Annotated in this window: 192 protein-coding genes and 7 tRNA genes (2 of these 199 running past the window's edge); 86 read left to right on the top strand and 113 right to left on the bottom strand. The window is 43.3% G+C overall.

The window, feature by feature from the left end:
- Window positions 1-268: the end of a ribosome biogenesis GTP-binding protein YihA/YsxC gene (gene yihA / locus Q6344_01720; GenBank protein WLG14101.1), read on the top strand. The gene continues 524 nt to the left of window position 1, outside the view; only the last 268 of its 792 coding nucleotides appear in the window; its start codon lies beyond the left edge, outside the window; its stop codon occupies window positions 266-268.
- Window positions 269-505: 237 nt separating this feature from the next.
- Here yihA and Q6344_01715 read toward each other — a convergent pair whose 3' ends face one another.
- Together Q6344_01715 and Q6344_01710 are read right to left on the bottom strand one after the other, a co-directional pair.
- On the bottom strand, window positions 506-1219 hold the full coding sequence (locus Q6344_01715) for an HAD-IA family hydrolase (GenBank protein ID WLG14100.1): 714 nt from the start codon (window positions 1217-1219) through the stop codon (window positions 506-508).
- A 120-nt stretch (window positions 1220-1339) separates the two neighbouring features.
- On the bottom strand, window positions 1340-2350 hold the full coding sequence (locus tag Q6344_01710; protein ID WLG14099.1) for an RluA family pseudouridine synthase: 1011 nt from the start codon (window positions 2348-2350) through the stop codon (window positions 1340-1342).
- Between the two features lie 1229 nt (window positions 2351-3579).
- On the opposite strand from Q6344_01710, the gene Q6344_01705 reads away from it, so the two are divergent.
- Window positions 3580-7896: an Rne/Rng family ribonuclease gene (locus Q6344_01705; GenBank protein ID WLG14098.1), complete on the top strand. Its 4317-nt coding sequence runs from the start codon at window positions 3580-3582 to the stop codon at window positions 7894-7896.
- Window positions 7897-8000: 104 nt separating this feature from the next.
- Here the strand turns inward: Q6344_01705 and Q6344_01700 are convergent, their stop codons facing one another.
- The gene (locus Q6344_01700) at window positions 8001-8930 is read right to left on the bottom strand and encodes a DUF808 domain-containing protein (GenBank protein WLG14097.1); all 930 of its coding nucleotides are present in this window, start codon (window positions 8928-8930) and stop codon (window positions 8001-8003) included.
- Window positions 8931-9342: 412 nt separating this feature from the next.
- On the opposite strand from Q6344_01700, the gene Q6344_01695 reads away from it, so the two are divergent.
- The 5 genes from Q6344_01695 (at window position 9343) to Q6344_01675 (ending at window position 15288) form a co-directional block, all read left to right on the top strand.
- Window positions 9343-10197, top strand: a complete 855-nt coding sequence (locus Q6344_01695; GenBank protein ID WLG14096.1) for a DsbC family protein — start codon at window positions 9343-9345, stop codon at window positions 10195-10197.
- Window positions 10198-10467: 270 nt separating this feature from the next.
- The gene (locus tag Q6344_01690) at window positions 10468-11826 is read left to right on the top strand and encodes a homoserine dehydrogenase (GenBank protein ID WLG14095.1); all 1359 of its coding nucleotides are present in this window, start codon (window positions 10468-10470) and stop codon (window positions 11824-11826) included.
- Window positions 11827-11922: 96 nt separating this feature from the next.
- On the top strand, window positions 11923-13104 hold the full coding sequence (locus Q6344_01685) for a thiolase family protein (GenBank protein WLG14094.1): 1182 nt from the start codon (window positions 11923-11925) through the stop codon (window positions 13102-13104).
- Window positions 13105-13536: 432 nt separating this feature from the next.
- The gene (locus Q6344_01680) at window positions 13537-14385 is read left to right on the top strand and encodes a PRC and DUF2382 domain-containing protein (protein ID WLG14093.1); all 849 of its coding nucleotides are present in this window, start codon (window positions 13537-13539) and stop codon (window positions 14383-14385) included.
- 261 nt (window positions 14386-14646) lie between these two features.
- Window positions 14647-15288, top strand: coding sequence for a YsnF/AvaK domain-containing protein (locus Q6344_01675; GenBank protein ID WLG14092.1), 642 nt, complete (start codon window positions 14647-14649; stop codon window positions 15286-15288).
- Window positions 15289-15360: 72 nt separating this feature from the next.
- On the opposite strand, the gene Q6344_01670 is transcribed toward Q6344_01675, so the two are convergent.
- Window positions 15361-15894 carry a hypothetical protein gene (locus Q6344_01670; GenBank protein ID WLG14091.1) on the bottom strand — a complete coding sequence of 178 codons (534 nt, stop codon included), beginning with the start codon at window positions 15892-15894 and terminating at the stop codon, window positions 15361-15363.
- A 287-nt stretch (window positions 15895-16181) separates the two neighbouring features.
- The gene (gene secA / locus Q6344_01665) at window positions 16182-18959 is read right to left on the bottom strand and encodes a preprotein translocase subunit SecA (GenBank protein ID WLG14090.1); all 2778 of its coding nucleotides are present in this window, start codon (window positions 18957-18959) and stop codon (window positions 16182-16184) included.
- 506 nt (window positions 18960-19465) lie between these two features.
- Between secA and mutS the strand changes: the two genes are divergently transcribed.
- Together mutS and Q6344_01655 are read left to right on the top strand one after the other, a co-directional pair.
- The gene (mutS, locus tag Q6344_01660) at window positions 19466-22579 is read left to right on the top strand and encodes a DNA mismatch repair protein MutS (protein WLG14089.1); all 3114 of its coding nucleotides are present in this window, start codon (window positions 19466-19468) and stop codon (window positions 22577-22579) included.
- A 206-nt stretch (window positions 22580-22785) separates the two neighbouring features.
- A complete protein-coding gene (locus Q6344_01655) occupies window positions 22786-23109 on the top strand; it encodes a ferredoxin family protein (GenBank protein ID WLG14088.1) in 324 nt (107 codons plus the stop codon).
- A gap of 115 nt (window positions 23110-23224) precedes the next feature.
- Here the strand turns inward: Q6344_01655 and Q6344_01650 are convergent, their stop codons facing one another.
- The 24 genes from Q6344_01650 to Q6344_01535 all read right to left on the bottom strand — a co-directional run bounded on the left by Q6344_01650 (window position 23225) and on the right by Q6344_01535 (window position 49991).
- A complete protein-coding gene (locus tag Q6344_01650; protein WLG14087.1) occupies window positions 23225-23734 on the bottom strand; it encodes a pilin in 510 nt (169 codons plus the stop codon).
- A 55-nt stretch (window positions 23735-23789) separates the two neighbouring features.
- Window positions 23790-24935 carry a serine hydrolase domain-containing protein gene (locus Q6344_01645; protein WLG14086.1) on the bottom strand — a complete coding sequence of 382 codons (1146 nt, stop codon included), beginning with the start codon at window positions 24933-24935 and terminating at the stop codon, window positions 23790-23792.
- On the bottom strand, window positions 24908-26125 hold the full coding sequence (locus tag Q6344_01640; GenBank protein ID WLG14085.1) for an isoprenylcysteine carboxylmethyltransferase family protein: 1218 nt from the start codon (window positions 26123-26125) through the stop codon (window positions 24908-24910). The genes Q6344_01645 and Q6344_01640 overlap by 28 nt, the downstream gene beginning before the upstream one ends.
- A gap of 83 nt (window positions 26126-26208) precedes the next feature.
- Window positions 26209-26697, bottom strand: a complete 489-nt coding sequence (locus tag Q6344_01635; GenBank protein WLG14084.1) for a pilin — start codon at window positions 26695-26697, stop codon at window positions 26209-26211.
- A gap of 319 nt (window positions 26698-27016) precedes the next feature.
- On the bottom strand, window positions 27017-27466 hold the full coding sequence (locus tag Q6344_01630; GenBank protein ID WLG14083.1) for a type IV pilin protein: 450 nt from the start codon (window positions 27464-27466) through the stop codon (window positions 27017-27019).
- Complete coding sequence (locus Q6344_01625; protein ID WLG14082.1) at window positions 27466-28026, bottom strand: prepilin-type N-terminal cleavage/methylation domain-containing protein; 561 nt, start codon at window positions 28024-28026, stop codon at window positions 27466-27468. Before Q6344_01625 ends, Q6344_01630 begins: the two co-directional genes overlap by 1 nt.
- Window positions 28027-28137: 111 nt before the next feature.
- Window positions 28138-31866, bottom strand: coding sequence for a PilC/PilY family type IV pilus protein (locus Q6344_01620; protein ID WLG14081.1), 3729 nt, complete (start codon window positions 31864-31866; stop codon window positions 28138-28140).
- A gap of 148 nt (window positions 31867-32014) precedes the next feature.
- Window positions 32015-32845, bottom strand: coding sequence for a pilus assembly protein PilX (locus tag Q6344_01615; GenBank protein WLG14080.1), 831 nt, complete (start codon window positions 32843-32845; stop codon window positions 32015-32017).
- Window positions 32846-32867: 22 nt separating this feature from the next.
- The gene (locus tag Q6344_01610) at window positions 32868-33845 is read right to left on the bottom strand and encodes a PilW family protein (protein WLG14079.1); all 978 of its coding nucleotides are present in this window, start codon (window positions 33843-33845) and stop codon (window positions 32868-32870) included.
- On the bottom strand, window positions 33845-34495 hold the full coding sequence (gene pilV, locus Q6344_01605; protein ID WLG14078.1) for a type IV pilus modification protein PilV: 651 nt from the start codon (window positions 34493-34495) through the stop codon (window positions 33845-33847). The genes Q6344_01610 and pilV overlap by 1 nt, the downstream gene beginning before the upstream one ends.
- A complete protein-coding gene (locus Q6344_01600) occupies window positions 34492-34977 on the bottom strand; it encodes a prepilin-type N-terminal cleavage/methylation domain-containing protein (GenBank protein ID WLG14077.1) in 486 nt (161 codons plus the stop codon). Before Q6344_01600 ends, pilV begins: the two co-directional genes overlap by 4 nt.
- A 367-nt stretch (window positions 34978-35344) precedes the next feature.
- The gene (locus Q6344_01595) at window positions 35345-36196 is read right to left on the bottom strand and encodes a ComF family protein (protein WLG14076.1); all 852 of its coding nucleotides are present in this window, start codon (window positions 36194-36196) and stop codon (window positions 35345-35347) included.
- Window positions 36197-36223: 27 nt separating this feature from the next.
- Window positions 36224-37651, bottom strand: coding sequence for a phospholipase A (locus tag Q6344_01590; GenBank protein WLG14075.1), 1428 nt, complete (start codon window positions 37649-37651; stop codon window positions 36224-36226).
- 359 nt (window positions 37652-38010) lie between these two features.
- Window positions 38011-40146, bottom strand: a complete 2136-nt coding sequence (locus Q6344_01585) for a protein-disulfide reductase DsbD family protein (GenBank protein WLG14074.1) — start codon at window positions 40144-40146, stop codon at window positions 38011-38013.
- Between the two features lie 67 nt (window positions 40147-40213).
- Window positions 40214-40777 carry a protein-disulfide reductase DsbD family protein gene (locus Q6344_01580; protein WLG14073.1) on the bottom strand — a complete coding sequence of 188 codons (564 nt, stop codon included), beginning with the start codon at window positions 40775-40777 and terminating at the stop codon, window positions 40214-40216.
- 263 nt (window positions 40778-41040) lie between these two features.
- Entirely contained in the window at window positions 41041-41499 is a 459-nt protein-coding gene (gspG, locus tag Q6344_01575; protein ID WLG14072.1) for a type II secretion system major pseudopilin GspG, read from the bottom strand.
- A 704-nt stretch (window positions 41500-42203) separates the two neighbouring features.
- Window positions 42204-43406 (bottom strand): type II secretion system inner membrane protein GspF, encoded by a 1203-nt coding sequence (gene gspF, locus Q6344_01570; GenBank protein WLG14071.1) that lies wholly within the window; start codon window positions 43404-43406, stop codon window positions 42204-42206.
- 81 nt (window positions 43407-43487) lie between these two features.
- Window positions 43488-44555 carry a hypothetical protein gene (locus Q6344_01565; protein ID WLG14070.1) on the bottom strand — a complete coding sequence of 356 codons (1068 nt, stop codon included), beginning with the start codon at window positions 44553-44555 and terminating at the stop codon, window positions 43488-43490.
- 291 nt (window positions 44556-44846) lie between these two features.
- Complete coding sequence (locus Q6344_01560) at window positions 44847-45782, bottom strand: AraC family transcriptional regulator (GenBank protein ID WLG14069.1); 936 nt, start codon at window positions 45780-45782, stop codon at window positions 44847-44849.
- 532 nt (window positions 45783-46314) lie between these two features.
- Window positions 46315-46390, bottom strand: a tRNA-His gene (locus tag Q6344_01555).
- A 39-nt stretch (window positions 46391-46429) separates the two neighbouring features.
- Window positions 46430-46506: transfer RNA gene (locus tag Q6344_01550), tRNA-Arg, on the bottom strand.
- Window positions 46507-46602: 96 nt separating this feature from the next.
- Window positions 46603-46679, bottom strand: a tRNA-Pro gene (locus Q6344_01545).
- 243 nt (window positions 46680-46922) lie between these two features.
- Entirely contained in the window at window positions 46923-48518 is a 1596-nt protein-coding gene (locus Q6344_01540; GenBank protein ID WLG14068.1) for a hypothetical protein, read from the bottom strand.
- A 12-nt stretch (window positions 48519-48530) separates the two neighbouring features.
- Window positions 48531-49991, bottom strand: a complete 1461-nt coding sequence (locus Q6344_01535; GenBank protein ID WLG14067.1) for an AAA family ATPase — start codon at window positions 49989-49991, stop codon at window positions 48531-48533.
- A gap of 346 nt (window positions 49992-50337) precedes the next feature.
- On the opposite strand from Q6344_01535, the gene Q6344_01530 reads away from it, so the two are divergent.
- Both Q6344_01530 and Q6344_01525 read left to right on the top strand, forming a co-directional pair.
- Window positions 50338-51039, top strand: coding sequence for a DUF4442 domain-containing protein (locus Q6344_01530; protein WLG14066.1), 702 nt, complete (start codon window positions 50338-50340; stop codon window positions 51037-51039).
- Window positions 51040-51157: 118 nt separating this feature from the next.
- Window positions 51158-51646, top strand: a complete 489-nt coding sequence (locus tag Q6344_01525) for a RidA family protein (protein WLG14065.1) — start codon at window positions 51158-51160, stop codon at window positions 51644-51646.
- A 177-nt stretch (window positions 51647-51823) separates the two neighbouring features.
- On the opposite strand, the gene gspE is transcribed toward Q6344_01525, so the two are convergent.
- Window positions 51824-53377 carry a type II secretion system ATPase GspE gene (gene gspE, locus Q6344_01520; GenBank protein WLG14064.1) on the bottom strand — a complete coding sequence of 518 codons (1554 nt, stop codon included), beginning with the start codon at window positions 53375-53377 and terminating at the stop codon, window positions 51824-51826.
- Window positions 53378-53538: 161 nt separating this feature from the next.
- On the opposite strand from gspE, the gene Q6344_01515 reads away from it, so the two are divergent.
- Window positions 53539-54363: a thiazole synthase gene (locus tag Q6344_01515; GenBank protein ID WLG14063.1), complete on the top strand. Its 825-nt coding sequence runs from the start codon at window positions 53539-53541 to the stop codon at window positions 54361-54363.
- Window positions 54364-54476: 113 nt separating this feature from the next.
- Window positions 54477-55916 (top strand): wax ester/triacylglycerol synthase family O-acyltransferase, encoded by a 1440-nt coding sequence (locus Q6344_01510; protein WLG14062.1) that lies wholly within the window; start codon window positions 54477-54479, stop codon window positions 55914-55916.
- Between the two features lie 53 nt (window positions 55917-55969).
- On the opposite strand, the gene Q6344_01505 is transcribed toward Q6344_01510, so the two are convergent.
- Together Q6344_01505 and dxs are read right to left on the bottom strand one after the other, a co-directional pair.
- Window positions 55970-56797: an inositol monophosphatase family protein gene (locus tag Q6344_01505; protein WLG14061.1), complete on the bottom strand. Its 828-nt coding sequence runs from the start codon at window positions 56795-56797 to the stop codon at window positions 55970-55972.
- Between the two features lie 346 nt (window positions 56798-57143).
- Window positions 57144-59201 carry a 1-deoxy-D-xylulose-5-phosphate synthase gene (gene dxs / locus Q6344_01500; GenBank protein WLG14060.1) on the bottom strand — a complete coding sequence of 686 codons (2058 nt, stop codon included), beginning with the start codon at window positions 59199-59201 and terminating at the stop codon, window positions 57144-57146.
- Between the two features lie 554 nt (window positions 59202-59755).
- Between dxs and ribA the strand changes: the two genes are divergently transcribed.
- From ribA to Q6344_01485, 3 genes are all read left to right on the top strand, one after another.
- Window positions 59756-60427 carry a GTP cyclohydrolase II gene (gene ribA / locus Q6344_01495; protein ID WLG14059.1) on the top strand — a complete coding sequence of 224 codons (672 nt, stop codon included), beginning with the start codon at window positions 59756-59758 and terminating at the stop codon, window positions 60425-60427.
- Window positions 60428-60457: 30 nt separating this feature from the next.
- Window positions 60458-61453, top strand: coding sequence for an oxygen-dependent coproporphyrinogen oxidase (gene hemF, locus Q6344_01490; protein ID WLG14058.1), 996 nt, complete (start codon window positions 60458-60460; stop codon window positions 61451-61453).
- Between the two features lie 398 nt (window positions 61454-61851).
- The gene (locus Q6344_01485) at window positions 61852-62322 is read left to right on the top strand and encodes a cytochrome c (protein ID WLG14057.1); all 471 of its coding nucleotides are present in this window, start codon (window positions 61852-61854) and stop codon (window positions 62320-62322) included.
- Between the two features lie 112 nt (window positions 62323-62434).
- On the opposite strand, the gene Q6344_01480 is transcribed toward Q6344_01485, so the two are convergent.
- The 3 genes from Q6344_01480 to Q6344_01470 all read right to left on the bottom strand — a co-directional run bounded on the left by Q6344_01480 (window position 62435) and on the right by Q6344_01470 (window position 64909).
- On the bottom strand, window positions 62435-63421 hold the full coding sequence (locus tag Q6344_01480) for a mechanosensitive ion channel (GenBank protein WLG14056.1): 987 nt from the start codon (window positions 63419-63421) through the stop codon (window positions 62435-62437).
- 115 nt (window positions 63422-63536) lie between these two features.
- A complete protein-coding gene (gene gloA, locus Q6344_01475) occupies window positions 63537-64118 on the bottom strand; it encodes a lactoylglutathione lyase (GenBank protein WLG14055.1) in 582 nt (193 codons plus the stop codon).
- A 152-nt stretch (window positions 64119-64270) separates the two neighbouring features.
- The gene (locus Q6344_01470; protein ID WLG14054.1) at window positions 64271-64909 is read right to left on the bottom strand and encodes a carbonic anhydrase; all 639 of its coding nucleotides are present in this window, start codon (window positions 64907-64909) and stop codon (window positions 64271-64273) included.
- A gap of 664 nt (window positions 64910-65573) precedes the next feature.
- Here Q6344_01470 and potA point away from each other — a divergent pair.
- The 4 genes from potA (at window position 65574) to Q6344_01450 (ending at window position 69543) form a co-directional block, all read left to right on the top strand.
- Window positions 65574-66836 (top strand): spermidine/putrescine ABC transporter ATP-binding protein PotA, encoded by a 1263-nt coding sequence (gene potA / locus Q6344_01465; GenBank protein WLG14053.1) that lies wholly within the window; start codon window positions 65574-65576, stop codon window positions 66834-66836.
- Window positions 66836-67714: a spermidine/putrescine ABC transporter permease PotB gene (gene potB, locus Q6344_01460; GenBank protein ID WLG14052.1), complete on the top strand. Its 879-nt coding sequence runs from the start codon at window positions 66836-66838 to the stop codon at window positions 67712-67714. Before potA ends, potB begins: the two co-directional genes overlap by 1 nt.
- Entirely contained in the window at window positions 67714-68544 is an 831-nt protein-coding gene (gene potC, locus Q6344_01455; GenBank protein ID WLG14051.1) for a spermidine/putrescine ABC transporter permease PotC, read from the top strand. The genes potB and potC overlap by 1 nt, the downstream gene beginning before the upstream one ends.
- A 108-nt stretch (window positions 68545-68652) precedes the next feature.
- A complete protein-coding gene (locus tag Q6344_01450; protein WLG14050.1) occupies window positions 68653-69543 on the top strand; it encodes a LysR family transcriptional regulator in 891 nt (296 codons plus the stop codon).
- A gap of 201 nt (window positions 69544-69744) precedes the next feature.
- Here Q6344_01450 and Q6344_01445 read toward each other — a convergent pair whose 3' ends face one another.
- Window positions 69745-71124 carry a PLP-dependent aminotransferase family protein gene (locus tag Q6344_01445; GenBank protein ID WLG14049.1) on the bottom strand — a complete coding sequence of 460 codons (1380 nt, stop codon included), beginning with the start codon at window positions 71122-71124 and terminating at the stop codon, window positions 69745-69747.
- 235 nt (window positions 71125-71359) lie between these two features.
- On the opposite strand from Q6344_01445, the gene Q6344_01440 reads away from it, so the two are divergent.
- Entirely contained in the window at window positions 71360-72520 is a 1161-nt protein-coding gene (locus Q6344_01440; GenBank protein WLG14048.1) for an MFS transporter, read from the top strand.
- Window positions 72521-72749: 229 nt separating this feature from the next.
- Here Q6344_01440 and crcB read toward each other — a convergent pair whose 3' ends face one another.
- From crcB to Q6344_01420, 4 genes are all read right to left on the bottom strand, one after another.
- Window positions 72750-73121: a fluoride efflux transporter CrcB gene (gene crcB / locus Q6344_01435; protein ID WLG14047.1), complete on the bottom strand. Its 372-nt coding sequence runs from the start codon at window positions 73119-73121 to the stop codon at window positions 72750-72752.
- Between the two features lie 54 nt (window positions 73122-73175).
- The gene (gene tsaD, locus Q6344_01430; GenBank protein WLG14046.1) at window positions 73176-74234 is read right to left on the bottom strand and encodes a tRNA (adenosine(37)-N6)-threonylcarbamoyltransferase complex transferase subunit TsaD; all 1059 of its coding nucleotides are present in this window, start codon (window positions 74232-74234) and stop codon (window positions 73176-73178) included.
- A gap of 341 nt (window positions 74235-74575) precedes the next feature.
- Window positions 74576-75085, bottom strand: a complete 510-nt coding sequence (locus Q6344_01425) for a c-type cytochrome (protein ID WLG14045.1) — start codon at window positions 75083-75085, stop codon at window positions 74576-74578.
- Between the two features lie 84 nt (window positions 75086-75169).
- Window positions 75170-75547 carry a hypothetical protein gene (locus Q6344_01420; GenBank protein ID WLG14044.1) on the bottom strand — a complete coding sequence of 126 codons (378 nt, stop codon included), beginning with the start codon at window positions 75545-75547 and terminating at the stop codon, window positions 75170-75172.
- A 409-nt stretch (window positions 75548-75956) separates the two neighbouring features.
- On the opposite strand from Q6344_01420, the gene rpsU reads away from it, so the two are divergent.
- Together rpsU and Q6344_01410 are read left to right on the top strand one after the other, a co-directional pair.
- Window positions 75957-76172 carry a 30S ribosomal protein S21 gene (gene rpsU, locus Q6344_01415; GenBank protein WLG14043.1) on the top strand — a complete coding sequence of 72 codons (216 nt, stop codon included), beginning with the start codon at window positions 75957-75959 and terminating at the stop codon, window positions 76170-76172.
- Window positions 76173-76316: 144 nt separating this feature from the next.
- Window positions 76317-76766, top strand: coding sequence for a GatB/YqeY domain-containing protein (locus Q6344_01410; protein ID WLG14042.1), 450 nt, complete (start codon window positions 76317-76319; stop codon window positions 76764-76766).
- A gap of 47 nt (window positions 76767-76813) precedes the next feature.
- On the opposite strand, the gene Q6344_01405 is transcribed toward Q6344_01410, so the two are convergent.
- Entirely contained in the window at window positions 76814-78442 is a 1629-nt protein-coding gene (locus tag Q6344_01405) for a M48 family metalloprotease (GenBank protein WLG14041.1), read from the bottom strand.
- A 541-nt stretch (window positions 78443-78983) separates the two neighbouring features.
- On the opposite strand from Q6344_01405, the gene Q6344_01400 reads away from it, so the two are divergent.
- The 4 genes from Q6344_01400 to thiS all read left to right on the top strand — a co-directional run bounded on the left by Q6344_01400 (window position 78984) and on the right by thiS (window position 81310).
- Entirely contained in the window at window positions 78984-79439 is a 456-nt protein-coding gene (locus Q6344_01400) for a sulfurtransferase TusA family protein (GenBank protein WLG14040.1), read from the top strand.
- 241 nt (window positions 79440-79680) lie between these two features.
- A complete protein-coding gene (gene rpoH / locus Q6344_01395) occupies window positions 79681-80544 on the top strand; it encodes an RNA polymerase sigma factor RpoH (protein ID WLG15109.1) in 864 nt (287 codons plus the stop codon).
- Window positions 80545-80607: 63 nt separating this feature from the next.
- Window positions 80608-80985, top strand: a complete 378-nt coding sequence (locus Q6344_01390) for a DUF423 domain-containing protein (GenBank protein WLG14039.1) — start codon at window positions 80608-80610, stop codon at window positions 80983-80985.
- A gap of 124 nt (window positions 80986-81109) precedes the next feature.
- Window positions 81110-81310, top strand: a complete 201-nt coding sequence (gene thiS / locus Q6344_01385) for a sulfur carrier protein ThiS (GenBank protein ID WLG14038.1) — start codon at window positions 81110-81112, stop codon at window positions 81308-81310.
- Between the two features lie 237 nt (window positions 81311-81547).
- Here the strand turns inward: thiS and raiA are convergent, their stop codons facing one another.
- Window positions 81548-81916, bottom strand: a complete 369-nt coding sequence (raiA, locus tag Q6344_01380) for a ribosome-associated translation inhibitor RaiA (GenBank protein WLG14037.1) — start codon at window positions 81914-81916, stop codon at window positions 81548-81550.
- 428 nt (window positions 81917-82344) lie between these two features.
- The gene (locus Q6344_01375) at window positions 82345-84000 is read right to left on the bottom strand and encodes an RNA polymerase factor sigma-54 (protein ID WLG14036.1); all 1656 of its coding nucleotides are present in this window, start codon (window positions 83998-84000) and stop codon (window positions 82345-82347) included.
- A gap of 313 nt (window positions 84001-84313) precedes the next feature.
- Here Q6344_01375 and Q6344_01370 point away from each other — a divergent pair, with 313 nt between their 5' ends.
- Window positions 84314-85213 (top strand): nitrilase-related carbon-nitrogen hydrolase, encoded by a 900-nt coding sequence (locus Q6344_01370; protein WLG14035.1) that lies wholly within the window; start codon window positions 84314-84316, stop codon window positions 85211-85213.
- 41 nt (window positions 85214-85254) lie between these two features.
- On the opposite strand, the gene Q6344_01365 is transcribed toward Q6344_01370, so the two are convergent.
- From Q6344_01365 to Q6344_01350, 4 genes are all read right to left on the bottom strand, one after another.
- Window positions 85255-86289 carry a tyrosine recombinase XerC gene (locus tag Q6344_01365; protein ID WLG14034.1) on the bottom strand — a complete coding sequence of 345 codons (1035 nt, stop codon included), beginning with the start codon at window positions 86287-86289 and terminating at the stop codon, window positions 85255-85257.
- A gap of 14 nt (window positions 86290-86303) precedes the next feature.
- On the bottom strand, window positions 86304-87191 hold the full coding sequence (gene dapF, locus Q6344_01360) for a diaminopimelate epimerase (GenBank protein WLG14033.1): 888 nt from the start codon (window positions 87189-87191) through the stop codon (window positions 86304-86306).
- Window positions 87192-87453: 262 nt separating this feature from the next.
- Window positions 87454-88683 (bottom strand): diaminopimelate decarboxylase, encoded by a 1230-nt coding sequence (lysA, locus tag Q6344_01355; protein WLG15108.1) that lies wholly within the window; start codon window positions 88681-88683, stop codon window positions 87454-87456.
- Window positions 88684-88902: 219 nt separating this feature from the next.
- Complete coding sequence (locus Q6344_01350; GenBank protein WLG14032.1) at window positions 88903-89184, bottom strand: hypothetical protein; 282 nt, start codon at window positions 89182-89184, stop codon at window positions 88903-88905.
- Window positions 89185-89868: 684 nt separating this feature from the next.
- On the opposite strand from Q6344_01350, the gene Q6344_01345 reads away from it, so the two are divergent.
- The 10 genes from Q6344_01345 to Q6344_01300 all read left to right on the top strand — a co-directional run bounded on the left by Q6344_01345 (window position 89869) and on the right by Q6344_01300 (window position 100952).
- On the top strand, window positions 89869-91101 hold the full coding sequence (locus Q6344_01345) for an acetate kinase (protein WLG14031.1): 1233 nt from the start codon (window positions 89869-89871) through the stop codon (window positions 91099-91101).
- A 215-nt stretch (window positions 91102-91316) separates the two neighbouring features.
- Window positions 91317-93473: a phosphate acetyltransferase gene (gene pta, locus Q6344_01340; GenBank protein WLG14030.1), complete on the top strand. Its 2157-nt coding sequence runs from the start codon at window positions 91317-91319 to the stop codon at window positions 93471-93473.
- Window positions 93474-93754: 281 nt separating this feature from the next.
- A complete protein-coding gene (locus Q6344_01335) occupies window positions 93755-94663 on the top strand; it encodes a nicotinate-nicotinamide nucleotide adenylyltransferase (protein ID WLG14029.1) in 909 nt (302 codons plus the stop codon).
- Window positions 94664-94804: 141 nt separating this feature from the next.
- The gene (gene rsfS / locus Q6344_01330) at window positions 94805-95218 is read left to right on the top strand and encodes a ribosome silencing factor (protein ID WLG14028.1); all 414 of its coding nucleotides are present in this window, start codon (window positions 94805-94807) and stop codon (window positions 95216-95218) included.
- A gap of 225 nt (window positions 95219-95443) precedes the next feature.
- The gene (locus tag Q6344_01325; protein WLG14027.1) at window positions 95444-96238 is read left to right on the top strand and encodes an MOSC domain-containing protein; all 795 of its coding nucleotides are present in this window, start codon (window positions 95444-95446) and stop codon (window positions 96236-96238) included.
- Window positions 96239-96440: 202 nt separating this feature from the next.
- On the top strand, window positions 96441-97316 hold the full coding sequence (locus tag Q6344_01320) for an N-acetylmuramoyl-L-alanine amidase (protein WLG14026.1): 876 nt from the start codon (window positions 96441-96443) through the stop codon (window positions 97314-97316).
- A gap of 50 nt (window positions 97317-97366) precedes the next feature.
- Window positions 97367-98113, top strand: a complete 747-nt coding sequence (locus Q6344_01315; GenBank protein WLG14025.1) for a pyridoxine 5'-phosphate synthase — start codon at window positions 97367-97369, stop codon at window positions 98111-98113.
- A 234-nt stretch (window positions 98114-98347) separates the two neighbouring features.
- Window positions 98348-99538 (top strand): glycine C-acetyltransferase, encoded by a 1191-nt coding sequence (gene kbl / locus Q6344_01310; GenBank protein WLG14024.1) that lies wholly within the window; start codon window positions 98348-98350, stop codon window positions 99536-99538.
- A gap of 77 nt (window positions 99539-99615) precedes the next feature.
- The gene (gene tdh / locus Q6344_01305) at window positions 99616-100641 is read left to right on the top strand and encodes an L-threonine 3-dehydrogenase (protein WLG14023.1); all 1026 of its coding nucleotides are present in this window, start codon (window positions 99616-99618) and stop codon (window positions 100639-100641) included.
- Between the two features lie 119 nt (window positions 100642-100760).
- A complete protein-coding gene (locus Q6344_01300; GenBank protein ID WLG14022.1) occupies window positions 100761-100952 on the top strand; it encodes a hypothetical protein in 192 nt (63 codons plus the stop codon).
- A 10-nt stretch (window positions 100953-100962) separates the two neighbouring features.
- On the opposite strand, the gene Q6344_01295 is transcribed toward Q6344_01300, so the two are convergent.
- From Q6344_01295 to purL, 4 genes are all read right to left on the bottom strand, one after another.
- Complete coding sequence (locus Q6344_01295) at window positions 100963-101928, bottom strand: restriction endonuclease (protein WLG14021.1); 966 nt, start codon at window positions 101926-101928, stop codon at window positions 100963-100965.
- Window positions 101929-101932: 4 nt separating this feature from the next.
- Window positions 101933-102916, bottom strand: coding sequence for a hypothetical protein (locus Q6344_01290; GenBank protein WLG14020.1), 984 nt, complete (start codon window positions 102914-102916; stop codon window positions 101933-101935).
- 110 nt (window positions 102917-103026) lie between these two features.
- Window positions 103027-103203, bottom strand: a complete 177-nt coding sequence (locus Q6344_01285; GenBank protein WLG14019.1) for a hypothetical protein — start codon at window positions 103201-103203, stop codon at window positions 103027-103029.
- 235 nt (window positions 103204-103438) lie between these two features.
- Window positions 103439-107437, bottom strand: coding sequence for a phosphoribosylformylglycinamidine synthase (gene purL / locus Q6344_01280; GenBank protein WLG14018.1), 3999 nt, complete (start codon window positions 107435-107437; stop codon window positions 103439-103441).
- Window positions 107438-107902: 465 nt separating this feature from the next.
- Between purL and Q6344_01275 the strand changes: the two genes are divergently transcribed.
- Entirely contained in the window at window positions 107903-108397 is a 495-nt protein-coding gene (locus tag Q6344_01275; GenBank protein ID WLG14017.1) for a pyridoxamine 5'-phosphate oxidase family protein, read from the top strand.
- A gap of 97 nt (window positions 108398-108494) precedes the next feature.
- Here Q6344_01275 and Q6344_01270 read toward each other — a convergent pair whose 3' ends face one another.
- From Q6344_01270 to acs, 7 genes are all read right to left on the bottom strand, one after another.
- Window positions 108495-109268: a hypothetical protein gene (locus Q6344_01270; GenBank protein ID WLG14016.1), complete on the bottom strand. Its 774-nt coding sequence runs from the start codon at window positions 109266-109268 to the stop codon at window positions 108495-108497.
- Between the two features lie 485 nt (window positions 109269-109753).
- On the bottom strand, window positions 109754-110425 hold the full coding sequence (gene pgsA / locus Q6344_01265; GenBank protein ID WLG14015.1) for a CDP-diacylglycerol--glycerol-3-phosphate 3-phosphatidyltransferase: 672 nt from the start codon (window positions 110423-110425) through the stop codon (window positions 109754-109756).
- A 791-nt stretch (window positions 110426-111216) separates the two neighbouring features.
- The gene (locus tag Q6344_01260; GenBank protein WLG14014.1) at window positions 111217-111453 is read right to left on the bottom strand and encodes a hypothetical protein; all 237 of its coding nucleotides are present in this window, start codon (window positions 111451-111453) and stop codon (window positions 111217-111219) included.
- Window positions 111454-111585: 132 nt separating this feature from the next.
- Entirely contained in the window at window positions 111586-111837 is a 252-nt protein-coding gene (locus Q6344_01255) for a hypothetical protein (GenBank protein WLG14013.1), read from the bottom strand.
- Between the two features lie 133 nt (window positions 111838-111970).
- On the bottom strand, window positions 111971-112399 hold the full coding sequence (locus Q6344_01250) for an MgtC/SapB family protein (protein WLG14012.1): 429 nt from the start codon (window positions 112397-112399) through the stop codon (window positions 111971-111973).
- A gap of 79 nt (window positions 112400-112478) precedes the next feature.
- On the bottom strand, window positions 112479-113657 hold the full coding sequence (locus Q6344_01245) for an NAD(P)-binding protein (protein WLG14011.1): 1179 nt from the start codon (window positions 113655-113657) through the stop codon (window positions 112479-112481).
- Between the two features lie 230 nt (window positions 113658-113887).
- Window positions 113888-115849 (bottom strand): acetate--CoA ligase, encoded by a 1962-nt coding sequence (gene acs / locus Q6344_01240; protein ID WLG14010.1) that lies wholly within the window; start codon window positions 115847-115849, stop codon window positions 113888-113890.
- Between the two features lie 526 nt (window positions 115850-116375).
- On the opposite strand from acs, the gene Q6344_01235 reads away from it, so the two are divergent.
- Window positions 116376-117692, top strand: a complete 1317-nt coding sequence (locus Q6344_01235) for an NAD(P)/FAD-dependent oxidoreductase (protein WLG14009.1) — start codon at window positions 116376-116378, stop codon at window positions 117690-117692.
- 282 nt (window positions 117693-117974) lie between these two features.
- A complete protein-coding gene (locus Q6344_01230) occupies window positions 117975-118943 on the top strand; it encodes a pirin family protein (GenBank protein ID WLG14008.1) in 969 nt (322 codons plus the stop codon).
- A gap of 138 nt (window positions 118944-119081) precedes the next feature.
- Here Q6344_01230 and Q6344_01225 read toward each other — a convergent pair whose 3' ends face one another.
- The 3 genes from Q6344_01225 to trpB form a co-directional block, all read right to left on the bottom strand.
- Entirely contained in the window at window positions 119082-120185 is a 1104-nt protein-coding gene (locus tag Q6344_01225; GenBank protein WLG14007.1) for an alkene reductase, read from the bottom strand.
- Window positions 120186-120526: 341 nt separating this feature from the next.
- Window positions 120527-121429, bottom strand: coding sequence for a DMT family transporter (locus Q6344_01220; GenBank protein WLG14006.1), 903 nt, complete (start codon window positions 121427-121429; stop codon window positions 120527-120529).
- Window positions 121430-121647: 218 nt separating this feature from the next.
- On the bottom strand, window positions 121648-122874 hold the full coding sequence (gene trpB / locus Q6344_01215) for a tryptophan synthase subunit beta (protein ID WLG14005.1): 1227 nt from the start codon (window positions 122872-122874) through the stop codon (window positions 121648-121650).
- A gap of 391 nt (window positions 122875-123265) precedes the next feature.
- Here trpB and Q6344_01210 point away from each other — a divergent pair, with 391 nt between their 5' ends.
- Window positions 123266-124864, top strand: coding sequence for a GMC oxidoreductase (locus tag Q6344_01210; GenBank protein WLG14004.1), 1599 nt, complete (start codon window positions 123266-123268; stop codon window positions 124862-124864).
- A 246-nt stretch (window positions 124865-125110) separates the two neighbouring features.
- Here Q6344_01210 and Q6344_01205 read toward each other — a convergent pair whose 3' ends face one another.
- The 3 genes from Q6344_01205 to Q6344_01195 all read right to left on the bottom strand — a co-directional run bounded on the left by Q6344_01205 (window position 125111) and on the right by Q6344_01195 (window position 126717).
- The gene (locus tag Q6344_01205; GenBank protein ID WLG14003.1) at window positions 125111-125665 is read right to left on the bottom strand and encodes a YfbU family protein; all 555 of its coding nucleotides are present in this window, start codon (window positions 125663-125665) and stop codon (window positions 125111-125113) included.
- Between the two features lie 14 nt (window positions 125666-125679).
- Complete coding sequence (locus tag Q6344_01200; GenBank protein ID WLG14002.1) at window positions 125680-126180, bottom strand: hypothetical protein; 501 nt, start codon at window positions 126178-126180, stop codon at window positions 125680-125682.
- Between the two features lie 96 nt (window positions 126181-126276).
- Window positions 126277-126717: a hypothetical protein gene (locus Q6344_01195; GenBank protein WLG14001.1), complete on the bottom strand. Its 441-nt coding sequence runs from the start codon at window positions 126715-126717 to the stop codon at window positions 126277-126279.
- 230 nt (window positions 126718-126947) lie between these two features.
- Here Q6344_01195 and Q6344_01190 point away from each other — a divergent pair, with 230 nt between their 5' ends.
- From Q6344_01190 to Q6344_01165, 6 genes are all read left to right on the top strand, one after another.
- Window positions 126948-127967, top strand: coding sequence for a lipoate--protein ligase (locus Q6344_01190; GenBank protein ID WLG14000.1), 1020 nt, complete (start codon window positions 126948-126950; stop codon window positions 127965-127967).
- A 220-nt stretch (window positions 127968-128187) separates the two neighbouring features.
- Window positions 128188-129135, top strand: coding sequence for a PAAR domain-containing protein (locus tag Q6344_01185; protein WLG13999.1), 948 nt, complete (start codon window positions 128188-128190; stop codon window positions 129133-129135).
- Between the two features lie 74 nt (window positions 129136-129209).
- Window positions 129210-129902: a hypothetical protein gene (locus Q6344_01180; GenBank protein WLG13998.1), complete on the top strand. Its 693-nt coding sequence runs from the start codon at window positions 129210-129212 to the stop codon at window positions 129900-129902.
- 189 nt (window positions 129903-130091) lie between these two features.
- Complete coding sequence (locus tag Q6344_01175) at window positions 130092-130988, top strand: PAAR domain-containing protein (protein ID WLG15107.1); 897 nt, start codon at window positions 130092-130094, stop codon at window positions 130986-130988.
- Window positions 130989-131278: 290 nt separating this feature from the next.
- On the top strand, window positions 131279-131848 hold the full coding sequence (locus Q6344_01170; protein ID WLG13997.1) for a hypothetical protein: 570 nt from the start codon (window positions 131279-131281) through the stop codon (window positions 131846-131848).
- A gap of 61 nt (window positions 131849-131909) precedes the next feature.
- A complete protein-coding gene (locus Q6344_01165; GenBank protein ID WLG13996.1) occupies window positions 131910-132665 on the top strand; it encodes a hypothetical protein in 756 nt (251 codons plus the stop codon).
- Window positions 132666-132802: 137 nt separating this feature from the next.
- On the opposite strand, the gene Q6344_01160 is transcribed toward Q6344_01165, so the two are convergent.
- Window positions 132803-134938, bottom strand: a complete 2136-nt coding sequence (locus Q6344_01160) for an FAD-dependent oxidoreductase (protein ID WLG13995.1) — start codon at window positions 134936-134938, stop codon at window positions 132803-132805.
- 433 nt (window positions 134939-135371) lie between these two features.
- Between Q6344_01160 and Q6344_01155 the strand changes: the two genes are divergently transcribed.
- Entirely contained in the window at window positions 135372-137036 is a 1665-nt protein-coding gene (locus Q6344_01155) for an AMP-binding protein (GenBank protein WLG13994.1), read from the top strand.
- Between the two features lie 127 nt (window positions 137037-137163).
- On the opposite strand, the gene Q6344_01150 is transcribed toward Q6344_01155, so the two are convergent.
- From Q6344_01150 to hemA, 4 genes are all read right to left on the bottom strand, one after another.
- Window positions 137164-137583 (bottom strand): YeeE/YedE family protein, encoded by a 420-nt coding sequence (locus Q6344_01150; GenBank protein WLG13993.1) that lies wholly within the window; start codon window positions 137581-137583, stop codon window positions 137164-137166.
- Between the two features lie 98 nt (window positions 137584-137681).
- Entirely contained in the window at window positions 137682-138119 is a 438-nt protein-coding gene (locus Q6344_01145; protein WLG13992.1) for a YeeE/YedE family protein, read from the bottom strand.
- Window positions 138120-138279: 160 nt separating this feature from the next.
- Window positions 138280-139413: an aminotransferase class V-fold PLP-dependent enzyme gene (locus Q6344_01140; GenBank protein WLG13991.1), complete on the bottom strand. Its 1134-nt coding sequence runs from the start codon at window positions 139411-139413 to the stop codon at window positions 138280-138282.
- Between the two features lie 666 nt (window positions 139414-140079).
- Window positions 140080-141435 carry a glutamyl-tRNA reductase gene (gene hemA / locus Q6344_01135; protein ID WLG13990.1) on the bottom strand — a complete coding sequence of 452 codons (1356 nt, stop codon included), beginning with the start codon at window positions 141433-141435 and terminating at the stop codon, window positions 140080-140082.
- 551 nt (window positions 141436-141986) lie between these two features.
- Between hemA and Q6344_01130 the strand changes: the two genes are divergently transcribed.
- From Q6344_01130 to Q6344_01085, 10 genes are all read left to right on the top strand, one after another.
- Window positions 141987-143936, top strand: a complete 1950-nt coding sequence (locus Q6344_01130; protein WLG13989.1) for a tetratricopeptide repeat protein — start codon at window positions 141987-141989, stop codon at window positions 143934-143936.
- Window positions 143937-144092: 156 nt separating this feature from the next.
- Window positions 144093-144725 carry a lipoprotein insertase outer membrane protein LolB gene (gene lolB, locus Q6344_01125; GenBank protein WLG13988.1) on the top strand — a complete coding sequence of 211 codons (633 nt, stop codon included), beginning with the start codon at window positions 144093-144095 and terminating at the stop codon, window positions 144723-144725.
- A gap of 232 nt (window positions 144726-144957) precedes the next feature.
- The gene (ispE, locus tag Q6344_01120; protein WLG13987.1) at window positions 144958-145920 is read left to right on the top strand and encodes a 4-(cytidine 5'-diphospho)-2-C-methyl-D-erythritol kinase; all 963 of its coding nucleotides are present in this window, start codon (window positions 144958-144960) and stop codon (window positions 145918-145920) included.
- A 165-nt stretch (window positions 145921-146085) separates the two neighbouring features.
- Window positions 146086-146161, top strand: a tRNA-Gln gene (locus tag Q6344_01115).
- Between the two features lie 243 nt (window positions 146162-146404).
- Window positions 146405-146480 (top strand) — tRNA-Gln (locus Q6344_01110).
- A 110-nt stretch (window positions 146481-146590) separates the two neighbouring features.
- Window positions 146591-147538 carry a ribose-phosphate pyrophosphokinase gene (locus Q6344_01105; protein WLG13986.1) on the top strand — a complete coding sequence of 316 codons (948 nt, stop codon included), beginning with the start codon at window positions 146591-146593 and terminating at the stop codon, window positions 147536-147538.
- 422 nt (window positions 147539-147960) lie between these two features.
- Window positions 147961-148635, top strand: a complete 675-nt coding sequence (locus tag Q6344_01100; protein ID WLG13985.1) for a 50S ribosomal protein L25/general stress protein Ctc — start codon at window positions 147961-147963, stop codon at window positions 148633-148635.
- Between the two features lie 196 nt (window positions 148636-148831).
- Window positions 148832-149413, top strand: a complete 582-nt coding sequence (gene pth, locus Q6344_01095; protein WLG13984.1) for an aminoacyl-tRNA hydrolase — start codon at window positions 148832-148834, stop codon at window positions 149411-149413.
- A 100-nt stretch (window positions 149414-149513) separates the two neighbouring features.
- On the top strand, window positions 149514-149894 hold the full coding sequence (gene panD / locus Q6344_01090; GenBank protein ID WLG13983.1) for an aspartate 1-decarboxylase: 381 nt from the start codon (window positions 149514-149516) through the stop codon (window positions 149892-149894).
- A gap of 311 nt (window positions 149895-150205) precedes the next feature.
- Window positions 150206-151186 (top strand): calcium/sodium antiporter, encoded by a 981-nt coding sequence (locus Q6344_01085; GenBank protein WLG13982.1) that lies wholly within the window; start codon window positions 150206-150208, stop codon window positions 151184-151186.
- Between the two features lie 42 nt (window positions 151187-151228).
- Here the strand turns inward: Q6344_01085 and Q6344_01080 are convergent, their stop codons facing one another.
- From Q6344_01080 to Q6344_01070, 3 genes are all read right to left on the bottom strand, one after another.
- Window positions 151229-151882 carry an RDD family protein gene (locus Q6344_01080; GenBank protein ID WLG13981.1) on the bottom strand — a complete coding sequence of 218 codons (654 nt, stop codon included), beginning with the start codon at window positions 151880-151882 and terminating at the stop codon, window positions 151229-151231.
- Between the two features lie 241 nt (window positions 151883-152123).
- Window positions 152124-152200 (bottom strand) — tRNA-Arg (locus Q6344_01075).
- A 187-nt stretch (window positions 152201-152387) separates the two neighbouring features.
- Window positions 152388-152477: transfer RNA gene (locus tag Q6344_01070), tRNA-Ser, on the bottom strand.
- 356 nt (window positions 152478-152833) lie between these two features.
- On the opposite strand from Q6344_01070, the gene Q6344_01065 reads away from it, so the two are divergent.
- Window positions 152834-153640, top strand: a complete 807-nt coding sequence (locus Q6344_01065; GenBank protein WLG13980.1) for a hydroxymethylpyrimidine/phosphomethylpyrimidine kinase — start codon at window positions 152834-152836, stop codon at window positions 153638-153640.
- Window positions 153641-153746: 106 nt separating this feature from the next.
- Here the strand turns inward: Q6344_01065 and Q6344_01060 are convergent, their stop codons facing one another.
- Together Q6344_01060 and proC are read right to left on the bottom strand one after the other, a co-directional pair.
- The gene (locus tag Q6344_01060; protein ID WLG13979.1) at window positions 153747-154316 is read right to left on the bottom strand and encodes a YggT family protein; all 570 of its coding nucleotides are present in this window, start codon (window positions 154314-154316) and stop codon (window positions 153747-153749) included.
- Window positions 154317-154461: 145 nt separating this feature from the next.
- Window positions 154462-155295 carry a pyrroline-5-carboxylate reductase gene (gene proC / locus Q6344_01055; GenBank protein WLG13978.1) on the bottom strand — a complete coding sequence of 278 codons (834 nt, stop codon included), beginning with the start codon at window positions 155293-155295 and terminating at the stop codon, window positions 154462-154464.
- A 218-nt stretch (window positions 155296-155513) separates the two neighbouring features.
- Between proC and Q6344_01050 the strand changes: the two genes are divergently transcribed.
- Complete coding sequence (locus Q6344_01050; protein ID WLG13977.1) at window positions 155514-156026, top strand: N-acetyltransferase; 513 nt, start codon at window positions 155514-155516, stop codon at window positions 156024-156026.
- 50 nt (window positions 156027-156076) lie between these two features.
- Here Q6344_01050 and tilS read toward each other — a convergent pair whose 3' ends face one another.
- From tilS to ppx, 3 genes are all read right to left on the bottom strand, one after another.
- Window positions 156077-157678 (bottom strand): tRNA lysidine(34) synthetase TilS, encoded by a 1602-nt coding sequence (tilS, locus tag Q6344_01045; GenBank protein ID WLG13976.1) that lies wholly within the window; start codon window positions 157676-157678, stop codon window positions 156077-156079.
- A gap of 229 nt (window positions 157679-157907) precedes the next feature.
- Entirely contained in the window at window positions 157908-158711 is an 804-nt protein-coding gene (locus tag Q6344_01040; protein ID WLG13975.1) for an acetyl-CoA carboxylase carboxyltransferase subunit alpha, read from the bottom strand.
- Between the two features lie 226 nt (window positions 158712-158937).
- Window positions 158938-160464 carry an exopolyphosphatase gene (ppx, locus tag Q6344_01035; GenBank protein WLG13974.1) on the bottom strand — a complete coding sequence of 509 codons (1527 nt, stop codon included), beginning with the start codon at window positions 160462-160464 and terminating at the stop codon, window positions 158938-158940.
- Window positions 160465-160936: 472 nt separating this feature from the next.
- On the opposite strand from ppx, the gene Q6344_01030 reads away from it, so the two are divergent.
- Window positions 160937-161275, top strand: a complete 339-nt coding sequence (locus Q6344_01030) for a DUF962 domain-containing protein (GenBank protein ID WLG15106.1) — start codon at window positions 160937-160939, stop codon at window positions 161273-161275.
- A 19-nt stretch (window positions 161276-161294) separates the two neighbouring features.
- On the opposite strand, the gene Q6344_01025 is transcribed toward Q6344_01030, so the two are convergent.
- The 3 genes from Q6344_01025 to Q6344_01015 all read right to left on the bottom strand — a co-directional run bounded on the left by Q6344_01025 (window position 161295) and on the right by Q6344_01015 (window position 165067).
- The gene (locus Q6344_01025) at window positions 161295-163034 is read right to left on the bottom strand and encodes an AMP-binding protein (GenBank protein WLG13973.1); all 1740 of its coding nucleotides are present in this window, start codon (window positions 163032-163034) and stop codon (window positions 161295-161297) included.
- 266 nt (window positions 163035-163300) lie between these two features.
- A complete protein-coding gene (gene hemL / locus Q6344_01020; GenBank protein WLG13972.1) occupies window positions 163301-164602 on the bottom strand; it encodes a glutamate-1-semialdehyde 2,1-aminomutase in 1302 nt (433 codons plus the stop codon).
- 111 nt (window positions 164603-164713) lie between these two features.
- Complete coding sequence (locus tag Q6344_01015; GenBank protein WLG13971.1) at window positions 164714-165067, bottom strand: zinc ribbon domain-containing protein YjdM; 354 nt, start codon at window positions 165065-165067, stop codon at window positions 164714-164716.
- Window positions 165068-165393: 326 nt separating this feature from the next.
- On the opposite strand from Q6344_01015, the gene Q6344_01010 reads away from it, so the two are divergent.
- Complete coding sequence (locus Q6344_01010; protein WLG13970.1) at window positions 165394-166167, top strand: folate-binding Fe/S cluster repair protein; 774 nt, start codon at window positions 165394-165396, stop codon at window positions 166165-166167.
- A 74-nt stretch (window positions 166168-166241) separates the two neighbouring features.
- Window positions 166242-167567, top strand: a complete 1326-nt coding sequence (locus Q6344_01005; GenBank protein WLG13969.1) for a D-amino acid dehydrogenase — start codon at window positions 166242-166244, stop codon at window positions 167565-167567.
- 98 nt (window positions 167568-167665) lie between these two features.
- On the opposite strand, the gene Q6344_01000 is transcribed toward Q6344_01005, so the two are convergent.
- Complete coding sequence (locus Q6344_01000; protein WLG13968.1) at window positions 167666-169879, bottom strand: molybdopterin oxidoreductase family protein; 2214 nt, start codon at window positions 169877-169879, stop codon at window positions 167666-167668.
- Window positions 169880-170129: 250 nt separating this feature from the next.
- Window positions 170130-170693, bottom strand: a complete 564-nt coding sequence (locus tag Q6344_00995; protein WLG13967.1) for a TetR/AcrR family transcriptional regulator — start codon at window positions 170691-170693, stop codon at window positions 170130-170132.
- 630 nt (window positions 170694-171323) lie between these two features.
- On the opposite strand from Q6344_00995, the gene Q6344_00990 reads away from it, so the two are divergent.
- The 3 genes from Q6344_00990 (at window position 171324) to Q6344_00980 (ending at window position 173616) form a co-directional block, all read left to right on the top strand.
- On the top strand, window positions 171324-171527 hold the full coding sequence (locus Q6344_00990; GenBank protein WLG13966.1) for a CsbD family protein: 204 nt from the start codon (window positions 171324-171326) through the stop codon (window positions 171525-171527).
- 758 nt (window positions 171528-172285) lie between these two features.
- Window positions 172286-172948: a hypothetical protein gene (locus tag Q6344_00985; protein WLG13965.1), complete on the top strand. Its 663-nt coding sequence runs from the start codon at window positions 172286-172288 to the stop codon at window positions 172946-172948.
- Between the two features lie 296 nt (window positions 172949-173244).
- Entirely contained in the window at window positions 173245-173616 is a 372-nt protein-coding gene (locus tag Q6344_00980; protein WLG13964.1) for a hypothetical protein, read from the top strand.
- Between the two features lie 9 nt (window positions 173617-173625).
- On the opposite strand, the gene Q6344_00975 is transcribed toward Q6344_00980, so the two are convergent.
- Window positions 173626-173937, bottom strand: a complete 312-nt coding sequence (locus tag Q6344_00975) for a P-II family nitrogen regulator (protein WLG13963.1) — start codon at window positions 173935-173937, stop codon at window positions 173626-173628.
- Between the two features lie 53 nt (window positions 173938-173990).
- Window positions 173991-174638, bottom strand: a complete 648-nt coding sequence (locus Q6344_00970; protein WLG13962.1) for a DNA-3-methyladenine glycosylase — start codon at window positions 174636-174638, stop codon at window positions 173991-173993.
- A gap of 229 nt (window positions 174639-174867) precedes the next feature.
- Between Q6344_00970 and Q6344_00965 the strand changes: the two genes are divergently transcribed.
- Window positions 174868-176187 (top strand): short-chain fatty acid transporter, encoded by a 1320-nt coding sequence (locus Q6344_00965; protein WLG13961.1) that lies wholly within the window; start codon window positions 174868-174870, stop codon window positions 176185-176187.
- Between the two features lie 260 nt (window positions 176188-176447).
- Here the strand turns inward: Q6344_00965 and Q6344_00960 are convergent, their stop codons facing one another.
- From Q6344_00960 to Q6344_00940, 5 genes are all read right to left on the bottom strand, one after another.
- A complete protein-coding gene (locus Q6344_00960; GenBank protein WLG13960.1) occupies window positions 176448-177161 on the bottom strand; it encodes a phosphoribosylaminoimidazolesuccinocarboxamide synthase in 714 nt (237 codons plus the stop codon).
- 130 nt (window positions 177162-177291) lie between these two features.
- Window positions 177292-177606 (bottom strand): hypothetical protein, encoded by a 315-nt coding sequence (locus Q6344_00955; protein ID WLG13959.1) that lies wholly within the window; start codon window positions 177604-177606, stop codon window positions 177292-177294.
- 35 nt (window positions 177607-177641) lie between these two features.
- The gene (gene dapA / locus Q6344_00950; protein ID WLG13958.1) at window positions 177642-178547 is read right to left on the bottom strand and encodes a 4-hydroxy-tetrahydrodipicolinate synthase; all 906 of its coding nucleotides are present in this window, start codon (window positions 178545-178547) and stop codon (window positions 177642-177644) included.
- A gap of 438 nt (window positions 178548-178985) precedes the next feature.
- Window positions 178986-180194 carry a hypothetical protein gene (locus Q6344_00945; GenBank protein ID WLG13957.1) on the bottom strand — a complete coding sequence of 403 codons (1209 nt, stop codon included), beginning with the start codon at window positions 180192-180194 and terminating at the stop codon, window positions 178986-178988.
- Window positions 180195-180455: 261 nt separating this feature from the next.
- Complete coding sequence (locus tag Q6344_00940; GenBank protein ID WLG13956.1) at window positions 180456-181910, bottom strand: Do family serine endopeptidase; 1455 nt, start codon at window positions 181908-181910, stop codon at window positions 180456-180458.
- An 882-nt stretch (window positions 181911-182792) separates the two neighbouring features.
- Between Q6344_00940 and Q6344_00935 the strand changes: the two genes are divergently transcribed.
- The gene (locus Q6344_00935; GenBank protein ID WLG13955.1) at window positions 182793-185195 is read left to right on the top strand and encodes a cation:proton antiporter; all 2403 of its coding nucleotides are present in this window, start codon (window positions 182793-182795) and stop codon (window positions 185193-185195) included.
- A gap of 153 nt (window positions 185196-185348) precedes the next feature.
- On the opposite strand, the gene tmk is transcribed toward Q6344_00935, so the two are convergent.
- The gene (tmk, locus tag Q6344_00930; GenBank protein WLG13954.1) at window positions 185349-186071 is read right to left on the bottom strand and encodes a dTMP kinase; all 723 of its coding nucleotides are present in this window, start codon (window positions 186069-186071) and stop codon (window positions 185349-185351) included.
- A 106-nt stretch (window positions 186072-186177) separates the two neighbouring features.
- Window positions 186178-187470 (bottom strand): endolytic transglycosylase MltG, encoded by a 1293-nt coding sequence (gene mltG, locus Q6344_00925; GenBank protein WLG13953.1) that lies wholly within the window; start codon window positions 187468-187470, stop codon window positions 186178-186180.
- A gap of 167 nt (window positions 187471-187637) precedes the next feature.
- Between mltG and Q6344_00920 the strand changes: the two genes are divergently transcribed.
- A complete protein-coding gene (locus Q6344_00920) occupies window positions 187638-188402 on the top strand; it encodes a DpnI domain-containing protein (protein WLG13952.1) in 765 nt (254 codons plus the stop codon).
- On the opposite strand, the gene Q6344_00915 is transcribed toward Q6344_00920, so the two are convergent.
- Window positions 188394-188960 (bottom strand): hypothetical protein, encoded by a 567-nt coding sequence (locus Q6344_00915; protein ID WLG13951.1) that lies wholly within the window; start codon window positions 188958-188960, stop codon window positions 188394-188396. The genes Q6344_00920 and Q6344_00915 overlap by 9 nt on opposite strands.
- Before the next feature lie 158 nt (window positions 188961-189118).
- Between Q6344_00915 and Q6344_00910 the strand changes: the two genes are divergently transcribed.
- The gene (locus Q6344_00910) at window positions 189119-189313 is read left to right on the top strand and encodes a DpnD/PcfM family protein (GenBank protein ID WLG13950.1); all 195 of its coding nucleotides are present in this window, start codon (window positions 189119-189121) and stop codon (window positions 189311-189313) included.
- 6 nt (window positions 189314-189319) lie between these two features.
- Here the strand turns inward: Q6344_00910 and Q6344_00905 are convergent, their stop codons facing one another.
- Window positions 189320-190306 (bottom strand): aminotransferase class IV, encoded by a 987-nt coding sequence (locus tag Q6344_00905; GenBank protein ID WLG13949.1) that lies wholly within the window; start codon window positions 190304-190306, stop codon window positions 189320-189322.
- A gap of 3 nt (window positions 190307-190309) precedes the next feature.
- On the bottom strand, window positions 190310-190975 hold the full coding sequence (locus Q6344_00900) for a hypothetical protein (protein WLG13948.1): 666 nt from the start codon (window positions 190973-190975) through the stop codon (window positions 190310-190312).
- A gap of 444 nt (window positions 190976-191419) precedes the next feature.
- Here Q6344_00900 and aroE point away from each other — a divergent pair, with 444 nt between their 5' ends.
- Window positions 191420-192280 (top strand): shikimate dehydrogenase, encoded by an 861-nt coding sequence (gene aroE, locus Q6344_00895; GenBank protein WLG13947.1) that lies wholly within the window; start codon window positions 191420-191422, stop codon window positions 192278-192280.
- Window positions 192281-192374: 94 nt separating this feature from the next.
- Here aroE and Q6344_00890 read toward each other — a convergent pair whose 3' ends face one another.
- Complete coding sequence (locus Q6344_00890) at window positions 192375-193502, bottom strand: FUSC family protein (protein ID WLG13946.1); 1128 nt, start codon at window positions 193500-193502, stop codon at window positions 192375-192377.
- Window positions 193503-193900: 398 nt separating this feature from the next.
- Between Q6344_00890 and Q6344_00885 the strand changes: the two genes are divergently transcribed.
- Window positions 193901-195721 (top strand): acyl-CoA dehydrogenase C-terminal domain-containing protein, encoded by a 1821-nt coding sequence (locus tag Q6344_00885; GenBank protein WLG13945.1) that lies wholly within the window; start codon window positions 193901-193903, stop codon window positions 195719-195721.
- 191 nt (window positions 195722-195912) lie between these two features.
- Window positions 195913-196395, top strand: coding sequence for a hypothetical protein (locus tag Q6344_00880; GenBank protein ID WLG13944.1), 483 nt, complete (start codon window positions 195913-195915; stop codon window positions 196393-196395).
- 37 nt (window positions 196396-196432) lie between these two features.
- Here Q6344_00880 and Q6344_00875 read toward each other — a convergent pair whose 3' ends face one another.
- Window positions 196433-196807 carry a 5-carboxymethyl-2-hydroxymuconate Delta-isomerase gene (locus Q6344_00875; protein ID WLG13943.1) on the bottom strand — a complete coding sequence of 125 codons (375 nt, stop codon included), beginning with the start codon at window positions 196805-196807 and terminating at the stop codon, window positions 196433-196435.
- 107 nt (window positions 196808-196914) lie between these two features.
- Complete coding sequence (ybaK, locus tag Q6344_00870) at window positions 196915-197403, bottom strand: Cys-tRNA(Pro) deacylase (GenBank protein ID WLG13942.1); 489 nt, start codon at window positions 197401-197403, stop codon at window positions 196915-196917.
- Window positions 197404-197661: 258 nt separating this feature from the next.
- On the opposite strand from ybaK, the gene plsB reads away from it, so the two are divergent.
- The gene (gene plsB, locus Q6344_00865; GenBank protein WLG13941.1) at window positions 197662-200490 is read left to right on the top strand and encodes a glycerol-3-phosphate 1-O-acyltransferase PlsB; all 2829 of its coding nucleotides are present in this window, start codon (window positions 197662-197664) and stop codon (window positions 200488-200490) included.
- A gap of 161 nt (window positions 200491-200651) precedes the next feature.
- Here the strand turns inward: plsB and ettA are convergent, their stop codons facing one another.
- Entirely contained in the window at window positions 200652-202313 is a 1662-nt protein-coding gene (ettA, locus tag Q6344_00860) for an energy-dependent translational throttle protein EttA (GenBank protein WLG13940.1), read from the bottom strand.
- 437 nt (window positions 202314-202750) lie between these two features.
- Here ettA and Q6344_00855 point away from each other — a divergent pair, with 437 nt between their 5' ends.
- From Q6344_00855 to Q6344_00840, 4 genes are all read left to right on the top strand, one after another.
- Window positions 202751-203974, top strand: coding sequence for an iron-sulfur cluster-binding domain-containing protein (locus Q6344_00855; protein ID WLG13939.1), 1224 nt, complete (start codon window positions 202751-202753; stop codon window positions 203972-203974).
- 149 nt (window positions 203975-204123) lie between these two features.
- Entirely contained in the window at window positions 204124-205473 is a 1350-nt protein-coding gene (locus Q6344_00850; GenBank protein ID WLG13938.1) for an acyl-CoA desaturase, read from the top strand.
- A gap of 222 nt (window positions 205474-205695) precedes the next feature.
- A complete protein-coding gene (locus tag Q6344_00845) occupies window positions 205696-205989 on the top strand; it encodes a GNAT family N-acetyltransferase (GenBank protein ID WLG13937.1) in 294 nt (97 codons plus the stop codon).
- Window positions 205990-206364: 375 nt separating this feature from the next.
- The gene (locus Q6344_00840; GenBank protein WLG13936.1) at window positions 206365-206658 is read left to right on the top strand and encodes a 4a-hydroxytetrahydrobiopterin dehydratase; all 294 of its coding nucleotides are present in this window, start codon (window positions 206365-206367) and stop codon (window positions 206656-206658) included.
- 116 nt (window positions 206659-206774) lie between these two features.
- Here Q6344_00840 and Q6344_00835 read toward each other — a convergent pair whose 3' ends face one another.
- On the bottom strand, window positions 206775-206930 hold the full coding sequence (locus Q6344_00835) for a DUF1328 domain-containing protein (protein WLG13935.1): 156 nt from the start codon (window positions 206928-206930) through the stop codon (window positions 206775-206777).
- Window positions 206931-207446: 516 nt separating this feature from the next.
- Here Q6344_00835 and Q6344_00830 point away from each other — a divergent pair.
- The 3 genes from Q6344_00830 (at window position 207447) to Q6344_00820 (ending at window position 210927) form a co-directional block, all read left to right on the top strand.
- Window positions 207447-208733: a saccharopine dehydrogenase NADP-binding domain-containing protein gene (locus tag Q6344_00830; protein WLG13934.1), complete on the top strand. Its 1287-nt coding sequence runs from the start codon at window positions 207447-207449 to the stop codon at window positions 208731-208733.
- A gap of 474 nt (window positions 208734-209207) precedes the next feature.
- Window positions 209208-210047: a hypothetical protein gene (locus Q6344_00825; protein WLG13933.1), complete on the top strand. Its 840-nt coding sequence runs from the start codon at window positions 209208-209210 to the stop codon at window positions 210045-210047.
- 484 nt (window positions 210048-210531) lie between these two features.
- Window positions 210532-210927 (top strand): hypothetical protein, encoded by a 396-nt coding sequence (locus Q6344_00820; protein ID WLG13932.1) that lies wholly within the window; start codon window positions 210532-210534, stop codon window positions 210925-210927.
- 162 nt (window positions 210928-211089) lie between these two features.
- On the opposite strand, the gene Q6344_00815 is transcribed toward Q6344_00820, so the two are convergent.
- Window positions 211090-213639, bottom strand: coding sequence for a Tex family protein (locus tag Q6344_00815; protein WLG13931.1), 2550 nt, complete (start codon window positions 213637-213639; stop codon window positions 211090-211092).
- A 506-nt stretch (window positions 213640-214145) separates the two neighbouring features.
- Here Q6344_00815 and ompR point away from each other — a divergent pair.
- Together ompR and Q6344_00805 are read left to right on the top strand one after the other, a co-directional pair.
- Window positions 214146-214904 carry a two-component system response regulator OmpR gene (gene ompR / locus Q6344_00810; protein WLG13930.1) on the top strand — a complete coding sequence of 253 codons (759 nt, stop codon included), beginning with the start codon at window positions 214146-214148 and terminating at the stop codon, window positions 214902-214904.
- A 134-nt stretch (window positions 214905-215038) separates the two neighbouring features.
- Window positions 215039-216280: a GTP-binding protein gene (locus Q6344_00805; protein ID WLG13929.1), complete on the top strand. Its 1242-nt coding sequence runs from the start codon at window positions 215039-215041 to the stop codon at window positions 216278-216280.
- Between the two features lie 62 nt (window positions 216281-216342).
- Here Q6344_00805 and Q6344_00800 read toward each other — a convergent pair whose 3' ends face one another.
- The 4 genes from Q6344_00800 to ubiG form a co-directional block, all read right to left on the bottom strand.
- Window positions 216343-216609: a DksA/TraR family C4-type zinc finger protein gene (locus Q6344_00800; protein ID WLG13928.1), complete on the bottom strand. Its 267-nt coding sequence runs from the start codon at window positions 216607-216609 to the stop codon at window positions 216343-216345.
- 161 nt (window positions 216610-216770) lie between these two features.
- On the bottom strand, window positions 216771-217607 hold the full coding sequence (locus Q6344_00795; protein WLG13927.1) for a YciK family oxidoreductase: 837 nt from the start codon (window positions 217605-217607) through the stop codon (window positions 216771-216773).
- Window positions 217608-217706: 99 nt separating this feature from the next.
- The gene (locus Q6344_00790; GenBank protein ID WLG13926.1) at window positions 217707-218417 is read right to left on the bottom strand and encodes an HAD-IA family hydrolase; all 711 of its coding nucleotides are present in this window, start codon (window positions 218415-218417) and stop codon (window positions 217707-217709) included.
- Between the two features lie 75 nt (window positions 218418-218492).
- The gene (gene ubiG, locus Q6344_00785) at window positions 218493-219332 is read right to left on the bottom strand and encodes a bifunctional 2-polyprenyl-6-hydroxyphenol methylase/3-demethylubiquinol 3-O-methyltransferase UbiG (protein ID WLG13925.1); all 840 of its coding nucleotides are present in this window, start codon (window positions 219330-219332) and stop codon (window positions 218493-218495) included.
- Window positions 219333-219781: 449 nt separating this feature from the next.
- Between ubiG and Q6344_00780 the strand changes: the two genes are divergently transcribed.
- A complete protein-coding gene (locus Q6344_00780) occupies window positions 219782-220402 on the top strand; it encodes a thiol:disulfide interchange protein DsbA/DsbL (protein WLG13924.1) in 621 nt (206 codons plus the stop codon).
- Window positions 220403-220603: 201 nt separating this feature from the next.
- On the opposite strand, the gene yjgA is transcribed toward Q6344_00780, so the two are convergent.
- The 8 genes from yjgA to mazG form a co-directional block, all read right to left on the bottom strand.
- Window positions 220604-221122, bottom strand: coding sequence for a ribosome biogenesis factor YjgA (yjgA, locus tag Q6344_00775; protein WLG13923.1), 519 nt, complete (start codon window positions 221120-221122; stop codon window positions 220604-220606).
- A gap of 100 nt (window positions 221123-221222) precedes the next feature.
- Window positions 221223-222188 (bottom strand): RNase adapter RapZ, encoded by a 966-nt coding sequence (gene rapZ, locus Q6344_00770; GenBank protein ID WLG13922.1) that lies wholly within the window; start codon window positions 222186-222188, stop codon window positions 221223-221225.
- Window positions 222189-222229: 41 nt separating this feature from the next.
- Entirely contained in the window at window positions 222230-223138 is a 909-nt protein-coding gene (panC, locus tag Q6344_00765; protein WLG13921.1) for a pantoate--beta-alanine ligase, read from the bottom strand.
- A 41-nt stretch (window positions 223139-223179) separates the two neighbouring features.
- The gene (panB, locus tag Q6344_00760) at window positions 223180-223980 is read right to left on the bottom strand and encodes a 3-methyl-2-oxobutanoate hydroxymethyltransferase (protein WLG13920.1); all 801 of its coding nucleotides are present in this window, start codon (window positions 223978-223980) and stop codon (window positions 223180-223182) included.
- Window positions 223981-224129: 149 nt separating this feature from the next.
- Window positions 224130-224651: a 2-amino-4-hydroxy-6-hydroxymethyldihydropteridine diphosphokinase gene (gene folK / locus Q6344_00755; GenBank protein ID WLG13919.1), complete on the bottom strand. Its 522-nt coding sequence runs from the start codon at window positions 224649-224651 to the stop codon at window positions 224130-224132.
- Window positions 224644-226920: a polynucleotide adenylyltransferase PcnB gene (pcnB, locus tag Q6344_00750; protein ID WLG13918.1), complete on the bottom strand. Its 2277-nt coding sequence runs from the start codon at window positions 226918-226920 to the stop codon at window positions 224644-224646. Before pcnB ends, folK begins: the two co-directional genes overlap by 8 nt.
- 166 nt (window positions 226921-227086) lie before the next feature.
- Window positions 227087-227386 (bottom strand): ComEA family DNA-binding protein, encoded by a 300-nt coding sequence (locus Q6344_00745; GenBank protein ID WLG13917.1) that lies wholly within the window; start codon window positions 227384-227386, stop codon window positions 227087-227089.
- A gap of 71 nt (window positions 227387-227457) precedes the next feature.
- Window positions 227458-228339: a nucleoside triphosphate pyrophosphohydrolase gene (gene mazG, locus Q6344_00740; protein ID WLG13916.1), complete on the bottom strand. Its 882-nt coding sequence runs from the start codon at window positions 228337-228339 to the stop codon at window positions 227458-227460.
- A gap of 131 nt (window positions 228340-228470) precedes the next feature.
- On the opposite strand from mazG, the gene Q6344_00735 reads away from it, so the two are divergent.
- Window positions 228471-229958: a phosphomannomutase CpsG gene (locus Q6344_00735; GenBank protein ID WLG13915.1), complete on the top strand. Its 1488-nt coding sequence runs from the start codon at window positions 228471-228473 to the stop codon at window positions 229956-229958.
- Window positions 229959-230057: 99 nt separating this feature from the next.
- Here Q6344_00735 and Q6344_00730 read toward each other — a convergent pair whose 3' ends face one another.
- Window positions 230058-230686, bottom strand: the final stretch of a protein-coding gene (locus Q6344_00730; protein ID WLG13914.1) for a UDP-glucose/GDP-mannose dehydrogenase family protein. It continues 793 nt past the right edge of the window; only the last 629 of its 1422 coding nucleotides appear in the window; its start codon lies off the right edge, out of view; its stop codon occupies window positions 230058-230060.

Raw genomic sequence — 230686 nt, 5'->3', positions numbered from 1 at the left:
TGCGTTACTTAATACTCGTAAAAGACTAAAAGAACTGGGATTGAACTGTAGCATTCAGCTATTTTCAGCACTAAGAAAAGAAGGTCTTGATGAGCTGGCTGGTGTCATGGGCAACTGGTATGAGTATCAGCTTGAGGCAGACAAAATCATTGAATCCTCTTTTGCGTTACTAGAAGGCGCTGAGTTGGAAGAAGCGATTGAAAAAGACAACATCGAAAAAGGCGCTATTGAAAAGGAAAGTACTCAGAAAGATAGTGCTCAAAAATAAAGAAAATACATATTATCGTCTCCAAGTAAAAAGGGTTTATCGTTATTATCGATAAACCCTTTTTTTATTATCATTTTTAGCATTAAAAAAGATTTTTATTTAAGCGCTTTTATTTATTTATAGTCAAGGAATTTTAGAATCGCTACAAGGCGACCGACCGCAGATAGTACACTGAGTACATCTAGGGTGGGTAACACCGTAGCGGTTTAAAAGTGCTCTGACTATAAGTGCTTTTATTTAATTGCATAGTAGCTCAGCCAACGCTTGTGGCGTGTCAACCTGATACGTGGGTTGCTGTGCGGCAAGTTCGCTACTGCTAGCTGTACCATAATTCACCGCAATACTGGTCATTCCTAGTTCCGTTGCCATTTGGATATCGTAGATACTGTCACCGATGAAAACAGCATCGGCGATTTGCTGCTGCGTATAATCCAAAATATCGGTCAACATCTGCGGGTCAGGTTTTGAGCCTGCCTCATCGGCACAGCGGGTCATCACAAAATAATGGTGGCTCTCTGAAGCATCTAATACGCGGTCTAAGCCCTTTCGCTTTTTACCGGTTGCAACCGCGAGACTTTTACCTTGGGCTTGTAGGGTCTGCAACATCCCTTCTATCGGCGCAAAAAGCGGTGTACTGTGGCTGTTGGCAATATAGTGGTCTGCATAGCTTTGCTGAATCGCAAGCTTTTGCGTGTCATTGGCTTGCGGATACAAAATCTCAATGCCATTCATTAAGCTCAGCCCAATGATGTCTTGTACTGCTTTATCGGTCGTCTGGAACCCATGCGCCTCTCCTGCCACATGCATTGACTCAACGATTAATCCAATGGAATCCATTAGCGTCCCATCCCAATCAAAAATAATCAGCGTCTTATCCGCTAAACGATGACTGGCTGATAACTGAGTTCCTTTGAAAGCGCTAGAGATACTAGCGACAGATTGATTGCTCATAAATAGACCTTAACGAATATCAATAATAAATGGTAGATACAAAAACGTCACGGCGACTTATTAAGAAAAATAAGCGTTCGTGACGTTTAAAGTTAATGCTTAAAAATTTTATTTGGCGACTTATTCAGGCAATTTGGTTTGCTCTGGCAACCAGTCTGCCATGTCATCTGGTAGCGGTGCAGTAATAGTTTCATAGCCTGGAATGTCTAAACGCCACGCATGCAGACACAGGCGATGGACGCCTGATTTATCGTGCACATTATATTTATCATCACCCAAGATAGCGTGACCAATATGCGCCAAATGCACACGGATTTGATGAGTGCGACCGGTTAACGGTTTGGCTTCAATTAAACTAACTGGCTGATCAGCAATCATAAAACGACCATGAACGACGATATCCGTCTGGCTTTCTTTAGATTGCGGATCTTGCGCATCTACTTTGACGCGGCGTTCACCACTAGCAACTGTATAGCGTAGCAATGACGCATCAATGCGTTGCTCATTTAATGCTGGCTGACCTTTGGCGATACATAAGTAATGCTTCTGGATAGTTTTATCAACGAGATGCTGTTGCAACGCTTTTAGCGCTGAGCGTTTTTTAGAAATCATCAATAGACCTGAGGTGTCTTTATCAATGCGATGTATCAGCTCTAGGTATTTTTTACCTGTCACTTCACGCATGGCTTCGATAACACCAAAGTCCAAACCACTGCCACCGTGAACGGCGATGCCAGAAGGCTTATTCAGCACTAGCACTCCTTCGTCTTCATACACTATGCGCGCTAACAAGCTTTTAGCAAACTCGGCACTGATAATTGGTTTTTCGCGGGTAGCAAGTACCACTGGCGCGATACGTACCACGTCTTCACGCTGTACTCTATCGTGCGCTTTGCAGCGTTTATTATTGACCCGAATCTCATCTGAGCGAATCATTTTATAGATATGCGGTTTTGGCAAACCTTTTAAACGGTTCAACAAAAAGTTATCCAAGCGCTGATCGTGTTGATGGCGGGTTACTTCAAGATAATTTACCTTACCAAAGTTGCTGATTTCATCATCAGCGCTTTGCGGGCGTGTTTTACTATTAAAAATAGCAGGGGCTTCATGGGTAGGTGCGTCGTCAGTCATTTTTGGCTTCGTCATTTTTAGTTAGGTATTTACAGAAAGATTTGCTATAGTTTAGCATGTTGAGCGACAATTAAGCAGAGACTGCAGCAATAATCGTTGTTGTTGTTCTAAATAGTGCATTACCATTTTTACGAACTTTTAGTGAAAAGGTATTAGCGGTATACCCTGCCAACATTGTATGTTTAATCGGATTTTAGGGCGCAGTATCTGTTTAGAAATATCACTTGTAGATATTTATAGATATGTCCCCATAAATTGTAAAATGAAAGTATCGTACTGACTTTACTCAGTACCATAGAATAAATAGTGACACTAAATACCTTTGTGTTCATAAATTCAGCGTTGATAAGTTTGGCTAAGTGCCTGTTTATTGACCGATAATGACACTACATTGACTCACAACCTGCATGACAACGACTTTATTTGATAATTATTCATGATTTAATGACTGGTTATTGGCGGTCTTTTAGGCAAGTGTAGTTGAGCAAGTATGGGTTGTTTAGCATTAGGATCGAGAAGTATATCGATAGCTGCCTACGTATTGGTGGTCAAACAGATAACGATAAAAAAGATATGAATACAGCACCACACCAATAGTTTGGTCATTTATTCTGTTTGCCAAGTACGCCCCGCTGATCACCGGAGCCGCGACACCTAACCGTAAAACACCCAAGATATTATTGACGTTATACCAGAAAGAACGATAAATAAAGAGTGACCAATTGCTTTACCTAAACAAATAATTGCTGAATATCACCATTTCATATTGAATATCACCATTTCATATAATGGTATTTATAACAGCTATATTATTGCTAGACTTTGATGGATGGATTGCAGCAGCACAACGCCTTTTGAATATCAGTATATTGAATCTCGTCACTGCCCGTCGCCTGCTCTTACAAAGTAAGCTGGCATGACTACCAATAAAGCTTGCTGATAGTACAACTGAATCGCATGCTGACGCATTAATATTTGTACCAAACCTATCAATAATAGGATATAAATAGATAGCCTTACACCCTATAAATTTTATATTTACGTTAGTTCTGCTAACACGCTTTAGGTAAAAAACAAGTCATTGACAAAGCCCAAGTGCTTTATTAACCCATGCTTTACGTTCTATCGTTGATTAACATCTGCCCATGCTAATTTAAATATTAGCCATACTTGCCATTGCGCTCTAAAGCCCGTCTCGTCGTTGTTATGCGTACTCATAGGATACAAATATGAAACGCATTTTGATCAACGCTACTCAAAACGAAGAAATTCGTGTCGCCTTATGTAAAGGCAACCATCTTTACGATTTCGATCTTGAAAACCGTACTCGTGAACAAAAAAAATCCAATATATATAAAGGTCATGTGACCCGTGTCGAGCCATCGCTTGAAGCGGTGTTTGTCGAATATGGCTCACAGCGCCAAGGTTTTTTACCCATTCGTGAAATCTCTGCTGAATACTTAAGCGGTAATCCACGTGACGAAAACATCAAAAAGCTGATCAAAGAAGGCGATGAATTAATCGTCCAAGTCGAAAAAGAAGAGCGCGGTAACAAAGGCGCTGCCCTATCGACGTATGTCTCATTAGCTGGTCGCTATTTGGTATTGATGCCAAATAACCCTCGTGGCGGCGGTATCTCACGTCAAATCTCAGGCAAACTGCGCGAAGACATGAAGCGTATGCTAAGCAATCTTGATTTACCAAAAGGCATGAGTGTCATCATTCGTACCGCGGGTATTGGTAAAACTCAAGAAGATTTACAGCACGATTTAAATCACTTGCTGAATATCTGGCAAGCCATTCAAGAACAAAACCAAAAATATCCTTCACCGCGCTTGGTTCACCAAGAAGCGGGCGTTGTCACACGTGCTGTTCGTGATTATCTACGTGATGATATCGCTGAGATTTGGATTGATAATGAAAACGCTTATATTGAAGCGGCAGGATTTATCGATGCAGTGATGCCAAAACAAGCAGAAAAGCTACGCAAATATACCGATTATGAGCCCATGTTTTCGCGCTTTAATATCGAAAAACAGATCGAAACCGCGTATCAACGTGAAGTGCGTTTGCCATCAGGCGGCTCAATCGTTATTGATCAAACTGAAGCACTAGTCTCTATCGATATCAACTCAGCCAAGTCGACCAAAGGTTCAGACGTTGCCGAAACTGCGTATCATACCAACCTAGAAGCAGCCGATGAAATTGCCCGTCAGCTACGTTTGCGTGATATGGGTGGTTTGATTGTCATTGATTTTATTGATATGAATGACAATAAGCATCAAAAAGAAGTCGAAAAACGTCTGATTGATGCCACCAAATATGACCGTGCACGCGTGCAATTTGGTGATATTTCTAAGTTTGGTTTGATGGAAATGAGCCGTCAGCGTCTACGTCCATCGCTAGAAGAATCAACCGGCTATATCTGCCCACGCTGCCATGGTAACGGCATGATTCGTGACTTGCGCTCATTGTCACTATCAATTATGCGTCAGATTGAACAAATCGCGCTAAAAGAACGTCAAGGCGAAGTACAAGCAGAAGTTCCAACAGATATCGCCGCCTTCTTATTAAACGAAAAACGTGATGCCTTAGTTTATCTTGAGCAAGACAGTGGCACGCGTATCACGATTTTGCCACACGCGCATTTAGAGTCGCCTAACTTTAAACTACACTTTAACCGTGATGGCTTTGCGCCTTCAAGCTATGAGCGTATTACGGATACAGCCCAAGAACATAGCGATTTGGGTTATGAAGTTGACTGGCAAACGGCTGAAAAAGAGCGTCCAGAGCAACAGCCAACGCGCCAGCCACGTCAAATAGCGAGCAATGATACTGCTAGCCAATCAAACAAACCGACCAGTACAGCTGAGCATAGTAAACACAGTAACGACCATCGTAACAATAAAAATACGACCAACGTTTCATCGGCGCGCGCGCCACAAGCAAACAACAACCAGAGTGTGGCAGCCCCTGCCCCTGTTGCTCCAGTAGCAGCAACTACAGCTCCTGCACATGTTGAGACAGCAGCTCAGCCACAAGCAGTGGCGTGGTTATCAAACCTATTTGCGCAAGCACCACAAGCCTCAACGACGCATAGCGTCAGTAGTCGTGATGCAGCACAAGCCATTGAAGCACTAGTAAATAATGGCGCACAAAGCTTAGGCTCATTTGGACAAGTTGATAGCAGTGCCCTGAGTAATACATCAACGAGTGCATCGAACAACGTACCAGAAAATCAGCAGAACAGTCAGAAAAATAACGAACAACCATCCGACAACAATGCCAATCGTCAACAAGCGCGTCGTAGCTCAGACAGCGACACCGATGATGATAGCAGTAATGAAGATAGAAGAAGACGTAAGCCACGTAAATCTAGATCTTCTAAACCTCGTCAAAGAAAAGATCAGGCAGAAGAGTCAAGCAATGAAACAAGCGGCGATACCGAGAACAACGCCGTAAATAGTGCTGCAAGTAATGCTGATGACAAGCAGGCTGACAATCAAAACAAACGTCAGCAGGATACCAGACGCACGAATGAGCGCAATCGCAACAATCGTCAAGACAATAATCAGCAAAACAGCAATCGTCAAGACAGTAGCAACCATACAAACGAGCGCAATGATGATGCTGATAAAGACAGTAATACGGCAGATGAGCAAACTCGTGCGAAGCGTAAATCGCATAGCCAACGCGGTTCACGTGGCAAGTTAGAGCGCGGCGAGACACTAACAGCTGAAAATATTAAGCAACCCAATCAGCAAGCGACGACAGGTGCAAACAGCCGAAAAAATCACTCTAACACGCGTCGAAATCAAGATCCTAATGAAGTCGTGCTACAGGTCAATGAAGCACCTGTTGAGCTGAAATCACCAGAAGTCGTGCACTTGTCTCTAGATGACAGTAAGTCTACACAGACAAAGTATCAATCTACTGAAAAGCAAAAATCAGTAAATGATGTTAATAAAGAAAGCATTACAAAAGAAGCTAATACACAGCAGAATGAAAATCAGCAGAGCAATGACAAAAAAGTTGCTCCTGAAACAGCTGCTGTTAAGGGTAACGACGAAGGCACTGTAGCAACTCATGATGTTAATGTTAATGATGTTAACGTTAGCACCACTGAAGACAATGGACAAAATAATGCCCCGAAAACAGACAGTAACGCTACTGGCAAAAAACCTGCTATAGATGAGCAACCAACATCTAACAGCGCTACCAAAGACCAAGCTGACCATTCAAAATCTGTGGATACTGACGTGGACAGCGTAGTAATAACGCCAAAGCAGCCAGAATCAGAATCGACAGAAAAAGCGCATAGTGACACTGTTGACGTCATCGACAGTGATGCCGATGTTAGCAATGCCAATGACAGTCATAGCGCAAGTGGTCATAGCGCAAGTGGTCATAGCGCAAATGATAAGAACAACTCAGCACTGGCACTAACGCACGAAGCATTATTTGCCAAACGCTACGTGACTGCTGAGAAGTTTGGTCAGGCTAGTAATGATCCACGTGTGGTTCGTAGTCAGCAAGTGCAAGCAACTGAACAACCACCAGTAGCTGAGCCTGCAGTAGCAAGCCCATCGACTATTCGTGGCACCGTTGGTGATTTTGTTCGTAAAGCATTAACAGATGCAGAAAGTCGTTTGAAAAATGACGGTGTCATTAGTTGCTTTATTGCTGCTATCGATGCACATACGCAGCAAGCAAAATCAGCTAACAAATCAGCCAACATTGAGACGAACGTCACACTGACTGCTGATACTAACGTTGAGGACAGCAATTTCGACTTTAGCAACTATGGCTATCAGCCATTGGCGGCAGATTACCTGACGCGCTTTGAAACGATGACACAAGCGGTCAGTCAATTTGCGGCAACGCAAGGTAAAACAGACGTCGAACCACGCGCCATTGGTAAGCGTGCTGGCAACGATCCACGTGGTCAACATCCTAGTTATCAGGAGCCCGCAGTGTTGAGTCTACCGACCGAACAAGCGGCTGATACTGAGCAAGCGGTTATTGAACATGATGATAACAATGTGGATGCTCATGATGTTGAGGCAAATGCTCTAGCCAATCAAGCTCAGGCTGATAATATCAGTGTTCACAGCGAACAATTACTAGAAGCAGATCAAGCGCTAGTAGAAGCAACTAACGAGCCGTCGAATGAAGACACTATGATTGCTGAGCGCGTAGCAGCTGAAAAGATTGACGGGGCACATGACGATAGCGAAGCTGCTGACATTGAAGAGGCTAATACTCAAGAAGCTGACGTTGAAAAAATTAAGCCAGCAGATGAGCCTAAGATAGAGCAACCTATCAATACCAAAGACGACAGTCAGGCGGCTAAATCCAAGACTACCATAGCCAGTTATAAAAACATGATTGAAAATGTGGCTGAACAACTGCTGCCACAGACTGGTATGTTTAATTTGACCACGCCAAAAGTACCAAAGGCACGTAGCCGTAAGCCTAAAACGGAGCATAAAAAGCCCACGCAAGCTGAAAAACTAGAGGCTGATGACTCAGATAGCGAAAGCTAATCGTATAACGCACAATGCAAAAGCCCCAAAGTTGTCAGCAACTTTGGGGCTTTTTTACGAAAAAAAATTACAAAAAATATAAAGCTAAAGCACAGGTAACTGACTTAGTGTGCAGATGACGCTGTGTCGTCCTTTCCACGAATTTTACTAATAACTGTTAAGATAGCCACAACCGCAGCACCAATAATAAAACCAATGACGCCATTTAATATCGTTGTCGTTAAGCTTTCAAAGATACCCGTTAAATCAGCGATATCCTCTACTCCATGATGTAAGAAGCCGATACCATGCACTAAGATACCACCGCCTACTAAAAACATCGCCAACGTGCCAGCGATAGATAGAAACTTCATCAGTTTTGGTGCCGCTGCAAACATTAACTTGCCCAATTTTTGCTTGAACGCCCCTTCTTGTTCCATTAAATGCAGACCTGCATCGTCTATTTTCACGATACCAGCGACCAAGCCATAAATACCAATCGTAATACCGATGGCTAAAATAGACAGCACCAAGCTTCGTTCTAATAAAGTGGCGCTTGCCGTTGATCCCAAGGCAATCACGATAATCTCAGCTGACAGAATAAAATCCGTACGTACTGCACCTTTGATCTTTTCCTTTTCAAAAGCGACCAAATCTATAGTCTCATCAGCATTGGCTTGCCGACGAGCATTTTGCTCCTCATCATGCGGCAAAGCATGCGGCCAAAATCGATGAATGACTTTTTCAGCACCTTCATAAACCAAAAACAAACCACCACACATTAGTAAAAAAGTGACCAGCGGTGGATAAACAGCACTAATCAAGAGTGCCGCTGGTACTAGAATAAGTTTATTAATAAATGAGCCTTTGGCGACCGCCCAGACCACTGGAAGCTCACGATTGGCTTTGACACCCGTGACCTGTTCTGCGTTGAGCGCCAAATCATCGCCCAATACACCAGCGGTTTTTTTAGCAGCGACTTTGGTCATGACGGAAACATCATCCAATATCACACTGATATCATCAAGTAGGGTTAATAAACTGGCACCTGCCATGTGTGCTCCTTAGCAAAAATTTATTGAAATAAAGGGTTAAAAATAACTGATACCAATAGTTTTATATGAATTTTTATAAAAACACTGTTATTAGCCGTAGACTACAAGGGCAAGCGTCAATATTAAATAGTACAAATGTATCTTATTTTTTTGAATTGACGTTTATGCCTACTACTATTATTGCTACCCTCACCTCCCTATATCACCTCATAGCCTGTGGCTGTTATTTGCCATAAATATGTTAATATAGGCGACATGATTACTCACCTTTTATAATTATTAAATTGTAAAAAAACCTTTTAATTTTAAACCTTTAAGACAATATCGATACGTATTGCTTTATATAGAAATTTAGTATCATTTTCTTAAAACGACTTCACGATTAGGCACGATGCCTACAGGACACCTATATATGTCATCCCCGATTGCAAAAAACACCTTTGCTCAAAACCGCTTTTCTCGAAATAATTTATCTCGCTTTATGATGAGTGCACTGCTTGTTGTGGTTGCTGCGGGCTGCTCAAACAATGCAGCAGATGCGACCAGCAACACCAGTATCGTCAATAATACCGATGCTAAAACCAGTACAAGTAACGTATCCGCTGATAGCGATGCTGCCGTGGTAAAGGCGTTGCAGGCGAATTTAAATACGTCCGGTATTGAAGAAAATATCATTTCAGCCGTACCAACAGATATGGATGGTATTTATTGGGTCACAGCGGAAGGACTGCCTTCTTTCTTTACTGATAAGTCTGGCAAACACATTATCCAAGGTCAGATTATTGCTGTTGGCGAGGCTCTGCCTGTCGATATCAGTGCGGCATTGGTTGCTAGTACCGCACAAGAAGCACTAAAAGCCGTCGATAAAAAAGACATGGTGATTTATCCAGCCATAGGCGAAACGAAGTCAGTGGTCTATGCCTTTACCGATGCAGACTGTGGTTATTGTCGTAAACTGCATGAAGAGATGGATGATATCAATGCACGTGGTATCGAAGTACGTTATTTGGCATGGCCGCGCAGTCAGGAATCGGTGCCAAAAATGGAAGCCATTTGGTGTAGTCAAGATCGTAAGGCGGCCATGAATCAAGGAAAAATGGGCGCTGATGTACAAGCGCCTAGCTGTGCCAGCCCTGTACAAGAACACATGGCACTGGGTGCAAAACTTGGCGTGCGTGGTACTCCCGCTATCTTTACAGAATCTGGTCAGCAAGTAGGCGGCTATCTACCTGCGGCGGAGTTGGCTCAAGCTGTCGGTGCTAGCTAAAATCTGTTATTGTTTCAGGTATTTGTGATATCTATGACGATGGCGACATTGTGTAGACGTCACAACTGCTTGTCGGTATGATACGATAAAGCGCTATGAAAAATCAGCAGCATACTTTTTATTTGAGTATTTTTTATTCAACTGTAATGAGAAATCGATAAAGCTGCGACTGTCAAAATGCACGCAAATACTATAGCTAGTAGCGCATATGCATTTGACTCTGTGACAGCGTTATTATTGGTTCATTATATTTAACCTCTTGAGGATACTGTGAGTAATTCCATCAAACTAGCGATACTTGGTCTGGGCACCGTCGGAACGGGCGTGATCAATCTAATCAATGACAACTTAAATGAGCTAAAACGCCGTAGCGGACGCGACATTATCATTACCGAAGTTGGTACGCGCCGTCATCGTGATGATATTGATCCCAATATTATGCAAAACAGTGACTTGATGGCAACTGCTGCAAGCGACAATGTCGATATCGTCGTTGAGGTGATTGGCGGTACGACCCTTGCCAAAGACGTAATTATGCACGCCATTAGAAACGGCAAGCATGTGGTGACTGCAAATAAGGCGCTATTAGCGGAGCATGGCAACGAAATCTTTGCCTTTGCTGAAGAGCATAACGTCCATGTCGCTTATGAAGCAGCAGTCGCAGGCGGTATCCCCATTATTAAAGTCATGCGCGAAGCGCTCGCTGCTAATAAAATCGATTGGCTAGCAGGTATCATCAACGGTACTGGCAACTTTATCATGACCGAAATGCGTGACAAAGGTCGCCCGTTTGCAGACGTGTTGAGCGAAGCACAAGAATTGGGTTATGCAGAAGCAGATCCGACTTTTGATGTCGAAGGTATTGATGCGGCTCATAAACTGGCATTACTCGCCTCTATCGCCTTTGGTATTCCGCTGCAATTTGATAAGGTCTACTGTGAAGGCATCACTGGTATCACCTTACAAGACGTCAACTATGCGGAAGAGCTTGGCTACCGTATCAAGCATTTGGGCTTTGCCGTACGCCGTGATGGTCAAGGTAATGATGAGGCTTCTGGTATCGAGCTGCGCGTACACCCAACGCTAATTCCGCAGGATGCGTTACTGGCCAACGTCAATGGTGTAAAAAATGCGGTATTGGTCAACTCTCATCCGCTTGGACAGACGTTATATTGCGGTGATGGTGCTGGCGCTGGTGCGACGGCTTCTGCGGTGATGGCCGATGTAATGGATTTGGTGCGTGTTCTAGGTAGCAAAGACAGTAACGATGAAAGCAACAGTAATCAAAACAATCACGGTCACCATGTACCACATTTAGCATTTATCCCTGAGCAGCTATCAGACACGCCCATATTGCGCGCTGAGCAGATGATTACCGGTTATTATTTGCGTGTGCATGCTTATGACAGCCCTGGTGTGTTGGCAGATATTACTCGCATTCTAAGCGATGCTGGTATCAATATCGATGCGATTTTACAAAAACCTGCGCACAAAGTTGGTCAAGTTCCAGTTATTATCTTGACGCTGCCCGTGGTCGAAAGTCAGATGAATCTAGCCATCGAAAAAATTGAAAAATTAGATACCATTACTGATAAAGTAGTACGCATTCGCTTAGATGAGCTAGCATGAAGCCTGCAGTTATTGAGCCTAAAAGATGCTATCTAGTCCGCGTTTGGTTTTAATTAAAACAAACTCATTTAAAATACGTAAAAAGGAATAATAACGATGTCAAATGATGCAATTGTAATTTTAAACGGCGCACGTACCCCAATGGGCGGCTTCCAAGGCGCACTAAAAGATATGAGCGCAACGGAACTTGGTGGTGCTGCTATTAAAGCCGCTGTCGAACGCTCAGGTGTGGCAGTCGATAGTATTGATGAAGTCATTATGGGCTGTATCTTGACCGCAGGCTTGGGTCAAGGTCCTGCGCGTCAAGCGATGCGTAATGCAGGTTTATCTGATGCAACTGGCGCTGTCACTATTAACAAGCTTTGTGGTTCAGGGCTAAAAGCAGTCATGCAAGCACATGACGGCATCAAAGCAGGTAGTTTCAATGTGGCAGTCGCTGGTGGCATGGAATCAATGACTAATGCGCCATACATTATGCCAGGGTCACGTGGCGGCTACCGTATGGGACATAAAGAAGTCAAAGATCATATGTTCCTAGACGGTTTGGAAGATGCTGAAACTGGCAAACTGATGGGTATGTTCGCACAGGAAATGGCCGATGAAAAAGGCTATACCCGTGAGCAAATGGATGCGTTTGCTATAGAATCGCTAAATCGTGCGCTCACTGCTATCAAAGACGACCACTTCAAAGATGAAATCACGCCAGTGACTTTTAAAACCCGTAAAGGCGAGCAAACCGTCGATACCGATGAGCAACCAGCGCTTGCTAATGCCGAGCGTATCCCTACTCTACGTCCAGCCTTCGCCAAAGATGGCACCATCACGGCAGCAAATGCCAGCTCAATCTCAGACGGTGCGGCAGCGGTTGTGGTCATGAAAGAATCGCAAGCGAAAGCTGAAGGCCTTGATTATCAAGCGCGTATCGTTGCAACCGCATCAAACTCTCGTCACCCAAGCGAATTTACCATTGCTCCGATTGGTGCAATTGAAAAAGTATTGGCTAGTGCTGGTTGGTCAGTCGCTGATGTTGACCTATGGGAAATCAACGAAGCGTTTGCAATGGTAACCATGGCGGCGATGGACGAGCTAAAAATCGACCATGCCAAAGTAAACGTTGAAGGTGGCGCTTGTGCACTCGGTCATCCAGTAGGCTGTTCAGGTGCTCGTATCTTGATCACGCTTATCAACTCTCTCAAGCGTACTGGCGGCAAAAAAGGGGTTGCGACACTTTGTATTGGTGGCGGTGAAGCCGTGGCTGTTGCTATTGAACTTGCTTAACACTCGAGCAGATTAATTAATTAATCGATTGATATGTTAAATTAGCTTCTATCATTATCGTTTATTATAAAACCTTCAAAATATCAGGAACCGCATCGCTATTTGCTTTGCGGTTTTTCTGTGTCTATGACTCTTAAATAAGCTAGAAATATTGCTCTGTGTAAAGACACGTTAATCTTTGACCCCAGCTATGTTATGCCACTTACAGCCTATTACACGCAATTACTTCAAGCGCACACTTTGCTACCTTGCTCATATATCTCATCGAAAATCATGATGTTAAGATTCTTACAAGTCGATGTAGAGGCTACTCACATGGCTTGCTACACCTTTTATTATAAAAATATTTTTACTAGAAATTTAACTTTTCCAAAACAACGATTGTTTTTAAAATAATTAATAATGATTAACTCATAAAAAAGGAAGACAACAATGAGCCAACTAATTCGTTTAAAAGATATCCAAGCTACTCATAAAGATTTAATCGGTGATGATTATTATGACCCGACAGGTAAAACTGCTTACGGCGTCAATGAAGAAAAAATCGGTAAAATTGAAGGTGCATTAGTAGAAGACACCACTGGTCGCATTCGCTATTTGATCGTTGATGCTGGTGGCTGGTTCAGCTCAAAAGAAGTATTAGTACCAGCTGGCTTGGCACGTATCGTTGGTGATGACGTATTCTTTGACAGCTTGACCAAGTCTCAAGTCGATGCCATGGAAGTATATGACCATGATTATCAGTATAGCTATAAAGACCAGTATCAAAAGGATCGTCAAGCGTTTGTCGCTGATACTGTTCCAGTTGCAGAGCGTATGGAGATTGCAGACCATGCCTATGACGCACCAAACACACTAGAGCTACTAGAAGAGCGCTTGACCGTCAATAAAGATCGTATCGTGGCAGGTTTGGTTAAAGTTGGTAAGCATATAGTGACCGAAGAGCGCAATGTCGATGTTGAGCTAGAAGAAGAGCATGCTAATATCCAGCGTACTAACGTAGATCGTCCAACAGATCGCCGTATCGGTGACATTGATGGCAATCAAACCATTGAAGTTGAACTAGAGGCTGAACGTGCCCGCGTTGGTAAAGACACTTACGTATCTGAAGAAGTGAATGTCGGTAAAACCACTGAACGTCATACTGAAACTATCGTTGAGACTATCCAACGTGAAGAATTGGATATCGATCGCGATGGTAACGTAGTAGACCGCGAAGGTAACATAATCGACCGTGATGGTATTACTGCAGAAGACGTACGCCGCGCTCGTGGTATGTAATACGCTAAACCGTCATACTGTTTGGCTGTTATTAAAAAATAAGATCGCCGAGCAATACATGACCGTAATAAGCAGCTAAGTATTTTTACTTAGTGAATTAAGACCAGAGCATGCCTCTGGTCTTTTTTTGCTTACTATACTCAAAAATACTTAGGAATTAAAAATACTTAATGATATCTGATAAGGCTAACCTTGCAAAATCTGCAAAAATGGCTCTAAAATATTGTATAACGATTATTTCATAAAGATAAGGACATTATGATGACTACCAATTACGAAGACAGCATCCAGAACGATAGCTTTCTACAAAAGGGTTTACATAACAAGCAAGTGACACCAAACGCTATAACTGCCCCAATTGATACTCATAATGGCACAGTAGCTAATGACATAAGCAGTAATAACATAGATAAGAGCAATCATAATGTTGGACACTTGGAGCTATTAGAAGAGCGTCCTGTCATCAATAAAGAGCGTTTAGATGTCGGTAAAGTAACGGTGACCAAGCACGCTCGCACTAAGACCATTGACGTGCCTATTGAGTTAGTAGAAGAATATATTACTATTCGCACTGAATACCACGATGCGAAAAGTCAGGACTTATTGTCAGGCAATTATGATGAAAAGGATATATTGCGCCATGTCGAGCCATCGTTAGATAGCAAGGCGGTTGTTACCGTAAATGGCAAACAGATCGAAATTGGTGATGAGCCGATTGAAATTGTCCTATCACGTCAAGTGGCTACCATTACTAAAGACACTTATGCTATCCAAGAAATCGATATCAATAAAACCACTCATACCCATACAGATAGTATCCAAGTAGTGCTTAAGCATGAAGAATTAGATGTGAAGGAAGAGGGATTTTTGGCACATGAGTCTAGTGCCAATCCTCATAAATAATTTTGCTGACTCTTTCAAACTAGACATAAAAAAAGCAACGTTATCGTTGCTTTTTTCTTGATTGCTTACTTATTATGAGGTTTTTTTACATTCATAAGTGCTGACATTCGCCGCATCTGTACCTGCTGTGCGCATCACACCCGTCTCACGCGCTTCATGTGCTACACGCCACTGAGTAAAGCCCTGACTACCATCAATAGCAGTTGCTACTTCAAACACTTCTGGATTACTGGCATCATTGGTTTTATTTAATGTCACCGTACCCGTATCAGTCGCGATGACTACTTGTTTGGCATCTTCTTTATAAGTTGCATTAACTTTCAGCTCAGGTGAGCACAGATAAGCTATTTGACTGACGCCACTATTTACCGAAGCTACGGTATCATCCTGTACTTCACTGAGCGATGCATCCGCTGTATCGACAACCACCTCATTAGGCTCAGCAGGTTCAGCGGACATCGGCACCGTTTCTTCGCTATGGGCGCCATCATCTATACCCGCTTCTGTGTCTGACTGTTGCTGACAAGCACCAAGCGTCAGAACGCCAGCAAGTAAGCCAGTCAGCGCCACAGAAGTACGCAATTTTTTTAATAATTCTATAGTCATAACACTTTCCCCAATGAATATGTTAAACACTATAACGTGTCCATAAATTCACGCCTATGTTGAATTTGTAAGTAATCAATACGAAATATAGCCAACACGTTTGTGAAGAGTCAACTTTACTATCTACAAATAATATAGTCGATTCAAGATGATTTAGAGACAAAGAATACGAGCAAATACAGAAAAGCCCTTATCTACTTTAGATAAGGGCTTTTGAGACTAAGGAATATTAGAGATATATCAGCAGCAATGCTTAAGTGTTTATTATCAATATTCGCTTATGAATGCTATATTTTACCATGACATTGCTTGTACTTAAGGCCTGAACCACAAGGACATGGGGCGTTACGACTGATATTCATACCAGCGTATGGGTCTGCCTCATTGGCATTACTGCCGCTACCTACCATAGCACCTGCGACCGCACTACCAGCAAGATTGCGATTTTGCGCGGCGGCTTTTTCAGCACCGCTATCCATGTTATCAATATCACTATGCTCGAACTGCATTTGCATATGAGCAGCATTCTCACGCTGCTGTATTTCCAGCGCTTCTAGCTCTTCTTTGGTCGGAATATGGACACGTGATAAATCTTGAACGGTCTCAGATTTAATTGCGCCAAGCATCATTTGGAACAGCTCAAATGATTCACGCTTATATTCTTGCTCAGGGTTTTTCTGTGCATAACCACGCAGATGAATGCCTTTACGCAGCTGATCCATTTGGGTCAAATGCTCTTTCCAATGCTTGTCTAAGCTCTGTAGCATAAAGTGACGCTCAAGCTGGGCAGCATCTTTTTCGCCCATCTGCTCACGGCGGCTATGATAGCGATCGATAGCTGTTTGGATGATTTTGGCTCGTAAGCCTTCTTCATCTAAGCGACGATCTTCATCGAGCCAATCATTGATCGGCATCGCAATCTTAAATTCATTTTCAAGCTCGTCTTCTAAGCCATCAATATTCCATTGGTCATCGATAGAACCTGGCGGAATAAACTGGTTAATCATGGCGTTATAGACTTCTTCGTGCATAATCTCAATGGCTTCAAGCAAATCCATCTCTGCTAGCAAGTCATCACGCTGACCATAGATCACTTTACGCTGTTCGTTGGCGACATCATCATATTTCAACAGATTTTTACGCGCATCAAAATCACGGCTTTCTACTTTACCTTGGGCATTTTCAATCGATTTTGAGACCATTTTATGCTCAATGGCTTCATCTTCTTTCAGACCCATGGCACGCATCATATTTACGACGCGGTCACCAGCAAAGATACGCATCAAGTCATCTTCGAGCGATAAAAAGAAACGCGACATCCCAGGATCGCCTTGGCGACCGGCACGACCCCGTAGCTGGTTATCGATACGGCGTGATTCATGGCGCTCAGAACCAATGATATGCAAACCGCCAGCCGCAACCACTTGGTCATGCTTGACTTGCCATTCTGCTTTTAGGCGCGCCATTTCTTCAGGACTGACCGAATCAATATCTTCGATAAACGACTGCCAGTTACCACCAAGGATAATATCGGTACCACGACCTGCCATGTTGGTCGCGATCGTCACAGCCTTTGGACTACCCGCCTGCGCGATGATTTCGGCTTCACGCTCGTGTTGTTTGGCATTTAGGACATTATGCTTGACGCCTTCTTGATCGAGCAAGTAAGACAACTCTTCACTGGCTTCAATCGTCGCCGTACCAACCAAGACTGGGGCACCTTTGGCTTGAATCTCTTTGATTTCGCGAATGATACCTTTGTATTTACCTAACTTGGTTAAGAAAATCTGGTCATCCATATCGATACGAGCAATCGGCTCGTGCGTTGGAATCACGATGACATCTAAGTCATAAGTTGATTTAAATTCTGCTGCTTCGGTATCAGCGGTACCTGTCATGCCTGATAATTTTTCATACAAACGGAAGTAGTTCTGGAACGTCGTGGTCGCAAGCGTTTGGTTTTCTGCTTGAATTTCGACGTTTTCTTTGGCTTCTACCGCTTGATGTAGACCTTCTGACCAACGGCGACCCGGCATGGTACGACCCGTGTTTTCATCAACGATAACAACTTCACCATCATCGACGATATAGTGGACGTTTTTAACAAATACATGATGGGCGCGAATGGCAGCTTGTACGTGAGCCAATAATGGCAAACGGCTTGGGCTGTATAAACTTTCATTTTCACCCAACTCACCGACTTCGATTAAGAAGCGCTCAATTTTTTCATAGCCTTTTTCACTGATTTCGATTTGACGATTTTTTTCATCAATCCAGAAATCTTCTTCTTCATTATTCTTATTGGCCTCTTCGTCTTTTGAGCGAATCAGCACAGGGATAATGGTATTAATCAGCGCGTACATACGTGAAGAATCTTCGGCTTGACCTGAGATAATTAGCGGCGTACGAGCCTCATCGATTAAAATAGAGTCAATTTCATCGATAATACAGAAGTTTAACGGGCGCTGCTTTTTCTCTTTTAAACTAAAGACCATGTTATCGCGCAGATAATCAAAGCCGTATTCGTTATTGGTACCGTAAGTGATATCCGCTTGATAAGCGTCGATTTTTTCTTGCGGCGGTTGTTGTGAATAAATGACACCGACGGTCATGCCCAAAAAGCCAAATAATGGACGGTTCAATTCAGCATCACGTGCCGCCAAATAATCGTTGACCGTGACCAGATGGACACCTTTACCACTGATAGCATTTAGGTACATAGCCAAGGTACCCATCAAGGTTTTACCTTCGCCCGTTTTCATCTCAGCGATTTTGCCTTCGTGCAAGGTGATACCACCGATCAGCTGCACATCATAATGACGCATACCATTGACGCGTAATGACGCTTCACGGCAGACGGCAAACGCTTCTGGTAGTAGTGCATCTAAGCTTTCACCTTGTTGGTGTCGTGCTTTAAACTCTTCGGTTTTTTGTTGTAATTGCTCATCAGACAGGGCTTGTACCGCAGCCTCTTGTGCGTTGATTTTGCTGACCACTTTGCGCATGCGCTTTAATTCGCGGTCATTTTTAGTGCCAACCACACTGCCTATAATCTTTGATAACATAATTTTTTGACCTATGGAAATATTCGATAATTAGTGCGCATTAGCCAAAGCTTCGCCCGCTGCCGCCTTGTCATTACAGTCATCACCTGACTAAGTACCTTTTGTTAACAAAGCACCTCTTAACAAAGCACTGATTAATAAGGTACTGCCTAATGAAGTGTCGCCTAATGAAGTATCGCCCAATTAAGTGTGACGTCATTATATATGGTTATGACGCCGATGGATACAAGGGCAGCGAGTAGATATTTGCCGACGTAAAAGCGAGGCAGGACGTGTTAAAATAGTACTTACACTTTCACACTTCTTAGTTTTTTGACTGCTAAATTTGCGCGCTATGATGACCCTTTAATAAAGCTATTTGGGTAAAAATCAACCAGAATCTTGCAAATTAACGACTCATAAGCGAGTGTTTTTCTCATCTATTTTTTTACGCTGAACTGTATATACCGTCGTCCGTTTAACGCCAGCTGACTAAAAACCCATTTAAGCATTATAAGAGACTCTGCATGACCGCTAAGCCATCCGCTCAAAACCTTAACGCCGAAAAACCTACTCCGTCAAAGTACGCAATATCAAAACAACAGACCGCGACACCTTTGACCTCTGATCAGTTGATGGTAGGCGATACCGTTTATCACTTGGCAGATCATACGCCAATGATGGTGCAATATCTAACCATGAAAGCCAACTATCCACAAGCGTTACTGCTGTACCGCATGGGTGATTTTTATGAGTTATTCTTTGATGATGCCAAGCGCGCGGCACAAATATTAGAAATCACCTTGACTCGCCGTGGTACGGATAAAGCGGGCAATACCATTGCCATGGCAGGTGTGCCTTTTCATGCGGCCGATAGCTACATGGCAAGGTTGATAGCTGCTGGGCAAACCGTCGTTGTGTGTGAGCAAATTGACGAATCAGCCACTGGCACTGACAACACGAATAACCCGTCCAATGCTCCGACGATGGGCGATAAGCAGAAAAAAGATAAAAGCAAATCTGCTGCTGGCAGTATTATGCGCCGTGAAGTGATTAAAACGCTGACCGCAGGGACAATTACTGATGATGCTTTAATTGCGCCCAATCATACGCCAACTGTGGTCGCCATTGATATCGAAATACCTAAATCGAACAGCAAACAACCTGTGCAAGCTGCCATTAGCCAAATGGATTTAGCTGCTGGAACACTAACGACGCAAACGCTGAGTGCCAGCTATAATAATAGCCCTGATGATGTCAAAAATTTGCAAACGCAAATGCTGACGGTGCTGGCACGCTTTGCGCCTAGTGAATGTATCGTTAGCGAAGCACTTAACGACCGTATCGGCGAAGATTGGACGCTGTGGCTACGTCAACATCTCGACTGTCCGATTATCGAAGTGGCGGCCAATGACTTCCACCGTGTTCATGCCAGCGCAACCCTTTGCCAGCAGTTTGACGTGCAACGCCTCGACGGACTAGGAATCAATGACGCACTTCTTGCCCAATCTAGCTGTGCAGCGCTCATACATTATGCGCGGCAAACTCAGCAGCGTCATGTGCCACAACTTAATCAGCTGATCGTTGAGTACAGTGACGATTATTTAATTATCGATGCCAATAGTCAGCAAAATCTTGAGCTATTTACACCCGTTAGCAGTAATGGAACCTCATTAATATCGGTGCTCAATCATTGTCAAACGCCGATGGGTCGACGCTTACTCGTGCAGCAAATGAAACGCCCACTGCGTCAGCATGCGCGTATCAATTTGCGCTTAGATGCGATAACCAGTTTGTTAAATACTGATAAACAGTCTGAGCAAAGCTCGGGAAATATCTCATTAGTTACCAGATTGCGCGAAACCTTAAACGCTATTGGCGATATGGAACGTATTAGTAGCCGTATTGGGCTAATGAGTGCTAAACCGCGTGACCTGCGTAAACTTGCTGAGGGTATTGCTAGTAGCGCCCAGCTTACGACGCTACTGACGAATGCAGGTATTCGCCATGAACAAGCAGGACTGTTGCCGATGCTAATGCAACAATTGCCTGCGCAGTTACCTGCCATACATTCCGTCGCTGAGCTGATTGAGCGAGCTATTATCGCAGAACCACCTGCCCATATTCGTGATGGCGGCATGCTCGCCGCAGGCTATGATGCTGAGTTTGATCGCCTGACTCATCTGCATGACAATATCCAAGTGACATTGGATGAGATGGTAGAGCGCGCGCGTTTAGAGAGCCAATTACCCAGCCTAAAAGTAGGCTTTAATAAGGTCAGCGGCTTTTATTTTGAATTACCTAAAATGCAAGCAAAGAATGCACCAGCACATTTTATCCGTCGGCAAACGCTGAAGAGCAGTGAGCGATTTATCACTGACGAGTTAAAGACTGTCGAAACCGAATATCTAAGCGCGCAAAGCTTAGCATTAACTCGTGAAAAGCAGCTGTATCACGAACTCTTAACTGAACTCAGCAACCATTTAGCCGACCTGCAACAACTAAGCACTGCGGTTGCGCAAATAGATGTGCTCAGTAATTGGGCGCAGCTGGCAACTATTTATAATTGGCAGCGTCCAGTCATGAATAATAATTCAGAGAATACAGATAGATCCAATACTGGCAGTCAAACCAGTATCGATATCAAAGCAGGTCGTCATGTCGTCGTCGAAGCCGCACTAAATCCTGTTCGTAACCACAGCAACACTCCTGCCAAGCATAGCAGCCATTTTGTCGCTAATGATTGTGCACTAGGCAGTGATGAAAACCCTGAAAGACTGTTGATGATTACTGGGCCTAATATGGGTGGTAAATCAACCTATATGCGCCAAACCGCGCTGATTGTTCTACTCGCTCATTGCGGTAGCTTTGTGCCAGCAGCGCGTGCACATATTGGTGATATCGACCGTATCTTTACCCGTATTGGCTCAGCTGATGATTTGGCGGGCGGTAAATCAACCTTTATGGTAGAGATGATTGAAACGGCTAATATTCTCAATCAAGCAACCAATAAATCGCTGGTACTGATGGATGAAGTCGGACGCGGCACAGCGACCACTGACGGTTTAGCCATTGCCCACGCTTGCGTTAATCGATTGGTCGAGATTGGCTGCCTGACGTTATTTGCCACCCACTACTTTGAGCTGACAAAATTGGCGGAAAACTATAAAGAAAGCAGTAGCAGCAATGACAAACTTATCCGCAACGTCCATGTCGCTGCCAGTGAAATCGACGGTCAACTGTTACTACTGCATCAAATCAAAGATGGTGCAGCAAGCTCTAGTTTTGGTCTGCATGTGGCAAAAATGGCAGGGATTCCTACCCAAGTACTGGATGATGCCAAGCGCTACTTAGCAGATAACTTAAAATTAGACCCTAGCAGGGTAGAAAACGTGAGAACTCTTGATGACAAAAATGAATTAGCTAAGTCAGTAAATGATAAATGCGATCATATGAATGGTCATGAAATAGAGAAAACGGATATAAAAACCACCAATCAATCTCAAATAATGACTTATATTCCACAACAAAATCAGCTGTTTAGCTTACAGGATGAGCTAAGTGCGATTGATCCTGATACCTTAACGCCAAAGCAAGCTCATGATTTACTCTATCATTTGAAGAAAATCATTAGTCATTAAAGGGAATTGTCAATTAGCCGTAAAGGCGTTAAAATGTGCCTTATTTTCCAACTATTCTATGTAGCCCTTATCGTTGATTCACTTTAAAGGAAGATCAAGGCAACCAAGTGCAGATGTATCAATAATACTTCAAGCACGGTGAGCACAGTAACTCTTTTAAAAGGGATGAACTATATCAGCCAATCCAATAACAGGTAGACCTCACTATGACCTTTGTCGTTACAGATAACTGCATTCTTTGCAAATACACCGACTGTGTGGAAGTCTGTCCTGTGGACTGCTTTTATGAAGGCCCGAATTTCCTCGTCATCGATCCTGACGAGTGCATCGACTGCGCGCTATGCGAGCCTGAATGTCCCGCCAATGCCATCTTCTCAGAAGATGAGGTACCAAAAGGGCAAGAGATTTTCACTCAGCTAAACGAAGAGCTGGCGCAAAAATGGCCAAACATCACTGAGATGAAGGGACAATTGCCAGAAGCTGAGAAATGGGATGGCGTAGAAGGTAAGATTCAGTATTTAGAGAAGTAGTTAATTCCTTAAGAGAACATAGTAAATCATAGTAAATTAAGATAGTAAAAAACCACCTAATGGCCATTAAATGAAAAAGGGCTGTTAGGTGGTTTTTTATTGAACAGAAGTAAGTCTATAAGCTCGCATCATAACTGCATGAGTTAGGCAAATAAAGAGCCTCTATATTACTGCTACAACTCCAAGAGCCTGCACTGGTACGTAACCATTTTATTTTTTTACCTGCCAGTCTGGGGTTCACTTGCGTCGATACTGTGGCAGTGATGCTGGTCGCCAATACTAGAGGATTACTTATCTGTGCCACACCCATATTATTAGGCAAAACAACCCCTACTTGTGATCCACCTATTATCAGATTAGAAGCAGAAGCACGCGGATCACAGTCATTAGTATTTAACCCAATATTAACTCTGCCAGTTTGCAAACATTCTTCTACAGTTAGTCGTAGCTGTCCCAATTCATTAATAACCCTCGTCGCTTGAGTTTTGCCAATATAGATTTGATATTGCGGAATGGCAATCGCCGCTAAAATACCAATAATGGCAACAACGATCATTAGCTCAATGAGGGTAAAGCCAGTTTGGTTCAACAAGTGACGATTTTGAGTCGTTTTAATAGTAGTCATGGCATTTATATCAAGTTATCAAGATTAACCTAATAATGCACAGGCTATGCCATTATCACTGTGGAGTTAATAAATGTGAGGTATATATCTTTGCAACCAATTTATTATGCTGCTCTAACCAAGTAGTTTCATTTGTAGTATTTGTTAAAAAAGACAATACACCGCCATTACTATCCATGGCGACTAATGCACTTGCTTTTGGTAGTCTGCCATCTCGCCAATATAATATTAATTCAGCACTAGGGGCATACTCATAACTTGAAAATCCATGGCAACCCCGAACCTTGTTTTTATCGCAGTTAATATGTTCAGGTCGACTTATTACATTAGGATAGCTAGTTCTATTCATATTATAAATATGACGTGCAAGTTCATTACTACTACCTGTCAACCCTCCTACAGAAGCCAAAGCATAAAAATCTAAATGACTTAGATAAGCATCGTTACTAATGTTAGGAATATTCGGTTGGTCAGCCATGTTGGACTGTATAAAATGAATATCGCTATTATCAAAGTTAAAGTAATCTTGGCTGATATCGGTGTAGCTTTTTAAATAGATATTTTCGATAACTTTTGAAAGTAGGCAGTAACCCACATTTGAATAGACATTTTTACTATTAGGTTCAAAATCTAGAGTCATCCTTTGTAACATTTTAATGTCATAAGGGCACCATGGTGATGTACTCATCATAGAATCGTTAGTTATATTTCTATCAAAGCCTGCTCTATGCGACAGTAAATCAGATATTGTTATATCAGCAACTCTAGCATCGACAAGTCTTTCAGTTTTTACCTCAGGTAAAAAACTAATCAATTTATCATTCAAACTTATTTTCTGCTTTCTGACTAAATCTAAGATCAACTCCGAGGTAAAAACCTTAGTAACACTTGCATAATTTAAAATGCTGTTTTTAGTGACTCGGCGTGTAATGTAAGGCAATCCTTCCCAACCAGCCGTACACGCCGATGTATTACCTTCATTATCAATATAAGACAGTTGCAGGTTTAAATAATCTAACTCTCTAATACTATAATTAGCCACTTGCTGTAGCCATGTTTGCCCCCTACCCTCACATTGTAGACTATCTAAAACTAAGGCTTTTCTAACTTTTTCTTGTATCTTATCTACTACTGCCAAGTTCATCAAATAAATCAGTACGATAATCAAAATAATTAATAAATAGGACGGATTTTTAGCCAACGAAATATCCCCTTTTTATTTATTTCATTACAATACTGGCGATACTCAGAGAACTTCATCAAATGGCGCTCCTCACTTTTGGCACGACCATAGTATATGAGACTGACAAAGATTAATCCCAAAATATTTTTCCACCATTCGACGCTCACAAACGCCACACCAATAAACGGCAGGGTATATAACCACCAATAGATATTTTTTGCGATATATGCCGGATGCTTGCTGTAGCGATAGACACCTTTATCAATCAGGCGACGATAGCTTAAGTTCGAGAACGTCATACCAAATTCAAAGGTCGCAAGCCAATAAATCACCCAAGTCATATTAATAATAATGAACATCAGCCAAAATATGACGCTGCCATGCGGCAGAATATCGCTCCATATCAGGCTGTCTTGTTGGTCATTTACTTGACGCATTATCCATACTAGTGGCGGGTAGCATAATAGTGCAAACAGCCAGCCTGAAAAATTACTATCGGTATCGATGATTTGATTATTAATGATAGCGGAGCTAAACAAATAACCAAAAATCCCAATCAACATATCAATACTGATACCAAAATTAAATAGCAGTAAACTGATAGCATCCGCATTGAATTGCCATGCGCTATTAAGCAATATACTTAAATTACCTAAAAACCCACTATACATAAAAGGTACGAACACAATCTTTACCGCAGTTTTTAACCCAAAGTGCTTTAAAACAGCAGTGTCAATCGAGACACGTTTATTGAGCATTGCCCCTATCCGAGCATACTCATCTTCTGGCTCCTCTAAGCGTCTATCTACAAAATAAACATAGCCAATAACTAGGATAAAAATGATAGGAAAAGCGATAAACAAATCATTAACGAAGGTGGCATATTCAGCCAATCCCATTTGTGTTACGGAAAAAGCATATATATATATGCCTATGAATTGTAATAGCAGTACAATAATTTTACTTTTGATACGTACGCTATTGATAGGGTTTAGGTTACCCTTGTCTTTTTTATAAGGGTTTTGGAGATAAGCCAATATTAATAACGGCATAGCACAAATAAGCAGCCATACTCTTAGCAAATATTCAGTAGAGAAATACTCGATTAACAGCAGCTTTAGCAGTAAATAGCCAGAAAAAAAGCTTAATGCGAGCACCACTGATGCCTGTCTAGGATACTCATGTACAGAAACAATCATAGCTATCATGTCTCGACCATTATAAAATTAAAAAAAAGAGACATAGTAGATATGTCTCTTTTTTATCAATATTACTATCTACTAAATTTATATTAACCGCCAGTACTAGTAGCAGCAGCGGCAGGACAAGCAGATGAGTTATATTTAGCAGGAGCGGTAGATACACAAGACCAACTGCCTTGGTCAGAACGTGTCCAAGTAATTTTTGTAGCTGTATCTTTTAGAGCTGAAGACGCATCACCACCAAAAGTGCCTTCAATAACTTCTTTAGAGGTAAGAACAGCGCTGTTAGTAACCGCTGCAGTAGGCTTCGCTTTAGCAGCAACTGAAGCAGGTTTGTCTAGACTAATCACACCAGAACCATTGAAACCAAGGTCGCAAGCCCCTACAGCCGTTTGACCATCATTTAGGCAGGTTTCAATAGCAGTTTTAAGGGCGCCTAATTCAGCTACGCCACGAGTCACTTGTGATTTAGCGATATAGTTCTGATACTGAGGAATAGCGATCGCAGCTAGGATACCGATAATAGCAACAACGATCATTAGTTCGATTAAGGTAAAACCTTTTTGAGCAGTGTTCATATGAACTCCTTTAGGGTATATAAAGATAAGTAGCTGCTATTGATACAGCTGCATTTTATCTTTAGTAATATAATATGTTTGTTTCTCTTATAATATATGTTGCATATAACGTGCCAAAACTAATAGCTATAATGTACATGCGTGCTAAGTACTCAATTATTATTACTATTTTTGCATAACAAATGATGAGTCTAATAGTAACTGACAGTTAATGTTACGCTTAAGCTGCTGAAAATTGTCAGTTTACCTATTATAGGTAGTAAAAGGTAAGTCTTACTGACAATTTTTGTCAGCTTTATTTAGATATAGAGATATTTTTCTAATCATTCCAGTTATTGCCAGTACCGCAAACGCTGCCTCGACACTTATTGTTCTGATAATTAAGACTAAGCGTTCCATCATTTGCCATTTGGCTGCCAGCTTTTGGCGTGGCAACGATGCTCCACTCGGAAGTGAGCGGATTCGGCGTAAAGGTAATGGTGTATAGCGCATTGCCTTGTTTAGGAAAGTCCCCACCCCGCCCAGTAGTTAAAGCATTGCTATAACTACCTTGGATCAGTTTACGGCTTTGAATCTGTGATGCAATATTGTGCATTTCACTCATCATGTCAGTACGTTTGGTTTTGATAACGTATTGCTGATAGTTTGGATAGGCAATTGCTGCCAATACACCGATGATAGCAACCACAATCATGACTTCTACCAGAGTAAAGCCTTGCTGCGAGGCTGATCTTTTGACTGGCCAACCCTGTATTATATTGACTATCATCACCAGATTTCCTCGTTGGCACCGCAGTTGACATCAGCAATAGCTATCGTATTGGTTTTATGCGCACAGCGTATGCCGTTGCTGCTTAGCATGATAGTACTGCCACCCTTTGCAGGTCCTGAAGTATTTGGTATTGCTAGCATCTTCCACGTGCGACCAGTAGTGATAGAGAACCCTGTCGATACTAACGACTTACTCGTATCACCGCCATCGACGAGGGTAATCTTATATCGGTAGTTGGACGCATCGCTGCCATCCGGTACATAGATGGTTTTGTTATCTGTCTCTGCATAGGCATAAGTGACTTTATTGCTCGTATCAATTTTCTGCGGCTGAAAGCCTTTATAGCTTAGTGCTTTAGAGCGCCAACTCTCAAGCTGTATCTGTAATTGCTGCATTTTGGCCTGTGTCTCACGCTCAGCGTTCAGCACTGCGTAACGGCGATAGCTTGGTATAGCAATGGCGGCCAGTATCGATATAATGAAGATGACAATCATCAGCTCTATCAGCGTAAAACCGCGAGCACCATTCGCTGTGATCGTATCTCTTATCTTGGTCATGTGTGACGTCCCATAATCTAATCATAAATATGTCGCACTACTCATTCTTTGTAGTGCGACTATATCCATACAGTGTCATTAGTGCTGTGCCAGTCTTAGTGAGTGGCGCTACTATTTACGTTCATACCATATACGTGGCTGCATCGTATAGCGCTCATTAAAGATATACTCGCCAGCAGTACCGTCGCCACCGACTTGTGTCGGACGACTTCCCTCACCTGGATATAAATCTTTGATATTACTATCATTTTTAAAGGTGTCTGTGCCATAACCAGCTCGATTGATTTCTAACGCGCGTTCAGTGATAGTCCTATTACCAATGAGTACTTTGAGGTCAGTATTGTCCTCATTATAAGCACCCAATGTCAGCTCTTGGATACCTTGACCTGCAGGTAAATAGCCACCTGTACCTGTTCCTGAGCTGGCTTCCATACAGACGCCATAAGGTAGGCAGTATAACTGACGCTCTGAGCCACCTGATATTTTTGCTGCGCAGCTTGAAACCGTACCATAGAGCTTATCGGGATTATAAACCGTGGTATACAGTAGATTGTTAATGACCACACTGTCGCCTACGCCTTTATTGTAGCGGACATTATTGTAGCCATCAAAGCGAGTCAACGGATAGTACCAACCTTGCTTAGTACCCTCTACCATTGCTGACTTAGCCGCGATTTTTGCGGCTTCATTCGGAGCGCTACCTAGCGCCGTGGCTAGATTGGTTAGCTTACTCTCGGTTATGTCTTTTACAGAAGTTGTAAAATCACTCTTATAGAGGTCTGCGTTAGTCACATCGTTATCAATAATGCCATATACGCGGTTGGCATAAGTGTTATCGCTACGCAACGTCGATAGTGGTGCACTGCGATTGCCTGATATAACATTCACTAGTGCAAATAACTGGCCATTATTACTGCCAGTGCTTTTGTTACGATAGAAGCTGACTACTGGGCGCTCATAAAAACGATAGGCAGGTTTGCCACTCGGCTTACTATTTAATACGCGCGTAACACGCTTATTTGAGAATTTAGTTACGGCTTCAAAACCAAACTTCTCAGGGCGGGCATTTTCAAAATCTGCACGGAATACTTGCCCACCAAGATCTGCCATGTATATATGATCCATCAGACCATCATTGTCTCTATCGAGTACAGCAATCTCACCCGTAACACTATGAATCATGTCCGCTGTTTTGGTGTTTACACTACCGCCACTTTCGCCACTGGTCGACCATAATAACTTACCATCACTGGCATCAATCATATAAACGGCATTGCCTTTGGCTGGTGCCTTTGTGGTAGCCATATATTCATCATTTTCATAGGCCATATCATAACCGCCACCAAATATAAGGACATTGGTGGGCTTATCGTCCTTTTTAATGCGAATCTTAGCAGCCGTTGGCTTACTCCAGATTTGACCTAGGCGCGCAAAATCATTATTACCTGTGGCGTTGTTACGCCCTTCTGGAGTCAAAGTAAACATTACTTTTGGGGTTGCTTTATCGGTGATATCCATACCGTAGAATGCTTCACCGCCCATACGTAGGCCACCATAGGCAAACATACCTTTGCCAGACGATTCATCAACCTTCACCCGTTTGGCAGCCAAGTCATATTTATAATCAGTGACCACCAACCAAGGGGCATCTACGCCAAAATAAGGTTCACCAACTTTGTTTTTAGTCGAGTCCTCAACTAGAGCCGTCGGCTGGTTCTCTAACATTTTCTTAGGAATGATAGCGTAGGTCTCTTCCCCTTTATCGGCATCGACTAAATGTAGCGCACCGTCCATAGAGCCAAATAATACGTAATCGTCACGAGTATTAGTAATACGACCGTTATCATCTAAGGTGGCACTATAAGAAATGGCGGCAGGTTTTGAGTGGACGACACCACCTAATACTTTTATTTCCTTAATAGGCTTATCAAGCTTAAGGTTTTCAACATCTTTAAGAGATGTTGGTTCATCATCTTTATTCAATACCTCATCAAAGCCTAGAAAACTGAGCAATCGACGCTGGTTAATCTGCGTATAAGTGCTGGCATCTATTAGTTGATCAAAGCCTTGTGGCTTACCGTTACTATCAACACTGACTTTACGTAAAGTTGGGGTTTTATTATCGTTTGATGTATAGTCCTCCACATAAAGCGTGCGCAAACTGCCAAGTCCGGAGCTTGGTGACTTTAATTGAGCATAGACACCGCCAGCATCAACATCATTATTTGACGTTTTGCCACCTTTAATGAAGTCACCGTTTTGCCACAAATCTTGAGTCGTGGCACTAAGATCACCAGCAGCATCTTTGTATAGCAAACTTTTACTTTTACCAAACAATGTTCCTTCATTTAGGTCATATTTCTTTAAGTTACCTTTCCAAATACTTGCTGCTGTAGCGATATCAGGATCTAGCATTGGCAAATAGGCAAACGCTAGCTGATTAGAAGCGCGATATGGGTCATCAGGAATAGTAATGGTACCAGAGGGTGCAGTATTAATGACCTGTACTAAGTTCGCTGCAAAATCCACAATACTATTGGCGATATCGTTTGACTCTTCGGTATAATAGAAGCCACCATCACCAAAGGTTTTAACCTCATTATCACCTTTACGTTCACCAAGCCTACATAGATTCCGTACATCTGAATTTTTGCTTGCGTTACCACTTTCACAGTCTACTACTGGTACTGACTTACCATTGGTTATAATATTTTTTGTACCTGTCAATCCAGCGAAAGACTTACCAAACCCTACTGTTGCTGTTTTGATCGGTAACTTACCAGGGTTTGCAGGATTGCGTAATAGCTTAGAGTAACTAGCCATACAGCCCCATGATTGATTACTACTTCCCGACAGCCCTGTTGAGCTATTATTGTCACATGAGTTCATAGATAAAGTAGAGCCACTTAACGAAGCATCCATTATTCCTCTGGCATAGCGATCCTGAATATTATTAGAAGGCTCCCCATCGGTTAGCAGATAAATACCGTTACCACTACACTCACTATCATTAAGAGGCGATGAATAACTACGCTTATCATCTTTTTTGGCATTTTTAGTAGAAAAATCGAAACCGCTATATAGGTCAGTATTTCGATCACCAGTTTTAGTAGTAGTACCCATCATATAGGCACCAGACTCTGCTAATGCAGGCCCTGTTGGTGTACCGCCGTTGGCTGTTAAGTCTTTAATTTCTTCAATGAGCTCCACTCGTTGTTTAGATGTTAAGGCACTAGTAGGTACCAGAACATATCCCGTTCTTCCATCACTCTTATAACTAAAAGCACCTACGCCTATTTCGTAGTCATCAGGTAATGAGCCTTTACCTGCTATTTTTTTGCTGGCTTTGATTTCGTCTCCACTATATACCTCATCAGCTAGCAGTTCTATCAGAGCTTTTTGTAAACGTGTCAGTCTATCAAATCGCATATCTGTATAGCTAGGATTCCACCAATAACCACCACTACTAACATTACAACCCTTTGGGGTAAAGCTAATGCTTCTTTCAAGAGTATCATTAATTTTACCATCAGCATCACGCTTGCGAATGACTGCGGTAATTTTTTCTGAATTTTGACTAGTATAGCTATCCTTACAACTACTATAATCTACTTGTATACTTCTACTGTCCATACTGCCTGAGATATCTAGCATCATAAAAATAGTCGCTGTACCAGGCTTAGCTGGTGCGTAAATCTCTAAATCACCGATGGGCTTGCGATTAGGATTGGGGTTAGCCGCCTGTACCATAGTACCTGTCATACCGATAACCACTGCTGCCGATAGCAACTTGATAGGCCATGTGCGTCGACTAAAGCTGTTATTCTGTAAGTTTTTCATGGGCTGACTCCTTAAATGGATTGAGCTATCGAGCGGATAATCATTAGCAGTCATTCAATTGCCATTTAACAATCATATGCTTACTATTAGGCGTGCTCTAACAACTTTAAACGATTCGATACTGCTATCTATACTTAACTACAGCAAACTAGGTTGTAGGAAGGGTACAAACAACGCCTTTCCCTTTACCGAAATCGACACAGTTCTCACGTAATGATAAGTTTTCTACGTTTGCTACTTCATACAACACAGTATTGGGTACACCCTCTTCTATCATACAGCCGCCAATAGCATCTTCAGCATCCGTCACTGTTCCTACTCGACTGGTCTTTTTAAAACAGTCTTTGGCAGCATCTGTTTTGCCAGAATAGGCTGGTAGTATCGCAGTACTAGTGATATCGAACATAAACGCTTGGCTTGATATCTCACTGCTGTCCTGTCCAATCGTGTAACTACTAAACGCTTCATTGCTAGCATTTGGCGCCGTCAATGAAACGTTTACTTGAGTCATGCTCGCATTACGATCACTGACATAGTCGGCAGGCGTTGATGGATTGCAGTAACCAATATCATTGCCTAAAATATTACCGCCGTTTTCTGTGTTGATGGTGGTTTTGTTAATATCAAAGAAGCGTCCACGTGGACGAAAACAAAATATGTATTCATGCTCAGCACTATTGGTATCTAGAATAAAGTGTCCAAACGGCCCGCCACGCGATAGCATATCGGTATAGACCTCAGCATCACTACTACCGTTGACCCCTTGCTCGATATTTTGATTGGCATTGTCTGCCGATTGCAATAGCAAGGTGTTTATTTGATCGCTGGTTGCTAGGCGCAAATCAGTGGTACTTTGTTTAACCGCGATAGCACCGACCAAGATGATCAACACTAAAAACAATAGCACTACAATTAGTACAGCGCCTTGCTGTGTTGATACAGAGCTTTTAAGGGACTGGTGATGAGGTATATTTGACATGTTGTCCTCTTTTTTTGTGGTGCTACTTGCTACTAGATGTCATACCAGTTACCGACATAACACGAGCGTTGCGCAATAAATTTGTTGACTCATAACTGCGGCGATAATATTTAGTATTCTCGGTTTTTAATGTCTGTGCTGTGCCAAATACGCTAAAGTCAGTTTTGTCTACACTACTGACTAGTGGCGTGCTACTACGAACGATGACACCAATTTTGACTGTCGTGATTGCAGGCTTATCCGTGAGTAAAGGTTTATCTAAATTGAGATAAATGCTTGATGGCAGATACGTTAAATTATTTACATCTGTTAGCGTCCCTAATAGCACCTTAAATTGGTCAATAGCGGGTATCATTACCTCACCGTTATCACCCAAATCACTAACAACACCTGCACTACTCAGACGTCCCGCATCACAAGCCAACACTAAGTTTTGTGAACCTGTTACTGCTGTTTTTCCTGCTACTGGGCGCACAAAGTAGCGCTCAATAACCCAATCGCTACTACCGGCAACAATCTCTGCACCCTCACAGTCAAACAAAGCATTTTGCGTAATATTTTTATATTGAATAGTCAGCTGATCGCTAGCAACATTCGTATTTGATATGCCTGTCCAACCGTTGGTACCCTTCGTTCCTGTCTGACCAGCACTGACCGTAAGATAACCAGTATTAGCGTAGCTACTGTCTCCTAAATTATTACCTGTTAAAACAATCCCACCATTTCTTGTGGTGTCGTTAACATTGGTAATAGGGTTTCCTAAATTGGCAATACGAATCTGATCTTCTAGGGTTTGTAATGCAAATATTGTACTGTCTTGAACTTCTGAGGCGCCCTGCTGTACGGTCACGGTACGGGTACTAATGATATAAACCTGTATTACTGCGGCAGATATCAGTAAACCTAAGACTAACGAAATCATCAGCTCAATAAGCGTAAATCCTGAGGCAGAAGAAGGCGAAGTGTGATAAGGATGGCTTCTATTACTGTAAATATACATTAATACGCCTCCGATATTAGGCACTGACTGCCTGTTTTATAAACACCATTAGCACCAGCACAGGCTTTAACGTCTGTATCATCTAATAGTGCTTTGGTACCGTTCCATGCAGTGACAATACACATTTGCTGCTGAATAGCTTGTTTGGTCGTCCCTGGACAAGTAACCACGGCAAGCTCCACACCTTCATCTTTTGCTAACTGTTTGACCATCAATGCGTCACGAGTTGCCAATTGGCTGATGTTACATAGTTTATTTGGAATTTTTTTACTATCAGCATTAGTCGTTGTGCCATTTGATAAGCAGTTGTTAGCACCATTACGGCTTATGGTTTTTGTATCAACCTTAATATTGTCAGTTGCAGTGCTGCTGATAATCGCTTGGATAGTAGGTATAGCAAGCGCGGTGTCAGGTGTAACACTGACGAAAGCAGCGCCGCCGCCTGTGACATAAGCCTCAGGATAAGCACGCATAATCTCAGCCAAATTTCGAACGAGCGTCAGTGATTTAGTACGGACAAGACTCTCATCAGTGGCGCTGACCGCTCGCACTTGTAATGCACTAAAACCTAAGACAGCAACAGACAAGAGTAATACAGCGACTAAAACTTCAACCAGACCTACACCATGCTGTTGACCAAATTTTTTCATGAGCATGTTCCCCCTGACTGAATGGTGATAACCCCGATGGCACTAACTAAAATTTGACGCGGACTAATGCTTTTATTATCATCACAAATCGTAAACGTCATTGCATCTGCCGTTTTATTTGGCTTAAATTCGATATTATTATTATCAGAATTAATAGTACTTTTGGCGTCATAACCGTAATTAGCAAACGTTGAATCGTCATCTTCAAGTTCTATTTTACCTGTATTACTACCGTTATTATCATAAGATAACTCAACTTCCTGTCGCCGAATCACACTCTCTACCTTAGCTTCTTTTAGTGCATTAACGAGCGTCGCAGTCGTTGACTTCACTCTTTGATTAGCCAACTGATTACTGATACTAGGCGCAGCAATACCGACAATAATAGCCAATACTGCAATCGTTACCATCAGTTCAATCAGGGTAAATCCTGAGTTGGTTGTTCGTAGCGTAAGTGGTAGATTATTTGTAGATGCGTTCACATCAAATCCCTATTTATAACGGCAATTTTATAATAACTATTGTTTGTCTAATACCAATACTGGATCAAAAACATTAACAATGAATTCATATTTTCATATCATTTTTGCCCGTCTTTTTATTGTTATTTAATCAGAATACTGCAATTTTTGTTCCATAATATTTGACAAAAGTTTTGCATAGAAATAACAATAGCCATAGCAGTTATGCAAGCTATTTAGAAAATATCATTTTACAAGCAATGCTATTGAGTGATAAGCATCATATCTTGGATATTAATAACAAATAAACATATATTATTTTAATAATATAGCGTTAAGGCAACAAATTAGCAACATATTAGTGATTACCAATAGAGAGCAACAGATTTTAAGACTGATTTCCATGCGCCACAGCATAGGCAGAAAGATGGTATTTATGATTGGCTTGAATATCTGAAATGGTGACTGTCTCAGCCGAGGTAAGCAGTGTACGTCCCAATGCTTGTAAACTAGCACCCGTGGTCGCAACATCATCAAACAATAATAAACGTTTCACAGTAGGTTTTTCGATTAAAACAAAAGCATTGTCTAGATTACTCAGGCGCTCAGCACGTGTAAGCCCTTGCTGACTGACAGTGTCGTCAATACGCTTTACACCATGCCATAAAGGTATCTGCCAATGCTTAGACAATTGCGCCGATAAAATACTGACAGGATCGAAGCCACGCTTGACCAGTCGTTGCTCGGTTGTTGGCATAGCGACAATCACGCTATTATCATGATGACAACCATGAGGACGTGGTAGCTGACGTATAGCATGCAACAATAACGGTAATTTGGTCATGTCTTCATGGTGCTTAAAAGCTCTGATCGCTTGACGTAGCGGATACTCATAATAAGTCGCCGTTTGGATAGATAAAACCGTATCAGAAGCAATATCAACATTGAAGGGTTTCGGCAACCACGCGATACTGTCATGACAATGTGAGCAAAGTAGTCCGCTGTTAAAACGGTGGTTAAATTGCTGGCGCAAATTAGCAAAAAACGAAGGATTGTTTGGCAAGGGGTTTAGAGAGTGCGGTATAGAATCAGCCGTTGGCAAGCTACTAATATTTGATAAGAGGTAATTTTGAGATAGCTGAGATTGTGGCGTGCTGCGATAAACACGGCACAACTGGCAGCGTATATCGAGATACTCTGCCAGCCATAGTCCGGTTTGATAAGGCGCTAAAAGTCGCATGGACGATTATCAAAATGTGCGCTGATATTAGAAACCTTTCCAATCATTCAGTACGATACCAAAACCAATAGAGGTATTTTCGTGATTATAATCGATGATGGATTCGCCATAGCCTTGGAAAACCTGCACAAAGCCATTAACATTTTCTGATAATGGATAAATATAATCGACTTGCGCCGCCCCTTTATTGGTGCTGGGATTGTAGCGCAATGTACCGCTCAGGCTCTGTTGATCAGGCAAATCATATAAGAATTTGATATCACCGTAACCCATGTAGTCTTCGATATCTGGATTGTCTTCACTGCTGCTGCTTTCACTATTCACTCGAGCCCACAGGCGCGGTACGATTGATAGCTTACCCCACTCTGCCCCTGCCATGAGATAAGCACGGTTCCATGAGCGTGATAACGGATCGTCTTGTCCATTAGAATGATGAATGGCACCAGCACCAAGCATACGAAGACGACCACCAAAAGGTAAATCTGCGGTCACTGGCTGAGTCAAAAATATTTCAGGCTGATAGTCGGTGGCACGGAATGGTCGCGAGTTGTCTTCGTTATAAACTTGCCAATGTGACTCTTGGGTATAACCAAACCACAAATCAGCACTGGTATCGAATAAGTCTTCGGCAACTTTGGTCTTCAAAGACAACTGAAATTTTAGTTCAGTATTGCGTATGTCATTAGAAGTAAAGGACTCAGTTTCCTGTGACGGCGTGCTAGGATCTAGGTTAGGGTCAAAGGTATAAAATACTGGCAATACATAGGTTGGTCGGTATGGTCTGACGGTCCAAGTCCCACGCTCACTATTTTTATCGAGATCATAGGATAAACTAAGCGGTGTATATTTTTCGATATCTTTTTGAGTGACCCCAACATTTTCTAAAACTTGTGCTTCTCTTTGTGTTAGCCCAACGGTGTCTAAACCTTCATTAGTAGCAGGCGCGCGCGCAACTGAGTCAGTAGCGGCATTATTAGCACCAGCAATGGTAGATTTTTCTTCTACAAAGACAACTTGCGGATTACCTGAAAGCGTACTTTGAAAGGTTTTTGCCAAATCTACTGGCTGCTTAGTTGTGGTGTAGCTCGGTGTTTTACCTTCTTCAGCCACTTTGTCAAAGCAAGCCAAACGTGCGGCACTGGTCTGCACTTGGGTACATTCAAAAAACAATTTTGCTTGCTGAGCAATAAATTCTTTACTGACTACTTGGCGATCTTGCGCAGCTGTATTGGCATCCTGTGACACCTGATAATCTTCAAACTCAAACGCTGCCTCCGGTACTGGTAACTCATTATCGATCTGAGTTTTATCGGCAGCTTGGACTTGCACGGTAAAGCAGGTTAGCGCTAGACCAACAGCAATATTCAAATAATGCTTTCTTGTCTGAAATAAAGTGTTTTTGCGCGCTGTAATAAGAGGCTTAGGGCGGCGCTGTGCGGTGATATGGGAAAACATAAGTGTCCTTTATCTAACTGACATTATCGCCAGCAGAGTATATAAGATAATGAGTATGACCATTAGCGTCATCGCTAAAATAAACCCAATGACATTCAGACATAGAAGTCAGCAATTACAACGAGTAATGCGCCTTCAGCATTGTTGCTTTATTGTAATGAAAATGTGTGTACTATACTAGCGTTATCGCTGCCCTATACCAATGTAAATATCAATAATCAACACTAAACCAAATGCTTAGCGTCAAGATGATAAGTAACCATTGGTAAAAGTAAAAGAGCCAACGTACTGTATGAATAGTACATTGGCTCTTTTGTATTGTTAAGCCTTTAGAAAAGACTTATTCGTTTTATTAAGTATCAGTTATTAAGCATCGTCAACGTTTGCTCAAATTCTGGACGATCAATCTCACCTACTTGTTGATTGGTCAACTGACCATCTTGATAATACAGCAATGCTGGCGGGCCAAACAATTTATAGCGCGCTAAGATTGCTTTAGAATCGTCAGTAGTTTCTGTTATATCCAGTCTCACCAACTGCCAATCCTGCATCTGCGCTGGACGATTATGAAATAAGTTTTTATCCATAATACGGCACTCGATACACCATTCAGCAGTGACATCGACAAGCACTTTAGGGTTAGCGGCGATAATGGCATCTAACTCAGGCAGCGTCGTGACGGTTTTATCTGTTGTATTACTCATGGCTGGCTGACCAGTCGTCTGCATCATCGGAGCAGCACTTAAAGATGCCAACGGATGCAAACTATCATCGTTACCCAACGCCGCGCCGATGACTAAACAAGTTGCCCAAATACCAGCGATTAATCCCAATGCTTGGGTCAGCATACGACCTTTACCCAACCAACTCCACGCCCACATCGCCACAACCATAAACCATAACGCCCATACCATTAGCATCACGGGTGAGATAAAGACGCGCTCAATTAATAATAAAGCAACGGCAAAGAGCAATAAGGCAAAACCTTGCTTGACCCAGTTCATCCACGCGCCCGCTTTCGGCATAATTTTACCTTGGGTGGCACCAATTAAGATAAGCGGTGCGGATAAACCAAAACCCAGCATAAATAAAGCCGCAAAACCCAGTAATGGACTACCAATCGTCGATACGGCAAGCAGTGCCCCAAACAATGGCGCAGAAACACAAGGCGATACTACGAGCGCAGATAAGAAACCCGCGATTAAACTACCGCCCGTACTGCCCAGCTTGCTATCCCCTGCTTGACTCAAGCCTTGCATTTTATTACTAATAAATCTCGGTAAGCGGATACTAAACACACCCAGCATATATAGTGCAAGTAGGACAAATATAATCGCAAAACCAATCAGGATAATGGGGTTTTGTAGCCAGCCGATAATGCCTAATGATTCACCAAACACGGCGATGACTGCGCCCAAAATACCATAAGCCGTTGCCACGCCAATAGCGTAACTGGTGGTCAGAATAACACCGCGTTTCACCGTTGGATTTTCCTCACGGGCAACGATATTGGCAACGATTGGCAACATTGGTAGTACGCATGGTGTCAATGCCAAACCCAGCCCTGCTAAAAACAATAATACCAATGCCAACCAAGGATGAGAAGCCAAACCAAAAGGATCGCTATCAGTGGCATTATTTCCAGCAACAGTATTGTTGGTTGTCGCAGGCACTTCACTTGTCGCAGTGCCATCGACGCCTTGTTCATCTGCGCCAGAAATCGTATTGGTAGCGCCAAGCTCTCCATCTAAAGCCTCATCATCCAACAAGGCATAATCAATCACCCCATCATCAGTCAGCGCTTGCTCTGCTGCAAGACTATCGGCAACCGTTGCACTTGACTCGGCGGTATTGTCATTACCTGTCAGACTGTTGTTGTTAGCAGCTTCTTGAGTAGAAGTACTGGCGCTATTTCCTGGAATTTGTGGCGTTGCAGCAGCGATATCAATTGTCGTTTTAATTTTTTCGGGTGGATAGCATAACCCTGCTTTGGCACAACCTTGCCAACCAATCACCACGGCGGCATCGTTGACGCTTTTACCACTACTACTGCTCAAGGTCGTCGTAGCCACCATATTCGCTTGGTCAAACACCAGTACTTTTCCGAATGTCGGATCATCGATTGAAACTGGCTTTTGACTAAAGGTAAAAGGCGCGGCGGTCACGCCAGCTGGCAACGTCAGTTTGATTTGGTCTTTATAAACATAATGCTCAGGCGTAATGTCAAAATTAATGGCTAAGCGCGTGCCATTATTGGTAGCTTTACTGCTATCGCTGACTTGGAAGGCTTTGTCGACTGGTAAAAACTTCGTCTGTGCCGCACTTTTATCACTGCTAAATAAATCACCCAGCCCTGCCGCATGAGTCATCATGGGCATCGCAGCCAGTCCTGTAAACAACGAGCTACTAGAGACCGCAAATGCTAGTAGATAAGATTTTTTGGACGAGCGATGTACCGTTAGCGATGGTTTTTTTTCTATTGTCTTGATGGACATGAAGAGCTACCTATTTATTACCTAATATGCTATTTATTACCAATATTTGAGTCGATCGGCTTGTGGTCTATTTGCGTGTCACGGCGATATCAACCGTGGTTTTGATTTTCTCTGGCGGATAGCATAGCCCAGCTTTTGCACAGCCTTGCCAGCCAATGACAATCGGTGCATTTTTTGCGCCTTTACCATTGTTAGTAGTCAGAGTCGTGGTTGCTACCATATTTTTTTGGGTAAAAACGGGAACCTTACCAAAGGTTGGGTCGTCAATGGAGACTGGCGACTGACTAAAAGTAAAGGGGGTTGCACTCACGCCCTTAGGGAAACTGAGAGTAAGCTGATCTTTATAGACATAATGACCTGGCGTAATATCAAAATTAATAGATAAGCGCGTACCCTTAGGCGTGGCCTTAGTGCTGCTAATAACTTGAAACGCTTTATCGACAGGCAAAAACTTCGATTTTGCGGCACCATTATTAGCAAATAACTCGCCCAAACCTGCAGCTTGAGCGCTCATAGATGCCATTGACAACCCTATCATCAATGAAGTACTCATGATTGCAAGTGCGTGAGGCAACTTAGAGACTCGTTTATTTGTAATGACGGCTTGTGAGTTGAGTTTGTTGGTAAACATGAGCAATGACCTCTACTGGCTGATTTTAATGACAAATGAGCGGGGCGATATGACTGGTATCAAACGTATAGATTGTTGAAAAAATGGATAGTTTGACATTATCTATGGAATGCCACGCCATTTATTTACTGATATAAAAATATCAACCAATAAGGTCTTATTGGTTGATATTTAAGAGCATTAGAGCGACCGTCACCAATAAACATACTATGGAGTAAGGGATTGTTAGCTACCCATATTTTAACTGCTCGTCAAGCTAATACTTATAATTGAGCATAAAGATCAGCATCTTGACCTTCGCCGCCTTGCTGTCCATCTGCACCCAGCGAGAATAAATCATAAGGACGACCTTCACTGCCTGGGGCGACATATTGCATCTCATTTTCCCAGCCATCTGTTGGATAGCCGCCTTTGATATAACCACCATCTGGGTAGTTTTTGGCCTCTGCTGGCGGTGTGGTTAATGCTTCTAAACCTTGTGCGGTAGTCGGATAGCGCGAATTATCAACCTTATACATATCAAGGGCGTTGGATACTGTAGCAAGCGCTGTTTCAGTAGTCTTGACGCGAGCTTTATCACTTTGTCCCACCACTTTCGGGACAACTAAGCCTGCAAGAATTGCCAAGATTACAATCACGACCATGATCTCGATCAGAGTAAATCCAGACTGGTTATTACGCATAGGCAGTGGCTTGTTGGCTCTTGTAGCACTTATTGGCATAGTAGTTACTTGAATTTTGTCAATTATAGTCATCGCTTTTGTCATCGCTTTTGGCATCAAGGTGATGTAAATAGGAAAAGTGGCGTTCAAGTAACATTAATGATCGGCGTATTAATGAGCACTGAAACGATTATCACTATAAACCATGATTTTATTTTTATCTAGAGCGTGTCCTCAATTCAATCGTTTACTTTCTAAATGGCCTAAAAATAGCTAAATTTTGCCAAACATCGTCAAATAGCTTGTTAATATCTCGATATTATTTGCGCTACTTTCCTTGTTTGACGGCAATTTATCTCATTTTTATCACCATTTTTAAAATAAGGACACGCCCTAGCAACGCAAGTATATTGTTATGAACCTTGACTTTTATAAGCATCAATACTGAACCACAGCATGACGAGTAATAGAGTCATTCCTATATAAATTAGATACTGTGTCAGGCTCGCTCAGTCTACTATGTGTAGTACTTTCACTCACCTTCCTTGTATCTAAATTATCTTGAACCGACTCTATTTATAAGGATAACTTTTGACTGACGCTTACTATAGCTTGATGGCTGGCTTTACCCTAATAAAAACGTGACTCAGTCAACAATCTACAACAGTAAGCAAATCTTAAGAAAGCTAGCGTAATATTTAGTAAGATGGCTACAATAGAAATGTGAGCGGGAGGCACACAAGCTCAGAAGATTTGAGTGCTCATTATCCTGCCAGATCATTCATATTGACAATCGGCAGCATCACTGCCATCACGATAATCATGACTACCACGCCCATCAGCACTAGCATCAACGGCTCAAGTAGCGATAATAAGGTACTGATAAAGTTGGTGGCTTCTGCTTCCTGCATATTGGCGGCGCGGCTGAGCATATTCTCAAGCTCACCTGAGTTTTCGCCACTTTTAATCATTTGCACCATCATCGGCGGAAAGTAACTGGACTTTTCTAATTGACTCGATAAGCTTGAGCCTTCCGTCACCCTATCAGCCGCAGTGATGATGGTTTTTTGAATGTGTAAATTGGTCGTCACCGCCGCACCAATATGCAATGCCTCAATCAACGGCACCCCTGAGCGTACCAATATCGCCAATGTACTGGCAAAACGTGCTGCATTCAGCCCTTTTGATAACCGCGCCAATATTGGTAGTCTTAGCACGATGCTGTCTATCGCTAATTTACCCGCTTGCGTCTGCGCAAAACGATAAAACAAAAATGCCGTTCCTGACAATACTATCAGCATCAGCCACCACCACTGCGTAATGAGGTTAGATAGGCTAAGAACAATTTGGGTAATCAGCGGCAATGCCTGTTCAGACTGCTCAAACACTTTGACAATTTTGGGCACCACAAAACTCATCAAACCCATAATAACGCCAATTGCCATCACCATCAGCACAATCGGATAAACCATTGCGCCTTGGATTTTCTTTTGCAATGCAAAGCGGTTTTCGGTGTAATCTGCCAACTGGTTCAAGATTAAATCCAAGTGACCTGACTTTTCCCCTGCCGCAATGGTCGCGATATATAGTGGTGGAAAACTGGCGGCTTGCTGCAATGCTCGCGCCAAGCTCAAACCTTCTAATACATGAGAGCGCACGGCAAGCATGAGAGATTTAATGTGATTTTTTGGTGACTGTTTGGCGACGGCGGCAAGCGTTTCCTCTAACGGAATACCCGCTGCCAATAATACCGATAATTGACGGGTCAGCAATGCTAACTCGTAAGCAGACGGTTTTTTATAGCGGTTTTTATTCTGGTTTTGTCTATCATTGACGGCACTGACTTCAACGGGCGTCCATTGTTTATCACGCAGCTGCTGGCGAACTTGCCGCGCAGAATCGCCTTCGAGCAAGCCTTTTTGCACACTGCCATGGTCATCTAACGCTTTATAATGATAAGCGGGCATAGCAGCGAATATCCTAAAGTGATCAATAATAAAAGGTAATAAACAAGGACTTATAAAGGCGGTCTATCGAGATTTAATGGCTTAAAAAAGCGGCGTAGAATCGCTACTGTCTGGCATCAAACCTTGCAATAACAAAACATCTAAGTGCTGCTGCTGCAGTTTTTTATCGAAGTCGTTGACCTCAGCAATGAGCATTCTCTCGATACGCTTGTCACTGGCAAAAACACTCAATCGTGCACAGATAACTGCCAACTGATAAATACGTTTTTTACAGTAGCCATCCAGCCCTTGTAGTAGTCTAACCATATATGGCGTCTCAAGACTGGCATAATCGTAATCAGCTATAACCTGCGGACCAAGTGCCGTAACACCATAGCTAATAGATAGATGGGCACAAAAATAACAGCTGAATAAGTAGCCAACGACATGTCCAATATAATAGCCGCGATCATAGGTAAAACTACTCACGCCGAAGTGCCCAAGCACATAGCTATTTAGACTGCCTTGATCACGAATAGGCTTACTGTTCTTTAATTTGCCAACGGTGGCAAAGCATAGCGGATTTCGGCCATCCTGAGTAGTCAGTTGCCAACCTGCTGGCTGCTGAGCTGGCATATGACGGACAATATCAGCGATGATGTCATCGACCACATGCAGCTGCTGCCAAAGACGCTCTAATCCATCGGTATCCATCAAGCCGCGTTTATCAAGCTGCTGTGCCAACAAGTATTGCTGATGTTCTGCAAATTGTGATTTGAGCGTTTGTACCAAATAAGTAGGTCGCGTGGCAGCGGATGCCATATATAATAATCGCGTACGCTCATGCTGGGTACGATACAGTGCCACACGCTGCTCGGCAATATTCATCTCGCTAGCAGCAGGCTGTTGCACCCTGCTAGGGGTATTAGACAACTCATCAGCGGCGGCTTTAACGACCTCTTTAACGACTGTCTCTTTAACAACTGCCTCTTCAATATCTGGCAGCGTAAACAGTGCCAATAACATGGCTTTGTCAAGTGTCGCACCCGCCTTGTCTTTTCGACCACGCTTGACGTTGCTTGGATTCATATCGCTTTGTTTTTTAGCGGACACAGCTGAGCCTTGTTGGCTATTGGCTCCTGCGCGTGGCTTTGCGGTCGGTTCAGTCATAACATACCATCAGCAGCAAAAATAAATATCATTTAGAACAAACGATCTGACCACCATACAGTGACATATCTTACGCTAAAAACAAGCGTTTGCGCCTAGATGACTCATTATTCCATAGTACCTGAACACAAGCACATTGTCAGCTGTCCATCGTCAAAATACTCCGTGTCGACACCTGTCAACCATAGACGAAATATCTCCATAAAAGTCTCATACTTCACCATGAGAAAACAAAAAAGCGTTAAGGGCCTAATGGCAACCTTAACGCTTTTATAGTGTATTAACGATACGTTATGCGATGTTTTCTTGTTGATATTGTTGGCGATAGGCTTTTGGTGATACCCCATAAACGCGCTTGAATGCTTGACTAAAGGTCGAGTCTGACGCATAGCCAACCAACTCACTGATACGGCCAATACTGTTTTGCTGCAAGCGTAGATAACGGGCCGCCAAGCGCAAGCGATAATCAATGAGATAGGTCAGCGGCGGCATACCAACTGTATCTTTAAAGCGCTGCGCAAAGCTTGAGCGTGACATTCCTGCGACTTCAGCCAGTTTATGAATGGTCCAGTTTTGATTGGGAGCTTGATGCATCGCTGCTAACGCCTTGGTCAAAAACGGGTCTTTCATGGCTTTTAGCCAGTTTTCTGTGGCCTCAGGCAAACTTTCAATATAAACCCGCAAACATTCAATCATCATAATACTTGCCCAATGATTGATGATCGCGGTCTTGCCCATGCGCTCACACTCGGCTTCTAAGGTCAGCAGCTTAATCTCGACATCAATGACCTCAAACCTACCGTCAGACTCATCGTTGATTTCAGGCAAAATCGCAGGCAGCACAGACAGCAAAGGACGTATCATTTCTTTGTCATACTTGCATTCAATCAATATCAAAGACGAGTTAGGATCACCGTTGCCATCGATATCAAGGGTGTTTTCCTTACAATGAGTCAGCAACTCATCTAGCGGTAGCGCATCGTCACCATTATGATCTAAGGCATAGCTCACATGCTTATGGGCACTGGGAATCATAATCATATCGCCTGCGTGCGCCTGTCGCAAACCATTGCCGACATCGATGCAAAAGCTCCCAGACATCACTAAATAAAACAAAATCGTATCTTGTCTAGTGATGGAATAAGACCAATTACCAGTCCCATTCAAACGATAATACTTGGTTTCAAACAAATGCACGTTTTGTAGCAATACGCTCAATGCGTCCATCAATCACTTCCTCAATAATATAAGATCCATAGCAGCGCATCTCAGACAAGCACTCACATCCCTACTACGGTCTTAGGCTTACTTAATCTATTCAATATATTTTTTAACTGACCTTTGGTTTTCTGAACACCTGCATCATCTTCAATGGATCACTTCTTAATGGATGACCTAATATATCAACGGGCTTTAAGACCTTATCATGATGCATCACTAAAAGCGTTGCCTTTGTTATTCTATATTTTGTTATCCTATATAAAGACTGTTAAAGAATAACAAAGCAGGTTTAAGGCACGTACAGGGATAGCGAGCGTCTCGAAAGAGAACCCATAATAAAAATAAATGAGACAAAAGGCCAGTAAATCAATAGACAATCAAAGGGTTGATGAGTCTACAAATTTTAATCGCAGGGGGTAAGATAGGTTAAAACCAATCATACAGGCACAAAAAAAAGCCAAAAATGGCAAGTATTATTATTTAGAACAAGGTTTTTATAATGAGATAGAACAAGAAGAGGATAATGCAGAATAAAATATGGGGCGACTGATGGGACTCGAACCCACGACAACCGAGATCACAACCCGGGGCTCTACCAACTGAGCTACAACCGCCATAACTATTGCCTGATGAGGCAAGATTTGCAGGCTAAATGGTGCGCCTGGCAGGATTCGAACCTGCGGCCACCTCCTTAGAAGGGAGATGCTCTATCCAGCTGAGCTACAGGCGCTCTTAGAGGACTTTTATATACTAAAGCAAGTTTTAAATATATCAAAAACTAAACCATTATACATAAAAAAAAGCCTGTAAGGCTCTTAAAAATAGATGGTCGGAGTGATAGGATTCGAACCTACGACCCTCTGGTCCCAAACCAGATGCGCTACCAAACTGCGCCACACTCCGAAATGTCTATTATCACGATAGTTTGTTGATTAACTCGTTGTTGGCAATGCCACTAACTTGTTAACGTTCCTTGCTATCGAGGTGCACATATTAAGGGGAAAAGCCGATGGTGTCAACACCTATTTTTAATTAATTTAAAAAAACTGCTAAATTACTTAAAAAACGCTCATTTATCATAAAAACCACTATGATAAATCCTTTTCTCCACGATGCTAAGTGCTACTTACTCATCGACAGCGCTCATTATACTCTATTCCAATCAGGAAGCAAGCTGCCGTTTATCGTACCAGTAAGAACATTGAATGGTACGAGCCACAATGGCGCAGGACTCACTTTTTCATCAGTAGCATTATGGCTATTATCATGGTTGTTAGCGCCATCAGTCTTTTTATAATCATGCACTTGTTGGCTGAGCGCAACTGGTAACCGCTCATTATCTTGTACTGGGTAAATCAGCCACACCTGCCCTGCTTGATAGGCCTGAGCGTAACTCATCAGTTGATAAGCATCACTGGCACTAATGCTGGCTGTCTGCGATAAATGCTTCCATTTAATATCGATGACATGGCTATAGTGACCTTTTTCTCTAGCTTCAATAACCGCAGTGCCATTCTGATTGTGACAATTATCATTAGCATCAGTTTTATATATGAGCAAATCAGGCCGTATGGACAGGCATGCGCGCCCTTCTGCATCCGTTAGCCAGATACTTTGCGTTTGATATAACAGCTGATATTGTTGACTCACTTGCTGAAACGTCGAGGCAATGCGCATACTTACCCATTGCTCAAAGGCTTGATTCATATCAATCAGCAAGCATAAACGCGGAGACGACAGATTTTGCCTAGATGATTTATTTGGCGCAATACCATTACCTGTTGCCACATTGGACTGCCTTAGTAACCAATAAGCCATATCTAACAATTGCTGAGCCGCCTGTAGTTGCGGTGCGCGAAGCGGTTGCACGGCTAACTGACGCTTTGCTTGCTTGTATATCGACTCTAACTGTGTCAGCTCTTGATAACTCAACGCCGCTACTCGCTGCCAAGCCTGCAAAAATTTAGGCGCATCTGCTTTCGAGTACGTTGATTGAAAAAATAAAGGCGTCAGCAAAATCAACGTGCTCTTAATCAGCCGATTACCTAGCATGTCTTGGCTCAGTATACTGCTCTCACAGACAAACTTATGCGGCTGCATGCTATTGTGGCGCAATTGTTCTTTGATGAGCAGTCGACCTTGTAGCGATGCTTGATTATCGACCTGCGTCTGATAGTGTTTGCTTGGTCGATAATGAGCCAGCCGCTGCAAAAACTGCGTGATAAGCCAATCTGACAATGGCATTACAGCTATCGATAGCGGCGACAATTGACTGCTAAATTGACCTAGATTTTTTGTATTGGGTAGCTTGTTTTTGACATGACTGCTATTGGTCAAATCCGATAGCATGCCCTGCACCCATTGGCGAGTTAGACTGATATCGGGGCGATGACTGGCATGGCGATGACTGGTATTCTGTGAAAGGTATGATTGCTGCGCGACTTGATCGCTAGAAGTTTTTGCCGCAAGTTTAGGTAAAATCTCAAGCGTCATGCCGCTAGGCAGTAAAATAACCCCTATATAATGTCCGACTTTTAACTGCCATTGTCCCTGTCTTCGCTTAATGCTAAATACCGCAAACTCTTGCGCCATCAACCAATGGAAATCAGATACCCGTAAGAAGTCATGCGCTATTAGACGCTGATGCTCAAACACAGTGATGATATTGGTATCACGCGCATTAACGTCGGTACTGTCAATATTATTGGCTATGACTTTATGACTAAAGCTTTTATTTATCAACGCTGAGCACCTTTATGGATATAAACGTTGATAGACAGTAGGTGTGGCAAAATCGCCTACCCCCGCAATGAGGTCGGCATTTATCTTATAGCCAGCAGTGCGCATAGACTGACCGAAAAATGCGTTTTGACCAGTAAACAGCGGATTTTGACTATTAGCATTCACTTGATCATTCACACTGTCATTGATGGATACATGACTATCATGAATAAACTGCGCTCGCAGTGGCTGCTGCTCGTCTCTAAAGATATATTGCAAAGTACCCTCTTGCCCACCCGTCGCTTGCATTAACTGCGGAATGATTTGTTCAACCAACGCCGCTTGCAATTGTCCAAGATCCGTCACTGACCATAAAAAAGCATGACCCAATTGCGCTTCCATTCCCACTGTTTGCGTAATGCGATTATTCAAACCGGCTAATAGCTTTGCCAAATCTACCGTCGCTGCTGGACTGTCAGTTTCTGATTTTTGGGGCACATGAATGATGGGTAATAATTCTGGTTGCGGTGGACATTCGATAAAACGAAAGCGCCGACGTAATGCCATATCAAGTGGTGCTAACGAGTGATCTTGGGTGTTCATCGTGGCATAAATATCGATGTTAGCAGGGATGCTAAAAACCCGTCCAGAATAGGCCAAATGAACGGCCATCGCGTTTGCCATGCCAGCCCGTTTGTCTGGCTCAATTAGACTGAGTAGCTCGCCAAATACTCGTGACACGTTGGCGCGATTGATCTCATCAATTAAGATGGCATAACGCTGCTCTGGATCATTTGCTGCCCTTTGACACAGTTTTAAAAATGCACCATCTTGAATGGCGTAATTCATTTGAGATAAGCTACTTGTTGTATGATTAGACGCTGCCATGACAGGACGAATGCCTTCGACAAACTCTTCATAGCCATATGCTTGATGGAAGCTAACCATGGTAAAGCGCTGCTGGCTAAAACCTTGATTTGGATTAGCTTGGCTTTGGTTGACACTGTTATCACGCTGCGCTTGCTGAAATTCGGCAAGTTGCTGCGATAGCTCTGTTAATAACTCAAAGCTTTCTGGCAGCAAATACCACGCACCGCCCTCATCTTTATCAAAATAGGCTTGGCTGGCACGGTTTTTATAAGTCACAGTTTTTGAATTGGTAGGGCTATGCATTTGAAGGACAGACCAAGCCGTATTGCTTAAGTTTTTTTCGCGGGCATTCTGTGCGGCTTTCGCGACAAAGAACGCATGATTGACGATTTCAGGCACTTTTACCAAGTCTTGGTGTTTAGATTGAAAATCCAAAAGTACCAAGCATACGATTTCACGCCAGCTAAGCGCTTGCAATAGCTGCCCTAACAAATCTGCCTCATCGGCTCTCGGCAGATAGTCGGTATATCGCTTAGCAATTTGTAACAGTCGATAGGTTTTTCCCGTACCAGCAACGCCTGTATAAATGATATTGGTCGGCACATGAATTGACGTGTCAGGCATAGCTTCATCCAGCATAGAAAAAGGAAATAAGAAAAATAATCAATAAGATACGCTAAAATATCATCATTATAGCGTGGCTGTCTTTATGGCATCCAGCAGCACTGTTTATGAAAGCATCTAAGTGATACGATGTTGCGTTGAGCGATAGCATTCCTAGCATCTAGAGTATCATGACGTTAGCCCTATTTTATAAGCGCAACAGTTCATGCTAATAATAGTAGGCAGACGGCGGTTAATGTACCATAGTGAGCATGGCAGCTTGCACAATAGGCATCCTATCAGCTGCTATGATGAAATATGTAACACTCAAAGCGTCATTTAATCTATCTACATTAAGGAATTTTGTATGTCAGGATTATTAAAAAAACTCCCTAGCAAGCTAACCAATAAATTGCCAGCCAAAACCTCTGACAGCACAAGATCGCCCGTCGAAAAACCCAACAGCACGCTCAAGCCCATCAGCAATCAATTTACCAAACTGTTATCTGTTACCAAATACTTACCTGCCAGCGCACGCTCGAGCATCTTATCCAAAGCCTTTGGTAAAGTGGTTCCATATGTAGGCACAACGGGCGTCTATTATGAAACGGTCGAACCCAACCAAGTCGTCGTGAGCTTAAACAACACCAAAGCAGTGCAAAATCATATTGGCTCTATTCATGCGGTCGCCATTACCTTACTTGCCGAAACAGCGACTGGTTTTATTTTGGGTTTAAACCTACCCTCTGACCGCGTACTATTGATTAAATCATACTCGGTTAATTTTTATCGCCCGATTAAAAAAGGTCAAATTGCAGCAGTGGCGTCTTTATCGGATGAGCAGCGCTTAGATATCCTAAATACACCAAAAGGCGAAATGGTAATTCCGTGCGTCATTCATGACCGTGAGTCTGACAGTGATCGTGACCCTATCGTGGTTGAGATGACATGGGCTTGGATTCCTAAGTCTGAATTAGAAGCCCGCCGTCAAGGCAAAAGTAGCGAAAAGCCGCTAGAAGCTGACACTGAATCTAAAACAGAAGTCGAAGCTGAGCAAAACGACCAATAACTGGTTAAGCATAAGTAAGACATAATGTGTCATCTAGTGTGATGAGACATTATGTTTGTTAAACTTGTATAGTGAATTTAAAAAAATTGTGAAAAAAACTTATAATAAGGAGACAGCGATGTCCAAGATTACCCATAAATTGACTACCCATTTAACTAAGGCGTTGCTCGTGGGCGCGTGCTCACTAGGCCTTGCTATGACAGCGAATGCGGCGCCAATGGCAAATACCGCAAGTGTGACTAAATCTAGCCCTGTATTTCTTGGTGATGGCGGTAATTATCCTTTTTCAGAAGCAGTACGTGTGGGCGATACGCTATACATGTCTGGACAAATTGGTTTTAAAGATGGCAAATTAGTCAAAGGTGGTGTCAAAGCCGAAGCCAAGCAAGCATTGGATAATATTAATGAAACCCTGTTAGAGTACGGCTATCAAAAGTCAGACATCGTCAAATGTATGGCGATGCTGACAGACATGGATGACTTTGACGATTTTAATAAAGTCTATAAAGCAGAATTGGCCAAACCTTATCCGGTACGTTCAGCCTTTGGCGTCGCTGAATTGGCGGCTGGTGCCAGCGTTGAAGTTGAATGTATCGCTGCAAAATAATAATGACGTCACACGTTAAATTATTAAAAGCACTGAACTATTCAAAACACTAAAGTATTAAAAACAGTAAAGAATGACCATCAAATAACTGGCTACCATAGCCAGTTATTTTTTTACCTGCTATGCAGACCCTTTGGCTGAGGTAGATTAAACCATCACCAATGCACTCTAGACATTTTATACAAGTATTGTGTCATCAGCTAAGGCACTCTCTTTCGTCACTCGTAGCACTTCCTCTAACGTCGTACGACCTGCAATGACTTTATGCAACCCATCCGCACGAATCGACGGTGTCTGCTGACGTGCGTACTCCTCTAGCTCATACTCGGCGGTATTACTATGAATCATACGGCGCAAGGTATCATCAACGGGCACCACTTCATATATCGCCGTCCGTCCTTTAAACCCTGATTGATTGCATTTGTCGCAGCCAACTGGTCTGGGTAGATTGATAGGTGTAGTTGTTAAAGTTTCAGCACCATTCTCTGAGACTGGCACAATACCAATTTCAGTAAATAATTTGGCTTGCTCACTATCAGCCACTTGCCAACCATGACAATGCGGGCATAACGTACGCACCAAGCGCTGGGCGACGACACCAATCAGCGATGACGATAATAAAAATGGCTCAACGCCCATATCTTGCAGACGCGTGACGGCACCAATGGCGGTGTTGGTATGTAAAGTTGATAAAACCAAATGTCCAGTAAGCGACGCTTGTACGGCAATTTCTGCCGTTTCTAAATCCCGAATCTCACCAACCATCACCACGTCTGGATCTTGACGTAACATCGCACGTAAACTTTTGGCAAAGGTCATATCGACTTTATTATTAACCTGCGTTTGCCCAATGCCATCGAGCTGAAACTCAATCGGATCTTCAGCGGTCAAGATATTACGGGTTTGGTCATTGAGATCGGTCAATGCTGAATATAGCGTCGTGGTTTTCCCTGAACCTGTCGGCCCTGTCACCAAAATAATGCCGTGTGGGCGATGAATCAAGCGTTTTAGCTCACTGTAATCGTTATCAGATAGCCCTAAATATGTCATATTCAGGCGACCTGCTTGCTTATCTAATAGACGCATGACCACGCGTTCACCAAAGCTCGATGGCAATGTCGATACCCGCACATCAACCTCACGCCCTGCCAGCCGTAAGCTGATACGTCCATCTTGTGGCACGCGTTTTTCGGCGATATCGAGCTTGGCCATGACCTTGATACGCGACACCAATAATGGCGCTAATTGGCGTTTTGGCGTAATGATTTCTTTTAATTCACCGTCAACACGAAAGCGCACGACCAAGCGTTTTTCAAAGGTTTCAATATGGATATCTGAGGCATTTAAACGTATCGCTTCGGACAACAATGCATTGATGAGACGAATAATAGGCGCATCATCTTGTTGATCCATCAGATCTTCAGTTTCAGGGACACTATCTGCCAAACTATCAAGATCAGGATGGTCTTCGAGTCCAGCGGCAATATGTTGCGACTCACCAGTATTGCCTGCATAAGCGGCGTTCATGCGCTTTTCAAAGTCATCGGCGCTGATGCTTTCATAAGTGGGCACACCGCGTACCCCTTGCTGCTGTAAAAATCGCACTGCCTCATTAATCGCTGATAATGGCGTGGCTTTGGTCAGCACCAAAGTCGCTGGCAGCTCAGGATCAATGGCAAGTATGGCCAAAATTTGATGGCGTTTCGCAAAACTGTACGGCAGTTGCATCATAAAAGCGACCTGATAGATAAAGATAAACTCAGAAAGAAACTCGTGTCAAAGCGTGGCAAACGTATTATGCTTAACTGGCTAAACCAAAAAAGACTGCAAGTAAGATTGCATGATTTTGTTATAATAGCATTTTGTTTTACTCGCCATTAGGATTTTCAGTTATGTCAGAGAACACAAGCACTGCTACTCATCCGACGCCCCTTTTACAAGACACTTTTACGGTCGGGAGTCGTACTTTTTCTTCTCGCCTGTTGGTCGGTACGGGCAAATATAAAGATATGACTGAAACGGGCGCCGCCATTGGCGCGTCGGCAGCAGAGATTGTCACCGTTGCTATTCGTCGTACCAATATTGGACAAAACAGCAATGAGCCCAATCTACTTGATGTGATTTCCCCCGATAAATATACCATCTTACCCAACACTGCTGGTTGTTTTGACGCCGAGACTGCAATTCGTACCTGTAAGCTTGCTCGCGAGCTGTTAGGCGGGCATAATCTGGTTAAGCTTGAAGTATTGGGCGATGAAAAAACCCTCTATCCGAATGTGATGGAAACGCTAAAAGCTGCCAAAGTATTGATTGATGATGGCTTTGAAGTGATGGTTTATACCTCAGACGACCCTATCGTCGCTCAAGAATTAGAGAGTATGGGCTGTGTGGCAATTATGCCACTTGGTAGCTTGATTGGTTCAGGTCTGGGTTTGCTGAATCGTCACACCCTCAGTCTTATTATCGAAAATGCCAAAGTACCGGTATTGGTCGATGCAGGCGTTGGCACGGCCTCTGATGCAGCACTGGCTATGGAGCTGGGCTGTGATGGCGTACTGATGAATTCGGCGATTGCCAATGCGCAAAACCCAGTCATGATGGCCCATGCCATGAAGCATGCCATCTGGGCAGGGCGCGCGGCGTTTTTGGCGGGTCGTATGCCAATGCGCAAAATGGCAACTGCCAGCTCACCGCAAACAGGATACTTTTTTCAATAGCTTTTAAATTTAATGACCATTATTAAATTCATAGTATTTAATAAAAAGTCAGCTATAAAATAATAATAAAAGAAGTAACTTTTACTCAACTTATCGTCATAAAAGGATTTATTATGCGGCTTCTCACAGCAGTCGACCAGTTGTTTTTACTTCTTGAGTCGCGTAAACAGCCCATGCATGTTGGAGGTTTATTCCTATTCGAATTGCCAGAGAATGCGGGTAGCGGTTTTGTTTGCCAATTGGTCAAACAGATGCAAGATTCTGATGTGTCGCCTACCTTTCCTTTTAACCAAGTGCTTGAGCATTTAGCTTTTTGGAAAAAGGACAAACATTTTGATGTTGAGCATCATTTGCATCATGTTGCCTTACCAAAGCCTGCACGGGTTCGCGAATTGTTGATGTATGTTTCAAGAGAACATGGTCGGCTGTTGGATCGTGCCATGCCATTGTGGGAATGTCACGTGATTGAAGGTATTCAACCAGAAAACGAAGGCGACCCTGAGCGTTTTGCCCTATATTTCAAAATTCACCATTCGTTGGTTGATGGCATTGCTGCCATGCGCCTTGTCAAAAAATCATTATCACAATCGCCCACTGAGCCAGTAACGCTACCGATTTGGTCATTAATGGCACGCCATCGCAATCAAGTCGATGCGATTTTACCCAAAGAGCGCTCCGCATTACGCATCATTAAAGAGCAAATATCTACCATTAAGCCTGTATTTACCGAACTGCTGGATAATTTGAAAAATTACGGTGATGACAGCTATGTCGGTACTTTTGATGCGCCGATGAGTGTGCTTAATAAACGCATTTCAGCATCACGGCGTATAGCCGCGCAGTCTTATGATATTCAGCGTTTTAATGATATTGCTGAGCGACTAAATATCAGTAAAAACGATGTGGTTCTGGCGGTATGTGCGGGTGCCATTCGTCGTTACCTCATATCCATGGATGCGCTGCCTAGCAAGCCGCTCATTGCTTTTGTACCGATGTCGCTACGTACGGATGACAGTGTGGCAGGCAATCAATTATCCTTTGTACTGGCCAATTTGGGCACGCATTTAGATGATCCTTTGAGCCGAATCAAACTGATTCATCGCAGTATGAATAACGGCAAACGCCGCTTTCGACGTATGAATCAAGCCCAAGTGATTAACTACAGCGTGATTGCCTATGCTTGGGAAGGTATCAACTTAGCGACCAGTCTATTTCCCAAAAAACAGGCGTTTAACCTGATTATCTCTAATGTACCTGGTTCTGAAAAACCGCTATATTGGAATGGTGCACGTTTACAATCGTTGTACCCTGCTTCTATTGTCTTCAATGGTCAAGCAATGAATATCACCCTTGCTAGTTATCTAGATAAGATTGAATTTGGGATTACGGCTTGTAGTAAGGCACTACCACATGTACAAGAAATGCTGACGCTTATTGAAGAAGAGTTGCAACTGTTGGAAACTACTAGTAAAGCGCTTAAGTTCCAAGGCATTACGGTTGAAGATAAAAGTGGCTATAAGAATAATGGTAAAACAAAAAAGCTGGCGCCATAATGGAACCAGCTTTTTAGTGTTAAGTTGTCTTAATAATTATACTTAAGTGGTGCTTAAAATGCATCACCCCACGTTGGGACAACCACTTGCATCAATGGCTTCAATAACTTAATGTTACAGGCGAAAATAGAGCCTGAAGTCATTGAGTTGTGTGCGCCTGTATGGTCAACCACCACGCCACGTGCTTCGGTCACGATAAGCTCACCTGCCGCGATATCCCAAGGCTTAATTGACATCTCAAAATAACCATCAAAACGACCAGCAGCGACATAACATAAATCAAGCGCAGCTGAGCCTAAACGACGAACTTGACCGCCTGCTTCAGAGATTTTCTGTAAGCTTTCAAAATGCTGCTTGGCATAAGAAATGATTTCGCCATTGCGCTTACGCTCAAGCGGATGACCAGTGGTAAATAGACCGCCATCAATCGTTTTGCGCTCGCTCACTTGCATACGGCGATTGTTCAAGCGCGCGCCTTTACCACGGCTAGCAGAGAACATCTCATCACGGACAGGATCATAGATCACGCCATGTTGGGTTACGCCTTTATGCTGTACGGCGATAGACACACAAAACTGCGGCACACCATGGACGAAGTTTTTGGTGCCATCTAGCGGATCAATAATCCAGCACCAGTCTGCATCTTCACCGCGACCTTCTTGCATACCAAACTCTTCACCCAAGTACGAGTGATTTGGATAGCTGGCTTTTAGGGTTTCAATCGTCAGCTCTTCGCTAAAGCGATCAATACGGGTAACCAATCCATCAAGCCCTTTTGACTCAATATCCAACTCGATTTTATGGCGGTTTTGATGCGCATATAAAATCTCTTTACCAACTTTTTCAGCAGTACGTGCTGCGATGACGACCATGGGTTCCATAAATAACCTATTTGCTTGATGAATGAATGTCAAAAATAAGACGAACTCTGTGCCCACAACATGCCAATCAGCCGCTGCATCACACTGTATTTATACGATTAAAAAAATGCGCCATTTAAAAGCGATGATCGCATTATACTAAAATTGTTCGATAAAAAACGAAAAAAACCATGACGTTCGCCAAACCAACCCAAATTTTGGTGGTCATCACAAACTGCGTAAGTTGTAAAAAAGTCAGCACCTACGACTAAGTAGGCGTTCGCTCTATCGATCGAGCTTTTATCTATTTAACCAATACTCTGTCCAAATGACAGTTTAAAAACTTAAAAACGTTCAAAGGTATAACTTACAGCAGCAACTGTTCAAGCTGCTTTACCACACCATTAACATCTAAACCACAATCAGCCATTTGCTCTGCTTGTGAGCCATGGGCGACAAAGCGATCTGGAATGCCGACATTAATAACGGCGGGGCGGTTGTCTTTAAAGGCTGGTGATTCGTTAAGCAAATACTCATTTACCGCACTGCCCGCGCCGCCCATAATCATGTGCTCTTCCAAAGTCGCAATGTGTGTAATACCTTGCTCTAACAACTTTTCTAATAATGCCGTGTCTAAAGGTTTTACCCAGCGCATATTAATGACATGTACCTGACAGTCTGATGCTATATCATTGTCAATTAAGCTTTCTGCCGCTTGCTGAGCCGTCGCAACCATGGTACCAAATGCGAGTAGCGCCAGCTTTTTAGGCGCACCCTCACTACCTAATACCGACTCTATCACTGCCTCGCCAACGTTATAAGTCTGTGCTGGCGATGCGATAACTGTGCCAGTACCGGCACCGCGCGGATAGCGTACTGCTGTGCAGCCTTGATATTCATAGCACGTATTGAGCAAATGGTAACATTCGTTTTCGTCTTTTGGCGCGGCAATCAGCATATTAGGTACGCAGCGTAAAAAGGCAAAATCGAATACGCCTGCATGCGTTGCACCGTCTTCACCGACTAGGCCAGCACGATCAATAGCAAACATCACATCAAGGTTTTGCAAAGCCACATCATGAATCAGCTGATCATAACCACGTTGCAAAAACGTCGAATAAATCGCCACAATCGGTTTGACGCCTTGGGTTGCCATACCAGCAGCCAGCGTGACTGCATGTTGCTCAGCGATGGCTACATCAAAAAAACGCTCTGGAAATTGATGGGCAAAATCAATCATCCCAGAGCCTTCTTCCATAGCAGGTGTGACGGCAAGCAGCTTATCGTCATCAGCAGCCTTATCACATAAGAATTGCCCAAACACTTGCGAGTATTTTAACGCACATTTGATGTTGGGCAGTGATTTTTCTGTGGCGACAGTCTGAGTATCATTCTTGATTTCGACAGGGAGCTTGCTGATAGCATGATAGCCGACAGGATCTAACTCAGCTGGGGCAAAACCTTTGCCTTTGGTGGTATAAATATGGACTAAAACAGGACCTTTTATCTGCTTGGCAAGTGACAATACCCGCAGTAGCTCAGGGATATTATGACCATCAAACGGACCAAAGTAGGTAAAACCAATCGCTTTAAATAAATTGTCTTCTAACTGCGGCACATCGCGCATTTCTTTGTGACGCTTACGGCGATCAAAGCCTTGCATATCAGGGCGCTGGCATAGTACTGGCTCGCCTGTATCAGAGATATCAACCTGATATCCTGACTCCCACAGCATCGCTAAATGCCGTGAAAAACCACCGATAGAGCAAGAGATCGACATGTCATTGTCATTTAAGATGACCAATAAATCCGCATCTTGTTGCACCGCATCATTCATCGCTTCAAACGCCATACCACCGGTCATTGCACCATCACCAATGATACAAGCAACGGTTTGCGCGCGACCTTGATAGCGCAGTGCTAAGCTCATGCCTAGACCAGCTGAGATTGACGTCGATGAATGACCAACGCCAAAGGTATCGTAAACGGATTCTGCACGCTCAGGAAAAGCAGTCAAACCATCTTTTGAGCGAATCGTCGCCAACTGATCACGGCGACCTGTCAAGACTTTATGAGCATAGGCTTGATGACCCACGTCCCAAACGATTTGATCTTGCGGCGTATCTAGTAAGTAATGCAGCGCAATGGTCAACTCAACCACGCCCAAATTGGCACCAAAATGCCCACCGCTTTGACCTGCTGAATACAATAGAAATAGCCGCAGCTCATCAGCCAAGGTGATAAGTTGAGCGGTTGTCAGAGTATTAAGATCAGCTGGCGCTGCAATGCTATCCAGCAAAGGCGTATCAGGACGGACGCGTGGAATCACAGTATAAGTCTGCTGTAAATTCGACAGCTGGGCAGCAGAATCGACAGCTGGCATAGATACGGACTGAGACTGTGGGGAATGAGGTGACTGCTGCATAAACCGTACGATACCTACCAATCTGCTGACAAGACAGCCTCTTAGTGCATAATGCTACCTAAGTGACGTCAATAATATCTACACCATTATTGGTGTAATCGACCATATAACTGTTCATAAATTTATTCAGGCAGCCTATATGTCTTTATATAAACATATAGAAGCTGCGCCGAATAGCACGTACGCTGCCGTAATGGACAGCGATGGAGCTTTGCTTTCGCGCTTTCATAACAAGGGATAATATTATGCCTTATTATTCTGCATCAATATTGGATGTTAGTGACGACATAGTAATGTAAGGGCAAAGACTTGTCACTGTATCCGTCAAAATAGTATGGCATAATAGCATTTATTTTTAATTGTCGCTTTAATCATCGTGCGTCGTTTGTGAACTTTGTGTGTTTTTATAATAAAGACAATCAGCATGCACTCTTTACGAATGAATTATACTGGCATAATCCTACTTTCATCATGCAGCTAGGATGTCATCGCTGTTTTAATATGGTTAAAAAAGACCCTCTACCGCCACGCTTATCGGCTTATGCAGGACATTAATGTCATATCAATTTATTACCAGTGCCAAACTACCTACTCGTCATGGCGAGTTTGATATTCATATCTTTGAAAACGACGAAGGTCAAGAGCATGTGATGCTGACTGTCGGTCTGCCTGTCGTCGATCAACATACGGCGGACAACTCCCCGAGTCAAACGGACGCCACGCGAGCAGAAAAAACCATTCCATTGATTCGTATTCATTCAGAATGCTTGACGGGCGATGCTTTTAGCTCATTAAAATGTGACTGTGGACCGCAGCTCAACACGGCGATGCAGGCAATACAAGAGACTGGCTGCGGGGCGATATTATACTTGCGCCAAGAAGGTCGCGGTATTGGTCTGACCAATAAGATTCGCGCTTACGCCCTGCAAGACCAAGGTCATGATACTTTAGATGCCAACCTCATGTTGGGCTTACCCGCTGATGCGCGCATTTATGATATGTGCGGCCCGATGCTCGCTCATATCGGTGTTGACGCCGTCAGACTCATCACCAACAATCCAGACAAAGTGGCTTATCTAACCGAGCACGGTATTAATGTCGTGGAACGCGTGCCTTTATTGGTTGGGGTGAATGATATGAATGCTGAATATTTAGCGACCAAGCGCGACCGCATGGGTCATTTATTAGATAAAGATTTCAATACCGCGTTACATCTTAATAAGTAGACATCAATACACTAAATAAATAGATATTTTATGAGTATTTCAAATACAGATAATAAGACAGAGCTATCAGCGACAGACTTAACAGTGCCAGCCAATAACGACATCATGCGTGTGCGTGAATTTCTGGTCGATTTGCAGGCTCGTATCTGTCAAGCCTTAGAGGCGCAAGAGCGCGATGGTGGCGGCAATGCAACCTTTGTGCCTGATGACTGGGAACGTCCTGAAGGCGGCGGCGGTCGCTCGTGTGTCCTAGCAGATGGTGAGGTGATTGAAAAAGCGGGTGTAATGTTCAGTCATATTCACGTGCATAACTTGCCTGCTTCAGCCACTGCACGCCATCCCCATATCGCTGGTCGTAAAGCCCAAGCCATGGGGGTCTCATTGGTTGTCCATCCCAAAAACCCGAACGTCCCAACCAGCCATGCCAATGTGCGTTTGTTCGTTGCTGAAGCTGAGGGCGAAGACCCTATTTGGTGGTTTGGTGGTGGTTTTGATTTGACGCCGTTTTATCCCGTACTCGCTGATTGCGTGCATTGGCATCAAGTCTGTCATGATCTGTGCGCGCCTTTTGGTGACAGCGTCTACCCTGACTTTAAGCAATGGTGTGATGAGTATTTTCACCTACGTCATCGTGATGAGCAACGCGGTATCGGCGGCTTGTTTTATGATGATATCAATACAGAAAGTCGCGGCTGGGACTTTGAAACCTGTTTTAATTTTATGAAGGCGGTCGGCAACGGTTATCTTGACGGTATCATGCCCATCTTTGAGCAGCGTAAAGATACCCCTTATACCGAGGCACAGCGCGAATTTCAGCTCTATCGCCGTGGTCGCTATGTTGAGTACAACCTTGTTTATGACCGCGGCACGCTATTTGGACTACAAAGCAATGGTCGTATCGAGTCTATCTTAGTCAGTATGCCGCCGCTTGCCAGCTGGCATTATCGCTTTGAGCCGACTGAAGGCTCGCCTGAGTTTGCATTGACCGATTTTTATCTAAAACCACGCGATTGGTTGACTCGATAGTTTGTGTGAATATAATAAAGGCTAAGGTATTTATTAGCTTGTCTTTAGAGAGTATCAAGAAGGTCAGCTATCCACGCTGACCTTTTTATATGAGCGCAAATTTATATGAGCGAAAGTCACTGACTCAAAAATTACGATGATATAACAACTAAATTTACGTCCACTGCACGGATAACCGTTACAATGAAAACTATTGTTGGAAAAATCCTTTAGAAGCGAATGCGTTTCCAAAAGATGATGAGGTAATTTTTATAACAATACGCTTTATTTAAAAGCAGTATTTAAAAGAAACCTTTCGATTTAGAAGAAGCCTTTAAGGGCAGATACTTAAAAATAGTATGTAAAGCCAGCGTTTATAAGCGCGCCTACTACTAACCAATTTTACAGGAGTAATTCACATGGCACAGTTTCATACCAACCAATCATTAAAATCTATCTTTGGCATCACATTGATGGCAGCCGCCCTAGGTCTAACAGCGTGTAGCACTGCCACTGACCCTGATGTAAAAGCCCGCCAAGATAGCATGAAAAGCTATGGTGATGCGATGGGTGTCATGGGTGATATGATGAAAGCACCTGACACCTTTGATGCCGCCGTATTCAAAGAGCAAGCCGCATTTTTAGCAGAAGACGCTGCTACGCCTTGGAGTCATTTTGAAAATAAAGAAGCCGTTGGCAATGCGACTGATGCCGTTTGGTCAAATGCCGATGGTTTTCGCGCAGAAGCAGAAAACTTTCAAAAAGTCACTGCTGAGCTGAACGCTGCTGCACAAACAGCCACTAGCATCGATGATGTCAAACCAGCCTTTGGTGAAGTCGGCGCCAGCTGTAAATCATGTCATACCGATTTTAAAGTCAAAACTGACTAAATTGTCATAAATTGATATCGTAAAAAAATCCGCCATGTCATTTGATATGGCGGATTTTTATTTCGAAAATATTGTGTAAAAGACCGTTCTTTAAAATAACGTGCTAAACAAATTACCCTGCCGCTGCTTTATTAACATCGTTATTAACATCGATCGCCTTTTGCTCATGCAATTTATTCACAATTGATGTCACTGATGGATCACTCAAATCTATCGTGCGTATCGGGAATGGAATGTTGACGCCTGCTACATCGAGTGCGCTCTTAATCTCTACGATCACTTGATGAATCGAGGTCACTTTGTTGGCTTGAGTGCCATCTTCGATAAACCAACGTACCATCAAATCAATCGCTGAATCACCAAAACCCGTAGCAATCACACTTGGCTGCGCTTTCTTCGATACGCTTTCGACTTTATCTAACGCCTGTAGAATCTCAGCTTTTGCTGCTTCGATATCATCTTCATAGCCAATACCAACAGCCACTTGCAAACGGCGCTGCTTATAGGCGGTATTGACAGTCAATGCTGAGGTATACAAATCAGAGTTGGGAATAACCACTTGCCGACCGTCATACGTCTTGATAGTCGTGGCGCGTATTTTAATATCCTCAACCGTCCCTTCATAGTCGCCTGAGACAATCTGATCACCGATGCGAAACGGCTCTGAGATCAGCAGCAAAATACCAGAGAGCAAGTTTTGAAAAATATCTTTAAAGGCAAAACCAATAGCGACGGAACCAATACCGAGTGCACCAATCAGCTTAGCAGGGGTAAATCCTGGCACGGCAATCACCATAGCAATCATAAAACCGATAAAAATGATGAGTGCGCCGCCTACTCGCTGAAACACTTTAACCAAATTCTGATGCCGACTGCGACTGCCTAAAAGTTTGTATACCACTTTTTTGAAGACAATCGATAGAAACCAAAAAACCAGAATAACAATAATTGATGCGACAAAATAAGGAATGCGTTCAACAAAGCCAACCACTATCTCATTTGCTGAATCAATGATGCTTTGATATGTCAGCACATCTGTTGTCACTGGTTCAGCCGCTATATTGGTATTTACTGTCGTTTCTGCCTCAGAGGTAGGCATCTAGATGTCACTCCTTTGGTTGGTTGGCTTTATGCTTCCATTCACTCGATTAATTGATTGTTTGACTGGGGCATGTCCTAGATTAACTGGCGTATTGACGTACCAGCCTGTCAAGCTAGCCCATTAAATCTGCTTGTACAATTTCAATCCAGTAACCATCAACATCTTTGATAAAGGCAATGTTTTTCATGCTGCCATCTTCTGGACGTTTTTTAAATTCGACATTATTTTTATCAAACCAAGCAACCGCTTCATCGAGACTAGGTACGCTAAAGCAGATATGTCCAAAACCTTGTGGCTCACCATTACCATCATGATAACTAAAGTCAGCTTTCGTTTCGGTACCATAATTATGGGTCAATTCTAAGATGCCGCGTTGACGGAAGGCAAAGATTTCCAAATCATCACCCGCGGGCAAATTGTCGCGCTCGCTTTCGGTTAACTTGGCTAAAAAGTACAAATCAAAACCCATATCAGGGAATTTTTTGACCGCCAGTAAAGTCATACCAAGGACACCAGTATAAAACGCCAACGACTTGGCAGGATCTTTGACACGTAGCATGGTGTGGTTAAAAGTAAAACCTGTCGTCTGTGCTGAGATAGGCTGCACACCATCGGTATTGACGCTGCTCGTTGGTTGAGCGATAAGTGATTCGTTATTATTATCAGTGGCTGAGCCAGTATTTGCTATAGACATAGTCATCCTAATATTGACAAAATAGAGAGTTTAAAAGCAAGCGTGTGAATATTTTTTACGCGCTTGACCCTTTTATCATAATAAAAAATCGCGAAAGCATTGAGTGGGTTTTGTAAGAGCGCACACTTGGTGCTACCCATTTAACCGATTAATTAGCTGTCTAAGAAACGTACTTTTCCTGTCTCTAAATCATACTCTGCACCAACGACCAGCAATTGACCGCTATTGGTTAAATCCTCTAATGCCCGCGAGCCATGTTTGAGCTGGCTAACTGACATACGGACGTTGGCGCGGATAGAGCGATCGACCAACTCGTCTGCGTCGACATCTTGGCCATTAGCAGTGGCCAGCTCATGCAAATTATAAACGCTTGGGCGAATGCGATCGACAATCGACTGCAAGTTGGGCGAATAGTTTTTCTCAGGATTGATCAGTGTTTCAACACAAGCCGTGACAGCGCCGCAATGTGAGTGCCCAAGCACGACCACCAATTTTGTACCGAACTTTTCGGCCGCAAACTCAATCGAGCCAATCTGTGAAGGCGCGACGACATTACCAGCGACTCGAATAACGAACAAATCACCCAAGCCTTGATCAAATACAATCTCAACTGGTACTCGTGCATCCGAGCAACCCAAAATAATGGCCAATGGATCTTGATCTTTAACCAGTTCAGGTCGTCTTTGCATTGTTGGATCAGTAGTGGTCAAACTATCTATGTAGCGCATATTGCCTTCTTTTAAAAGCGCAAGAGCTTCTTGACCGGTTTTCGGGCGTGTATCGTTAGGCATAAGACATCCTTTATCATTAATAATATTAGCGTTATAAACAGCTTTCCACACATGTATTCAAACATAGATTTGCGAATGGCTACCAACCTATCAGGCGCATTGTGTTTGTCTGCCATACCGTGATTGTATAGGAATAAAAACCAAAAAATGATAAAAATTTTTGTTTAAATATCGTTATAGAATGGCAGTTATTACTAGGGCGTGTCCTCATTTTAAAAATGGTGATAAAAATGAGATAAATTGCCGTCAAACAAGGAAAATAGAGCACATAATATCGAGATATTAAGAAGCTATTTGACGATGTTTGGCAAAATTTAGCTATTTTTAGCCCATTTAGAAAGTAATCGATTGAATTGAGGACACGCCCTAATCATACAGAATTATAAAGTTGTAAGTGAAACTGAAAAACAGAAATGCGTTAGCCAAAACCGAGCATCAAACAGACAACACCGAACTATCAAGCATCAACAGCCATTGACAGCATAACCGTGTTGCTCGCAGAACTTATAACGAACTTGCACTGATTTATATCAAGGGTTTGTTATAATACGCGGCGACCAAATCGGGTTTACACCCATCGCTTATATCCATATCAAATCACCTTGACCACAGTGTCCTAAATAAATAGCTGTACTGCGATGTCGGACACGTAGGAATAAATATTATGACCAATTCACCGCCAAATATGCACAGAGCCTCTGCATCACCTCAAGATGACAAAGTACTACTGCAACTGACTGGTCTAAAAAAAACCTATGATCAAACTGAAGTATTAAAAGACATCAATCTTGATATCAAGCACGGTGAATTTTTGACGCTGCTTGGTCCATCAGGCTGCGGTAAAACAACCTTACTGCGCCTAATCGCTGGTTTTGAGCAGCCAAACGCTGGGGCAATTTATCTAGACGGCGTACAGATGGCAGGCTTGCCAGCGGATAAACGTCCCGTGAACACAGTGTTTCAGCAGTATGCCTTGTTTCCACATATGAGTGTCGCGCAAAACGTTGCTTACGGGCTTAAGCTCAAAAAAGTACCCAAAGATGAGATTCAAACCCGCGTGCGCGAGATGCTCGCCATGGTACAGCTGGAGCATTTAGCCAATCGCAGACCACAAGACTTGTCTGGTGGTCAGCAGCAGCGTGTCGCCATTGCACGAGCCGTCATCAATCGTCCTAAACTGTTGCTACTTGATGAGCCACTATCTGCACTCGATCATAAACTGCGTTTACAAATGCAATCTGAGCTTAAACGGCTGCAACGAGAGCTTGGCATCACTTTTGTATTTGTCACCCACGATCAAGAAGAAGCGCTATCAATGTCAGATCGTATCGCCGTGATGAAAGATGGCACTTTTCAGCAAATCGGCACGCCTATTGAGATTTATGAAACGCCGGCGAATTTATTTACCGCCAAGTTTATCGGTGAGACCAATTTGTTTAAAGCGGAAGTCAAAGGCGTTTACCCTGAGCAACCAGATCGCGACGGTCGCGTGACCAATGGTCGTATCGAAGTCGAAGTTTGTGAAGCACAAGCGCAAGACGGTCCGACCACCTTACGCAATCTACGCCGCCCTGATTTTGCTAACGATGTACAAGTGGGCGATATCGTTAATTTATTGCTACGTCCTGAAGATTTGCGAATTTATGACCCCAATGATAAAGAACATGGTGGCTTGCTCGGGCGAGTGATTGAAAGCAACTATAAAGGTAGCACCTTAGATTCGATTATTGAATTAGCAAACGGTCACATTATTAAGGCTTCTGAATTCTTTGATGAGGATGATCCAAGCTTTGATTACAAGTTATATGAAGGTGTCAAAGTATCATGGGTCGATGGCTGGGAGTGGGTACTACCAGAAGACGGTACGCTTGATGATGAAGCCAATCATCAAGCTACCCGTTTAGCTGCTCAAAAGGATATTAGCTGATGGCAGGTCATAGCTTAGGCAGCAAAAGTCCTTTTCGTACCGTAACGCTTTGGCTGATTTGGGGTTGGTTACTGATATTTGCGCTATTGCCAAATATCTTAGTCATCGCTGTCAGTTTTTTGAGCCGTGATAGCAGTGCTTTTATTAGCTTGCCTGTCAGCATCGACAGCTATATACGCATGATTGATCCGCTATATTTTGGCGTATTTATTCATTCGTTATGGATGGCAGGTATCACAACCATCATCTGCTTGTTACTTGGCTACCCTTTTGCATGGCTGATAGCCAAGGCCAAAACCCGTTGGCAGCCGCTACTCATGATGCTGTTAATCCTACCCTTTTGGACCAACTCTCTTGTGCGGACGTATGCACTCAAGTTATTATTTGCCAATAATGGTTTGATTAATAAATCGCTGCTGGCAATCGGTATCATCGATGCCCCGATTGATATTTTATACACGCAAGTGGCGGTGATTGCTGGTTTGACGTACTTATTGTTCCCATTTATGGTGTTGCCGTTATACGCAGTATTTACCGATTTGCGCAATGACATGCTACTCGCTTCACAGGATTTGGGCGCATCAAAGACCCAGACTTTTTGGCATATCATATTGCCATTGACGACGCCTGGCATTATCTCAGGAGTATTATTGGTGCTGCTGCCTGCAATGGGTATGTTTTATGTGGCAGATATTTTGGGTGGTTCACGCAATTTATTGGTCGGCAATATCATCAAAAACCAGTTCTTGGATGCGCGTGACTGGCCATTTGGCGCAGCTGCCAGCGTGTTATTAACACTAGCAATGGCAGTATTATTACTCGCCTACCGTGCCAGTAGTCGCCGCATTGGCAAGACCGACTTTAATGAGGTTGCCTAATGTCTGATAGTTCACTGAATCATCAACTGAATAGCTCGGCAACTAAAAAAAGATCGTCTATTAAGATTGGCAGTATCGCGGCTAAAGGCTATCTTAGCCTCATTTATACCATGCTGTATTTGCCAATTATCATCTTAGTCGTCATGTCCTTTAATAAATCGAAAGTCGGCTATAACTGGGGCGGCTTTAGCTTAAAGTGGTATGAGTCGCTGTTGAATAACCAAGCGATGCTCGATGCTTTTTGGCATTCTATTGTATTGGGGTTGGTCGCAGCCACCGTCTCAACGTTGATAGGAACATTGACCGCCCTCGCGCTACATCGCTATAACTTTCGCGGTAAAGGTTTACTAAATGGGCTGTTATTTGTATTAATGATGTCGCCTGAAATTGTACTCGCTATTTCATTATTGGCATTATTCTTATTAATAGGGTTGCAATTAGGGTTCGTCTCGCTATTACTCGCGCACATTACTTTTTGCTTACCGTTTGTAGTCATCACGGTGTTTGCACGATTGAGCAGTCTGGATGAACGCTTGATGGAAGCCGCACGCGACTTGGGCGCCAATGAATCAACGATGGTGCGTACGGTATTGATTCCTGTCATCTTTCCAGCCGTGATGGCTGGTTGGTTACTTGCTTTTACCTTATCACTCGATGATGTGGTGGTTTCTACCTTTGTCACGGGCCCTAGTTATGAGATTTTACCGCTACGAATTTATTCGATGGTACGGGTAGGACTCAAACCAGAGGTCAATGCCATTGGGACGATTTTACTGGTTGCCTCGCTGATATTGGTGGTTATTTCACAGCTATTATTACGTCGACGCTAGTTTGCCATTGCTCATTTAGCATTGCTGATTAAAAATCAGACTTTGAATGAAAATCAGCGCTATATCGATTATAATGAATTTTTCTCACTTTAGCGGTTAGGTTGTCTTATGTTAGAGCTTCGTCATCTCAATACCTTAACCGCGCTGCGAGCACATGGCTCATTGGCGGCGGCTGCCGATGAATTGCACGTCACGGCTTCCGCGGTCTCGCATCAGCTAAAAGAGCTGGAAAATTATTACGATATCAGTTTGGTCAATCGCCGAACACGCCCGCTGACTTTTACGCCAGCAGGTAAAACGGTACTGGCATTGGCAGATAGCATCATGCCACAAGTGACTCGCACCAAATCCAATCTTAAGCGCTTAGCTCACGGTCAAGCAGGTAGATTACGGCTAGCCTCTGAATGTCACAGTTGCTTCGATTGGCTAATGCCGATACTCAATCATTACCGCCGCGAATGGTCAGATGTAGAGCTAGATTTTGCGACAGGTTTTGAGCCAGAGCCGCACCACTTATTGATGGAAGGTGATATCGATTTACTCATTACCACCAGCGATTTACCGATAGACGGCATCAGCTATCAGCCGTTATTTGAGTATGAAAGTCGCTTGGTGCTATCGCCAACACATGATTTGGCGGCGCAGAAATTTATTGAGCCAGATGACTTAACCAATGAAACCCTGATTGCGTATCCAGTGGAAGCCAAGCGCCTCGATATTATTGCCAATTTTATGACCCCTGCGCAAGTAAGCTTTGATAGCATTCGTACCACAGAATTGACGGCGATGCTGATTCAGTTGGTGGCCAGTGAACGCGGTGTGGCGGCGTTACCTGATTGGGTGGTTGCTGAATATGAGAAAAAAGGCTGGGTCGTTTCGCGTCCATTGGGTACGGGCGTGCACTGTCAGCTCTATGCTGCGACGCGCACATCAAGCCAAGATACCGCTTATATGCAAGGTTTTGCGAGTTTATTAGAAGGTATTGTGAAGCCGGTGTAGTATTTCACTATCTACTAAATTATTCCAGTTGAGAAATATCATCCGCTCTCTTACGCTATGACGAGCGTTATGGTAAATAACGGTACCCTAGTGAGGACTTGAATCCTAGTCTGTAGGCTAATGATGCTAACGTTTTAACTCACTAAGATAGTCATAGTGTACGTCGCTGTGTACATGCAGGAAGTTTTTGAATTATTATTTTCAATTTAGCGATTGTTCTAATACCTCAAATATCCTTGAGTCGCCTGCTTGTGATACATTAAAACGCATAAAGTTTTCAGCATTCTTGGATTGGCTAAAAGCATTTCCAGGCGCTAATATGACACCTTTTGATAAACAGCGATTGGCTAATTGGGTGGCACTATTATTATCAGGTAAGCGGCACCAAAGAAACATACCTGCTCGTGGTAATAGCCACGGCACAATACCTAGCTTAGCTAATCGTGGCAACGTTTGAGCACGCGCATTTGCAAGCCGCGTATGAATAGTGTTCATATGTTTACAATAACCGCTATCAGTTAATGCTGATAAAATAACTACCGCAGCTAGTTGTCCTCCTCCAAAACTAGTGGCTATTTTTAAATCGAGCAAACTCTCAATCCATTCCATCGGTGCTGCTATATAACCGCAGCGCAAGGAAGCCGATAACGTTTTTGAAAAACTGCCAATATAAAATACACGCGACAAACCATCTAAGGCTGCTAATCTAGGTGAAGTCTTAACTTCAAAATCTGCAAAGATATCGTCTTCGATAATGTATAAACCAGCTGCTTGAGCCAATTGTAATACGTGATATGCCGTAGCTGGCGATAAAGTTGCGCCAGTAGGATTATGTATAGCAGCATTAGTGATATACAGGCGCGGTTTGTGCTCATCTAATATCTCTGCGAACACATTCACATCTGGACCATTTGGCGTATATGGCACACTTACTACCTTAACTCTATGGGCACGTAATAGGGCACGAAAGTTAAAATAGCATGGATCATCTACTAATACCGTGTCACCTGGTTTCAATAAAAAACGAAAAATTAAGTCTATTGCTTGAGTACCTGACTCAGTCAATATCACTTGCGATGGTTCTGCGCTGATACCTAGCCCTGCCATGCGTCGTGTCAATAACTGACGCAACTCTAACAACCCTAGTGACGTTGCATATTCGCTAATAACAGTACTATCAGCTCTTGCAATGCTTCGCAAACCACGACGCATACCTGCCTCAAATAGCCAATCTGGTGGCAACCAACCGCAACCTGGTTTTAAAGTGTCAGTGGATGGTTCAAGCGACTGACGAGATACCCATAATGGATCAACAGTTCGATCGAGGTTCGGTGCCATGTCTGTCAATGATAGTGGAGCAGTATTATCTGCAATGTAAAAGCCTGATCCAGGACGAGAGTGTATAACACCTTGCGTTTGCAGACGCTCATATGCTTCAACCACCGTTGAGGGTGAGAACCCATAGTTTTTAGCAGCTGCACGTATGGACGGTAGACGCATACCTGGCATATAGATGACCGTCGCTATCTTTTCTTTAACATCAGCCATAACGACTTCAATCCGTGTTAATGCACTTTTCATATTTTTTGAATTCTCTCGTTAGAAGCTAATATGAGATTGACTTGATATCAGAACTGTATGGGTTTTATAAGCCAAACAGTTATGTCCAATTGTACTGGATTGTATATAGATAAATGGCTGCGCTTTTGTTTTAATCATTGAACTTAGAACGATGTGACTTTGGAGATAAAGCCATGACCTTTGGCGACAGTTAACATCAAAAAAATTAATGATACTTTCTTAAAAGCGGCTATGTATGAACACTAAAAAATATAACAAATATTTAGCATTTGCATTATGTGTGATAACGACCAGCGTCAATATTCAAGGCCCTTTATATGCTCTCTACGCACGTAATGATGGCTATGGCGTCTTAGCGACCACAATAGCATTCTCCTTTTATGTTTTAGGAGTGGTACCTGTATTATTGGCCTTTGGCGGACTATCCGATAGGATTGGACGAAAAAAGACTATTTTGATCTCTTTAGGCCTATCAATAGCTGCAACTACTCTAATGTTATTCTACCCATACACTCGAGTGCTCGGGGTAGCGCGATTCATGCTTGGTGTAGGAACGGCTCTAATGGCAGCAACAGCTACCGCATATATGATTGAGCTGATTGGTTCCTCTGATACAGCGCAAGCAACAACATGGGTGACTGCCAGCACAACGATCGGCTTTGGCCTTGGCCCTGCATTAACGACGGTTTCTTTGTTGTTTTATGAGACAGAGCAACCTGCTAGTTTTTTCCTACTATTAGCTAGTGCGATTTTGTCAATTTTCTTAGTCTGGAGATTACCAGAGACTTCGCCTGAACGCTCTAATACAACTGGTTCAATGCTAAAACTACCTTATTTTAATCGCGAGGTTGTATGGTATGGAGGCGGCATTTTTATTTGTTGGGCAACGACAGGATTAGTATTATCAATTATCCCATCAGTATTAGCCACGCACGGACTCGCTAAATACGCAGGTATATCTTCTATGCTTGCCATCAGCTGCGGCTTGCTATTTCAACCTATAGCTCGAAAACTTAACCCTCAATTATCAAGCAAGATTGGTATTTTAATTTTGCTTCCCGCTTATGCTTTACTTGCTTGGGGCGCTTTGAATGCCAATTTACTAGCAATTCTTTTGGCAGCTTTTTTGGCCAGTAGTAGTTGTTATGGCTTTGTCTATCTGGGAGGGTTATCAGGTGTGACTAAATCAGCTGGCAATCAGCAAGCTCGAGCCAGTGCAGGCTATTTTTTGATGGCTTATATGGGATTTAGTGTGCCTGTAATTTTTACTGGTTTGATTGTCGATCAGTATGGTAATGCTATCGCGTTTTACGCTTTTGGACTGTTTTTACTGCTTGGAGCGCTTATATTATTTGCAAGTCAGTCTATGTTAAAGGTAGAACGAGCATTAGACTAACCGAACCAAAAATATTAACTTACAGTAGATTTGCAACCCTCACAAACCTAAGATACTGACCTCTGCTGTTAAATCCTTAAACATTAACTTGAGAAACTATTTTTTTAAGAAATCTGACTTACTGTTTTTTTTATTAAGGTATACCCCAGCGGAACCAGCTATTTCACCCTTCAAACCTATTAACAGACCACTTATATTAGACCATTATGCGAATGGCATCTATCAAAGCTCATAAAACCAGCTTAAAAAAGTAAAATCCGATAGCCGTTGCTAGCAACGTCAGTCCCAGATGTAGTCCGACCAATCCCAAACCTGCTAATAATTTACCAGCGTTGATAAAGGTAAAAACTTCTGCACTAAAAGTACTAAAGGTGGTCAATCCGCCCAAAAAACCGGTAATCACAAATAGTCGGACATTGGGCGATAAACTGCTGCCCACGCGCTCAAACCACACCAGTGCCAACCCTATTAATAATCCACCCAATACATTGGCACCAAGCGTCCCAAGGGGTATCCAGTGATGCAGCGGATTAAAACGAGACAACCATGCCCGCAGGCAAGCCCCAATGGCAGCCCCTAGTCCAATAGCAAGCCACTGCATAGTTTATCCTTAGGTTAATAAAGGTTAACGGAGATAGTATTGAGCAAAGCCGTCTTACACTGCTGGTAGCTCAGTCATCGGCCAACGCGGCACACAGCTCACCGCTAAATCATCAGACTGCCCTGCCTGCAGGCGCTCATAACCAGCATAAGCAATCATCGCCCCATTATCAGTACATAATGCAGGCGGTGCATAATGCACAGTGGCATTTATCTTAGCAAGCTCGCTCTCCAAAGTTTCACGCAAATGAATGTTGGCACTGACACCGCCCGCAATCACCAATCGACTCATCTCTACTTGCTTCAGTGCTTTCACGCACTTTCTCACCAGCGTATCGACGACTGCATGCTGAAAGCTGGCGGCGATATCGGCGCGAACTTGCGGATCGCTGTCCGCATTATTCCCTGAGCCACCTGAACCATCGGTGTCTTTAATCAGGTTATGCACGGCCGTTTTCATACCGCTAAAAGAAAAATCTAATCCACGATGTAGCATCGGTCTTGGCAAATTGTAAGCAGTTGGGTCGCCTGTTTCAGCCAATTTGGCAATATTGGGACCACCCGGATAGGGCAAACCTAACATTTTGGCGGCTTTATCAAAGCATTCACCTGCGGCATCATCGATCGACTCACCCAATATCTCATATTGCCCGACACCACGTGCGGCGATAAGTAATGTATGCCCACCCGAAACTAGTAATGAAACAAACGGAAAGGCGGGTGGATTGGCACCCATCAGTGGTGCGAGCAGATGTCCTTCCATATGATGGATACCAATGGCAGGGATATCCAAACCATACGCCAAACTGCGCCCAAATAATGCGCCCGTCATCAAAGCGCCAATGAGTCCGGGTCCCTTGGTATAAGCAATGGCATCAATCTCGCTTTTCTTCACATTGCACTGCTCTAACAACTCATTAAGCAAAGGCACCAACTTACGAATATGATCGCGGCTGGCAAGCTCAGGCACAACGCCGCCATATAGTGCGTGCAGCTCTATTTGTGAATACAGGACTTGTCCAACTAGCCCTTGATTGTCACTATTCATCTGCTCACTGTCAAAAATCGCCAGACCTGTCTCATCACAAGAAGTCTCTAAACCCAATACTTTCATATTTTTGCCTTTATCATACTTTGGTCTGCGTATTATTTTTTACAACGTTGCTATCTTTTAGGTCGTGTCGTCTTTTTAAAAATGGTGATAAAAATGAGATAAATTGCCGTCAAACAAGGAAAGCAGCGTAAATACTATCGAGATATTAATAAGCTATTTGACAATGTTTAGCGATGTTTGACAAAGTTTAGCCATTTTTAACCCATTTAGAGGTTAATCGATTGAATTGAGGACACGCCCTCGTATCTGCCAAAAAACGTGCATAAAAAAACCGCCATTGTCAGTCACAATGACGGTCAGTTTAACAAATTTCAATGGTCAATATCTCTTAATATACCGGATCAGCTAACTGCTTCAATCATGTAATCTACAGCTGCGTAAACTTGGGCTTCACTGACCTTATCGGTGGCTTGGGCTGGCATCTTATTAAAGCCTTTTGCCGAATGCATGTGCAGCGTCTCTGTGCCTTTAGCCAGTCGCGGCTCCCACGCGGCTTTATCACCATATTTCGGCGCGTTCAGCAGCCCTCCTTCATGACAAACCTTACAGTTGGTCTCATAAAGCTTGGCACCTGCATCCGCAGCCAACACTTCTGGCTCCGCAGAGATTTCCTGCACTGGCTCATCTTCAATGACCGTCGTCTCGGTATCTGCCACAGGTTCAGGTGTAACGACTTCAGGTTCGACTATAGGCGCGTCTTCTACCACTACCGTTGTATCGGCAGATTCATTGACAACAGCAGGCTCTTCAACCGCTGCATTGTCACCACTACAAGCAGTGATTGCCAATAGTGCACTTAAACTAATGGCAGATAAGACCAGTTTATTCATACGCTGCTGTTTACTTATCATGATCACACCTCTATTCGATATTTCATGTTAGCGACTGTTTATGATAGCGCATAAATTCAAAACCTATCAACACACAAACCGTGACTAGTTCGTAGCTGGTTCAGCGTCAGCAGTAGGCGTTTCCGCCGTATCAGCAGCTGGCATATCTGCACTGTCAGCGACAGCAACATCGCTATCCGTTGCATCTGTCATATCAGTAGCAGTCGTCCCTGCTTCAGTAGTTGCAGCACCATCTACTGTGCCATCAGCTTCAGTTACTGGCGCTGGCGCCGTTTCTGGGAACTCCATTTTTTCAGCTTCAGGCGCGTTTTTGCGAGCCAGCTCAGCGGCTTCATCAACGCGATCTTTTGCCAATACTTCGTGTGATTCGCCTTCTTTTTCACCACTACAAGCGCTAATGCCAAAGCCAAGAGCAATAATAAATGCGGTGCTTAGGGCTGTATTTAGTCCTGTTTTTTTCATTCCAACATCCTCAATAAAATACACATAAAATGGTTAATATGCTGACTATTATATGCAAATTATCATAGCATAAACTCCAACCAAACCGTTATAGACAGTAGGGTTTTTTATTCATAGTAATTTTATACTTTGCATTTCCAGTTTCATTAAAGCTGGAGCAAAAACCTGCGTTCTAACTACTTTTAGAACTGTCTCTGCGCATTGCCCCTTGCAACTTAATGATAAATATGGATTAATGTGCTAAAATCATTGACTTAACTGACATTTTTTATTAAAATGCTTGCCCTTGTGCTCATGCGCAAGATTATCCTAGTTTGAGCTGATGCCTGTAATCTTGAGATATTACGGCTAAATACTAATACACAGCCAAACTAATGCCCTTATATCTCATCCTAATCGAGGAGTCTTCATGCCTGCAGTTAAGGTTAAAGAAAACGAACCAGTTGACATCGCTATCCGTCGTTTCAAGCGTGCTTGCGAAAAAGCTGGCGTATTATCAGACGTACGTAAGCGTGAGTTTTATGAAAAACCAACACAAGTACGTAAGCGTAAAAAAGCTGCTGCCGTAAAGCGTTATAAGAAAAAATTACAACGCGAAACTATTCGTACCACTCGTATGTACTAATCGATAATTCGATTAATTAAGTACAAGTGCTACATTAACGCCACTGTTATCCATTGATATCAGTGGCGTTTTTTATGCTACAATTTTTATTATTATTGCTTAAAAATTTGAATAAATACCTCTTAACAAATAAGGATAATAACAATGAGCCAACTTAAACAGACTTTATCAGACAATGTCAAAGTGTCTATGAAAGCGCGTGAGCTTGAGCGTGTCAAAGTACTGCGTAACGTGCAAGCGGTTATCAAGCAAATTGAGATTGACCGTCAAATAGAGCTTGATGATGCGCAAGTCTTAGATATATTGCAAAAGCAGCTAAAACAACGCCATGAGTCGTTGAATATTTTTACCGAAAACAACCGTGATGATCTGGCAACCAAAGAGCAGTTTGAGATTGATATCATCAATGAGTTTATGCCAAAACAAATGGATGATGCTGAACTTGCGGCCTTGGTCAATGCGGAAATCGCTGCACAAGGTGCGACATCTATGCGTGATATGGGCAGTGTGATGGGTGTATTAAAGAACAAAACCGCAGGACGCGCAGACCCTGCGATTATCTCTAAGCTGGTGAAAGATGCGCTGCAAGGCTAGTAATTAGTGTCATCAAAAGCTAATGACGACATCGTAAAAATAACCGCCTAAGGCTCAAAGTCTTTGGCGGTTTTTACTGCTTTGATTTCTGCATTGATATTGGCAAGCAATGGACGGGCGCTACTGGCTTGAGCCGTGGTTTGTAGTTTTTCCGCCAGTTGTTTGGCTTGGGTCAGTGACGTCAACGCACTCTCGTAACGACTACTCCATAGTTGGTCATGACTGCGATAGCGTAACGCGTTAATGGTGGCAATATTTTTCAGGGACGCAGAGTCGGTCGTTTTTGCCAGTTTTTCATTGGCCAGTTGTAGACTTTGCCAAGCATAACGGTCGCTTGGCTGCTGCTCGGTCAGTGGTTTAAGCAACGCTTGGGCTTTGATTGGCTGATTGCTATTGGTGAGCGCTTCTGCCAAATAAAGACGCAGATCACGACGCTCAGGGTAAACACGCTGCTGGCTGGCTAATACGTCCGCCGCTTGTGACCATTTATTCTGCTCCGTTAGAATTTGGCTATGAGTAATCGATAGTAAAGGCTCTAAATTTTGGCGCTGCGTAGGCGGCAGTCGATTGATTTCAGCCAGTAAATCGCTTGCCTCTGTAAAGCGTTGCTGTTCGCCATACCAGTTCATCAAAGCCAATTTGGCACCTACGCTATTTTTAGCAGCCGTCATTAGCACTGTCTCTGAGGCGTGTTTACCCGTACTTTGGACACGCCAGTAGAGCAGATCAAATAAAGCCTGATGGCGCTGCTGCTGATTTAGTGACAGTGAAGGATAATGCTGGGCACGACTTTGCGCTTCACTTAAGCGCTCGTTACTCAGTGGATGCGAGCGTACAAAGCTTGGTAAAAATCGATTTTCAACTTGGTTGAGCTGGCTGCGTTGATTCATCGTGGCAAAGAATCGCGGCATCGCTCTTGGGTCATAGCCTGCTTGGGTCATGATTTGCATGCCCACCCGATCGGCCTCGCGCTCATTATTTCGACTAAATGCCATCGTGCTATTCATCATTGCCGTTTGGCTACCCATCATCACTGCCGCCGCTGCATCACCATCGACCGCCGATGCTGCAATCGCAGCCAGCATACCGCCTATCTGCATCAACAAGGCCTTTTTGCGCTCATCAGCACCACTTTCATAATGGCGCTGACTGATGTGAGCAACTTCATGCGCCACCACACTGGCAAGCTCATCCATACTGCTAGCGGCCAGAATCGTCCCTGTATTGAGTCCAATGACCCCACCTGGTGCTGCAAAGGCATTGATACTTGGGTTATCAATGATAACCAAACCCATCGGCGCTTGCTGCCTTGCTTGCGCATTGAGACGCCAAGTCATGTCTTTGACCGTTTCTTGAATCCAAGGATCATGCTCCATTTTGATACGACCATTGACGTTCCGTAACGACCATTCGCCGAGCAATTTGTTTTGATATTGCTCAGCGAAGCTCAAGCCTTGTCCACGCAAATTGGGCAGATTTAGCTCTTCTGAGCCTGTGGTTTGCCATGAATTATAATTGGATGCCATCACTTTGCTGCTCGTATTAGCATTATTAAGACTATCCTCGCTCATGGCAGCAGTGGTCATCGTCATTAGTACCGCCGACAACGCCAATTTAATAGCGCTCGATAATGCCATCGAACGCTCGGCACTTTTACATTTTTTTTCCTGGGTCATGGGCGCATTACCAAGTATCGATTGTCTATTAAAATGGTTCAAGTACGTATCCTATGCAAGTGAGTAATGATACTTTTTTTGAAGTAAGGTGTTTTTGAAGTAAGGTTTTTTCGACTGATTTTTTGACTAAACGTTTTTCGACTATACGAGCTTGCTGATATAAGGTCAATTCTAGTCTGCATTCGACTACCAATAACTCAGCTGTCCGTCACTATTGTGCAACATGGCTTTAGTCAATCCCCTATAAAATGGATATGGTGTCAGGCGCGCTTAGTCTACTATTTTTAGTACTTTTGCTCGCCTTCCTTGTATCTAAATTATCTTGAACAAACTATATGTGATTCTAATGAACTGAATGTGACGTTGATTATATTCAACTTCAACTACATATCGGCTATTTGGTATAATGGCATTTCATGATTATAGGGTCTGGCCACTGCCGAGTGTCTTTTATGAATTACAGGCACTGTCATTGTCATTGTGTGTTTGCGAATGTTCAATACAATTTAGTACAAATCAAAATATTTATAAGGTTTATTTTATGTCTGCTGATCGTCAGTCAACCACCGTATATTCGCCTTATTCTATAAACTTATCAGCAGATTTGTCTGATACTGAGCAGCAATACATCAACAACCTGTTAGACTTGTTACCAGCGCATACTGTCACTACAGATCATGAGGCGAATGAAACGCAGCCTATTCATGTTCAACGTTTCGTTGATGGTCGCGGACTTGCTTGTCCAATGCCGCTGTTAAAAACCAAAGTAGCACTACGTGACGTCACAGCTGGCGGTTCATTATATGTGGTCGCAACTGATGCCAACTCACAGGCTGATATCACCGCTTTTTGTCAACAAAGCCAGCAAGCAAATGCCGCAAGTCAACTGCGATTAATCGTTAATAGCATGACGGATCAGCCATCAGCGGATAGCTTATCAGCACAGCGTTTCGATACAATATATCACTTCATCATTACTAAAACTGATAGCAACTAAGTGTCGCTATCCTTTACAATTACAACTATAAAGATTTTTATCTGACTATTTGCGTCACTATTTAATCAAGGTCAAGAATATGGCTAATAATTCTACTGATACGGCAAAAACGAATAAAAAAGATGAGGCAGCTCCTATAAAAAACGAAGCACGTGATGCCGCATTAAAAGCTGCCGCCCAACGTCCACCTTATGATGCTAGCGCCTTAGGCGACACTAGCACCCGTGACTTAGTGCCAGCGATGCCGACTCATTTGTCAGCACCTGGGGTTAATTTGGGCGCTTATATCAACACGGTGCACCAAATCCCAATTTTGACACCAATCCAAGAGCAAGAGCTGGCACATCGTTATTATGACGAAGGCGATGTAGAAGCAGCGCGTCTGCTCGTGATGTCGCACCTGCGTTTTGTGATTCATATTGCCCGCAGCTACTCGGGTTATGGTTTGCCGCAAGCAGACTTAATCCAAGAGGGCAATCTGGGACTAATGAAAGCTGTAAAACGCTTTGACCCGAATAAGGGCGTGCGTTTGGTGTCATTTGCTGTGCATTGGATTAAAGCAGAAATCCATGAATTTGTGATTCGTAACTGGCGCATTGTCAAAGTCGCGACCACCAAAGCGCACCGTAAATTGTTCTTTAACTTGCGTAGTCTCAAAAAAACCAACAACCAGCTCACGCTAGAAGAGGCTGATGCCATTGCCAAGGACTTAAATGTCACACGCAAGCAGGTGTTAGAAATGGAATCGCGGCTTACCTCTTATGACGCCTCGTTTGAAGCGCAATCTAGCGATGACGACGATGGACGTTATGCACCGCAGCTATTTTTAGAAGATGGTATCGATCCTGCCGAGCAGTTAGAAGAAGCAGATTGGGAAGAAAGCAACTCATCTGCATTGATCGCGGCAATGGATACCCTCGATGAACGCTCACGCGATATCGTGGAGCAACGCTGGCTCTCTGAGCAAAAATCAACCTTACACGAATTGGCAGCCGTCTACTCTATCTCAGCAGAACGCGTACGCCAAATCGAAAAAAATGCCATGGACAAAATCCGCGAGGCAATGACCATTGATAGCGTTATTTTGCCAGACGATATTCAGTAGCAATTACCTATCAGTAGTGCCTGTCTTTCACCAGCGGTGGTTTTTAGATAATACGAGTTTGTCATGTTAAATTGGATAGGCATTGCAGCGATCAATATGGCCATCGCCGTCGCTTTAGGGGCGTTTGGGGCGCATGGCTTAAAAAATATCGCCAGTTTGCAACAACTCGAATGGTGGCATACTGCAACACTGTATTTGTTTATACATGCGCTGGGTTTATTACTGGTTGGTCTGTTAATTCGCCTAAAATATGTCAAGCAAACCACCGCATGGCTATTACAAATTGGCGTTATCATATTTGCTGGTAGCTTATATGCAATGACACTTGGCGCACCACTTTGGTTTGGCGCGATTACGCCTATCGGTGGTGTACTAATGATTGCAGGTTGGCTATGGCTAGCAGTGTCATCATTTAAGATGAACAAGTTGGTCGCAAAATAACCAGTTAAATAAATAATAAGTAAATTGCATTTTAGAGCATGTCCTTATTTTGAAAATGGAGATAAAAATGAGGACACGCCTTAGTACGCACAAAAGGATAAAAAATCATTAAGGAGTATATTTTATGAGTACCATTATCGTTAATGGTAAGAAACTACAGACTACCCATCAGACCGTGCAATTGGTCATCAATGAGCTTGGTCTTAGCCAAGGTCGTTACGCAGTAGAAGTCGATGGTGAACTGATTCCAAAGAGTGAGCTTGCTCAATTAAGTATCGCTGAAGGTATGAATATTGAAGTGGTACAAGCAGTCGGTGGTGGCTAATTAGCTAAAATGATGATCTATTGATTTGAAAATAAATGTGCTTAAAGAAATGTATTTAAAGGTGGGTTTTAAAAAAATAATTGCTCATAAAAAAGACCTCAACGTAGCAAACGTTCGAGGTCTTTTTCCGTTTTAGGGAATGTCATTTAGAGATATCTAAAAATGCGGCTATTTATACTATTTATTATTTCATCAGCCAGTAATCATTAACCTTTAAATATCCTAAACTCTATAACATTAAACTGCTGGAGCAGCATCGTCTGTCATCAGCTCTTCATAGCGTCCGTCACGCCCAGCACCCTGAGTCTTTTTGCTCTCCAACTTGGTTTTATACTTGCGTACTTGTCTATCAAGTTTGTCTGCCATCTCGTTAATGGCTTTATACATATCATCGTCAAGCGCTTGGACAAACATCTCTTTACCCGAGACTCGCATAATCGCTTCAGCCTTATGGCTCTTTATAGCACCGCTGTTATCTAATGATAAAATGACTTGAATACTTTGAATTTGATCAAAATGACGACCAATTTTATCAAGTTTTTCTTGAACAGCTGCGTTCATAGCGTCGGTAACACTGATATGGTGACCACTGATAGAAACATTCATATTATTGTCCTTTTATTATGACTTACATTGTTGCCTACGTTGTTGCTTGCGTTGTTACTTACAATCAACAGATGAGCCAGCATTCCTGCTTTTTCACCCTGCCTTACCAACAATGAATGGGGTGTCTTTATTTATCAGCGCCTTTAGTAATCGATGCTTTTCACAAAAATCGAACGTATCCTTTCGTTGTCATTTTGATTAATGAGATAAGTAAATACGCTAAATCGACACTTAGATTTCGTTGTTGGTATGACTCTAATTTGTCATGAATATAGAATAGTAGCAAGACAGTAAAGTGTAATTAAATGTAATAAAAACGGTTGTTTCCTGAATGTTTCTATATAATCAGAAAATTTTATTTTTTATATTTATCAAGAAATATATTAGCGATAGCACTATTTTTCTCTTAACTCATTGAATTGTGACATTTAATATTTCTGTTTACGCTGAGTAGACGAGCCAATATTCATTGCTTCACGATATTTAGCCACGGTTCTTCTGGCGATATCGATACCTTCCGATAATAAACAATCTTTTATGCGACTGTCAGATAATGGCTTTTTGGCATCTTCGTCGGCTATCAATTGCTTAATCATGGCGCTAATGGCAGTCGATGAAATATCGCCGTCGGTACTGCTGACATGAGATGAAAAGAAATGCTTGAGTGAAAATAATCCCTGCGGCGTCAAAATTGTTTTACTGGTGGTTAGACGCGAGACGGTCGATTCGTGCAAATCCACTTCTTCCGCAATGGCTTTTAGGATGAGCGGTTGCATCGCAGTCGCGCCATGCTGCAAGAACTCTTGCTGATAACGCACGATACTGGTTGCCACTTTTAATAGGTTTTGATTACGCTCTTCAATACTACGAATAAACAAGCGGGCATCGGTGAGGTTTTCACGCAGATATTGATTGTCGGGGCTGTCATCACCGCGCTTCACCAAATTGGCATATTCTTGATTGACTCTTAGCTTTGGCATGGTGTCAGGATTGAGGCGCACATTCCAGCCGTCCTCCTGCGTCGATGTATCTGAACTCGTCTGACTCTGATGGTGACGTATAGGCGTGACCAAAACATCAGGAATATCATAGCTGGCTGGCGACTGAGTATAGTCTGGTTGGCTGCTTTGAAACAGCAAGCCAGGTGACGGATTCAAGGTACGCAGTAAGTTAAGCGCGGGGGTAATCTGTGCAGGCGCGAGTCCAGTCCGCTCAGTCAATGCTTTGATGTTATTGCTCACCAAATGCTCACTGGCTGACAATAATGCTTGCGCTTCTTTTAGATGGTCAGTATTTGCATCGAGCTTGGACAATTGAATCGCTAGGCACTCACTGAGATTTCGCGCCCCGACACCCAGCGGATCGCAAGACTGAATAACACGTAAAACAGCCATGACTTCATCGTGCTCAACAGATTCATCCCATTGATAAAAACTTGCCATAGTATCGAAGCTTTGCAACAGCTCATCGATATCAAGCCGCACAAAACCCATGTCATCCATAGAGTCTATCAGATAGGTTGCAATCAACATGTCCGCTTCTGAGAGATGCTTAAAGTTCAGCTGCCAGCGCACGTGATCTTGTATGGTGGCAGAAGTGCCGCCTTGATAACTGTCAAAATCCTCGTCACTTTTGCTCCCCGAACTGCTTGCCGTAGATGCATAATTACTGCTATCAACACTACTTTCAAAGCTACTATAGTCGTCACTATCCATCGTATTATTGTCTATGGCACCATCATCGATACTGGCTTGCTGTAATTTGTCCAAGCTATCACTAAAGTCTTCATCTGGTTCAGAGTTGTGGGTATTACTCTCAGAGGTTGCACTAAATGAGTCAATATCAGTGCTCTGGTTCCAGCTATCAAGTGTCAATGACTCATCTACTCTATCGCCGCTGCCATAATCGTATTCATCTTCATCATCCTCAATACGTTCAAGCAATGGATTACTATCCAGCTTGGCCTGAACTTCTTGCGCAAGCTCAAGACTAGAGAGTTGCAGCAATTTAATGGCTTGCTGCATTTGCGGGGTCAGTTTTTGTGAGGTGCTCAGCGTGGTCGCCAATCCGAAAGACATACTCATGGGTGGCTTATTACACTCCGATACTGGTGATAGTCTATATATGTTGCCACTTAAAGTAGCGATTTAACGTTATCAGGACATGACGATAGCATTTTTCGTGGCAATTTTGCTATGATAATTTATAGACGGCCCAATACGCTTATTGCTCTCTACTTATAAAATCCTATAAATTTGACCGTTTTAGCATGAACCGCTAAACAATAAACAACCAAATCTTGTTGATAATAATAAGGCTATATAAAAAATACAAGGTACATGACACAAAACCTTCGAGCAAATTGAATCACTCTTAACATTAACCGAGAATAATACGATGAATGACCAAGCAAATAAACTGCACCTTGTCACTGCTGCGATTCAAATGAATAGCCAGCAAGACATCGAAAAAAACGTAGCGGCTATAAAAGCTGCCATCAGCGATGCCAGTCATCAAGGTGCTCACCTTGTTGTCTTACCAGAAAACTGCTGTAGCATGGGCGAGCAATTTGCCACCGCAGAACGCTTTGATTCGCTATCAGCGACGATAGCAGACTATGCCAGTACTTACGGTGTCTATGTGCTGGCAGGCTCACTGCCCTGCCCTTATCGCCCTGATGGCGTCATCGTGCCTGATGGCAGACTGCGCCAAGTCAGTCAGCTATTTGCCCCTGATGGTACGCGAGTGGCACGCTATGACAAAATTCACCTATTCACGGCGACGGTAGCAGATAAACATGGCAGCTATAATGAAGCGGCGACGTTTGAGCCCGGTACACAGACTGTAGTTGCAACAGTAGAGAGTGATCATGCTGTCTATCAACTAGGTATGATGATTTGCTTTGATCTACGCTTTCCTGCATTGCCACAGCGCTTACGTCAAGCAGGCGCTGACATATTAAGTGCGCCATCGGCATTTACTTATTTAACGGGGCAAGCACACTGGTCGCTGTTACTTCGCGCACGGGCGTTAGACAGTCAGTGCATGGTCATTGGTGCAGCACAAGGCGGCGACCATGTTTATAAAAACGGTGATATCCGTCAAACGTGGGGGCATACCACTATCACAGCTTTTGATGGCACGATTATTAACAGCTATGATGCGAGTGCACTAGATAAAACCACGGGTAACGAAAAAAACCAAGATTATGCTTTGATCTTGGCAACCTTAGATAAACAGACTCAACAGCAAGGCCGCCAAAAAATGCCCATTTTTGATTGTCATCGTTTGGCGTAAGTCAATTTCAATATTGAATAGTAAGTATTGAATATCGAATATTAGGTGTTGTTTTCTTCGGTCCGTGTATGAGTCGCGCGCGGATGAGCGCGATCATAGACTTGCGTGAGCTTAGCAAAATCGACATGGGTATAAATTTGCGTGGTACTGATATCGCTATGCCCAAGCATTTCTTGCACCGCGCGCAAATCGCCACTGCCCGACAGCATGTGCGAGGCAAAACAATGACGCAATAGATGCGGATACATATTTTGTGCGATGCCGGCACGGGTAGCCGCAACCTTGAGACGCTGCTGCACTGCCCGTGTCGATAAACGCGTACCCAATTTTTCACTAATAAATAATGCGCTGTCCATTTGCTCCACCCACAGATTACGATGCGGTAGATAACGGCTAATCGCTTCTGCTGCCTTGATACCTAACGGCACCAAACGCGTTTTATTGCCTTTACCTGTCACGCGCACGCGCAGGTCTGACAAATCCACATCGGCCATATCCAACGCGACCAACTCGCCTACGCGCAGACCGCTGCTGTATAGCAATTCAAACATCGCCTTATCACGGAGCCATAAGCGCGCTTGTTCGGGTGTGTCAGGCATCTCTTGGTCAAGCAGCTGAGTGAGCAAATCAACATCAGCGATAGACGGCAGCGGTCGAGGACTACGTTTGAGCTGATAGCCAGTCGTTGGATTGATACGTGCCAAGTTCTCTTCTATCAACCAGCCATAAAAATGGCGAATGGCTGACAGCTCTTGCTGGACGCTGGCAAGTGCCAGCTTGTCTTCATCCAAGCGTTGACTAATATGCTGGGCTAATTGGCGCTTATCGCAGCGCGTCCACGTCAGGCGTTTCCCACGTAAAAATAGCGCCAATTGATTCAGTCCTGCAAAATAGGCGGTCAACGTATGCGGCGAGTGATTGCGCACCGACAAGACATTAAGCCAACGATGCACGGGCGCTAACAAATCACGTAACGCATCATCCGACTCTATAGCTGCGGCGTGCTCGACTGATAGCCATGCTTCTGCCTCAGAATCTGAGGTAGGCTCCATCGTATGATTGTTTTTATTGGACATAGCCCTATTATCCATTAGCCTTCTGGATTGGGCTTGATGCCCGCTTGCGCCATCAGACCATCTGGGCTAAATACGCCTTCGTAAACAAAGGCGGTCGGACCGGTCATCATCACTGAATAACCCGGCTGCCATTTGATGATCATACTGCCACCATAAAGCTGCGCACGCACGTCTTCGCCTTCATCGAGCCAGCCTTCGCGGATACCAACCGCTACTGCGGCACAAGCGCCAGTACCACAGGCTTGTGTCTCACCGACACCGCGCTCATAGACACGCAGACGAATATGACGCTGATTCATCACTTGCATAAAGCCGACATTGACACGGTCGGGAAAGGCGGGATGCGATTCGATGGCTTTGCCTAAGGTTTCAACGTCGGCATCGAGCACGTTATCAACTTTGATAACGGCATGCGGGTTGCCCATATTGGCAACATAAAGCTGTACAGGAGTGCCATTTACATCGAGATGATAGGCGTTTTGAATTTTGGTTGTGGCTCTGGGGGTAAAAGGAATCTCGCTTGGTTCAAATTTCGGCTTACCCATATCGACTTCGACCCAGCCGTAACGATCAGTGGTCAATGAAATGATGCCGCTTGCCGTCTCAACACGCAAACGCTGTTTAAATGACAGTTTACGCGCTTGCACAAAACGGGCAAAACAGCGCGCACCATTACCGCACTGCTCAACTTCTGACCCATCAGCATTAAAAATGCGATAACTAAAATCAACGTCAGGACGCATCGGTGGCTCAACGACGAGCAGCTGATCAAAGCCAATACCCAAATGACGGTCACCCAGTAACTGTACCAAATCCTTGGTCAAATCTAAGCGCTGAGTCACCAAATCGATGACCATAAAATCATTGCCTAGACCATGCATCTTCGTAAATTCTATTAGCATATCCTTGTTATCCTATCCTATTTTTATGTATGTCTTATATTAGCACGCTGTCAGATACAATCATAACTATCACCGCTATCAAATACTAAGTTAGCACGATGCTAAATCCACCTTGTACAGCCAAACTGATATCTCTCATTAGAGCAGGCCATAAAAAAGCCCATCATCATAAAGACAATGGGCTTTTTATCTAGGGCATGCCCTCAATCTAAATGAAAACGCCTAAATGGGCTAAAAATGGCCAAATCTGTTGGTCACCGATTTATTTACCTTGCCACAATACTTCGTCTTCATATAACGCTTCAATAATTTCGCGTTTACGAATCAGTTGATGGCTATCATCGGCTACCATTACCTCACTAGCACGCGGGCGTGAATTATAATTGCTACTCATGGTAAAGCCGTACGCACCAGCGCCTGTGATTGCTAAAACATCGCCTACCGCGAGCGACAATAAACGGTCTTTCGCTAAAAAATCACCCGTTTCGCAAATAGCGCCAACGATATCCCATGGCTGCGTGCCATCAGTGTCGATGCCATTCTCAGGCAAAACACTTGGAATGACTGCCATTTCAGCTTGATATAACGCCGGACGAATCAAGTCATTCATTGCTGCGTCAACAATGGCAAAGTTCTTATGTTTCGTTGGTTTGAGTACATCAACCTTGGTCAATAATACCCCAGCATTTGCTACAATACTGCGACCCGGCTCAAAGAATACCGTTAAGCCAAGCTCGCTAAGTTTCGGTAATAACGCTTGGGCAAACTCGTCGATAGATACTGGGGTCTCATCGATATAACGCACACCCAAACCACCGCCCAAATCGATATGACGCAGCTCAATACCTTTATCATGTAAGTTATATATCAGCTCAATCACTTTATCCAAAGCCGCGACAAATGGCGCAACTTCAGTCAACTGCGAGCCAATATGACAGTCAATACCGACGATATCGATATGAGATAATTGCGCCGCTTGCTCATAGACGGCAACCGCGTCTTCGTGGGTGATACCAAATTTATTGTCTTTTAACCCTGTTGAGATATACGGATGCGTCTTGGCGTCGACATTAGGATTGACCCGTAGTGAAATTGGCGCAGGTTTATCCAATTTCTGTGCCACATCATTAATCAAAGTCAGCTCGCTGATTGACTCTACGTTAAAACAACCAATACCTTGGGTCAGGGCATACTCGATATCGCTATCAGTCTTGCCCACGCCTGAGAACACCACACGTGAAGCATCACCACCTGCCGCCAGTACGCGCATGAGCTCGCCACGAGAGACGATATCAAATCCTGCCCCTGCTTGCGCCAATATACCAAGTACTGCAAGATTAGAATTGGCTTTTACCGCATAACAAATCTGGTGCGTTAAACTGGCAAAGCTATCGCTATAAGCTTGATAGACATCCAAAATGGCTTGTTTTGAGTAGACATAGCATGGCGTACCATAGTGTTTAACCACATCATCAATGCTTACCTGCTCCATATACAATGCATCATCACGATAATCTAGCGCGGGTAAATGGGCGGTTAAAGCTTGAGGATTAACATACAAGCCTTGCTCAGTTTGGATCGTGACAGATTCGCCAGTTTGTTGCTCAGAATGACTCATATAAACATCTCTAATTTCATCAGGTTACAAAGTTAAAAAAATCTTAGGGTGCACACCGAAATCTCGTTGACGGCATTGAGTTTTTAATAAAAATCAATAATCATTAGGGTCTTCACTGGGTTCCGGTAGCTTAAAACCATCCATTTCTTGATGACCATCATCTTGTGTCGAATAGGTACTACCCTGTATGCCAGCGCTATCCGTAGCTCCTTGAACCGTCTGGCTACTAGCGTCGGCGAGGTATAGATTGCCTTTTTGACCGCAACCCACCAAACCCATCATCACCCCACTGATAATAAAAGTGGAGATAACACGGCGACCAAGATCAGCGACATCAGTGTGCTCAGTTTTCGAAAAGCGGTTAATAGTAAACATAGAATAGAGAACCTGTGACTTTGCAATGGCATGAGGATGATAAAAAGCACGAGTCATAAAGGCGATAGATCAAACCCTATAGACAGCTAAATAAAAGCTATCTTCATCGCTAAAAAATGACAATATGACTGCTTTGGATAATAGCATTATTACATAATGCTGTGTGCATACTGAATGTCCCTAATCAATAAATTTGGACGAGTTTGGTTTTTCTAAGTTTTGCTAAGCTTTACTAGACCGTGCGACTGCCATTTACTAAGCGATCGTTGATACTAGCGGTCTTAATGTATCCCTATAATGGTAAAATAGCCTATTATATTTACTTAGACAAATTTTCTTACAATTTATTATGAGCTATTATATTTGGCTGTAGCAGCCGACAAACCCTAGCGACACTCGGTGTACAGTTGTATTGTCTATACCACATTCTATCAATTTAACCCTTATAGTTATCGTGGTATAGCCATAAAACTATGGTACATTATGTGTAGACCTTGCGACTGTGTTGAGGCGCTAGCATGCGACTTAACAAGCACTGATCAATAGTGCCAGCCCAAGAGTGACCAGAATCAGCAATGTACTTGCTTGACCTATGTCGGCATGGATGCGGCTGGTTTTTGTTTATTCAACCGGTACTCGTCTGTGATGAGTCACCCTTTACAAAATACAATCTAAGGACAGAGTATGAGCGCCAGCCTAACCACCACTTTTGATGACAAAAATACCGAAACATCGAATCTAATCAATCCCACCTTAGTCCTCAACTGCGGTTCCTCATCTATCAAATACGCGCTGATTAGCGAAGACAATTCTATTCGTATCACTGGTTTGGCCGAAAACTTAGGACTCGATACTGCTCGTATCAAACACACGACGTTGAATGGTGATAAGCTGGAAATTTCTATCTCAGGTGGTCGTCATCAGTTAGCACTACAAAAAATCCTTGAGCTATTAGAACAGTATCATTTCATCGCCGTTGGTCATCGCGTGGTTCATGGCGGCCGTGAGTACTCTGCAGCGGTCCGTGTCGATGAGCATGTACTGGACGAAGTAAAACGCTTAAAAATACTCGCGCCCCTACATAACCCTGCCCATGCTTTAGGTATCGAAGCGGTACAGGCGATTTATCCTGATATTCCTCAAGTCGTCGTCTTTGATACGGCCTTTCATCAAACCATGCCTCCTGTTGCTTTTCGCTACCCACTACCAAAAGCCCTGTACGAAGAACACAAAATCCGCCGTTATGGCTTTCATGGTACCTCTCATGCTTACGTCTCAGAGCGTGCCAGTGAAATTACTGAGTCTAAAGGCCCACATGGCTGGCTTACAGCGCATCTGGGTAATGGCTGCTCGGCAACTGCCGTTTATGATGGCAAAAGTTTCGATACCAGTATGGGTCTGACCCCGCTTGAAGGGCTCATGATGGGTACGCGTAGTGGTGATGTTGACCCAAGTCTACACATACACCTAAAGCGCCAGCTCGGTATGAGCTTGGAAGAGATTGATGCCATGCTCAATAATGAAAGTGGTCTATTGGGTGTCTCAGGATTGTCTAATGATTTACGTACCGTCGAACAAGCGGCGAACGAAGGTCATGCAGATGCTAAGCTCGCTATCGAGATGTTTTGTTACCGCGTCGGTAAATATCTTGCCAGCTTAAGCTGCGCGCTGCCAGAATTCACAGGCATTGTCTTTACGGGTGGTATCGGCGAAAACTCAGTCACCACCCGAACCAGTATCCTAGAAGTGATGCGTCATTTCGGCATAAAAGTAGACGCTGACAAAAATGCGAGCTTGTTTGGTGGTAGCGAAGGCAGCTTCCACGCAGACGATAGCAGCATTGAGCTATGGGTTGTGCCAACCGATGAAGAGTGCCGTATTGCTCAAGAAACACGTGAAGCATTGGGCTTACTCTAAGCTCGAGATTTTTGATAAGTTGCTTATATTATAAGTTACTTGTAATTTTCTCATAAGCTTCTAGTCGCCTTATAAGCTTTTATTCATTAGACGTGTTAAGTTATTTTTTTGCCCAGCGCTTCTTATACATAGCCTATGATGAGAAGCGCGACGTTTTACTCATTCCAACAAGGATGAAGTGAGCTTTAAAAATATAATAAACCGTAGGATACTTTATGCAAACCATTTTACTAGTTCCCATCAGCCGTGGTATCGGCGTAACGTCAGCAGCGCTTGGATTGATCCGCGCTCTTGATTACAACGGTATCAAAGCGGGCTTTATGAAGCCATTTTTGCAAGATGATACACTTGATAAGCAAAACAGTTTAGACAGCTCAAGCGCGTTAGCAATGCATGCTTTTGGTCTGACGCCACCTAAATCTATCAGTCGGCAGCGTGTCGAGCGTATGATTGGTGATGGTAATCTTGATGACTTGATGGAAGAGGTGGTCGTCAATTATCATACTCTGGGCGATGATTATGATGTGGTGATCTGTGAAGGCTTAGTACCGACCACAGAGACCTCTTATGCCTCGCAAATCAACCGGGCGATTGCTCATGCGTTAGATGCTAGAATCATCTTTGTTAGCACTGCTGATACCAGTAAACCGGCCTACCTGGCTGATAAACTTGACGTTCACGCTCGTGAGTTTGGCGGCATCGCCCATGAGCGCACGCTCGGCGCGATTTTGATGCGTGTACATGACTTGCCAAATGCGCAAAGTACCGTAGAAAATCAAATCGTTGCCCCTGGCGAAGCAGTTGTGAGTTTAGATGAAGGCTTTATGCAAGAAGTCCAGCGCCTATCACCGCATTTTAATACTGATGCGTTCCGTTTAATCGGGGTAGTGCCATTCAGTGATTCACTGTCCGTGCCTCGTACGTGGGATATCGCCACTGAGCTTGATGCCAAATGGCTCAATGTCGGTGAAGCTAAGTCACGCCGTATTAACCGCATTAGCCTAACCGCACGCTCGGTCGCACGCGTCGATGAGGTGTTTAAACGTGGCACCCTTATCGTCGTACCGGGCGATCGAGATGATTTACTATTAGCAGCAGGTTTGGCTTGTATCAATGGTATCCCGCTGGCAGGATTAGTATTAACCGGCGGCGTCGAGCCGAGTGCAACCGTCGCTGAGCTATGGCAATCTGCCCTCAAAACAGGCATCCCTGTCATGAGTGTCGAAAGCGACAGCTATGAGACCGTACAAAGCCTCATGCACATGAGCGCAGAGATTCCAAGTGATGATACCGAACGTGCTGAAGAAGTGGCTCGTTATGTCGCCGCCCATTTAGATCTTAGCTGGATTAAAGACTATTTTAGTCAAAATCATGAGCCGCGCCTCTCACCATCTGCATTCCGTCATCAAGTGGTTAAAAAAGCACAAGACGCCAAAAAACGCATCGTGCTACCAGAGGGTTCTGAGCCGCGTACGGTTGAAGCCGCTTGTATCTGTCAAAGCCGCGGCATCGCCAACTGTGTACTACTCGCTAAGCGTAGCGATGTCGAGCAAGTGGCTAAAAATCTCGACTTAGTTTTACCTGAAGGTCTTGAAATAATTGATCCAGATACGCTTGATATGGATAAGTATATCGCTGCAGTGGTCGAACGCCGTAAAGGTAAAACCAGCGCAGAAGTCGCGGCTGAATACTTAAAAGACACCGTATATCTAGGCACGACCATGCTACAGATGGACGAAGTCGACGGCCTCGTTTCTGGCGCAATTCATACCACCGCTAATACCGTTCGTCCAGCGTTTCAGTTGATTAAGACCGCACCGCAATACTCGCTTGTATCATCAGTATTTTTTATGCTGCTGCCTGAGCAAGTGGTTGTCTACGGTGACTGTGCCATTAATCCTGATCCAAATGCCGAAGAACTGGCTGAGATTGCCATTCAATCAGCACAGTCTGCTGCCGCCTTCGGTATTGATCCAAAAGTTGCGATGATTAGCTATTCTACAGGCTCATCAGGAACTGGCGCAGATGTCGAAAAAGTCACCCGTGCGACCCAAATCGTCCGCGAGCGTGCGCCACATCTAAAAGTCGATGGACCGCTACAGTATGATGCAGCTTCTGTCATGAGCGTCGGCAAGCAAAAAGCGCCTGATTCACCGGTTGCTGGGCAAGCCAACGTCTTTATTTTCCCAGACCTCAATACGGGCAATACCACTTATAAAGCCGTACAACGTAGCGCCAATGTAGTGAGTGTTGGCCCAATGCTGCAAGGTTTGAATAAGCCAGTAAACGACTTGTCTCGCGGAGCCTTGGTCGATGATATTATCTACACCATCGCCCTTACTGCTATTCAAGCTCATAGCGACGCGATTTAATTGCATTAAAATGTATGACTAATTGCGCTATAGGTAACCGACTATCAAAATGATGGTCGGTTTTTTATTGGCTATGTTTATGACTGACTTTTTAAAAAATTTTCATCACGGATAGCTAAGCGCTCATTTTACCTAGTATTTCAGCGCTTTTAATGACAGATGCCCGCTTGCCCTCTACAATAGCGCTACCATCGAAGCATTTAACCTAAAAAGGTCAGCTGATAAAAGGGTAAAATGCATCAACGACAACGTGCCTCTTATCTATTTTTACGCATTTATTTATGCCAAATACCAGCAAAAATCCTCAAAAAAATACACCTGCGCCAGCCATTCGTGCTTATCTTGGCGGCTCATTTGATCCCGTACATGAGGGTCATCTGCAAATGGCGATGACTGTTTATCAGCGTTTGCTACCGATAGCCAAGCAGCAACAGCGCGCTCTGCACGTGTCACTATTACCCAATGCGCGCTCACCCTTTAAAGAAAAAAGTACAGATCCTAAACATCGTCTGGCGATGTTAAAGCTTGCGACACTCCATACACCGCTACAAATTAATGAGCTTGAGCTGTGGCAAACACCGCCTGTTTATACCATCGATAGTGTACGCACGTTGCGCCAGCGTTATCCGCATGACAGTCTAATATTCATCATCGGTATGGATAGCGCGCTGAGTTTGAGCAAATGGAAAAACGGTTTAGAGCTTACGGATTATGTCAATCTTTGGGTGTTTAATCGTGATGACCTGTCTGATATTAATAATAATCGCCTGTTGGCAACCACGACTCATTCCGCGAATAAAATGTTAGTCGCGCAGGATACGATGAACTTGCACGCCCAATTACCTGCGCAGCTGCAATCTTTACGCATCGATGCGCCTATTGACTTATTACAGCCCACCTCTCAAGCACTGACCAATAGCCGTCTCTTGAAAAACACCCATCAAGGCCACATTTATATAGACTCGCGTCCTATCGCCACGATATCCAGTACACAGATACGCCAACAGTTACAGCCGACGGAAAATCGATCGAATATAATATCCGCAGCGGCAAGGCAAATGACATCTATCGCACCAATAAATGATATCATAGACAATACTGCACCCAATCCATTAGCTAAATGGCTAAATCCTGCTGTTTATCAATATATTATCGCCCATCAGCTATATTCTGCTGCTCAATTCCGTTAAAATCGCCTTATCTTTGTCATTTTGCCCATCCAGTCTCTACAGCTGACTGGCGACATCTAGTCCATTCGACAATGCCAACGCATGCAAATTGACGATTTACCTTTTTATTTTTAATATTGACGATTCAAGAGATCAAAATTTATGACCAACACCATGACTGAAGAACGCTTAAAAGAATGCTTAGCCGTTGTTGAGACCGCTCTAAACGATATGAAAGCGAAGAACATCACCGTAATGAATGTAGAAGATTTGACTGACGTAACCGAACGCATCGTTATCGCTGACGGTACTTCTAAGCGCCATGTACGCGCGATGGCTGACAATGTCGGCGCTGAAGCGAAGCAAGCGGGCTTTATGCCACTTGGTCGCGAAGGCGGTATCGACTCTGACTGGACATTGATTGATCTGGGTGCTGTCGTCGTGCATGTGATGACGCCGCAAGCCCGTGAGTTCTATGACTTAGAAGGTCTATGGTCATCACCTGAGCAATTGGCTGAGCTGGTCGCTGTACCGCGTGAAAAGAAAACCGCTGGTCGCCGCAATAAAAATAAATAATTTTATTTATTTTTATAACGCTGTGAAAACCAAAAAGACCAGATATTTATTCTGGTCTTTTTTTGTCTAAAATTTACCGTTCTAATACCCTTTCACCTACTGCTAAATTTTAAGCGGCTGAATGCTTAGCATTAGATGAATGATTAAGCTAAGATAATACGCATTATTAATACCGGTATTAAAGTAGCCTCTCCCCTAATAAATCCCTATAGATTAGGAAAACCTATGAGCTTAGAACCTGTAAATGTAGCAACGCTAATATCTTCTACCCAAAAAAATACTACTGACTTTAACCAAACCCTGCCGCTACATATCGCCAATCTAATTTGCGTCCGCGCTGGCAAAGCCATGCCATTCACCCGTGAAGAAATGAGCGCTATTGATAAAGCGCCAATTAACGCACCTGTTGCGGTCAATTTTATGGGATTAACCACTGACGAACAAGCCGATCGCAAGCATCATGGCGGCCCTCTAAAAGCCGTGCATCAACTGGCGCCTGCGACTTATGAGAGAATCAATACAGAGTTCAGTCTAAAGGTACGCGTCGGTACGCTAGGCGAAAACCTGACGACTGAAGCCGTGAATGGTCTACCTGAAATGACCGAATCTACCGTTTGTATTGGTGACGTTTTTCAGTATGGTGGGAATTTTGAAAATGAACGAGTAGATAGTCATGACAGTGCCAGCGTGCAATTATGCATCGTCCAACCACGCCGCCCCTGCTATAAGATCAATGATCAGATCGGACAGTTTACCAAAGTACCCAATATCGCAGCATGGGTCAGCAAGCAAGGCATCGCTGGTTGGTATTTCCAAGTGGTACGTGATGGCATAATTAATGCGGATTTGCCAGTTTACTTGAGAGAACGCCCTTATCCATTCGCCACGCTAGAGAAGCTGTGGCAATTGTCTAATTCAAAAGAGAAGTTTAATGCCGAGGTGATTGAGCCATGGCTCGCGATTGAGTGTTTAGAAGATAGTTGGAAAAAGGTGTTGGCTAAGAAGATTCGCAAGAATTAAAAAAGCTTTCAAAGATATCTCGACCTCATCTATCTACTATCAATAAAAAAATAAAGGCAAGTATAGTCAATCCTATATAAATCAGATACGGTGTCAGGCTCGCTTAGTCTACTATTTGTAGTACTTTCGCTCGCCTTCCTTGTATCCAAATCATATTGAAACGACTATATCAAAGCTCACCTTTATTTACACAGAGCATTTCATGGTAAAAAACATATTCTTAGCGTTTGGCCTAACACTGCCTTTAATTGGCTGCGTGACCACGACCTCTCCAGTCGCGACCACCAAAAGCTACATCGTGGACAGTAAAACCTACCAAGCCACTGGCAAAAGCGAGCGCATTAAAACCATCCTGCTGCACTACACGGTGTCAGATAATGACCGATCCATCAAAACACTGACCACAGGCAAGGTCAGCGCGCACTATTTAGTGTTAGATAATGACGATGATAAAATTTATAACCTCGTACCAGAAAACGAGCGCGCTTGGCATGCGGGTGATGGCGGCTTTGCAGGACGGACGATATTGAACGATACCTCTATCGGCATCGAAATTGTCAATGCAGGGATTGCGCCTGAATATCAAAATGCCCTAAAAGACGGTCAGTTGGCGTATTATCCTTATGAGCATTATGTGCCATTTAATGAGTTGCAGATTAAAAAGGTCGCGGAGTTGGTGCAAGATATCACGGCGAGATATGACATTTCACCAAAGAATATCATCGGTCATTCTGATATGGCACCCTCGCGCAAAATAGACCCCGGTGCCAAGTTCCCTTGGGAGCAACTGTATAAGCAATATGGCATCGGTGCTTGGTATGATAACGCTGATAAATTTGCGTTTACGGACATAGAAGCGTTTGCGGCAGCCACGATACCTGAGCTGAAGCAGCAGTTTCGTGACTATGGCTATCAGATTAACAGTAGCGACGAGTGGGACAAAGCCAGTCGCGATGTCATCTATGCGTTTCAGCTGCACTTTAGACCCCGTAACCCAACAGGAACGGTAGACTTAGAGACTTATGCTATTTTAAAGGCATTGAATAAGAAGTATGCTGATAGCGACGATTTTTATTAGCCATTAACCACCAAAAATCTATCCATAACAACAATGAAAAAGGAAATACTATGAGCACATTGTTTAGCGTAAATTTGAATAAATTGGCTTTAATCCGTAACTCGCGCGGTACTGACTACCCTAACCTGTTGTACTTTGTGAAGAAGCTGATTGACCTAGGGGTTAAAGGCTTTACTGTACACCCGAGACCCGATGAGCGTCATATCAGATACCAAGATGTCTATGATATCAGTGCATTCTTAAAGGACTACCCAGAGATTGAGTTCAATATCGAAGGCAATCCAAACGAGCAGTTCTTAAAGATTATCCGTGAAGTAAAACCGCATCAATGCACGCTCGTGCCAGACAGTGACGATCAACTGACCTCCGATCACGGCTTTGATATCATCACTCATCATGAGTTTTTATCAACGTTAAGCAAAGAGCTGGAAGCGTTCGGTACGCGCTGTGCGGTATTCATCGACCCTGATATCGAGCAAATCAAAGCAGTCATCGAGAGTGATGTACAGACGATCGAGATGTATACCGAAGAATGGGCGCGCGCTTACAGTAATGTTAAGAGCGATGACAATATTGAGTTCGATGAGGTTAAGCAACGCTTTAGCGACTGTATCACCCTAGCCAATCAAAACGGTATCCGCGTCAATGCGGGTCATGATTTGAATTTGGATAATTTGGCCGATCTGCTCGCACTTAGTGATATCGCTGAAGTGTCGATTGGTCATGCATTTACGATTGAATCGTTGGAGCAAGGCATGGATAATGTCGTGCGTCAGTATTTAGAGATTTGTGGGTAGTTCATATTAATGAGCAAATAGTCCATTCACTTTACACTGGATGCGGTGGTGCTGGGATATATTTTATGCAGCCTCTGTCAGCGTAGACACAGCAAGCAAGTAAAATTTATACCAGTAGCACGGCAATATTGGCGTATCAATTTTATTTTAGAATGACTACAGTTTGGTTCTATCAGCAGTCCTAATATCTGCATCATCAATGAAAATGCTAATAATATTAAAAAAGGAATCTTTATGTATCAAGACTTTCAGAAGCATCTACAACAAGAAATCAGCGATATACGCGCGGCAGGACTGTATAAAAACGAGCGCGTTATCACCTCTCCGCAAGATGCGCTCATCAAGATCGCCGATGGCCGTGAGGTGCTTAACTTCTGTGCCAATAATTACCTTGGCTTGTCTGACCACCCTGAGATTAAAAAGGCGGCTATCGAGGCCATCGAAAACTCAGGTTATGGCATGTCATCGGTGCGGTTCATTTGTGGTACGCAAGATTTGCATAAGCAATTAGAGGCGGCGATTTCTAAGTTTTTTAATACCGAAGATACGATTCTTTATGCAGCCTGTTTCGATGCCAATGGCGGTGCCTTTGAGCCACTACTGACCAGTGAAGATGCCATTATTTCTGATTCGTTAAATCATGCCTCAATCATCGACGGTGTACGCCTGTGTAAAGCGGCTCGTTATCGCTATGCCAATGCAGATATGCAAGATTTGGAGACGCAATTACAAGCGGCGCAAGCACAGCGTTTTCGTTTGATTGTGACCGATGGTGTGTTTTCGATGGATGGTAATGTGGCGCCAATGGATGAGATTTATGCGTTGGCACAAAAATATGATGCCATGGTAATGATTGACGAGTCGCATTCAGCAGGCGTGGTCGGTCACACTGGTGGCGGCGTGACTGAATTGTTCAATCTACGTGGTGATATTGAGCTGATCACTGGCACTTTAGGCAAGGCATTTGGCGGTGCTATTGGCGGCTTTACCACGGGTAAAAAAGAAATCGTTGAGATGTTGCGTCAACGCTCACGCCCGTATCTGTTTTCAAACTCCATTCCTCCTATGGTGGCGGCGGCTGGGGTAAAAGCGTTTGAGATGCTGTCGCAAGACAATACCCTACAAGATAAATTGCATGAGAATACCGCCTATTTTGTGAAAAAAATGCAAGATGCAGGCTTCGATATCAAGCCCACCGCATCGGCAATTTGTGCGGTTATGCTTTATGACGCCAATGTCTCGCAGCAAATGGCAGATGCGCTGCTTGAAGAAGGCATTTATGTGATTGGCTTCTTCTACCCTGTCGTACCCAAAGACCAAGCTCGCATCCGTGTCCAACTCTCTGCTGCCCATACTCGCGAGCAGCTAGACAAGTGTATCACCGCCTTTATTAAAGTCGCCAAGCAAATGAAAGTGATTGATTAAGCATCGTTCGGTATTTGTTCGATATTCACTCGCTAGATTCAACCATTAAGTACAACACCGTTAAATAAGAGAAAAGTATGAAAGCACTGGTTAAAGCCCATGCCAAAAAAGGCATCTGGATGCAAGACATGCCAGAACCCACTGTTGGCATCAATGACGTTAAAATTAAAATTAAGAAAACCGCCATTTGTGGTACAGATTTGCACATTTACAAATGGGATGAATGGTCAGAACGAACCATCAAGACGCCGATGATCATCGGACACGAATACGTCGGTATCATTAGTGAAATAGGCGATGGCGTCAAGCACTTTGAACTGGGCGACCGAGTCACTGGCGAAGGACATATCGCTTGCGGGCATTGCCGTAACTGTCGCCGTGGCAAGCTGCATGTGTGTGAAAACACCATCGGCGTGGGCGTCGACCGCGATGGCGCGTTTGCCGAATATTTGGTGATACCTGCCGATAATGTCATCAAGCTCGATGAGCGTATTAGCGATGAGATGGCAGCCATTATGGACCCCTTTGGCAATGCCACGCATACTGCCCTTTCATTTCCTGTCCTTGGTGAGGATGTCCTGATTACGGGTGCGGGACTGATTGGTTCAATGGCGACAGCGATTTGCCGCTTCGCAGGGGCGCGTAATATTGTGGTCAGTGATATCAGTGATTATCGCCTAGCGCTTGCCAAAAAAATGGGCGCGACGATGACCATCAACCCAGCCAAAGGGGAAACCATCGAAGGTGCCATTGCTGAGTTAAAAATGCACGGCTTTGATATTGGGCTTGAGATGTCAGGCTCGCCTCAGGCCTTTGATTCGATGATTAGTAATATGTATAACGGCTCTAAAATCTCTCTCTTGGGTATTTTACCTAACACCACCACGGTGGATTGGAGCAAGATTATTTTTAAGGCATTAACCCTAAAAGGTATTTATGGCCGTGAGATGTGGGAGACGTGGTATCAGATGGAGCAAATGCTGATTAGCGGTATTGATCTATCGCCCATCATTACCCATCGCATGCACATTGATGACTTTCAAGAAGGCTTTGATATCATGGAAAGTGGGCAATGTGGTAAAGTGATTTTAAGCTGGGATTGATAATGTGCTGCGTCAGTATTTGAGGAGTCGTGATTAGGATTTACATTGTCACGACTGATAAAACGGCACTGATTTCAGTGCCGTTTTTTATAGGGTAAAAATTATATGGGGGATAAACTATGAGCGATTCTGAAGCCGATAAACTTGAAAAGTATTTAGCAGAAAAAGCCAAGCAAGATAAGGAAAAAGAGCAAGAGTCCGAACCGCTCTCTGCTTATGATGCTTGTGTGCTGAGGGAAAGTGCTCGGGTGCGTGAGTTGATTGCTGGGGCTCAGAGAGAGACTGTAAATAGTAACTTGGAACGTGAGTGAGTAAATCAAATTACAACGCATTACCAGATAAATCGCTCACACTAAAACCGACATCATAAAGTGATATTTCATGGTCAGCACTACCTATACATTCTACTTCAGGAATTTGAGTTTTTCGACGTAAACCCAAATCGATACGACCTGAAAAAATTTTGTTACTTTCTATATTCAATATTTTGGTTATGTCAATTTGTATCTTCACTCTTGATCCTGCAAAAATCATTTCCGAATTATGAGCATCTGATCTTTCAACTCTAGCTAAATCTTGATAGTCATGAGAGCTTTGCGAAAATGTCGTTAGCGATGGAAGCTCTACAACCTCTTTCATAGAATAAGTTGTCGCTTTCACCTTAACTTTTTTAATACTTTTATCGAATAAATCAATACATCCAGCATCAATTTCTACTTGTAAATCATATGGGAAAGCCTTTATATCTTCATTTCCATTTATTGCGTATTTTAGCTCATTAAAAGTGGTCTCGATGAAATCATTCTTAACTTTGAAGGCGCTTGCAACTTCTTGAAGACTGGCTTTTGGTAACTCATCAAATACTAGCTGTATATCTAAGGGATGAAAACCATAATATCCAATCTCAAACTTAGATCGACGACCCCATGTATGGGCTATGTCAGGTGAATGTTCAGTTAGAGTATGAAGAAAAATACCACGTTTTTCAGCTTTTTTAGTTGCACCTTCGGTAAAACCTGAGCTAGATACCGCTATCATCGCAGAAGCATCGAGACTCAACTTTCTACCTATTAACTCTTCAATCCATTTTACGTCTTGGGGTGCGCTATGATGCCTGCACTCAATATGACTTTTTAAACCGTCATGATTAATCGCAATATCGATTTGTCTGATCTGCTTTGAGTTATCAGGATCAGGAATTTTATCATTCCAAACTACTTCGTCACCTGATTTAACCATAATTGAGATTATGCGACCAACTATCTGTTCGAACTCTTTTGGAGTCATTAATCTATCCCCTACCTTCAGATAGTCTATATATATTATGATCTAACTCATCTATCTCATAACCTAACCCTTCTATTTGAGAGATTACTTCTCCAACAATATCAAGATCCTCGTGACTACTACTCTTAACTTTAATAAAGAGCTTCCCTGAGTTAAAACTTACTTTTTCTATAAGAAAACTAAATTCCGCTAAGACATCTTGTAGGTTTATAGATAACTCGTCTTTATCTCTAATTCCGTCAAGATAAAACTCTAAAATATTGGGTTCTTCATGACCATAAAAATCTAGTTGGTGTGCTGACGCATTTCTTATAAACTGAGTTTTGTTGTTGTAGTTTATGGGTTTAGAGCTCATAGAATGAGAGAGGCGACTGACAGATACTTGAAGATCTTTAAGAGTATCTAATACATATCTATCAACAGAAACTGTTTCTTCGGTAATTAATGGAGCTTTAAAAGCACCATAGTTTTTTAAGAAGGTGGAGTAATTTTCAGGGTCATTTTCATATGCCTTATAAGTCTTTTTTATTCTATCTTTTAAATTTTCTTTGAAGATTTCAATATCATGATATCTTAAGTCTTTTGGATAACTTAAATGTTCAATAACAGATGTATCGAAAGAATAAGGTGTTACTTCATCTTTTATAATAATTGTTGGTTTATCGAAAGCTAGACGTAATCCTAGCTCAAACATGACATTTGGATTTCTACCGCTTATATCGCAAACTATCATCGGATTATCATATAAGTTTTGAACAATACGTTTGTGAATAACACCTATATCATCCGCATCACTGACTAATCTAGCTTCAAAATTAGCTTCTTTAATAACCGATTCTATTATTCTTTTAACATCTTTCCAATGAGATTCAGGATAGCCCTCCATACTTGCAATAGGCATTACAATGCCACATTTTCTCGGTAAATTATCGTCTGATTTTTCGTGTGGCTTGTTTTCGCCTTTATTCAGTTCAGATTGATTGTTCATTCTAATCTCCAAAGAAAGCAATTAGTTCGTAGGGTGCGCCCAGCGCACCAATAAGACTAAAATTAAAGTTCAGACTAATTTATCATAAAATAGTCATTCATAAGCGCGTTTTAGCCCCGACTGTAGCGGTATCCTGTTGGTTTAGGCAAGTTGCGATGGCTAGGTTTTGGGGTGGCGACGCGAAGCAAGCGACGACCCAAACCGTAGCCAGTGCCGCGCCCAAACTGGCAGATACAAGCGGAAGGCGGGATTAGCTCCCCTAAACCGTTGGGTGTCGCAAGCTCCACACCAACCTACTCTACATTACTTAATAACAAAATTAAGGCGTTACTTTAAACATTTAAATACTCAAACTCCAAACACAAAAAAGGTGAGCCTAAGCCCACCTTTTCATTTAAAAAACCGCTATCTAAAATTATAAGCAATTGCTAGAGGTTTGAGTAGCGAGGAAAACATGCGCAAGCACTACATGTCGTAGGCTCAGCAAGTTTGACGAAGTTAATCAAGCATCTAGGTTTGCGGCTAGCGCAACCAAGCACGAGCGTTACGGAACATACGCATCCACGCGCCGTCTTCATCCCACTCTTCTGGTTTCCAGCTGTGGTTATAGGCTTTTAGGTTACGCTCAGGATGTGGCATCATAATCGTCACACGACCATCAGTGCTACACAGACCCGTGACACCGCCGACCGAACCGTTTGGATTGAGCGGATACGTCTCAGTTGGATGACCTTGGCTATCGACATAACGCATCGCGAGCTGACCGTGTTTGGCCATACCGTCAATCTCTGTGTTGTCTAGTGTGGCATAGCCTTCACCATGCGCCACAGCGATTGGCAAGATGCTGTCTTGCATGCCTTTGAACAGGATAGACTTGGTACGCTCGATTTTCACATTGACCGTACGCGCTTCAAAACGAGCTGACTCGTTAGCGATGAAGCGTGGGAAGTTGTCCGCACCTGGGATGAGGTCTTTTAACTGAGCCATCATTTGACAACCGTTACAGACACCTAGCGAGAAGGTCTCAGGACGGGCAAAGAAACGGACAAACTGCATGCGTAGCTCGTCATGGAACAAGATAGAGTTTGCCCAACCAGAGCCTGCGCCCAGTACGTCACCATAACTAAAACCACCACAAGCAACTAAACCATCGAAGTCACGTAGATTGATACGACCATTCAATAGATCGCTCATGTGTACATCGACTGCTTCAAATCCAGCTTGCGTAAAGCCTGCTGCCATTTCTGTCTGACCGTTGACGCCTTGCTCACGCAAGATAGCAACTCTTGGCTTATTCTCGCGACTGGCTAAATATGGTTCTTCAACTTTTTGATTAAGATCAAAGTTCGGCGCAGCGATGAGGCCTTGATGGCTCGCATCAGCGATTAATTCATACTCTTGCTGTACGCACGCAGGATTGTCACGGCGACGCGCGATTTGATAACTGACCTGAGTCCACGCTTGCTGCAATTCAGTACGGCTAAAGCTGAGAGTATCATCGCCCATGAGCGTTGGCGTTTGAATAAGCAGACTGTCTTCTTCCGAGCTTTGACCCACGAGGCTGAGCATATCAGCAACGTGAAACTCTTCTGCCAACTGCATTAGAGCCGCGACGTTTTCTGGCAATACTTGGATGACCGCGCCCAGCTCTTCACTGAACAGTTGACCGAGCAGATTGTCATCCGTCAGTGACAGCTTGATACCTTGACGGCTGGTGAACTGCATCTCAGCGATAGTCGCTAGTAGACCACCATCACCGATATCGTGATAAGCGCTGATAACGCCTTGCGCGTTACCCGCTTGAACAAAGTTAAAGAAGTCGACTAAGTCGCTTGGCTGTGCTAAATCTGGGCAATCGTTACCCAATTGGCTCAGCGTTTGCGCAAGAATTGAACCGCCTAGACGTAGCTTACCTTTAGACAAATCAATACGGTAAAACGCGCTGTCGCCATTGATTAGCTCAGGCGTTAGCGTTTTTGCCACGTCAACCACAGGAGCAAATGCCGTAATCACGAGGCTCATAGGTGACACGACTGATTTATCCGTCTCGCCTGCTTCACTACTGTCAGTCCAGTTGGCACGCATCGATAGCGAGTCTTTACCGACTGGAATCGCGATACCCAGTGCTGGGCACAGCTCTTCGCCGACTGTATATACCGCATCAAATAGTGCTGCATCTTCGGCATCATCACCACAGGCTGCCATCCAGTTCGCTGACATCGTGATATCAGACAACTGAGCAATACGTGCGCCAGCGATGTTGGTAATCGCTTCGCCAATTGCCAGTCGTGCTGAGGCTTGTGGGCTGATTAGGGCAACTGGTGTACGCTCACCGATACTCATCGCTTCACCGCTCATCACCTGACCATTGAGCGCGATCAAGCCTGACGCCGTCACAGCACAATCTGATACAGGCACTTGATAGCGACCCACATACTGATCACGGACTACCATACCAGTGATAGAACGGTCACCAATACTGATCAAAAATGATTTGCTGGCGACCGTTGGGTGACGCAACACGTCTTTGATAGACTCAGCTAAATTGACGTCGCCTAACTCTAATGCAGGTAAGCTGTTGTCATGACGCTCAAAGCTACGCTTCATCTTCGGCGTACCACCGAGTAATACTTGCATCGGCATATCGACAGGCTGCTCAGCGAGCAAGGTATCGTCAACGACTAGCTGACGCACATCCGTGGCTGTTCCCAAGATGGCATACGGGCAACGCTCACGCGCACAGATGGCATCGAATTGGGCTTCGCTTTCTGGACGAATCGCAAGGACATAACGCTCTTGCGCTTCGTTTGACCAGATGGCCATTGGTGACATGCCCGCTTCTAACGATGGAATTTTACGCAGATTTAGTATCGCGCCCATTTCATGGTCATTGACCAGTTCTGGCATTGCATTAGATAAACCACCTGCGCCAACATCATGCAATGAGACAATAGGGTTACCATCTTTACCGTTATTACTGGCATCTACGTCATTACCAGCCAGCGCCCAGCAGCGATCCATCACTTCTTGACAGCGACGCTCCATCTCAGCGTTATCACGCTGAACAGAAGCAAAGTCCAAGCCTTCATCAAGTGAACCGCTATCAACTGAAGATGCTGCACCACCGCCTAGACCAATCTGCATCGCAGGGCCACCAAGGACGATTAATAAATCACCTTGCTGAATGGTGTTTTTTTCAATGAGGTTGCGTTTAATATTGCCGTAACCACCTGCCAGCATAATTGGCTTATGATAGCCGCGCATTTCGCTGCCGTCTTTTGCCGCTGAGGTATCAAGCTGAAAACTACGGAAATAACCGCATAGGTTTGGACGACCAAACTCGTTTGAGAAGTTGGCTGAACCGAGTGGTGCTTCGGTCATGATCTCAAGACTGGTTGCCATACGATCTGGCGTACCGTAATCCTGAGTACTCAACTGACCTGATTGCTCCCATTTTTCAGCAAGCTCTGGGATATGCAAGTGTGATACATGGAAGCCTGTCAGACCTGCTTTTGGCTTACCGCCACGACCAGTCGCGCCTTCATCACGAATCTCACCGCCCGCACCTGTCGCTGCACCAGAATAAGGGGCAATCGCGGTTGGATGATTATGCGTCTCAACTTTCATTAAGATATCGATTGCTTCTTGATGAAAGTCATAAGGGTGAATTGAACTGGCATCCATCGCGTCAGTCGGGATAGGATAAAAACGCATACCCTCAGACCCTGCCATCACCGCAGCGTTGTCTTTATAGGCAGACAAGATACCTTGTGGATTGGCTTTATAAGTATTCTTAATCATTTGAAACAGTGACTTTGGCTGAACTTCACCATCCACTGTCCATTCAGCGTTGAAAATCTTATGACGGCAATGCTCTGAGTTTGCTTGTGCAAACATCATCAGCTCAACATCGGTTGGATTGCGCTTAAGCTCATTAACATAAGCATTCATCAGATAGTCAATATCTTCGACAGATAGCGCAAAGCCGAACTGGGTATTGGCTAATTCTAACGCTGACTGACCTTGTCCGATGACATCGATATGATTCAGTGATGCTGGCGCTTGATCGTCGAACAACTTACTGACATCGCTCAAGTCATAGACCAAGCTCTGCGTCATACGGTCAAACAACACCTGCTCAGCGGCAGTAGACAGCTTTTCACTGATCTTGCTATCGATGGTAAGCGTATAAACAACGACGCGCTCAATGCGATTGATCGCAATTTCACAGTTATTAAAGATATCGGTCGCTTTACTTGCCCATGGCGAAATCGTGCCAAAACGTGGACCTACGATGACTTGTAATTGATTGCTTTTTGGGGCTTCAAGGACAGTGCTACTACCGACAGCAAGTAAGTCTAGCGCTTTTTTATGCTCATCACCTTCGAGTTCTCGTGATAACACATACACTTGCTGGGTATGGATTTGGCTGACATTTAGCTCGGTTTTTTGCTGAAACTGACTGATGAGTTGCTGCGTCTGAAAATCGGTAAGAAACGGTTGTCCGGCGATGGTCATCATAAAGGCATAATCCGTAAGATCAAGGCATCTCTGCCATGCAAAGTAAATGGTCTGGGTATTATAACAAGAAGCCCTGTAATAAGCAGGTCAAAACCAAGATAAATTGCTGATGGTTGCTATTCCATAATAGTCAAATCTTCGCCATCGTTGAAACCCTTGTTACTTTTACAACAGGCTACTTTCACAACAGAAACTTAACAGTGATCTCGTCACAATTTTTACCTAAAGCTTATAGTCCTTACAAACCCTCACATCGCCTTACGGGCAACCTATATAAACACAAGGTCACAACTAGGTATTCTAGTTTCAGTTGTTAAGGCGACGATCGTTTTTTTCAATTCATCTGGTTTTCGATACTTGGAAAACGCTTAATTTGAAAAACGCTTAGCCTGAATAAAAACTACTATAACCAATCAACTATTTAATCACTACGACTTAATCAAAATAAAGAAAGGGAAATTTACTATGAGTAGACAAGACCACATCAATAAAGTGCAAGAATTGGTAAAAGACATTAAGTTTGCCATGATGACAACTCGTACCCACGAAGGCCATCTGCATGCCTGCCCAATGACAACGAGCGAGACGAGCATCGGTGCAAAAGAGATTTGGTTCATCGGTGACAAGAGTACCGAAACCGTGAGTGACATTGAGAAAGACCCGCAAGTAAACTTGGCTTATGTCAGTCAAGATGCCAAAAATTATGTCTCAATTAATGGTAAAGCGGAACTGGTCGAAGATCAAGAGAAATTAGACGAGCTATGGTCGCCGATCTACAATGCTTTTTATGAGCAAGGTAAAGAAGATCCAAATGTACAGCTGATTAAAGTCGTACCACACGGTGCTGAATATTGGCTCAGTGGTAGCTTGGTCGTCAATATGTTTAAGATGACTACTGCTGCTGTGATGGATGGTAAGAAAGCAACTAACCTAGGTGAAAACAACTCAGTGACGTTATAAGTTATCTAAACTAAACCAGAAATAGCAAAATTAAAAACGCCAGTGGCTAATGCGACTGGCGTTTCTTTACGCGTTATCTATTTTCTATCGATAGGCATTACTGCGGTGGTTTCGCATAACCATTGTCTGCTGGATACGCTTGCGGTTGCTTAGATTTAGGTCTAGTAGGATCATATAAGCCATAGATGACTGTACCTATTACACCTGTGTTATTGATAGAGCCTGAGCTGGTATTAGCAGCATAAGCACTCTCTGGCTTGCTAAATATAAAGGAAGCCACTGAGCTTTGGCTCTTACGGAAACCTTCAATCACCAAATTATCATTTGGATTTAGCACATATCCACTGTCATAGCGACTGGCAGCGCTGCCATTGAGGACATTTATTCCATCGACACTAGCGACGATTTCATAAGTATTGGCGCTGTTATTATGATATACCAAACGGTAAGCCTGACCTGCTTGACCTTGGACGTAATAATTGCCCGAATCTCGATAGATCGATAACGTATCTGTGTCGGTTTCCATCGAAAAATCCACCTTGCCCGCCAGTAGCGACATGCTATTAACCGCACGTCCATTATAGGCTTTGTCTGCATAACGGACTTGCATCTGCTCGATAGGCTCACTGCTCGTACGGCGCAGATCAACAGTCGTCACTTTTGAGTCGACGTCATCGCCCCACTTTGTGCCCAAACGCTCCGATTCTGCCGCGTCCTGAGTGGAACGTTCTGCAGTAGCGTCTGTTTGGATAGATTTTTCTCGCTGAATGGTTGAGGTGGACTCTTCCTGCATGTTTGAGCCAGAAGAACACCCCGTTAATAATGCCAACAATAATACGGCAACGCCCGACTGTGTCTGATGTAATGTCATGCTTATTTCCTTATTTGAATGCCGTTTCATGATAGCTCGATCAATTTTCTTGTATTTTGTTCAGGGTCTGTTGAACATTCAAATGTGGTGCTGGCAGTCATTATTTTTTAGACAATATGCAGTGAAATTTTTGATGCCTAGTCATTCTAGGTTAAACAATTTCGCCATATATTGGCAAAAAAGAGTATTGCCCTGAAAGGCTGATGCTAAAATCACCCCAAACGTTGTTGCAAGCCTAGCTAAGGTCTCGACATTATCGTCGGTTTGCGCCTAGTTTGGTGCAATTTTAGCAATCAGCAGCCCTAATATTTGAATGTTCAACAGACCCTAATAATTTCGAGTATATATCAACCATACAAACAATGTCTAAGGCAAATAGGCAACATCAGCCGTATTTCAAACAGACCATAAAAAACGCCAGTCGCATTAGCCACTGGCGTTTTTTATGGTCTGTGTTGTTTGTTGATCATATCTGCGTTATATATTTACCCGCTTTGCTTTAGGTAAGGCCAAGCCGCTCTCAGATAAATCATCATCGACCATAGTGTCAAAATAACAGCAGCAACCATCAGCACATAACCGATTGTTTCGAGCGACTCCCAGTTTAATAAAAGTACCGTAATAGCCACCATTTGAAACGTCGTTTTTAGCTTGCCGACATACGACACCGCCACACTGGTACTTTTGCCCAGCTCTGCCATCCATTCACGCAGCGCTGATACCGCAATCTCACGCGAGATAATCACAATCGCGGCGATTGCCATAATAATATTGGGATGCCATTGCACCAAGATAATAAGCGCCGCCGCCACCATTAACTTATCAGCGACAGGGTCTAAAAAACGACCGAAGGCTGACATAACATTAAGCTTACGGGCAAAATATCCATCAAGCCAATCAGTAATCGCTGCAATAATAAAAACGCTAGTCAAAAGTAAATGGCGTAACAAGCTATCACTAAACTCGCTCATACCGACCCGCGCAATCACATTGTCTGAGATGGCAGGCATGCCAATTCCCATAGCAGGTGGCCAATAAGCAATCGCGACAAATAGCGGAATCATTAAAATCCGCGCGATAGTAAGGTTATTAGGCAAGTTAAAAATACTCTTGGTATTTTGCGGCTCCTGCGTATGCAAATGCGTATTCTCAGTCATGGCAAACCCAGTTTTATATAGACATATTAATGGTAGATAGCTTAGCATTTTTCACGCAGGTCGTCATGCCATCTCTTTAGCTATTCAGTTATCGATATAGTCAGTTGCATTTAAAAACAGTCGGTTGAATTTAAAAATAGCACAAGGCAACCGAGTGTAGATGTATCTTTAATACTTCAAGCGAGGTTAACGCAGTAATATTTTATAGTGGAATGACTATTAAAATTAATCAATCTTCCATATATAACTACAAAACTTTGATACGCATTTTTCAATGTTAGATATGACACGACTAAAAGACTCATCTACTGGAGATACAATACGACGTTAATTTTCTCTCTCATAAGCTCTAAACGTAATGTCATGTAACCAAAATAGCCAAACCGCTGTCAATTGCGCTATGATAGCGATTCTGATAAAAACACTTGTACACTTAAATATGTAAGTAAATATATGCAGTTATTGAATTAATCACCACCACCCTAATATTAGTTAATATAGAAACACTCATAATAACAATAGGTCACAACCACTGCCTCTGTAGTTCCTTTACACGATCAGTTTTCCTCGGCCCACAGTTCCTCCTCTGTGGGCTCTTTTTTTGCCTGTAATTTGTGCTTAGTTAAAGGTTTTTGTTATATACAAGTATAACCATCTGCAAAAATCTGTATCGGTTGAGCAATAATCTCAAAAAATGGCATATTGCTTATTATAAAAAACCCACCATAAGGTGGGGTTTTTATAATACAAATAATGAATCGGCAATGGCTTAATAAGACAAAGAAAGGTATTTAGAGCTTTACATCACTCAGTGTCATCGCCGTTATCTTAATTGGCACAGCGAATAGCCACGCAGTACCAGCAGTACAATAGAATCTGTTGTTATGATAAGACACGATTTGGGCAGTAAAATCGTTCGAATCTTGATCACACATAGCTTCTTCATCACTATTATCATCTACCGCACACCATATCTCATGGCAGCCATGCTCAAGCATTACACGAGTCAGCTCACTTCCTCTAAGCACTATATTCACCTCTAACTTCGTACTATTTTGTATATTATGTTATACGAATATAACTGTTTCTTAGCAATTTGGGTAGCTTTATTTTCAATTAAAGTATTACAAATTAATATACAAACTTTCAGTTATAAGCGGCTATAGATTTATATCATCATAAAAAAGTTCTACTTTTTTTACTGGTATGGCGCATTGCCATTCAACGCCTTCTTTACAGGAGAATTTATCGTTATCAAAAGAAATAATGTGCCTTAGCAAATCATATTCAGTGCTATCGATACTAGCCATCGCTTGCTCGTCGCTCTCATTACTGACCGCACATAAAACCTGCTTATCCCCTCGTGCGAGCATGGCACAAGTCAGCCCACTTCCTCTCAATCTGCTACTCATAAACTATCCTTTATTTTCAACAATTTATAGATTTCTTGCTATATCATATAGATATAGAGATACTATATAGTATTTATTTATAGTCTCTTTAGTATTTAAGTGTATATGCAGGTTAACTCGTCGCACCCATCGCTTAGTATTTTTTAACTTTAAAGGGCTCTGAGAATTGCAAAATCAAAAAGCCAACGACCGATAATATAATGGCAATCTCATAACGACCGTAAGCCACCGAAATACCGATGGCGCCCGTATTCCATAAGCTCGCTGCCGTGGCAGTGCCCTTTGAGCCTTTTTCATTTTTAAAAATCGCCCCACCACCGATAAATCCCATACCTGTGATGATGGCATACATGATTCTCGCTTCACCAGTAGCATCATAAATATCCATACCAACCAACATGAACGCGCACGAAGCAATGGTTACCAGTGGAAACGTCCTTAACCCCGCACCGTTGTCTTTCATCTCACGATTAAGGGCAATCGGTAATGACAATATAAAGGCGATGCCCAACTGGAAAAAATGATAGCCCATCAGCTCTAAATCTATATCGAATCCAAACATCGTTATCACCTTTTCATATTAAGAAAACGCCCTTAAAGTCCAGTTTCGGATAGCACAGTCGCTAAGTAAACTTTCGCCATTATTTTGCTTTGTTGATTGCCTCAACCGTCTGTTGTGCCATTTGATAGCAACTTTCGATATTGCCTTGTCCGCACCAATCACCACTGACAATCCATTGATGAGACTCGTCTATCAAGATGCCTAATACTTCTTTATCACTATCAGTGACAGTGGCGGCATAACGCCAACGATGGCAATCTATTCGGCTAGGAGCATGGTCATCATTCCAATTCAATACTTGCTTGGCAGCTGTTAATAACTGCGCTTTGATCCTCTCCATATCGTCATCGACATGCTGCTCTGACCAGTCGTTGCGCGCATGAATAGTGACACTGGGTAGCAGGTCATCGCGAGCAGGTTTTTGATGCTCGATAAATATTCTATCGAGTATAGAGTCATTCAGATAAGCCACATCCCAGCGTGGCGCTGCTTGAGCGCTTAACATTTTTGGTAATATATCAAAATTATCCCAACCCAGCATCAGCGTATAACACGCCAGCATTTTTGGCTCAGAAATCTTGGCTTGCTCAGCAAAGCCGCTCTCTGCCATTAACTCTATGGTCTGACCATTTGGCGCGGTACATATCACCCAGTCAAAGTGCCCTAGACTCGCACCAGTCTCGTCAAATAGCTCAGTTTTTTTATCAACCTTTGCCGCTAGAGAATTATCATATTGAGCCAATGGCGCAACGCGGGTTTTAAATTTTATGGTGCTGTACTGCAACTCATCAGCCAGTGTACGCCCCCAACTGGTCATTTTTGGCGTACTGATATAGCGGGCTTGCGTGGTGTTCCATTGCTCTTTGATGTGAATATCAGGCGATTGAGTATCATGATTCGCTGGCGTTAAATCGATCACCTGCGCGCACCATGGCTGTAGCAATCCCGTCTCTAACCAAGGCGTAATGAATTGCTTAAAACTTGCCGTCTTGGCCGTAAAAAACTGTGCCCCAAATGCCCATTGCCAGTTTTTGCCAGTGTGGCTATCAGTACGATATCGAGTGGCTAAACGCCCTACGCTACGTGACTTTTCAAAGACAGTAATTTGCGGTAAGGGTGTTTGCGCACTATCTTGTGCTATGTTCTGGGCAAAGGCGCGCTCTAATAATGTAGCGGTAAACAGCCCCGTCAAACCACCACCAATGATAGCGATTTTTGGTGATTGGGTAGCGACAGCGGGCAAAGAGTGATTGGTCATAATGACAGCAGGCCTCATATAATGTTTGATAAAAAAGGGAGTGATAATATTAGGAATATTTTAGATAAGATGATTATCGTTAGATAAGATGGTTATAGAAAGTATTGAACCTTTAAATTTTGTTGATATCAATATCGTCTGCGTAAAAAAGCCATGCTAGTTTTCATAACATGACTTTTTTGAACGCTAATCGTCTATTTACTGAACGTGCTTTTAATCGATAATTTAGCCTACTCTCCTCGCGCAGCTTTGACTACCTCAACCAGCTGATTAATCACCGAGCTATCCGCAAGAGTAGACAAATCACCCAAACCAACATATTGACCTGCTGCAAGGTTACGTAAAATACGGCGCATGATTTTGCCCGAGCGGGTTTTGGGTAGTGCCTCAACGATATGAATAGCATCCAAATTGGCAATCGGACCAATCTCAGCGCGAACATGTCGATTCAGCTCAGCCTTTAGCGCCTCTGTCTCTTTTTCACCCGATTTTAGAATAATAAAGGCACAAACGCCCATACCGCGAATCTCGTGCGGCATCCCGACAATGGCGGCCTCCGCTGTCGCAGGATGCGCGACCACGGCGCTCTCAATTTCTGCTGTTCCCAGACGATGCCCTGCGACGTTAAGCACATCATCGACGCGACCCGTGATCCAGTAATGTCCATCTTCGTCACGCTGCGCCCCATCACCAGTGAAATAATAACCGGGATACTCACTAAAGTACGTCTGTAAAAAACGCTCATGGTCATTATAAATGGTACGCATTTGCCCCGGCCAACTGCTGTTAATTGCTAGGTTTCCTTCAGCAGAGCCTTCTAGCATAGTACCGTCACTATCAACAATCTCTGGCTTGATACCATACAAAGGATTCATCGCTGCACCCGGCTTGAGGGCGACTGTGCCTGGTATCGGTGCCATGAGAATGCCGCCTGTCTCAGTTTGCCACCAAGTATCTACAATCGGACACTTGCCGCCACCGACGACATGATAATACCAGTCCCATGCTTCTGGATTGATCGGCTCGCCGACTGTTCCGAGTAGTCGCAAACTTGAACGATCAGACTCCCGCACAAAGACATCGCCCTCCTTCATCATCGCTCGAATCGCCGTCGGTGCAGTGTACAGAATGGTCACATCGTGCTTATCGATAATATGACCGATGCGTGCCCATGTGGGATATTCTGGTACACCCTCAAACATCACCGTCGTCGTGCCATTGGCAAGCGGTGCGTAGGTTGCATAAGTATGACCTGTGATCCAGCCTACGTCCGCAGTACACCAGTAGACGTCATCGTCTTTAATATCGAACACATCTCGAAAAGTAGAGAGAGCATAGGTGATATAGCCGCCCGTGGTATGCAGCACACCTTTAGGTTTGCCAGTAGAGCCAGAGGTATACAATAAAAATAGCGGGTCTTCGGCATTCATAACTTCTGGCTCGCAATGTTCTGACTCGCCATCGACCAAGTTATGATACCAAACATCACGGCGACCACTCATCGGTACAGAATTACCCGTACGATGAACGACTATGACGTTGGTCACGCTGTCAGTACCATCCATATCTAGTGCCCGATCGACATTGGCTTTGAGCGGCGTATGCTTATTACCACGTAAGCCTTCATCAGCCGTAATGATGATTTTTGAGCGACTGTCTCTCAGGCGATTGCCCAAGCTCTCAGCAGAAAAGCCACCAAAGACCACAGAATGTACAGCGCCAATACGTGTACATGCCAGCATCGCTATCATTGCTTCAGGTATCATCGGCATATATAAGGTCACGCGATCGCCTTTTTTGACCCCAAGCTTACGCATGGAATTACCCAAGCGACAGACCGCTTGATGTAGCTCTTTAAAGGAGATGATTTTGTGCAGTGAAGGGTGATCACCCTCCCAAATAATGGCAGGCTTGTAAGGATTTTTTTTGACATGTCGGTCGAGACAGTTGACAGAGATATTCAACTCGCCGTCCTCAAACCATTTTATGCGAAAATCATCCAAATCATAGTTAACGTCGCTGATTTTGGTCGGTTTTTTTATCCAATCGATCAGCTCGGCACGCTTCGCCCAAAAAGCATCATTAGCCTGAGGTGATTCGATAGATTTTTCATAGTCTTCGCGGTATTGTTCAGCGGTAGTATTGGCAGCAGCGATAAATTCGGCCGCAATGGGGAATGATTTTTGAGTCATCGTATTTGTCCTTTTTAATTATTATGACCTGCACGCATAACGGTCGAAAACGACTGCCTGTACAGGTGATAAGGGTCATCTTCCATAATGTGTGACACTCACGGTTAGTTTGACAAATAAGCAGAACGGTTGCAAGGTATCAACAGCCATTCATAACAATATGCCTATATAGCGGTATACTTGATCACCCATGATAAAATTTATTGACGAGGTGTGGTTTTGCATCTACTCGCTTTTAATCTTGCTATTGACTAATTTAAAACATGTTTTGATTTTGGCACAAATTTTGATTTTGGTATAAACAAAGGCATCACTGTCCAGATATCAGATAATGATATGACATTTAATCCTTGTAACCTTGTATGAAATATGGACAATAGCTACACGCTAGATACGACGCCAAAATACACCCTTCACCAAACCCTCTTATTGATCTGCTGCTATAAAGATAAGCAATCGACTCTGTTGTTGATTCGATGACGAATTTGGTGGCTGGTTTTTAAACCTATTATTTTATGAGACTACCATGAGCAATCACCGCAATGCATCACAATACACCCACTATGATGTCATCATCATCGGCGCTGGCGCGTCAGGGCTATACTGTGCGCTGACAGCGGGTCGCCGTGGTCGCCGCGTACTGGTATTAGACCATGCCAATAAAGCGGGCAAAAAAATCCTAATGTCAGGTGGCGGACGCTGCAACTTTACCAATTACTATGTCGAGCCTGAGCACTTTATCGGTGCCAATCAACATTTCTGTAAATCAGCGCTCAGTCGTTATCCCAGCTGGGAATTTATCAGTATGGTGGCAGCACATAACATCCCTTACCATGAGCGCGAACACGGTCAGCTATTTTGTGATGATTCAGCGCAAGATATTTTGACCATGCTCCTCGCGGAATGTACGGCAGCTGGCGTACAAGTAAAGCTGAATGCGCAGATTGACAGTGTACAGGCTGTCGAAAGTGACAAAAACGCCAAATTTGAATTACTGTCCAGCAAGCAGCTTAGCAAAAAAGAAAAGCAAGAGAGAAAAGAATCTGCCAATCAAACAAAACTGCCGCAAACAGGTTACCGCTGCGAGTCACTCGTGGTCGCCACGGGCGGACTGTCTATTCCAACGATGGGAGCCAGTGGTTTAGGATATGAATTGGCGCAGCAATTTGGGCACACGCTGATCACAACCGATGCCAGCTTAGTGCCTTTTACCTTTACGGATAAAACGGGTGAGCTTATCCGATCTTTGGCTGGTATTAGTTTGCCAGTCATCGCTAGCAATGAGCGCATCTCTTTTAAATTGCCCATGTTGTTTACCCATCGCGGGCTGTCAGGCCCTGCTATGCTACAACTATCAAACTATTGGCACACTGGCGAGACCATTAGTATCAACCTGCTGCCAAATATCGACATGACAGCGCTGCTCCTTGCGCACAAAAAATCGCACCCAAAGCAACTGATTCGAACGGTCGTCGCGGATTATACCGATAGTGGCGATGACAGTAATAAGCTACCAAAAAAACTGCTTGCCGCGCTACAAATGCACCTTTGGGACGATATCAAAGACACCGAACTTGCCAATATTAAAGATGAGCGGCTGACGGAGCTTGGCGCGACTTTGAATGGCTGGCAGCTCAAACCCTCTGGTACAGAAGGCTATCGTACCGCTGAGGTGACCCGCGGCGGCGTAAAAACTGATGAAGTCTCCTCAAAGACCATGCAAAGCAACATGCAGGAGGGCTTATACTTTATCGGTGAAGTGCTGGACGTTACTGGTTGGCTTGGCGGTTATAACTTCCAATGGGCATGGGCCAGTGGCTTTGTCTGCGGTGAAGTGGTTTAACCTCATTTAATCATAACGATGTAGCATTGTTTAATCATAAACAGTACTTATCGGCAGTGCTTGCAGATAGCGCTTATAAACAGCACTTATAAACAGCGCCATGGCTAAATGCCCACCACCCCCTAATGAGATATCACTATTTTTATTCTACTTAAGTTGCCTTTTATCGACATTAGCCCTTGATAAATTATTAAAATAAACACAATATAGGTAGCTATAAATGTAGCGTAACTTAACAGAACTTTTTTATTAAAAAACATGTTTCGTCTGACGAGGTAATAAATGCGTCCTATTAAAAATATTCATGGTGATAAAGCGCCGCACTGGGTAGGTGACGGTTTCTATGTAAAGACCTTAATCAACCATCTTGACGATAATCCTCATTTTAATTATAGCCATACCGACCCGTTTTTGTTATTCGATTATGGCAAACCAACGACCTTTGATCCGAACCCCAATTATAAAACACAGCCGCATGGGGTCGGACAGCATCCACACAAAGGCTTTGAAACCGTCACTATCGCCTACGAAGGTGAAATCAGTCATGCCGATTCAGTAGGCGGGCAAGGGATTATTCAAAAAGGCGATGTGCAATGGATGACCGCAGGTCGTGGCATCATGCACGAAGAGTTTCATTCCGAAGCTTTCGGTCAACGCGGTGGCGTCTTTAGTATGGTGCAACTGTGGGTTAACTTGCCAAGTGCGCACAAACTAACCGACCCAAACTATCAAAGCATCAAACGGGCAGATCTGCCTATCGTTGAGTTAATCGACAGCAGCAACCCTGACCACCAAATGACGATTGGTAAGGCGGCTATCATTGCTGGTGCGTGGCAAGAAATCACAGGCGCGGCAAATACTTTTACTCCGATTAACTTATGGGATATTGAACTGCATACTGCGGGCGCGACGACGCTAAAAGTGCCCAACACCCACAATACGCTACTGCTGGTACAAGAAGGTGAGCTACTGGTCAATGGTACGTCAGTCAGTGCTGGCAATTTGATTCAATTTGATGCGCCAACTCAGCACCGCACTGATGGGCAAGCTGAGCAAAGACTGACTACTGATGCCATTGAGCTGCATTATCCTGCTACCGAAAATGGCGAGCAAGCACCAGTCAAGCTTTTACTATTGAGCGGCGAACCTATCGGCGAACCAGTCGCAGGTTATGGACCCTTTGTAATGAACACCCAAGAAGAGCTCCGCCAAACGTTTCGGGATTACCAAACGGGCAACTTTGTTAAATAGTTAAAATACAGGCATCAAAAAGCCACCTGACGCAGACCGTCAGGTGGCTTTTTATTATGTACTTATGTATCGGCTAACGGTGAGGGTATTTTTAACACACCTTAAGGTTAGCTAATCATAAGGGCAGCTGATCATCCATTATGCTTGATTCAGGAACGGATAATCGGTATAGCCTTCATTGCCACCACCATAAAAACTCTCTGGATGCTGCTCATTGAGCGCCGCCCCTTCTCGGATACGCTCAACCAAATCAGGATTGGCGATATAATCACGGCCAAAAGCAACCGCATCGATATAGCCATCTTTGATGTTTTTCTCCGCTTTTTCAGCAGTATAGCCACCAGCAGCAATAATCATATTATCAAAAGCATCACGGACACGCTGACGGAATGCATCACTATAAGGCGTACCACCTGCCCAATCAGGCTCAGAGAGATGCAAATACATCAGACCACGCTTGTTGATCTGTTCAACTAGCCAGATGTTTTCGTCTTCGTTGTAGCCTGCTTCTACATTGTTAAACGTGCCAAGTGGCGAGATACGAATACCCACATGATCAGCATCCCACGCATCAACACAAGCATCGATGACATCAAGAGTCAGACGCGCACGATTCTCACGGCTACCGCCATACTCATCATCACGCTGATTGGTTTGCTCAACCCAAAACTGATGCAATAGATAACCGTGTGCACCATGAATCTCTACCCCATCAAAGCCTGCTTCTTTAGCATTTTTGGTCGCTTGGGCAAAATCAGCGATGACTTGCTTAATCTCATCAAGTGTCGCTGGACGTGGCGTGGTCGCTTCAACGCGAATGGCGTGGTTATTGCTATCACGCAATGACGTACGCACACCGACATGCACATCAGACGCTGAGATCGGCGCTTTGCCATCAGGCTGCACGCTTTCATGCGCGACCAATCCTGTGTGCCATAGCTGTACGACAATTTTGCCACCTTTGGCATGGACATTATCAACGATGGTTTTCCACGCAGTGATTTGATCTTGGGTATGGATACCCGGCGCGCCAGCATAGCCCTTTGCCTGAAAAGATACCTGCGTCGCTTCAGTAATAACAAGCCCAGCACTCGCACGCTGTGAATAATACTCTCCAGCAAGTGCCGTCGGTACATCACCAGGTTCGATCGAACGCAGACGTGTCAACGGTGCCATGATGATGCGGTTTTTTAGGGTTTGCGTACCCATTTCTACGGGTTCAAATAAATTATCGTGTGCCATAAAAAGCCTTATTTGTTGTTATAAAACCATAATGATTGGTTTGTTATTAATGAATAAATAGCGCGCTCGTTTTTTAATACGCTATTTATAAGCCGTAGTCTTTATAGGGGGCAAACATGATAATTCCAAGGAAAAATGACCAACAAAAATATCAATATGGCATGATATCGGTATTGATAATACTCATTATTCAACGCCTCTTATCAGCCTATTAAGCGAATGGCTTTAATCATTTAAAAACATAAATAGCAAAATAATATTATTTATCAATAACCTGTACTCATAACCTCTCAGTCAAAAGTCTACTTAGGGCGTGTTGAACGATGACCCAATCGAGATTTTTACAATTTGAGCATCTTTTTAATGGACAACTCTAAAGACAAGTAAGTGCCAAACAATATCACCATCGAGCCGATGATCGCAGGTGTGTCCAATGCTTCATCAAGCAATAAGTAACCCAATATAATCGCAAAAATCGGAATCACTAAGGTAATACTGGTTGCGCGCATAGGACCAATACTTTTTATCAATTGATTCATAAAAATCAAGGCAATGGCGGTTGAAAACACGCCAATACAAATGACAGAAACCCAAGCAGTAAGGCTAATGCTTTTACCATATGGGAATTCGTAGACTGCTATCGGCAACATGATCACACTGGCAATGATGAGCGAGCCTGCGGTAATAGCGACTGGTGAGACATTGTATAAGTAGTTTCTGGTGATATTGGCACCGACGGCATAGCCAACACAAGCCAATAGTGCGTAGCCCATCGGCAGTAACCCTGAACCTGACTCAGCGCCCTGCCCGCTACCACTAAATAAGTTTTCACTCATCAAAATAATCACACCGATAACACCGATAACTAAACCGAGAATTTGTGTTTTTGACAGTCTGTCTTTAAAAAAGGTACTGGCGATGAAACCGCTCATCATAGGCACAGACGCATTAAGCACCGCCAACACCCCTGCGTTTACCGAGCGCGCTGAAAAGGCAAACAGGATAAAGGGAATAGCCGCAGAAAATAATCCAACCAGCGTCAACACTTTCCAATTATCCCGTATGCCCTCTCTATTTTTTGGGCTGATCAAAACAAAAACCAGCATGGTCAGCCCAGCCAAGACCACACGAAGGCTCGCAAAAGCTAACGAGCCAAATTCAGGCACGCCGATACGATAAAAAATAAAAGACAGCGACCACATAAAGGATAAGGTGATAAAAATAATGAGGTCGCGGTTAGACATGTGGTGATCCTATCAAGCGTTAGACGATTGCTCCTTACTTATAAAATGGCTATTTATGAACTTCTCGTTATGAAATGATTGTTATCAACAAATTCATCATAAAAGCGCAGTTATAAAAGGCTTAGTCGTAAAAAGTATCGTGTGATAAAAAAACCTCGATGATAACTTTTTAATTGCTCGATTGATGTTGTATTTTCTGTATTTATCACTGATTTCTTCTACAAATTTACTTTATCCAAAATAAAGTCAATATCCTTATCGCCGCGACCTGACAAATTAACCAAAATCGTCTCATCCGCTGACATATTTTTGGCAACCCTCATCGCATAAGCGATGGCATGTGCCGACTCTAAGGCAGGAATAATACCTTCAAGGCGCGACAATGCCATAAACGCTTCTAGACATTCAGCATCAGTCGCCGACTCATAAGTAGCCAGTTTTAAATCTCGCAGATGCGAATGCTGTGGTCCAACCCCTGGATAATCTAGACCAGAAGCAATCGAATGTACGGGAGCTGGCTCGCCTTTTTCATCGAGCAGCACATAGCATTTAAAACCATGAATCTCGCCTTTGACGCCGAGCGACATCGTCGCCGCATGATTAGGAGTATCCAGACCTTCGCCTGCGGGTTCCACGCCTATTTTTTCTACATCTTTATCATCAAAAAAGCCGCTAAACATACCGATAGCATTCGAGCCGCCGCCAACACAAGCGACCACTTTATTAGGCAGCTTACCCGTCGTCGCTAAGAACTGCGCCCGTGCTTCATGACCAACCACCGATTGAAAATAGCTGACCATTTCAGGATAAGGCGCCGGTCCTAATGCCGAGCCAATGGCAAACATGCTAGTATCAAGCTCACTCAAATAAGTCTCAAAGGCGCTATCGACCGCTTCTTTTAGCGTACCAGCACCACGCGAGACAGGAACGATATTGGCACCCAAAATCTTCATACGACTGACGTTTGGATGCTCCTTTTTAATATCGACCACACCCATGTGAATCTCACACTTCAAGCCCATCAATGCCGCAGCCGTTGCCAACGCTACGCCATGTTGCCCCGCACCCGTTTCGGCAATTACTTTGGTTTTGCCTAATTTCTTGGCTAATAACACTTCACCCAAACAGTGATTAATCTTATGCGCGCCCGTATGATTTAAATCTTCACGTTTAAAATAAATCTGCGCGCCGCCGCAATGCTCCGTCAAACGCTGCGCATGATAAATAGGACTTGGACGACCAACATAGGTCTCACGCAAGCGCTTCATCTCAGCGATAAAGTCATCGTCTTTAATGATTTCACGGAAGCCTACTTCGATTTCTGCCATGGCTTTGGCAAGCTCAGGATGACCGATTTTGCCACCGAACTCTCCGTATAAACCATCGTCATTGGGCAAAATTGATTGATGTAAACCGTAGCCAGCTGCTGTATTTTGCGTTGTCATAGTTAAGCCTTGTTATTTTAAATGGAGTATTAGTATTGGCATTTTTGCCGAATTATTTAGCTTTTTAAAGATAAGAATAATTGAATGTATTTGTGTTCTAGTACATTGAAACAAGATGATAAGCGAAATTCTCTATTCGGTCAAGTTTACACGTCACTCTAAAAATAATTGTCTAACTAACTGGCTGAGTTAGTGACTAAAAGCTGACAAGAATAATCGTTGAATGAAAGCCCGATTTGCCTATAAGTATTACAGCAATCGTGTGACTGAAATAATAACGCAACCTATGTTTGCTAATATGATGCTCGCTTGGCTTAGCGCACCTTTGCAGTCTAAAGCTAATATTATTTCATACGGGCTTTTTAGCTTAAATATCAAATTAGGATACACCATGCAACGACGCCAACTGATTAAAGCCATGGGTTTAAGCTTAGGCGCTATCAGCACCTCCGCTGCGGTGAGCGGCTGTCAAACGCTTGCCAAGCAGCCAAAGCTACCAAGCAAAATTACTCAAGCCGGTCACTTCCCTAACATCATCGTTGGTAGTGGCTATGGTGGTGCGGTATCGGCGCTGCGATTGAGCGAAAAAGGTCACAAGGTTTTAATCCTTGAGATGGGGATGCGCTGGGATAGAAGCCCCAAGCATGATACCTTTTGCAAAATGATTAACGCTGATAAACGCTCAAGCTGGTTTAGCAATATGCCAAACGCTCCTATTCCGATACCCATTCCTATCAGAAAATATCCTGGCGTTTTGGATTTAATCGAATATGATAATATGAAAGTATTCGCAGGGCGTGCTTATGGAGGCGGCTCTATCGTCAATGGCGCGATTGCTATTCAACCGAGACGCGCGCATTTTGAAGAAACGTTTCCTTGGATTGATGCTGATGAGATGTACGAAACCTACTTCCCTCGCGCCATGAAGGCGCTTAAAGTCAGTCAAATCCCTGAGTCATTTTTCAATGAGTCCGAGCATTACGAATTTACTCGTTCAGCTGAACGCCAAGCCGAAAAAGCGGGAATGAAAACAGAGTTTTTCGGTAATAGCTACGATTTTGACTATATGCAAAAAGAAGCCCGCGGCGAAGTGTATAAATCCGCGCTCGGCGGTGAAGTCATCTATGGCAACAATGCGGGCAAATTTTCACTGGATTTAACCTACCTAAAAAACGCTGAAGCCACAGGCAATGTCACGGTCAAAACCTTGCGCAAAGTCAATAGCATTCAAGCGCTCGATAACGATCAACTCAGATTAGAAGTTCATGTTATCAATATGACGGGCGGCATCGATAAAATTGAGCATTATACTTGCGATAAGTTGTTTCTGAATGCTGGCAGTACGGGAACCTCAGAGTTACTGCTAAAAAGCCAAGCCGAAGGGAGGCTAAACAACCTAAACGAACACATCGGCAAACATTGGGGACCCAACGGTAACATCATGACGGGACGCAATTTCGTCCACGCTGCTGGTACGACTCAGTCCACTATCCCTGTCAAAGGCATCAACATGTGGGACGGCGATAGAGGCGGCTCAAAGTATAAAATCTTTGCCGAACTCGCGCCATTACCGTTAGGACTTGAGACTTGGACGACGCTCTATCTCGCCATCACTGACAATCCAGAACGCGGCAATTATTACTATGATAAAGCCAGCAAAACCGTCAAGCTCAACTGGAAACGCGAGCAAAACGAGTACTCGGTGAACGCTGCTAAAGAGCTGATTGAGAAGCTTGCTAAAGTAAACGGTGGCTCTACATCAAGCTTACTGTTTACCAAAGGCTTTGGCGATAACTTCTGCTATCACCCACTTGGTGGCTGCGTCTTGGGCAAAGCGACTGATGAATTTGGGCGCGTCAAAGGGCACGAGAATATCTACGTGCAAGACGGCGCGTTAATCCCCGGTAGCGCTGGGGTCAATCCGTATGTCTTTATCACCGGACTTGCTGAGCGGAATATGGCGACTATTCTGAAGGAAGATTTTGGGTAGGGTTTAGTAGGATTAAAACGCTTTTTAGGAGCGTTTTTTGGGTTTGATGAATTTGACCTTGCTACCCACTTCTATCTGCTCATGTGAGAGATTGTTTATTGAAGTAAATGATCGATATTATATGATGCTTTATGCTATAAGCAAATTATCCAACACACTTTTATTAATGACCAGTTTACGTATACCATCAAAAGCAAGCACGTTACCTTCTAGCATCGTCCTGTATTTTTTGTTTGTTATAGTACTTTATCTTCTACTAGGATGAATACGTTCTTTTAGAATCTTAGCTAAATCTTCAACAGATAATGGACCAAAATTCATAGTTTCTTGTATTTCTTTAAACATATTAAGCATTCTTTCATGACCATCTAAAGAAGGAAAATGTGAGTTGAAGTTTCGACCTTTAAACTCTTCAAATCGATCCAATTCATTTACAATGAATGATGCTATCCCCATATAAGATGATTCATTATTACCATCGAAGCCAGGGAACTTAGGATTCTCACCAAATGGCTTAGCAACAGTTTCCTGTAAGTATTCTTTTTCTTTTTCTGAAAGTTGTTCATAGCTATATTCTATAGAGCTCCACATACCTAAAATATCAAGAACTTCTTTAACAATCTCTGGATCGTCTTGATCTTCAAAAGGTATTCCAGAATACTTCCAAGGTATCGCCCAGATATTGTTACTAAAGATTGCAGAGCGAATAAATTCTGACTCAATTTCTCCATTAATTTCTAATCGATCATATAGCTCACTAAGCATTAAAAGTATAAGCTTTTCACCATCTGAAATTTTCATGATATTTACCAAATTTATTTAGCTGAAACAGGATACTCTCGCTGCTCATCAGCGAGATCTTTAACAAAAGGCATAAAGCTATTTATCTTATAATATATGCGCTTTCCTACATTTTTTATGACTTCAGGACTGGATGCTTCTGATAGATCCTCAATATCTTTTTTCAACTCATCGCATAGTAAACTAGCCTTGTTCACGAAATCATTAGAAAAGTTTGAGCTTTGCTCATTAATAAACCTTGCATACTCTTCAACATCCTTTGCAATACTATGAAAATCGATACCTTTAAGATTTTTCGTATTGCATGAAGGTCCTATTCTTGAAACGACAGATAGTATTCTATCTGTTTGTGCATGAACCTTTGACACTTCACCTAATCGTCTTCGATCAATCATTTCGTTTCTAGATTCCTCTGCTTTAGAGGCTGATGCAGCGGCTTTCTTCGCTTCCAAGAATGCCCATACAGCAGCTCCTATAGATGCAACCGAACCAAATATCGATAATAAGCTTTCCATCTATACCTCGAATTTCCTTTACACTTCACTAACGCAATATCTAACAGAATAATACTAGCGAGAATATATGGTTTTTTATGTTGCAAGAGATCGTTATTAACTTTTCCACTCACTCATTCTTTGTCGAGATATTTCTACTGCACTCTCAGAGAATAGTTCAGGATAGCGAAGTATTACTGCTTCGAAAGCATAGGCTTCCAAGCCCATCTCTAATAATGCGGTATAACCTTTTGTCTCAGATTTACGATCAACAGCGCGCTCGACAGCATTAATTATTCCGTATTTTTGAATCATTGGCCAAGTTCTAGATGCGCGTGTTTTCTTACCATTTTTGGCACTTAGCACCTCTTCATAAGCATAGACTGCTTTTATAGCTTCTTTCTCTGCCGACGTTTCAGCACCATAATTTTCAGCTTTTAAGTGAATAGCTCGTTCTTTTGCTTGTTTTACCAAATCTTCTCTGCCTGCATTCAAAGCATTTTTAGCAAAAATCTCACATTTCTTAGGAGTGTCTAAGTTTTTTATCCTTTCATTCATAACCAAACCTCTTCTTATGCATCAGTTAGCTGGTTTGAACCAATGCTATTTGTTACTTAATATCAGTCATAATCATAACAGAAAGACTAAAAATAAGTTAACTTCTTAAAACCTCAGACTTAAACCGCTCCCATACCACACACCCATTGAAATCCAATCTCGCATCGGCAACAATGACAGTACTTATTTATAAAAGCCAAACTAAAAATCTCTGCCCAAAAGGACAAGTAATGAAACTGCGCATCTTAAAATCTGCCGTTACCAACCCTTGGTTTAACCTCGCGACCGAAGATTGGATATTTAATACGCTCAATCCCGACTCGCACACGCTATTCTTATGGCGCAATAGCGAGACCGTGGTCATCGGGCGCTCGCAAAACCCATGGGTGGAATGCAAAATCGATAAGATGGAAGCCGATGATGTGTTTTTGGCGCGGCGGCAGAGTGGCGGCGGCGCGGTATTTCATGATTTGGGCAATACCAACTTTACCTTTTTATCGCCCAAAGCCGACTACGACCAAGAAGCGAACTTTACCATCATTATTAATGCGTTAAAGAAACTGGGCATAGACGCGGATTTATCTGGGCGTAATGACATGCAAGTTGGTGACAAGAAAATATCAGGCAGCGCGTTTAAACATGCAGCGGATCGCAGCTTTCATCATGGCACATTATTGGTCAATGCCAATATGCAAAAGCTGGGCGATTATCTCAATCCGCATCCGCTTAAGCTCAAAGCCAAAGGCATAAAATCTGTCCGTGCGCGTGTCGCCAACTTGGTTGAGTTTAATGAAGACATCAATCACGAGACTTTATCCGAGGCGATTATCGAGGCGTTTTGTGAGTATTACGGTGACACTGATTATGGCGACACCGCGCCCATAGAAGAGCTCGATGAAGCCAGTCTTGCCAAGCAGCCGACACTCAATAAATATTATCAGCAAATGGCAGATTGGGATTGGCGCTTTGGCAAGACTCCTGAATTCAGCCATCATATTGAGACACGGTTTGATTGGGGCATTATCGACTTGCATCTTGATGTGAAGCAGGCGGTGATACGCGATGTGGTTATCTTCTCTGATGCGCTAAACGTTGAATTGATTGAGCTATTAAAGGACACACTGACGGACATTAAATACGATAAGCATGAGCTTAAAACCAAGCTTGATGAATTTGGTAAGGAGCATCCTGAACTGGCAGCGCAGATTGATGACGTGTCTGTGTGGTTGCTTGGGGAGATGGAAGGTTAGATTTTTGCTTGTTATTGATAATTAGTAAAGAGACTCAAGTTCCTCTTGTAGCCGATTGCTCAAATGCTTTTATGCTTTACGCTGATTGACCTTGCCGTATAAACCATGCCTTTAGATAAACTTAAGTTTGATATTTTGCGCTTTTGCCATCTATAATGTGATGCAAATAATAGAATCGCTATAAAAGTCCAAACTTTAAACGTTTAAGTAAGGTAGCACTATGGCAGCCTATATCACCGTCGGCGCAAAGACCTCTCACGGTGGGACGGTCATCTCCGGCTCACCGCACACCACTCATAACGGTATCCCTATCGCGCGTAAAGGCGATAAAGTCATCTGTAAAAAATGCAAAAAGGTCACCACTATTGTTAGTGGTGATGCCTCCTTTATCGTTGATGGTGCGCCTATTGCACGTGGCGGTGATGTCACCAGCTGCGGTGCTAAGCTGATTGCTAGTCAGCAGTCTTTTGCGGAGTCAGGTTTTGATGTAGGTAGTATTGAGCAGGCAGCGCCTTTGCAGTTTGCGAAGTCGGAGCCTGATGCTTTATTTGGGAATAGCTTTGTAGAGGATGATGAGGAGCCTATTGAAGATGACTATGTCATTACTAATTTAGGTGATGACGTTGATAAAATTGCAGCTGACTCACCTACTTTGCAGGAAAATATCAAAGATTTGCAAGAAGCAGATTGGAACATAATGTATGGTCCTGATTCTGGAGGAACATATACTAATTATGAAGATAGAGAAATAGTAGTTTCTGAATATTATAGAGATAAGCCAGCTATGGCTATGCATGCGCTCACTCATGAGGTAGGTCATGCTACCTATCAAGGAGAGATCGACATATCAAGTAGAGATGCTTATATTGATAGTAAGCTAAAAGGAGAAGGAGGCGCTGCGATTTACAGTGTCATGATCAGAGAAGAGTTACTAGATAATGGTGCCATAGATATTATGAAACCGCATAGTGATCCAAATGAGCTTAAAACTCTTGTATCAGCATATGAGAAATATGGTGATGATCATAGCGCTTGGAGTGAAGCGGGAAAAGTATATGGAAATCGTAAGACATCTACTACAGGTGAAAAATATAACGACTTTTACGGTAACCGTTATGATGAATATGAGAACGAAGGCAATTTAAATGAGCTGCTATTGAATTTTTAAAAATAGTATTTACTACAGTAAAATAAATTTTTACTAATAATAGTAGTTTATTAAAAAAATATAGGTTGATACTTGTGAATAACGATAAAACAAAAAAAATCATTAGAAATATTTTACTATTAAGTACAATAATGTTTTATTGCACAACTGCCCACTCATCTATTACTATGAACAATGCATCCCATATAGATATTGATAGCTTAAATGAAGAAAAACGAATGCTTTTTAACACAATTGACTATTTTTCAAATAACTACCCCTATTCAATTCATCAAGTTGAAAATTTCTATAACCATCAGTTTCAATTAATTGAAGTAGCGCATGGTCTTAATAATTTTTTTGAAATTTCTCAGGACACAAACGAGCATCCTTTTATTCAGGACATAGACTTAAGGGTAAGTGATATAAATAGCAAGTTGCTTATTATTTATTTAAAAAACCCTATCTGCTTCAATAGTTCTGAATATAATAAATTAATATCTGATTACAAAAAATCTTATAACAGTCACTTTCAATCATACTACCGCGTTTTAGATAAAAAGAACGATATAGGAAAAGTTGTTCTGACCAATAGGTTAGTTATTGTTGGCATAAAAGATCACATAAGAGGCTACAGCTCCTCCTCAAATCAAAGCAACAACTCAAAACCTTTAAAAATAATCAGTGATTTAGAGAAAGAAAATAATAGTCGATGTATTACTAACTTAACATTTAATACATTTGATTCGATAAAACCAAAACGTTATGGTCGCTACATTAGAAAATAAACGATAGATGGTTCTGTAGTTTTATACTCAATGATACATAGCGCCCAGAATAGCTTAAATATCAGGGACACATCTACCCAAATCTGGCTTTAAATATAAAGCTTTTATCGGAGGTAGTAAGCTCCGGCTCACCACACACACCACAGCACTCATAACGGTATCCCAGTCGCGCGTAAAGACGATAAAGTCATCTGTAAAAAATGCAAAAAGGTGACCACCATTCTTAGTGGTGATGCATCCTTTATCGTTGATGGCGCACCCATCGCACGTGGCGGTGATGTGACCAGCTGCGGTGCGAAACTGATTGCTAGTCAGCAAGCATTTTCGGAGTCTGACTTTGATGTAGGCAGTATTGCGCAGGCAGAGCCTTTGGGGTTTCCTAAAACTGATCCAGAAACTGTACTTTCTAACTTTGCAGCTTCCGATGACAAAAATTCTGAAACTGAAATGTCTGATGAAGAACTGGGAATATGGGTTGATGTATCCACTAAAAAGGCATTACAAGATGGTGGGCTTTGGGCAGGAGCAGGTACACGTGAAGAGCTGATTTACCAGGAACGTGCTAATTCACTATGGATCGATGTTAATGGTGATCCCAAGAAGTTTTATGAAGGTATGCAAAAAATTGGAGATGAGACGGGATTAGTTTTTGACATTGTGACATTTCCAATGGGTTTGGGTGCGGTATCTGTTAAAACTGGAGTCAAAGCTGGACAGTACGTGATTCGAAAACGAGCGGTAAGTAATAACGATATCTACAGAGACTCTGAAAAAGGTTTCGACTGGACTTCTACTAAGAAAAGATCTCCTAATACAAACCTAGCAGAGCATTGGAGTAAACATAGCAAAGAATTTCCTGAGCTAAAATCTCAAAATGACTACTATCGTCATGCTCAAGAGTTTGTCAGTGACCCTCCGCGTGGAACTTTAAATAAAACAAGAAAGAATGGTGATACGGTTTTATATAATCCGAAAACAAACACATTTGCCGTCAAAACGAAAGATGGTGCACCTCGAACAATTTTTAAGCCTGATGCTTCCACACATCCCTACTCAACTAATTTGGAATATTTTCATGCTCAATAGAGAGTTACACAGTTGTAAAATATGCGGTTACTATGATGAGGATTTCTTGCCATGGGGTCTTGACGGTGAATTCCCATTATATGAAATATGTCCTTGTTGTGAAGCGGAGTCTGGTTATGAGGACTTTACCTTAGAATCAATTATTCATAATCGTAATAAGTGGATTGAATCTCCAAAATTTAAATCCGATGAGAAATATAGAGAACAATTAGTTAACTACTTAGAATATTTAAAGCGCATTAAATAACCTAGTTTTGAAAAATATTATTGAGTATGTAGGAAAATAATCAGTGAAAATAAGAGGTAGAGAATATAAGTTTTCTGATATTTCACTTATTGCATTCGTTGTTATTTTATTTGTATGCACTATAGACTTAGAACCAAATAAAGAGCTTGAAATATACCAACGAGAATTGGTTGAGAAAGAAAGCTGGCTTATATCCGAACTTGATACAATTGCTAAGTTTATGAACTTCAAAGTAAGCGATCATAGTTATTCTAATAGGGATGTGTGGTACACATCCAGATATGCAAGCCCCGAGTTTGACAAGAATAGACTGTTACATTTACATGGCTTTCTTCTCAAAGAAGGCTGGGTAGATATGACTGATAAAATTGACGAAAACGATTATATAACTAATACCTCAAGTAGATCTGATAAAACAGCCAAACGTGTCCGTATTCTATGTAAGGATAAAGCTACCATTTTTATGTATATGACCGACATGCAAAATGATTATTTTATTGATTTATTTAAAGCTCCTACTTTGGTAGAACTTAAGTATGATTACAGTTTACCTTGTTATGACTTGAATATAAAAAAGCATGATAATTCTATTGCTATAGAGTTGGATAATTAATATTAGACTAAGTATAAAGTCATGTATCAAACACCTACTAGCTGAAAGCAATGAGAACTCTATGAAAAAACTACCCTTAGCCACAATCAGTATTTTAAGTATTCCCCTATTATCCACTTATGCAAATTCAGCCAGTTTTGATTGTAAAAAAGCGACTACTTGGGTAGAAAAAACCGTTTGCGAAAGTCCTGAGCTATCTAAGCTTGATAAGGCGATGGCAAAAAAATATAGAAGCGATCTCAATAATGCAGCTAACGACGAAGACAGCGAAATCTACAAAAACAATGTGATTATAGATCAAAAGTTATGGTTAAATTTTCAACGGAATAGTTGTAAAGATACCAATTGCCTTATACGTGAGTATGAAGAACATATCGGAGAAAAGACAGGTTCTGAATGGAACGATGATTTAGGCTCTTCTGATTTGCCTGATAAAAATGCGTTTGGAGAGTTTTCTAAAAACTTCCAGATTTCAGTCTATAACGTAGACGGCAAACGCAACAATACTTTTCAAGATGCAACGAATACTTTATCGATTAATAAGGTTGATAATAAACCTCATATCTCTGTAATTGAAAGCATCCTGATTTTTAATAATTTACACACCTGTGAGATTGAAGGAAGCATTGCAACATGGTCACAAAATCACTGGGTGATTTATGATAATAGCCAAGATAAAGAAGTTAGGCTAAGGTTATATCCTGCACCTTATAAAGGTAAGAATCAGTTACTATTAAGAGACGTTGATTATCAATTTAGCTCAGGGCGTTGTGGAGTGCGCGGCTATTTTGACAGTATTATATTAGAACATCAGTAAGTGAGCCGAGTGTCTTAATATTGCCTGAAGCAATATTATGCTGAACTGAAGCTCTATTACAAGAAACTAAATCTACCAAACCAAAAAAAGCGGCAAGATAATCCATCTTGCCGCTCTCATTACTTCTGAACTAAACCTTAAATCGCTGCCGCAACCTCAGCACCATCTCTTATGGCACGCTTAGCATCCAACTCAGCAGCAAGTTTTGCACCACCGATTAGATGATATTGCGCGTCAGGTGCATCACCGACGTTCGGCATCAGCTCAACCACTGATTCTTGACCAGCACAAACCACGACGCTATCGACACGTAGCAATTGGCTTTGACCTTGGTTATTAGTGATCCAAATGCCTTCATTGGTGATCTTATCGTACTGAGCACCCGATACCTGAATGACGCCGTGTGATTTGACATGGGCACGATGTACCCAGCCCGAGGTTTTATTCAGCCCACTGCCCAAGCGACCTTTGGTACGCTGCATCAAGTACACTTGGCGGATAGGTTTGATGGCTTCAGGCTTAATCAGTCCACCCTCAGTTTGATAGTTAGTATCATTAGTCACGCCCCACTCTTCACGCCACTCTTCGATAGACTGCGCTTTTGGACGGTAGTTTGGGTCTTTTAAAAGTTCAGGACCTAGCTCATCAAGCGGCTGACCATGTTTGGCGGTCAGATATTCACTGACGTCAAAGCCAATACCGCCAGCACCAATGACGGCAACCGTGTCACCAACGGATTTTTCACCAGAGAGTAATTCCGCATAGCTCATCACTTGTGGCAAATCCGCGCCTTCCAGTTTGCCAGCTAGGCTTCTAGGGACAACACCAGTTGCGACGATGACATGATGGAATTTGGCTTTCTCAAGCATGGCTTTATCGACTTTGGTATTAAGTTTAATCTCAACGCCTAAATGCTCAAGCTCATTGATATAGTAGCGAATGGTTTCAAAGAACTCTTCTTTACCAGGGATAACTTTGGCGTAGTTAAACTGTCCACCTAAGATATCTTTTGCCTCAAATAACGTGACCTCATGACCACGCAAAGCTGCAACGTGCGCCGCTGACATACCAGCAACACCGCCACCGATGACAGCAACTTTTTTAGGTTTCTTGGTTTTCTTATAAACCAGTTCCGTCTCATAACACGCTTGTGGATTGACCAGACACGTCGAGCGTTTGTTTTCAAAGGTATGATCGAGACAAGCTTGGTTACAGGCGATACAGGTATTAATGCGATCGGCTTGACCATCTTTGGCTTTATTGACCCAATGGGCATCGGCTAAGAACGGACGCGCCATTTGAATCATATCCGCCTGACCACTAGCGATGATTTCTTCTGCGGTCTCTGGCATATTGATACGATTGGCTGCCATCATTGGAATGCTAATGTGCTTTTTAATTTCAGCAGTGAAATCTACAAAAGCGGCACGCGGTACGCTGGTGACAATCGTCGGTACACGCGCTTCATGCCAGCCGATACCCGTATTCATGATGGTCACGCCCGCTTCTTCTAGCGCTTTGGCAACGGTAATAACTTCGTCCATGACGTTACCGTCTTTGACCAGATCAATCACTGACAAGCGGAATAAAATGATGAAATCTTCACCAGCAGCTTCGCGTACGGCTTTGACGACATCGACCGCTAGCTTCATACGACCTTGAATATCACCGCCGTATTCGTCGGTACGTTGATTCACATGACGCGATAAAAACTGATTGAGCAAATAGCCTTCTGAGCCCATGATTTCCACACCGTCATAACCAGCTTGCTTGGCAAGTTTAGCCGAACGGGCATAATCCTTTACCGTTTGTTCGATGTTTTTAATGCTCATCTTACGCGGCTTAAAAGGTGAAATTGGTGATTTTATTGGACTAGAGGATACGACAAATGGATGATAGCCGTAACGACCACTGTGCAAGATTTGCATGATGATTTTGCTGTCATATTTATGCGCCGCACGGGTCACTCGTTGATGATTAATCACGTCAGCGCGCGTATTCATGGTACCACCAGCAGGGAGTAACCACCCTTCGCGATTGGGCGAAATGCCGCCCGTGATCATCATCGCCACGCCGCCTTTGGCACGCTCTGCAAAATACGCTGCCAGCTTACCATAGTTATAAAAACGGTCTTCAAGCCCTGTGTGCATTGAGCCCATCACCATGCGGTTTTTAAGCGTCGTAAAGCCTAAATCTAGCGGCTCAAATAAATGTGGGTAGTGTTCATTGGTGCTAGCAGTCTCAATGGTATTGGCAGTGCGGCTGGCGGACATATCATTTTCCTTATGAATGGTTTGTGGAAATGCTTATTAAAGCTGGCCGGGCTTTTTAAAAGTTAAGATTTTTAAAAATGAGGCTTTTAGAAATAGTTAAGCGATAGGATTTAACATCACTGGTATCGTAACACACCGCCATTATCATCAGCTATGCAGACAAGCGACTGATGAGTGAACACTATGTGCATTAGGCTAATTGATCATGTGATTCAATATAAGCAAGCGCTAAAAACATACTCGCTTTTCACAGAGCATTGTCTATAATGGACGAACAAATATTTACCGTGAGTCACCTATCGGCGAGTTGCTACAAGGAAGATCAGCAAAAATATTAATAACTTATCAAATTGTGATAAATGGCGAAGCCAACTTTATAGCAGATTTGTAGCGTATTCACCGAATTATAACAGCAAGATAAAGGACTATCCCTATGACAGACTTCCATACCGGTCTCGGCAAAAATGCTGCCAACCATCAACCGCTTACCCCTATCGACTTTATTATCCGTAGTGCTCAGGTCTATCCCGATAAAACTGCCATTATTTATGACGATTTAACACATAATAATCTGACGCAAACGTGGCGACAGACTTATGATCGCTGTCGTCAATTGGCGGATGGTCTGCGCAAATTGGGGATTGATAAGAACGACACTGTCGCCGTCATGATGCCAAACACCCCAGCGATGATCGAGTGCGCTTTTGGTGTACCGATGTCAGGTGGCGTACTTTGTACACTGAACACCCGCCTCGACATCAACGCCCTTACCTTTTGTCTGCAACACTCAGAAGCCAAAGTGTTGATTCTAGACAGCGAGTTTGCTGAACATGCTGAAATTATCGAAGAAGCATTTCCTAATCTCATCGTGATTCATGCGACCGATGCGGCGCTCGATATTGAACGTTTTGGGCAAATGAGCTACGAAGCATTAATCGCCAGCTCAGACAGTTCGGACAACTGGGAAAAACCACTCGATGAATGGGATGCTATCGCGCTCAATTATACCTCTGGCACGACGGGTAAGCCAAAAGGCGTGGTCTATCATCACCGCGGCGCGACACTCAATGCCGTCTCCAATATTTTAGATTGGGATATGCCCAAGCACCCCATGTATCTATGGACGCTACCATTATTTCACTGTAATGGTTGGTGCTTTCCCTGGACGATTGCCGAACGTGCGGGCGTCAATGTCTGCTTGCGTAAGATTGATGCTGATTTGATTTTGCAGCTGATTGCCAAGCATAAAGTCACGCATTATTGCTCAGCACCCGTGGTGCACAATATGATTGCTGGCGGCAAACCTGAATATAAAGACGCCATTAATCATGAAGTAAAAGGCTGGGTCGCTGGTGCGCCGCCGTCTGAAACCATGCTCGCTGCCATGGAAGCCATGGGCTTTCATATCTCTCACGTTTACGGTCTTACCGAAGTCTATGGTCCGGTCACCGTCTGCGCTGAGCAGCAAGAATGGGATGAACTGGATGTCGCTGCGCGCGCGCAAAAGAAATCACGTCAGGGTGTAACGTCACATTTGATGACTGGCTTTGAGCTATTTAAACAAGGCACCACTGAGCCGGTTGCCGCGAATGGCGAAGAAATGGGCGAGCTAGCATTGCGCGGCAATATGGTGATGAAAGGTTATCTAAAAAGCCGTAAAGCCACCGAAGAAGCCTTTGCTGATGGTTGGTTCCGTACTGGTGATTTGGGCATTAAATATCCTGATGGTTATATAAAAATCATGGACAGGCTCAAAGACATCATCATTTCAGGTGGCGAAAACATCTCTAGTATCGAAGTCGAAAACGTCTTATATAAAATGCCAGAAATCCAGAGCTGTGCTGTCGTTGCCGCGCCGCATGATAAATGGGGCGAAGTACCGGTGGCATTTATCGAGATTCATGAAGGCAGCACCTTGCAGCGCGACCATGTGATGGAACATTGCAAGCAGCATTTGGCGGGTTTTAAAGTGCCCAAATATATTATCTTTGCTGAAATTCCAAAGACCAGCACCGGTAAAGTGCAGAAATTTGAGCTGCGTCAAGCGGCTAAATCATTAGCACACGAAACGCCAAAAGTAACGGCAAGCGCCAAGTAAGACTTTATCATTAAGCCTTAATAATACGGAAGTATCGTTAATATTAATGAAGCATCATTGATAAAAAAGGGTCAGCCTAATTGAATTAGACTGACACTTTTATTGCGCTAAAAAAACCAAACCAATGTTAATTAAGCTTTGGCTCAAGCCATTGGTAAACCAGCATACCGACTATCATCGCTGGGATAAAGACATAAGCCTGCCACTGTCCTGTACCAAGCAGCACAATACCGGGACCTGGGCAAATACCGACTAAGCCCCAACCGATACCAAATAGCATCGCGCCGATTAACAATTTTTTATTAATAGTGGTTTTGGTTGGCATCTCAATTAATGACCCAATCCAGCTGGTCTTTTGACGCTTAGCCAATTGTACACCGACTATCGCTACCATTAGACCGCCGCCCATTACCAGTGCTAAAGAAATATCCCATGCACCAAAGACGTCCAAAAAGCCCTGTACTTTAACAGGATCGGTCATGCCTGATATCAGCAGTCCAAAGCCAAATAATAACCCTGCCAGTAATCCAATTATATTTTTTAGCATGTTTTTTCTCGCACCTAATGTGTTAATCCAAGCGGTTATAACCATCCGATATAAACAATAGTCATCGCTATCTTCGCAACGTACTGTCTATGTGATTTTTAAATCAAACCCAAGACATGACGACCAATATAAACAGTCACAATACCAAACAACATAAAGGTCACCGTCGCCGCCATCGAACGTGGCGACAGTCGCGCATTACCGCAGATACCATGTCCACTGGTGCAACCTGAACCCAAACGTGTCCCAAAACCAACCAACAATCCTGCCCCAATAAGCAGTGGCAAAGAGCGACTAATCTCTATATCGGGCAACGGTTTTACCAGACCATAAAGTAATGGCGAGATAACAAGACCAAGTATGAATAACACCTGCCACATCTCGACGCGCTTGGGCTTAAGAAGACTTGAGAAAATACCACTAATACCCGCAATACGACCAATGCCCAATAGCAAGATGACCGTTGCAACGCCTAGCATCAGACCGCCTACCAAGGAAATTGGCGTAAAGGCCTGCCAATCTATTTGTATACTCATAATATTTACCTAAGCCAATTTTTATTGAGACAGTTTTGAATGTCGTTTTATATAAATACATTATATTATAAAATATAATAAATAGGTAAAAAAATACTGAACCCTCGTTACACGGGCTCAGTACTTTTTTACTTAAAAAACATCTTACGAGATAAAGATATTATTTCGCCAATACTTCATCAAGTGCAGTTTCAAAACGCTGTACTGCTCCGTCTACATCAGTCAATTTATCTAGACCAAATAAACCTAAGCGGAACGTTTTAAAGTTATCTGGCTCACCAACTTTTAGCGGTACACCAGCAGCGATTTGCATGCCTGTTTCGGCAAACGCACTGCCTTTATGCATATCATCGCGATCGGTGTAAGCAACCACGACGCCTGGCGCTTCAAAACCTTTTGCCGCAACGCTTTCAATGCCTTTAGCGGCTAATACTTCACGAATACGGTTGCCCAATTGCCACTGCGCATCACGCAATTTATCAAAGCCAATCTCTTTTGACTCTAAAATAGTATCGCGGAATTGACGTAAGCTATCGGTTGGCATGGTGGCATGATAAGCGTGACCGCCATTTTCATAGGCACGCATGACATTTAACCACTGCTTTAAGTCCAAGCTAAAGCTATCTGATTCTGTATTGTCTACTTTTTCGATTGCCGCAGCGCTTAGCATGACTAAGCCTGCACACGGAGTGCTGCTCCACCCTTTTTGCGGGGCGCTGATGAGAACATCAATACCCAAGTCTTTCATGTCCAACCACACACAACCTGAAGCGATACAATCAATGACCAATAAACCGCCAACGCTATGTACAGCCGCGCTTAGCGCTTTGATATAGTCTGATGATAAAATAATACCCGATGAGGTTTCGACGTGCGGCGCAAAGACCACTGCTGGTTTCTCTGCTTTAATTTTAGCAACGGCTTCATCGATATCAACGGGGGCAAATGGTTTTGGTGACTCACCCTCTTCACGATGTGCCGTCAATACCGTAGACGACTTGGCGATTTTGCCTTTTTCTAAAATTTGCGTCCAGCGATAGCTAAACCAACCGTTACGAATAATGAGACAATCTTCATCATTGGCCAATTGGCGCGCAACGGCTTCCATTCCATAAGTGCCAGCACCCGGTACAATGACCACTGCTTCGGCGTTATACACGGATTTTAGGTCGCTAGATAGGTCATTCATCACTTGCTGAAAGACTTTTGACATGTGGTTTAAGGCGCGGTCAGTATAGACCACTGAGTATTCTAATAAGCCGTTTGGATCAATATCTTGACGTAATGCAGTCATAGGAAGCTCCTAGTTTATAGTTAGATAGTTTAATTTTTCTCAAGCATTGGCTATAGCAAAATCCAGATACTCTCTTAAACCAACCTGCCTTAATAACGCTAACCAATCTACACACCTACTGTTCGCCAACTTAGCCAAATAATGCTTCTATTAGATAACATGGTTGTCAAATAACGTTTTTGTTAAATAATATGGCTGTCAAATAGCATTGCTGACCAATAGTATAGTTGTTAGATTGCATAGCAGCTAGATACTACTATGGGTAGTATTAACTGAATATTAATATTGGGTAATAGTCGAGAGCATGACGCAGGGTTGACGATATAGCACTTTATCCTAGCGCTATTGCCGTTGGTGATTGTGTTTTGCACGCCGTGTTTTTATTGATTTTAGACAAAGTCGTACAGAACAGGTGCGCCACTATAGGGGCTACGCGGTGGTAGGCTAATAATGGTCACTAACAACTGATGAGATGAATAGGCATCAAGCGAGAACATATACACTAAGGTTTTTGGAGAATAACCGCTCGCATATAACAAAAGATTATCATCGCTTAATATACTCATAACAGCTTGATATTAGCACTGATAATGCAGGTTGACAACGATATGTTTGCGCAATAATAACGTTTGCGCCGCTTATGTTTTTTTGATCAGTCAATAATAACTATCGACGTCCGCGATGAGCCTCTTGCAGCCCAGACACCACAAAGTCTAGCAACTCACTATCCCCTTCACGGGCAGCCTTGCGCATAAGCTTCGATGGTGCGTGGGTTAGCGTCTGCGTCAGGCGGCGTGACAGCTCAATGATAATATCTTCAGGACTGGCATTATCCTGTTGTAGCTTGGCAATGGATTCATGCAGGAGTTTATCTACTTGATCCTGCGTATGCGCGCGATACTGCTGAATGTCTTTACCGACTTGGCGCACTTGAAAGCTGCGATCCATCTCAACGACTAATTGGCTAACGAGCAATTCTGCATCAACTGCTGCTTGCCTCCGCTGTTCAATATTTCCAGCGATCACGTGTTGTAAATCATCGACAGAGTAGAGATAAACATCATCGATACGACTAATGGTCGAGTCAATATCGCGCGGTACGGCTAAGTCAATCATCAACATGGGCTGATAACGACGATGTTTCAGCGCCCGCAAAGTCATGGTTTTATCGATCAACACATCCATACTACCGCTACAGCTACTAACGATATCGGCTTCTGCTAAAACTTGTGGTAACTCTTGCAAAGGTCTGACTTCTACCAAGTGACCTGCGCGGCGCAGCTCCACTGCCAGCGCTTCAGCGCGCTCAGGATTGCGGTTGCAAATAATCACGCGACCTACACCAAGCCCAGCAATGTGGGTAGCAACCAAACGGTTCATCTCACCTGCCGCGACCACCAGCAAAGTGCGACTAGGCAAATCATCAAATATTTGCGTCACTAATTTGGCGGCCGCATAGCTAAGCGATACCGCTTGAGCACCCACTTGGGTCTCATTACGTACGCGTTTGGCGGCAGCAAATACTTGATCGATAATCCAGCCAAGCTGATTACTCAGGGCTTTTTGTTCTTGCGCGAGCTGTACTGAGCGTTTGATTTGACCGAGTATCTGCGGCTCACCCAATATCATAGAGTCAAGCCCTGCGGCAACTCTAAGCCAATGGGTCAGCGCGTGAGTGTCACGGTGCACATAAAGATAGGGATCAATCTCAGACAGTGACAACTGCTTAAAGTCAGCAAGCCACGCTTTAATTTTTAAGATATGAGCACTAATAGCCGCCGAAGATGTCTGAGCACCGACCGCGCCATTAGCAGACATAGAGGGCACATCTTGCGGCTCTGCTAGCTGCGGCACAAGCGCATAGATTTCCGTACGATTGCAAGTAGAAACAATCACACTGCCATCAGTAAAGGCCTCTAATTGTTTGAGAGCGATATTCACATCGTCACCCACAAGCGCCAAGCGCTCTCTCAGAGCGACTGGTGCAGTTTTGTGATTGACCCCAATGACCACTAATCTCATTATTGATAGACCATAAACATGACGCTCACCTGCCAGCCCACGCTATCTCATTATTTTTAAAAGACAGTTGTAGACGACAGCGCTGAAAGGAAGACTCTAAAAGCCGCCTATTATATCATTATTGCCAGCTTTAATTAACACTCAGCTATCGATGATAGCTATTTGCTTGTATCTGGGCACATGAGTAACAAATCAACTACCGATACGATTGTTAAAACCAATATCTATGTTTTAGCGAGCGCTTATAGAAATGGATAAAAATCATTCGCTTACTTGACGTTAACTTGTTATATTTTCACAATATTTAGGCGAAGATTTACAACCAATGAAAGAGCCCGTTGATACAGGTTATCGGCCAATCCTACTTTGTTAGCAAAAATTTGGTAGAGCGGCTGCTATTAATAACGGAGTAACACGGGCACTATTGTTTATCCCATCAGTCTGCTTTTATAATGTCAGGCATGGGTACTCGTTACCAATAATTAGTTTGAAATGATTAAAATAAAATTGTCTTATCGATATAGATGAACAATGGGCGAATACGGTTATCTATGATTTTTTTTGGGTCATTATTTCGATCACAACTTGCGCATGACGACCAATCTAATCTGCGTGCTCTATTGCATGCGGTTATCGAACGTCTGTGCCAGCGTTATAAGCTAACCTTGTCGTTGGCCTTTTGCCTATGCTTAGGATCGTCTTCCGTTCATGCCAGTCATCCTGATATCTCGCTCGAAGCCCATGTACCCAAACTATCCATTGCTGATAAGAACGACAAGGCAGTCCGTAGCGACGGCAATGATAATAGCCGCTCAACGCTACCAGCAATTGCTCCTACCAACACACAACCAATAGAAAATGTCGCCAATATTAATGGGTTAGCACCAACTATCTTATGGCAACCTGAGCTCAAAGAGCCTAGCCTGTATGCGCTGCTTGATGCAGAATTCGCAGCAGATCGCGGTGATAGACAACGAGCGATTACTATCTATAAGCAGCAAGCGTTTAAAGACGATGCAACTGCCGTATTTGAAAGAGCGCTCAGCCTTTCTTTACGCACTGAAAGGGTGGAGAAATCGTTACAATTTGCCAAGTCATGGCAAGACCAAAATCCGGATCACGTGCCTGCTTGGTTTTATGTGGCGCATTTGGCCCTGCGAGCACACGATTATCTGTTAGCTGGCGAAACCTTAAATCGTATTTTGCTTTATGATCCTCGAGCGGACTTAAGCGAAATCCTTATCGGTATCTATCCAAACAATGATGAAGACAAACGTGAATTACTTGCCGCTTTGCAACCACTAGATAGCGAGCAGAATGCCTCATTGTCGGTATTGAAAGCAGGGTTGCTTTACCAATTTAACGAGCCTGAGATTGCCATTGTTCATATCAATCGGGCGCTAGAACGCCAGCCTGACTATGTACCTTTTATTACGCTAAAGGCAGACATACTGCGCAAAATCGTCACGGCTGAAACCGTCGTCAATTATGTGAGCCAAGCACGCCTGCGTAATCCCGATAGTAAAAGTCTCTATCTGTATGAGATTCGCTACTTGCTTGACTTAAAGCAAAGCCAAGAAGCGTGGCAATTATTGCTGGATGCCCATGGTCGCTTCGCTGATGATGCCGAGATTACTTTGTTGGCTGCGTTGGTGAGCTTAGACATCGAAGAATATAACAGTGCCGATGAGCTACTCAATATGCTCGCAAAAAACCCCGCTTACCTTGATCAAGCTTATTATTACCTTGGTATCAGTGCCGAGCGTCAGCAGCGCTTTGACCAAGCCAAATACTATCTCAACGGTGTCATGCAAGAAGACTTGGTATTAGAGGCTCGTAGAAAAGTAGTGGCTTTTGAATTGCTTAACGGCGATGTAGATGCGGCGATTGCTACTTTAGAAAAGCTGCGTAAAGACTTTAACGTCTTTGCTCCAGATACCTTTGTGCTACAAGCCGATATTTTATGGCAGCAAAATGAGTCCGAAGAAGCTCTGCGCCTACTAACCAAAGCTGCTCGCAAATATCCTGATAATGAGATGCTCTTGTTCGCACGCGCTCAGCTCCTTGACGACAAAGATGACTATATCGTTAAGCGCACCTTGCTCAATCATCTGCAAGCACTTGACCCAACCAACCTCTCCTACCAGCTCAGTTACGCGCAGTTATTGCTAGCCAATGAACGCAGCTCTGAACAAGGATTGGCATTGGCCACCGCCATCATTCAAATTCGCTATGATGACCCACGTTATGACAATGAGCTGCACTTGCAAGCGCTGAATGTGCTGGCTGGCAATGCATTGGCCAATGAAAACTATCAACAAGTCATCGACTACCTGCAGACCCCTTACGACGTGTTTCCTACCTTACGCTCTGGCAGCTTACTACTACGCGCTTATCAAGGTTTAGGCAACAATGAAAAAGTCGAGGCATTACTCGCAGACTTGCAGCAGCGCTTCTCATTTGGGCAACACAATATCAATGACCGCATACAGCTTTACTGACCCGCCGTTTTATAGTGGACAAATCGTCGCGTGCTATGCTTACAAGGCACTCATAAGATACTAACAGCCACGCATAACTGAGTAACATACAACCATTAAGCTAATCTATTTTCGAAACAATGATTTCGTAAATTTGTCTATCTTTGAGGAAACATCATGTCAGTATTGGTCCATGCTAATAAGCCTAATAAATTGGCGCTATTCGCTGCCGTGACAACCGCGCTCGTCATCACGTCTGGTTGTCAATCACTAAAAACAGCCAACGCTACTAACCAACCCAGCGCGACCTTACAAGGTCAAAACGCTGAGCAGCCGCAAAAGCTTGAGAACTTTAATATCACTGGCAAAATCGGTGTAACGATGCCCGCCAATGACACCACAGGCACTCAAGGTGGTAGTGCGTTCTATGCATGGGGGCAGCAGAATGATCGCTTTGCCATTGAGCTGATCGGCGCGCTCGGTATTGGTAAAACCAACATCGAGTATAATGGTCAAACCGCCACTTTAGTCAGCGAAAAAACAGGTACCTTAACTGCTGATGATCCTGAGACTTTGCTCAAAAAGGCCACAGGATGGCAAGCGCCTATTTCACAAATGCCCTATTGGATATCTGGTCGCCCAGCGCCTTCCGATAGCGCACCACAGCTCGATGATCAGAATCGTTTAATCAGCTCAGTCAATGGTGAATGGACCGCAAGCTTCACCTATAAAGGGTCCGATAAGTTACCAAATAAAATCAGTGCTGTGCTGCCACAAGGCAATAAGGTAGTAATGACGATCAATCATTAAGACGTCATTGAATTATGAATAAATATAGTTAAATTCAAATGATTTCGATACAAGGAAGCCGATTGCAAGCTATACATTGGTATGGTTAGCGAGGCTGACGATGTAGCGGATTTGTATGAACTTAACTATAACTATCAAATCGTCAATATTTATTAAAATAGCTGTCTATGACTGATGATTATGGCGAAAAGTTATGATTAAAAACTATCACTAAGAACAATCATTAAGAACTATGATTAAAAACCTAGCCGCTACGCCTACTTCCACCATCACCCGCTTATCACCGGCAAAGATTAATCTGTTTTTGCATATCACAGGTAAGCGTGCTGATGGCTATCATAATTTACAAACCGTTTTTCGCTTGCTCGATTGGGGCGATTATTTGCATTTCTCAGTCATAGATGAAGCCGTAATTTTTACAGTAGATAGTGAACTAGATGCGAATAAGTGCTGTCATCAACTTATAATATTGGTTGGTGCAGAGACTATAACTGCCGATATAGAAGACAATTTAATCTTTAAAGCAGCGCGTGTATTGCTAGCGGCTGCCATACAGTCAAATACTCTACCTGAGCAGTTAGCACAGGTGCATATCGCTTTAGATAAGCATTTGCCGATGGGTGCAGGCTTGGGTGGCGGCTCATCCAATGCCGCAACGACATTGATGACACTTAATGAAATTTGGCAGCTTAATTTTGATCAAGATACGCTTATAAAAATTGCTGCCACTATTGGCGCAGATGTGCCAATCTTCATCTTTGGTCAGGATGCGATTGCGATGGGTATTGGGGAGCAGTTGACCGCAATCAAGTTGCCCGACCAGCAATATTTAGTATTGACCCCCAATGCTCACGTTAATACTGCCCAGCTTTTTGCGCATCCCAAGCTACAACGAGATATCGCCGAGCTGTCAATTGAAACCATCAAAAACCAGTTCAATGACTATGTACAAACTCTGACCACGCCCTATCACAATGTCTTTACGCCAGTGGTGACGAGCCTCGCCCCTGCCGTCAGCGCAGCATTACGTTACTTACAAGGGTTAGAGGCGCAAGCACTCGGCACAGCACGAATGACAGGCTCTGGTAGCGCGGTGTTCTTGCCTTTGGATGCAAGCGTGGCTACTGACAAAGCACTTTTAGCAAAGTGGATTGAAGAGGCGCCTTGTTCTGCATATTTAGTTCGTAATCTATGAGTTAGATTTGAGCTGTAGTGCGAAGATAAAATGATTATAAATACAGCGTAAAGCGCTTTGTTGACCTGATATTCGTTTTTTTTGACCTATTTTTTAATAAAAGCCATAAAAAGGCGCAAATGACTTGCAAAATCTGAAAATTTAATTATAATAGGTCGCCTCAATAGGGGTATAGCCAAGTTGGTAAGGCATCAGGTTTTGATCCTGACATCCGTTGGTTCGAGTCCAGCTACCCCTGCCATTTTTTAGTACGAAGCGTTTGATATGCAGTGATCATAGGTGGTTTATAAATAGCCGCTTATCTTATTGACATTGACAACGTTATCCCAGTTTCGGTATAGTTCGCAATGGACACCGCTAGGGAAAGTTATGTTTTAAATGGTTTATCCGTTTATAATATAGCGAACAGGTCGTGACGCTATTCTAACAATGACTTTTATTAAAAGTTGCTTTTAGATATCGACGTACACAGCCTAGACATTACAGGGGTATAGCCAAGTTGGTAAGGCATCAGGTTTTGATCCTGACATCCGTTGGTTCGAGTCCAGCTACCCCTGCCATTTTTTACTGTAATAGTAGTCATCAAAACTTTTCACCACTCTTTTCTGAATTTGAGCAGTTTGACACTGCTTAGCGGTCGCTGCTTGAGTCAATCAATAGGACTTCTGTCATGCCTTATTTGGCGATTTTTACGGGTAATGCCCACCCTGAATTAGCAAAAACCGTAGCCGATCATCTCCATATACCTCTTGGTAAAGCTGATATCACGCGTTTTTCTGATGGCGAAATCGCCGTAGAAATCAAAGAACACGTGCGCGGTAAAGACGTGTTCATCATGCAGCCAACTTGTGCACCAACCAATGACAATTTGATGGAAATCATGATGATGGCCGATGCGCTGCGTCGCTCTAGTGCGGGTCGCATTACAGCAGTCATGCCCTACTTCGGTTATGCCCGTCAAGACCGTCGTCCACGTTCTGCTCGTGTGCCTATCTCTGCTAAAGTCGTCGCTGACATGCTAAACATCGTGAGTATCGATCGCGTGATGACGGTTGATTTGCACTCAGATCAGATTCAAGGCTTCTTTGACATTCCTGTAGACAATATCTACGGCACGCCTGTATTGCTTAACGACCTACAAAAACAAGATTACGATAACATCATGGTTGTCTCTCCTGACGTCGGCGGCGTGGTGCGTGCGCGTGCTATGGCTAAACAGTTGGGCGATACTGACATGGCGATTATCGATAAACGCCGTGCCCGTGCCAATGAGTCGCAAGTCATGCACATCATCGGCGATGTTCGTGACCGTGATTGCGTCATCGTCGATGACATGGTTGATACCGCAGGTACGCTATGTAAAGCAGCTGAAGCATTGAAAGCAAACGGTGCACGTCGCGTATTGGCTTATATTACGCACCCTGTCCTATCAGGCAACGCACTACAAAATATCAGTGAATCTGCGCTAGACGAAGTCGTTGTTACCGATACGATTCCATTGTCTGAAGCGGCAAAAGCCTGTAGCAAAATCCGCCAAGTGAGTATCGCACCGATGCTTGCTGAAAGCTTACGCCGTATCAATAACGAAGAATCTATCAGCGCCATGTTTGACGCTTAGATTTTTAATGAGCACTTGCTCTACTTTCTGTTGGCAATGCTCGTTATAAAACACTGCTTAAGTTTAAAAAAAAGCGTCAAGTATCTTTACTTGACGCTTTTTTTGGCTATTGGTGCTGCACAGTCATTTTGCGTAGGTCTTTATTATTACTACAAAATCACGTATAATGCGCGCCTGTGCCAACCATTTGTTCGATTTAATTAGGTTGGCATTCTCAAAAGTGCTGATCATGCCCAAAAGTAACGATTGTCATGATAATGACTATCCAAAAAATCGTTATGATGAGCAAATGGCTACATTTAGCAATTGTGAATTTTATTAGCAATCATAAATGTTAGCTATCATCACGTATTAGTGGATTGGTCGCAAATCCACTTTTTTATGACCAGACACTTCATCATTCTTTTTATAGGATTATATCCATGAGCATTAATCATTTTGAACTAAACGCTGTTGATCGTTCTGCTGAGCAACAAGGTAAAGGTGCGAGCCGCCGCCTACGTAAGCAGAATCTAGTTCCTGCTATCATCTATGGTGGTAACGAAGAGCCAACGTCTATCTCTATCAAGATCAACGAGCTAGTAAAGTCACTTGAATTCGAAGCGTTCTTCTCACACATTTTGACAATCAATGTTGATGGCGTAGAGCATCAAGCGGTTATCAAAGACTTGCAACGCCATCCAGCTAAAGGCTTCCCAATGCATGCTGATTTCCAGCGCGTTGTAAAAGGTCAGAAAATCAACATGAACGTTCCTGTGCATTTTGCTGGTCGTGAAGAAGCGCCTGGTACTAAAGCTGGTGGTGTTCTATCAACGCTAGTATCTGATATCGAAATCGTTTGCCTACCATCACAATTACCTGAATACCTAGAAATTGACGTATCAGGCATGGAAATCGGTGATCTATTCCGTCTATCAGATATCAAACTACCTGAAGGCGTTATCATCTTTGATCTTGACATGGAAGATGCTCACGACCGTACTATCGTTAACATGCAGCCACCAACGGTTGAAGAAGTTGACGCAGACGCTGAAGAAGTTGATGCTGCTGACGTACCTGCTACTGAGCAAGGTACTGAAGACAAAGACGGCGAATAATAAACCACGGTTACATAGAGCACGCAATCTAGCGTCTGCTATGTAATACAAGGTTTGTTTAGTCAAAAAACAGCAGGTGATAAATATCTCCTGCTGTTTTTGTAAGTAAGGTTTGAAAAATAACAGATATGCTATGAATAAATAGCATAATCACAAACCTTATGCCTCATTTATTCAATTTAAGCAGGGTGTTTTTATGGCCATAAAGCTTATTGTCGGTCTTGGTAATCCTGGTCAGCAGTATATGTTTACACGTCATAATGCAGGGTTTTGGTTTGTCCATCACTTGGCTCAGCAGTTCAACATTACCCTCTCTCATGATAAAAAGTTTCATGGAATCACAGGACGTGGGCAGATTCATGGGCATGACGTACGTCTATTGATGCCGCTCACCTTTATGAATAAGTCTGGTCAGTCAGTGGTGCCGATGGTGAAATTTTATGGCATTGAAAATGATGAATTACTGATTGCTCATGATGAGCTCGATATTCCAGCTGGCAGTATCAAACTTAAGACGAATGGTGGTCATGGCGGTCATAATGGTCTGCGTGATATCACCCCTCATATCGGCAACGACTTCCATCGTTTGCGTATTGGTATTGGTCATCCTGGTCATAAGTCTAAAGTTAGTGGTCATGTGCTCTCAAAAGCTGCGCCCGATGAACAGATTGCCATTGATAGCGCTCTGACAGCAGCATTTGAAGCGCTTCCATTATTACTAAATGGCGATATTGAAAAAGCACGTTCACAAATTAATGGCTTCAAACTGCCAGAATAAAATCATGCTTTAACCATAATAGCCTTTTATTTTAGCAAGTTATCCCCCATTAACCTTTTGATTTGAATCATTAATCTCAGTTACGCTAAGGAAGCAACCTATGCTACTTAATATGCTTAAATGCAAATTACACCGTGCTCGCGTCACCCATGCCGAACTTCATTACGAAGGCTCATGCGGTATCGATGGTGATTTATTGGATCTTGCTGGTCTGCGCGAAAATGAGTCTATCGATATCTACAATGTGACCAATGGCAAGCGCTTTCGCACCTACGCTATCCGCGCTGAAGCGGGTTCTGGTATCATCTCGCTAAATGGTGCGGCGGCTCACATGGCAGATTTAGGCGATATCGTTATCATCTGTGCCTATGCTCATTTTGATGAAGTAGAAGCGGCAACCTACCAGCCAAAACTGGTGTATTGCAACGAAGACAACACCGTAAAAGACACAGCAAACATCATTCCGGTACAAGTGGCTTAAAGCACCAGAACACCGAAGATTTTTGGATAAAGCAAGGATAAATAATCGACTAAGCTGTTGAAGTTATTCTTATTATCCAACCAAAACCGCTATGCTAATATGAGAGCTGAATCTCCATTCTGATTCAGCTTTTTTTATGCCATTTTTATATGGCAAATTCACATTTTATACCACTCTTAAAAGATGAAGTCGTCAGAAAAATAAATGTCAGCGCTATGTTTTTAGGCTAAATGAGTTTGACACGGCTAAGCATATTTTTAGGTTTGGTATTAATACTAATTTGGTATTAACACTAATAAGGAAACAGACTGATGTGGTTGGCAGTTATTGCAGTATTGATCGGACTAGCTATTCTTGTTTGGAGTGCAGACCTTTTTGTTGATGGCGCCACTGCCTTAGCAAAAAAATTCAACGTCCCCAGTTTCTTAATCGGTGTGTTGATTTTAGGTATAGGTACATCCGCCCCTGAGATGGTCGTGTCAGTATTGGCGGCACTAGAAGGCAGCCCTGATTTGGCATTAGGCAACGCTTATGGCTCAAACATCATCAATATTGCGCTGGTACTGGGTGCAACCGTATTGATTAGCCCTATTATCATTCGTAAGGGCATCATCAAGCGTGATTTACCTCTATTGGTATTGATTACTATGGTCGCCGCATGGCAGCTGCGTGATGGGCAATTAGACCAAGCAGATGCGATTGTGTTGATAGCGCTGCTGGTCGTGACTTTAGGCATTCAGATTGTACTAAGCTTACGTGAAGGCAACCATGAGCACGAAGGAGAACCCATAGCAGAAAGCATCGATGCTGAACATATCGAGCAAACCCTAACACGGGGACTCATCAGCTTAGTTATCGGCATGCTTTTACTGGTCATTAGCTCGCGAGCTATAGTTTGGGGTGCAGTAGAATTGGCAACGCTGTGGGGCGTGAGCGAACTGGTGATTGGATTGACGATTGTTGCTGTGGGGACATCGTTACCTGAGCTGGTATCGAGCCTATCAGCCGCCCGTAAAGGCGAACACGACATGGCACTGGGTAATATTATTGGCTCTAATATATTTAACACCTTGGGCGTTGTTGGTCTCGCAGCGCTTATAGCGCCAATCACAGTCAGTCCAATTATCTTATCGCGCGATATAGTGGCGATGGGATTGGTCACCTTGTTACTCTTGGTATTGTGCGGGTTTGCCTTTATGAGTAAGCGTCCATTCGGTCGCACTTCTGGGTCGACTTTGGTCTTATTCTTTGTCGGCTATACTTTATGGCTAATACAAACCGTCAACCTGTAGCGCTTAGAGTCTATTAACAGACTATGGCGAAGATAATGTGGTTTATTTTCCTTGCTTGCGATTTCTAATCACCCGCCATAGTCCTTCATTCTCTGTTTTTGGCATTTTTAAGGTAATGGTATTCGATAGCATATCTTGCACTGCGAGACCACGTGGGTTAAAGAGGCAAAAAGCATAGTTAAAGACAAAGCCCAAAAAGACACTGGTCAACAGAACAGCACGCGAGCCATCGATGACACTACCAATGATACCAAATATAAGTGGCATGATACTGGCCGCTAAAATCCGCTTAAATGACTGTCCCCACGTTAGCAAGTGACCATTACTATTGACCGTCTTTAACCGCCAAGTCTGCATACCTAATGTCTGCCCACCGCGACGCCAAAATATTCCATAGAATCCCACTAACGTCAGTATAAAAGACGGCGTCATAATCACGTTTTGATACCACGTTGGCAGCGACTGCGCTTGTGACGACTCGCTACCCGTCTCCATCGTGATAAGTGTACCAATCACGGTTAGCAGGGTACCGACCAAAAACAACAACGCTAAAATTAACATGCCATCATAGAGAATGGCTGCCATACGGGTGCCAGGTTTAGCAATCGTTAGCTCTTCACTTTCAGAGACATGGTGTGCTGATGCTTTAGTTTTAGCAGCAGATTTGGTAGGTCGTTTAGGTAAACTCTTTGACATGGTACAAGCTCATAGCAAGCAGTAAATAGTGGCTCTATTGTACCGTAATTCACTGTCTTATCGTACATTATCCTAAGATGCCGTAAGTCATATAACAATGTGGTATAACCATGTCGTATGACTCATCAGCTCATAAGACTATCACACAGAAATTGCAGACATAAAAAAATCGCCAAATTGTCATAAGACAGGCGATTATTTTAAGGTTTCTTTAACTGGGTTAAAGAAGTGATGATGCAAATGGTGCGCTTGGAGAGATTCGAACTCCCGACCCCTTAGTTCGTAGCCAAGTGCTCTATCCAACTGAGCTACAAGCGCGTACTTTGCACATCATTTACTGCGTTGTTAAGAAACAATTGCAGCAAATTAGGTTGGTTATTATATAGATAATTTCGCTTGTGTCAACATCTTTTTTTATTAAAATCAAATTATTTTTTGCTTTAATAAAACAGAAGATTATTAACGCTTTTATATCGCGTCACTACTCTACTAAAAACCGAATAAATGGAGGTGAAGGAGGGATTCGAACCCTCGATACGCGCAAACGTATGGTTCCTTAGCAGGGAACTGGTTTCAGCCACTCACCCACTTCACCAAACGACGTAAGACTTTTTAAGTTCTAAAAAATAGTATTATTGCTGATAATACGTCTTATCCCGTGGGCGAGTATTATAGCAAAGCCAAAACGAATTGCAAGCACTGTCTACAAATTTAATGCAGTTTTTATCATATTTATTTGTTTATATGGTCTCATAGCCTCTTGAGCAGCTCAAATATCAATAAAAACTATTAAAAACGATGTTTAAGTTAGTCAGCACGCTTTAGGTTGTTGTTAATTGATTAATTAATGGATGAATTGTCTATGTACCATCTCTCACCTACTATGGCTTTTTTAGCAGTGGGTGTCTATAGTATTTGTTACTCATTGTAGATTATGTCAAAGGAATTTTTATGCGACCAGTGGTACTGTGTTTTTCAGGATTAGACCCCTCAGGCGGCGCTGGATTACAAGCGGATATAGAAGCCATCGGTCAAGCAGGTGCGCATGCTGCCATTGCTTGTACAGCTATTACCATACAAAACTCGCAGCAAGTCTTTGGTTTTGAAGCTTGTGCAGCAAATTTGGTAAAGGATCAGGCCACCGCAGTGCTCGATGATTTACCTGTTGCAGCTATTAAGTCAGGTATGTTGGGTACGACTGATAATATTGCTATGCTGACTCAATTTTTTGCTGAGCGCCTTATCACCGCTGATACGCCATTTGTATTAGATCCCGTATTGGTCGCCAATAGTGGTGGCAGTTTGGGCGATGAAAAGACGCTCGTTAGCGCATTTAGGGAGCTGTTACCATACGCGACTCTTATCACACCGAATACTCATGAGCTACGCGCATTAAGCGGTGAGCAAGACTTACACATTGGCGCGCAAGAATTATGCGCCCAAGGCACCTATGCTGTATTGGTAAAGACCTCACACGACTTTGATAGCGGCGATATAGAGCAGTATTTGTACATAAAGGGTGAGATGGTACATAAAAGCACCTTGCCGCGCTTAACGGGCGAATTTCATGGCTCTGGCTGTTCACTTGCCAGCTTTATCGCTGGGCGCTTAGCAATGGGTGATGCGCTTATCGATGCAGTAAAGGCAGCAGACAGCTGGATTACCCAGACGCTGCGTGCCGCTGATGTGCCGCACCCTAATAATGAGCAAGCCCAATTAATACCCAATCGTTTTATAGACTTTCAACATAACCTCTAAATAATTAATAAAAAAAGGGCGCTCTATATCTCGTAGAGCGCCCTTTTTTAGATAGCTATTGATAATTTTAGATAACAGGTTTCAAGTGACTATTAATTAATCCAGCTCAACCCAACATTGGCATGAAGCTCGCGGCAAAGCCACCAATAAACATCTCAAGCAAAATAAAAGCAATGAAGGCGACCATTGGTGATAAATCAATCATGCCCAAGTTTGGCGTGATTCGACGAAATGGTGCCAAGATTGGCTCCGCTAAATTGACAATGATACCAATAATCGGATGCTGAGATTGGGTAAATACCACAATCCAGCTTACAATGATGGAACCAATGACGAGATAGCGACACATACGTAAAAAGTCTAATACCAAGCTGATAGTACCAGTAAAAAATAACGGTACAGGAGCGATACCTTTATGTGTCAGTGCTGCTTTTCCAGAGATATCGATCAAACGAATCAAAAACATCAAGACGATAGCCGCAATACTGATACGCCCTTGCCCGACGGTTGGAAAAATACGCCCAAACACGTCGACAATGTGCGTTGCTTTATAGGCAGGCGCAATCATGGGGTTGCTGGCATCCATCCCTGCAAATTGCAGCATAAAGCGAATAAACACCAACATCATGGCGAAGGTGGTGACCAAATCAAAGATTTGAAATAACATGTTGTTCATGAAGTGCTACTCAATGTGACATTATTAACAAGTTTTGGGATGACGAATGTCATTGCTTGGTATTGGTGCTTAATATTGCTGCTTAGTATTACATCTCAGGCGCGTCATTCGCTTGTAGCAAATAATGCGCCTGATATAGGGATGATTATTTACTCATCTCTTCACTCAAGGCTTGGCTACGGTCATAGCAGGCCTGCATAGCCTCAACGATTTGACCACCGATATCATTAGCTTGCATTGACTCAACGGCGGCTTGGGTTGTCCCATTTGGCGAGGTGACCTTGCGACGCAATTCAGCAGGTGCGTCTTCACTATTCATCGCCATTTTTGCCGCGCCTAGCATGGTTTGCATAGCGAGCGCTGAAGCCTGCTCTTTATCCAAACCTAAAGCCACTGCCCCATCGACCATCGATTCAATAAAGTAAAACATATATGCTGGTGCTGACCCTGATACGGCGGTTACCGCATGCATGTGTTCTTCATTATCGACCCACATAACCAATCCTGATGCTTCCATCACCGCCGTTGCTAACTGCTTTTGTTCAGCAGAAATATTATCAGTACCGTACAGACCCGTTGCGCCCATTTGAATCATTGCAGGGGTATTTGGCATCGCGCGGACGATATTGTCATAGCCACCCAACATGTCAGATAAAAGCTCAGTCGACAAACCTGCTGCCACTGAAATCACCAGCTGCTTGTCTAAGACATCCGCAAAGCTACTGACCACTGCTTTCATCACTTGCGGTTTGACCGCCAGTACCACAATGTCAGCATCGATAACGGCAGCTTTTGCATCAGCAGTTGGATCAACCGTGTTCAATCCTTTAGCAGCCAATTGCTCACGCGCTTCACTGCTAGGATCAGCAACGGTAATTAAACTCGGTTTGACACCGCAGCTGACAAGCCCGCTAATCAAAGCCTGCGCCATATTACCGCCGCCGATAAAGCTGATTTTCTTATTATCTAATACTGACATACATGTCTCCTATTCAAAAATCCAAAGGTATTCAAACTAACATAATGATAGGTAAAATGACACTCAGTTTACCATACTGCTACTGGCATCGTTTGATAAATTGACGGTATCTAACTCCGTTGTAAGCTTCATCGAACCACTGAATTGCCATCGACTATGGCACAACCAAACGGTTAAATTAACAAGGGCATTATATAAAATCAGTGACGGAGAGTACTATGTTTTTCATTCGTAAAGCCAACCCTGAGGATTATGCAGACATTGCTAACATTCACTTCAAAAGTTGGCATGCCGCCTATTTAGATTTGTTACCAGTGTCCTATATCCATGATAAAAACAACTTATGTAATAAGACAAAAATGTGGCAGGAGTTAATGGCGCATCCTGATGTTATTGTCTGGATAGCATATGCTGATCATCATCATAATTTGGGGTTTATTGGGTACTTCATTAATAATAAAAATTATGAAATTACCACGTTGTATGTTTTGCCCGACTATCAAGGATTGGGTATAGGCACTCAATTAATGACAGTATCATTGAAAGCTCTCTTAGAATCTCATATCCATGCCCATTTTTATTTATGGGTATTAGAAAATAATGTGGCTGCTATTGATTTCTATCAAAAATTTGGCTTTGTAGGTAATGGCGAAAAGAGTGAAGAATGCTACAAAAGCATGCAAATAATAGATATCAAAATGGTTAGATATCTTGATGCCCTGATGACTTGATGACCTAGCCCTAGATAACCTGACCTCCGAAAATATTTAGGTTACAAATATTAAAAAGCGTTATTGATGCTTAGACTGTTTCTAATAACATTGTTTTTAATAGCACTATTTCTAATAACATTGCTTCTAATAGCACTGTCTAAAACACCAGCATTTTCTGTCGTGTCTGTTAGCGATCTACTCGTCCCTAATACCCAGCTCTCAAAAGGTGAAACCAGCAATAATGGCCACTCTTTATCCTGCTGTACGGATACGGCACTGACCACCACCAAACTCTCGCGCAACCATACAGGTACACCAAGCGTTTGATATAGTTTTTTGCCCGCTTGTGGACGTGATGCCAATGCAGTTTGCACACGCTGCTGACGACCTAATGGTGCGAAGGTAATCTCAAACTTCTCACCATCTTGGTCGCTGTCTAATAGCTCTACCAAGGCATCTGGTATCATTTGCACTTGCCAAATAAAGTTATCATCACTACGTAATGTAACTGATACAGGCTGAGCAGCCGCTGAATACGCATCAGCCACCACAAGATTAGATAAGGGTTGAATCTGTTTGGTAAGCGGTAATGCTAACCACTTGCGCCACTCACTGCTTAAACGATAAAGCTGCTGACGATAGCGGCAAATCGTATAGGACTGCTTGCGAGCTTGCCAAAAAAGCGCCGTTTGGTGATCAGCATCTCCACGTTGGCTTAGCATAAATACATCATCGACCAGCTGCTTAGCAGGCGGTAACGGTTCATCTTGACCGAGCCAATGATGCAATAGTTGGCGCTGACGATAAATGGGTAATGCTTGTAGCTTGTCTATATTTAGCACACGCTGGGCAGACGATAGCTGTAATGATGCTACCTCTATCTGCTGTAAATCTTCTGCCGCTTGTGCATTGATTATCAATTGGGCATCACGCAATAGCTGTGCGCTACGGACGATATTGTCAATGACATTGGAATTATAGGTTGCCAATACGGGCATGATGTCAAGGCGTAGCCCACTACGTACATTATCGCCAGCATCATTGGTTGGGTCATCGATATAAGGGAGCTTTAGGCGCTGAGCATAATTGCTGATATTGGCGCGTTTGACCGTCAGCCAAGGTCGCCATAATGCCATACGCTGTGCGCCCTGCGTTTGGATACGCCACGGCTGCATACCCGACAGACCATTCACACCAGCGCCTTGTATCAGCCGCATCAGCACCGTCTCTGCTTGGTCATCGGCATGATGCGCTAAGAGTAATACATCATCTTGATTGAGTTGCGCTCGCATGACATCATAACGAGCTTGCCTTGCAGCTTGCTCATCATGACCATTCACTTGCGCACGTAAAATCCGACACGGTATCTGCTGCGCTTTTGCCCAATGAGCGACATGTGTCGCCCAAGTGCCACTATCTGCTTGTAGACCATGATTAACATGCAGCAACTGCGGTAAAAATGGCAACTTACCTTGGCGATAGAGCTGCACACAGAGCGCAGCCAATGCTAATGAATCACGACCACCACTACACGCCAGCCAAAGCCGTCGACCATGCAGCTGCTCACAATATTCAGCCATACTGCTCAATAATGCTTGTGCCAGATCGATATCGACAGGCAAGTCTGCGATTGGCTTCATAGGATGCGAGAGGATTGCACTGCTGGTCATAATCAGCCTTATTTATTTAGCATGCATACATGAATTGACATATAAATGAATCAGCTTATACGTCAGCTACGACATCAGTTACAGCGTCAGTTAGCACATATATTAACAGCCACAAAAAAACGCGCCATAAAATGACACGTTTTTATTTTAGCATTAAGACTCAGTCTCTAATATGAAAAGCTTTGTGTACATGCATAGAGGCTTAGTAACAGAGGTGTGATAGCGACCATTAAGCAGGCAACATCACTTCTGAGTTAAAGGTTTTCAGCTTCTCATAACGCAGCTCACAACGCGCGTGTGCGTCTAAATCTTTAAGCTCATCTAACTGCTCAGCAATAAGTGCTTTCAAGGCGATCATGACTGGTTGCGGCTTGATATGTGCGCCTTCACCTTCTTCAATGACGGCATCAATCAGCCCCATCTGATATAAATTAATCGCGTTTAATTTCAAGGCTTCACTAGCGTCTTGTGCTTTTTCAGCTGTTTTCCACAGAATAGAAGCACAGCCTTCCGGAGAGATAACCGAATAAATACTATTTTGTAGCATATTGACTTTGTCACCAACGCCAATAGCCAACGCCCCACCTGAGCCGCCTTCACCGATGATAGTCACGATAATAGGCACTTTTAGGCTAGAAAAAACGGCGATACTTTCGGCAATGGCTTGCGCTTGTCCGCGCTCTTCAGCACCAATACCCGGATAAGCGCCTTGGGTATCGACAAAGGTCATCACAGGGATATTAAAACGCTCAGCCATTTTGACCAAACGAATCACTTTGCGGTAGCCTTCAGGATTGGCCATACCGAAGTTATGAGCAATACGCTCACGGGTGCTGCGACCGCGATGTTGACCAATCACCATCACAGGCTGACCATCAAAACGCGCCAGACCACCAAGAATGGCTTTGTCATCGGCATAAGCACGGTCACCGTGCAGCTCATCGAATTCGGTAAACAGCTGATTAACATAGTCCATAAATAATGGACGCTTGGCGTGCCGTGCAAGCTGCACACTATCCCAGACAGTGCTCATAGACGCTTCCCTTTAATAATTATACTTAATGTATTTATGTTTAAGAATAATATCGTTATCGATTTTTAGATAATGAAAGTACAGTTGTAAACTCAATAGAAGCTATAGTAGCACATCTTAAATGGCATGACATTACTGACAAAGCCGCTTTTGTTACGTTAATCTATAGCATACTCATTACAATAGTAACGGCATCGTGTTGATCGTCAGTGCAAAGCAGCGCTGCCTAGCCCTCAACCACGCTCAGCGTCACGCCCCATTTGGCAAACTGCTCAATCTCAGTATGCAAATCGGGCAATAAGAAAGCGTAGTGCTCACTGTTATTGGCAACGGTGATTTGCCAGCAATTATCGTCCATGGCTTGTAACTGTAATTCTGGTAATTCATAATCGCTGCGGCTGTGATGCGCCAGTACGGCTAAGCGTAGCAGCAGACAAAGATAAACGAGCTGATTACCACCGATAGTACAGGTCTGCTCTAACATATCTGCCTTGAGCTTACGACGATGATTGAGCATCAGCTGTGCCATGCGCTTTTGATCGACTTGCGAGAATCCTGGAATATCAGAATACTCAAGCAAATACGCGCTGTGCTTATGATAACTACTATGACTGATGGCCAATCCTATCTCATGCAAGAAAGCCGCACGTCTGAGTAAATCACAATCATCATTGGTAAGGGCGAGCTGACTCTTCACTTGCTCAAATAAATGACGACTGGTTTTCACCACTTGTTTGGCTTGTTTTTTGTCCCCTGAATAACGCTTAATCAGCGCCAGCACACTGCGATCACGAACATCTTCGCTAGCAAAGCGTCCAAGCATGTCGTACATCACACCTTCACGTAATGCACCATCTGAGTAAGTAATGGTATCTACACCCAGCACTTTCATGACTGCACGCAGTACCGCAACGCCTGCTGGGAAGACGGCTTTGCGATGTTCCTTAACGCCTTCTAAATCGATGTCATCGACATTGCCAATTTTAAGCAACAGTTTCTCTAACTTTTTGACACCTTTATAAGTGATGCGCTCTTGTTCATCAGCCCAGCCCTTAGAGACCAGCACATTACGTACTGCTTTAATCGTCCCACTCGAGCCAACCACACTACTCCAACCCAATTTTTGATAACGACCCTGAATCGCTAACACTTCTTTGCGAGCGGCTGATATCGCATTATTAAAGGCTTCTTTCGTGATTTGACCATCGGCAAAGTACTTCTGGGTAAAGGCGACACAGCCCATCTGCAAACTCTCGGTCAATAGCGGATCGAACTCTTGACCAATGATAAACTCTGTCGAACCGCCACCAATATCGATGACCAAACGCTTGTCACTACTGGCATTGGTGTGTGAGACGCCCAAATAGATCAAGCGCGCCTCTTCTCGTCCCGCGATAATCTCAATGGGTTTCGGCAATATTTTATTGGCACGGGCAATAAAGTCATTGGCATTTTTGGCTTGGCGTAAAGCGTTGGTCGCAACCACGCGAATGCGTTCGGGTGGTACCGAATCCAAACGCGCCACAAATCGGCTCAAACAGTCAAGACCTCGCTGTGCAGCTGCCGCACTTAAGATATTATTTTCGTCCAAGCCTGCGGCAAGCTGGACTTTTTCAGACATAGAAACGACTTTTCGCACCTCACCATGGTCAAGACGCGCAATGGCCAGATGAAAACTATTGGAACCGATATCAATGGCTGCCATCATTTCATCATCAGCAAGCGGCGGATTTGTAAGGTAGTCAATAGGCATAAGAGGAATCGTTACCGTGTTGGATAAAAGGGAGAGGATATGGGCTAAAAATCAGATGATTAAGTCATATAAACATCATAGCTGCACCAAATAGAGCCATTTACGCAAAGCGCCTCACGTATTTGATGCGATTTTCGCCATTAAAGCATTTATGCCAAACACTGGCAAGTGACCCAAATGCTAATTAAGCAGCAAGCGTATCATTAACAAAATAACGAATGCGCCATAAACATCCATTGCTTGTGTTAAGGATAGCGTTTTGCTACATTAAAAACGACCAATATTATAATAAATAACAGTTACTTAATGACCGCCTAGCCGCTTTATTAAAACAGAAAGCACTCTAATTACTCGCCCTAATATCTATACTCAATAAACGATTAGCAAGGAAGCTAAACAAATGAATCAAACGACCACACAAAACACTACCAAAAACGCCGATGCTCAAGCGGTCAGCAATGCTAAAAAAAATATGATGACAACCGTCAGTCCAACAAAGCAGAAATTTTATGACTTCTACTTAGCTGAACATCAAAACATGGCTTGCCGCCGCTTACATTTTGCTGGTAGTAGCTTTGGCTTATCGGGACTCGCAAAGTCGGTCAAAACTGCTTCGCCAAAACCATTACTTAAAGGCATCGCTGTTGGGTATGCTTGCGCTTGGGTCGGTCATTTTTTCTTTGAAAAAAACAAACCTGCCTCGTTCAAATTTCCTTTGAAAAGCTTTGCTAGCGACTTTCGTATGTACAGTGATGTCCTACGCGGTAGACTCAGCTTAAAAGACCGTAAATTTGATAAAATCGGACGATGATAACTCGCCGCTAGCCCAACTAACGTAAAGACTTACGTAATATTTTGCCTACCGCAGTTTTGGGCAATTCATCGATAAACTCGTATGACTGCGGGCGTTTATAACCTGTTAAACGCTCGCTTGCGAAGCTTTGTAACTCTTCTACCGTTAGGCTCAAATCCTTTTTAACCACAAACGCTTTGGGTACTTCACCGCTGTGCTCATCCGCAATACCAACCACCGCGACTTCAAGTACTTTCGGATGCTCTGTCAATGCCGCTTCTACTTCGTTGGGATAGACGTTAAATCCTGAAACCAGTATCATGTCTTTTTTGCGATCCACCAGTGTCAAAAATCCATGTTCATCTAGCACACCAATATCACCTGATTTAAAGTAGCCATCCTTTGTAAAAGTATCTGCATTGTCTCGTTGCCAATAACCACGCATGACCTGCGGGCCTTTAATACAAATCTCGCCCCGTGTACCTATTGCACAAGTTGCACCCTGTTCATCAATGATTTTAATATTCATCATCGCAAGTGGCAGACCAACGCTACCATTAAAACGATCTATACCAGGTGGATTAAAAGAGATAACTGGTGCAGTTTCGGACATGCCGTAACCTTCATTGATAATCATACCAGTGACTTGTTGCCACTGATCAGATACGGCTTTGATAATTGCGGTGCCGCCACCGATAGATAGTGCCAAGCGACTAAAATCAAGGTTGGCAAACTTTGGATGATGCAGCATACCAATAAATAAGGTATTGACCGAAGGAATGACATGCGGACGATGCTGCTCGATGGTATTGACTAATCCATCGATATCACGCGGATTGGTGACCAATATATCTTCCCAGCCGCCATAAATGCCTAGTAAGCCGCAAACGGTAAATGAGAAGATATGATAGAGCGGCAACGGATTGAGTATTTTGATCTGCTCGCTACGACCCGCTTCAATCGCATGACCAAACATCGCATAACACTGACAGACATTGGCCATGACATTGTAGTGCGTGAGCATCGCGCCTTTTGGCTTGCCGGTCGTGCCACCCGTATATTGCAATAAAGCTAAATCTTCACGCTCGATAGTAACAGGCTGATATTGCTCAGCGTGGTATGCACTCATAATATGGGCAAAGCTTACACTCTGCTCTAAGATATTTTTTGCAGCATTATCGGCTGTGGTTTGATTGAATTGACGAGTAGTATCGGCTGACGGTTCAAGTTGGGTAAGCAAGGCAATATCGTTATCAGCAGGTGCAGCATTCGGATTGACGGAACAATGTACGACGAATGACAGTTGCGCTTTGACTGCATCATCTAACTGATCGTAAGCAGAGGTCATACCATCGAGGACAATCAGCACACTAGCTTGAGCATCCGTCAGCTGATGCGCCAATTCATAATGGGTATACATCGGATTGACATTCACCAATACCGCGCCTGCTCGCAGACAACCAAGTAACACCACGGCATACTGCAATATATTGGGTAATTGCACAGCGACACGGTCGCCTTTATTGATTCCTTGTGCTTGCAAAAAAGCAGCAAAACGGCGGCTGGCAATATCCAATTGTGCAAAGGTAAGGGTGGCGGGGCCCATACTAAAAGCCACAGAATTACCATGCTGATCTATCTTGGGTTGCAATAAATCCAGCAGGTTGTGCTTGCCCTCTAATACATCTAAATTATTTCTTATTCCATATTTCTCATATGAGGCTTGCCATAACGGTGGCGTATTACTGCTAGGCATAGCATTAGTGCTTGTAGTCATCAGTTGGCATCCTTGCTCAATTGTCTTGATTCATCTCAGAATAGCATAATTTATCGTTTATTTTGCAATCACCCAAAGAAGGATTTGTCTTAGCCTTGGTTTTTTCATTTATGCAGTCATCGTCAGAAAATCTTTATCTTTTATAGTAAAAATCACAAAAGGATAAATATTGGACACAAAAAAAACCAGCATGATCTCTCATACTGGTTCTTGTAAGTACATACATTTTAAACAGGTCTTAAATAAACAAGGTCCTGAATAAACAGTTACGCTTTTGCCATTTCTGCAAAAATCTCGTCAGCGGCTTTGATAGAGATATCAATATCTTCATTGCTGTGTTTAATTGACATAAAGCCTGCTTCATAAGCAGACGGTGCCAGATAAATACCGCGATCCAACATACCATGGAAGAACGTATTAAACACCGTCATATCGCACTCTGTCACGTCATCGAAGTTCTTTGGCGTGTCAGTTTCATTGTCTTTGACAAAGAACATGCCAAACATACCGCCCAATTTATTGGTACGCATGTTGATGCCATGTTTGTCAGCTGCCGCTTGAAAACCGTCTACTAGACGATCAACTTTCGCTGCTAACTCAGCATAAAAGCCGTCTACGGTTAAGTCTTCAAACATCGCAATACCCGCACGCATTGCCAGTGGATTACCTGATAATGTGCCGGCTTGGTAGACGCCGCCGAGTGGCGCAATGCAAGACATCACTTCTTTTTTACCACCGAAAGCACCAACTGGCAGACCTGCACCGATGATTTTACCAAAGCACGTCAAATCAGGATCAATACCGAAGTGAGCTTGGGCGCCGCCCAGACCAACACGGAAGCCCGTCATCACTTCATCAAAGATCAGCACTGAACCGTTGGCGGTACATTCTGCACGCAAGGTATCATGGAATTCTTGGGTTGGAATGACCATATTCATGTTGCCAGCGATCGGCTCTAAGATAACGCAGGCGACTTCTTCGCCCCATTTCTCAAAGCAATCTTTAATCGCTTGCGGATCATTATAAGGAATGGTAATGGTGTGCTTAGCAAAATCCGCTGGCACGCCTTTTGATGTTGGCTCGCCAATATCTAGCATACCCGAACCTGCTTTTACCAATAAGCTGTCTGAATGCCCATGATAGCAGCCTTCAAATTTAACAATTTTGTCACGTTGAGTATAGCCACGAGCCAAACGAATCGCACTCATGGTCGCTTCTGTACCTGAGCTGGTCATGCGAATCATCTCAACGCTTGGGACAATTTCGCAAATCTTATCGGCAACAGTCGTTTCAAACGGCGTTGGTGTGCCAAAGCTTAGACCATCATCAGCCGCTTTTTTGACTGCATCGATTACTTTAGGGTGCGCGTGTCCCAAAATCATTGGACCCCAAGAGCCAACATAATCGATATAGGCATTGTCTTCGGTGTCATAAATTTTGCTGCCGTGAGCACGGTGCATAAAAATAGGCGTGCCACCAACACCAGCAAAGGCACGGACGGGCGAGTTTACGCCACCAGGGATATGCTTACGTGCTTGCGCAAATAGCTGTTCGTTTTTAGTGCTCATCATTATTCTCTACTTATTATTTCTTTAATATTGGTTCTGTCTTATTTTATTAACAATAACCTTGCGGCTTGTTGTTAATGCTTAGCAGATTTTTAAAGCACATTTAATAATTTATGCTTTTTTAACAACAGAAGATTTAAGCTTCATCGGGCCAAAACCATCAAGTTTACAATCAATATCATGACCATCAGAGGCATCGGGCAGCAGGCGAATACCTTTTGCTTTGGTACCGACTTTAATAACAATCGATGAACCTTTGACTTTTAAGTCTTTAATCACGGTGACGGTATCACCATCTTGCAGCTCATTTCCGACCGCATCACGAATGACCGCGTCTTGCTCTTCAGCTTGTGCCGCATCGGTTTCAGCCGCAGTCCATTCATGAGCACACATGGGACATACCAGTAACGCACCATCTTCGTACGTATATTCAGCATCGCATTTTGGGCAATTGGGTAAGCTCATAATTTCCTCGTCAGCCGTGATAAATTGGGTGTATTCTAGAGCTAACATTGTACCGTAACTCGCCAGCTTTAACCAATCGCTTCACTCGTAAATGCGGTGCTGTGACTAATTGATAGATTCGCTCATGTCTTACAGCGGACATTTTTTATCACACAGTGTTTTGTGGTACTCTGCTTTAACTAAATTTGGTTTGATGACCATGTATCTTTAGATGGTAAAAACCTCAATATTTACTTTAGCAATTACTTTAACAACTCAGTATTCACCACAATATCTGAGGCTATGGCTACTGATAACGATAGCGACTTATGAATAGGATAATAATAATGACTCAATCAAACGTATCGACCCTCCCATCAACATTGCCACACTTTGTTCAACTAACGATTCAAGGTGAAGATGCAGAAAAATTCTTGCAGGGTCAGCTAACCTCTGATGTCACCAAGCTCGGACTCAGTTATCAAGCAACGGCGCTTAGCAATTTAAAAGGTCGCATTGATTTTGGTTTGTGGATAAAAAAACAAGCCGAAAAGCATTATGATGTGGTTATCAGTGCCGATTGTGCTGAGGCTTTTCAAGCCCATTTAAAAAAGTTCGGTGCCTTTTCAAAATTTGACACCAGTGCGCCCGCGCCCATTTATCCTTGCGTGCTTGATGACGTGCCAACTTTTAGTCATCAGGAAAACCACAATACGCCAGCCGATACCCAAGCGTGGATGCAAGCGAGTCTTGCCATTGGCAACTATTGGATAGTTGCTGCAACCCAAGGTCTGTTTCAGCCACAAGAGCTGCGTCTGCATCAGCGTGGTGGTATGGACTATGATAAAGGTTGCTATCTTGGTCAAGAAGTGATTGCCCGTATTTATTTTAAAGCGGCGCCAAAAGCGTTTTTACATTATGTCAGCGGCACAGGTGACGTGCCAGCAGCCGGTGACAAGCTAGAAAACATCCATGTGGTTAATGCGATTGCCGATGGCACTACTAATGGTAATGGTTTTAAAGCATTGGTCGTTGCCCGTCCAGAGCATTTAGCGGATAGTGAGCTTACGATATTAGACTTACCGCCAGCGCTGCAAGCCGATGTTGCGCGTCAAAAATAGTACGATATGATGAGTGACGCGTAATAAGCAGCACTCGTCAAAACATTTTTACTAAAAAAGCAGCAGAGTAATCTATGACCCATATTGCGGTACTCGGAGCGGGCGTGGTGGGCGTGACCACCGCATGGTATCTTCGCCAAGCAGGCTACGATGTGACCGTCATTGAGCGTGAGCCAGCCGCCGGTATGCAGACCTCATTTGCCAATGGTGGGCAAATATCTGTCTCGCACGCAACCCCTTGGGCAAACCCTGCGGCTCCAATTAAGGCGCTTAAATGGCTGTTTCGCGAGGATGCGCCGCTGTTGTATCGCTTGCGTGCTGATAAGGCGCAGCTTAAGTGGGCGATGCAGTTTTTGCAAGAATGCCGGGCAGATAGAGCCGATGCCAATTTGGTACAAATGGTACGTTTGGGCTTGTATTCACGAGATGCACTACAACAGTTGCGTGCTGATATCGGTATTGATTACGAGCAGCAAACGCGTGGTATTATGCATTTTTATACCAATCAAGCGGAATTTGATGCCGCGATTGCGCCAACGGAGCGCATGCAAGCGTTAGGCTGTGAGCGTCATGTCATCGATATCAATAATGCCGTTAACCTAGAGCCTGCGCTTTACCCTATTGCTCATAAGCTAAAAGGTGCGACTTATACCAGCCGTGATGAATCGGGTAATGCCCATTTATTTACCCAGCGCTTAGCCGAGCGCTGCATCGAGGCTGGCATTAAGTTTTTATACGATACCGAGATTCTGGCGTTAAACGCAGACGCCCATTCTGCTCGCCCGCATATCCATAGTATTACCATTCAACCCAAGGGCGAAAACGCGCAAACCTTTAGTGCAGACAGCCATGTACTGGCATTGGGCAGCTATAGCGTATCACTCATGAAGCCGCTGCATATTCATTTAACTATTTTCCCAGCCAAAGGCTACTCAGCCACTTATCAAATCAACCCTCGCGCCCCGCATCTGGCACCCTTTGTCAGTCTCATTGATGATGAGTTTAAGCTGGTGACATCACGCCTTGGCGACAAATTACGCGTCGCTGGAACGGCAGAATTTAACGGCTACAATTTGGATTTAAATAGCACGCGCTGTGCAGCCATTACCCGCCGTGTGCAGCAGTTGTTTCCCAAAGGTATCATTGCCAATTCTGTGCAATATTGGACAGGGCTACGTCCGATGACCCCTTCTAATGTGCCGTTAATTGGGCGCGCGCACAGAGGTCAAGTCCGTCATGGCAGTCATAATGTGGATGCTAGTTTTGATAATTTATGGCTTAATACGGGTCATGGTACGCTTGGCTGGACGCATGCTTGCGGTTCGGCGCAGGCGATCAGCTTATTAATACAAGGTGAGACACCGCCAGTCGATTTTGATTTTGTTGGCTTAGGATCGTAAAAATAAGAAACGTAAGAGTAGGAAATGTAAAAAAGGCGCTACCAATATAAGTCAGCGCCTTTTTTCTTTATATGAAAGACTTTTATTCTAGAACTATTTTATGCAGCGCTCCCTGATTCCATATCAAAATTAACATCTGAATCAGCCGTCTCCAAATCAGTCGCTTCTGGCGCGATTGCTTGCAGTTGTACCGGTACGCCATTGACTGCCGCATTGCCACTTAGCTGATCAATTAAGGTATCGTCTGTCAAATCATTGACACTGACGCCCGCATGCGCTTGAGCGATTTTTTGTTTTACCCCTTTACGGCCATGACCCCACCCATGAGGGATACTCACGACATTTGGCATCAGCTCATCCGTCACTTCTGCTACGATCGTGACACTACCCACACGCGACGTTACTTTTACGTTTTGACCATCCTCAATACCGTACTGTTTCGCCGTTTCAGGATGCAGCATCAAAGTACAGCGCGGCTTACCTTTTACCAAGCGATAGCTGTTGTGTAGCCACGAATTATTGCTGCGTACATGACGACGACCAATCAATAGAATTTGCTTGTCATCATAGTCCTGCATCATCTCCTGCACCCGCTCTAAATCTGCTCGATAAAAATCAACATTAAGATGAATCTGCTTGTCTTTGTGTTTTAACGCTTGTGGCAGCATGGTTTTGAGCGATCCCAAATCAATTCCATGCGGATTTTTCTTCAATTGCTTTAGATTGAGACCCTTATAAGGCCCACGTTTCAGACCTTGATTAAGCACAAATTTCGGACCCAAAACTTTTATTGTTAGGCGTTCGACTTTGGTTGCAAGTACGGCTTTTTTATCCAAGCGTTTTGCTAACCCTAAGTAGATTTGCCAGTCATGTTTGGCACTTCTTTGCTTAGCAAACAATGCCTTTGAATATTTGGCGACGTTATGGACAGCAAAATTGTTAAAGGTGACGTCATAATGATCGCGCTCTAGCGGCGATACCGGCGGCAAAATGATATGCGCATGACGGCTGGTTTCTGTGACAAAGTAGTCAATAGCGACCATAAAGTCTAAGTTGGCAAAAGCCGTATCTAACTTTTCACCATTCGGCGTACTGAGTACAGGGTTGCCCGCGACAGTCATAAATCCTTTTAGCTGCCCCGCCCCTTCTACCAACATCTCATCCGCCATTGCCACGACGGGATAATCGCCATTAAAATCAGGCAAGTTACTCACGCGGCTATGGCGCTTACCTAAATAACCTGGGCCAGAGTTATTGACCACATCAACCGCAGGATTGGGGAACATTATGCCACCCACTTCATCCAAACGACCTGTGACAATATTAATCAGCATAATGAGATACTGACTCAGCAAGCCAAACTCTTGCACCGAAACGCCCATGCGTCCATAACAGACCGAGCTTTCGGCTTCACAAAACTCTTTGACCAGTCGTTTAATCTTAATTGCCGAAATGCCAGTAATATCAGCGACGGACTCGGCGCTATAGTCTTTTGCAAAGTCTGCAATGCGTGCAATCTCTGGCGCGAGCGCCGCGGCTCTATTATTGTTAGCACGTGCCTTGTCCGCATACCCTTGGAGATAAATTTCATTGAGCATGGCAAGCAAGAGCAAAACATCGGTCGCTGGACGAATAAAGTGATGCTCGCTAGCAATGTCGGCGGTTTCGGTGCGCCTTGGGTCGATGACCACTACTTTGCCATCACGGGCTTTGATGTCTTTTAGCTTTTGGCGCATATTTGGCGCTGTCATAATACTACCGTTAGACGCCAGCGGATTACCGCCGATAATAAGCATATATTGGGTACGATTGACGTCAGGCACAGGGATGCGCAGCATATGCCCGAACAGATGCATGCTAACAATGTGATGCGGCAACTGGTCGATGGAAGTCGCAGAAAAGCGACTGCGCGTCTTAATACTGGTTAATAGATGCTTAATGGTTAACATGCCGCCCAAATTATGGACATTAGGATTGCCTAAATAAATCCCGAAAGCGTTTTGACCATGTTTTTTCTGTACCGACTGAATACCGGCGGCAACCTTATCGAGAGCTTCAGCCCAGCCAATCTCTTTCCAACCGTTAGCCGTTCTCTCAACGGGATGACGCAGGCGATCACTGTCTTCATGCAAATCTTGCAAAGCAGTCGCTTTTGGACAAATATACCCTTTAGAAAATGGATCATCTTTATCGCCTTTAATCGATAATACCTTTGCTCCATCGTGCTTTATTTCAATACCGCACATTGCTTCGCATAAATTGCAGGTTCTAAAATGTGTTTGTTCATCCGTGTGACTCTTTTCACTAGCCATGGTCGCGCTCCCTGTTATTTTTTACTATAGTCATTCCACTATAAAAGTATTACTGCGTTAATCTCGTTTGAAGTATTAAATAGACATCTACACTCGGTTGCCTTGTACTACTTTTAAATTGAATCGACTATATCGCTTTCACTATATAAATTCCGTTTTATAAGTTTAATATGGTTGCTAAATTTACTCACCCTAACAATCTTAAAAACACTGAGAATTAGTCAAAGTGCAACATTGATAAGCTGAATGACTAGCTATTTACTCTGTGCCTCTCTTTGGTGAAAAAATGGCTAAAGACGCCATCAAAGTTTTTGCACAATATCTCAATGGCTTGCTGCCGTGAATAACGCTGTTGATGACAGCCCAATATCAATTCATGTACTTGAGCGGCAGCGATATCGACACAGAGATGAACGTCAGATTCGTCAAAAGAGCACTCAGCTGACTGCAATCCCTCTATAAATATCTTAGTCCACTCGTCTCTTATCTCTATGATTAGACTTCCCAACCCGTTACGTTCTATGTTTGAATCAAAGCGCAGACTGTCTTCGAGCAAACGTTGAAATAAAGTGATGTTTTGAAAAGCGGCATCAAAAATCAATGTTAGGCATTCCTGACAACGCTCATTGAAGTCCTCTTTAGACAGCGTTGGATAGTCTTTAAGCATATCTACCCACGCCATGCGCATTGGCGATAAATAATTGTCTTTAAGCTGCTCGCCTAACACCTGCTGCAACGCATCTAAACTATCAAAATGATTATAAAAACTTGGCTGAGCAATACCTGCGCCTTTCGCGATTTTATTCATACTCATACCAAAAGCGCCCTCTACGCTATACAGCTGCAAGGCACTTTTGAGTAACGTATGACGCGTTTTCGCCTTTGCCAGCTCTCGTTTTGTTTCCGGTTTTGTAGCACTTACACTATCAAGTACATTCACTATCAACCTGCCCCAACTTAATCTATAAAACAATTGTTATTTCAACTATAAGGCTATAGCCATTTAAACAAGAAGTCTATCACTAAATGTTTAGCCTTACTTATTCTTGATGATTCGTTTTAACCCATCCTAAAACAATTATAAAAAAATAGCCGCCACATTTATGATGACAGCTACTTTTTTTATTCCTATATTTACAGCGTGTTACGACGTCATTTTTTATAAATCATCGCCAGACTTGTTAATCCTCTTTACGTATGTCACTGATAAAACACTTCATTCATTACACAAATGGACGATGCATAACATAGCTGTGCAGATCTCAATAATGGAGCAACACTCTCAACATTGCATATACAGACATGGCGATGGTGAGCACTTATATTAGATATCACCAGTTAGCTGATTCATAAGTACTGATAGCAGCTGAGTAAAATGTCGATTAAAGACAGATGGAATAATTGTCTCAATAACCAATTTTATAATAAAAGAAGGAACATAAAAATGAACGAACATACTCTAAAAGGTGAATGGAACCAAATAAAAGGCTCAGTAAAACAAAAATGGGCTGATCTTACTGATGATGATTTATTACACGTTGAAGGTAGCCGTGATAAATTGGTCGGAAAAGTTCAAGAACGTTATGGTCACAGCAAAGATGATGCTGAACGTGAAGTAGACGCATGGCGTACTGAACATAAATACTAGTAGATAATCATGCTTGTAAGAAGTATTAAGATAAAAATCTTATAAGCAGATTATTTAAACGAAAACCGCATTAGTTTCTAATGCGGTTTTTTTATGCTGGACTGATCACCAACTTGATTTATATCAAATAATTCTAAAAGATAAAACTCAAAGTCCAGACACGATAAAACCGCATAGCAATTAACTGTTATGCGGTTTTATTGTTAACCATCCATGTTACCTATCACCACTGTTTCCCATGCATCCTTGCATAAGATTCAGCATATTGTGATACTGGGCATCCTGCCCTTTTTACTACAACTACCAGCATTAACTACTGATAGCAGCAAAGGGTATGTGTCCTTACTCCACTTATCATTATCATCCTGATGCTAATAAGTGAATCATTATCCTTAATGCGGTCAACTCAATCCTTGAGTCACATTCCCTAATGCCGTGTGACTATAATGCCTAATTCCTAACCTGATGTTAAGTCGCGTAAGCGTCATTTCGTGTAAGCATATGCTTACATGATTCATATTCGTTACCTTGATTACAACTTATTAACGCAAAAGACACTAATCATCAAGCTTTGTCCATTATGATAGATAATGTAAGAAAATATTTCAAAGCGCATAATGGTAATGACGATGGTAATAATTAATTTGCCAGTAAGTTATGAATACGATTATATGAAAAATTTATAGAGTGCGTACATGCTCGGCTATCACCAGCAATGATGCGACGGGTAATTTAAAAATATTATAGGATATTGGATCATGAAAACTCTAAAGCCTTTCTCATTTAAGACCGTTATGTCTACTGGTCTTGCGGTTGCATTATTGGGCACTACAGTTGGGTGTACCGTCGTCGGTCCAGGATATGATAATTATCCAGTATATGGTGGTAATGATGATTATGGTAACGCTGACTACAACCGTATTAGTCAAAAGCTACGCGCTGATCTGCGCCGTAAAGGCTATCAGGTTATGGATACCAAATCCGATAACTACCGTGGCAATCGCATAATGACCGCTTATGCCAAAAAGAACAACCAAGCATACGAGCTAAAATACACGTATCCTGATCTAAAGCTTATTAGCTCAAATAAAAAAGCTTGGTCTAATGTTTGGCAAGACGATAGATATGACAAAGACCATTACAAGAAAGACAAATATAAAAATAATGGCAAGCATAAGAATAATAAGCACTATAAGAATGACGATATCGAAGATAGCATTAAAAGAGACTCGCGTTATCCAGCAATTAAGCAACGTGCAATCAATAAAATACAAGGCATGGGTTATCGGGTCAACGACATTGAGCTGGAAGAAAAGAACGGACGCGGCGTGTTCGAGATTGAAGCCAAGCGCGGCTCGCAAGAATATGAAATACGACTTGGTTACCCAAACTTAAATGTGATTAAGATTGAAAAAGACTAGAGCATATCCTCCATTCAATTGATAGTTATAGTCAATCCTATATAAATCAGATACGGTGTCAGGCTCGCTTAGTCTACTATTTATAGTATTTTCGCTTGCCTTCCTTGAATCTAAATTATATTGAACCGACTATATTTAAGTGCATTAAAAATGAGATAAGTAAAATAAAGCTATTAAATAAAGTTTTTGGCATCATTGACTACTTGATGCCTTTGGTCAAATAAGCCAGCCCTTGGTTTATTTGACCCTTTTTTATAAGAGACGCAAAAACATCTTTGACATCATAAGAGGATTTGATGAACCACCATACTTTATTAAAAACCACTACTAGCACTAGTATGATTGCAGTGTTGCTGACGATAACGACTGGCTGTGTCACCGCACCTGGTTATAATGCTTACGGCGACCTTTACGAAGACATTTATAAAGACAGTAAGGTCTACAAAAAGCACAAGAAGACCATCAACTCCATTGATAAAGAGCTTTATCAGCCTGCTATCGAGCAAAGGGCTGCGAATAAAGTCAGCAATATGGGTTATCGAGTCAAAGACGTCAAATACAAAAAAGGTGACAGTAAAATAAAAGTAAAAGCCAAACGCGGCAGTGAAGATTACAAAATCGAGCTTGGCTATCCGAGTTATAACGTGATTAAAATCAAAAAAGACTGAGAGCTGACCCTAAAAGTCTAATACTTCAATCACATCATAGGCAGGCATTTCATAAGGATGCGCCTGCTTTAACGCCTCGACGACCTCTTTAATATCAGCATCAGCCACTACCATTTCTACTCGCCATTCCTCAACGGTTTCCAGTCGATCATGTGCTCCAATATTCGGATTACTGCCTGCCAGTGGCCTAAATTGCCCTGTCCCCTGCACTTGCCAACAGCACTGTTCATAATTGCCAATCGTCCCAGCGCCCGCCGAAAATAAAGCGGACTTGACCTGCTCTAATGCTGTATCTGGAATAAAAACGGTCAGTTTATACATGTATTACTTCCTTCCAGTCTATTTAGAAAAACAGCCATCAACTATCAATCTTACTATTTTTTGGATAACGAAGGATGGTCTGTCCAAATGTAGCGTAATAACCACTCTTTTGCCTCGCCCGCATAATCAATGCCAATCCGTGGACGCAGCGATACTGGCGGCTTGCAACCGTCGTCTTCTATCCAAACGGCTGATGCTGGATGAATGGATTTGCCATACAAGTCACGGTCGATTTGTAAACGCTTGGTCAGCTTACCGGGACCAGCGAACTGCTTGGGATGAATCAGTTGTTGATCTAAGCTCAATAACTGCTCATCTCGCAAGCGGCCACTATCTTCTGCTAAAAACCCCGCACGTATCAGCACCGACTCAGGGGAGTCGATAGCACCACTGATTAAATTGAGCATATGATGGACGCCATAAGTCAAATACACGTAAAAAACACCACCTTGCTCATACATGATTTCAGTGCGCGGCGTTCGACTGCCAGCATGTGAATGACAAGCGGGATCGCCCGCACCGATGTAAGCTTCGGTTTCTGAGATACGCATACGTAGTATTTTAGGCGTGCCATCCGTATCTAACAGCTTTCTACACAGCACTTTACCTATTAAGTCAGCAGCGACCACACAGGTTGGTCGAGTAAACCATGATGGCGCTAAAATAGTAGGCTGCGCCGTGGAAGTTTGAGACGTTGACATTAGTAATGACCTTTTATGCTTTTATATCATTGAATAATTAATAAGTTATCATAAAATTAAGAAAAGGTATGGCACACAGTGTTTAAGGAATGTTTAAACAAACCTTGCAAGGTCGATATAGCATTCAAAAAGATGATTTCTGCTGAATGAATAAGCATAAAAAAGGAAGAATGAGGTAACATTGGAATGAGGAATGAAACGTAAACTTAGACAAAAAGGAAGTCAAAAAATGAAAGGGATTACACGCTTCTCGAATAGCTTGATGGAAAAATATTTACCAGATCCATTTCTGTTCGTCATTATTTTAACCTTGGTTATTTTTGTAATGGGCTTAGGTTTAACCGACTCTTCACCGGTACAGATGGTGGCGTTTTGGGGTGAAGGCTTCTGGGCTTTGCTGGCATTCTCAATGCAAATGGTGTTGGTGCTAGTAACTGGTTTTGTATTAGCAAGCAGCCCCATATTTAAAAAAGGGCTGGGTAAACTTGCCAGTTTCGCAAGCTCGCCAGGTAGTGCGATTATACTGGTCACCTTAGTATCGCTTGCAGCAAGCTGGATTAATTGGGGATTTGGCTTGGTCATTGGGGCATTATTTGCCAAAGAGCTGGCGAAGCGTGTCGAAAATGTCGATTACCGTTTATTGATTGCCAGCGCCTATTCTGGATTTATCATTTGGCATGCCGGATTCTCTGGGTCGATTCCATTATCCATTGCAACAGCAGGCCATCCCTTCGTTGATAAAATCGGTGTTATTCCAACAAGTGCGACCATCTTTGCTAGCTATAACCTAATTATCGTCGCAGCATTGGTTATTATCGTCCCTTTATTAAACCGTCTGATGATGCCAAAAAAAGAAGATACGATTACGGTAGATCCAAAACTTCTAGTAGATCCTATCCCTGAGGATCTGCCAGCCAAATCGGATATGACACCAGCAGAACGCTTAGAAAACAGCTGGATTTTATCAATGGTCATTGGCGTATTGGGCATCGCCTTTATCGTGTATTATTTCGCACAGAACGGTTTTGCTCTAACGCTCGACTTGGTTAACTTTATGTTCTTGTTTCTTGGTATTATATTTCACGGTACACCTCGCAAGTATTTGATTGCAGTTCAAGAAGCGGTTAAAGGTGCAGGCGCTATCATCGTCCAATTTCCTTTTTATGCAGGCATTATGGGAATGATGACAGCTTCGGGGTTGGCAGGTGTGATGTCAGAAGCGTTTGTCAACGTTTCAACAGCGGAGACGCTACCACTTTTTGCTTTCCTCAGTGCAGGACTCGTCAACTTTTTTGTTCCTTCAGGTGGTGGACAATGGGCAGTACAAGCACCAATCATGTTAGAAGCGGCGGAAATGTTGGGTAGTGATCCGTCACGAGTTGCTATGGCTGTAGCATGGGGTGATGCTTGGACAAATATGATTCAGCCATTTTGGGCATTACCAGCACTGGCGATCGCAGGTCTAAAAGCCAAAGATATCATGGGTTTTTGTGTCATCGTGCTGATTGTCAGTGGTGTTGTGATTGGTTTAGGACTCTTGTTTTTATAATAAATCCTATAACTCCAACATTAACTATTTTAATAAAGAGGTTGTTCTTATCTTTAGATAATAATGAAGTAAATCAAATAGCAGTGGAGCTATTCAGAATAGCCATATTTGATAATAACGACTACCTTTAGGTCAAAGCCTTTATATTATTAGTCGTAAGATAAACACGAAGATTAATTTAAAATCACAAAAAAACTGAGCACATGGCTCAGTTTTTTTTACGCTAAAGATTGACCTGCAGTGCAGTGCCAATCAAACATCTAGCTTAATGGCACACCAATACGGTTAGCCACTTCTTCATAAGCTTCAATGACATCGCCTAATGATTGACGGAAGCGGTCTTTATCCAGCTTCTTCTTAGTCGTCTTGTCCCAAATACGGCAGCCATCTGGTGAAAACTCATCCCCTAAGACGATACGGTCATGGAACACACCAAATTCTAGTTTGAAATCAACCAGTATCAAATCACCTGCTTCGAATAACGCATTTAACACTTCATTTACTTGATGAGTCAGCTCTTCCATTCTGGCAAGTTGTGCTTCGGTTGCCCAGCCAAGAGACACAGCAAGTGACTCATTGACCATTGGATCACCCAGTGCATCATCTTTATAAAACAATTCATAAGTAGGCGGCGTCAATGCTTGCCCTTCTTCTAAGCCCAAACGACGAACCAAGCTGCCCGCAGCAAAGTTACGAACCACGCACTCAACTGGAATCATCTCTAAACGCTTGACCAATACTTCATCTTCAGACAATTGCTTTTCAAAATGCGTTTCGATACCAGCATCAGCCAGTTTTTGCATGATGAAAGCATTAAAACGATTATTAACGACACCTTTGCGTGCTAATTGCTCAATACGCTTGCCATCAAGCGCTGAAGTATCATCACGGAAATGTAGAATCAAAAGATCATTATCTTCAGTTTCATAGACAGATTTGGCTTTGCCTTTATACAGCAGTTGTTGCTTTTGCATTATGGGAGTTCCTGTTCGTTCAAGCTTATGTGGTAAAAACGCGCAGCGACCGCTGATTTTTGTATGACAGAATGAATAATATTTACATTAATCACTGTAAAATGTCAGCGGTATAAATAAGGAAATAGCTTTAATTCGAAGGACTACTGACAGCGCGCTCAGGCTTCGGTAGCTGGTACTGATTACCTGATTCGTTCTGTAATTTCAGGGTATTTGCACCAGCATTAGGAGTTGCATACAAAGGTACAAAAGGCGCTGGTTCTTTGTTAGCAGGCAGCTCTATTGGCACAAGCTTTTTGCTTTGCTGATATTCTAAACTACCATTGTCACGCTTACCAAGTAAGTTTTTAGCACTTTGGCAACCGCTCAATACTAAGGTGCTTCCCAATATTAAGGTCAGCAGCGCAGGGAATCTTTTTGCAGTCGGTGATGATGTTTTCATCATATTATCTCTCTGAGTTAGCATTTACACGCATCATTTTATAATAAGTTCGCACGCACCAAGGCGTCATCAATAGTGGCATGATGTTGTTCAGCCAACCATACCAAAGGCAGACGAATACCAGTATCTATCATACCCATTTTATGAAGCGCATATTTGGCTGGGATAGGACTTGACTCAATAAACAAGTCACGGTGTAAATGCTTGACCACATCATGTGCTTTATGAGCCGCATCAAAATCACCACGAAGCGCCGCTGTAAAAGTCTCGCTCATCGCTTTCGGGGCGACGTTGGCAGTGACTGAGATATTACCTTTACCACCAAATGTCATCAAATCAAGCGCCGTACCGTCATCGCCAGATAGCACGACGATTCTATCGCCCACTGCTTTGATCAATTGCTCACCGCGAGCGATAGAGCCTGTGGCATCTTTAATCGCAACGATATTATCGATATCAGCCAGACGTTCTACGGTCTCTTGTGCAATATCAACGACCGTACGTCCTGGCACATTATAAAGCATCTGCGGGATATTTACCGCGCGCGCGATAGCCTTATAATGTTGGTATAAGCCTTCTTGTGGCGGCTTGTTATAATAAGGCGCAACCAATAGCGCACAATCTGCACCAGCGTCGGCAGCATCTTGGGTCAGCTTAATGGCTTCCATCGTATTATTGGCACCTGTGCCAGCAATCACTGGTACACGACCTTTGACATGCTGAACAAAGTAGCGAATAACATCGCTGTGCTCTTGCATAGATAGGGTCGCTGACTCGCCAGTAGTACCAACGGCAACGAGGCAATGTGTGCCTTGCTCAATCTGCCAATCTATGAGATCCGCCAGACGTTTATAATCGACCGTGCCGTCAGGATGCATGGGCGTTACCAAGGCTACCATTGAGCCTTGTAGTCGGGTTTTGATCTCGTCGTATGCTGTGCTCATAACCGTGCCTTACTGTATTATCCTAGCTTTTTTCAAAGCTGTCACATGATAGGTCGTTGGCAAGTGTCAATGATTACGTCTACGCCTGTACTCATATTGTGTACATTCATAGGCGCCATTGGCAATATCTTGCTTGATATTAATGCTGAGTATTTTTTATGATCAATCTTTTTCTATGATAAAAGCGTTCGCAATATAGATGCTAAAAATCGTCTTGGCCTTATTTTTGCCAATGACCGACAACGCTTATTTAATACTAAAAATAGAATAATAAAAACGCCTGCTAGTGTAGCATATTTTGATTTGACCGCTATCAATCAATTAACGTTCAATCAATTGAATTGCTGACATGCCGTTACAACCTACAAACCAACAGCCTTATTATTCAACTCTCAGTTTAGCGCAATGAATCAGCGCTGATAAGTCTTTTGAGTCATGTTAACGAATCGTCAACACATCGATAGTGGGGCGATACAAGCGAAAAGGCAACCCTCGTGTACCAATACCGCTACTGACAAATATCTGCGCACTGCCATGTTGGTATAAACCCCGCTGCTTACCCATGCGGCTATTATTCAACAGGGTTGACTGCTCGCTACTACGTGCGATATTTTTTTGTTTTTGTGCCAACCATATATTTTTTTGAATCGCCTTTGCTGCACCAGTAATCAATAGTGGTCGTGGCTGTAAGGATTTTGGCAAATCGCTAATACTATCAAATCGTGAAGCCAAGATGATGACGGGCTTCGTGGTATTAGCAATTTCAGCACCAAGCGCGGCTTTATCAGACGCATTTGCCTCTTCAATATCAGCAAACTGTTTAGGAACATCTTGCCAGCCGCAAAGCACGGCGACGGTTGGGCTATTTTCCAAATTTTGCTGTCTAAAACCCTCTTTATTATTTTTAGAATAGCTCGCACTGGGCATTACTGAAAGCGCATTAGTAGCCCCAGTACATTTAAGTGGCAGTGACGTACACTGCTGACCGATATAGCTAATATCGAGTACATCAAAGGCACTGGACAACGTATCTTCTAATAGCGGCTGTCCTTGCTTAGTCGTATTAATCGATTGATAACGCAAGTCTGAGGTACTCATCACTGTATAAATAGGCTTATTAACCCCTTTAAACAACATGAGCTGACCCACTAAATCAGCACTTGGATAATATAACCAGTCGCCCGTAATCAGCACCGCATCTGCTGGTAACGCATTGATGGTAGCAACCAGTTTACGAATATGACGCGGCTTGCCGCTATACAAGCCTATGCGTAAATCAGCCAATACGGCAACCGTCAACGGTGTGGATAAATCTAAGTCGATTGCATGATGATCTAAACGTAAACGATTGGGTTGTATCACCACGGTATAAAAATAGAACCCCATTGCAAATACAGCCACTAGCACGAGTGGTAGTGATAGCTGCGCTAGTATCGGCAGCATGTCTTGCGACCAACCTATCACCAACAGCAAAGCCCAAACGGGCATAGTATAGGCAGCATAATATAGTGCCAATTTAAACCAAATACGCATAAAACGTTTGGTAGGATTGGCATTGAACGTTTGTAATCCTGACCACAGTATAATATACGCAAGCAATACTGCTGTCGTAGAGATACTTAGGATATAAAGAGCATGGTCAGTCATAATTACCTGATGGTTACGAGAGAGTATGAGCCGAGCAACTGGCTTACCCTATATTAGAACGTATAGAGCGATAAATAAATCGCTCCATGAACAAGTTAGTGACAATGTTAAATTATTTTAAGTCATGGTTAAAAAAATCAGCCATTATAGGGGTCGAGCTCTATCATAGACAAGTAGAATTATTGACGCGCCTGTTATGCCATGCTCAGTTGCTGCCCCGACTACCCATTACTCCTACCAAGCTATCAAAGCTATCAAGGCTTACTCAATACGTAAGCCAATAATCGCGGGAATACCTTGGCGGATAATTTCAATGGTTACTACGCCTTTTTTGGGCAATGATGAGATCGCGCTTGAAAAATCCGTGACCTTTTTAATTGGCTTTTGGTGGAAATTGGTAATCACATCACCTGCCAATAGACCTGAGCGCGCCGCCAATCCCGTTGGGTCAACTGTGGTAACCAAAATGCCCGTCTTATTATCCACTGCGATTTCTGCTTGCTCATCAGCGGTCAAGTTACGTAAACGCAAGCCTAACTGCACCTCATCATTCTGCTGATCGCCGCTTTGTGCTCTCACATCATTGGGCGCATAAGTGAGTTTACCGCTGATGGTCATCTGCTTACCATTACGCTGAATCTGTGCGCGGAAGCTATCGCTCGGTTTGGCACGATTGAGCAAGTTTAATAAATCTGAGGCGCGCATAATTTGCACTTCATTATATTGCAAAATGATATCGCCAGGTTTTAGACCAGCTTTTTGTGCAGGTGAGTCTGGTGATACTCTTGTCAGTAGTGCACCTTGAGGACGATCTAGGTTATAAGCTTCTGCTAAATTGCGATCGATGTCTTGCGGATAAATACCTAAATAAGCACGTACCACTTCGCCATCAGTTTTTAGCTGCTCGTAAATATCCATCGCCGCATCAATCGGAATGGAAAACGACAGACCCATATAACCACCAGTACCACTAAAGATACGCGAATTAATACCAATCACTTCACCACGCTGATTAAATAGTGGACCGCCTGAGTTACCCGGGTTCAATGCCACATCTGTTTGGATAAATGGCACGCTAGTATCGCGTGAAAAACTGCGTGATTTAGCACTGACAATGCCCGCCGATGCTGAGTAATCAAAACCAAATGGCGAACCAATAGCTAGTACTGGCTCCCCTACTTTCAGAGCATTCGAGTCGCCGATAGGCAAAGCAGGAAATTGGTTGCCCGAGACTTTTAACACTGCTACATCAGAGCGCTCATCACTACCAACCAAGGTTGCATCAAGCTCCGTTCTATCGTTAAGAGTAACAGTGATTTTATCAGCGCCCTCCACCACATGATGGTTGGTCAGCATATAACCATCAGCTGTGACAAAAAAAGCCGTGCCATAAGCATGCTCAATCGCTGGCGTGGCAGCCTGATCAGGAATACGTAAACGATCACCAAAGAACTGCCGTAACAATTCGGCTGTTTGGGCTTTGGCAAGCTCAGCCTCGCTGACGGTCTTGGTGACATTTACGCGGGCAACGGCTGGGGTAACTTGCTGCACTAAGTCAGAAAAATCCGCCGTGGTGACGACAGCTTGGGCGCTCGCCATGGCGGTGGCAGTGACGCCAGTAACCATCGAGGTACTGACAGCAAGCACCAGCGCACTACGTTTTAACCAATGCGGCACATAAAACTTAGATTGCGCTGTAAGCATATTGATAGGCATGTTGTCCTCCATATAAGTAATCGTTGTTATTTTTAATGGTTATGTTTTGGCTACTATCGCTAGTGACGTGTATACGATGTTTTAATTTTAACCAAATCCGTATATGACAAACGTTGCATCGGCACTTAATGTTATAACGGCCAACCTTTTTAGTCGCTATCTAGTCGTTTATTAGATTACTGTTTTTTATACCCTTATGCCATCGACCATTCACCTTTCCTTATATAAACACCCCAAAACAATGATAATCCTCGCTAGGTGCATGATAAAGACGGCTACTGTATGATAAGTCATCGTGCTATTTTGTCATTATTCCGATCATGTAGGATAACCCAAGGCGCGATTATTTGACCCAGTTATTGTATAGTTTTAACGCTGCCTACTGATATCGTGCTAGATACGGCCTTGCTCAGCATGAAATAAAAGCATGTTATGATAGCAAGCCAAATAACTTTTCAAGCAAACTAAAGTCTATAAATAATCATTATTGACTATTGTTTTATAAAGCTGGCTATTATCACCCTTATTTTTCATCTTTTGCATCACTAGAATAATGCGATGGTCGATTCAAGATAAATGGATAAAAAAAGTCGCGTGACAGTACTATCAATAATAGTCTGAGCGAGCTTGATGCCATATGCGATTTATATAAGATTAACGATTTTTTCTAGCAATGCTTTTGTCTTTACTACTCTATAGTAGTTATATCATATCTGGCTCATGTTGTGATTCATGATGGATACCATTGTCGTCGCTTACGTTTCATAGAGATGTGTCTCTATAGCGAGTAGCGTCAACTTATTACTATACTACTGGCAGCCGCGACTCTAAAAAAGCGGTTGATAGCTATAAAATACGACAAGATTATAAAAGGATCAATTTATGGATACCGCCCTATTATTATCTGGCGTGGTTGGGATTGGCATTGCTGCCCAATGGTTGGCTTGGTATTTAAAGCAACCGTCCATTTTATTTTTATTACTGATTGGCATTATCGTGGGCCCAGTGCTGGGAGTCTTCGATCCTGACTTGGTGCTGGGGGAGCTGATGTTCCCCTTCATCTCTTTGGGCGTGGCGATTATCCTATTTGAAGGCTCGCTGACGTTAGAGTTTGACGAGATTAAACAGCATGGCACCGTGGTGCAAATGCTGGTGTCGGTCGGTGTACTTATCACCATTGCTATCGTGGCGTTATCGACTTATCTCTTATTCAATGTCGATCCACTGATTGCTTTGCTGTTCGGTGCGCTCGTGTGCGTCACGGGTCCAACGGTGATTATGCCGCTATTACGTAGTGTGCGTCCCAATAAGACCATCTCTAATATCCTCAAATGGGAAGGTATCATCATTGACCCAATCGGCGCTATTGCCGTGGTTTTGGTCTATGAATACATCATCTCAGGCGGCGAAGCCAGCAGTATCTTATTGTTTGCCAAAATCGTGGTATTAGCGACAGCGATGGGTATGGCAGGCGCTTGGCTACTTGCCTTCTTGATGCGTCGGCATATGATTCCTGAATTTTTACGCAATGTCTTTACGCTTGCCTTTGTCTTGGTGTTATTTTCAGTATCGAACCATTTAGAGCATGAGTCTGGGCTATTGACAGTCACTGTATTGGGCGTGGCATTGGCGAATTGGCCAAAATTCCCACGCGATACGATTTTAGAGTTCAATGAATCTTTAACCATCCTTCTTATCTCTGTGCTGTTTATTATCCTTGCAGCACGTGTAGAGCTGGAAAGCTTACTTAGCGTTGGTTTCGCAGGTCTGGTGTTACTTGCTATCGTCATGTTTGTGGCGCGACCTTTATCCGTTTGGGCATCGTCTATTGGCTCAAACTTAAAGACCAATGAAAAGCTGATGATTAGTTGGATTGGGCCACGTGGTATCGTCGCTGCAGCCATCTCATCACTGTTTGCTATTCGTCTGCAAGAGTACGATATCCAAGGTGTTGAGCTGCTTGTGCCCTTAGTATTCATGGTCATTATTGGCACGGTTATGATTCAGGGCTTGGGGGCAAAAATAGTCGGCAACTTGCTGGGTGTCCGTGAGCCTGAGACCAATGGTATTCTTATCGTCGGCTCAAATCCCATTGCGCTTTTGGTAGCAACTTCTCTAAAAGATCAGGGCTTTGATGTCATCGTCGCACACAACAACTATACCAATATTGCCCGTGCACGCATGAGTGGTCTGCGTACTTATTTTGGCAATCCCATCTCTGATCACGCCGATCATCATCTTGACCTGATCGGTATCGGTCGGCTGTTTGCCATGAGTATGGACAAAGAGATGAACACCTTATCTGAGATTCATTACCGTCATGAATTTGGTGAGCGCAAATTGTACCGTCTCAAGTTCAGCGACGAAAAGGTCAAAAGCGAGCGCGATGATAAGCAAGGCAACTTCCACTCGCAGTGGCTGTTTGGCAAAGACGTCACCTACACCAAACTTGCCAGTATGCTGTCGAAAAAAGCCCGTATCAAGATTACCAACATTACTGACAGCTACAGCTTTGAGCAATACAAAGCCGACAATAAGCAATTCGTGCCGCTGTATACAATCGACAAAGAAGGCAAGCTACACGTCATTACCGATAAGTTTGACGGCATCGTACCACGCGATCGCAAGCTCATCTCACTGGTGGTAGAAGATGAAGTACAGCCAAAACCTGTCGATGTGACACCTAAACAAGAGCAGGCACGACTGGCAGCTGATGCTAACTTTGAGTCCAGCTCAAAAGCGCCTGAAAAGCGTAAAGAAAAAGAGCTGAACGATGATAGTGTTGATGCAACAGAACAATCCACTGCCACTGATAGCGACAGCGCTAAAGAAATAATCGCTGAGCAGAAAATCACTGAGCAGAAAATCACTGAGCAGAAAGTCGCTGAGCAAAATGCAGCTAACGAGATATCAAACCATTCGAGCAGCAGTGCTGAAACTAAAACCACGCCAGACACCTTGAATGACAAAGTAATAACGTCAAAAGATGAGTCTATTGACGTCGTTAATAAAGACGTCATGTCAGCCAACTCGACAGCGACTTCGAAGGCAATGCCTAAAAATAAAGTGTCTAACAACAGTAGTACGAATGGTAATGGCAACGCACCTAAAACCAAGAAGGGCGCGCTTGATCCCAATCGTTTACCCGACTCTGGTCAAGATAATACAACCAATGCAAGCTCTGATGTCGATATTACTAAAGGCGATATCACTAAAGACAACATTAACAAAGACAATATTCAAGAAATTTCAGATAATAAAGCTGTGAATAAACAGGATAAATAATTCTTGCCACAGCTTTGATTTAACAAAGTTTTGACAATACCTTGATGACTGTTTTAATACTTTATAAAATATCATAGTTTATAAATCACAAAAGCCCCAACGCAATGTTGGGGCTTTTTATTTGGCTAGGTGATGGCTTTATAAAATCAGTGACTAAACATCAAATCTGCCTTGTACCGCCTGCCATACTCGCGCGCTCACCTCATCGGCGCTGCCTGATGCGTCAATGCGCTGTATCCGTTCGGGGTGCTGAGTCGCCAGCGTATTAAAGCCTTTATGCACCCAAGTAAAAAATTCGGTCGCTTGCTGCTCAAATCTATCAGCGGCGCTACGTTTATTAGCGCGTGTCATACCTTCTAATACGGGCAAATCCAGCCACAATGTCAGCTCAGGTAGTTGCGGCACAAACTGCTCGATAAGCGACTCAATTTTGGCTCGTACCACCGCATCGCCATGTGCCCGCCCAAAGCCCTGATAAGCAATGGTAGAATCGGTAAAACGGTCGCATATTACCCACGTCCCACGTTGTAGCGCTGGCAAAATCACTTGCTGCATATGGTCGCAGCGCGCCGCAAATAGTAGCAATAGCTCTGTATCATCATTGATGTCGGTCGCAGGGTCCAATAATATAGCGCGCAAACGTTCTGCAAACCGGCTACCACCCGGCTCACGGGTACGCAGATACGCAATATTGTTATCGTCTAAGCGTGTGCACAGCTGCTCAATGGCAGTCGTTTTGCCTACGCCCTCAGTACCTTCAAAACTGATAAAGCGCCCTTGATTGAGTGCGATATCATTGATGTCATTGCTTGTTTTGGGCTGACTTGCTTGCGACTGGACTGTTTGAGATACGTGGTCTTGTATAGATGCTGACATGATATGACCTTATGTCATTGATGAGCGTTATGTCTTTATGTCGTTATGTAGACAGTTGCATAACGCTCAGTTCACGATAGGTTTTGAGAAAAGATAGAGGATTAAATTACTGCGGCGGGGTTTGTGATTTTTTCTCACGCATGACGCCAAGATATTCCTTTACCGCTTGATTGTGCGCCGCCAAGCTATTGGTAAATTTGTGCCCGCCATTACCCGTCGCTACAAAGTACAATGCGTCACTATCTGCTGGATGCAAGGTCGCTTCGATAGAGGCAGCCGATGGTAGCGCGATAGGTGTTGGCGGTAGGCCGTCAATTTGATAGGTGTTATAAGACGTTTTTTCATCAATGTCTTTACGGCGAATGTTGCCTTCATAGCGACTGCCCATACCATAGATGATGGTCGGATCGGTCTGCATTCGCATGCCTTTATCCAAACGATTTCTAAACACCGCAGAGACCAAAGGACGCTCTTCTGCCACACTGGTTTCTTTTTCGATAATAGAGGCCATCACTAACGCCTCATAAGGCGTCTTATAAGGCAAATTGGGCGCACGATTTTCCCACGCTTCAGTCAATACTTGCTGCTGACGCTTATATAAATCGGTCAGTACCTGCTTATCAGTGCTACCTTCCCCATAATAATAAGTGTCAGGGGCAAACCAGCCTTCAAGATTGTGATTGACGATAGGGTCGTTACTATTGATCACTTCATTTGGCAATATACCGACCAAATCCAACACTTGAGCAATACCAGCATTGTCTCTATCATTGCCACTATCGTCGGTCAGTACCTCTTTTTTGATGCCTTTATTATCCCGTAACGTCTGATATAAATCTTTAGAGGTTTTGCCTTCGATGATTTGCACCTTTACCATCGATGCTTTTACCCCTTGCCCAAGTATATGTAGCGTTTCAGCAAAGGTAGGGTTTTCTGGTAATTGATAAATACCAGCATGTAAGGGGCCATCGACTTTTGTTTTCATATAGAGCTTGGCAATCGTGGCAGAAAACAGCGGGATTTGCTGTTGCCACTGCGGCAGTAAGCCATAATAGCTCTGACCCTGCTCAATGGTGACCATTTGCTTTGGCTGCTCAATCCGCCCAAACAATGTCTGATAGACCATCACTAAGAAAAACGCAGCGATAAGCCCCAGCACTAGCAACACTTGATAGCCACGCTGCATAAAGAAAGATTGATTATCCGCTTTATATTCGCGTGGCTTAGCCGCTCCACTGATGAGTGACACATCTGTCGCTGGCGTTTCCTCTACCCCATCGACTGCTGGTTGCGTGTCCGGTAATGTGGTATCGACACGCTCCTCAACACTGCTATCCGGTTTATTCGATGGCGTTTCATTAGGGCGTTCAGGAGGCGTTTCAGATGTAGGCTTGCTCATGGCAACTCGCGAGGCAGAAGTTTGCTAGAATTTAGCACTGAACCGTACGATTTTCAATGGTATTTGCTTAGCTTATGAATTATCTTGGTATTTACGCCTGCTGATATGGGCTAATGTTTCTACCTTCTTTTGGTGTTTTTCCTTTTCTTTAATAACGAAAACTGGTTATGAACCTACATTTTAATCAAAGTCTCGCTGCAAACTACAAATCCGAACCTCAGAAAATTCGTGTATTAAGCGAGGATTGGGTTGCCAACCAAAGTTACTGCCCTAATTGCGATGCTGAACCATTGGCGGAATTTACTAACAACAAGCCTGTCGCTGACTTTTATTGTACAAATTGTAATGAGCAATATGAGCTCAAAAGTAAGCAAGCAAAGTTAAGCAACATTATCAATGATGGCGCTTATGACACCATGATTGAGCGTATCAGTAGCGACAACAATCCTAACTTTTTCTTTTTAACCTATTCTCAAGAATATAGCGTTAACAACTTCCTGATTATTCCTAAGCATTTTTTTAAGCCTGATATGATTGTCAAACGTAAGCCTTTATCAGTCTCTGCTAAACGTGCCGGTTGGGTTGGTTGCAATATTGATTTACGACAAGTGCCCGAATCAGGCAAAGTATTTTTGGTGAAAAACCAGCAAGTCATATCACGCGATAATGTCACCGAGCAATTTCAAAAAACCTTGTTTCTACGTAAGCAATCTACAGCTTCGCGTGGTTGGACACTGGATGTTTGGCAATGTATTGATAGACTGGATGCTAATTTCTCTCTCAATCAGGTTTATGCTTTTGCTGATGAATTACAGCGTAAACATCCTGAAAATAATCACATTAAAGATAAAATCCGTCAGCAATTACAAGTGTTGCGTGATAGAGGTATTATTGAATTTACTGGTCGTGGGCGTTATTGCAAATTATATTAAACGTTTCTCATTGAATCGCTCAGGCCTTGGTTTTCCCTCATTATCACGGTACACGTCTGCAATTAACTCCTCTCTATCGTCCCATAAAGGTAAACGTGCCGTTGCAACGAGACGGTCATGAAACTTATGCGGTGGATACTCTCCATCAATTTCATCATTGATTTTAAAAAAGTGCTCTTCTCGATAATCGACGTAAGCATGCATTCTATTTTTAACATAGTTATTCCAATACCAGACCAGCTGGATAGCTGTGCGCGTAGGTATAGTAAACTGCTTTAAATTGACTGTCAGCGCACGTGTGACTGGTTCATCATTAGGAAAAACTCTAATGCGTTGCTCGATAACTTCTTCTCTTGTTTCTGCATACTCAAACACGCCGCCAAACGCGATAAATTTTTTAAAGTCTTTCAAATACATAACACCGAGCGACAATTCAGTAAATCTTGATAAATGAATAATTTCATCAGGTTGTTTTTTTGCTAATTTGCAAATCTCATCAAAAATTAATAGTCGACGGATTTGTAAAGGTATTCGTTCATCTTCGTAGATGTAGTCCATGGATATCTCTCCTTATCAAAACACTATCATTGATCGATTTTCCTTATCGCACAAGTCTACGTAACAAAAGACGATCACTTCTTTTTAAGCGCCTTTGCTAACCTAGAATATATAAATACTCAAGAAATTTTGATAAGCGTATATCGGGGATAGTAATGATGAAAGTAGATAAAAAACTGAAGAGAGCCTTTCAGATAGAGATTGTCGAGACGTTGAATAATATCGTGGAGGTTAACGCAGAGAACGAGCAAGAAGCACTATTAAAAGCGCAAGATATGTATCACAATGAGGAAGTTATTTTGTACCCAGATGACTTTATTGATACCAAGTTTAATATTTTTAAATACGATTAGAATCGCTCAAAATCTCACCATTTCACCCGATAATAACGTCAGGCTACTCATTGGCATCACACCGCGCAGCGCATTACAAAAGAATAGCTGGCTTAGTCGTGGCAAATCCTCATCTTTTAATGATCTGACAATGACGGGCTGCTCCGTACCAGACAAAGCATCAATAATGACTTGCCGCATCACGCCAGCGACGCCAGATTTCGCCATGGATGGTGTATACCATTGACCAGTGGTTAGATAGTTTGCATTATTTTGATAAAGCGGCGGCGTAGACAATTTTTCTAATGACGTTTTTTCTGATGATAGTGTTACTAAAGGCGCGTCTGATAATTGATAAAAGACATTGCTCATCGTACCTTCAACCCAACGACCACTCATATCTCGTAGCAGACCTTCGCCGATGCTGGGTTTGATATTGTCTTCCGATACTTGGGCTTTGATGCCTTGTAACTCACCACTTGCCAGCACATTGTCGAGGCGATTGAGGCTTTTGAGTCCTGCTAATGGTGGCGGTAAGCAAGCAAGCTGCGAAGATAGGCAAATGGCAGAACTGATAGGCTGCATCGGGATTGAGCACCCATCAGGTAAGCGTAATTGCTCGGTCGTAGTGACAGTCATCGCAGAGGATTTTAGCCAAATCTCACAAGCACTACCAGATATGGTTGGCACATAGCCATAACCACGGACATCTTGCACGGCGCGAGTCACCATCAGTTTCAGCATGCCTTGTTGTAGTTGCTCGGCATGCGTCCGTATTATAGCCAATACAGAGTGACTGTCTAATTCAAGTTGTAAAGCTTCAGCATGGGAAATAAGGCGCTGCTGATGATGAGCCAACCACAGTATTTGCCCATCGATGACCCCCATCGTGGTAAAAAATCCATCGCCATATGCCAACCCACGATTGTCTAGCGATACTGTGTCTGAGATATCCGTCGTAGCACTTGATGGATGTATGCATAGCCAATTATTGAGCGGCATGATAGCGAGCACAGCTTACTTCTTATCTGTTTGGGCAGCAGATTTATTGATGACCAGCATACAACTATAAAACTCACATTTTGCCAGTTCTATTTTTTGACCACCGATGACTTTATTTTTGATAATTTGACCATTAAGCATATCAGAAATCAGTTGTCCGCCCTCATCACCCATCAGTTGGCGGGCAAGCTTATGCGCTTTTTCAGCATGGTTTTGACTTATCTCTTTTTCTTTATCAGAGTCAGTAGGATTGGCAAAGTACCAGCCCAGTTCGAGATACTTTTCAGAATCAATCAAATCCAAATACGGCGCATCGGTATCCATAAAGCGATATTTGGCGGCTGGATTACTGGCATAGTCGAGGCTGTTCTCATCAGTGCTCATGACCTTACCAAAAGTCGCCTTGATCTCATCTAAATTATCGACATTCAGTGACGCTACATTTTTAGTGCCCCATCCCGCAACGTCATATTTCACTTGTGTACCTTGCTGAGCAGTAGCGCCGTCTAAATCGGCGTTCGGCGCAGCATTGTCCTGTACTAGCGCATCGTCAGCGACGGTTTGCTCGCTCATATCGGCATCTTTTTGGGCGTCGTCTTTACTGCTATCACAGCCACTGAGCGACACGCCGACTGCCATTATCGTACCGACCAAGAGGGTCTGTAGGCTATTATTCCACATGGGCAATTTACTCACACTTTTAGATGATTCTCAAAATAGTATTAACGAGCAGGCAGATAGGCCGCTGATAATGGACATTATGTTTTATAAACAAGGGTTCTTATACTTGGTATTTTATGACTCAGTTTGTCATGTCAGTTTCTTATGGCTTGATTTTTGACAGTTCAGTTACTGATAGTTATGCAACTGCCAAAATATCAATATAAAATTTTCATGCTCTCTAGTTTACCCAACTGCTTAACACTTGACCACCCTTTACGTTACGGATAACGCTCCCAGACAGTACAGATTTGTTAAAGACCTACCCTGTCAAAAAACCTACCTATTCAAGTGTTTACTCGTTAGACCACCGATTTGTCAAATATCGCGTTATCCCTTATGATGATTGTATATCAATACCCTTCTACTGATTAATTTTTGCCTCTTATCGCAAGCAGACCTATTATGACCCAGCATTTTATCGTTATCGGCAATCCCATTGCCCACAGCAAATCCCCTGAAATTCATACGTTATTTGCAGCGCAGACGGGTATTGAGATTAGCTATCAACGCCAATATTGCCCCGATGATGCAGCCAGTTTTACCGCGGTGCTTGAGGCATTTTTTCAGGGCGGCGGCGTTGGAGCCAACGTGACTGTACCTTTTAAACAAATCGCTTATGACTGCTGCGCGGCGCGCGGTGGTTTATCGGAACATGCCAAAGTTGCAGGCGCAGTCAATACAATACTACTAAATAAAGCGCTGGTAAAAAGTGGCGTGCCGATCACCGAGGCATTGTATGGCGATAATACCGATGGACAAGGACTGGTCAATCACATCGTAAGTTTGGGTTGGCCACTAAAAGAGGCTCGCGTGGCACTCATTGGTGCAGGCGGCGCAGCACGTGGGGTGATATTACCATTGATTGAAGCTGGTATCGCACATCTTACGATTGCCAATCGTACGCTGAGCAAGGCAACAGCGTTAGTCACTGAGCTTAGCGCGGCAAGCACGGCTATTCATGAGCAGCAGATTGAAACTTGTCGCACGGCGGATTTAAATGGACAGTTTGATATTATCATCAATGCGACTTCTATTGGTTTATCAGCAGATACGCTACCACTAAGCGACACGCTAAACGGTGACTATGCTTATGACATGATGTACGGACGCACGCTGCCGTTTTTGCAGCATTTTTCTGCGCGTGGCGCACAGATTTCTGATGGTTATGGCATGCTCATCGGACAAGCAGCGCTAAGCTTTGAGCGTTGGACAGGTCATACGATCGATGTTGCGCAAGCGACCGAAACGCTACAAAGTCGTTAATCAAAATTGACATAAAAAAAGCCACATGAACTCAGCTCATGCGACTTTGATTAATACTTTATTTCAAACGTACTGGTGGTTTGACACTCATCAATTAGCCAAAGCGCGCCAGCAGCCAGTTTTCGATACGCCGTAGTGGTATGCGTAAGTTGGTTGAATGCATCACTACTCCGCCGCTCAGACCCACCAAGCAGCCAATCACGGTATCAAAAAGGCGCGTGCGAATCACTTCTTGATAGGCGGACTCAGAAAGCGGTAGACCACTGCCGTATTCTGCAATAAATATCGTCAGCGGCGTGATAAATATGACTGCCAAGCCATAATGTCGATCCACCAACGTCTCGATACAAAGCATCATCGTCAGTATCGCCAGTGCGACACCCCATATTGATAATCCCCAAGACAACATCCAACTCGCCAAAACCACACCCAATACTGTACCGAGTAAACGATGTATTTGCTTAATCCACATGGTACGCAAATGAATACCTTGGATAATCAAAAAGCAACTAACTGCTGCCCAATAGGGGTTGGACAGCTGTAAAGTAACGGCGATGAGCAAGGCTAAACTGACAAAACTGGCGACAATCAAACTTTCAGTAATGGTATCTGGCTCGTAGCTATAAGTAGGCGTCGGCGTCGCTGGGCGCGTTGCCAGTAAAAATAACGAATACAGCAATGCCATCACTAAAGCAAAGCCACTGCCAAGCATCACCAGTCCAGTTGCACGCAAAATGTCTTCCAAAGCCAGCGGTATAAATAGCGCAATAGCACCTGCCATCATCACAAACAGTCCCGCTGGCGGCGGCTGACGATAATAACGTCCAAAAATCACAATACCAAACGCCATTAGCGTAAATATCGGCAGCTTTAATAGCGGGACTTGCTGAGCAATTAGACCGAGCGCAAAGCACAGCGACATGGCAAAACCCCAAGCCATCACCGTCACCAATCGATACGGCAGCTTGCCCACTAACGGTATATTCAAAATAACCATCGCCCCCAAAGACGCTTTAATACCTGACGATAAAGCACCAAAGTAAGCGCCCACAAACACGGGGAAGCTAATCGCAATCGCCGCGATAATTGGCATATGCCACGGTCTCTTACTACGGTTCACTGTCAGCAGATGCGCCAGCTCCCCATCAATTAAAGCCTTTATGCGAGCAAATAACGCTGTCAGCCAAGATGCTCGCGTTGCCTTGCGCTTAGATGCGCTCATAATTGGCTTTCCTTATATCGTAAATGCAGTTAAAAAATGTTTTTCTGATACGGTCACATCTATCATTAATAGGTACTTAACCACAGACGCTGATAAAAACCGAATCCATCAATACATAAATTAATGTTTTGATTTAAAATATTAATTATGAATATTAGTTATTAGTTATATATTTGTCGCTATAGAAGATTTATACTGACAGTAACGCCGCGACAGCTGTTTTTTATCAAGGATGCCTTAAAGGCAATCAAAATGGATGAGCTGTTTTTGATAAATCTGAATGACGAGCCGTGATATCGTCTATTCTTACCCCAAATGATTAAACACCCTTTTACATGAAACGTGGCTCAAATACCGAGCTAGCCATTTATGATAGCGAATAACTAAAGAGAGCGACTATGTTAACTTACAAAGCACCTTTACGTGATATCAAGTTTTTAATAAATGATGTTTTCGACTTTCAAACTCATTATAAAGATTTGGACAATGGCGAAAATGCCGATCCTGAAACCGTTGATATGATTCTTCAAGGGATGGCAGATTTTGCTGAAAATGTCTTAGCGCCTTTATATCAACCAGCAGATGCTGAAGGTTGTCATTTTGAGAATGGTGTGGTCACAACCCCTAAAGGCTTTAAAGAAGCTTATGATCAATTTGTAGAAGGCGGCTGGCAAGGTATTTCTTACCCTGAAGAGTACGGCGGTATGAACTTACCGACCTCATTGAACTTAATTAAAGCTGAAATGATCGGTACGGCGAACTGGCCATGGGCAATGTATCCTGGTCTATCAACTGGCTGTATCAATACCATTATGCAATATGGTACCGATGAGCAAAAAGAAACCTACTTGCATAAATTGGTCGAAGGCTCTTGGGCTGGTACCATGTGCTTGACTGAACCACAATGTGGTACGGATTTGGGTCAGGTTAAGTCTAAAGCCATTCCACAAGATGACGGCTCTTATAAGCTTAGCGGTACTAAGATTTTCATCTCAAGTGGTGAGCATGATTTAACGGAAAACATCGTTCATATTGTTTTAGCACGTTTGCCAAATGCACCAGAAGGCACACGCGGTATCTCATTATTTATCGTACCGAAATTCTTGCCAACTACTGAAGGTGAAATTGGCGAGCGTAATGGCGTGACTTGTGGATCGATCGAACACAAAATGGGCATTAGCTCATCGGCTACTTGTGTCCTAAACTTTGATGATGCCGTTGGTTACTTAATTGGTGAACCGAACAAAGGTCTAAAAGCTATGTTCACCTTTATGAACACAGCCCGTATTGGCACTGGTATCCAAGGTTTGGCGCATACTGAATTGTCATTCCAAAACGCGCTGCCGTATGCAAAAGATCGCCGTTCTATGCGCACCTTATCAGGCACAAAAGAGCCTGAAAAAGTTGCTGATGCTATCATCAACCATGCTGACGTACGTCGTATGCTATTGACCCAAAAAGCCTTTGCCGAAGGCGGTCGTTCGATGATTTATCATTCTGCGCGCTATGCCGATAAAATGGCACAAGGTATCATCAATGGCGATGATGAAGAGTTTGAAAAATGGGATGATAAATTGGGTTTCTACACACCAATCCTAAAAGGCTTCTTAACTGAGCTAGGCATTGAAGCGGCCAAACACGGTCAGCAAGTCTATGGCGGTCACGGCTATATCAAAGAATGGGGCATGGAGCTAATCGCTCGTGATGCTCGTATCGCCACCATGTACGAAGGTACAACTGGTATTCAAGCATTGGATTTACTCGGTCGTAAAGTGATCTTGCAGTCTAAAGGCAAAATCATCCGTGATTATACCTCAAGCATCATGAAATGGTGTGGCGAGTATGCACTTGATAAAGACATGCGTAAATTCGTTTGGGCACTCACCAAGCTATGTGCTGAGTGGAATACATTGACTGTCCGCTTGATGCTAATGGCACGTAAAGATCGTGAAATCATCTCTGCTGCATCAGACGATTTCTTGATGTACTCAGGCTATGTCATGATGGGTTATCATTGGGCGCGTATGGCAGCAGTCGCTTATGACAAGCTAGAAAACGGCGGCACTGAATCCCCAGAATTCTACAAAGCTAAGATCCAAACGGCTGAATTCTACTTTGATAAGTTGTTACCACGTACCTCGGGGCATGCCGAAGCCATGGTTGCACCAAGTGACAGCATGACAGCAATGAAGATTGAGAACTTTGCTTTTCTAGACTAAGTTTTTTAGAATAAGATAGCATCACAATTAAGCAATAATCAATAAAAAAAGCGCCTAGCATGTAGGCGCTTTTTTATGCTTAACTAAAAGTACAGACGTTCTCATTAAAGCCTATCGACAATAAATATACATCATAGATGAGGGTTAATGAGTAACTTATTATAGATAAATGGCCATTTTAGGAGCCAATAATGTTATCCATTGATCATCAAAAAACTTCTTTAGCCTCATTATCTATACGAGTGCTACTGCTCAGTACGGCACTGATCAGTTTTAGCGCAACTAGTGCTACGGAGCTGGCTAAAAACCCTGACACTCCTATTAAATTTGCCAAAGGCGCGATCAGTAGTACGGTCACTGGCAAATTAAGCCCCAATGAAGATGAGCGCTGGTATCGCTTTGATGCCACCAGCTGGCAATATGCCGTTATTAATATTGCACCACTTACTGGTACGCCTGAGACAGCCAATGTCGGCGTATTACATATGCCAAACGGTACGCAAGATGGCAGCAAAGGCGGTATCGTGTATCAAGGCTGCCTACCCGCAACCGGAGAATATCGCTTACGCATTGCCCGAAATTTGATGGCGACTGAAGGCAAAACGGCTGGTTATAAGGTTGAGGTAGTGATATTACCCACATATGCCAGTAAATCGCTATGTGAATACTTATAACGATTGATGAATCATCGTTTCGGAAGATATCAGCATTTTAGCTACCCAGCATTTTTTTGTGATATACCGCGCTAATTTCTTCAACTTCCACACATATCTGTAAGGCTGCTCGCCCTGATTGCTCTGCGCCTATCTCCTGCTCTATCGCCGTCACCAGCAGCCCTGCTAGCTGATTACGAATAACTAGGTCACGACCAGTCATTAGTTTTAGATGCGCATAAATAAAGCCATACGCCTGCTCATCATCTTCAACGCCTACCAAAAACGTCTCAATGGGCACGATCCGTGCTTTAATATCAGTCGGTGTGCCAAAGTGCCCACTGTCCCATAACGCTTTATTTAACGCTTTAAGCAATGATTCTTCATGAGCAATACTGACATTGGGCGTCATTTGAATGGTTAGATGTGGCATGAATATGTCCTTATAAAATATGAGTGAGGGAGTAAAATATTAGCCATCGTTTCAGGATTGATTGAACAGCCCGTCAGCGGCAACGATTTTTAGTCATCAGTAACTTTTTAGTCATCAATAATAGTACTAAAGCAAGCAGCAAGGGTCTCAGCTAATTGTGCTGGTGGCAGCTCAATTTCTAAACCACGGCGACCACCGCTGACATAAATCGTTGTCTGCTCTGCAGCCGAGCTGTCTATGATAGTCGGCAAGCGCTTCTTTTGTCCCAATGGGCTGACGCCGCCTAGCACATAGCCCGTACTACGCTCTACCTGCTTAGGATCCGCCATTTGCACTTTTTTGCAGGTCAGCAATTTATTCGAAGATAGCGCCTTAGCCGTTTTTTTAAAGTTTAACGTTTTATCTACGGGTAAGATAGCAACGGCAAGCGCACCAGTCTCTGTCGATACCACCAAGGTTTTGAACACTTGTGACACATCCACGCCTAGCTTTTCTGCCGCCTCTAAGCCAAAAGAGGCGGCATTACTGTCATGGACATAGTCGTGTAATTGATATTTCAGAGCGCGTTGTTTGGCAAGATTAATCGCTGGTGTCATAATATTTCAGCTTATATCAATGATATTAATGGGTAGATTTAAACATAATTACTCTATAGTGACTCTTGGTTGTCGCCGAACCATTATTGCGCTAAATACATTAACTTTCAATTATTTGAGCTTATTAAGAGCGGCTTAACTCACTATATAGTAACCAGACCGTATTAATATTAGCAGTATATACAGACACTATATATCGCTTTGATGGCTTTTATGGCATCATAAGCGCAACATATTTGACTATTTTTGATACTGATTATGATACCGAAGTTCTTAAAAAAACGGATTTTTAAAGCGCCAGTCACAACCGACAGCGCTTCTAATACTGACGTCAATCCAATCGCCCCCAAGCCTTATTCCAATGCGCCGATTAATCAAATTTATCGCAAGCTATCGGGGCAGCTACTCGATGTCGCTGTTAAACCTAAGTTATTGGGTGAATTACCTGAGTTCGATACAAACGATCAAACGCTAAGATTTTATGTGTTGCAAGATTATTCGCGCTCCAACAGTATTTTGATTGACCTGCAGACGCAAGAGCACAATTTACCACCAGCATTGGTTGGGGTACATGATGCCGCCCATAATATCAAAGAAAACGCAGCCATCATATTTTTGAACCATCCAAGCGCCAAAGACAGTCAGCTATCGCCGCGCCTGTCACGTTTGGTGTCTGCTGTTTTGCAATATCCAGAGCTAAAAGTACGTTTGGTGCCCGTCTCTATTTTATGGGGACGCGCCCCAGAAAAAGAGGATTCACTGTTTAAGCTGCTGACCGCTGACAACTGGCAAGACCCTAGCATCACCAAGCAGCTCTTTAATATCGGAGTAATGGGACGTGATACCTTTGTACAGTTCCATCCACCTCAAGATCTACGTACCCTTATCAATGATAGCCTTAAAGGTGATGAAGAAGGGTTTTCTATTTTTGATTCGCTAGCTACTGATTCAAAAGAGAACTTTATAAAAGAAAGCTCTGTGAAAGAGAACTCTATAAAAGAAGGTGATGTAAAAGAAAATTCTGCAAAAGACAGCAATTTAGACATCACGAGTAGCGTGGGCGACGCCGACGAAGCACCAAACTATGCTTTGGTAGCGACCGCTGACAGCAATCGTGAACTGGTACGTATGCTACAGCAGCGGCTTACGGTTTATTTAGACAAGCAGCGCGCCAGTATGCTCGGTCCTGATTTATCAGACAGACGCAACTTAGTAGACAAGCTGGTGTATTCACCAGCTATCAAACATGCGATAGAGGCAGAAGCAGTAGAATCCGGTATCAGTGTACGTGAAGCCCGTGTCTTGGCTAAAGGTTATGCCAATGAGATGGTCAATGACTATTCACATTCCATCGTGCGCGGTTTTTATAAGTTTTTAACGTGGTTATGGACGCAACTCTATGATGGCGTAGAAGTCCATCATTTTGAGCGCGTTCGTGAGCTTGCGACTGACTATGAGCTGGTTTATGTGCCTTGTCATCGTAGCCATGTCGATTATCTATTGCTATCTTATGTCATCTACAAGCGCGGTCTGAGCATTCCTTATGTCGCTGCTGGTGACAACCTAGATGTACCCGTATTAGGGCCATTATTACGCGGCGCGGTTGCCTTTTATATACGTCGTAGCTTTCGTGGCAATGCACTTTATACTGCCGTGCTCCGCGAATATATGCACACCCTTATTACGCGTAACACACCGATTGAATACTTTATCGAGGGTGGTCGCTCGCGTTCAGGACGTTTATTACCACCGAAGATGGGCATGCTAGCAATGACAGTGCACAGTCAATTACGTCATTCTGAGAAGCCAGTGGTTTTCATTCCGACTTATATCGGTTATGAGCGTATTATGGAAGGTGGCACCTATGTTGGTGAGCTAAAAGGCAAGCCAAAAGAATCTGAATCTTTACTAGGCTTACTCAAAGTTGGTCGTAAAATTGAGCGTATCTTTGGTAATGTACATCTAAGCTTTGGCACACCGCTGCATCTTAGCGACTTTATGACAAAATTCGATGTGCCAGCCAATAGCTTGCCGACGGATCGCACCGATACCCCGCTCGATGATAAAGCCAGCGCGATGGTCGATAACATCGGCGTCAAAATCATGCAGCACATCAATAAGGCGGCGGTTGTGACGCCCGTTTCGTTATTATCATTGGTATTATTATCAGCGCCTAAAGCAGCTTTAGATGAAGAAATCTGCCGTGAGCAAATTGCCCTTTATCAAGGTCTTGCTCAGCAGTTGTCCTACTCAGATGATACCGTCATTACAGATATGAGTCCGCAGCAAATCATTGATTATGGTATCAAGCTAAAGCTCATTGAACGTACACCGCATATCTTAGGAGACATCATTCAGATTGCCGGTAAACAAGCGGCATTGCTCAGCTATTTCCGTAATAATATCCTGCATGTGTTTATTTTACTGTCTTTCTTATCAGCATTAGTGGCGCGTAACGGCCGTATCGAACGCAGTCGTTTGGACAATATTGCTAAGCAACTCTATCCATTTTTACAAAGCGAGCTGTTCTTATATTACCCAGCACATGGCTTAGCTGATACCTTAAACAAGAAAGTCGACAGCCTACTCTCGCATGGTCTAATTGTCGAATTGAGTGATGGCGTACTCAGCGTCCCTGAGTCAAACAGCAAATGCTATCAGCAGCTGCAAGTGCTAGCGACGCCTGTCGGACAGAGCCTTGAGCGTTACTTTATGACGCTTGCCCTACTCGCCCAGCAAGGCTCAGGCAATCTAACCGAAAGCGAAGTCGTTGATCTGTGTCATCTGCTGGGTCAGCGCTTATCTGTACTATATGCAGATGATATTCCTGATTTCTTTGACCGCGCCTTATTCACCAGCTTCATCAGTGCCTTGACTCGTCTTGATTACTTGCAAAAAGATGATGAAACTGGCGTATTGACCTTTGATCATCGTATCAATGATATTGCTAGTCATGCTAAGTACGTGCTAACGCCTGACATGATGCAGATTTTGCAGCAAGTCGCCAGCTTAGATGAAGAAGAAATTACCCATGCGATTACTGAGATTAGTAATAAAAAGCAGCGTAAATTTGGGCGTAAGCGTTAATCTGCAACCAGCTATAATATTTAATGAGCTAAACTAAATATATCGAGCAAAAAAAGACCTCTAATTGATTAGAGGTCTTTTTTTATCTTTAAATTTGAAATTTCTAAGTAGCTTTTTTTTTAACAACTATCTTTTAAGTAACTACCTTTTAAACAACAGTCCTAAGTCGAAATCTTTTTATATTTCATGCGCTTAGGAGTGGCAGCATCACCCATCGTCTTTTTGCGATACGTTTCAAACTCAGAATAGTTACCATCGAACCAAACTGGGCCTTCATCTTCGAACGCCAAGATATGAGTCGCGATACGGTCAAGGAACCAGCGATCATGCGAGACGACCATGACCGTACCTGGGAAGACCTGAATCGCATCTTCTAGCGCACGTAAGGTTTCAATGTCCAAATCGTTTGAAGGTTCATCAAGGAGCAAGACGTTCGCGCCCTGCTTCAATGTCTTAGCTAGCTGTAAACGGTTACGCTCACCACCTGACAATTGACCGACGTGCTTTTGCTGATCTGAGCCTTTGAAGTTAAAGCGACCGATATAAGCACGACTTGGCGTGGTGTAATCGCCAACCGTAATAATATCAAGACCGTCAGACACTTCTTCCCAAACGGTTTTGCTGTCATCTAAGTTGTCACGTACCTGACCAACATAGGCAACTTTGACACTTTCGCCCAAATCGACTGAACCCGTATCTGGCGTATCACGTTCGGTAATCATATTAAATAGCGTGGTTTTACCCGCACCATTTGGTCCGATGATACCGACGATCGCACCAGCTGGCACGTTAAAGCTTAGGTTTTCATAAAGCAGACGATCACCAAATGATTTGGAGATGTTATTCACTTCAATGACTTTATTACCTAAACGAGGACCGGGCGGAATATAAATTTCAGCTGTCTCATTACGCTGCTGGAACTCTGTTGAGTTCAACTCTTCAAAGCGCTGTACACGAGATTTAGACTTGGCTTGTTGACCTTTTTGGTTTTTGCGAATCCAATCCAGCTCTTTTTTCAGTGCTTTAGCAAATGACTCTTCTTGCTTATTCTGCTGCTCTAAACGCGTGTTCTTTTGCTCGAGCCACTCAGTATAGTTACCTTCATACGGATAGCCATGGCCACGATCTAGCTCCAAAATCCACTGAGCGACGTTGTCTAGGAAATATCTATCATGGGTAATGGCAACGATTGTACCGCTGTAGTTCTGCAAGAACTGCTCTAGCCATGCAACAGATTCGGCGTCCAAATGGTTGGTTGGTTCGTCAAGTAACAGCATATCAGGGCGTGACAATAGCAAACGGCATAGTGCCACACGGCGTTTTTCACCACCAGACAGCTTACTAACATCCGCATCCCAAGGTGGCAGACGTAAGGCATCAGCCGCTTTTTCGAGCTGAGTATTTAAGTTATGGGCATCCCACGCTTGAATGATATCTTCCATCTTGCCTTGTTCTTCAGCAAGCTTATCAAAGTCAGCATCAGGCTCAGCGTATTCTGCATAGATAGCATCTAAACGTGCAAGCGCATCTAAGGCTTCACGCATACCGTCTTCGACGTTACCACGCACGTCTTTGCTGTCGTCAAGCTGTGGTTCCTGCGGCAAATAACCAATTTTGGTGCCAGTTTGCGCGCGTGCTTCACCACTAAATTCAGTATCCACACCCGCCATAATGCGTAGCAAGGTTGATTTACCTGAACCATTGATACCTAGGACACCGATTTTGGCACCTGGGAAAAATGATAAGTTAATATTTTTTAAAATTTCACGCTTAGGCGGAACAAGTTTTGACACGTTGTTCATCGTGTAAATATATTGAGCCATTAACACTCCGATAGACTGCATAAAAGAGGCAAGCGAATCATACTTAGCAATGATGCCAAGCGTGCTGCACCTCAAAATCAGGGTTACAAATTATAAGCCATTATCGCATTGTGGCGCATACCCTGCAAGCCAACAGATTGTTTTAACGATTGTTTTACGGCTTTTGTCACAGAGTGCTCAGCTTTCTAGCTAAAAGCGGTAACGAAACCTACTATCGAACCGTTTCGCTTAACATTCTGACTTATAACTGTTTTATAAAGACCACAAAAAATAGCATCAAAACTTTCGCAAATTTAATCAATAGCCGTTAGCATGTTAGGATAACTTAACAGATTCACTCGACCTGACCTAAGTGATATCCGCTAAATTGGTGCACAGGTGAACACACTATTTATGACGTCAATCATTTTGATAGTATTAACAAAGGTACTGATAATATGACCAACGGCTATCGTCCTGAAATGATTCAACATGCATTTATCGATTTTATTGGATCACACTTACAGCCGTTTTGGTCTTTCACTGTCCCAAAGCTGCGACTTGTTGCGCGGTATACCCTTAGCGATGACTTAATAGCGCTCAGATTTGAGACCAATCATGCTTTTCGACGGCAATTAGTGAGTCCGCAACGTGGTTGGCAGGGTGGTCAACATCTTAACTTAAGCCTTCTTATTGAAGGTGTGTATCATCAGCGCAGCTATTCATTATTAGGTTTGGCGCACCAACCGCTCTGGTGGCACGACGTTACTACTGGCAACAGTATTAATAGTGGCGATAGCAAAAAGCAACCCCCTTATCTTGCGGTTACTATTGCTATTAAGCCACAAGGCTTGGTTTCGGATTATTTAACCAAACATATGGCACTTGGCAGTGTCATCAACAGTAGTGTCCCCAGTGGCTCTTTCACTTTGGCACAATCATCTATAAAGGTACAGACAAAATCAGCTGCCGAAAAGCCTACTTCTTTATTATTTATCGCGGGTGGCAGCGGTATTACGCCCATGTTAGGGCTCATCACGCAAGCACTGGACAACGGACATCAGGTGACGTTGCTATATTACAGTCGCACTGAAATGCTCGCGTTCAAAAACCAATGGCAACAACTGAGCACAGCGTATCCAGCTTTCACCTATCATCTGGTCAATACTGAGAAATCTGATACTTATTTGGCTGGCAAGCGACACTTGAGCGTAGACAGTTTTTTGGCATTAAACCTACCGCTGGCAGATACGCAAATATTTGCATGCGGGTCACAGGCTCTGTTGACTGGATTATATAAAGCAGCGGCAGAGATAACATTACCGCACAATAAAAACCTGCGCGATAATATCATTGTAGAAAACTTTGGTCATGCGTTGCCTGATTTCAATTTTGATAACAAACAGGCGCTCGATAGAAAAAAACACGCAGCACAACATACTGTTTATTTACGGGCGAGGCAACGGCAGTTTGATAGTGGCATGACATTATTGAATGCCGCAGAGGACGCAGGAATTCGCTTAGCGCATGGTTGTAGACAAGGTATCTGCCAGTTGTGTCGCTGCAATAAAGTCAGCGGTGTGGTCAAAAATATTCACACAGGAAAAATGAGCAGTGATGGTTATGAATCTATTCAAACTTGCATCAACATTGCCATGACTGATGTTGTGCTGGATATTTAGCAACACGGTGATAAAAATAAATGCTCATAACGGCTCATAAGATAGAAACATAGCCTGCTGTTACCTTATAGCCTACGGTAAAAACTTAAACAACTTATTGAACCGAACTCAGTGCCGACTCTCCGTACCATTTCGGTTAAGGATTATTTATGCGCTTGCTACCACCCGTCACTACTGCACAATCTGCTGTACCAGTTTTGACCACACTAACTGATGCAAAACAGCAGAAAGCAAAGCAGTTGACTCGCTACCCAACGTTGACAGGAGCGCCCTTACCAAAGGCGCAATCTGATGCCCTCGCTCATGAATTAAATGTGCTTTACCGAAGCGTGATGGATTCGTTAGGTAGTGATGACGCACGATACATTAAACGAGTGTATGCCGCGGTAGTCTATAGTGAAATGACAGCGCGTGGCTTACTGGCAGCGGCTGGATGCCTGCAATCAAAACGTAAAATTGTCGCGACTTGGTTATTGGGTACCTCACTACTGAGTCTCAGCAAAATTCTAAATAATATGGAGCTTGGGCACAATGTCATGCATGGTCAGTATGACTGGATGCAGCACCCGTATCTCAATAGCCAAAAGTTTGATTGGGACATTGTCTGTCCTGCCCCATTGTGGCAACACTCTCATAATTACTTGCATCATACTTTTACCAATATCGTTGGTCGTGACCATGATGTTGGCTATCACTTAATTCGCGTGACTGATGAGCAACCTTGGACGCCAAGCGACCCCCATAATATGTTTAAAACGGCGATATTGGCTCTAGGTTTTGAGTGGGCTGTCGCCTTTCATGACATTCAAATCAGTGTCGACGAATATGCAGACTCCCCTAATCGACACCAAACCATGCAACAGAAATCTCGCGCATTATTTGCCAAAATCGCCCGGCAAGTGGGCAAAGATCATATTGTGCTACCCACGTTAGCAGGGCTGACATTAGGTCGGCATAGTGCTATGACGACACTGAGCGGTAATGTTACTGCCAATATCGCTCGTAATCTGTGGACATGGGCGGTGATATTCTGTGGACACTTTACCGAACAAGCCCATATCTATAGCCATCTCGATGCCGATGAGACTAAAGGTGACTGGTATGTGCGTCAAATTCTTGGCTCCAGCAATATTCAGGGCAGTAAGCTGTTTCACATTTTGACGGGTAATTTATCGCATCAAATCGAGCATCATATTTTCCCTGACATGCCAGCCAGTCACTATGCTCGTATCGCACCACAATTACAGGCGATATGTCGCAAGTACAATCTACCCTATAATACTGGGCGCTTTGGTACACAATTCCGGCAAATGCTGGGACGTATCCGCCACTTTAGCAAGCCAAGTGCTGAAGAATGGCAGTCTTATTTACACTCACAAACTACGTCAATCGCTGAAACAAATCATGCCGTAACAGAAAGACCAAAAGAGCTGCCCGCTATACGTGGATTAGGTAAATATCTTCCCCCTGTCATGCGCCAAGCCTTATTTTATGCTTGATGTGCAGCTCATATGGAGACCACTGGTCGATCTCTTTAGTCTTAACATTTACTCTATCGACTCTTACGCTAAAGAACTATAAATGTGAATCGAAAGGACTCATACTTTAGTGAATAATCTATTCGGTCATTCAAGCTTTTTTCATTTAAAAATACGCTTGATCCATACTAAAAAAAACCAATAATAGTTAACGATAATAATCAATAATAACGGAGAATATCCATGAAAAATCAAAACTCTGAACAAAACCTAACCATCACCCATGATGAACAGGCTAAACGCTTTGAGACCTCTATTGACGGTTATACTGGCTATATTAGCTATCAAGAGCGTGACGATACATTAGTTTATGATCATACTATCGTACCTCAGGAGCTAGGCGGGCGCGGTATTGGCTCAGCATTGGTCAAGCATGCCCTCAACTATGCTCGTGAACAAAATAAAAAAGTGATACCACAGTGCTCATTTGTCTCGTCATATATCAGCAAACATCCTGATTACCAAGACTTGCTATAGTCCACTCTTTAGCGATGAGCCATAGAAAATGCAGTATGCTAATAAGCGTCATAATTTCTTTAGAAATGTTTTAAGCATCTACTATGGTTCAGCTTGGCCAATAAAAATGGAACGTTAATACGCTACTACCCTCCTATTTATTTGCTATCTGCCCTCGTATATTTATCTTCGAATATATGGCAAGATAGCAAATATAGGCGGGTTTTCTGACCTATAATGCCGATAGAACAGAAGGTCTTTACAGTGATGTAATAGCGTCAATGATACAACTGAAAAAGAGGATTGATATTTCGTACAATAGCTTTGACAGCTACAATGTAGTGCCTGATATAGTTTTTAATAAACCAAACCAACATAATAATAAAGGTGATTAATATGAGTAGTTTATCTGATAAGCAAGTAAATTTGCAGCTAGAAGAATTGCCCGGTTGGCAGCGCGAGGGCAATGCTATCGTAAAAACATATCACTTTAGCGATTTCATCGAAGCCATGAGCTTTATGAATCAAGCAGCGTTCCATGCCGAAGCGCTCGAGCATCATCCCGAATGGCGCAACACGTATAACGTGGTAGAGGTACGCTTGACTACTGGCGATACCGGCGGTATTACCAGCCATGATATTCGTCTGGCGAAACGGATGGAACACATAGTCCAGCCGAAACGTTTATAGTGATGTGTTTGTTTTTATAATGTTTATAAAAATCCTTTATTAGTAAATACATTATTAAATACCAAAAAAAGTCCTCAATTGAGGACTTTTTTTATTTAACAATCTATAGGTATTAATTACATCTTGCGGCTTACAAATGCCACAATAAATAGAATGACAGCGACTGCTAAGAAAATATATGCCAAATTAGCAGACAATCCTGCGACACCGCCAAAACCCAATAAACTTGCTAACAGTGCGATCACGGCAAAAATAATAGCCCAGCGAAACATAATCTTCTCCTTAAAAATTATTATTAGAAAACCAGATATTTAGATTGATGCAATGGACAATTATTAATAAGAAATAATTACTATTATTAATGACTGCCTTGCTCTCTCTAAAACTCCTTTTTCTTTACTTTTTGTTTTTTTGACATTTATTAGTTTTCTAACCATTAATACTGCTTACGACCATAGATTAGCAATATTTATCTTTAGAAAACGTTCATTTTGGTAATGATATCGGTAGGTTATGTAACCTTTGTAGCAAATCTTAACATCGAACCTTTTTTTCATCTCTTTATGGGAGTTATGTGTATAGATAGTTAGTTATTACTTAGCCGTCAACATTTCCATCATATAATCTGCTATAAACAGTAACTTACAAGTCATTTTTACTGGTCAAAAATACTTTAATATATCTGCCTGATTGCTATCAAAAAATCAGACCTCAAACTCTGACTGTTAAATGGCAACAAATTTTAAACGTCACACGACTCATCAAAACATCTATTAAGGATAATAAATATGGATACCAATACGGATACTGCAAACAATCCACGACAGAACAACAATGAAAATCGTCCTTACGCGGTCGTCTTATATGGTGCAACCAGCTTTGTTGGTCAAATCACAGCACACTATTTAACAGAGTTTTTATCTAATACTAAAGACAAAGATGGCGCCGACGTCACGTGGGCGATTGCTGGACGTGATGAAGCAAAACTGAACGAATTGCAGTCTAAACTTGGCAGCACTGTCGATATTATTCTTGCTAATAGTGACGATGCGGACAGCCTTGATGAAATGACAAAACAAACCCAAGTCATCATTTCAACCGTCGGTCCTTATCTTAAATATGGTGAGCCGCTGATCAAATCTTGTACAACTCATGGGACAGATTATGTCGACCTCACTGGTGAAGCTATCTTTATCAAAGATATGATGGACAAGTATCAGGACGCGGCAAAGCAAAGCGGCGCTCGTATTGTCAACTCGTGTGGCTTTGATTCGATTCCATCAGATTTGGGCGTCTACTTTACCCAAACCCAAGCAGAAGAAAAATTTGGTCGCGCTTGTGATGTGATTCATATGCGTGTCAAAGCGGCAAAAGGCGGTCTATCAGGTGGCACCATTGCCTCGATGGCGACTATTTTTGAAGAAGTTGGAAAGGACAAGTCACGTCGTAAGCAGGTAGCAAATCCTTATTTACTCAATGATGATAAAGATGCGCCAAACGTGCGCCAAGCTAATGTCAGTAAGCCAGAATACGATAGTGAGCACAAACGCTGGCTTGCGCCTTTTGTGATGGCTAGCATCAATACCCGTATCGTGCATCGCACCAACCAATTGCTTGGCTATGAATATGGTCGTGACTTTAAATATGACGAAGCAATGTGGATGCAAGATGGTGTGAAAGGTCAATTATCAAGCTATGCAATGAGCGCCGGCTTGTTTGGATTTGCCACTGCTATGATGGTCAAACCGAGCCGTGAATTATTAGCTAAGCACGTGCTACCCAAGTCAGGTTCTGGTCCGTCTGCAGAAGAGCAAGCAAACGGCTACTTTGACATTCGCCTCTTTGGGGAAACAGCTAATAAAGACACCATCAATACGAAAGTAACGGGTGACAAAGATCCAGGTTACGGCAGTACCTCGCGTATGCTAGCGCAAGCAGCGTTATGCTTAGCACAAGATATCAGCAAAGAAGAAGTTGGTGGTGGTTTTTGGACGCCAGCCTCTGCCATGGGTAATCATCTACTAACGCGTTTAGAAGAGCATGCGGGTCTTAGTTTTGAAGTTGTCGATTCGTAAGATTACCTATTTATAAATCGAAGCAATCTACTTCTTAATATCTAATTAATAACCGTATCTTAGCAACGAGATACGGTTTTTTATTGCCTATTTTTTCTCATTATTCAGATTGAAATCTTTTGAGCGATTGTTAATAAATAATAATAACGTGATTCTTTGGTAAACGATATTGGCACTTCTTGCCTTTTTAATACATTAAGCTACACATTTCTAGAGTAATGTCACAGCCATATTGCAGTGAATGACGTAGGATAAAAAAGGTTAGGCAATTTTTTACCTCATATTTTTTTATCCCATATTGTATAGCAGCTTTGAGAGAAGTAATTGGCTCATTAAAATTTCATTGCGGCTTTAAACGCGTCAGAGTAATTTTCTAGTGCAATAAAAATCATATTAATAAAAATTAAGTTTTACTTGTTTATCATAAATTTGTAATAAATCAATAGACCCTCATCTAATTAAAAGGACATAACAATGAAAATAAATATATTGACCGCTGCCGTGATAACATCCAGTCTTGCTATGTTTGCAAGCTCTGCTAACGCTGCTATGACTACCGATAGCCACGGTAATGTTGGCTATGACAGTTATGAGGAGTGTGTCACCGCTGTCAAAGACGGTTCGGCCAAATTTTATACCCCTTATACTTATCAAAACCCAAAGCGCCAAGCAGGTGAAGCGACTGTCAAAAAAATGCGCTTGTCTGAAGTAATGATTCCTCAAACGGTGGTCAATGCAAACAACTTAACAGCCAGTGATTACTCAGCAGGTGCTTGTGATTTAGGGGTTGGGCAGTCAAATGGTCGCTATGGTGTTTCGGGAGCATTGGTTGGAAAATACGTCCCTATCGCCGCTGATATGCCTGTCAACGTCTATATGGATAAGGCTGGCAATCCAGTACGCTTAAGCATGCAGCAGTGCGATAACCACTTCGGTGCCAAGTTTCCAACGCCTATTATGAGCGAAACAAAAGAAGCTACAGCAACAGAAGCACAACTCGCGATTATCGAAGATCGCCGTGTAGAGCCTGTCATCGTTGAAACCACACGTGTTATCCGCCCTACTAAATATAGTGTCAAAGAAATCATCATCGTACCGAAAGATCAAATCAAGCGAGTAAACACAGCGTCAGGTACAGCCATTGCTATCGAAGACGAGGCTAACCGTACTGTAATCGTTGGTGAAGAAGCAGATGCGGATGTCATCGAAAATACTGAAATCAATCAAACCTTCCCAGTCATTCGTGTTCCTAGTAGCAGCACTCAACAACGCGTCATTGATCCAAACACTGGCAAGTATATCGTTATTGAATAAGACTTTAATGAAATACAGACGAACGAGATTCGTTGAGACATCATTGGTATAAGAATTAGAGATAGGAAAATTAGAGATGGGAAAATTAGAGATGGGAAAGTAGAAAATAATGCTATTTTCCTATCTGACAATAACCATACAATAGTTGCACAAAGTCACCTGCTAACATCCGTCTGTTAGAATTTTAATCTATGGACTACTGAACTAACGCTTGTTTAATTGGTATTCTCCCCTTTAGATTTTTATCACTGATTTAGGTCAGCTTATAAAGCTCTTTATCCAAATCCATCATGATAGTCTCTTAATGGTTATCATGATTTTATTTTGTCTATCAATTAAATGTTAGATATATTAAATATATAGATTTGAATTACTAAATGAATGTGTAATATGCAACGGCTGTATACAGCAGTTAGCAACATAAGCGTCAAGTTTGAAATTTTTTAAGCTGACATTATAAGATTGTAAATTAAGGAATTGATTAATGAAAAAAAGTACTCTATCTTTATCGCTACTGATTGGCGCTGCGCTCACTATCCCAAGTTTGGCGATGGCAGCACCTGCTGATACTGCGGCAGTAGATGTGCAAGCAGCGGCTACCGCCACCACACTTGAGATGGAAGTTGACAATACAAATAATGCCTCAGCAGACAATCAATCTAGCCCATTTCAGATTAGTGAGACACAGATTATCTCAAGAGCAAACGTTAACAACAGTGCTGAGCAACAGCCGATGACTACTGAGCTTCAAGCGGAGCGAGAAGCAATGGCTGCCGAACAAGAGGTGATTCAAGATTCTGAAGAAGCGATGCAAGAAGAAGACTCGTTAGACACACAAGAAGAATTACAAGAAGCTGAAGAAGCCACAGAAGAATTATAGAATACGATACAAATCCCGCTGTTAGCTGAAATCATTGAAAAGAGGTTATTCAGCGAGTTAGGTTTGAGCAGTTATCAGTGTTCATTAACAATTTCTATCTTTAGATACATTCCATAAAAAAGGCAGCCTAATGGCTGCCTTTTTTATCACTATTAACATTAACTATTTTTTGGTTTTAGTCACGCCAGCTTCCTGTAACAGCGCCCCAAGCGTACCCATTTTGCTAGGTGCTTCTGCTTTATCAGCCCTTGGCGCTTTGCTACGATCGTTATTAGCATTGTCTTTATCCTGACGATTACCGCGAGATTTCGACGGGCGCTTATCAGTCGCTGGACGGCTACTGTTTGGGCGTTTGCTATTTGTATGATCGCTACGTGGACGACTGACTTTCTCATCATTACCAGTACTTTCAGCCGATTTCGCTGCTGGGCGCGCAGGCTTTTCAGATTCTGGCTTCATACTAAAGCCAATACGACCACGTTTTTCATCGATAGAGATGACACGTACCGAAACAATATCGCCAGGCTTGACGCGGTTCATCGGATCAGCGACAAAGTCATTGGCCATTTGTGAGATATGTACCAAACCATCCTGATGGACGCCAACATCAACGAAGCAACCAAAGGCTGTCACATTGGTCACCACGCCTTCAAGCTGCATGCCCTCACTCAAGTCTTTAATACTGTTAACGTCTTCACGGAAGTTAGCAGTCTTAAACTCAGGACGTGGGTCGCGTGCTGGTTTGGCTAGCTCATCGATGATAGCAGTTACACTAATATTGTCATCATTAGCAGCCAATGCAGTAGTATCGATCGTATTTAGTACGCCGTCATTACCGATGACTTCTGGCAATGCTTTACCAGTTTGTGCCAATAAGCTATCGACCAGCGCATAGCTTTCTGGATGCACACCAGTGGCATCAAGAGGATTACTACCACCATGGATACGCAAGAAGCCTGCTGCTTGCTCAAAGGTCTTAGCGCCTAAGCGTGGAACGTTTTTTAATGATTCACGACTTTCAAAAGCACCATGCTCTTTACGATAGGTCACGATTTGCTGCGCGACGTTTTTATTCAAACCAGCGATATGTGTCAAGATAGCAGGGCTTGCAGTATTTACATCAACGCCAACCGCATTTACGCTATCTTGCGTGACTTTATCAAGACTATCTGCCAATTGCGTTTGGTTGACATCATGCTGATATTGACCAACGCCAATGGCTTTTGGATCAACCTTGACCAATTCTGATAAAGGGTCTTGCAAGCGACGGGCGATAGAAACCGCACCGCGTACAGAAACGTCTAAATTACCAAGCTCATCAGTGGCAAGCTCACTGGCTGAATAAACAGAAGCACCTGACTCATTGACGATAACTGATTTGGCTTGTAACTCAGAGTTGGCAGCCAAAATTTCTTTAATCATCGCATCTGTTTCGCGGCTCGCCGTACCATTACCGATAGCCACCAAATCAACGTTGTAAGTACTTAATAATTCATCGATGACTTTTTTGGCTTCATCCATTTTATTATCAGGGGCAAATGGATAAACGGTTGCGACGACAGGCTTGTCTTCACTGTCTAACATGACGTGACCTTGAGCATCGACGATGGCCATTTTTACGCCATGACGAATGCCAGGATCAACGCCTAAAATTACTTTGCGACCGGCAGGCGCTGACATTAATAAGTGCTGTAAATTATTGGCAAATACGTCAATCGCATCGGCCTCAGCAGTCAGACGTTTTTCTGTCAATAAACGATGCTCGATATGCGGACGCCATTTGTCTTTCCATAAACTGGTCGCCGCTTCTATCAAAAACTCTTGACGCTCAGTAGGTGCTTTGGTATCAATCTTAAAGTGCTTAATAATTTTTTCGATAAAGGGTGCGTCTTCGCCTTCTATTTTGAGGCCTAAGACGTTTTCTTGACGACCACGTAGCATCGCTAATAAACGATGATTCGGCAGACGCGCAAGGCTTTCGCTATGCTCGAAGTAATCTTTGAATTTCTCGCCGACTTCGCGTTTTTCTTCACTGGCAACGGCAGATACGATACTGGCCGTCTTGGCAAAGCCACTGCGCAAGCTGTCTAGCAAAGCCAAAGCCTGCGTCCATTCATCAACGATGATGGCTTGTACGCCAGCCAATTGCTTGGTGATATCGCTAAAATCAACTTCGATCTCATTACCACTATCATCGGTAATGCTCGATTGAACTTGATAGTCTGCCAGTGCTTCTGTCGGCGTGATTTCTTGCGTCAAGACGGCTTGCGCTGCCACATCAAGACCAGCAGCACGTGCTTTGGCGGCAGGAGAACGACGACGTGGGCGGTATGGCAAGTAAATATCTTCAAGCTCAAGTTTCGACGTCGCATTATCGATACGCGTCTGCAGCTCGTCGGTCAAATTGCCCTGCGTGCTGAGCAGCTCGGTAATTTTGAGGCGACGGGTGGCCATGTCGCGCTCATAATTAAGAGACTTCTCAAGCGCACGCAATTGCGCATCGTCAAGATTCTGCGTCTTTTCTTTACGGTAACGGGCAATAAATGGAACGGTCGCGCCTTCATCGTAAAGTTTGACAAACGCATTGACTTGAGCAGTCTTAATGCCAAGCGCGCGAGCAAGCTTGTCGTGAATATTCGCGTGTGTGGTTGCATCCAAAACCTGTGCATTTGTCGAGGTTTGAGATGGCGTTAAGGTATCAGTGCTACTCATAGACGTATCAATCGTTGAGAAATGTAGTTTTGCATTATAGCAAAAGCTGCATGAATAAAAATCCTTTTTATCTTTTCGTTATTTATCGCTAGTTTTACGGCGAAAATCGTCTCATATCATAGGTTCTGTCGCTTTGTTAAACAAACGCATACAGCATTTATCCTGATGGGTGATGCAATTAGTGGTGCAATCTTATACACTAAAGTATCCAAGGCGCAAATATTGGTACGCGCTGACGCATTGAACAATAGTATTCAAATTTATGATGGATTGAGACGGACCTTTACTTTTGACCACTCATTGAATAAAGACAGTTTTTTTGCTCAGGTTTTTTGTATAGTCGATTCAAGATAATTTAGCGAGGAAAGCACGTTAAAATACTATAAATAGTAGACTCAACGAGCCTGACACCGTATTTTTTTTATATCATTTTAACTATATAACCTTTAGCCTTGACTGTTAACGATAATTTCTACTAATAATAATTTTTATAAGAGGATGCCTGTATGTCTGAAAATAACAGCCCTGATACCTTAACTCAACGAATTTTAGTCGTTGATGACGATGCACGCTTGCGCTCTTTATTACAGCGCTTTCTAGAAGACGACGGTTTTGTCGTCCGTACGGCTCATGATGGTAGTCAAATGGATAAGCTGTTGCAGCGTGAGCTTTTCTCGTTGGTGGTACTCGATTTGATGCTGCCAGGCGAAGACGGCATCAGTATCTGTAAGCGTCTACGTGAAGACAATGGTGACATTCCTATCATTATGCTGACAGCCAAAGGTGGTGATGCCGATCGTATCGCTGGTCTAGAAGCGGGCGCAGATGATTATCTGCCAAAACCATTTAATCCAAAAGAGCTATTGGCTCGTATCAAAGCGGTATTACGTCGTCAAAATCGCGAGCTGCCTGGCGCACCAAGCCATCAGCTTGAAGTGGTTGAGTTTGGACCGTGGACGCTTGATTTATCGACACGTACGCTTAAACGTGACGGCAATGTTGTTACCTTAACGACAGGTGAATTTTCGGTGCTAAAAGCACTGGTGCAGCATCCACGTGAGCCATTAACCCGTGACAAGCTGATGAACCTTGCGCGTGGTCGTGAATGGGGTGCGATGGAGCGTTCTATCGACGTACAGGTATCACGTTTGCGTCGTTTGATTGAAGACAACCCTTCACAAGCGCGTTACATCCAAACCGTTTGGGGTGTAGGCTACGTATTCGTTCCTGACGAAGCCGAAGTAGAAACCGTTAAAAGTGAGTAACTTTTGACTATGTGTGTCCTCATTTTGAAAATTTCGATTATCGATTGAATTGAGGACACACGCTAATATCATTTCCATTTAATATAGGCAGTGTTTGATTACTCACAAATACGACCTATATGATGAGTGTCTCTGTGAAAAAACCTATTATTTTTCAAAACATACCCTGCACCTTGGTGACAGGGTTTTTGGGTGCTGGCAAGACCACAGTGATTAATCAGCTGCTTGCTATCAAACCTGCCGATGAGCGCTGGGCATTACTAATCAATGAATTTGGTCGTATTGGTATTGATGGTGCGCTGCTGGCAAGTGCGAAAGATAGTAAGCCTGAGCAAGATAATATTGCGATACGAGAAGTCAGTGGTGGCTGTATTTGTTGTACCAGTCAGCTGCCATTACAAATTGCTATCAGTCGGCTGCTTAGTGAGCATCATCCACAGCGGTTGCTCATCGAACCCACAGGGCTTGCTCATCCACGTGAGCTTATCATGCAGCTCAGTGCACCGCATTGGCAAACAGCGCTCAATATGCAAGCAGTAATAACGGTACTGAGTGGCGTGCAATGGCAGCAAGATAAATATCGTCATTATGACGGTTTTCAAGCGCATGTCCGTGATGCCGATGTGTTGGTCATTAATCGCTATGCTCAATTAAGCGAGAGCGAAAAGCAAGCACTGCAACAATGGATAGCCAAGCTCAATGCACAGGTAAAAATTATTTGGGCAGCATCTGAGCATATATCTCATGATACAAATGACTCATCCAATATTCTTTTATCAGAATCAAGCGTGTCAGAGCTGAAAACCCAGCTTACCAAGTCCAGTCAGGTTATCTCGAAACAACGCACAGTCAATATTGTTCACCCTCAAAAATCGACTACTAGCTTGCAACCGCAGAGTAATGCCCTATCGATATCGACCACCTTGTCATCCGACGCTTTTACAAAAAAAGATGATCCGCAGACCAGTACAGATATTGAGCTACCTTACCGTTATCATGAGAAACAGCAAGAGTTACAGTTGGCGGGTTGGCGACTGCCAGCGCACTACATATTAAAAGCGGATGAGTTACAGAGTTGGTTATTAACGCTACCGAACTGGCAACGTATCAAAGGTGTGGTGCATACCTCTGATGGCTGGCTACAAATCAATTTTACCCCTGACAGCTTAACCACCAGTACGGTCAGCGCACAAGTTGATAGTCGGCTAGAGATTATATTACAGTTGGATGCAAATGCTAATAACGACAACGATACAGCGGTAGAAAGCGACCGCTCAGAAGAAAAAGATAGGACAGCATTTTTATCTTCTATAGAGACGCTACCTTCTATCGATTGGGATACCTGCGACCGTGAACTAATGGCACTGGTTATATAGTAATAAACAAAAAAAGGGTAGACATTGCTGTTCGATATAGCAATGTCTGCCCTTTTTCTTTTTTAACGTAATTGACTGTCTTTGCTACCGCGCCGGTTGAACAGCTCAGCAGCTCTCGCCTCTTGTTCAAGTTCTGTCTGACAGCTGACGCAATGCTGAATACCAGGCACTGCTAAGCGCCGTGCTTCTGGAATAGGCTTGCCGCATTCATCACACATCTCGGCACTGATGCCAGTTGGCAACGCACGTCGTGCCCGCTCTAATGCATCATTTACCGTTGCATCCATTTGCTCATGCTCAGCACCATCTCTTGACCAACCACCTGCCATAATTCTATCCTATTTACGATAATTAGATATTGAAAATCGCTTTAATAACAAATAGATGGGGTTGTTTATAATTAATTGCAACCTGCTAGAGCATGCCTCAATCTGAAAGTATGCGAATAAATGCTCTAAATAATGACATTTCCTAGCAAAAAATCACATGGCTAATCTTTTGGCTGTAGCTCAACCACTTGACCACGTACCCCGATACTGGAGTCACTCATCAAACAGACATAGCCTGCCATGATATCTTCAGGCGTTTTTAAGCTCATAGGATTCTCTCCTGGATAAGCATGGGCGCGCATATTGGTACGAGTGCCACCAGGATTGACACAGTTAAAACGTAAATTAGTCGTATTCTGCGTCTCTTGGGTAAAGATATCACTCATGCCTTCTACGGCTTGCTTGGACAGCGCATAAGCACCCCAGAACGCGCGAGGATGTGTACCGACCGTGCTAGAGGTGAAAACAATAGAGCCATTCTCAGCATCTTTAAGTAGTGGTAGCAGTGCTTGGGTGAGCATAAACGTCGAGGTAAAGTTTACCTTCATAACTTGTGCAAAAGTATCGACGTCATACATCTCAAGTGGGGTTAGCTGCCCAAGCATGCCCGCATTGTGCAAGATACCATCGAGCTGACCGACTTCTTTATTAATCAACCCCTCTAACTGCTGCATCTCAGCATAGGTTGCTCCTTCTAGATTCATCGGTAGCATGGCAGGCTGTTTGCCACCAAGACTTTCAATCTCATCATAAACATATTCAAGCTTGCTGCTGGTACGTCCCAATAACAGGACTGTCGCTCCATAGCGAGCATAAGTCAGCGCGGCAACGCGGCCGATACCGTCACCTGCCCCCGTGACCAGAATAGTCTTACCATCTAAACAATTATCAGATGGCACAAAGTTGCGAATATCGTTATGAGTTAACGGTTGAGGTAGACTTTGAACAGTTTTTTGGTTGTCTTGCTGATTAGCCAGCTGATTAATATTGTCACTCATGGCATTACTCACTGCTTATCGTTTAATAGTTGGGATGCTAAGTATTTATCGTGTTTCTTTAAAAACATAGAGTGTGGCGGACTCGATTTATAATTTGATTTATAAATAGTCAAATTTACCAGATGAGAGCAACAGTTTATTTAATTGCTCAGGCGTATCAGTAATATAATCTGCGCCCCATTTCTTTAGGTTTTTTTGATCTTCAGGCGGGATATAACCGTAGGCAGCTAGAATCGTCGGCATGCCAGCGGCATTACCAGCTTCGATATCACGGATATGATCGCCAACATAAATAACGCTTTCAGCGGCGCCGCGAGGGATACCAAGCTTCTCTAACGCCGCATACATAGGCTCTGGGTCAGGTTTTGAGCGAGACACATCATCAGGACAGACCAAAGCAGAACAGCGCCCGTCTAACTGCATCTTGTCTAGTAACTTCTCTGCCAAATAACGCGGCTTGTTGGTCACAATACCCCATGGCACCCCTTTTTCTTCAAGAGCAGTCAACACGTCTTCTAATTCAGCGAACACACAACTATCGACGCATATCTCAGCTTCATAATCATCTAAAAACTGTTGGCGAAACTCCTGTAAAGCTTTTTCGCTAACCTCAATTTGATCGTTATGACGTAGCATCAACTGTACCATCGCTGAGGCACCAGCAGAAACTTGCTCGCGAATTTCTGTTTCAGGGGGTGCTTGCCAATCATTTTGGCGGCTCATTTTACCGATAATACGGACAAAATCAGCAGCCGTATCGATTAATGTCCCATCGAGATCAAATAAAACCGCTTTTACAAATTGGCTCATAGTGAATGCTCTTAATATAGATAAGGTGTTGAGTGAAATAGTATGGCATGAAAACAACCAAATACGGCATTCAGCTTAAGCCAGTGGCTTGTGTACTGCCATCATGTAATTGACATCGACATTTTGAGCGAGCCAATAGCGCTTGGTCAGCGGATTATAATGCAAGCCAATGATATCTCGACGTGTGAATCCCGCATCAATTGCCATTTTGTCTAGCTCAGCTGGCGTAATGAATTTGGCATAGTCATGAGTGCCGCGATCGAGCAAGCGCAATACATACTCTGCCCCAACGATGGCAAATAGATATGATTTAGGGTTTCGATTGATCGTCGATAGCACGCAAACACCGCCTGGTGCCAATAACTCAAAACAAGCCTGCACAATCGAGCTGGGATCAGGCACATGCTCGAGCATCTCCATGCAAGTCACCACATCGAACTGACCTGCATGAGTTTTGGCCAATTCTTCTACTGGGATATGCTGATAACGCAACGTCTCATGTAAAGCGCTTTGCTCTGCATGCAGCGCTGCCGCTTTTAGATTTTCGGTACCCAAATCAATCCCTGTCACATCCGCACCGCGACGTGCCATAGACTCTGACAATATACCGCCGCCACAGCCGACATCGAGCACTTTTTTTCCAGCCAAGCCGGTTTCAGCCGTTTTATGAATATCCGTATCAGCACTGTCATTTTGATAACTGCGCTTGACGTTTTCTTCTATCCAATTTAGACGCAGTGGATTTATTTCATGCAAAGTCGCAAATGCACCCGTCTTACTCCACCATTCGCTTGCCAACTTATTAAACTTGTCGACTTCGCTAGGATCTACATTAATGGCGGTAGCCGTTGTATCATCAAGACCGCTGTTTGCTTGCTCATTCAAAGAAGGCGAGGAAGATAGAGCTGAGCTCATTGCATTTTTCCTTTATTGTCATTATCGTTATAATCATATACAGTGCACAATTATGTACCTAATATTAGCATGAGAGCGGCAGCTTTGTCGTGAGTACATCGTCACCGATTGTGAATACTCTTAGCAAACGTTCATACTTTCTGTACCGTTTTTTTAGATGATAGATGCTTCAAACAGCTTAAAACCTAAATAATAAAACGCTAAAAAAATTCCAAAAAACACGGTGAAATAAGCCTTAAATAATGGCTCACAGCTTTACAACCATTAGTTAAGAATCGGATTCACAAGCGACCATGTTTTACGTTATTATAGTCGATACGTCACTATAGTTCGATTATACTCGACGCTGTCTCGTTTGGGCACTTTAAAAACCTGTGCGCTATACCCAAAACCATACGATACTAAAACATCTCAACAAACCCTAAGTTTTCACACCTCAAGGATAAAGTATGAAACGTGTCATCACACTGACTGGTCTGGCCATGGCCATTGGACTTGCCACTATGGGCGCACAAGCTGCCGACTATGTCGCCGGAAAAGACTACCGCGTGCTAGACAATCCAGAAAAAATCAGCGGTGATGCTATCATTGTTCGTGAGTTTTTTTGGTATGGTTGCCCACATTGTAACGTTCTTAACCCGCATATGGAAAAATGGGCTAAAAACAAAGACAAAGACGTTGCCTTTTTCAAAACGCCAGCAGCGCTTAACCCTGTCTGGGAAGCCAACGCTCGTGGTTTCTATGCCGCTCAGCTGCTAGGGTTTGAAGACAAGACTCATGATGCGCTATTTGATGCCATTCATAAAGATGGTAAGAAAATCTTTGACCAATCATCATTAAGCAAATGGTATGCATCTAAAGGCGTTAATGAGAAGAAATTCAATAGCCTTTATAATTCATTCGCCGTTGGTACGAAAATTGGTCGTTCACAAGCAGGCGCTAAGCGTTATCAGCTCTCTGGTGTGCCAGCAGTCGTCGTACAAGGCAAATACGTTGTAACTGGTGAAAGCGCTACTGTACCTAAAGTCGTTGATTATTTGGTTGACAAAGTTCGTGCTGAAAAGAAATAGGTTAAGTACTAATATAAATTAGGTACCGTTATAAATTAGGGACTAGCATTTATCTACAAGTGTCATTTGTAGCTAAATGCTCTTACCCATAAAAAAGCCAATCACTTGATGATTGGCTTTTTTTATTTGCAGACTAAATTAATTTATAAGTGGAGATATTGTATAAATAGTGGTCAAAGCTATTTAGCCGCTATCACCTTATTATTTTTCTTTTTTCAATTGCGACAAAATAGTGACTTCACGAATATAACTGGCTAAGTCTGCTTTAGACTCTGCCATCAGCTCATCATCTTGGGTATGTTTGGCGTATTCAATCCATAATAGTAATTGATACATACTATTTTGTTCAGATGCTTGGTATTGTTTAACGAACTGCTTAAGCGTCCCTTCATCATTAATATTTAAACGCTCAAACCAACTTTCTATTTTTGAGACCTGTTCTTTAGGGAAAAACGCATCAAATAATGCTTTTACCAATTCGTGGCGGTTTTCTTCACTAATCAGCTTACCAACGCGCTTGGTTTGGCGAATACGAGCATTAGCGCTGGTGATATCGGCCAATGCCATGAGTTCTGCCATAAAATAGTCACTGGCTGGCAGATTTTTGAGCTGCTTTTTCGATAAGCTGGCAAGTGGTATCGACAACTTCTGCAAGCGCTCATGGGCCTTTTTGAGTTCAGTGCGCGAAACGCGCATATCCTGTTCTTTCCAGTCAATCATAAAAGCTTTCCAAAATAATAAATAATAAAATTAACAGGGGCATATCCTCATTTTAGGAATAGTCATAAAAATAAAGATATGCCCCAGTGTTTACCAATAACTACCAACGATTTTTTTCACGATGTTTCGCCAGTACTTTTATACTTTGCGGCATAACATCGGCAAGACGACGTTGTAAATTATCGGTGATGAATACTGAACGATGCTTACCACCAGTACAGCCAATAGCCACTGTCACTGTATGGCGGTTATTGTGTAAAAATTCGGGTAACCAACGGGTTAAAAACTTATCTATATCATCAGTCATCTCAGCCACTTCTGGATAGTCGGCAAAGAATGCGGCAACTTCCGTGTCTAGACCTGTCGAAGTACGCAATTTAGGGTTCCAATGCGGATTCGGCAAAATTCTCACATCAAAGACAAAATCTGCATCAATAGGACTGCCATATTTGAAGCCAAAAGACAGCAGATTAATCACAATCTGATTGTCCACGCCGACATGTTCACGCAAGCTGTCTTTCAATTGATGAATATTCAAATTGCTGGTATCAATTCTGATATCGGCATGACCTGCGATAGGCTCTAACAGCTCCACTTCTTTTTTAATCGCGGCAGGTAGATTAAAAGCAATGTGCTTGGCATTGTCACTATCAATATCCTGTGACATCAGCGGATGTACGCGGCGTGTCGCATTAAAACGTGCTATCAAAGTGCTTTCTTGCGCGGTCACATACACCACTTTTACCGCATGCGCCCCGTATGTTTTCTTTAAAGATGCATGCATCTCTGCAAAGTTGGATAGATCCGCTCGCGGTGTTCGAATATCAACACCAAGCGCAATACGACGAATCCCACTTTCATTGACCAATTTATGCGCAGCATCCGGCAATAAGGATAACGGTAAGTTATCAATAGAATAATATCCTAAATCTTCTAAGATATTTAATACTGAGGTTTTACCTGAGCCTGAACGCCCTGATACCACTAGGATACTGAGCTTGTCGGTTGCTATTTTACACGCTGCCTGCTCAGATTGACTGTTATTTTCACCCTGACTCACATCCATGATTCACCCATTCTAGTCATTGCATCCTGCAAATTACTATGTCACAACGATTGATCCACCGTCACCAATTGATTGTCTAACAAACGTGCACGTCCCAGCCAAGCAGCGACTAAAATCATCAAATTCTTGTTTTCTGCATTAAAAGTTACAGTATCATTAGTGAGTGACTCTAGCGTATCGGTTTTAATGTCTAAATAATCAATAATGAAGCCAGCATCCGTAATACGCTGATGCGTTTCTGCTAGCAACGACTGAACAACTTGTTGGCTCTGTTCGCCTCTCTCTAACTGCTTTGCTAAATATTGTAGCGCTTGATGGATAACAGGTGCTGCCTCACGCTCAGTAGCACTTAAATATTGGTTACGCGATGAGAGTGCCAAACCATCTACAGCGCGGACAATAGGTGCCCCTATAATTTCAATCGGATAACTTAAATCACGTACCAATTGCTTAATAATCGCTAATTGTTGATAGTCTTTTTGGCCAAAAACAGCAATATCCGGTTGTACGATATTGAACAGTTTAGAGACGACAATACCAACACCGTCAAAATGCCCAGGGCGTGATTGACCACATAATTGAGTGGTAATAGCTCCCGCGAGAACGGAGGTTGGCGGCGGTAAGACTGGGTACATCTCTTCAATACTGGGCGCAAACACATAATCAGTATCGACTGATGCTAGCTTAGCGACATCCTCATCAAGCGTGCGAGGATAACTATCAAAATCCTCTCCCTCGCCAAATTGAGTAGGGTTGACAAAAATACTAACCACCACGATATCAGCATGTTGCTTGGCTATTTTTACTAATTCAAGATGACCAGCATGCAGATTGCCCATCGTTGGCACTAAAGCGATACGCTGTGGGCCATCTTGATTGTCATTTTTTTGTCCACGATAAGACTGTAAAGCCGTACGCAATGCGGAGATATGATGATGAATGATTGGCATGGTTAACTATTCTTCTACTGATAATCGTAAAAACTAAAATGTTAGCTAAACTGGTGCTGCTCGGTTGGAAAACTGCCTTCACGTACTGACTGCTGGTAAAGGGCAAATGCGCCTTCGATACTGTGCGCGCTATTACGCTTATCGGTCAAAAAGTCATGAATAAAGCGCGGGACACGGCCGTGTGCCATACCTAGCATGTCATGCATGACCAACACTTGACCATCCGTATCTGCACCAGCACCAATCCCAATAACTGGTACTGCGACGGCTTCCGTCACTACTTTTGCAAGCTCAGCAGGTACGCACTCTAACACTAGCAGCGCAGCACCTGCCGCAACGACTGCTTTCGCATCAGCAAGCAATTTATCAGCCGCTTCGTCACCACGACCTTGGATTTTATAACCACCAAACACATTGACTGATTGCGGTGTTAATCCTAAATGCACACAAGTAGGCGTCCCTGCTTGCGCCAAAGTCGTGATTAAATCGCAAAGCTCACTACCGCCTTCAATCTTAATCACATGCGCGCCCGCCTGCATCAGCTGGCGACTATTGGCAACCGCTTCTGGTAAGGTGACATAGCTCATAAACGGCAAGTCAGCCAAAATCAGCGCGTGTTGATTGCTACGGGCAATATTGGCTGTATGATAAGCCATATCATTGACAGTCACAGGTAACGTAGAATCATGACCCTGCACCACCATGCCCAAGCTATCACCGATTAAAATCGTATCAATCTCTGCTTTTTCCATCATGCGTGCAAACATCGAGTCATAGCACGTTAAGCAAGTGAACTTGGTACCATCTTTTTTGAATTTTTTTAAAGTAGATAACGTCGTCATATGATCCTCGATTAACCTTTAGTACCTTTTAGCACCTTTAGCTGTCTCTAGCTATTATTCTGATTGTGATCAAAACTTTTAGCAATCCTTTGGTATAGCCAATCTACTATAAAAGAGGTGAACGCTGTCACTCTTTTATAATAGATTGGCTACAGTAGTTTTAAGCCTGTCCAATCTTTGCTAAACGGATAATCATCTATCGATTTGCCAGCAATGGTAAGCGCTGGGGTTAACTCTCGCAGTGGTAATAAGACAAAATTACGCTCAAACAATCCAGCGTGCGGTACGGTTAATTGTGGCTCAGTGATTTGCGCCTCACCGTATAACAAAATGTCGACATCCAAACTACGCTCACCCCAACGCCGTATTCGTGCACGCTTAGCCTCTTTTTCTAACTGTTGACAGTAAGCAAGCAACTCAAAAGGCGGCAATATCGTCTCAAACCCAGCGACGGCATTAACAAAATCAGGCTGATCTTGCGGCCCCATAGGCGCTGAAGCGTAAAACGAAGAAACACGAACCGCACGTATTTGCTTATGCTCTTGCATCGCTGCGATTGCCTGCTGCAAATGTTCTACTGGTGAACCCAAGTCGTTAGACAAATTGCTACCCAAACCTACGTAGCAGGTTACCCAATTCGCGTTGCCCGCATCATTAGTAATATTAGACATTGTCAGTACTAGGTTGGCGACGGCGACGTTTCGATGGGACAGGGCCTTTATTGTCATTCACACTACTCGTACCAACATTACCGTTAGCAGCTTGGCTGGTTTTAGCAGACTTTGCTTCTGTCGTTTTGGCTGGTTTTTTAGCGCTTGCAGGTGTCGTAACCTTCGCCATTTTTTTGCGCTCAGCCGTTTTTTTAGCCGGAATATCTGTTTTATCAGTAGGCTGGGCTGCTGGCTTAGGTGCTTTTTTTGCATACTTTGCTGCAGCTTTAACATCGTTGTTAGTCGTTACTTGCATCTCTGTGTTACTAGCAAGATTTATACTCTCTACACTCGGCTGACGACGGCGACGCTTATGGGGTATCGGCTCGTTATTCATACTGACGAGCGCAGGCGATCTTGCTACCGAACGAGCCACAGATGAAGGCGTAACCTTTGACTGTGTTGCTTTTGGCTGCTGAGCTTGATTTGAGCGATCAGGCTTACTGTCAGCCTTACTATAAGAGTTAGCATCAGAACTGACATCCTGATTTTTTAGTTCTTTCTCAGCCGATACACTCTTATGGACAGGTTTTTTCTGCGCCGCCTCTTGACGATTATTAGGCTTATCGGCATTTGATAGCTGCTTCTGCAATGGTGGCACAACTTTTTCATGCTCGATTACAAAGAGTGGTGCAGGCTTGGAATGATGGCGTTTATTTGCCGCTTGGTTGCTGCTATTGGCAAGAGATAGCTGTCGTAACTGAGCAAGCTCATGGCTGTCTTGACTTACTTGCTGCGATTCATAGTGCTTGTTGTTATTGCTACCAGATTGCTTAACAGAGGTTGATTGACTGGCAGCGCGGCGACGGCGTGCTGGAATATTTGACGGGTCATTTACCATATTCTGCTCATTCCTACCCTGCTCAGCAGTATCATTGGCTTTGCTGTGCTTGATATTTTTTTGATGAGATATTGAGTGATCGAGGCTATTTGACTCTGAATTTTGATGATTACGCCCACGACCACGCTGCGCTTGTTGCCCTTTTTTATAGGCACCGCGACGAATATTTTCATCAAAATCATCAATGGCTTGCTGCTGCTCTCGTTCAGACAATGTCTGATAGGTCTGCCACCAATCGCCCATACCATTGGTCGACTCTGATAACGGATGCTCAGCATCACCGCATTGCTCACGCAATAACAAAAAGTCAAAACCTGCGCGAAAGCGTGGATGCTCAGAGAGCTGAACGATTTGTTTGCTACGCGGGGCTGCAAGTCTTGGCTGCAATATCCAGATATCACGGATAAACTGCTCTGCAAATTTAGGAATCGCGGTCTTGATACGTTGACGATCAATCACTTTACCAGCGGCGTGCATTTGCGCTTCAGCAAATGGCATATTGCGCTTCTTGGCTTTTGCCAACTGATGCAGATAGTTTTCCCACAATAGCGCAGCATAAAAGAACGCCGGATTGATGCTTTTGCCAGCAGCAATACGTTTGTCGGTATTAATAGCGACTTGATTGACCAGTGCACTTGGCTCAGATGGTGGGTAGATGATTAAGCTATCAATCGCCCCCGACTCAAACAATAGCGGCAGTAATGGCACCAGATAACCACCGGTAAACATCTTCTGGGTTTCATCATAGAGACGATGCGGTGATATTTGCTCAAGCAATGCCCAGTTGCCATCATGAAACTGATCGGCTAACTCGTCATCAAACTCAAAACCGAGTTTGGCTTTGAAACGTAAAGCACGCAACAAACGTACTGGATCTTCTTCGATACGCACTGGCGCATGGCCGAGCAGTCGAATGATTTTATTATCAATGTCGTCAAGCGCACCGCAAAAATCATGAACCACACCTTTAAGCGGTTGATAATAAAGTGCATTAATAGAAAAATCACGACGAGAGAAGTCTTGTTTGATATCACCCCAAACATTATCACGCAGGATCATACCGTCTTGATTGGTATTAGCATCATTGGTTGGTGGACCACGGAAGGTAGCAACCTCAATCAACTCACGGCCTGAATACACGTGCGCCAACTGAAAGCGGCGACCGATAATGCGGCAGCGCTTGCCAAAGACGTCTTTGATCTCATGCGGCTTGGCATCAGTGACAGCGTCAAAGTCTTTTGGACGTAAACCCAATAAGGTATCACGCACGCCGCCACCGACGATATAGGCATCAAACCCAGCTCGGTTTAAGGTGGCAATCACTTCAGTAATGGAATTGGGTAATTCAGATTTATTCAGTTCTAACTGCTTGGCGGCACGCTCGGCCATGCATCTACTCCTCGCCGGTATTCTTTAACCACCCCTGATGAACACAGCGTTTATCAGGCGGATGTACCTGCTAGTTTAACAAATTTTGCGCCTAGTAGGTGTGTTATGACTGATACTTAGGTGCTATTTTGTCAATATTGGGGTTAATTAAAGCAAAATACTGCCCTTAATCTTGTACGCGTAAACGTCCTCGATTTTTCTCAACCGTTTTTGCACCGATACCTTTGACCTTTGCTAACTCATCCACTGTCTTAAAATCACCAAACATCTCACGATATAAAATAATCGCTTGGGCTTTGCTGCTACCGATACCATTTAGCGAAACTAGCTCGCCTTCACTAGCACGATTGATATTAATGGTGGCTTGGTCACGTACCTGTATTTTGGCACTTTCTTGCGCCAATAGATATTCATAAGCCCTTTGAGGATTATCAAAACAAGGCGCAGCTTGAACACTGTTCAACATAAAAACCGCCAATATTAGACTGAAAACAGCCATATTGACCAAGCTAACAAACGAGGCCGTATGATAAGCGTTCATGACGATCGTTCATGTTGTTTCGCCGCTTCCCATAACGCATCCATCTCGTTAATATCACTATCCTCTAAACGCTTGCCAGCCGCAGCTAACTGTTCTTCAATATAACCAAAACGTGATTTGAATTTATGCACACACGTTAAAGTGGCTGCTTCTGCATCAAGATTGAGTTTACGCGCCACATTCACCAGCGCAAACATACAATCACCCAGCTCTTTTTCAATATCGCTAATATTGGCTTTGCTTATGTCATATTCAGCAGCATCTTTTGATTTATCTATCAATTCAGCCTTTAACTCGGCAATCTCTTCATCTAGCTTATCTACTGCCCCTGCGACGCCTTCCCAGTCAAACCCTAACTTTGACGCCTGTTTTTGCACATCTTGCGCTTGCATAAGCGCACTGCCCGCTTTGGTATTGTCTAAACGACGTTTTGGTTTGCCTCGTGCCTCGCGCGATTGCTGCTCTTCCACTTTAATCTCATCCCAACGAGCTTTTACCGCCGTGTCATCTTCAAGGGTTTCAGCCTCAAACACATGCGGATGACGACGAATGAGCTTTTCTTGTAAAGTGGTGATAACATCGCTCATGCCAAAGCGACCTTGCTCAGCATACATCTGACAATGAAACACCACTTGCAGCAGCACATCGCCTAGCTCGCCTTTGATATCTTCATCGTCATCGCTTTGTACCGCTTCGCCTAGCTCATAGGCTTCTTCAATCGCATAGGGAATTAGGCTGTGATTGGTTTGTTTTTTATCCCACGGACAGTCAACACGTAGCCGTGCCATCAAAGCCAATAAATCGTCTAATTCACCGCTGACGACAGGCGTTCCTTGTGCTGGTGTAGGCGCTGCTATTTTATTGTCGAGAGTATTCATAAGGGAGGCTCTTATATTTTTGCTTATCGTTCAATTTAGCAGTTAGTGTATCATTGAACCTTGATTGGCTTATAATTGTGCTATCTATTTTATTATTTTACCACTGCACACGCGCAAGGAATTTTATCATTATGTCTACGTCTGCGACCATTCGTTATCAGCCAGAAACTGCATTTAATCCCATTATTATTGATTCATTTAAAGCTTATGATATTCGCGGCGAGCTTGGGGTAAATCTAAACGAAGCCATTGCTTACCGTATTGGTCGTGCTTTTGCACAGATTTTATTTCAGCGTTATGGTGCGGCGGTTGAGGCTCATGACAATGATATGGTAAATCTAAAACCTGCCATCGTTATTGGTAGTGACATTCGCCATTCAAGCGAGCAATTAAAACAAGCGACCATCGCTGGTATTGTAGATGCTGGTGTCAATGTGATTGACTTGGGCATGAGCGGTACAGAAGAGGTCTATTTTGCCACCAGTTATTATCAGGCATTGGGTGGTATTGAGGTCACAGCCAGCCATAATCCTATTAACTATAACGGCTTAAAATTGGTTAAGGAACATTCAAAGCCGATCAGTGCTGATGATGGTTTGGCAGAGATTCAAGCATTGGCAGAGTCTGGGAAATTTACCGCTACTAATACTCTAGGAAAACTTCAATTACTAACTGATAAAAGCGCTTATATCAATCATGTCATGACTTTTATTGATACCGATAAGCTCAAACCCCTCAAATTAGTGATTAACTCAGGCAATGGCAGTGCAGGGCCTGTGGTTGACTTGTTGATTGAAAAGCTTGCACAAGCTGGTGCGCCAATTGAAGTGATTAAACTGCATCATACACCAGATGGTAGCTTCCCCAATGGCATCCCCAACCCTATGATTGAAGCCAATCGAGTGGCGACTCAGCAAGCTGTTTTGGAAAATAAAGCCGACCTTGGCATTGCCTTTGATGGCGACTTTGACCGCTGCTTTTTATTCGATGAACATGGTGAATTTATTGATGGCAGTTACATCGTCGGCATGCTTGCCCAAGCATTTTTGAATAAGTACCCAAATGAGTCAATCGTCTACGATCCACGGGTCATTTACAATACTGAAGCCGTGATTAAAGAACATAACGGTAAGGCTGTCATCAGTAAATCTGGACATTCATTTATTAAGCAAGTCATGCGTGACTCTGGCGCTGTTTATGGTGGCGAGATGTCTGCCCACCACTATTTCCGTGACTTTTTCTATTGCGATAGCGGTATGATCCCTTGGCTGCTCACCATCGAGCTGTTGTCTGTCACCGGTAAGACTTTATCAGAATTGGTCAGCGACTATATTCAAGCATATCCAAGTTCAGGCGAGCTTAATTTTCGGCTCACAACAAATGATGCGCCAACTATTATTAGCGCTATTGAGGAAAAATTTAGCAGCGAAAATCCGACCAAATCGACGCTTGATGGCTTAAGTCTTAACTTTGGCGAGTGGCGCTTTAATCTGCGTGCCTCAAATACCGAGCCACTTATCAGATTAAACATTGAAAGTCGTGGCGATGAAGAATTGTTAGCTATTAAAATTCGAGAGATTCAACAGTGGCTAGCGGCACAAGGTGCTATACCAGCGTAAATGAGTACGATTTAATACGTACAAATTCGATTAAAAATTAAAAAAGCTCGCTGATAATTGTCAACGAGCTTTTTTAGCAACTGACAAACTTGGATAAAGCTATTTAGACCGACCAATGCCCATATAGTCGCCTACCAGACTATCGATCTGCAATCGTGTCAGTGCATTTTGCGCATCAAATATTGGCATGGCTTGCTGATTAAGCTTGGCAATATCTAGTTGATCTTGTGGCGACCAACTAACGATAAAAATCGCCTGTGCGGCATTTAGCTGCTGATAAGGAGTATTAATCAATTGCAGTAATGATTGCTGCTGATAAAGCATGGCAATCTCATCTTGTGCTTTATCGCTATACACCAAAGTACGAATATTATAAGACCATAATAACGCTAGTAATGGATGTATGGCTGAGCCTGCGGTACGTCCTGAGCCTGATTTATAACTACCGCCCCAAATCATCACCGTTTTATTGTCAATAAAACCATCAAAATATTGCCAGAATTTGCGGAATATCAGCTCTTTTTGGTCTTCGTTGATGTGCATGACTGACTGCAACAGTGGCATATCTAAACTGTGCGTTTGACTGGACTGCTGTAACTTAGCCAGTTCGGTGGGTAGTGTGTTACCACCAAAGCCCCAGCCTGCTTGCAGATAACTGCTGCCGACCCGCGCGTCTAGCCCCATGATACGACTGACTTGCTTGATATCTACCTGTTGACTGTCCGCCA

The sequence above is a fragment of the Psychrobacter cibarius genome (genome assembly GCA_030686115.1).
Taxonomy (GTDB): Bacteria; Pseudomonadota; Gammaproteobacteria; order Pseudomonadales; family Moraxellaceae; genus Psychrobacter; species Psychrobacter cibarius_C.
This window is presented reverse-complemented; position numbering and strand designations above follow the sequence as displayed.

Excerpts from the sequence above, each read along its gene's own strand:
- panB (WLG13920.1), bottom strand. The coding sequence starts at position 223,980 with ATGACGACGTTATCTACTTTAAAAAAATTCAAAAAAGATGGTACCAAG.
- ribA (WLG14059.1), top strand. The coding sequence starts at position 59,756 with ATGTCATATCAATTTATTACCAGTGCCAAACTACCTACTCGTCATGGC.
- Q6344_01320 (WLG14026.1), top strand. The coding sequence starts at position 96,441 with ATGGTAAAAAACATATTCTTAGCGTTTGGCCTAACACTGCCTTTAATT.
- Q6344_01220 (WLG14006.1), bottom strand. The coding sequence starts at position 121,429 with ATGTCTAACCGCGACCTCATTATTTTTATCACCTTATCCTTTATGTGG.
- gspF (WLG14071.1), bottom strand. The coding sequence starts at position 43,406 with ATGCCCGCTTATCATTATAAAGCGTTAGATGACCATGGCAGTGTGCAA.
- Q6344_00875 (WLG13943.1), bottom strand. The coding sequence starts at position 196,807 with ATGCCACATCTAACCATTCAAATGACGCCCAATGTCAGTATTGCTCAT.
- Q6344_01705 (WLG14098.1), top strand. The coding sequence starts at position 3,580 with ATGAAACGCATTTTGATCAACGCTACTCAAAACGAAGAAATTCGTGTC.
- tsaD (WLG14046.1), bottom strand. The coding sequence starts at position 74,234 with ATGAAAGTATTGGGTTTAGAGACTTCTTGTGATGAGACAGGTCTGGCG.
- Q6344_01675 (WLG14092.1), top strand. The coding sequence starts at position 14,647 with ATGACTACCAATTACGAAGACAGCATCCAGAACGATAGCTTTCTACAA.
- Q6344_00745 (WLG13917.1), bottom strand. The coding sequence starts at position 227,386 with ATGTTGAACAGTGTTCAAGCTGCGCCTTGTTTTGATAATCCTCAAAGG.
- pta (WLG14030.1), top strand. The coding sequence starts at position 91,317 with ATGCAAACCATTTTACTAGTTCCCATCAGCCGTGGTATCGGCGTAACG.
- Q6344_01425 (WLG14045.1), bottom strand. The coding sequence starts at position 75,085 with ATGATAAGTAAACAGCAGCGTATGAATAAACTGGTCTTATCTGCCATT.
- Q6344_01235 (WLG14009.1), top strand. The coding sequence starts at position 116,376 with ATGAGCAATCACCGCAATGCATCACAATACACCCACTATGATGTCATC.
- Q6344_01195 (WLG14001.1), bottom strand. The coding sequence starts at position 126,717 with ATGAATGAAAGGATAAAAAACTTAGACACTCCTAAGAAATGTGAGATT.
- Q6344_01205 (WLG14003.1), bottom strand. The coding sequence starts at position 125,665 with ATGAAAATTTCAGATGGTGAAAAGCTTATACTTTTAATGCTTAGTGAG.
- Q6344_01345 (WLG14031.1), top strand. The coding sequence starts at position 89,869 with ATGAGCGCCAGCCTAACCACCACTTTTGATGACAAAAATACCGAAACA.
- gspE (WLG14064.1), bottom strand. The coding sequence starts at position 53,377 with ATGATGCAACTGCCGTACAGTTTTGCGAAACGCCATCAAATTTTGGCC.
- Q6344_01485 (WLG14057.1), top strand. The coding sequence starts at position 61,852 with ATGGCACAGTTTCATACCAACCAATCATTAAAATCTATCTTTGGCATC.
- Q6344_01445 (WLG14049.1), bottom strand. The coding sequence starts at position 71,124 with ATGAAAAGTGCATTAACACGGATTGAAGTCGTTATGGCTGATGTTAAA.
- Q6344_01625 (WLG14082.1), bottom strand. The coding sequence starts at position 28,026 with ATGACCAAGATAAGAGATACGATCACAGCGAATGGTGCTCGCGGTTTT.
- Q6344_01100 (WLG13985.1), top strand. The coding sequence starts at position 147,961 with ATGAGCATTAATCATTTTGAACTAAACGCTGTTGATCGTTCTGCTGAG.
- Q6344_00965 (WLG13961.1), top strand. The coding sequence starts at position 174,868 with ATGAAAGGGATTACACGCTTCTCGAATAGCTTGATGGAAAAATATTTA.
- ubiG (WLG13925.1), bottom strand. The coding sequence starts at position 219,332 with ATGAGCTCAGCTCTATCTTCCTCGCCTTCTTTGAATGAGCAAGCAAAC.
- Q6344_01230 (WLG14008.1), top strand. The coding sequence starts at position 117,975 with ATGCGTCCTATTAAAAATATTCATGGTGATAAAGCGCCGCACTGGGTA.
- Q6344_01700 (WLG14097.1), bottom strand. The coding sequence starts at position 8,930 with ATGGCAGGTGCCAGTTTATTAACCCTACTTGATGATATCAGTGTGATA.
- Q6344_01295 (WLG14021.1), bottom strand. The coding sequence starts at position 101,928 with ATGACTCCAAAAGAGTTCGAACAGATAGTTGGTCGCATAATCTCAATT.
- rpsU (WLG14043.1), top strand. The coding sequence starts at position 75,957 with ATGCCTGCAGTTAAGGTTAAAGAAAACGAACCAGTTGACATCGCTATC.
- Q6344_01370 (WLG14035.1), top strand. The coding sequence starts at position 84,314 with ATGAATGACCAAGCAAATAAACTGCACCTTGTCACTGCTGCGATTCAA.
- Q6344_01440 (WLG14048.1), top strand. The coding sequence starts at position 71,360 with ATGAACACTAAAAAATATAACAAATATTTAGCATTTGCATTATGTGTG.
- Q6344_00985 (WLG13965.1), top strand. The coding sequence starts at position 172,286 with ATGAAAACTCTAAAGCCTTTCTCATTTAAGACCGTTATGTCTACTGGT.
- aroE (WLG13947.1), top strand. The coding sequence starts at position 191,420 with ATGACCCAGCATTTTATCGTTATCGGCAATCCCATTGCCCACAGCAAA.
- Q6344_01255 (WLG14013.1), bottom strand. The coding sequence starts at position 111,837 with ATGAGTAGCAGATTGAGAGGAAGTGGGCTGACTTGTGCCATGCTCGCA.
- Q6344_01505 (WLG14061.1), bottom strand. The coding sequence starts at position 56,797 with ATGGAACCCATGGTCGTCATCGCAGCACGTACTGCTGAAAAAGTTGGT.
- Q6344_01225 (WLG14007.1), bottom strand. The coding sequence starts at position 120,185 with ATGGCACACGATAATTTATTTGAACCCGTAGAAATGGGTACGCAAACC.
- Q6344_01080 (WLG13981.1), bottom strand. The coding sequence starts at position 151,882 with ATGTCAAAGAGTTTACCTAAACGACCTACCAAATCTGCTGCTAAAACT.
- Q6344_01515 (WLG14063.1), top strand. The coding sequence starts at position 53,539 with ATGTCAGAGAACACAAGCACTGCTACTCATCCGACGCCCCTTTTACAA.
- Q6344_01185 (WLG13999.1), top strand. The coding sequence starts at position 128,188 with ATGGCAGCCTATATCACCGTCGGCGCAAAGACCTCTCACGGTGGGACG.
- Q6344_00825 (WLG13933.1), top strand. The coding sequence starts at position 209,208 with ATGAAAATAAATATATTGACCGCTGCCGTGATAACATCCAGTCTTGCT.
- Q6344_01680 (WLG14093.1), top strand. The coding sequence starts at position 13,537 with ATGAGCCAACTAATTCGTTTAAAAGATATCCAAGCTACTCATAAAGAT.
- hemF (WLG14058.1), top strand. The coding sequence starts at position 60,458 with ATGAGTATTTCAAATACAGATAATAAGACAGAGCTATCAGCGACAGAC.
- ybaK (WLG13942.1), bottom strand. The coding sequence starts at position 197,403 with ATGACACCAGCGATTAATCTTGCCAAACAACGCGCTCTGAAATATCAA.
- Q6344_01710 (WLG14099.1), bottom strand. The coding sequence starts at position 2,350 with ATGACTGACGACGCACCTACCCATGAAGCCCCTGCTATTTTTAATAGT.
- Q6344_00940 (WLG13956.1), bottom strand. The coding sequence starts at position 181,910 with ATGCCTATCAATATGCTTACAGCGCAATCTAAGTTTTATGTGCCGCAT.
- Q6344_01290 (WLG14020.1), bottom strand. The coding sequence starts at position 102,916 with ATGAACAATCAATCTGAACTGAATAAAGGCGAAAACAAGCCACACGAA.
- Q6344_01300 (WLG14022.1), top strand. The coding sequence starts at position 100,761 with ATGAGCGATTCTGAAGCCGATAAACTTGAAAAGTATTTAGCAGAAAAA.
- Q6344_00735 (WLG13915.1), top strand. The coding sequence starts at position 228,471 with ATGTCTACGTCTGCGACCATTCGTTATCAGCCAGAAACTGCATTTAAT.
- Q6344_01510 (WLG14062.1), top strand. The coding sequence starts at position 54,477 with ATGCGGCTTCTCACAGCAGTCGACCAGTTGTTTTTACTTCTTGAGTCG.
- Q6344_01065 (WLG13980.1), top strand. The coding sequence starts at position 152,834 with ATGCGACCAGTGGTACTGTGTTTTTCAGGATTAGACCCCTCAGGCGGC.
- Q6344_01050 (WLG13977.1), top strand. The coding sequence starts at position 155,514 with ATGTTTTTCATTCGTAAAGCCAACCCTGAGGATTATGCAGACATTGCT.
- Q6344_01165 (WLG13996.1), top strand. The coding sequence starts at position 131,910 with ATGAAAAAACTACCCTTAGCCACAATCAGTATTTTAAGTATTCCCCTA.
- Q6344_01640 (WLG14085.1), bottom strand. The coding sequence starts at position 26,125 with ATGATAGCTATGATTGTTTCTGTACATGAGTATCCTAGACAGGCATCA.
- Q6344_01200 (WLG14002.1), bottom strand. The coding sequence starts at position 126,180 with ATGGAAAGCTTATTATCGATATTTGGTTCGGTTGCATCTATAGGAGCT.
- proC (WLG13978.1), bottom strand. The coding sequence starts at position 155,295 with ATGTCAGTATTAGATAATAAGAAAATCAGCTTTATCGGCGGCGGTAAT.
- Q6344_00920 (WLG13952.1), top strand. The coding sequence starts at position 187,638 with ATGAACCTACATTTTAATCAAAGTCTCGCTGCAAACTACAAATCCGAA.
- ppx (WLG13974.1), bottom strand. The coding sequence starts at position 160,464 with ATGCCTATTGACTACCTTACAAATCCGCCGCTTGCTGATGATGAAATG.
- Q6344_01715 (WLG14100.1), bottom strand. The coding sequence starts at position 1,219 with ATGAGCAATCAATCTGTCGCTAGTATCTCTAGCGCTTTCAAAGGAACT.
- Q6344_01275 (WLG14017.1), top strand. The coding sequence starts at position 107,903 with ATGAGTAGACAAGACCACATCAATAAAGTGCAAGAATTGGTAAAAGAC.
- Q6344_01375 (WLG14036.1), bottom strand. The coding sequence starts at position 84,000 with ATGAGTATGTCTTTCGGATTGGCGACCACGCTGAGCACCTCACAAAAA.
- Q6344_01480 (WLG14056.1), bottom strand. The coding sequence starts at position 63,421 with ATGCCTACCTCTGAGGCAGAAACGACAGTAAATACCAATATAGCGGCT.
- Q6344_00885 (WLG13945.1), top strand. The coding sequence starts at position 193,901 with ATGTTAACTTACAAAGCACCTTTACGTGATATCAAGTTTTTAATAAAT.
- panC (WLG13921.1), bottom strand. The coding sequence starts at position 223,138 with ATGCCAATCATTCATCATCATATCTCCGCATTGCGTACGGCTTTACAG.
- Q6344_01150 (WLG13993.1), bottom strand. The coding sequence starts at position 137,583 with ATGCTAAAAAATATAATTGGATTACTGGCAGGGTTATTATTTGGCTTT.
- Q6344_01595 (WLG14076.1), bottom strand. The coding sequence starts at position 36,196 with ATGCGACTTTTAGCGCCTTATCAAACCGGACTATGGCTGGCAGAGTAT.
- Q6344_01140 (WLG13991.1), bottom strand. The coding sequence starts at position 139,413 with ATGACTGCATTACGTCAAGATATTGATCCAAACGGCTTATTAGAATAC.
- Q6344_00975 (WLG13963.1), bottom strand. The coding sequence starts at position 173,937 with ATGTATAAACTGACCGTTTTTATTCCAGATACAGCATTAGAGCAGGTC.
- ompR (WLG13930.1), top strand. The coding sequence starts at position 214,146 with ATGTCTGAAAATAACAGCCCTGATACCTTAACTCAACGAATTTTAGTC.
- Q6344_01315 (WLG14025.1), top strand. The coding sequence starts at position 97,367 with ATGAGCACATTGTTTAGCGTAAATTTGAATAAATTGGCTTTAATCCGT.
- potA (WLG14053.1), top strand. The coding sequence starts at position 65,574 with ATGACCAATTCACCGCCAAATATGCACAGAGCCTCTGCATCACCTCAA.
- raiA (WLG14037.1), bottom strand. The coding sequence starts at position 81,916 with ATGAATGTTTCTATCAGTGGTCACCATATCAGTGTTACCGACGCTATG.
- Q6344_00970 (WLG13962.1), bottom strand. The coding sequence starts at position 174,638 with ATGTCAACGTCTCAAACTTCCACGGCGCAGCCTACTATTTTAGCGCCA.
- Q6344_01040 (WLG13975.1), bottom strand. The coding sequence starts at position 158,711 with ATGAGCACTGTCTGGGATAGTGTGCAGCTTGCACGGCACGCCAAGCGT.
- Q6344_00780 (WLG13924.1), top strand. The coding sequence starts at position 219,782 with ATGAAACGTGTCATCACACTGACTGGTCTGGCCATGGCCATTGGACTT.
- Q6344_01470 (WLG14054.1), bottom strand. The coding sequence starts at position 64,909 with ATGCCTAACGATACACGCCCGAAAACCGGTCAAGAAGCTCTTGCGCTT.
- Q6344_01335 (WLG14029.1), top strand. The coding sequence starts at position 93,755 with ATGCCAAATACCAGCAAAAATCCTCAAAAAAATACACCTGCGCCAGCC.
- Q6344_00845 (WLG13937.1), top strand. The coding sequence starts at position 205,696 with ATGAAAAATCAAAACTCTGAACAAAACCTAACCATCACCCATGATGAA.
- Q6344_01155 (WLG13994.1), top strand. The coding sequence starts at position 135,372 with ATGACAGACTTCCATACCGGTCTCGGCAAAAATGCTGCCAACCATCAA.
- mltG (WLG13953.1), bottom strand. The coding sequence starts at position 187,470 with ATGAGCAAGCCTACATCTGAAACGCCTCCTGAACGCCCTAATGAAACG.
- Q6344_00835 (WLG13935.1), bottom strand. The coding sequence starts at position 206,930 with ATGTTTCGCTGGGCTATTATTTTTGCCGTGATCGCACTGTTAGCAAGT.
- ettA (WLG13940.1), bottom strand. The coding sequence starts at position 202,313 with ATGGCTCAATATATTTACACGATGAACAACGTGTCAAAACTTGTTCCG.
- rpoH (WLG15109.1), top strand. The coding sequence starts at position 79,681 with ATGCCGACTCATTTGTCAGCACCTGGGGTTAATTTGGGCGCTTATATC.
- hemA (WLG13990.1), bottom strand. The coding sequence starts at position 141,435 with ATGAGATTAGTGGTCATTGGGGTCAATCACAAAACTGCACCAGTCGCT.
- Q6344_00945 (WLG13957.1), bottom strand. The coding sequence starts at position 180,194 with ATGACTGACCATGCTCTTTATATCCTAAGTATCTCTACGACAGCAGTA.
- Q6344_01085 (WLG13982.1), top strand. The coding sequence starts at position 150,206 with ATGTGGTTGGCAGTTATTGCAGTATTGATCGGACTAGCTATTCTTGTT.
- Q6344_00815 (WLG13931.1), bottom strand. The coding sequence starts at position 213,639 with ATGAGTAGCACTGATACCTTAACGCCATCTCAAACCTCGACAAATGCA.
- hemL (WLG13972.1), bottom strand. The coding sequence starts at position 164,602 with ATGAGCACTAAAAACGAACAGCTATTTGCGCAAGCACGTAAGCATATC.
- Q6344_01350 (WLG14032.1), bottom strand. The coding sequence starts at position 89,184 with ATGTTTACTATTAACCGCTTTTCGAAAACTGAGCACACTGATGTCGCT.
- Q6344_01405 (WLG14041.1), bottom strand. The coding sequence starts at position 78,442 with ATGACCCAGGAAAAAAAATGTAAAAGTGCCGAGCGTTCGATGGCATTA.
- Q6344_01325 (WLG14027.1), top strand. The coding sequence starts at position 95,444 with ATGAGCTTAGAACCTGTAAATGTAGCAACGCTAATATCTTCTACCCAA.
- yjgA (WLG13923.1), bottom strand. The coding sequence starts at position 221,122 with ATGATTGACTGGAAAGAACAGGATATGCGCGTTTCGCGCACTGAACTC.
- secA (WLG14090.1), bottom strand. The coding sequence starts at position 18,959 with ATGTTATCAAAGATTATAGGCAGTGTGGTTGGCACTAAAAATGACCGC.
- gloA (WLG14055.1), bottom strand. The coding sequence starts at position 64,118 with ATGTCTATAGCAAATACTGGCTCAGCCACTGATAATAATAACGAATCA.
- pgsA (WLG14015.1), bottom strand. The coding sequence starts at position 110,425 with ATGACTGAGAATACGCATTTGCATACGCAGGAGCCGCAAAATACCAAG.
- dxs (WLG14060.1), bottom strand. The coding sequence starts at position 59,201 with ATGCAGCAGTCACCTCATTCCCCACAGTCTCAGTCCGTATCTATGCCA.
- potB (WLG14052.1), top strand. The coding sequence starts at position 66,836 with ATGGCAGGTCATAGCTTAGGCAGCAAAAGTCCTTTTCGTACCGTAACG.
- dapF (WLG14033.1), bottom strand. The coding sequence starts at position 87,191 with ATGCTAATAGAATTTACGAAGATGCATGGTCTAGGCAATGATTTTATG.
- Q6344_01590 (WLG14075.1), bottom strand. The coding sequence starts at position 37,651 with ATGTTTTCCCATATCACCGCACAGCGCCGCCCTAAGCCTCTTATTACA.
- kbl (WLG14024.1), top strand. The coding sequence starts at position 98,348 with ATGTATCAAGACTTTCAGAAGCATCTACAACAAGAAATCAGCGATATA.
- Q6344_00960 (WLG13960.1), bottom strand. The coding sequence starts at position 177,161 with ATGCAAAAGCAACAACTGCTGTATAAAGGCAAAGCCAAATCTGTCTAT.
- Q6344_01610 (WLG14079.1), bottom strand. The coding sequence starts at position 33,845 with ATGTATATTTACAGTAATAGAAGCCATCCTTATCACACTTCGCCTTCT.
- Q6344_00890 (WLG13946.1), bottom strand. The coding sequence starts at position 193,502 with ATGAGCGCATCTAAGCGCAAGGCAACGCGAGCATCTTGGCTGACAGCG.
- crcB (WLG14047.1), bottom strand. The coding sequence starts at position 73,121 with ATGCAGTGGCTTGCTATTGGACTAGGGGCTGCCATTGGGGCTTGCCTG.
- Q6344_01635 (WLG14084.1), bottom strand. The coding sequence starts at position 26,697 with ATGAACACTGCTCAAAAAGGTTTTACCTTAATCGAACTAATGATCGTT.
- purL (WLG14018.1), bottom strand. The coding sequence starts at position 107,437 with ATGATGACCATCGCCGGACAACCGTTTCTTACCGATTTTCAGACGCAG.
- Q6344_00995 (WLG13967.1), bottom strand. The coding sequence starts at position 170,693 with ATGAGTATGAATAAAATCGCGAAAGGCGCAGGTATTGCTCAGCCAAGT.
- Q6344_00915 (WLG13951.1), bottom strand. The coding sequence starts at position 188,960 with ATGGACTACATCTACGAAGATGAACGAATACCTTTACAAATCCGTCGA.
- folK (WLG13919.1), bottom strand. The coding sequence starts at position 224,651 with ATGTCTAATATTACTAATGATGCGGGCAACGCGAATTGGGTAACCTGC.
- mutS (WLG14089.1), top strand. The coding sequence starts at position 19,466 with ATGACCGCTAAGCCATCCGCTCAAAACCTTAACGCCGAAAAACCTACT.
- potC (WLG14051.1), top strand. The coding sequence starts at position 67,714 with ATGTCTGATAGTTCACTGAATCATCAACTGAATAGCTCGGCAACTAAA.
- Q6344_01210 (WLG14004.1), top strand. The coding sequence starts at position 123,266 with ATGCAACGACGCCAACTGATTAAAGCCATGGGTTTAAGCTTAGGCGCT.
- Q6344_01410 (WLG14042.1), top strand. The coding sequence starts at position 76,317 with ATGAGCCAACTTAAACAGACTTTATCAGACAATGTCAAAGTGTCTATG.
- Q6344_01030 (WLG15106.1), top strand. The coding sequence starts at position 160,937 with ATGATGACAACCGTCAGTCCAACAAAGCAGAAATTTTATGACTTCTAC.
- Q6344_01630 (WLG14083.1), bottom strand. The coding sequence starts at position 27,466 with ATGATAGTCAATATAATACAGGGTTGGCCAGTCAAAAGATCAGCCTCG.
- Q6344_01530 (WLG14066.1), top strand. The coding sequence starts at position 50,338 with ATGTCAGGATTATTAAAAAAACTCCCTAGCAAGCTAACCAATAAATTG.
- tdh (WLG14023.1), top strand. The coding sequence starts at position 99,616 with ATGAAAGCACTGGTTAAAGCCCATGCCAAAAAAGGCATCTGGATGCAA.
- thiS (WLG14038.1), top strand. The coding sequence starts at position 81,110 with ATGAGTACCATTATCGTTAATGGTAAGAAACTACAGACTACCCATCAG.
- Q6344_00820 (WLG13932.1), top strand. The coding sequence starts at position 210,532 with ATGAAAAAAAGTACTCTATCTTTATCGCTACTGATTGGCGCTGCGCTC.
- Q6344_00855 (WLG13939.1), top strand. The coding sequence starts at position 202,751 with ATGACCAACGGCTATCGTCCTGAAATGATTCAACATGCATTTATCGAT.
- Q6344_00955 (WLG13959.1), bottom strand. The coding sequence starts at position 177,606 with ATGATGAAAACATCATCACCGACTGCAAAAAGATTCCCTGCGCTGCTG.
- Q6344_01005 (WLG13969.1), top strand. The coding sequence starts at position 166,242 with ATGACCCATATTGCGGTACTCGGAGCGGGCGTGGTGGGCGTGACCACC.
- gspG (WLG14072.1), bottom strand. The coding sequence starts at position 41,499 with ATGCCAATAAGTGCTACAAGAGCCAACAAGCCACTGCCTATGCGTAAT.
- Q6344_01615 (WLG14080.1), bottom strand. The coding sequence starts at position 32,845 with ATGTCAAATATACCTCATCACCAGTCCCTTAAAAGCTCTGTATCAACA.
- Q6344_01390 (WLG14039.1), top strand. The coding sequence starts at position 80,608 with ATGTTAAATTGGATAGGCATTGCAGCGATCAATATGGCCATCGCCGTC.
- Q6344_01010 (WLG13970.1), top strand. The coding sequence starts at position 165,394 with ATGACTCAATCAAACGTATCGACCCTCCCATCAACATTGCCACACTTT.
- ispE (WLG13987.1), top strand. The coding sequence starts at position 144,958 with ATGATTAAAAACCTAGCCGCTACGCCTACTTCCACCATCACCCGCTTA.
- acs (WLG14010.1), bottom strand. The coding sequence starts at position 115,849 with ATGACTCAAAAATCATTCCCCATTGCGGCCGAATTTATCGCTGCTGCC.
- Q6344_01580 (WLG14073.1), bottom strand. The coding sequence starts at position 40,777 with ATGTTTACCAACAAACTCAACTCACAAGCCGTCATTACAAATAAACGA.
- Q6344_01620 (WLG14081.1), bottom strand. The coding sequence starts at position 31,866 with ATGAAAAACTTACAGAATAACAGCTTTAGTCGACGCACATGGCCTATC.
- Q6344_00900 (WLG13948.1), bottom strand. The coding sequence starts at position 190,975 with ATGTGGAATAATAGCCTACAGACCCTCTTGGTCGGTACGATAATGGCA.
- Q6344_01535 (WLG14067.1), bottom strand. The coding sequence starts at position 49,991 with ATGCCTGACACGTCAATTCATGTGCCGACCAATATCATTTATACAGGC.
- Q6344_01585 (WLG14074.1), bottom strand. The coding sequence starts at position 40,146 with ATGTCCATCAAGACAATAGAAAAAAAACCATCGCTAACGGTACATCGC.
- Q6344_01400 (WLG14040.1), top strand. The coding sequence starts at position 78,984 with ATGTCTGCTGATCGTCAGTCAACCACCGTATATTCGCCTTATTCTATA.
- pcnB (WLG13918.1), bottom strand. The coding sequence starts at position 226,920 with ATGGCCGAGCGTGCCGCCAAGCAGTTAGAACTGAATAAATCTGAATTA.
- Q6344_01105 (WLG13986.1), top strand. The coding sequence starts at position 146,591 with ATGCCTTATTTGGCGATTTTTACGGGTAATGCCCACCCTGAATTAGCA.
- tmk (WLG13954.1), bottom strand. The coding sequence starts at position 186,071 with ATGTCAGCATCTATACAAGACCACGTATCTCAAACAGTCCAGTCGCAA.
- tilS (WLG13976.1), bottom strand. The coding sequence starts at position 157,678 with ATGACCAGCAGTGCAATCCTCTCGCATCCTATGAAGCCAATCGCAGAC.
- Q6344_01565 (WLG14070.1), bottom strand. The coding sequence starts at position 44,555 with ATGACTGAACCGACCGCAAAGCCACGCGCAGGAGCCAATAGCCAACAA.
- Q6344_01560 (WLG14069.1), bottom strand. The coding sequence starts at position 45,782 with ATGGACGCATTGAGCGTATTGCTACAAAACGTGCATTTGTTTGAAACC.
- Q6344_01160 (WLG13995.1), bottom strand. The coding sequence starts at position 134,938 with ATGTCCGCCAGCCGCACTGCCAATACCATTGAGACTGCTAGCACCAAT.
- Q6344_00935 (WLG13955.1), top strand. The coding sequence starts at position 182,793 with ATGGATACCGCCCTATTATTATCTGGCGTGGTTGGGATTGGCATTGCT.
- Q6344_00910 (WLG13950.1), top strand. The coding sequence starts at position 189,119 with ATGAAAGTAGATAAAAAACTGAAGAGAGCCTTTCAGATAGAGATTGTC.
- Q6344_01250 (WLG14012.1), bottom strand. The coding sequence starts at position 112,399 with ATGTTTGGATTCGATATAGATTTAGAGCTGATGGGCTATCATTTTTTC.
- Q6344_00840 (WLG13936.1), top strand. The coding sequence starts at position 206,365 with ATGAGTAGTTTATCTGATAAGCAAGTAAATTTGCAGCTAGAAGAATTG.
- Q6344_00990 (WLG13966.1), top strand. The coding sequence starts at position 171,324 with ATGAACGAACATACTCTAAAAGGTGAATGGAACCAAATAAAAGGCTCA.
- Q6344_01650 (WLG14087.1), bottom strand. The coding sequence starts at position 23,734 with ATGACTACTATTAAAACGACTCAAAATCGTCACTTGTTGAACCAAACT.
- lolB (WLG13988.1), top strand. The coding sequence starts at position 144,093 with ATGTCAGTATTGGTCCATGCTAATAAGCCTAATAAATTGGCGCTATTC.
- Q6344_01525 (WLG14065.1), top strand. The coding sequence starts at position 51,158 with ATGTCCAAGATTACCCATAAATTGACTACCCATTTAACTAAGGCGTTG.
- Q6344_01000 (WLG13968.1), bottom strand. The coding sequence starts at position 169,879 with ATGGCTAGTGAAAAGAGTCACACGGATGAACAAACACATTTTAGAACC.
- rsfS (WLG14028.1), top strand. The coding sequence starts at position 94,805 with ATGACCAACACCATGACTGAAGAACGCTTAAAAGAATGCTTAGCCGTT.
- Q6344_01245 (WLG14011.1), bottom strand. The coding sequence starts at position 113,657 with ATGACCAATCACTCTTTGCCCGCTGTCGCTACCCAATCACCAAAAATC.
- Q6344_01190 (WLG14000.1), top strand. The coding sequence starts at position 126,948 with ATGAAACTGCGCATCTTAAAATCTGCCGTTACCAACCCTTGGTTTAAC.
- panD (WLG13983.1), top strand. The coding sequence starts at position 149,514 with ATGCTACTTAATATGCTTAAATGCAAATTACACCGTGCTCGCGTCACC.
- Q6344_00790 (WLG13926.1), bottom strand. The coding sequence starts at position 218,417 with ATGAGCCAATTTGTAAAAGCGGTTTTATTTGATCTCGATGGGACATTA.
- Q6344_00850 (WLG13938.1), top strand. The coding sequence starts at position 204,124 with ATGCGCTTGCTACCACCCGTCACTACTGCACAATCTGCTGTACCAGTT.
- Q6344_01655 (WLG14088.1), top strand. The coding sequence starts at position 22,786 with ATGACCTTTGTCGTTACAGATAACTGCATTCTTTGCAAATACACCGAC.
- Q6344_01015 (WLG13971.1), bottom strand. The coding sequence starts at position 165,067 with ATGAGCTTACCCAATTGCCCAAAATGCGATGCTGAATATACGTACGAA.
- Q6344_00880 (WLG13944.1), top strand. The coding sequence starts at position 195,913 with ATGTTATCCATTGATCATCAAAAAACTTCTTTAGCCTCATTATCTATA.
- trpB (WLG14005.1), bottom strand. The coding sequence starts at position 122,874 with ATGACAACGCAAAATACAGCAGCTGGCTACGGTTTACATCAATCAATT.
- rapZ (WLG13922.1), bottom strand. The coding sequence starts at position 222,188 with ATGGATGTGAGTCAGGGTGAAAATAACAGTCAATCTGAGCAGGCAGCG.
- dapA (WLG13958.1), bottom strand. The coding sequence starts at position 178,547 with ATGAGCACAGCATACGACGAGATCAAAACCCGACTACAAGGCTCAATG.
- pth (WLG13984.1), top strand. The coding sequence starts at position 148,832 with ATGGCCATAAAGCTTATTGTCGGTCTTGGTAATCCTGGTCAGCAGTAT.
- Q6344_01130 (WLG13989.1), top strand. The coding sequence starts at position 141,987 with ATGATTTTTTTTGGGTCATTATTTCGATCACAACTTGCGCATGACGAC.
- Q6344_01685 (WLG14094.1), top strand. The coding sequence starts at position 11,923 with ATGTCAAATGATGCAATTGTAATTTTAAACGGCGCACGTACCCCAATG.
- lysA (WLG15108.1), bottom strand. The coding sequence starts at position 88,683 with ATGGAGCAGGTAAGCATTGATGATGTGGTTAAACACTATGGTACGCCA.
- Q6344_00800 (WLG13928.1), bottom strand. The coding sequence starts at position 216,609 with ATGGCAGGTGGTTGGTCAAGAGATGGTGCTGAGCATGAGCAAATGGAT.
- Q6344_00795 (WLG13927.1), bottom strand. The coding sequence starts at position 217,607 with ATGAGTGACAATATTAATCAGCTGGCTAATCAGCAAGACAACCAAAAA.
- Q6344_01420 (WLG14044.1), bottom strand. The coding sequence starts at position 75,547 with ATGAAAAAAACAGGACTAAATACAGCCCTAAGCACCGCATTTATTATT.
- mazG (WLG13916.1), bottom strand. The coding sequence starts at position 228,339 with ATGAATACTCTCGACAATAAAATAGCAGCGCCTACACCAGCACAAGGA.
- Q6344_01670 (WLG14091.1), bottom strand. The coding sequence starts at position 15,894 with ATGACTATAGAATTATTAAAAAAATTGCGTACTTCTGTGGCGCTGACT.
- Q6344_01695 (WLG14096.1), top strand. The coding sequence starts at position 9,343 with ATGTCATCCCCGATTGCAAAAAACACCTTTGCTCAAAACCGCTTTTCT.
- Q6344_01025 (WLG13973.1), bottom strand. The coding sequence starts at position 163,034 with ATGACTACAAGCACTAATGCTATGCCTAGCAGTAATACGCCACCGTTA.
- Q6344_01270 (WLG14016.1), bottom strand. The coding sequence starts at position 109,268 with ATGACATTACATCAGACACAGTCGGGCGTTGCCGTATTATTGTTGGCA.
- plsB (WLG13941.1), top strand. The coding sequence starts at position 197,662 with ATGATACCGAAGTTCTTAAAAAAACGGATTTTTAAAGCGCCAGTCACA.
- Q6344_00830 (WLG13934.1), top strand. The coding sequence starts at position 207,447 with ATGGATACCAATACGGATACTGCAAACAATCCACGACAGAACAACAAT.
- Q6344_01450 (WLG14050.1), top strand. The coding sequence starts at position 68,653 with ATGTTAGAGCTTCGTCATCTCAATACCTTAACCGCGCTGCGAGCACAT.
- Q6344_01145 (WLG13992.1), bottom strand. The coding sequence starts at position 138,119 with ATGAGTATACAAATAGATTGGCAGGCCTTTACGCCAATTTCCTTGGTA.
- Q6344_01365 (WLG14034.1), bottom strand. The coding sequence starts at position 86,289 with ATGTCCAATAAAAACAATCATACGATGGAGCCTACCTCAGATTCTGAG.
- Q6344_00980 (WLG13964.1), top strand. The coding sequence starts at position 173,245 with ATGAACCACCATACTTTATTAAAAACCACTACTAGCACTAGTATGATT.
- Q6344_01060 (WLG13979.1), bottom strand. The coding sequence starts at position 154,316 with ATGAACAACATGTTATTTCAAATCTTTGATTTGGTCACCACCTTCGCC.
- pilV (WLG14078.1), bottom strand. The coding sequence starts at position 34,495 with ATGAAAAAATTTGGTCAACAGCATGGTGTAGGTCTGGTTGAAGTTTTA.